The following is a 230,686-nucleotide window of genomic DNA, read 5'->3' as shown; positions in this document are numbered from 1 at the left end:
AGCTTGGCGGGACGGTTCTCGTCAGGATATCTCACATATCATTGCGAGCAGATCGCATCAGACAGCTCGCGTTGGTAGGCGCGCCGGCGACAATGACGAGTATCTTATCTGCTCTTGCCGTTATGCTCTTGTACGGAGCTGCTGCGCCGTTCGGCGACGATTCCATCGCCGCGGTTGGAATAGCTGTGCGTATCTTGATGGTCGGCGCACTGCCTATCACCGGGTTCTGTATTGGCGCTCAAGCTATCCTGGGTTTCGGTTGGGGCGCACGCGACTATGCTCATATATTGAGGGCTGCGAAATTCATGCTCTTCGTGACGATCGCATTCTCGGTGCTGTATTCTGCGGCCGTTGTGATTTTTGCGAGGCCTTTGGTGAGCCTATTTAGCGATAACGAGTACGTCACCGAACTTGCCGTCTCGACCTGCATCGTGTTCCATCTCTTCTTTGGACTGTTTGGGGTGCAGAGTTTCGTGACGGCAATGCTTCAGTCATTTGGGAGAGCGCGCCTCAGTGCAATTGTGTCCTTGGCCAGGCAGGGGTATCTCTTCATACCGGCCGTACTGTTATTCCCGCTGGTAGCGGGTCTTAACGGACTGTTAGCCAGTCAAGCGCTCGCAGAGCTTGGCGCTGGAATAATCGCTCTTATCGTCATGTTCAACCAGTTCGGCGAGCTCAGACGAGCGCTCCGGCACGGTCCTCAAGAGCGATCGGGATAGCGGGTTGAGCTGAGAACGGATATGATCGAGGCACAGAGCATTGGGCGCTAGCCTCCTGGGAGGCTCGCCGTTAAAGCGTGATGGGACTAGCTTCGATAGCCTGAGTTTTTGAGGTAGTTGGCGCATTCTTCGGGTGTAAATGCATAAAGGAGTTCGCCGATGGCGGCGCAGACCGCATCGACGGTTCGTGCGGCTGCCTTGCGGAGCAGATGCTTGAGTTTGGCAAAGACTTGTTCGATGGGGTTCAGGTCGGGTGAGTATTTTGGCAGGAAGAAGAGCTTTGCTCCGGCGAAGCGGATGAGCTGGCGCACGGCTTTGCTTTTGTGGCTGCCGAGATGGTCCGGGACGACGATGTCGCCGGGCCGAAGGGTCGGCAGGAGAACCTTCTCCACATAGATCCGGAAGCTCACGCCATGATTGGTCCCTCGATGAACCATGGCGCGTCGATCCGGTCATGGCGCAGGGCCGCCAGAAAGGTAATGGTTTTCCAACCCATCTGGCCCCGAGCAACGCTGCCGGTCTCATCGACCCGCTTCATCCAGCCGATCGCCGTGCTGATCGCCACTCCAAACTGCTTGGCGGCCCGATTGCGCGCCCTAACGGCCAAATTAAGGGCGTCAGCTCTTACGGCATTGATATCGCCCAAAGGCGGGAAGTCGAAGCGCCCCAAGGCAGTGGCAATGTGGTCGGCCGTGAAGCGGGGGTGATCTCAATCGAGAACTGACTGTCACACCAGTAACATGCGGCGTTTCCGAATTGGTGAATGGAAATGCGAACCCCCTTTGCGCTTTGCCACTCTATGGCAAGCAGCTAAATGCAAAGGCGCCAATACAAAAGGTGATGCTAACTTTTGCTACAAACCAGGTAAACACTGGCACGGTCATCGACAAGGCCTACAGCCAGAGCATCTTGATTGACCTTACCTTATACTCAAACCGAATGTCGCATACGACATAAACAACGGCTGGGAGTGGGGAAACTTCAGCTGGGCCCAGTCGATACGACGGATGCGCAGCTGCCTCTCGGCATCGGATGGATTTCGCGTGCCTCAGTGCCGTCTTGAATACGGCAGCGAACGAACGAAAAAATGTTGGGCCCGTGTTCGAACCTGCGGGACTCGATCACGCCTCGTGAATGTATCATCAGGTGAATCAGGCCGTAACCAGCTATCGGAGAACTTGCACATCTTGATCGGGCTACCGGCCGAACAGGATGTGAAGATTGGCGGAGGCCAGGACGGCCCCACGCGAACGGTTAGAATACGTTATCGACGATGTCTTACGTGCTTGCTGACTTTGCCCATCACTGCCCCTGGCACTACGGCCAGGCGCGTCCGTATAAGCACGACTTGAAGAGAGGCCGGAGCACTGACCTATGAACAAGCGGCCTCTCGATCGCGGCGCATCGTCTCATCTGCCGCATCGGGTTGGAGACAGGGCGATGGCGAGTTGGCTGTGGCATGACCTTCGTAGGTTGATCCTCTGGCGTTGTGCATCGACTCGCGGCATGCTCGTGAGCCCTTCGCGTACAAGGGCAAGTGCAGAATCGCGGCTCATGCGGCATTCTCGCGATAACGGGTGCTCTCGTGCAGCATCTGCAAAACCGCGCTACGGTTCAGAAGTCCGCGGTCGATCGCGATTTCGATGAAGGGCCGCATTTGCTCAGCGGCTGTAAGCACAAGTGTCGATACCTGTTCATAGCCAAGGCGCCGTACGAACACGGTCGCAAGAGCCGAAGATTGCATCAAGTTGCTGAGCGACCGTTCCCGGTCTGCCCGGATCCCCGAGATGCATTGGTCGGCAAATATTCTGGCCGATCGCGTCAAAAGCTCGATCGAATCGAACAGGCGCGAGGCGATGACTGGCTCGAAGTGATTGATTTCGAGTTGGCCGCTCAACGCTGAGAGAGATACTGCGGCGTCGTTGCCCACGATAGCGAACGCAACTTGCTGGATCATCATCGGCAGGACTGGATTGAGTTTACCTGGCATGATCGAAGAACCGGGCTGGAGAGCGGGCAACCGCAATTCGCCAAGCCCCGTATTTGGCCAGAGGAAAGGATGATCAGGTCAGAGGCGATTTTCGCCATTACCTCTGCTGCGATGCGGATTTCCGACGACACGCGTGCGAAGGCGTCGGCGTTCTGCATGGCATCGAACATGTCGTCGCCTGGGCGTACCGCGTGGCCCAAGATTGCCGCAAGATGTCCATAAACGGCACGGCGATAGCCCGGCACTGCTCCGAGCCCGGTGCCAATCGCAGTACCTCCGAGGGGAAGCACCATCAATTCCTGGCGCGCCACGGACAGCTTCAAGGAGAGCCGCTTGATCGCTGATGCGTAACCGCCGAACGCCTGACCGAGCGTCATCGGCTGGGCGGCCTGCATGCATGTGCGGCCGACGCGCAATACGTCAGCGAATACAATGGCCCGCTCCGAAAGAGCGGCCGCCACCTGTTCCAGCGCACCCACCAGATCGCCGGACCTTTCGTGCGCCGCCAACTTGAACGCCGAGGGCAGCACATCGTTCGTCGACTGGCATAGGTTCACGTCATCATTTGGGTGGATCACGTCGTACCGGCCGGGCTTTTCACCGACAATTTGCAGGGCCCGGTTCGCCAGAACCTCGTTCATGTTCATGTTGATCGATGTACCGCCGGAGCCTTCGAGCAAATCGATGATAAACTGCCCATCGTGTTTACCAGCAATGACCTCGTCCGCAGCCGCGATTAGTGCTCCTGCTACTTTGGCGTCGAGGGCTCCGAGCTCACGGTTCGCCGCCGCGGCAGCGCGCTTGATGCGCGCTAGTGCCCGAAGAAGTGCCGGCTGATCACCGAGCTTCTGGAGTGAGATGTCGAAGTTCTCGCTCCCACGCAGGGAGGCCAAGCCGTACAGGGCGCGCAGCGGCAGCTCGCGCGTTCCTAGACTGTCTATTTCGGTGCGAGTCGCTGACATCTCTGATCCCGGGTTCGGACGCTACGCAAACAACTCTCTCCGAAGACGGGCGAGAGTTAAAGCTAAGATCGGAGATGTTATGGAGGCTGATAAGTATGATTAATTAGGGTTATACTGTTCGTCGAGAGTCCGGGTGGAGCCACCCGCAACGCAACCGGCAGGCGGCGTCCTCGTGAGCGAGCGGATCCAACACGATGCTGCCGACGGAACGAGCCATCCAGGGAATTTGAGCCGCGATCTGGGGCAAGGTCCAGTTCCGCAGGAGCACACGAGTATTATCCGCTATTCGCGCAGCCAACGTGCCTAATCCGCCTTGCTTAGTCACCAACGCGATCGTGCGCGAGAGGCCGGTCGCCGGCAATGGCATGACTTCGAGCGCCGGTCGATGGACGGCAGCCTGCAATATGCACAGGGGTGTTGTAATCGCCACGCCCATGCCATTGGCGACCATCGAGAGCAGCGAGTCCGACGTCTCGAACGACATCGTCTGCGGATGCTCTATCCTTAGACGCCGGAGATGACGTTCAATTTGCGTTCCCATGTGCGAACGCGCGGTGTAGCGGATAAGTCGGTGCTCGAGTAGTAGGTCGTCCAGTGGACGATCGCGAAGAGTATCCGCCCAGGCAATCGGTGCTACCAGGAGGAATGGCTCGCGCAATAGGGGTAAGCGGGTAACTTCGTCAACGCCCTCCATTGGATCCGATGTGACAGCTGCATCGATCCCGTTGCGCATCAATGCCTCGGCATGCGCGGGTACCAGCCCCGAATATGCGCTCACGCGAAGCGCGATTGAACCCGCCATGAGGCTGCGGACCAACAGTGGTCCCACTGTGGACGCGAACGTGTCGATCATCCCGAGCCGAAGGTCCTCGCGTTCGGGACGCGCTGCGGCGGCCCGCATTTCCTCGACAGCTCGTCCGACGCGCAGGGTTATCTCGCGCATGTGGGTGAGCAGAGCTTGCCCCGCCTCCGTGGGCCCAAGGGGACGACGATCGCGACGGACGAGGGACGCGCCAATATGCGCCTCCGCGCGCTTCATCGCTTGTGAAACGGCCGATTGAGTGATGCCAAGTCTGAGGCCGGCCGCGCTCATGCTGCCCTCTTCGATGACGACGGCCGCGACTTCCAGTACACGCAAATCAGGCAAACTAAACATAGGAAGCCTAACGCTAATGGATTTTTATCGGGTGTGCCACTAGTCCGTTTTCTCAGTTGCGGCGAGTCAATCTACTCGACAGGTTGGCGCACCGGAAACTCGCGCTTACTGCGCAAACAGCCGATTCCAAAGCCGCAGCGGTGGAACTGTTCGATGACACTTCATTTATCGACATTTCCAACCGCTCCAATTTCGGCGCAGAGTTCGATCCGGTGTCTGGAGAGTCCGCGCCAGATGACAACATTTCCGGGTGGCGGATCTGCGGCCCTGGCCAGGTCGCCACCCAATTGTGCAAGTTCGGTCAAGTAGAATGCGGGGGTTCCAAGGCGACCTCGTTGAATGCCGACGTCCTTGATGAGTTCATCGGGCAATACGATCTCGGTGTCCGTGAAGGCGATCTTCGGTGATGCGTCCGGGCCGTACGATCGAGCATGATGAGCCAGAGGACGCGCCAGCTGAGAGGGCAGACGACCGCCATCAAACTAGCGAGCCGCTCCGCGGTCCGCAGTTTTGAGTCCTCCGCCCTGCAGCCCGATTTTAGGAGCTTCTGGAACAGCTCGATTTTCGTGCACGCACCTATTGGATCATGGACGTAGCCGCGCCTCTCTCTTGTCAACGATGAGTGCGCCGCCTTTGTCCACGAGGTCAGAAGTTGATGCGAAGGCCGCCGCGCATGAGCTCCCTCTTGAGCCTGTGGTTTTGGCCGACGCGGGCATCGATGTGTAGGTGCGTGCGAGTTCGCGGATATGGGTATCCGCAGACACGTCCCACCACCGGCCTATGATCCAATGCGACGGCCATCCCGAAACGAGTGAAGCGACCTGCCACAATGCGCTCAAGAGCGTAAACTTGATCTAGAGGCCGCGCCGATCTTGCGTCTCGTCTTCGGCACCATCATGCGAGTTCATTGACAGTAAGCCCAGTTCTAGACCATGGCTTTGAGATCCCAGTGGGTCTAAGGACGCAATTGATCGAAGTCGCTGGCTGGAATGCCATTGTGATGCTGGTGAGCGCTCAATCAGGAAAGCACGCAAGTAGACGTCATCAGCTTGCTCATTTCGCGCAGGAAGGCGATGATGGCTCAGCTGCTCGGCAGCGCCTCGGAAGAGCCAGCAAAGAGCGCCTTCGGTTGAGCGCGATAGGACCGATCATTGAGAAGCGCGTCACACGCCAGCGTGAGGACGCTCACGGGATGAAGAAGGCGAGCTTGCCCGTCTGTCGGGTAGCGTCAATTATGATGCTAGAATGCGGGGTAATCTCAGGACAGAGACATTGTTGTGTGGAAAGAGTGCAAAAGTGTCCCGCAGTCGGTAGACCGCTCGACCGAATGCTCCTCGCAATGCCGCAACGGCGCAATCCCCCGAGATGTTCGCGTACATCGCCAGAAACTTCGATGCCGAGTTCCTCAACGAGTTCTCGGGCAACCTGGCGTGGTGTTTCACCCCCTTCGACCGGTCCGCCGGGCTGCACGAACATTTTGGTCCAAAGCTCGCGTACCAGCGGAAGGTTTCGTGCGACATTCGTGGTAGGGCACGCGGCGATCCGCGCCGTGCGCACGGCTGCGGCGTTATCCATCAAGCAACGCCCCCTTTTTTAGATCACCCTCTGGGGTCGCTTGCGGGAGAACTATCAGCAGAGGGATGATGACGACCATACCAGCTGCCAGCATCACTCCTGATGGGCCGGCTACAGTCAACACCTGGGCGCCAAGGACGGCTCCGAAGCCGATGGCCGAATTGATGACCGCCGAGTGCATCGCGGCAGCAGTCATCACTGTCGAACCGGCGGCGCGTAGGATCCAGGTCTGGAGTCCCGCGAACAGCGCCGCGACGGCCGCGCCCCAGATGACCAGCAAGACAAGGACCCGGCCTGTCCCCAACTGGGGACCAAACCATCCAAGGCCAAGGAGGGCCAGACACAGAGCAAGCAGCCCCGCAGTGATGATGGGCTTCATGAAGCGGTCGATGAGGACGCCCGCCAGGATGTTCCCCAGGAATCCTGCTCCGCCAAAGCCGAACAACAGCGCGCCAATCATGACTTGGGCAACGTTTGGAATCTCGTTGAGGAATGGTTCTATAAATGTGTACGCCCCGAAATGCGCCGCCGCCATGAATGTCGTTACGGCATAGATCCCCAACAGGTCATGCCTGCGGCAGACTGATCCAAGCTCTCTCCATCCCGCTGGCGTCCCGGCCTGCATTTTCGGAAGAACTGCCACCATCAGGGCTGAGGTGATCAGTCCGATGGCGCCAATTAATCTGAACGCTGCACGCCATCCGCTCACCTGACCGACGAAGTTCGCGAGCGGCACGCCAACAACGGTCGCCATCGAGATCCCGCCGAATACGATTGCCGTCGCAACACCCATACTGCGGGACGGCGCAATCTTAGACGCAACCACAGCCGCCATGGCCCAATAGAAACCGTGAACGACAGCGCCCACCGTGCGTGCCAGCAACAACCCTTCGAAAGTGTGAGACATCGTCGCCGCAAACGTTGTTGCGGAAAGGATAATAGTTAAGGCGATGACTAGCGGCTTGCGAGGAAACTTCTGAAGCAGAACGGGCGACAACAGAGCGCTGGCAGCACCGATCCAGGCATAGAGGGCCACCGTGAGCCCGACCGCTGCCTGATCTCGTCCGAGGTCGCGAGCAATCTGAGACAACAGCCCGATAGGTGCTATCTCTGCCAAGACGATGTGAAACGAGGCGATGCCTAGCACGATGACGGCGAGCCAGATGCGGAGCGAAGATTCTGTGCCGTCACTCGTCATTATTAAACATCACTGTACGAAGGATCCGCCCGTTTCATTTGTCGATGATCAGCCGCTGCTTGTACGCATTTTTCAACCATGGGCGTGGCGCCGCATGGCATGGGCGTCTCTCCGGATGTTGATCGACCTGCATCGGTGGTATCCGATCGTTACGGTCGCATGGGTCGTTCTCTCCATCAACTGCGAGAGTTGATAGTTGACACACGACAAACGGCACTCGGTGTCCTCCGACTGGCGTCCTGAGTGGGACTGTCGTTCCGGCTGGCATCGTGAAAGAGGGCCTGACCTTACTCGAAGAGCTGCGTCGCCCGCCACCAGGCGCTGCGCTTCGCCCCCCAAACGGACGGTGCAATAGCATCGTGATGCCTTCCGTGCGCTCGGACGGCCTGCAGATTGCCGAGCTGCCAACACCGAAGAGGAGGTCTCACTCACAATGTCCCGGCACTGCTTCGGCAGCTTTAGCAGGGCGCTCGGGGATCATGATCTCCGGGGAGCCGCCATTGCCTCGCCTGCGTACGCGCGCGCTGGGTGTCAATCGGCCCTTTAATTGCGGTTTGTTGTCAAACTTACATTTCTGAACTCGCCCACGGCACGGTGGTAGTGCTCGCGCCGTCGGAGCTGGTCCGGATTGCGGAGACGGCGCGGGCCGGCTGATACGTGCATTGGATCGCCGGGGCTGGTTAAGGTCTTCGCTGGGATCATGGTCCTTTCCGAGGTCGCGCAGCGCCTTATGATGATGTCGGGGTCGGGCGCCTCAACGTTTGCAGCGGAGTGCGGACGAGCCGCCACCACCTGATTGACCGAGGTCGCCACAACACGGTCCCAGCGGGACATCGCCAGTCCGGCAGACCGGACCAGGAACTCTACAAGATCGGATCAGGCTTCCTTCCCTGGCCCCAGTCGAACGATGTGCCGTAGACCCAGATACAGTGAGGAGGCATGGCGAGTTTGCGCGCGATGGCGACCTTTGCCTTTCGCATGCCCATCCGCTTAGCGAGCTTCATGCCCCAAGCCTTAAGAGAGGACCATCTCTTCGTTCGATGAAGCAGGACGATCGCCGCCTCGTACAGGTAGGTTGGGAGAAGACGGTCGCCCCATCGTGATATCTTGCCCAGTTTCGCCAGAGTGGTTGCGTCGAGGCGTAAGACCCAGATAGGCGCCGACGCTTGATGCCGATCGGAAGCGCGATGTTTCAAGGTGCCGTCGCATGCGCTGGTTGAATTAGGAGGACGGATCGAGCTTTAGCATTGATGCTAGCAGCCGCTCCGGCTTTGAATCCCCAAGTAGGCTTCAACGCGCGATGCCAACGGGCCGTATGTTGGTCCGTGCGAAGCCCTAATGATGGACGAAACGTTCCGCGGTTACATAAATTAGACTACGAGGGGCACGGATCGGTGGTGGACGCCTGAAATGTCCCGGCTCAGCAAAATCCCCTTGGAATTCCGATAGGTGAGTTCGGCATTGCCTTCGTGCATCTCAAAATTCGATTTTCAGTTCTAGCCGGTTCGCTGCGCCAAGAGGATTGCCAACCTCCAGGACGAGAGGCTCTAGGGCGGAGAGCGATCCCATAATGGCGTGGCGACCGGACGAGCACTCAACCAAAGATGGCCCCGCCCAATTAAGGTAAATTCAATCCAGCCCTGCCCCGACAATTATTGATGTGAAGGTAAACGATCATCGCCGCTGCGTGACGAGCTATCATTACTCGGCGAGGATCATCCAGCACTTGAAGGGCGACTACGCGGTTGCAGCTTCAGCGTACGCGCCAGGCGTGTGGCTGAGCAAAGAGCGCGGCGAGCGCATGCACAAACGCGGCCGCAGGTGCGGCGTCGTGCTCCCCGAGATCCCCGAAGGCTCCTGATGGAGTGGGTTGACGAGCCTGCCCAGAATCTATGAATTGCCTGGTTGTGAGCCCTCGATGCTGGGGACCTTGACCGGATCCAACGTCCGGCGAAGGGAGCTCGCGCAGCAATAGCCTGATATCGTAGCCCTCTCGACTCGAGAGTCCTTGCTTAGCTTTCCCATCCCTTCGTTGGTCCACACTGTTGAACTCGCGCCGCAGCACGGTATCGGGTTTGATCAGCGCCGGCGCCACCACCTCCAGTCCAGGATGATCGGCGAGGATAACCTTCCGACCAATAAGCCGCTCGCGAGCGCCTTCAAATCGCGCTATGACGAGCGGGCGGACTGACTGTTACCCGTCTACCAAACGGGACAAAGAGGCGATGCGCTAGCGAGCATCGCTAGCTACGTTCTCTTGTATTCGGACCCGCGAAACGTCGAAAATTGGCGAGAAATGAAACGACCCCAGTGCTTAAAGCGGCTGGGGTCGTTCCGAGGTAAGCGCCAGACTTGGGCGGGGGGCTGAGGCCAGACGCCTACGACATGAAATCAGACACGCAGATTTTCCGCACTGCTTTTACCACGCCTCGGGTCGACTGTAAGCTCGTAAGAGACTGCCTGCCCTTCCCGCAGCCGCTCCCATCCGGCTGAATGAAAGCCGAAACCCTTCGTCGCATTTCACAACACCGCTCGCCACTCCCGTCTCCCATTTGAGCAATACTGTAGAGTAGTTCTGGTCGGACCATTCGGGCGGCAACGATTCGCGCACTGACGCACAATCTCCGCTGCTTCGGCGTCAGCGTAGTTCGCTTGAGGAGTTCGAGTATGGCGAGCCTGGGCGATCATGCTTTCATGCCAGAGACCAGGCACAGCCGACGGGTTTGACCCAGGTCGCATCGTTCTGATCTTCCATCCTGTTGCGTCACTTGGGTGACGAAGGTCACGTGGGTGGGTTCTCCTAGCAGGGAAGCCGCGAATTTCATCGGCCCAAATGACTCATCGGCCACTATTTTGCGGACAAGCCGCGGCCTCGCAACTACCAAAAGGGGTAGCTGGACGAGCGTACCGCACCAAATTAGCATGCTCCCATGACTGTTCGGAGAACATGGAAGATGAACTGGAAAAAGGAACTGGAGGCGCTGGTTCAACAATCCGCGGCACTCGTAGAACGCGCACGGAGCGTAGCGCCTATTCCAAAGCTGATAGCACCCATCGCGCCAATCGCAAAAGCTTCCCCACCCGATTCTCCCCCGCGGTTGAGCTGGGGCACCTCCGAGCGAGAGCACATCAGCAAACGAGTCGCGAATTTCAGAGCGCATCAAGAGCGCGTGCGCCGCGAGCGCGACGAATATTTTTCCCGCACGATGCAACGGACACGGGATCTCGCGAGAGGCCACGGCTCCGACGAACAGATGTAGGCGGTCGGACAGTCGCACAACTTTGCTAACAATCCGCCAAATCGCGCCAGAAGAGTCGACTGCGGCCGACCACCGGCTGGGAACGGCGAGTAGCCGTGAGAGTCGTACGAGTCTCCAAGAGACGCCCGTCACAGCCCATCTGAGGATTGCCGCGCGCTGAGGATTGCCGCGTGGTGTCCTCACGCCATAGGTTGCCCTCGTACTGGATGCGCTGGGGCGCAACTACGCGATCGTTGTAGTGGCGCCGCCGACGCCCACACGAATCTGGTGCATGAAGGCAACATGATCGTTGTCGGGTGCGACGAGCCGGCTGTTGGCGATCGCGACGCGATGGGTATATCGGCCGAGATAGGCCAGCACCTGTGCGGGTCCGCCGAAGGGCCGCTTGGCGTAAGCAACCCAGTTGACGCGCTGCATGGCTTTGATGCGACCAGCGAAAGTGTCGAGTTCGGCAAGAGAAGATCGCCGAAGAAGCGCAAGGCGCCGGCGTTGAAGGCCCCGATCAGGCGTTTGAGAAAAAGCCAGCGAAAGAGCCGGGACCGCGGTTTGACGGCCAGGAAGAAGTTCGGTCGGCTGGCGATCCAGCGTGTTCCATCAGGTGACGGGCCACCGCCCGGCACGACACAGTGAATGTGGGGATGATGCGTTAGCGCTTGTCCCCAGGTGTGCAGGACCGCGACGCCGCCGATCTCCGCGCCGAGCCGGCGCGGATTGGCAGCAAGCGTCGGTCATCGCCTCGGCGGCGGCCTTAAACAGGATGGCATAGACGACCGCCTTGTTTTGGAAAGCAATCGCGGCGATCGGTGCAGGAAGCGTAAAGACGACGTGGAAGTAGGGAACCGGCAGCAGGTCGGCTTCTCGCGCGGCAAGGCACGCGGCTCGGGCTGGCCCCTGACACTTCGGACAATGCCGGTTCCGGCAGGAATTATAGGCGATCCGCGTCATGCCGCAGTCATTGCGGGCCTCGACGTGGCCGCCGAGCGCCTCGGTTCGGCACCCAACAATGGCGCTCATCACCCGCCGCTCGACGCGACCGTGATGACCGGCATGGTCACGACGATAGGCGTCGCCATGCCGGCGCAAGATATCGGCAATGTCAATGGCGGGTCGGTGCGGACGGACGTCGGGGGTCATAAGCCGGATCCCGGAGCCGTTGTCATGCCGGTGGCGTCACCTCCAGCGACAGGCGGTCGAGCGGGCTCTGGGTCGCCCGGATCGTAGGGTTGGCGACCTGCGTGTAGCGCGCCGTCGACGACGGATTATTGTGCCCGAGCAGAACCTGGATGATCGGGATGTCGATTCCGTTCTCCAGAAGATGTGTCGCGAAGCTGTGGCACAGCGTGTGCAGCGTGACGCGCTTGGTCAGGCCCGCAGCCTTGACCGCCGAGCGGCAGGCGGCATGCGACACGGTCGGATCAATCGGGTGACCTTCGTCACGCCCAGGGAACAGATAAAGCCGCGGCCGGGCGAGCCGCCAGTAGGTGCGCAGGATGCCGAGCAGTTGGGACGACAGCATCACGTTGCGATCCTTCGCGCCTTTGCCGTGGCGCACCTGGATGACACCGGGGGTGCTGTCGATGTCTTCGATCCGCTGTCCCGCGACCTCGGAGGCCCTGGGGCCGGCCGCATAGGCGGTGGTGAGCGCGGCGCGGCTCTTCAGGCTCGACACCGCCTCGAGGAACTGCACCACTTCGTCGGCGCTGAGAACGACCGGCAGCTTGCGGGGCTCTCGCGCATAGGGGATGAGCGCCTCGCCGAGCGTGACGCCGTAGAAAAACCGTAGCGCACAGACGATGATCTGGTTCAGCGCCGGCCATGAGATGTCGGTCGAGACCAGATGCACCTGGAAGGCCCGGACGTCTTCCAGCTCCAACCGCTCAGGCGATCGGCCGAGATAGCGGCTGAACTTCGAAACCGCCCTGATGTAGGATCGCTGCGTCGCCGGCGACAGATTGCGGACTGTCATGTCCTCGATCATGCGGCGGCGAAGAGGGCTCAAATCGGCCATCTCAATACCCTGTCTGAGGGGGCTCCAACACCCACATCCTCTCAGCCAGGAGGCGATCTACGCCACCTCGCCACGCATGCCGCGACAGCGGCTTCGTTCAATCCCAAATCGATTCGGTCTAACCCCATCCGGCTTTAGGCCGCACAATCCGCGAACCGTCCTAACCGCGCTTGCATCGATGTCGGCGCGCCGCAGCTTGGCCGTCAGGCCATGACGGCTCCAGAACACGCGCACCAGCACACATCACACGAGCAGCGTAATAGCCTTGAAGAAGCCTCCCTCCTGATGTCCGTGTAGGGATGGGTGGCGTCGAGATCGAGGATGATCTGCAGGCCGCAACAATGCGAGAAATGCGCGCTACGCTCAGGAGAGGCCATTGCGGCACCCGCTGAGCTGTGCGTTATAAACAGAACGCTGCCATTGTAGCTCAGCGCTCAGTTGCAGGCAGCAAACCAATCAGCGCTTTAGCCTCGGACTTCAGCACTTCAACGGCAGATTTCCGAGCATCTGCATCAAAGCGAGTGCGAATGGCGGAGACTGAGAGCGCGCCCCGCAATTTGCCATAGACATCGATTAGGGGCACCGCTGCGGCCGCAACCTCAGGATCACGCTCGCCGATCGAGACGTAGAAGCCACGATCTCTGATCTTCTTTCCATCAGCTAATGCAAAATCGCGGTAAGCGGTAAGAACGCGGCCCGCAGCGCCGCGATCAATCGGCAATCGTTGTCCTTCTTCGAGGTGATGCCGGACGGAACGCGGAGAATTAACGCGATAAAGGCAAATGCGCTCGTCGCCCTCCGCGATGTAGAAGGATGCGGTCTCTCCGGTTGCTTCGACCAGACGATGGAGCGAGGGTCTGATCAGGTCACCGAAGTCCAGCCCACGCTGATAGAGCGCCCCAAGGCGCCATAGCTCCGGTCCGGGTCGAAATAGCCGGTCGGTCCCCCGCACCAGGAATCCGTCCGCTTCCAGGGATGCGGCAAGGCGAAGGACCGTGCTCTTGTAGAAGTCGGTCGCCTCGGCAATCTCGGTCAGCGTCATGGCTGCGCGCTCAGCGCCGAAGGCCTTGAGGATCGCCAGGGCGCGCCCGACCGCATCAACCCCTGTCTTTGCCATTGATACAGTCCTCGTCATCGTGTTCTGTAGTGCAGAACAGATATCCAGAATGGATAGAAAGTCCAGTATTCAATGCTCATCTGGGTTCTATGTTGCAGAATGCAATTGACTCCGGATGTAGCGCCAGTTACCTGCTTTGAGGCTTAGAACAGGTTCTGCGGAGCGAAACAATGGAAGGGCAGCCGGCACTTGCCGTCGACCTGCGCGACGTGATGATTCGCTTCGGCGACTTCACCGCCGTGAAAAGCATGAACCTCCAGGTCGGCGAAACCGAATTCGTTGCAGTAGTCGGGCCGACCGGCTGCGGAAAATCGACTATTCTCAACACTGTCACCGGACTGCTGAAGCCGGCCGCCGGCGAGGTTCGCATTTTCGGCAAATCGCTTAGGGGCCTGAACGGTCAGTCCGGCTACATGCTGCAACAGGAAGGGCTGCTGCCCTGGAAAACAGCCCAGGACAATGTCGGCCTCGGGCTGGTGTTTCAGGGCAGCTCGATCGCGAAAGCGCGCGAGCAGGCGCGGCCCTGGCTCGCCAAGGTTGGCTTGAAAGGGTTCGAGGAGCGCTATCCGCACCAATTGTCCGGCGGCCAGCGCAAGCGGGTCGCCATGACGCAGACCCTGATCATGCAGCCGAAGATCGTCCTGATGGATGAGCCTTTCTCAGCGCTGGACGTTCACACCCGTCGCCTCATGCACCGTATCCTGCTCGACCTCTGGCAGGCGGACCGGCGCTCACTGGTTTTCATCACCCATGACCTCGATGAGGCGATCACGCTGGCGGACCGCGTCGTTGTGATGTCTGCCGGTCCCGCGAGCCGCATGGTTGGCGATGTCAGGATCACGCTGCCTCGTCCCCGCGACCTCTCCGCGCTACAGACCACCGACGAGTTCGTCGCGCTTTACCGTGAGATCTGGTCGCTGCTCGGCGCCGAAGTGGAGAAAAGCTATGCCACGCAGGGGTAAAGTCGCTCTCACGCAGTTCGCCATCGTGCTTGGGCTGATCCTGATCTGGGAATTGGGCGTGCGGGCCGGGTTGATCGACCCGTTCTTCTTTCCGGCCCCGTCGACACTCATCGCAAGGATCGGAGAGTGGACGTCAACGGCCGACTTCTGGACCGATGTCAGCATAACACTGCTGGAGACGGTCCTGTCTTTCCTGGCTGGTATCGGGATCGGCATGGCGCTTGGTATCTGGTTGGGCTTAAGCCCGTTTGCGGCCGAGGTCCTTCAGCCCTTCATCAAGGTGTTCAATGCGATCCCGCGCATCTTGCTGGGGCCCATTTTTGTCATCTGGTTCGGATTGGGCCTCACCTCCAAGGTCGCGCTGGGCGTGACGCTGGTTCTCTTCGTCGCTTTTTTCAACACCTTTCAGGGCGTTCGCGAGGTCAATCCGGTCGTGCTCGCGAATGCGCGCCTGCTACGTGCATCGAAGTCCTCCCTGCTGCGCCATGTCTACCTACCGTCCGCCACCACGTGGATCCTGTCGAGCCTGCGGGTGTCGGTCGGCATGGCTGTGATGGGAGCAGTGGTCGCCGAATATCTCGGTTCGTCCGCGGGATTGGGGCACCTGATTGCGCAGGCCGAGGGCGTCCTCGACGCGACCGGAGTGTTCGCAGGAATCATCGTCCTCTCCGCCTTCGTCGTTGCTCTCGATGCCATTGTCGACCGCGCGGAAAAACGGCTCCTGGTCTGGCGGCCCGCACCTGCCCACGAAGCCTGATCGTACCGCTGTCCCATTCTCATGGAGTTTCCCATGCACGCTTTTCCACGACTGATGCTGGTCATCGCGATAGCCGCATTCCCGGTCATCTCGACTTATGCCGCCGAGCCCGAGAAGACAAAATTGAAGATCGCAGTGGGGTCACAGATCCTCAACTATATGCCTCTCGAACTTGGCGTGAAGCTGGGCGCCTTCAAGGAAGAAGGGGTTGACGTGACCGTCGAGAACTTCCAGGCCGGTGGCTCGAAGGCTTTGCAGGCGTTGATCGGCGGCTCGGTGGACGGGACCGTCGGCTTTTATGATCACACCATTCAGATGCAGGCCCAAGGCAAGCAAATTTCCTGCGTGTTCCTGCTCAATGACATTCCCGGCGTGTTGCTCGGTGTCCGCGGCGACCTCGCTGACAAGGTCAAGACGGGTGCCGGTCTGAAGGGCCTGAAGCTCGGGATCACGGCGCCGGGGTCCTCGACCGATACCATGGCGCGCTACTACATCAAGAAATCGGGATTGGGCTCGCGCGATGTAAGCATCATCGCGGTTGGCAGTGGTGCACCCGGCATGGTGGCGCTCGAGGCCAAGAATATCGACGCGCTCGTCTATTTCGATCCGATTGCGACCCTTCTCGCGCGCAAGAAGAGTGCGACACCGCTGTTCGACGCGCGCACGGTCGAAGGCTCAAGGCAGGCCTTTGGCGGAATCTATCCGGCCGCGTGCCTTTACCTTCAGCAGTCCTTCATCGACAAAAATCCGGAAACGGTCCAGCGCCTCGTCAACGCCTTGTTCAAAACTCATCGCTGGATCAACACGGTTACGGCGGAGCAGCTCGTCGACGCGATGCCTCCTGCATACAAGACCGACAATCGCGAGGTGAACATCGAGATCATCAACGCGTCGAAAGCGCTGTTCTCGCCAACCGGTCAGATGGACATCGACGCGGCCAAGATCCCGCTGGCTGTCCTAGGCGACTTTGATCCGAAGATCGCAGCCGCAAAGATCGACCTGATCAAGACCTTCACGAATCGATTCGCGGAACGTGCTGCGCAGCAACTGAAATAAGTTGCGTACTAAGCGCTCGCTATTGGATCACCTACAAGAAGGCTCTTCAGATGTCTCTGCCGCTAGCCGGTATCCGCGTTCTCGACCTGTCAAACGTGTTGGCGGGTCCGTTCTGCGGTTACCATCTTGCGCGCCTTGGCGCGGAGGTCATTAAGGTGGAAAATCCGAACGGCGGCGACCTGGCGCGGCGCCTCGGCGCGGATCCGCAAAGAGCGGAGCGCCTGCAGGGACTCTCGTTTGTTGCTGTGAACGCCGGCAAGCAATCGATTGCACTGGACCTGAAATCGGAAGCGGGCCGCGAGGTGTTCTTGCGACTGGTCAAGGAAGCCGACGTGGTTCTCGAAAACTTCCGGCCGAAGGTGATGGAACGCCTTGGCCTCGGCTTTGATGTGCTTGTCAGGCTGAACCCGCGTCTGGTCTACTGCGCGATCTCCGGCTTTGGGCAGAGCGGACCGTGGTCCGCCCGTCCGGCCTATGACCAGATCGTCCAGGGTCTCTCCGGAGCCATGAGCGTCACCGGCGATATAGCCTCGGCTCCCCTGCGCACGGGCTTTCCGATCTCGGACACGATTGCGGGACTGACTGCTGCGTTTGCTATCGCCGCGGCTCTGGTCGACCAGCGGCATAGGCAACGGGGTCGGTTCATCGACGTGTCCCTGCTCGAGGCCACCATTGCGGCGATGGGATGGGTCGTCTCCAACCACCTGAACGCCGGGATCGAGCCGCAGCCCATCGGCAACGAGAACTTTACCGCGGCTCCCTCCGGCACGTTCCGCACCGCAACGGGCCCGCTGAACATTTCCGCCAACGAGCAGAAGCAGTACCAAGCCCTATGCGACCTGATCGACCGACCGGACCTGAAGACGGATCCACGCTTTGCTGGACGCGAGATGCGCAAGGTGAACCGCGCTGCGCTGAGCGCGGAGTTGAACAAGGCATTGAGTTGCAAGCCCGCTGAGGAATGGGAGGCCCAAATGAACCTGGCTGGTGTCCCTGCCGGCCGTGTGCTGACGGTCTCGCAAGTGTTGCAGCAGCCACAGGTCGTTGAGCGCGGATTCGTCGAGACTTTGGCGCCAGAACAAGACGATGCGCAGCCGTTACGAATCACGCGGCCGGGGTTCCGGCTGGATGAGGAGTTTTCGGTGCCTTCACCACCTGCGACGCTCGGAGCAGACACTGAGCGATGGCTGCAGCGGCTCGGCTATTCGTATGCGGAGGTTGAGCAACTGGTCTCAAGCCGAGCCGTCGGGACGCCAAAGCAAGGAGAGGCTGATTTCCTGCCCGTCCGCGCAGCCACGGACGGACCGATATCATGACATCCGACGGCTTGCGTCGGTTGGCAATCGGCAGGTTGAAAGGACGGAACCGGAAATGAGCGAAGAAGAACTGAGATACCAAGCGGCCAGTTGGTGGCGAACCTCCATTTGCGATATCGCGCCAGGTCGCATCGCCTATCGGGGTTATCCAATTGAAGATTTGATAGGCCGCGTTTCTTTTCCCGCCATGATTTGGCTGATGTTACGTGGCAATCTGCCAACGCCAGCACAGGAGCAGCTGCTGCAAGCTGCGCTGGTTGGATCCGTTGACCACGGTCCGCACGCGCCCTCCATTGCAATTGCCCAAATGGCGGTGAGCTGCGGCCTGCCCCTGAATGGCGCAATGGCCTCGGCAATCAACACGCTCGATGACGTGCATGGCGGAGCAGGGGAGCAGGCTATCGAACTCTACGAGGATGTGCTGCGACGGCGCCAAGGGCGAGAGATCGAGCAGGCCGCTGGCGCTGCAATCGACCATTTCACCGCAACCCGCAGCAAATATCTGCCGGGCTTCGGCCACCGGTTTCATCCAGTCGACCCGCGCGCGGCCCCGCTATTGGCGCTGGTGGATGCCGCAGCTGACGAGGGCAGTGTCGGCGGCGATTATGCCAAGGCCGCTCGCGCGATCGAGCGGGTGATGCAACAGCGCAAGAGCAAGCTCATTCCGATGAACATCGATGGCGCGACCGCGGTCATTTACGGCGAACTGGGCTTCGCCTCTCCGCTCGCGCGGGGGGTCTTCTGCTTGTCGCGCGCGGTCGGAATCCTGGCTCACGCCTGGGAGCAAACTGGGCGCAACGATCGCAACAAGGGCCCAATGCCCAAGCAGTTCGGCTACAAATACGAGGGCCAGCCGCGTCGCAGGCTCGAAGGCGCATCATGAGCATCTCGAAATCCCGCCCAAGCTGATGGAGGCCAGCGTGTTCTCGTCGATGGCGGCGGAGTTTCGTCGCCCGGCTGTTTCTTCGGAATGGGCAGACGCGAACCGCGGGGCATATCCAGTAGATTGTTTCATCGAGGGACCGTCGTTCGACCAGTCCGGGAATCTCTATGTCGTCGACATCCCCTTCGGCCGCATTTCCGGATTTCACCGGAGGGCGTCTGGTCTTTGATCATCGAATACGACGGCTGGCCGAACGTCTGAAGGTTGCTCCGGACGGCCGGGTGCTCGTGTCCGACTATATCAACGGTCTCCTGGAGCTCGATCCACAGAGAGGGACCATCCGACCGTTGCTGGGCCACCGCAATTCCGAGTCCTTCAGAGGCTGCAACGACCTGCATATCGCGACCAAAGGCGACATCTATTTCACCGATCAGGGCCAGACTGGATTGCACGATCGGACCGGCCGGGCATTTCGACTGTGCCCTGACGGCCGGATCATTGCTTGATTTCTAATGGCCCGGGCCCGAATGGCCTGGTGCTCAGTCCGGACGAGACCGTATTGTTCGTTGCAATGACGCGCGACAATAGCATCTGGCGCGTACCGCTGATGCGTGATGGCGTGGGGAAAGTCGGACGATTCAGCTGGTTCTTCGCGACGAGCGGTCCTGACGGACTGACGGTCGATCAAAAAAAGGGTGGCTCTTTGTCGCGCATGATTCCCTCGGCCACGTTTTCGTATTGGCGCCAAACGGCGAAGCGGTCCGCTTGCATCCAGTCCTGCGCAGGGGGGAGCTGCACGAATGTCATATTGGACGCGGCACTCGGCACATTGCTCATTACGGAATCCTCTACCGGATCAGTGTTGATGGCTGATCTCGCGCACCTTCATCGAAATTCGCCAGCAGGAGTGGCAAGGTGGTGCGGAATCCTTTTACGCGCCGGTCCGCCGCACCAAGATGCAGGAATGAGTCTGGTAGACAACTGGCTAGCCAGTTGCCGAGAGAATGTAATTGGTGACGAATGGATGGCGTTTGTGTGCGGTGATCTCAAACCAGAGCCAGTAAATCGCACTGCATGGAAGCGCAAAAGAAGGATTCGTAAGGCTGGGTCGGGCTCCGCCAGGAACGGGCCGCCGCCGACCTGCCGCTATTGGTCGGGCGGGTCGCGGTATCGCTTCCCACAAATGCAGAATGATTGATCGCTGATATTTTCGAACGCTCTCGCCAAGAAGGCCGAAGAGGTAACCGCTCGCGGCGGGAGTCAGCATCGCATCAGCGTCAAGGGTTCTCGATCATGCTCGGCCGCGACGCACGCGTGAAGCGTTCGTTTTGAGAAGCAACAAGCCCAGGATTTACTGCTTGAAGGACTTTACCGATAGCACGCTAGCCCAGGAGCGCTTTAAGCGTGTGGCGCAGAGGTCGTACTACTGTCAGAGCCTCTTGCGCGCGCGCAATCCTCCAACCCGATATCCCCTCTCCTCGTAGAAGTGGCGTACCCGTTCTAGGGCCGGATAGCCATTCGGAGGCAACGCAACCTCAATCATCTGCCAGCCGCGGCGCTTCGCCTCCGAATCTACCGCCTCGAGCAGATGCCGACCGCAGTCAGAGCTCCGGAAGTCACGAGAAATCCATAGCTCCTGAAGCACGCCGTACGCTCCGGCTGCTCTCACGGCCTGTACGGCCGAGATGCTAGCTATCCCTACAATCTGCCCGGTGCCTTGTTCCTCGACGACAAAAATGAAGCCCTGTTCGGGATCCTGAATCAGGTGCAACGCCGCCCGCTTCGCGCCTTGAAGGCTGAACTCCGGTCCGGGGCCACCTAACTCGGAAAGTAGCTCTTCGACCGCTTTTGCGACCGCGTTCTCATCTCCTGGCACGCTCTTGCGCAAAGCCGTGCCCGCGCTGGACAGGCCTTGCCCTTCAGCGCCAACACGAACACCCGACCTAGCCCTCTGGAGGAAATTCATGCTCAGGAGAATACAGAAAACGCAATTGAAAGCAACTATCAGGCTCGGTAGGAAGCAGCACGTCCACACTCGCTATAGGCAACAGAGTTGAGGTAATTGCAAGCCATTGCCGTTCTCAGAATCGACTGCGGCTTGAGCGGCTGCGAACTCATGATGGGTTGCCTTCGATTGGAAAATATTCACCAAACGGCACACGCCGGTCATGCCGATCAAACGTTCGTAAGAGTGATTGCCGATCGTCGCTCACGAACTACTCGATTCAATAAATCGTGCGCCTCGATGATCGCAGCGCCATAGAGCGTCAGCTCGGTGCGTGCGAAGGAGAGATTCCGACCTCGCGTGCGTCACTCGCACAAAGTTGCGCGAAGCGCGACAGGTATCATACGCGTGCGCCCGATAAAATCGTCTGAGCAAGATCGCGAAAGATCTTGCACACCAATGCACTATCTTAAGCTTATCTCGAACAATCGAAAGATATCGGGAAGCACAGCTTGTTTGGACCTTCGCTCCTCGTTTAAGGCACCCTCACGGAACGGGAGTGGTTGCGATGGAACATGGGCAGGCCGGACTGGTCGGAGGGAAACCTGTAATCTTCGGGCAACGTAAGGTGCGGCCGCGGGCGTGCCTGGTCGGCAAGCGGCATCTGCGCGCCTTTCTACGGGATGTGCTGGAGGATATGGGATTTGTTATCAGCGAATGCAGGACTGCTGACGAGATGCCGCACGTACTCCGCACGGAGCTCCCTGATCTGATCCTGCTCGGCATTGGCTCGGACCGCATCGAGCCTGGACGATTGCTCGAGATGCTGGTACGCGAAGAATTTGCAGGCCGAGTGCTGGCGTTCGGAGCCCGCGAGTCGATCATCATGGCGGCAGTGCAGCAGGTCGGTAGTGAATATGGACTTGCTATGCTGCCGCCGCTCAAGGCGCCGTTTGCAGCCGAGACGTTGCGCGATCGGATCGCCATGCTCTTGCCAAGAGAGCCGGCGCCCCGTCCCGCGGTCCATGTCGGAGAAGCCTTACACGCTGGCTGGCTTGAGCTCTGGTATGAGCCGAAGTTTGACGCGTGTACCCTTAGCCGCCGCGGCGCCGAGGCGCATGTGCGAATGCGGCACCCGACCTGGGGCGTCGTTCCACCAGCCTATTTCATCCCGGAACCTCACGATCCGCATTTTAGGGGGTTGTCGCAGTTCGTGATCGACCGCGCGATCAAGGATTGGCAGTATCTTCTGGAGCAGCAAACTTCGATTGATCTCTCCATCAATCTCCCGGCAGCATTCCTGATTGACCCGCAGGCGGTACGCGATCTCTGTCGGCGCATGCCGTCGCACCCCGCTTTCGGCGGTTTGACGATTGAAATCGAGAGCGTGGAAGCTATCCAGAACCTAGATCTCCTGGTCGAGGTTGCGCGTGAGGTTCGCTTTCACAACATTGGCCTTGCAATCGACAATGTCGGTGCCAATTGGCCGCAGCTGATGGGGGTGACAAAATTCCCGTTCATGAAATTGAAAGTGGATCGTCAGTTCGTCGGCGGCTGCGCGAATGGGCCCCTCAAGCGAACGGTGTGCCGCCATATCGTCGATATAGCCAAAGAGTATAATGTGCGCACCGTCGCCGAAGGTGTGGAGAGCCAGGCCGACCTAATCGCTGTGGCCGAACTCGGCTTCGACCTTGCGCAGGGCCATTTGTTCGGAAAAGCCATGCCACTGAAGCAATTTGCACAGTCATCTTTCAACCCTGCTCCAGCTCGTCCAAAATAGTTGCGAGTGGCTGAGTGCGGCCAAGCGACGATCACGAGCACCGCCATGCCTACTCGCACCAGGCATGAGGCTGAGTGCAATTCAATCGGTCTGCAAAGCCAGTGTTGCGCGTCCCGCCGCCACTTCATTTCCCTCCGAAGCTTGTTATACAACAAGCCCGTTTTGGCAAGCCTCCAGCGAGTCCTCCGCAGCTAGCGTTGCAGCCATGAGCGAGGCTTGCACAAACCTCCAGTCGGGGTGATGTGACCGGAGGTTTGCCGAGATCCGACCTAGACCTGCGCCGTTCGCGGCTTTTTGTCGCCGCCGGTTGAGGAAGCGTCAGCCTCGCTTGCTCCCGCGCTGACGTGCCAAACAGACGCTTTCAGAGTCAAGTCGCGACTGGCTCTCGCAAGAGGGCCCGAGGGCTCGTAGCCTGAAATTGAAGCGACCTGTTGCTGTCGCAGATGCAACATGGTCTCAGACCCGGGACAGCCGAATTGGGAAAATTGCCCAACATTGAGCGCGTCTGCGTTTGGCACGGCATTTGAAAGGGATCGCCCATGGCATCGCTCGCCTAAGGAGTCGGAAGGCATGGCTTACAAGATCGTCGCTTCGCAATGCACCGTTTGTGGCGCATGTGAGTTCGAGTGTCCCAACGCGGCGATCAGTCTGAAGCGCGACATTTACGTTATCGATGCCAAAAAATGTACGGAGTGCGAGGGCCATTGCGACACGCCGCAATGCGCGGTGGTCTGTCCGGTCCCTGACACCTGTGTCCCGTCCAAGACAGGATAGGCAGCCCGCGACCAAAAGGCCTCATCGCTCGATTTCGCGAACGAAGTTGTAGATGTGGGACCTTGAGGAGACCACGACCGCATGGGGCGCATCGAGGTCGATTAACATCGTTATGAGCTTAAGGCGCTGAGCGACTCGAGGAACCCCTCAAAGGGCTCTGTCGGAGGACACCGTCGAATTTGTCACGAACAAGGACAAGGCCCTCGATGCTCAGTGGCCGCGTTAAGGCCTATCGTCGCGGGCCGCGAGTCGAGGCGAGGCAGACCGGCGTCGAGCGGCCACCGACGCATCGAAGCCGACGCAAAAGTCGCTCAGCACGTGAACACCTAGTGCACCGAGAAGATCATCTTGGCCAACCTCACGGAGCGGTCGACCTCGTGCCTGGTCGCGGGCCCGCCGAACACCAAGGAGCCGACCTGATCATCCGTGCGGTCCTGGAGCAATCCGGCTTTCGAAATTTTTACGGAGCCTCGTGGGCAGTGAGCAAACGGATGCCGGACGAGGATGATCGCACTTCCTGACGCGCAGGTTCGAAAAGCTGCTGACGGAAAAGGTCGCCTCCTCGCGATCACACAGATACCGAAAGCGGCCCGGGTTCGTTCCGGTGGTGGAGCTCAACCGTTACGCGAGCAGGGAGCGAATGCATTTCACAAGCGGAGCCTCCACGGATCAGGGCGTGTTCACCAGGCCGCGAGCAAGACCGTCGTACCCGCCTAGTGCGCTCGTAATCGCTTGGGCAATGTCGCAGCGAGAATCAGTAGGTTGACGCATCGATCCATCGTGCGCATAATTTCAAGCCGTCGCGGTCTCCGGATTTCGTTTGATCCGGAGCTAAGAGGGAAGCCGGTGCAATGCCGGCGCTGCCCCCGCAACTGTAAGCGGCGAGCCGCTGTCCAACGAAGTCACTGAAGCCATGCGGCTTCGGGAAGGCCGGACAGCAGCGACGACCCGTGAGCCAGGAGACCTGCCTCGACAAGATATCGTCCACGGGCGGGGCGTCCCGGTGTGCGCCAAGCAGTTGTCGCTCACGCGATGTTCGCTGTCTGCGTCCGCCATGGCCTTTGCCCCAACATGGGGTCTAAGCTATGTCAATCCTTTCGCTTCCCGTTGCCACACTGGGGACGTCACGCATCGGCCCACGACGCGAACTCAAATTCGCACTCGAGAGCTACTGGGCGGGAAAATCCAGCGAAGCCGAGCTCCTCGAGGCGGGGAGTGGACTTCGTGCCGCTAATTGGGCACGGCAGAAATCCCGCGGTGCGACCGTCATTCCTTCGAATGACTTCTCGCTCTACGACCATGTGCTCGATACCAGCCTAATGGTCGGCGCCATTCCCGACGTTTACGGCTGGAACGAAGGTCCTGTGTCGCTTAAAACCTACTTCACCATGGCGCGTGGCGCTCAAGACGGTGGTCACGCTCAGCATGGGCCCGGCGTAGCCGCACAGGAGATGACGAAGTGGTTCGATACGAACTACCACTACATGGTGCCGGAATTTCACCAGGATCAGATCTTTAAGTATGCCTCTCGGAAGCCGATCGAGGAATATGAGGAGGCAAGAAGCCTCGGTTATCAGACGCGGCCCGTCCTAGTGGGCCCAGTCACTTTCCTGAAGCTCGGCAAAAGCGTAAATCCCGCATTCAATCCGCTGTCGCTGCTTGATCGACTCCTCCCCGTCTATGTCGATGTTCTCCGCGAACTAGCCTCGCGCGGCGCTGAATGGGTTCAGCTCGACGAGCCATGCCTAGTGATGGACATCGACGAAGCATCTCGGGCCGCTGTCCGCCGGGCCTATGCTCATTTCGCTAAGGCCGTGCCGGCCCTTAAAATCATGCTGGCCACATACTTCGGGGGTGTCGGCGACAATCTTGAAACAGTCTTGGCCTTGCCCGTTGCCGGGGTTCATGTCGACCTGGTTCGTGCACCTGACCAGTTGGACGCGATTGTCGCCAGAGCAGGTAGAGATCTCGTGGTCTCGCTCGGTGTCGTTGATGGTCGCAACGTGTGGCGCTCTAATCTGCCGGCGCTACTCGACCAACTTGCTCCTATGGTCAAAAAACTGGGCAGGGACCGTGTTCAGATTGCCCCCTCCTGCTCGCTGCTTCATGTTCCGGCCGACATTGAACTAGAGATCGATCTCGATCCCAATCTGAAGACGTGGTTGGCGTTCTCAGTGCAGAAGATCAAGGAACTTTCGATATTGGGCAAAGCGCTGGCTGGCCATGCTGCCGACGTGGCCGATGAACTCACGCTCTCAGAGGATGCATCCGTCACCCGCGAAACATCGCCGAAGATCCACAGTGCGAACGTCGCCGGACGAATGGCCGCGATCGACGATAGCATGCGTCGCCGTCGCAGTGCGTTCACCCAGCGCGCCGACGTCCAGCGCGTCGCCTTCGCATTGCCGATGTTTCCAACCACAACCATCGGATCCTTTCCGCAAACGGCGGACGTCCGCAATGCGCGTGCAGCTCATGCGCGGGGAGCGCTGAATGACACGCAGTACGAGCAGCTTCTGAAAGCGGAGACAGCCCATACCGTGCATTGGCAGGAAGATATCGGCCTGGACGTGCTCGTACACGGTGAGTTCGAGCGCAATGACATGGTTCAATACTTTGGCGAGCAGCTGTTGGGTTTCGCATTCACCAAGCACGGCTGGGTTCAGTCTTATGGCTCGCGGTGCGTTCGTCCTCCTATCCTGTTTGGAGATGTCTCCCGCCCGAAGCCCATGACCGTTAAATGGTGGCGACATGCGCAGTCTCTGACCAAAAAACCCGTCAAGGCTATGCTGACCGGACCGGTGACGATCCTGAACTGGTCGTTTGTCCGTGACGACATCCCGCGGAGCGAGACATGCCGACAGATCGCTCTCGCGATCCGAGACGAGGTCATCGACCTTGAGGCGGCTGGAGCGACCATGATCCAGATCGACGAGGCTGCGTTGCGGGAGGGATTGCCACTGCGCAAATCGCAGTGGAAGGACTATCTAGATTGGGCAGTGGACAGTTTCCGTGTTTGCTCCTCCGCTGTCGCTGACGGAACTCAGATCCATACGCACATGTGCTATTCCGAGTTCAACGAAATCATCGATGCGATCGCAGCAATGGATGCCGACGTCATTTCAATCGAGGCGTCGCGCTCCAAAATGGAATTGCTCGACGCTTTCAAGAGCTACAAATATCCTAATGAAATCGGGCCGGGCGTCTATGACATTCATTCACCGCGCATTCCCGCAGCAGCCGAGATCAAGCAGCTGATTGTGTTGGCGCGGCAGCGGGTTTCCGATCGGCAGCTCTGGATCAATCCCGACTGCGGACTGAAAACTCGACGATGGGAGGAGGTGCGTCCCGCGCTCGTCAATATGGTGGCCGCCGCACGCGAGTTGCGGGCCGAGGCATGATCGTACGGAGCGTGTCGCCAACCTATCTGTGAATAAGATGAACGCGCTTTGGGAGCTCGCGATAACCTTGCGAGCTTTCAAAGTTTCCAGCGCCTACGAATGCCGGTTTGCCCCGGCGGAGGCCATCGCATACAGCGGCGACAAGCTCGAATCCGGCGGACGACCGCATGCCGGCCATACCGATTAGGTGACATATTCCAAGTCACTTACGCTCGACGCGAACCACGGTCCTATCGCTTCATTTATCCATCGCGTGGATGCGTCCCATCACAACAATCTATTTTACCGCCCTTGCGGAATTTCATACCTAATTTGCGCCTTCGCGCGGTCTTCGGGAAGATTTGCTGGTATTCGGCGGTGCCAAAATACTGGCGCGTGACGGCAAACTGACGGTTGAGTTTCAGGGCTCGGCAGTCAAACCGCCTGCGCGATGGATCCCAGCTCCATCAAGGCGCTGCCCGTGCCAACCGGACAGCTGGCAAGTGGTGAGCAAGTCCTGAAGTTTACGACAGGAGCGGAAGGCAAGCGGCTCGCTAACTTGTGCAGAGCGATATCCGCTTCTTGTTGTTTGACGGCGAGTGCCCTCGTCGTAAGTCGATCGCCGGTGGTCCTCCCTACCGACGAAAGCTGGAACGATGCGGAAAGCAGCGTCGCTCCCGCGTGACTTTCGCCCGGCCTCGCATTGAGGCCGGGCGGCTTTTTATGTGCCTGCTTATCAGTGACAGCAGGGGATCATTCATTTTGGCGTCATTGCGGGACCCCGGGTTCTTGGAGCGCATCTGTTGCTGTTCGGCAGGGAATGAGGCCGGTGCTGCTAAGGCTATCTGTCTATTGAAGGCTTTGGTGTCGTGTTGGTGCGCGTCGGCAGTATCGGATATTCGATCTTAGGCAGCCGACCGGTCAGCGAATTCAGAAATGAGATAATGTCGTTTTCCTCTCTATCGCTAAGCTTGGTGCCGAGCTGGATTTCACTCATCAGGGCAACAGCTTGCTTCAGGCTCCAAACCTGTCCCGAATGAAAGTAAGGGGCTCGCAACGCGACGTTTCGCAATGGCGCCGCGCGGAAGACATATTCGTCGCCGACCGCCCTGGTGACCGCGAACCGGCCCTTATCGGCGTCCGGAAGCACGCTTGCGTCCGGCTTTTTCATCACGCCGAACGGGAAGTAGGCCTGTCCACCGAGATTGATACCATTGTGGCAAGAGGAACATCCCTTCGCCATAAACAGTGCCAACCCTGACTTCTGCTGATCATCGAGGGCATGTGTATTGCCCTCCAGATACTGATCGAATGGAGCCGCAGGTGTAATGAGAGACGCTTCAAAAGCCTCGATCGCCTTCGCAAAATTTTCAAAGGTGACCGGTCTCGCTTCGTTCGGAAAAGCGTTCTTGAACAAGACGACATAGCCGGGCATTGAGTTCAAGATACCGAGCACATGATCTGGAGTCGCATTCATTTCGGCACTCGCCTGCACCGGGCCGGTGGCCTGCGCCTTGAGGTCCGCGGCGCGTCCGTCCCAAAATTGCGCCGCATTGAACACTGCGTTGTAGACAGTTGGGGCCCGGCGCAGGCCGACCTTCCAGCCGTGACCAACGGAGGTCGGACCGGCATCGACTCCGCCGGTGCCGAGATTGTGGCACGTATTGCAGCTAATGACCCCGCTCGCCGATAGCCGCGGATCGAAGAACAGCATCTTGCCAAGCTCCACCTTTCCATGCGTCACCGGATTGTTTTTTACCGCAGGAATGACCGAGGGGATTGGATGGAAGATCTGCTTGGCGTTTCTCATCAGATCATCGTCGGCGTTAGCTCCTGACGACATCAGCAGCCCAATAGCTAAAATAGATGCTTCAGCGACAACCCGAAGCTCCGGGATCGACATGTTCATACACCGCCTCATTAGTTCTGATTGTTAGAAAAGGAAACAGTCGAAAGCGATGCCACGCACTCCTCGAGGGTCCGGCGCAGCATGCAGCGGATCCTCTGAAGCGAGGCTGCATCAAAAATGTACGACTCTGAGGAGCTCGCCGCCGGCGTTCACGCACGGGCTTGAGGGGCTTATGTGATTCGCGAGTTCGCTTTGAGCTTAGATCGCGGCCTTTCTGTTGGTCGATCAGACTAGCGCCTCAACGTTCGGCGTGAAGGTCGATCTGACAACAACAAGTGTGCCGCACGCAGTAAGCTGTCCGGTGGCCGCATCGGTGCTCCATCGAGCGATTGGGTGGCCAATACGCTCCCGCAAAGTTGATGTCTCCGTCTTACACCGCTGGCCGCGCTCAGCGCTCACGGTGTGGTTGGACAATTAGCAACTGCGATGCCAGTTGCGTCCGCGAGATGCAAGTTGCTGATTTAGTTGTAGAACGGGTCCGGAGGAACAAACAAAGGCGGATGTCTTGGTTTGATCACTACATTCAGTGTCACAGATGCTACAAGGCGCCAGGCCCGGCTAGAGGTGATCGCAGATGCTTGTGGTGAAGTTCGCTTGCCAGCTTGCCGGCCGCACGCGGGAACGGCGGTAACAAGACCTACGCAGCTGGGCGAGACACTGAGCCGAGGCGCCCGGCGGTGCGCATCGTTCACGATTTCGCCGAGCCCTGCCGACTGAAGCCTCTCCGACTCATATCCGGGCCGCTCTGGCGCGCCGCCGCCGCGAAACCCGGCTCGTTCGTAAAGGACGAGCCTCCGAACCGAACATGGCTTGTTTCAATTCCACCTGAGGTTCGCTGGCATGGCAATTGCCGTGCTCAAGTCTGAAAGGCGCGGCTGCCCAGAGTGTGACGGTGCGACCGTCCGATTGATCGTTCCTCCAATTGGACAGGTGACCGGCCTGACCCGTGATCCGGCGGGTGTTGGTTGGATTACCTAGTCGGCCCACTCACGGGCTGCTGCTAGCTTTTGAAATCCTGCGCGGTGAGGGCAAAATAAGCTGAACTTCTGCAGGAGCAACCGCTACTTCGTGCTCTTGCGTTGAAAGACGCCGATACAAGAGGACACGCTGGGAGGAGATCGTGACATCATGTCCGCAGATGGCCCAAGTCCTGAGATCTATCGGCGGCTTAGCGAGGAAGGACGTGATTGAGCACTTGTCCATGGCTGGTTCAAGTTGGATACGGTATCCGTGATGGCATCGATTGACGATCGCTTGAATGAGATCAGATCCGTACGGAATGACATTTGGCGTTGTCGCAGAAGGCTTCAAAGCGAGCTAGATGATCTCCAGCGTAAGATGCTCGAAGAGCGTCTGCTTGAGCGGCAGTCTGCCTTTGAACGGCTCGTCTCGGCCACGTTTCCTTTTACATTGAGATTGTGAAGCAAAATTTGGGGACCTGTGCCGCGGGAGCATTCCGCGTTAAATAGCGTCCGCTCACAGAGCGCCTGCGCCTGGGTCAGGAATGTAGCGCTCCGGCGCCGCGGGCCGTCGCGCCTCTCATGGCCGCCGCCGACCTGAAAAGCTCGGCCCATAGCCTTGGTTCACCGACGTGCTGCCCGCTGCGCACCGACAATGAAATCGTTCCGGCCCCATCCAAGGGCACTGCCGGGGGATACCGCTCGCGTCGCTTCTGCGACACCGCAGTCACCTGAGTAACGTTGATCCGGCAGAGCGATCGAAGGAGCTTGAATCGCCCGTAGCGTCAGATTGTACAGAGCAGGGAACGATTTTTCAGATCAGGTGCAGTCGAATGATAAGACCCGCTCTCGCTTTTGTACTATGTTCCGCTCTCGAGTGGATCGGGCTAGGCATGGGGGCGGTTGCGGAAACAAGGCGGTACGCGTGCACGATCACTGCCGCCGATCGAGAGCCGGCCGGAGTTCGGAATGAGCGGATTATTCTCACCGTTCAATATGGCTGCCGGATCGAAGGTGGTCTCTTGACCGACGCGGGGATCACAGCAGTGTCGGTCAGCGAGTGGGCTGCTGACAAAGGGACATACTTGGCCTCCATGGAATTTCACCACGCGCTGGAGGGAGTTGCACTTGGGCAACTCTCCGAGGCGACCGACTTCTCTAGCATGGAAGGCGAGCAAGGCATTGGGGTCGCAACTTCCGGCACGACAGTTTTCACATTCGCATCTGGTTCATTGGCCGACCTTTCAGGGAAGACTCTTAAATTCACGACAAAACCCACCGGCCTACGTAGCTTCGAGTTGGAGTTCACAGACTGGCCAGAATCTCTTCTATGGAAGTGACGCGTGCCTTACGCTGAATTCCGCAGGCGCGCGCACACGAATACTGTCCATACTCTTAAGCACACACATATGTGGTCCCCGGCCGATATATGCCGTCCCCCAAGACGAGCACACCCGCAACAGGTTAAGCCAAAACTCCGAAGGCACTCGAGCGCGGTAGAGCGTTCAAATTGACCTTCACGCGGTCCGATCAGCAGCTCTTTTGGCCGCCGATCCGCATATGGGACGATCTGGCCTCGCATGGCAGCGCCTGCGCGACGCGGAAGCTATCAACACGGAACAAACGCAGCCCGATCATGAGCACGAGGAAGAAGTTGCCCGCCAACCGCCTCTCGAACGCGGACGAGTACCAACTCAAGGCAGCCCTCATTGTACACTGAAGCGGTTGATGGCGGAGCGGGAGATCACTCAGACCGAAGCCGCGAAGCTCGTCGGCGTGAAGCAGCCCAACATCTCCAAGCTGCTTCAAGGGCAGTTCAAGTTGGTTTCCGTGGAGAAGCTGCTGCGCATGCTGGCGGCGTTCGATCAGGACGTCGAAATAAAGATAAAGCCACATCGGAAGCGTGGCGAAGGGGGCCGGATCACGTTTATTCGGGCCTAAGAGCTGCCGAAATGGAGGGTTCATGACATCTAACCCGACGGCGGCAAAAGCGCTCATGAACTCACCCTGCAGTGCCCAATCTGCAATCGAGATTCGGCTGACTGAATCCTTCGCCCCCGCTGTTCTCGCCGAGGCCCGCCAGCGTTTCCAAGAACAACTGGGCGAAGGACGCGAGGTCGCCCGAGAGACCGAAGCGCTTCAGCAAGAGCGCGAGAAGCTCAAAAGGGAAGATTAACGGGTCTAACGCTAGGTCGTGAACCGACGCGGCGGCTTAGTGCAGCAGCCAACTCGTCCCTACAGAAGCGAAAGGCGCGCGAGGCAGAGCGATCGATTCGGAGGAGATGATCTCCGCTTGCATGACGGGCATCTTCCATCCAGAGGGCAGACATCGTTAGAGCGGCATCCCGGCTGGAGTCTTCGCCAGCCCAAGTACCGAATGCCGTGACATGGCGTCCAATGCGGATTTCGAGGACAATCGGCACTGACACGGAGAATCAATTTAGCTGAGCGCGGTCAAGCCAAAGACGAGGTTCAGGATGGCCCCAGGCGTAGTGATGCCGAACCTAGAAGGCGATGATGGTTGGCAGAAGGTACCAAGTGGAATCATTCCAACCAGTCCAACGGACATGCGGATCAAAGCGGAAAGCGCGACGACATCCCGAGCTGCCGGTGCTCGGTGATGTTCAAGATGAGCGATTGGGCGATACTTTCTTCGTCCCTCCCTCGAGCTTCAATGCGGCAAGTAACCGATCTGTGGCGGCGTCGATTTTCGAAGTGGAGCCGTTCATATTCCTCGTGAAGCGCGGCATCGACGAACAGGGTCCGTCACGGAAGCCGAAGCTGATCATCTTGAAGAACGCCGGCGCCGACCCCTGGGCTTTCGGGATCCCTCACGCCCGATGGCCGGTTCTAACGTGAACTTCTCCTCCATCTCATTCAGGGCGCAAAATGACTGAAACAACCGCGAGAAAGGCGACAGCAGCAATTGATCCGGTCCGGACACGTCCTCCCTGTGGGTCGTCCGCATAGATTCCACCCTGGATTTTCGTGTCGATGCTGGTCCCGTAAGCCCAGCACGAAATATAAACGCTCAGAATGGCAACCTGGATAATCTCAGGATTTGCATTCGACAGCGCCGTGATAGGTATGTCCTTGAGCGCAAGTCCCATGAACCCAAGCGCTATTACCGCCGGAACAGTGGTGATGCACCAATTTACGAACGTTGCAATGCGTGAAATCCGCACCTGAGCACTTCGGTCGGAGGTCTTGGCCTTTTTACCATAAATTACCTGGGCAGGAAAAATACCGTTCAATTGGACCATCGGCGCGCTGTTCTGCAAAAAGGCTGGCGGAGCGCGTTAGCAAAACTGGTTTCAATGGCGATTGATACACCACGCAACGGAGGTAAGCGTAAGGAATTTCGATCCTGTCCTGGAACGAGAAAGGATAAATCGACCAGTGGTCCGCATTCGACCTGCCTTATCTCGACTGCCGACACTTGCGAAGCTGCCGGCCTTTCCGTGAATTCGCTCAAACTGTCTGACGCGTCAGAATCCGATGTTCCCCTTTGTCGAACTACGCCGAACGCAAAAGCTGCAGATTGTTTGATGCGGAAGCGCCCTGTGTCGTAGCCGGCAAGTTCAAATCCGGGCAAGCCCAGGGTGACCGTTTGCGGAGTTTAAGCTACCGCGCTGCTTGGGAATTGATCAGCTTACGTGCTCTCCACGGCGTCAGCTGTTCGCCCCTCCGAGCGCGCCTCTCCGCAGTATCAAATAAAAGAACGTCGGAGCGAGAGACCATGCGGAAATGGGAGAGGACTGCTGCTGGGCAACTGAGTTCTTGTGGAGACATCTGCAGCAGGTGGTGGAGCGCTCGATGCGATTCTTGCTGGGGGTGGGATCGCGAGCACGATGGGCACATCTAACCGCGCTGAAATCCGCTTCGAACGGATGGTGTTTGCGATCGTTGGATCGGCGCGTACGAAGCAAGGCTGCGCATTGGAGTGACGTCGGCGCGGCCAGACTCCAGCCACGCCGCTGGTGCAGAGCGTATCCGAATGTTTTGTTTCAGACAGGGCGTTGCGGCTACGCTTGTTGGTGGCAGACAGGGTCAGGTTTATAACAATCCGCATCCGGCAGCTATCTAGCTCTATAAACGTTGCTTTTTTTATTCAACCGGCGCTGGCACACTCGTTGCAGACCCCTCGCAGGAGGCGGCTGTTAGTCCTTTGCATCCCATGCACAGGGACATGCCCCGTGATCGCACGCGAGTGAATAAAGAAGCCGATATGACCAACCGCTGGAGAGCAGGCATGACTTCACCGAGAAGCGTCTTGGTCATCGATAGACAGCGTCACACATGGCGCTCCTAACCGCTCAGCCGAGATGAGCTACATGATCGTGAACGACCGCTGCGGCATGAACGTCGCGAAGTTGCGATCGGTAGGACCGCCCACGCAGATTGCACGCTTACCTGAACGCCGGATCGGAAATCCGTCGGCCGACCGCAAAAGCGTCGCTTCTTGTTGAGACCACAATCGAAAAGGAAACCTGTATGAGCCGAGCACCTACCCAAAGCGTTGCAGAGATCAAGGCGCGCAACAAGCAGCTAATCGATGAGGTGTTGACGGTCTACCCCGAGAAGACCGCCAAAAGGCGCGCCAAGCATCTCAGTGTTCACGAGGCGGGGAAGTCGGATTGTGGCGTCAAGTCGAATATCAAGTCCATTCCCGGCGTGATGACCATCCGCGGCTGCGCCTATGCGGGCTCCAAGGGCGTGGTCTGGGGACCCATCAAGGACATGATCCACATCAGCCACGGTCCGGTCGGCTGCGGTCAGTACTCGTGGGGCTCGCGGCGCAACTACTACGTCGGGACGACCGGCATCGACACGTTCGTGACACTGCAGTTCACCTCCGATTTTCAGGAGAAGGACATCGTGTTCGGCGGCGATAAAAAGCTCACGAAACTCATCGATGAGCTCCAGGAGCTATTTCCTCTCAACAGGGGCATCACCATTCAGTCCGAATGTCCGATTGGCTTGATCGGTGACGATATCGAGGCGGTCTCCCGAGAAAAGTCGAAGGAATATGGCGGCAAAACCATCGTGCCTGTGCGGTGCGAGGGCTTCCGTGGCGTGTCGCAATCGCTCGGCCATCACATCGCGAACGACGCCGTTCGGGATTGGATCTTTGACAAGAGCGCCCCAGAGACCAGCCCTAAATTTGAACCGACGCCATATGATGTTGCGATCATCGGCGACTACAACATCGGCGGCGACGCATGGTCGTCACGAATCCTGCTGGAAGAAATGGGCCTACGCGTCATCGCCCAGTGGTCCGGGGATGGATCTCTCGCTGAATTGGAGGCGACGCCGAAGGCAAAGCTCAACATACTGCATTGCTATCGCTCGATGAACTACATCTCACGGCACATGGAAGAAAAATTCGGGATTCCCTGGTGCGAGTACAACTTCTTCGGTCCTTCCAAAATCGCGGAGTCGCTGCGAAAAATTGCAAGCTTCTTCGATGACAAGATCAAGCAAGGCGCCGAACGCGTCATCGCGAAATATCAACCGCTTGTCGATGCTGTGACCGCGAAATACCGGCCGCGGCTTGAAGGCAAGACGGTAATGCTGTTCGTCGGCGGCTTACGTCCTCGCCACGTCATCGGCGCCTATGAGGACCTCGGCATGGATGTTGTCGGCACGGGCTATGAGTTCGGGCATAACGATGACTACCAACGCACCGCCCAGCACTACGTCAAAGATGGCACGCTGATCTACGACGATGTCACCGGCTACGAATTCGAGCGCTTCGTCGAAAAGATCCGGCCAGACCTGGTCGGCTCCGGTATCAAGGAAAAATACGTCTTCCAAAAAATGGGCGTGCCGTTCCGCCAAATGCATTCCTGGGACTACTCGGGTCCTTACCACGGCTATGACGGCTTCGCGATCTTCGCCCGCGACATGGACATGGCGATTAACTCCCCGATCTGGGGGAAGACCACCGCGCCTTGGAAGGACGCTCCGCAGCCGAGCCTCATGGCAGCGGAATAGGAAGGCCGACCCCGGGCCGTTTCTTTCCGCAGAGGAGGGGAAGGGCAGGAGAACGAACGCAAGAACCCAAAGAGTGCCATGATGACACAGAACGCCGAACACATACTCGACCACTCTGAGCTTTTCCGGGGAGACGAATACCAGCAGATGCTGGCCAAGAAGAAGGCGCTATTTGAGAATCCGCATGATCCCGCCGACGTCGATCGCATCAAAGAATGGTCCAAGACATCCGAGTACCGCGAGAAGAACTTCGCCCGCGAGGCGCTAACCGTTAATCCGGCGAAGGCTTGCCAGCCGCTGGGTGCGGTGTTCGCCGCCCTCGGGTTCGAGCGCACACTGCCGTTCGTCCACGGCTCACAGGGCTGCGTCGCGTATTATCGCAGCCATCTGTCACGGCACTTCAAGGAGCCGACCTCGTGCGTCTCCTCGTCCATGACGGAAGACGCGGCCGTGTTCGGCGGGCTTAACAATCTTACCGACGGGCTTGCCAACAGCTATAACATGTACAAGCCGAAGATGATCGCGGTCGCCACGACCTGCATGGCGGAAGTCATCGGCGACGATCTCAATGCCTTCATCAAAACATCAAAGGAAAAAGGTTCAGTCCCAGCCGACTACGACGTACCATTCGCTCACACTCCTGCGTTCGTCGGCAGCCACGTTACTGGCTACGACAACACGCTCAAGGGCATCCTCGAGCATTTCTGGGATGGCAAAGCCGGCACGGCCCCAAAACTCGAGCGCAAAGCGAACAACACGATCAACTTCATCGGTGGCTTCGACGGCTACACTGTCGGGAATGTCCGTGAGATAAAGCGTATCTTCGAGCTGATGGGCATCGGCTACACCATCCTCGCGGATAACAGTGACGTGTTCGATACCCCCACGGACGGCGAGTTCCGCATGTATGATGGGGGCACTACATTAAAGGATGCCGCGAACGCCGTCCACGCCAAGGCAACCATTTCCATGCAGCAATATTGCACGGAGAAGACGTTGTCCTTCATCAAAGGGCACGATCAGGAGGTCGTCGCTTTCAATCACCCGCTGGGCATCAGCGCCACGGACGATTTCCTGATGACACTGTCGCGTATCACCAACAAGGCAATTCCAAATGCGCTGGAGCAGGAGCGCGGGCGTCTGGTAGACGCAATGGCTGATTCCAGCGCGCATGTTCACGGCAAGAAGTTCGCGATCTACGGCGATCCAGACCTCTGCTATGGTTTGGCCGCATTCCTGCTGGAGCTCGGCGCTGAGCCGACCCACGTGCTGTCGACGAACGCGAGTAAGGCGTGGGAGCTGAAGATGCAGGCGCTGTTCGCGAGCTCGCCCTTCGGTAAAAACTGCCGCGCCTTCCCAGGCAAGGATCTCTGGCACATGCGATCGCTCCTGTTCACAGAGCCGGTCGATTTCCTGATCGGTAACACCTACGGCAAGTATCTCGAGCGTGACACCGGAACGCCGCTAATCCGCATCGGCTTTCCCATCTTCGATCGCCATCATCACCATCGTTATCCAGTGTGGGGCTATCAGGGGAGCATGAATGTGCTGGTCAAGATTCTCGACAAGATCTTTGATGAGATCGATCGAAAGACCAGCTCGGTTGGCAAGACAGACTACAGCTTCGACATCATACGCTAAGGCGAGCTCCCCGCCTCATCGTCCGCAGAAACAGCGGCGCTGCGGCGGGGATCACAGGTTCTCCGCCGGTCATCCTTGTGGTCTGCGGTGTGTTAACATCCCCGAGAGAGACACCATGACTTCGCTTCCCACGACCATACAGGACGTCTTTAACGAACCGGGCTGCGCCAGGAACGCGAGCAAGTCGAAGGTCGAGCGTAAGAATGGTTGCACCAAGCAGCTCAAGCCGGGCGGCGCCGCCGGCGGATGTGCCTTCGATGGCGCCAAAGTCGCGCTGCAGCCCTTCACCGATGTCGCCCATCTTGTGCATGGTCCAATCGCCTGTGAGGGCAATTCCTGGGACAATCGTGGTTCGGTCTCGTCCGGCTCCGATCTGTGGCGCAGAAGCTTCACCACAGATATGAGCGAGACCGATATCGTCTTCGGCGGCGAGAAGCGGCTGTACAGGGCAGTGAAGGAGATCACAGAGAAATACAACCCGCAGGCCATCTTCGTCTACCAGACATGCGTGCCCGCAATGATCGGTGACGACATCGATATGGTCTGCAAGGCGGCCTCCGCCAAATTCGGCAAGCCGGTCATTCCCATCAATTCACCGGGATTTGTCGGGTCGAAGAACCTTGGTAACAAGCTTGCTGGCGAAGCACTGCTGGAGCACGTCATCGGTACCGGAGAGCCGGATTACACGACATCGTATGATATCAACATCATCGGTGAATACAATCTGTCCGGCGAGCTTTGGCAGATCAAGCCCCTGCTCGATGAGCTCGGAATCCGGATCCTGTCCTGCATCTCGGGGGACGGCAAGTATCGCGAGGTCGCTTATTCGCACCGGGCCAAAGCCGCGATGATGGTTTGCTCAAGGGCAATGATCAACGTCGCACGCAAGATGAGGCAGCGTTACGGCATCCCGTTTTTTGAAGGCTCCTTCTACGGTATTGAGGATACCAGCGATTCACTCCGCCAGATCGCGCGCATGCTGATCGAAAGTGGCGCGCCGGCCGAGCTGATGGAACGCACGCAAGCCCTGATCGCACGCGAAGAGACCAAGGCCTGGGCTGCGATTGAACGTTTCAAGCCGCGCTTTGCCGGCAAGAGGGTTGTTCTCATCACCGGCGGTGTGAAATCCTGGTCGATGGTGGCCGCCTTGCAGGAGGCCGGGCTCGAGATCGTCGGCACGTCCGTGAAGAAATCGACCAAGAAGGACAAGGAACGTATCAAGGAATTAATGGGCCAGGACGCCCATATGATCGAGGACATGTCGCCTCGCGAGATCTACAAGATGCTCAAGGACGCAAAAGCCGATATCATGCTCTCGGGCGGCAAGTCGCAATTCGTCGCACTAAAGGCGGCGATGCCGTGGCTCGATATCAACCAGGAGCGCTGCCACGCCTATATGGGCTATGTCGGGATTCTCAAGCTCATGGAGGAGATCGAGAAGGCGCTCTACAATCCGATATGGGATCAGCTCCGCCAAGCCGCGCCATGGGATGAGTTCGACCGGAATCTTCAAGCAAGGACGGCTGCCCAGATGCATGCGCAAGCCCCGGATCCAGTTCGGGATCCGAGCAGGAACGGCGTCAGGACGATAAGTTTTTCCAATCAAGCTGAGGTCAGCGAGGGTGAGAGCGCGATTGCGGCGCATGGCCCGAAGCTCGCCGAGCCCAACAAGCCGTGCACCAGTTCCAGCGGGCGGTGCATTGCTTGTAAGGACATTCCGTCCGATCTCCAGCCGCCGGCATTGCAGGCGGCGGAGTAGGGGACATGGCGATCGTCACTACCTCGAAGAAAGCCTGTTCGGTCAATCCGCTCAAGATGAGTCAGCCGATCGGCGGCTCGTTTGCCTTCATGGGGTTGCGCGGCGCGATGCCGCTTTTGCACGGCCCGCAAGGTTGCGCCTCCTTTGGGCTGACGCTGTTCGTGCGCCATTTCAATGAAGCCGTGCCGATGCAGACAACTGCTATGAGCGAGGTTGCGACCGTGCTCGGCGGCCACGAGAATCTCGAACAGGCAATCCTCAACATCTACAATCGCATCGAGCCCGAGATCATTGGCATCAATTCAACTGGGGTCACCGAAACCAACGGCGATGACGTCGAAGCCTTCATCCGGTTGATCCGACAGAAGCACCGGCAGCTCGAAAAGCTCCCCCTTGTCTACGTCTCGACTCCGGATTTCAAGGATGCCTTGCAGGATGGCTGGGGCAAGACGGTGGCGCGGATGATCGAGGTGCTTGTGACTCCGTTCGACCCAGCGAGACCGCGCGATGCGTCCCGCGTTAACGTGCTACCTGGGTGCCACCTCACGCCCGGCGACCTCGACGAGCTTCGCACGATCTTTGAGGATTTCGGTCTCAAGCCCTCCTTCCTGCCGGACCTTGCAGGTTCGCTGGACGGCCACATCCCCGACGAATTCACGCCGACTACGATCGGGGGGATTGGAGTGGACGAAATTGCGACCATGGGGCAGGTGGCCTGGACGATCGCGATCGGCGCGCAAATGCGCCGTGCGGCCGAGACCATGCAGGTGCGGACAGGCGCGCCGTTCCGTCTATTCGAGCGGCTCTGTGGCCTTATCCCAAACGACGAATTTATGGCGTTCTTGAGCCAGATCACTGGCCGGTCAGTACCCTCGAAGTATCGCCGGCAGCGTGGACAGCTGGCAGACGCCATGCTGGATGCTCATTTTCATATCGGCGGCCGCAAGCTCGCGATCGGCGCCGAGCCGGACTTGCTATTTGATCTCTCCAGCTCGCTCCATGAGATGGGGGCGCAGGTCACTGCTGCGGTGACGACGACGAACTCACCGGTGCTGCAGCGAGTCAGGACCGAGGACGTCCTGATCGGCGATCTGGAGGATCTTGAAGAGCTTGCCAGGACGCGTGACTGCGACCTTTTGATCTCCCATTCACATGGTCGCCAGGCGGCTTCGCGACTCAATGTTCCATTCTTCCGGGTGGGCTTTCCCATGTTCGATCGCCTTGGCGCTGCGCACCTCACAATGGTTGGTTATCGCGGCACGCGCGACCTGATCTTTGACATCGCCAATCTCATTATCACCGACCGAGAGATCAACCATCGGCCGACGCCTGACAGCTGGCGATTCACCAACTCTGGCCTGCAGGTCGTTTCGCCTCGGTTGCATTGAGCAGGGAGAGAAAACAACACGGATGAAAGTTGCATTTGCCACTCAGGACTTGAAGCATGTCGATGCGCACTTCGGCTGGGCCAAGAACATCGCGATCTACGAGGTCAGCCCGGAGGGGCATCGGTTTATTGAGGCGATCCAGTTCGGTGGTGACCTCACGGAAGACGGCAATGAGGATAAGCTAGCGCCCAAGATCGAGGCGATCAGGGACTGCGCAATCCTCTATGTTGCGGCGATCGGCGGCTCGGGTGCTGCACGAGTGGTCGCGAGCAAGATCCATCCGATGAAGGTGCTGCAACCAGAGCCCATCGACGAACTTTGCGTCAAACTCGAAACCGTGCTGAAGGGCTCGCCGCCGCCCTGGCTGCGGAAGCTGCTCGCCAAAGACCCGGAACGTACAGTGGATTTCGAAACCTGAAGGAACGAGGATGGGAGATACGTCCGAAGTCACTCCAGCCCCCGCGGCGGCGGAGCGGCCATTTCTGAAAGAGCTCGTCAAGATCTGGCGCGCCCAGGACTCCCACGGTGCCTGGGAGGGCAAGGAGGATCTCGATTTGCTCGAACCCTACGTTCTCGATAAGCGCAAGCGCCGTGCGCTGCCGATCGTCGGCAATCCCGCCCCCGAGACGACATGGCGGCTGGAGCTGTTCTTTCACGCGGTTGCGCTCTCGATCGAGAAGGCGACCGGAGTGATGATCTCCCCAATGCTGAAGATGCACAACGAAGGGTTCGGTCGGATCGTCTTGATCGGCGGCCGGCTCGTTGTCGTGAGCAAGCAGCTGCGCGACGTACATCGCTTTGGTTTCGGCCATCTCTCTGATCTCGCTGATCAAGGCGACAAATTCGTCAACAGTGGCGTTGAGATAATCCGTAAGTTTCCGGAAGTGGCAAATTATTGAGGCAAGCATGAGCGATGTTGAAAGCCTGAAAGCGGAAATAAAGAAACTGTCGGCCAAGGCGACCCAAGCCAAGATGGACCTCCACGACCTCTCCGAGGAGCTGCCGGTCAACTGGCCCTCGATCCTGAGCGTGGCCCACAACGCCCACGCTGCCTTCAGCGAGCTCGAAAGCAAGCGTCAACATCTCCAAGCGCTTGAAAAAGCATAACGGACCCGAAGCCAATGTCATTCAGGACCCGCGACGGTCGCAATTGGAGGCCGGACTACCTGGTTTCTATCGATCCCAAGAAGTGCATCGGCTGCGGCCGCTGCTACAAGGTTTGCGGCCGCGAGGTTATGACGCTGAAGGGGCTATGCGAGGATGGCGAAATCATCGATCTCGATGAGGAGGACGATGAGCTCGAAAAAAAAGTCATGGTGTTGAAGGACGAAGGCGCTTGCATCGGCTGCAGCGCCTGCGCCCGGGTGTGTCCAACAAACTGTCAGACCCACACACTACCTGCTTGAATTAGCTTTCTTCCGCGATGTCGACGAGTCAGTGGTCAGATACAAGCTGGTAGGGAACGCCAACATCCAACCTGTCCTACTTGCGTGAAGCCGGCAGTTGCCAACTCGGGCGTGACCTCGCATGGGCCAGCTGACCGTTCGTCCGTTCCATGGGGAGATATCGCAATACGAGCGCGCTCGACGCGCTCACGCGGGCTGCAGTTCCCGGCCGGCGAATGCAGTTGATGAGCTGGGGCAGCTTCGGTTGCGGCATTTCGTCCGTCGACTGGTACGGAAATCCCTCGAGGTCAAGCTTCAGTCTGCCATCGCTCCTCAGCCTGCCGATCGACGCAGTCAGCCGGACCTTACGGGCCCGCCACCCCTCAGCGTAATCGAAGACAGTGCTCTTTAGCGATGAAGTGTTCAGGCGACAACTCGCCATATTCGCGCGGGCAAACTATACGCACCTAAGAAGGTTTCGGCGCTGTGAGTCCATTACACTCGGGAGTCCACTGTCGCAGCAAGTCCATAGCGCGCCGCTTTCGAGAGCGTCGTTGAAGCGCCCCTTCTTCCCGGGGACTATCGCTCCCTTCTGAAGCATCCAAACGAGACCGTTCTTGCGGAGGACCTCTCAATCGCCTTCCCGGCGAGGCACTCGTTCGCCATTCACAAACCCTTAAAAAATGCACGTTTTCTAATAGATCAGGACCTCTGGTAGTGAAGCGGACCCATCCGGGGCTACGGCCATGTGATCAGCTATCTTGAAGACGGCGACTGGGCCGTGCTTACTCGCTTGATGGCCATCAATCTACGTTTCAAAGACGCCGTTGCCCACCGCAGACTATGCCGCCGCTGGGTCGCGGGCACTGCGTCCATATCGTCTATGATGCGGATCGACTGTGGACAGGGTCGCACCCCGTCTAAAGCACGCGCGGCTGACGCGGCTTAAACCCGAAACTCTGATTCCTGAGCTGGTGCGCACGCTCCAATTCTCTTGTGGTGTAGCCGCTGAGCTGCTCGACGATCCCTCTCAGCTAGATCGTCAGTTGCTCGACATGTTCGGGCTCGTGTCCTGACGCGCGAAAGAGCCGTGTGGGTAAAGAGGCATGGAAATCGTTTCCTAATAGCCTTGGTTCGGCACACTGCGACCAGCCGTTCGAGGCCCTTCGAAACGAAGTCGTGCAGGGGTGCTCAGAAAAGTGGGGCAACGGCGAGGCAGCGAGTTGTCGTGTGTGCAACGTCGTGTTCGCAACATGTTTCGCGGATACCAAACAGAGTGCGGGTGGCTTTCGAAGAGAAGACACGCTTTGCGCCGCGCTTGCGCCCAGCTGACTGCGCCGGCCGGTGCGCAGAAGAGTCACGAGATTGGCCCGACATTTGCTCCGCTGCTTACCACGGCGTGCGGCTCACCTGCTTTGTCGCGATGTCCGCTGCAGAACGTGGATCTCCACTGACCAAAGGCCATCACATGAAAAATTCCAGGTCCCTGACATTGATTGGCGCGGCCACTTTTGCCCTGGCCTCGATGACCCCTACCGCGCCGGCGGTCGAATATAGAGCGGAAAATAGTCAGGATCCTAGTTCCGGCGGCGTTCCTGCGAACAGGAGCGTTCTTGCCCAGATCACACACAGCTGGGAACGACCAGCGAGCTTCACGCTTCAGAATGGCCTGCAAGTCGTGGTGATCGTCGATCACCGCACACCGGTGGTGACGGAGATGATCTGGTACAAGGTTGGCTCCGCCGACGAGAAGTCGGGCAAGTCCGGGCTCGCGCACTTCCTCGAGCACCTGATGTTCAAGGGAACGGCCATCCATCCGGCCGGCGAATTCTCGCAGACCGTGGGGCGGATCGGCGGCAACGAGAACGCCTTCACCTCCCTCGATTACACCGCCTATTTCCAGCGCGTGCCGCGCGAGCAGCTCGCGCGGATGATGGACTTCGAAGCCGACCGCATGACCGGCCTGATCCTGAAGGATGAGAACGTGCGGCCCGAGCGCGAGGTCGTGCTGGAAGAATTCAACATGCGCGTCGCCAACAATCCGGACGCGCGGCTGAACGAGCAGATCATGGCCGCGCTCTATCTCAACCATCCCTACGGCCGGCCGGTGATCGGCTGGCACCAGGAGATCGAGAAGCTCGATCGCGAGGATGCGCTCGCCTTCTACCGCCGCTTCTATGCGCCCAGCAACGCGATCCTGGTGATCGCCGGCGACGTCGAGCCCGCCGACATCCGCCCGCTGGTCGAGCGCAACTTCGGGTCCATCCCGGCCCAGCCCGCGATCCCGGCGCGCCGCGTCCGCCCGCAAGAGCCGGAGCCCGCGGCGCCGCGCACCGTGACCCTGGCCGATCCGCGCGTCGAGCAACCCGGCTTGCGACGCTATTACCTAGTGCCCTCGGCGACCACGGCTGCGGCCGGCGAAAGCGCGGCCCTCGACGTGCTGGCGCAGCTGATGGGCAGCGGCAGCAATTCCTATCTCTACCGTGCGCTCGTGGTCGACAAGCCGCTCGCGGTCTCCGCCAGCGCCAGCTATTCGAGCATCTCGCTCGACCCGACCCAGTTCGCGATCTCGGCTTCGCCCAAATCCGGCGTCAGCTTCGCCGAGGTCGAGCAGGTGGTCGACGGCGTCATTGCCGACATCGCGCAGAATCCGATCCGCGCCGAGGATCTCGAGCGGGTCAAGACCCAGCTCATCGCCGAGGCGATCTACGCCCAGGACAACCAGGCGGTGCTGGCGCGCTGGTATGGCGGCGCACTGACCACGGGCCTGTCGATCGAGGACATCCGGAGCTGGCCCGACCGCATCCGCGCCGTCACCGCCGAGGAGGTCCGCACCGTCGCGCAGAAATGGCTCGAGAAGAAGCGCTCGGTGACGGGCTATCTGATCAAGGATACCGGCGCCGCCAAGCGCGAGGAGAAGCGTTCGTGACCTATCCCTTCCTTCGACGTGTTGCATTCTCCGTCGTCACCGGCGCGGCACTCGTGCTCGCTACCGTCTCGCCATCACAGGCGGCCGCAAAGATCCAGCATTTGACCTCGCCGGGCGGCATCGAGGCCTGGTTTGTGCAGGATGCGACCGTGCCGCTGATCGCCATGGAATATTCCTTTGCCGGCGGCTCGGCACAGGATCCCAAGGACAAGTCGGGCGTCGCCAATCTGGTCGGCGATCTCCTCGACGAAGGCTCCGGCGATCTCGATTCCAAGACCTTCCATGAGCGGCTCGACCGCCGCGCCATCGAGCTCTCCTTCAGCGCCACCCGCGACACCTTCCGCGGCAGCCTGCGCATGCTGCGCGACAACAAGGACGAGGCCTTCGACCTGCTGCGGAGCGCGCTGACCTCGCCGCATTTCGAAACGGCCGATGTCGAACGCATTCGCTCGCAGGTGATCTCAGGCCTGCGCCGCGAGACCACCAACCCGACCTCGCTCGCGAGCCGCAAATTCCTGGAGGTTGCTTTCGGCGATCATCCCTACGGTCGGCAGTCCAACGGCAACCTCGAGAGCGTTCCGACCATCACGGTTGCCGACATGAAGGATTATGTCGGCCGCGTGCTCGCCAAGGACACGCTCAAGATCGCGGTGGTTGGTGATGTCGATCCGACAACCCTCGGCAAGCTGCTCGACCACACGTTTGGTAGCCTGCCCGCCAAGGCCAATCTCGTGCCGGTCCCCGACGTCGAGGCCGCCAAGCCACCGCAACGCGCCTTCGTGACGCTCGACGTGCCCCAGACCGTGATCACCTTCGGCGGTCCCGGGGTGAAGCGCAGCGATCCGAACTTCATGGCGGCCTATGTTGTCAACCACATCCTCGGCGGCGGCGGGTTGTCCTCGCGGCTGCATCGTGAGGTCCGCGAGAAGCGCGGGCTGGCTTATTCGGTGTTCGAATCGCTGCTCTGGATGGAGCATTCGGCGATCTTCATCGGCAACACCGGCACCCGCGCCGACCGTGCCGGCGACACCATGGATGCGATCGAGAAGGAGGTGCGCCGCATCACCGATGAGGGCCCGACGCAGAAGGAGCTCGACGAGGCCAAGTCCTACCTCAAGGGCTCGCAGATGCTGGCGCTCGACACCTCCTCGAAGCTTGCGCAGGCTTTGCTGCAATATCAGCAGGACAAGCTGCCGATCGACTACATCGAGAAGCGCAACGCCGTCGTCGATGCGGTGACCCTGGACGACGCCAAAGCGGCCGCCAAGCGCCTGTGGAGCCAGGGCTTGCTCAGTGTCATCATCGGCCGCTCTCCACCGGCAGCAGCCGAGTCGACGACCGCCCCACCGGCCTCGAAGCCGGGGGCCCCCAATTAACTTTTCAATGAGTTCGGGCGGCGGAGCCGCGAAAGCGGACAGTGAAACTCCTGTGCTCAGTATAAAGTGTCACCTATGTCTCGGGCCGCTCAGAACAAGCGGCGGCCCCAGACCAAAAGTTCCGTTTAAGGGCGAGGTGGTCCGGCGCTGCGAGAAGCCCACATCATTCTCCATCTGGGCCCTAGCGTCGCCGGAGTCGGTTTGCTCGCGAAGAGCATGTCACTTCCCGCGGAGACTGCTGGAGTGAGAGATTAGGCGTTTGTGAGCGACGGCGAATTGGATCTGATGAAGCTTTTGTTGCCCGGCAAGCCGCGCGATGGAAAGGCCTTCCGTGGCGAGAGCTCGAACCCCTATTGAAGGCGGGCCTTTGGTTAGCACCTTTCGAACCTCTGGCAGCTCGCCCGCTGCATTCCAGTTGCGCAAGTCTTAACACCAATCGCCGCGACTGCGGCGCAACATTCAGTCGAGAGCCTCGAAGCTCGCGCGGCGTCGGGATTTAGACGTAGAAGTCGTGATGCAACGTTCGTAATGCGAAGCCTTGAACCCTATCGAAAGTGCGCGTCAGCGCCAAACTTGGAGTGAATCGTGGTCAAGAAAGGTGTATCGTTGAAGTCGCGGATTGAAAGGCCAACGGCCTCGATTCCAGATGATGATCCCTATCTATGGTTGGAACAGATCGAAGGCGAGCGTACGCTCGGATTCGTCGAATGGCAGAACCGGATGACGCTGGACAAATTCGGGGGACCTGCTTTCGAACCCGATCGTGACACGCTCGCGGCGATCTACGACCGGCCGGACAACATCCCCTATGTCAGCCGGTGCGGCGGCCTGCTCTCCAATCTCTGGAAGGATGCCGGCAATCCGCGCGGGCTGTGGCGGCGGACCACGATGGACGAGTTTCGCAAAGGCGAGCCTGCCCGGGAAACCCTGCTCGACATCGACGAGCTCGCCCGCCGGGAGGACGCAGACTGGCTCCTGAACTGGTCGAGCTCGCGGCCGGGCGCGGCGCAGGTGATCCTGGGCCTGGCGCGCGGCGGCAGCGACACCGTGAGCTTGCGCGAGTTCGACCGCAACACCAAAAGCTTTATGCCCAACGGGTTGGTAGTGGGGGAAGCCAAGGGCGGCGCAGCCTGGGTCAAGCCGATACCGTGCTGTTGTCCAGCGCCTTTGGCGAGGGCATGGTGACAAGTTCGGGCTATGCGCGGACGGTGCGGCCGTGGCGACGCGGCGAGCCGATCGAATGCGCACGCGTGGTGTTCGAAACGACGCCCCATCGCATGAGCGCCTATTGCCACGTCGACTTCACCGCTGAGACCCCACGGGTCTGGTTCATCGACCGGCTGGACTTCTTCAACTTCGACGTCTGGCTCGGCACCGAAGATGGGGCAACCGTCAAGCTCGATCTTCCCTCCGACATCTGGCTGCAGATTCGCAGCGACTGGTTCGTGATCAAGCTGCGCTCGGCCTGGACGATCGGCGGCGTGACGCACGCGCCGGACACCGTGCTTGGCATCTCGCTATCGGCCTTCCTCGCCGGCGACCGCAATTTGCGGTGGTGCTCGCACCAGACCCGCGCCGCGCTTTGCAGGGTTTCTTCTGGGCCCGACGGCAAGCTCCTTCTCTCCCTTCTCGACGAGTTGCGGCCAATGTTCGAGATCTGCACGCCGTCAGCGGCGGCCTGGAGTCGCGAGACGCTGAGCGAACTTCCCGGGATCGGCGTCATCGAGGTCAGGCGCTTCGATTCCCATGAGTCCGAGAGCAATGGCGACCCGCTCGCCAATGCCCAGGATCCGCTGACGCCCACGTCCCTGATGCTGCTCGAGCGAGGCATCGCGAGCCCGACGGTGCTGAGGCCGGCGCCGAAGACATTCACGTCCGAGGGGCTCCTGGTCACTCAGCACGGAGCGATCTCGATCGATGGCGCGCGCATTCCTTATGTGCAGACCGGTCCCACTGGGGAGACAGGTGATGCGCCGGTCTACATGACCGCCTATGGCGGCTTCGGGCTCTCGGTGAAGCCCTTGCTACAATTCGTCGCTCGGCAAGCTGTGGCTGGAGCGCGGGGGCACAACGGTGCAGGCCAATTTGCGCGGCGGCGGCGAATTCGGCACGCGCTGGCACGATGCTGGCCGGCTCGCCTGCAAAAAACTGTCACACGATGATTTTGCCGCCGTGGCCGCCGATCTTGTTCGCCGCGGCGTAACCAAGCCGAAGCGCATCGGGGCGCAAGGCGGATCGAACGGCGGCATCCTCATCACCGACATGCTGAGACGATACCCGGAACGCGTCGGCGCGCTGTTCTGCACCATCCCACTGATCGACATGCGCCGCTACAGCAAGCTGCTCGCTGGCGCGAGCTGGATCGCGGAATATGGCGACCCCGATAAGCCTGCGCAGTGGGAGTGGCTGAAGACTTATTCCGTCTATCACAACGCAAAGCGCGGCCAGCCCTATCCGCCAATCCTGATCGCGACCACGCGGCGCGACGATCGCGTCCGTCCCGGGCACGCGCGCAAGATGGCGGCAAAGCTCCAGGTCATGGGCTATGAAGCTTATTTCTACGAGCCGGCGGCGGCGGACACGGGTATGGCGAGGACAACAAGGAGCGCGCCGGCTTCGATGTGCTTGGCTTTGAATTTCTGAAGAGTAAGATTGGCTGGCAGAACGGGGAGGCGTCAGCGAGCTAACGCAATTTCTCAATGACGTGCGATATCGACCAGGGGGCAAACTGACCGACGTCCTCAACTCCCGCACGACCGATTCGAGATCCTGCGCGCTTAAACCAACGCATGGTGGAGTTCCGTTTCTCTTCACCAACTCTATGGCCTCACCTTGCCTCACGGATGACTGTTGCCGCTGTGCGCGTCGTATCGTTCGCGGCCCGCTCTAAGGATTGAGGTTCACGACGCTGCCCGAGGCGTTTGCGTCCATCTAAGCGTAGACCTGTCGGCTCGGCGTGCGCTTGATTACGGGTCCGGCAACAGCTCTGCAATCTGCACCGCGTTGAGCGCAGCGCCCTTGAGCAGCTGGTCCGCCGCCACGAACATCGAGATCGAATGCCCGGAGGGGTCGCTGAGGTCCTTGCGGATGCGGCCGACCAGGACGTCGTCCTGGCCCGAGGCGTCGATCGGCATCGGGAAGTAGTTCTTGGCACGGTCGTCGACGACCTTGACGCCGGGCGCTCGCGCCATGATGGCACGGACCTGATCCTCGCTGATCGGCTTCTCGCATTCGAAGGTGATGGCCTCGCAATGAGCCCGCAGACCGGCACGCGCACGCAGGTGACGCCGATCGCGATCTTGTCGTCCTCGAAGATCTTGCGGGTTTCGTTGATGACCTTGGTCTCTTCGTCGTTGTAGCCGGTGTCAGGGGCAATCGCGGTGTTGTGGTTGAAGAGGTTGAAGGCGTAGGGATGCGGCATCACCTTCGGCGTATAAACCTGCCCGTTGAGGTTGGCGCGGGTGGACTCGACCAGCTCCTCCATCGCGGCAGCGCCGGCGCCGGAGGCCGCCTGGTAGGTCGAGATGATCACCCGCTTGATGCGGTTGGTCTGGTGGATCGGCCACAGCGGCACCAGCGCGGTGATGGCGGCGCAGTTCGGGTTGGCGATGATGCCCATGTGGTCGCGGATGCGGTTCGCATTGATCTCCGGGATCACTAGCGGCACGTTCGGGTCCATGCGGAAGGCGGAGGAGTTGTCGACGACGACGGCACCCGCCTTGACGGCGATCGGCGCGTACTTCTTGGAGATGCTGCCGCCGGCGGAGAACAGGGCGATGTCGACGCCTTCGAAGGCGCGTTCGGTCAGCTCCTCGATGACGACGTCTTCCCCGCGGAACGACACCGTCTTGCCCGCCGAGCGGGCGCTGGCCAGTGCCTTGAGCTTGCCGACGCGAAAGCCGCGCTTGTCCATGGTGGCGATGAATTCGGCGCCTACCGCACCGGTGACGCCGACAATCGCGACGACGGGATCGTTACTCACTTTGTCCTCCATTGATTTGAGAATTCAGACAACAAAAAAGCCCCGGACCATCATGGGCGAGGCTTCGGTAGAGTGGATTGCGTTCTAGTCGACGACTACACGCGCACGCCTCCCCGGGCCCCGAAGGCCGTGGTGGTTTTAGTCGTGCGTTTGGTGGTCGTGAACATGGCGAGAGCTTATGCGGTATCGTTGTCGCAAAAATTGATGCTGAAGAGCCACGGATCAATGGCTTGAAGCATTCGAGATCGGACATTCTCAAGTCGCCTTCAGTACTATCTGAACCCCACCTCCATTTCAGGAACAAGAAGTTCTGTTTCGGTCTATCGTAGCCCAATAGTGCACTGGGTCAGCATATGCAGTTGCGCAACCGTAAGAATACCGTCAGATCGAACGCACGCCCGCTTGCATTTAAGAAGGGGACCGTTCGTACTGCAAGGCGAACATAACTGCGTGAGTAATGCGCGATGTGAATAACCGATTGAAGTCTCGAGCTACAAAATCGAGCATGTAAAACGCGCCAGCGGCATCCCTTGAATGCAAGCAGTAACGCGACACCCAGCAAAGACGGGCCGCAGAGCGTCGCATCGCTTGTTGTGGGCTAGGCGTTCCTTGTGACTTGCGTTCGCAATCGCCTAAATGATCCTAGACGTTCTGCTGGTCGCGAGCGCTTCGAAGGCGCTTACTTACCGCCGATCGTGCATCTTCGATTAACATCTCTCTTCATGTCTCCTCCTGCGGCTGTACTTTGGGTCCAGGAGACGCTTCCTGCGAAATCGAACAAGACCCGCTGCAAACCTTCTCACCCCTGTAGTTGGCCAAGCTTTGCAACAACCGCGGCATATGATACTGTTTCGCACCTTTCCTCATTTCGTTCGGCATTGCTTTCGGATCGTCTAGCAATGTCATTGCCCGCTCGATCAGCTCGATCGCGCGTTGCTCGTCACCACTCTCGTAATAGTACTGAGCGACCATCCTATAAGAAGAAACGGTGAGGCCGTCGCTGGCGTGCACAGAATTGAGGATATGTTCCGACACATCACCGCCGAGCGCAAAGCGTTCCGCACGCGGAAGGTGGGCCCTATCGTTCTCCGGATCAAAGATTTGCGTCATCACGGCAATCAGCCCACGCACAGCCTCTGACTGTTTATCAATCGCATCTCGAACCAGTTGGCGTAAGACCTGGAACCCGGTCGCCGTGTCGTGCATTTTGTGAAGCAACAGATCCGCATGAATCTCCCGCAAGTGGCGATTGTCCGGCATCGCGGCAATGCCCTCTTCGACCGCTGAGAGCGCCGTCTGCCAATCCTTTGCTTCCATCGCCGATCGAACTGTCCGAAGGATTGAGAGTTCGCGAGCTATGCGTTCGTTTGTTGCAATTCGTTTCGCATCAGCGGCTTTAGCTTGATAGCTGCCGCGCCAAGTGCCATTGATAATTTTCGGCAAGACCTCGTCGAGTTGGATCGGATGACCGATGAAGGCAATGTGGCCGTCACGGTCGACGACGAACGATGTCGGAACCCCAAGAGAAGAGCTGGCATCCATCCAAAGCTTGTTCATTTCGCCTGTACTGTCGAACCCAATTCGATAGTTCAGATTTGAGAACTTTTCAGTCAACCATGCGTCCAGCTTGGTGCGAGCCTCATCCGCCGTTGGTGCTTGTTCCGTAGCTGCGACTCCGACGATCTCAAGCCCTTCGTCTTTGTATTTTGCTTGCAGCTCTATGAGATGGGGCATCGCCCCCACACATGGGCCGCACCAACTTGCCCAAAATTCGACGATGTACACTTTCCCTGGCCGGAAGTTCGTGAGGGGCTCGCCACGCAGCCAGTTCTCGACTTTGAGCGAAGGAGCCGGGGACGCCATGCACAGCACCATGATTGTCTCCAAAGTTAGTTGTTGCGCGACCTTGTCGCTGCATTGAATTAGCAATCATCGTGCCAGGCTCTCCGCGCGCACTAAGCACATGAAAAATCGTTGAAAACATCATACGCCCAATAGAGTCCCCTGTATGTGACCTGACATGCTTTGCGTCAGCGTCACGGGCACGCATCGCGCTCTTCGTCCCACCAAAACATTGTCATGCGAATGTGCATCCGTGAGCCGCGCCGTCGGCTCGCTTGCGGCTGCATTGGAGGAATACGCCACACAGCAGTATTCGCGTTGATGCTGTCGCCGCACTGCATGGCATCGCTACAGTAGAAGACGCACAAAAGAGCGTGTTCGTAACGGCATCAGGTATGCACCGCTTGCGAAGCGGTTTGCGGCCGGTATCATTCGCAATGAAATTTGGCGACATCCCGGGACGTGGCTCAATGGTGCGAGGCCGCGTCGACCGCCATCCCCTGCGGAGAAATTGCGTCTGGTATCAGGGGCTCGCGTCAATCGTGTAATCACTGCGGCGCGGCAATCAGGATGGAACTGCGTATTGCCCCATGGAGGAATGTTCCCGAATTCGCGGATGGCGCCGGCTTTCTGCGGCACGGAGATCGGCCAGCCGCGGAGCGTCCCGATCGCCGGGCGGGCGTTCCTTGAACATCAGCATAGTGATCGCTCCTCGCGCGACATCTGAGCGCCGCTCAGGCCGGCAAAGGCCTGGAGCGCAACGCCAAAGACGATCCACCACCGTGGATCAGCCCTCTGAAATGACCGCTAGAGCGTTAGCCGATCAGGTTGCAAGTACCCTGCGGCCACGAAGTAGTTTGTGGATTCTGCGGGCGTGTAGGTGTCGACGATGCGACCAATAGCTTCCCAGAGACCATTGACCGTACGTTCGGCGGCCTTTCGCAAATTTGCTTTGAGCTTGGCGAATGCGTTCTCGATCGGGTTGAGGTCGGGGCTGTAGGGCGGAAGATAGAGGAGCGTTGCGCCGGGGGCTTCGATCATCTGGCGTATGCGCAGCCCTTTATGGCTGGAGAGGTTGTCCATGATGACAATCGGTCTTGCGGAAGTTCCGGGATGTGCACCTTTTCCACACGTAAGTCTCGAAGGCATCACGGTTGATAGGCCATCGAGCACCCAGGGCGCGATGATACCGCGCGTCGTTAAAGCGGCCCCGCAGGTTGTCGTTTTCCAGTGGCCGTGCGGAACGGCAGCTCGCAGACGTTTGCCGCGCTGGCAGCGGCGATGTGTTCGCGCCATGTTGGTCGACGCCCAGGTCTCATCAATGAAGACGAGCCGCTCCCGATCGAGCTTGCCTTGGCTCGCACGCCAGGCTTCCCGCCGCGTCAAGACATCCGGGCGATCCTGCTCTGTGGCATGGGCGGTCGTTTTTTGCGCGTGATGTTGTGGCGCTCGAAGAAGCGCCGGATCGTCCCATAGCCAAAGGAAAGACCTTCCTTGCTCAGGCTGTCACGCAATTCCTCAATGGTGATGTCAGGGGTTGCCTTGAGCAAGGCCATAATCCTCGTCTGATGGGCATCGATCCGATGGGACTTGCGATCGCCGCCCTGAGCCCTTGGCTGGGCATCCCCTTGCTCCCGCTGGCGTATCCGCCACCGGCTGACGCTCGCCGCGCTTACTCCAAACCGCTCGGCAGCATGCCGGCCGGAGACGCCGCCCGCAAGGGTGCCAAGCACTCGTTCACGAAGGTCCATCGACAGCGGCTTCGCCATGCCCGCCGGCGTCCCGTCCCGGCGGGTAGCTTGAATCACCAAAACGCTGATTTGTGAATCCCCAACGATTCAGTCAGGTGGGCTAACGCTCTAGCAGAGTGGCCGCGTGATCCCCCAAACGTAGACCGAGAAGCGCATCACGAGGGTTTGTCAAAGCCAGTCCCACGCGATGCGGCTGCAGTGACTCTCTTTGCGGCAGACCCGTCGAGCTGGCGAGAGAGGGTCTTGAGGCGCTTTCTCAGACGGGGCGGTTTTCGCTTCTGTTCTTTACTGGTTCCATTTTAGTCAGCCCGTCCTCGTATGAGATCTCCTTGTATGATCCGCCGATGTCCTTGGCCGCGTCGAGCAAGTAATCGAGCCTACCGGCCGTACCGAGCTTCTTGATGTCATTCTTATCGACGCCGGCGAGGTCCATCATTTCTTTCCACACAGTGGATTCGTCGCAAGGCAGAATGCGGAAGGTGATGTCACCTATCTTGGTGCGGTACTTCGCGAGCAGATCAATGTTGTTGCAGAACATGAAATAGCTGCCGTTGGGGCTCAGCCTGCCATCCAGCACCTTCGCGGCCTCGGGTAGATACGCGAAGGAATGCAGATATCCGGCAAGCACTGGGATGGTCGGTTCACCTTCCTGCGCGATTGCAAGAACTTGTTCGATGGAATAGTCCGGCGGTCGCTTTTCGTCGGCAAGCTGGGCTTGGAACTTCAGCGCGATGTCGCCTCGAAATCCAAATCGCCTCGACTTCGTTGTTTCGCTCTTAAGCACCGCATTCAGCAACCGCCCGTCCTTGTCCAGCGGGCCAAGAGCGGTGTTGTCGATCGAGGTCATGGAAGGCTCCTCATCAAGTGTGGTGTGCACGCGTCGCCCAATGCGACGTGTCCGCGACCTTCATGCAAGTTGTTTGCCGTCCCCCTGTGTCTGCCGCGACGTAGAGCGTAAGCGGCGTTTTGGCGCGATGTGCATGGTTACGTGCTGGCAGCATCACGAGGTCTCGGCTGGATCACGTCGCGATGATGGAAACCCGCCTGTCGCGAATCCGACAAGTCGCAAATCGAATGCTGGGTCCCGCAGAACAAGCTGATCCCAGCTGCATTTCGACTGGCATGGGATTTGCGATTTGTGCCTTGCGACAGAAGCGAGAGCGAGCCAGAGATGATCCACCTGACGGATAGCGCCATCAAGGCACTGAAGGCCGCAATCTCCTCGACTGCGCAGCCGACAAACGGTTTGCGGATCATGATCGAAGGCGGCGGCTGCCAGGGATTCACATATAAAATGGGTCTTGCTCATGAGCCGAGCTCCGATGAGACAGTGTTCGAGCAAGGCGGGATAAAAGTGTTCGTCGACAACGCAAGCCGGGAGCATCTCAACGGCACCACAATCGATTTCGTGGTGTCCCTCGAAGGATCAGGGTTCCGCTTCGATAACCCAAATGCCAAATCGAGCTGTTCCTGCGGCAAATCATTCAGCTGAGTCGCCTTGGGACCAATGGAAGGAGCATCGAACATGGGCCTGAAGGCTGAACGGATGAAGCAGTGTTCGACTATCGAGCCTGCCGATCGCGAGCGGATCGTCCGCGCCGTGCTCGATGAGAGTCGGCAAAGCCTCAGGCGCGATGGGGGAGATTGTGAGCTCGTCGCAATAGACGGCAATAAGATCATGGTCAGGCTCGCTGGCGCTTGCATGGTATGCAAGCTTGCGGGCACGACGCTCGCGACCATTCAGGCGCGCCTGATCGAGCGGCTCGGCGAGTTTGTCCGCCTGATCCCGCTCCCCGAAGCTGCGAAAGTGAGGCATTAAGTGCAGAGCGAACTCTCCGTGCGGCCGATTTACCTCGACAATAACGCCACGACCCCTGCACATCCCTTGGTGGTTGCCGCGATGCTGCCGTTCTTCTCTGGGCAATTCGGCAATGCGTCCTCCGGGCATGCATTCGGCATTGAGGTTGCGCCCGCATTGACGCAGGCGCGCCGAAATGTGCAGGCTCTCATTGGCGCGGCATTCGATCACGAGATCGTTTTCACCTCCGGCGCGACGGAATCTGACAACACTGCGATCCTGTCCGCGCTCGCCGTGCAGGAAGGACGCGACGAGATCGTCACAACGGCCGTTGAGCATTCGGCCGTGCTGTCTGTTGCCCAGGAGCTGGGCCGACGAGGAATCAAGATCCACGTCATTCCGGTCGATGCAAGCGGTCGATTGGACATCGAGAGTTATGGCAACGCCTTGTCGGAGCGTACGTCAATCGCCTCGATCATGTGGGCCAATAATGAGACCGGTACGATCTTTCCGGTGAAGTCCCTCGCCAAGATGGCGCGCTCAGTCGGCGCGCTCTTTCACACCGATGCAGTCCAGGCCGTCGGGCGCATTCCAATTGACCTGAAGACGACGGATATCGATATGCTGTCGCTCTCCGGCCACAAGCTGCATGGTCCGAAGGGCATCGGCGCGCTGTACGTGCGCAATGACATTAAGTTCCGGCCGCTGATCTTCGGCGGCGCGCAAGAGCGGCGTCGCCGCGCTGGCACCGAAAACGTCCCAGGCATTGTTGGGCTCGGCAAGGCGGCGGAACTCGCGGCGGCACACCTCATACAAGATCAGATCCAGATTTGCGCGCTTCGCGACCGGCTGGAGCGCGGCATTCTCGCGCTCGGCGGTTGCATCGTGCTCGGTGATATCAAAAACCGCCTGCCAAATACCTCTAACATGGCCTTCGAGCGTCTCGAAGCGGAGGCCATCGTCCACCACCTGAATCGTGACGGAATTGCCACCTCACTCGGTTCAGCCTGCGCGTGCGGCTCGATGGAGCCGTCTCATGTCCTGCGCGCGATGAGAGTACCAGCGACCTTTTTGCGCGGTGCGGTGCGCTTCTCGCTCTCGCGAGACACGGCGCCGGATGAGATCGGTCGTGTGCTGCAAGTCCTGGCGCACATTATTTCCAAACAGAGAGCCTTGTGGCGTGCGTGTCAGGAGCGTGCGGGCGAGAGTTCGCAACCTGCAGAGCCCCTATGAAGGTCATGATTCGTCGTTCGCCCGAGACAGGCCTTTCGATTTATGTACCCAAGAAAGATCTTGAGGAACCGATCGTCGATTGGGAGCACGAGACGCTGTGGGGTGGTTGGGTCAAAATCGCAAACGGCTGGGTGCTCGACCTACCGGAGATGGCGAGCGACACCACCCTACCAATCACCATAAACGCCAAGAAGCGCGGAGGCGAAGCAACCGAAAAATGAACGCTCCGTGTCTACGGACGTCGTCAAACTGGGATGTCCAGGGAAGTCTTGGCGGGCGCGGTGCGCGCGTACCGGTAAACGCGACAGCCCATGCAGCCTTGTTCGGAACCAAGATCGTGCTGCCGCGCGGGCCAAAGGCAGTATCTTGGCCGGGGCGCAGCATCGAGGCATCCGACCAGCGCAATGGTCTTGATGGGGAGGCCTTCGCGACCTCCCCTTTTCGGCGACCGCCAGGCCGCTCGTTGCATTCCGCGCGTCTTAACAGCGTCGGGCCAATGGCTGGACTCGATAAGGTTCAGCTTTGAATGGTTGAGTCGCGCGCCGGCCCAGACCGCAGGCTCAGAAGTATCAACCTTCGTGATGATCCCTGACCCTGGCGAGCGGGCGTTTCTCTTCACCTGGTTGACAATGCCCTTCCGGAACATCACGCCGGGGTCCGCGTGATCTTCCATGGCATAGGTCAGTCACAGGACCGCTTTCTCTGCTTCTAGGCTCGCCTTATCAACCTGTCCTTCAAAGCGCCCGGAACGTCTTTTGCGGATTGTGCTTTGCCTAGGCGTCACATTCTGACGGAAGATCAACTTTCAAACGACGCCACCCGCTTGCCGCTTGCCGAAGCCATAGCTGAGCAGCCTGCCGGGCCTCAAAACAATGGTGTCAGCGCTGTTGTGATCGCAATCCCTGTCAGCTTTCCAACATGAACTGGTAAAGCTAACAATCGACCAGGGCTTAGCTAAGTGCTTGAAAGCGAACTGTTAAATTCATTCTGCAGGAATGGCACGCCAGTTGCTCTTGGCTTTCCAGAAAGACTCTGGGGATGCTTGCCGAAAGGGTTCGGCTTGCGAAGAGAATTGGAACAATGAGTACTTCAGCGCAACACCAGGTATCCTGCGGCGGCGACATCAGCGAGACCTTGCAAGTCATGGCGACGCACAAGGGCTGCGGTACGATCGGTGGCAGCGGTAAGGCAAGCTGCGGATCTCAGGCTGGCATCGCCAATCTGCCAATTGAGATCTGGGAAAAGGTGAAGAACCATCCGTGTTACAGCCAGGAGGCGCACCACCATTATGCCCGCATGCATGTCGCCGTCGCACCCGCCTGCAATATCCAATGCAATTACTGCAATCGTAAGTACGATTGCGCCAACGAATCGCGTCCTGGCATTGTCAGTGAAAAGTTGACGCCGATGCAGGCCGCCAAGAAGGTGCTGGCGGTCGCTTCCGCGATCCCTCAGATGAGCGTGGTCGGCGTTGCCGGTCCTGGCGATCCGCTCGCGAACCCGGAAAAGACATTCAGGACATTCGAGCTCGTCAATAGGCTCGCGCCAGATCTCAAGCTGTGCCTCTCGACGAACGGCCTTGCGCTACCCGATCATGTCGACACAATCGCGAGACTCAAGGTCGACCACGTGACGATCACGATCAACATGATCGATCCCGAAATTGGTGCAAAGATCCATCCGTGGATCTTTTACGACCACAAGCGCTGCACCGGCATTGAAGCCGCAAGAATACTCAGCAATCGACAGCTCCAAGGGCTGGAGATGCTCACCGCGCGCGGCGTCCTGTGCAAGGTCAACTCGGTGATGATCCCCGGGATTAACGACCAGCATCTGGTCGAGGTTAACAAGGCCGTGAAGTCGCGCGGCGCCTTCCTGCATAACGTGATGCCGCTGATATCGTCGCCGGAGCATGGGACCGTCTTCGGCCTCAGGGGGCAACGCGGCCCGACTGCACAGGAAGTGACAGCATTGCAGGATAGCTGCGAAAGCGAGATGAACATGATGCGTCACTGTCGCCAGTGCCGGGCTGACGCCGTCGGACTGCTCGGGGAGGACCGTGGCGCGGAGTTCACCATGGAAAAAATCATGGCGATGGACATCAAATACGACGAGCAGGCCCGGAAGGAGTATCAGGCTAAGGTTGAGAAGGCGCGCACCGCGAACCTTGTGGCCAAGCAGGAGGCGCTTGCGCGGCTCGCCAGCGCGTCCAGCAAAATCAAGGTGCTGGTGGCGGTTGCAACCAAGGCCTCGGGATTGATCAACCAGCACTTCGGTCATGCCAAGGAGTTCCAGGTCTACGAGCTCTCGACTTCAGGCGCGAAATACGTTGGTCATCGAGCAATCCATTCCTATTGCCAAGATGGTCATGGCGAGGACAGCAAGCTCGAAATCGCCATCGGCGCCATCAAGGATTGCCACGCCATATTCGTGTCAAAGATCGGCGGCTGCCCGAAGGCCGAATTGATCAAGGCCGGCATAGAGCCGGTCGATCGGTACGCCTACGAGTTCATCGATGGCTCGGTCACCGCCTGGTTCAAACTCTATCTCGATAAAGTCAATGAGGGGAAGATCAATCACGTTGAAAGGGTCAATGCGGCGGCCTGCTCCAACGCGCTGACTTCCGCCGCCTGAGGATGGGTTCAAATAATGCCGTTCAAGATCATCGCGTCGCAATGCACGGGCTGTTCGGCGTGCGAAACGCAATGCCCGAACCTCGCTATTTCCGAGCGAGCCGGCGTTTTCCTGATTGATCCTGAGAAATGCACCGAGTGCGCCGGCTACTTTGACGAGCCACAATGCGTGGCGGTTTGCCCCGTTGACAATACATGCGTGCTCGACGCGGCGCTGCCGCGTCACCAGGAGCCTGCTTAAGGGCCACGATGGATGTCATGACGACACTAGCGGTTCAGAAACTCGGGCGGTTGATGCTCCGCATTAACGGCCGGCGGCCGCGGCCGTTGCCTTCTCAAACCGGATGGAAGGCTCGCGCTGGTCGCCAAGCTATTCGCCAGCTACCAAGCCATATTCTGGCGACGCGGGCATCGGCGGGACTGCGTCAAACGATTTCTGTCCGCCCGAAGCCCGCTCTCCTGAGCGTCGCGGGTCGAATTCGCTGGACGCGTCTTCCGCGACATCGATCCAGTCCCCTGCAGCCATCCTTGAATCGGCGACATTCATGCTCAAGTCGTTCTTCAGTCCGCCATCCGAGAGAAACGAGGGCGTCCTCACCGACTCCTGCGTTGGTCGTGCGGTGTCGAGCTGGCCTAGCATCATCTCAGGGCGGGCAGGGTGATCCTATCAACATGCCGAAAATCGACCTGCGCCAAGCCAACGCGTTCGCACCCGATCACGTGATGCGGAGAAGCGGTTTCCTGCCGAATGGCGCTCGCGGCGCCGGCAAGCCCGAGTTTGGCCGCTATGGCCCTGGCGTGCGCCGTCCTGTTCTCGTTCAACGCTCTTGCGCCTGCTTGCGTCTCGGGCAACTCGAGAACCGACGCAGCTGTCAAAGGACTGGTGGGGCTCGCTTCCACGCACAAGGTCAGCGCCGAGGTGTTTTTATGGGATGCTTGAGCCTATGGACGGGACCGTGAATGGTGACGTCCACGATGCCCTCAGTTGCCGGGGTAATCAGGCCGACTCCGCCGGCTGTGCGCATCGGGCTGAAACACGCGGCTCGCGGCCGCTCAACCATGCCTCCGTCGATGACGGACGCGCGTGCCGCATCGAGGGCTTGTTCAACATCAACCATGGGCTCACGGATAGTTATCTCGAGCATCTGGACTTGAAGTTGCGGGCGTTGATGTTGCTGCACCGGGGGTCTCGATAGGCTCATGCAATCCGTGATCGCAAGTCGCGCCGCCGTGCGGGGATCGACGCGGTTGATCGGGGATAATGATAAGGGGGTCCGTGAGGCAGGGCGTTGGCGAGACGTTGTATCGAACGGTGGAACGGGGACGACAGCATGAGCAACATCGCCCGCGATAGTGAGATCGTCGAGCTGACGGACACCCCCTTGTTTGATTATGGCGACAAGGTGCGGGCCAACCGCACCATCCGCAACGACGGCACCTATGTGGGCAAGGAGATCGGTGAGGTTCTGGTCAAGAAAGGTGAGCTTGGCTATGTCGTCTCGATCGGCACGTTCCTACAACAATTTTATATCTATGGGGTCGAATTCCTCGGCTCCGGCTATCGCGTCGGCATGAAAGGCAAGGAGCTCGATCTAGTCAGGCGAAGCCACGAAGGCGAGGGGCCTTCCTTGCCAGGAGCGGCATCCCGATGATCGAACCAAGACTGCCAAGATACCACTCAGGCCAACGTGTCAAGGCGGCGATAGATCTGCTCAACGACGGTTCCTTTCCGGACGCGTCGCCGGAAGAGTGTCTGGTCAGCGTCGGGCACGTTGGTGAGATCGTCCAGATCGGTCGCCATACGGAAGCGAACCTATTCATTTATATGGTCGACTTCGGCAAGCAGTTGGTGGTTGGCTGCATCGAGGAAGAAATCTCTGCATTCTAGGAGGTTGAGGAATGAACGCGGCAATCATCAGAAGACATCATTCCGGCTTGCCTGCGCATCCCAACGAGCTCGATCGATGGCGAATCGTGCGCGCACTCACGAAGCGCGAGCGCTACCGATATGTCTCGCCAGAGGTGACTGCGGTTCCTGGCGGCTATCTGGTCGAGAGCCCGTGTTGCTCAGGCAATATCAATGCGGAGGGCGGCCTCGTCGAGGTCGCCCTGCTGCGCCACGACAGGACTGGGGCGGCATGGCAGCTGTTCCGCAAAGATCACCGTAAGGGCGTCTGGGAGTGGCATTCGACCCATCAACGGCTTGGCTTGGCGACAACGGTTCTGAATACCGATCCTGAACGTTTATTCTGGCGATGAGGATTTGTGGATGGTGCGCCAAGGCGAATTGACGATGATCGAGCAGACGCTCGCCGCTATTGACATAGGCTCTGAGCCCTGCCTGACGCTCCGGCAGAAATTTCCACATCTTGCCTGGATTTGTTGCGACGCCTCCGACATGACGCACACCCCGTTCCGCCGGTTTGGCCAATTCGACCTGCATTTACTCGACTGCGGAGATCAATGTGCACAGATCACGAATGATCCGCGGCGCGCCAGCGGCATTGTGCTGGCCAAGCGCTCTGCCATGTCATAATCAAGCAGTCGCCTGCCGGTGCCAGCTCACAGGGCGCTAAGCCCGCGGGTTGTTTGCCATGCCGTCGTGCTAGGCCTGGCGAAATATCACGATCAGATCGCTCGCTCGTTCATCGGGTCCATGGCACGGGGCAGGCGATGGTCTCGCATCTTGTTCGCTGAGGATGGAATTGCCTGGCTATCTCTACGTGGCCTCTTCGATCAAGGATACTGCGGCGGTCAAATGAGGAAGAGCAAGCCGTGCTCGATCAGCTGACGAAGCAAACCTCAGCCGTCGCAGGATTTGCATTTGTGAGTACTCGACCTAGGTCCGCAGAAGCCCAGAAAGTATGAGAGGACGTTTATTCTTCGCGCGGTAACGCCGTACACGCGCGGTGAAGGCCGGTTCATGATGCGCGGGAGCACCACGATTGTCCTGGCCGATCCAGCGCTACTCCATCAATACTGGCGCCTGAATATTGCTCTACGAAACTTCTTGGTGAGTGAAGTTGATGTACTTGAGCAAGAAGCGCTTTCGAGTTGTTTTTTGAAGGACCGAATCGAGCATCCCTGTCTCGATAGCTTGCTTCCATGTTGAAGCGCCTGACGTGCGTCGGGAATCGGGTTTGTCACGCGGATAAAGATACAGAAGGACAGAGAACAAATTCGCGTGTAGTTCATGTTCTTATCTGGAAGATAAAAAGCCCGCTTGAATAGTTGCCGATGGTCATTGATATGGTAATGGGAAGCTAGTTGCGTCGTTTTTCAAAAACAAGGCGCTGCAGATAAATGTGCAAAGCGAAATCGGAGAACGTCACGTGGCGAAAAGCACCAAGCGCAAAGAATATAGTAAGGATGAGGTCAAGCTGCTCAAGGCGCACTCAAGGGCGCGCACCCCCGTAGCTAGGGTTTCAAAGCTTATGAAGCGATCCGAAGGCTCCCTAAGGCAGAAAGCGTCTACCTTGGGGATTGGCTTGGGTCACCAGCGCTGAGATGGGATTCAGCTTCGGAAATCGACCGGCGTGATGATCGAGACCGTCAGGCGGCGTGCGATTGCTGGCCAGTTGGTCGTCTCAGGCTCGGCGCCGACGGTTAGGTCGCGCGGCGAACGAGCTGACCGGCTTCTCCGTCGATCCGGTTACTTGACCTAAACCCAACCGATTGTCGTGTTCAATCAGCGACTCAAGCGAATCGCTCGTCGCAACGTGCTGCTTAGGCGCTGAATATAGATTTGCCAGGCCCGGAAAATACGGTGTGCGAGCGCGTCGACCGACGGCAGGCACACGTCGTTCGCGCTAAGCCATATGCCGCTGCGTCCACCCTTCTCAAGGCGCGGCGACTGAAACCTAGAATGCCCCAAGAGGGAGAGATTGGTACCCTGTTTCTGACCTCGTGCGCGCTGGATCGCGCCCTTGAAGTTGCTTGCCGGTAAGCCGCAGACAAAAGAGAACCGCGGTCCCGACCTGCGACGAAGTATAAGGAACTCCGGCGGGAGATGTGCGTCCGGCAGGCGCAGAAGCGTACAAGCGTTTGTATGTTCATGGGCAGCCGCGACGGCATCCGCTTGTGTTCGGGATGATGTGAGGGCAAAGCGGCCGTGAACGCTGTTCATCGTCGTGATCGAGACCGTGGATATCGCCGCCGCGACTGCCGCGCCCATATCGCGGCGGCGGCGTCAGAGTTCATGACCGGTAAAGAGAACTGAATTGCGGGTCGCACTCGCTAGCAGTGTTTGCGGCAGCATCGTCTCACCTGAAATCATCGAAGAACGATTGCGTCTGACGTCCCGCGGCCGGAACGCTCGTCCAACTGCACGATCGATATGTTGCCTCAGGCAATTTTAAGCGTGTCGCCACCGATTTCGCGGTTGCAAGGGCAGAGCTCATCAGTCTGTATCGCATCCAGAACACGTAACGTATCGGTGGGGCTGCGGCCGACATTGGGGCTAGTCGCGTAGACATGCTGGATCGTGTTCTCAGGATCGACGATGAAGGTATAGCGATGTGCGATGCCATCACGCGAGCGCACTCCAAGGCCATCGACCAGTGCGCCCTTGGTGTCGGCAAACTGCCAGATGGATAGACGGTGCAGGTCCTTATGGTCACGCCGCCAGGCGAGCTTGCAAAACTCGTTATCGGTCGACCCACCAAGCACGATTGCGTCGCGATCGGCGAAATCCTTCGTCAGGCGGGCAAACTCGGCGATTTCGGTTGGGCAGACGAATGTGAAATCCTTCGGGTAAAAGAAGATGACTTTCCATTTGCCGGGGAAGCTTCTCTCAGTCAGCGTCTCGAAAGCGCTTTGCCCGTCCTCCTCCTGCAGGTGAAAGCCGGGCTTCACGCCTATGATGTCGAACGGCGGCAACTTACTTCCAATTCCAAGCATATTGTCCTCACAACATCGGGTCACACGGAACAGCGTTCCGCGACTGAGCAAGCAATATGCCACCCGATCTGGCGGCAAGTGCCCGCCATACCCGTCGTGGAACATTCGCCTTTGATGGTGGCGATGTCCTCGAGCCCGATCTGCAATATGTCCGTCTCCTCAATCGTCTCGGGCGTAAGACGCGAGATTTCCCGTTTGTGCTCCTTGGCCGGCGCTCGTAGTGGAATCGGAGCGCAGAGGCTTTGTCGGGTTTCTGTCAGAGCCTTTGCGGCTGTCCGGTCCGCCACAGCACGCCGGCGTCCGAGGCCACGCTGTTAGTTGAGGGTAATCAAAAGCTTAATGCAGGTGCGAAGGAAATGGCACGCCAGTTGCTAACTGGATGGAGCAACAACGAGCGAGGGCTGAGGGCACGCCGACGCTGATGGCGAGCGATGGCCTCCTTCCCGAAACTCGTGTGCCCATGGTTTCTACGAGAGAAACAGGCTCGCGCATTCGGCGCGAAAAATTGGCAATCGGTTGATGGAGAGCAACATGTCTTCGCTGAGACAAATCGCGTTTTATGGCAAGGGCGGCATCGGCAAATCGACGACGTCGCAAAATACGCTGGCGGCCCTTGCTGAGCTGGGCCAAAGGATTCTGATCGTCGGCTGCGATCCCAAAGCGGACTCGACTCGCCTCATCCTGCACGCCAAAGCGCAAGACACCATTCTGAGCCTGGCGGCGAATGCCGGCAGCGTCGAGGACCTCGAAATCGAGGACGTCATCAAGCTCGGCTACAGGGACATTCGATGCGTCGAGTCCGGTGGTCCGGAGCCGGGGGTCGGCTGCGCCGGACGCGGCGTGATCACGTCCATCAACTTTCTGGAAGAGAATGGCGCTTATGAGGACATCGACTACGTCTCTTACGATGTGCTCGGCGACGTCGTCTGCGGCGGCTTCGCGATGCCTATCCGTGAGAATAAGGCACAGGAAATCTACATCGTGATGTCCGGCGAGATGATGGCGATGTATGCCGCCAACAACATCTCCAAGGGCATTCTGAAGTATGCGAATTCCGGCGGCGTGCGTCTCGGCGGCCTGATCTGCAACGAGCGGCAGACCGACAAGGAGCTGGAGCTTGCCGATGCTCTTGCCAAGAAGCTCGGCAGCCGGCTGATCTACTTCGTGCCGCGCGACAATGTCGTGCAGCACGCGGAGCTGCGCCGAATGACGGTGCTGGAATACGCGCCGGACTCCAAGCAGGCGGATCACTATCGCAATCTCGCGACCAAGATCCACAATAATGCCGGACAAGGCGCTATCCCGACGCCAATCAGCATGGACGAGCTCGAAGATATGCTCATGGAGCACGGCATCATCAAGCCCGTCGACGAGAGCCAGGTCGGCAAGACCGCTGCCGAGCTTGCCGCTATTTCGGCATAGTTCATGTTGTCGGCCTTCTCGATCCGGGAAGGCCGACCTCGTCCACTCAGAAGCTGTGCGAAAGTTATGATCGGCAAAGGAAAAACGGCCGGCACGATCTCATCTCGCGTATCGGTAGCTCACGTCGCCGAGCAGCGCGATGCGAGTGAGCTCTACAAGCTTCTGACGGGGCGCCATCCGGCAGAAGTCGACATCAGTGACAATGATGACTTCGATCGCCATGTGCTCGCTTGCATTCTGGCCACATCAGCTATGGATCGCGGCCAACTTCCCGAACGTGCTGACTTGACCAACCAGGAGCTCAATGCGCTCTTGGTGCAATACTTCCCATCCGCCCCGGTCAGGAGTTGTACCTGGCGCGAACAGTCCGCCTTACCGGCTCTTGACGAGACAGTCATGGTACGCGACCTCCTGCTTGCGCAACGTTCCACTCATGGCGAGGTTGGCGGCTGGCTCGCGACGATGATCGCGCGGCGCGCCATGGAGCCTAATCACTTATGGGAAGATCTCGGCCTGCGGAAGCGGGATGAATTGTCCCGTGTCCTCATGCGCCATTTCGGGCCGCTGGCGGCTCGCAACACGAAGAACATGCGCTGGAAGCGCTTCTTCTATCGCATGCTATGCGAAGATGACGGCCTGGTGATGTGTACCACGCCGGTCTGCACGGAATGCAATGATTTTGATCTTTGCTTCGGCGAAGAGAGCGGGGAGAGCCGGATGGCCGGACGTCGGCGGGATCATCTGCGCCGCCTTGATGACACCGTCCAAGCCGTCCCAAGCTTGAAAGGCTGAGTTCATTATTGATACCCTCTTTGGCGCCATTGCGGGAGTATTCTACGAGCTTTCGGCCACCTGTCGCATGGGGGGTGAAAACAGGCCGGGGCAAACGATTGCGCGCACCCGACCTAAGGCCGAGGCGGCGTCTGATGATCGCGGGTTGATATCTGGCGGAGCCGACAATGCGCCGCTGAAGGAAGTTGCCGTCGCACCCAGACAGCTCTGTTGCGGTGATACCGGCGTACTGCTATCCGAACTGGAAAAAGCCGCGGTCGTCGTTGCAGCCGCTGCGCCCCGTACCATCCCGCTCAACAAGGCGATTGTCGACGAGCATGTCTTTACCAATGCACCCGGCATCCACGACCACGGGCTGTTAAAGGACCCGGCGCAGCTACGAGGGGCTCGGCCCGGGGCTGCTCGCCGCTCCTCCCGGGTTGTGATCGGAAAGCATTCAGGGTTCGCCCCGATCACCTTGCTGCTGTCGTGCAGCTTTCTTTCGGCGCCGAGCAAAGCGAAACCATCCCCGCGCCCGTCCGCAAGCATGCGATCGAGCACCAAGGTTTGGTGTGCAGGAAACGGTGTTGGCGATCTGGCGCGACATTCACGAGAGCTCGCTCGTCAACAGCGAATCAGCCACGCGCGTCGCGCGATCGGGTTGAAACATTCCAGCCTGGTCGTTTCTGGGCGCGGATCGAGATGGAGGTTGAGAATGACGACTGATGGCATCCTTGCGCGATTGAACAAGGCCTCGGCCGCAGAGGAGTTTTTTTCACTCCTCGGCGTCGAGTACGATGCGAAAATCGTCGATGTGGCGCGGCTTCACATCCTGCGTCGCATGGGCCAATATCTCGCAGGCGAGGAGTTGACCGGTGCATCTGATCCTGAGATCGCCGCGCGTTGCAAGGCCACGCTTGAGCGCGCCTATGCCGACTTCGTCACGTCCACCCCGATCGAACAGCGCGTATTCAAGGTGCTGAAGGATGCGGCCGCACCACAAGCGAACAAGCATCCAGCATTGGTCCAGCTCGATTTGTTGGAGTGAATTGAGCTCATATGTCGTGCTCTGGACCGTGAAGGTCCCGAGAGCCTGACAGCAAGCCATGGTTTCGAATTCAAGCGGAAAGTTACAGTCGCGGCCTCGCGGATCCGCAGCTTGAGCACCTCGGCTCGTTAGGGGCCAATCACGACTCACCGCTGATATTTCCATCCTTTTAAGCTGGTACGCATGCTGTACCTATCTCCTGCAATCATGCGCCGGCAGCGGGACCGCACACGTCGCGACGAAAGCTCACCAAGGTTCGGATGAGTGTCTTCTGTCGCATTCCTGACACGGGTCAGTACGGTCTCGAATGTTTCGATCTCGTGAGATGCCGCCTCCTTCGATAAGATTCTGAAATAGCGATCAATTTTCATCGCCTGCGCAAATTGGTACGACAATTGCTGACATATGCTCAGCTAGTCTGGAGAAGCGCATGCTCGTCTTGGTCCGCATCGATTTTGTTTTTGACGCCGCGCCGGTTCGCGCGCGCTGCCTGCCGGCACCATAATGCGTCGCGACGCCAAAGCGATGGTCGCATACCCGGCGGAGCTGAAAGCTGCGTTTGATTCGTGCGCCCCCGTTGGCCGATCCCTGGCCGAGGTTTCGCGGGGGGAGCCGTTGCTCAACAGCGCCGGCCGTGCGGCGCCGTTGACCGGGCGCCTTGAGCGCCGCCCCTCCTGTCTTCGCGAGGAGTTGCGTGCCTGTCGCTATGATCGGCAAGAAACAAGGGCACTCGGAGCAATGGGATCGCGCTTCCATCGGCAAGCACGCGGCCGACAATCGTACCAGCCGAGCCCCTCGCAGCTCCTTGATCTGTTGCACCTCTGTTGCATCTCTAAGATGAGGAGGACCAATCGATCGGCACGCCTGACCGGCCGGGTCGGTGCCTTAGCAGTGCCCGGAACCAAACCGTCGCCCCAGTATGCCGAATCCGGAACGAACCCGAAGCGCATGCTTCCGGGCTCGTGGCCCAGGTCCAGCAAGGGCTGTGTCGGCCCCGCGCTGCTGCCAGGCGGTGCTGACGCGATGCTGGCCGGCATCTGGCCCGACGCTTAACTGAAGAAATCTTCAAGCGCGAATTCCAACCTGGAGGCGGAGCATGCTCCGCTGGCGAGCCGCAACTGAATGCGAATGGGAGTACAGATGATGAGCACCGCACCGAAAAGTGCAGCTCCGGCCGCGGGTGGTGGTCGCGCGGCGACCAAGAGGGAGCTGCCCGAGCGATTTAAGCCGTATAAGCACGTCTGGGTTTTCATCGAGCAGGAACGCGGGGTCGTGCACCCCGTCTCATGGGAGCTGATGGGTGCCGGCCGCCGGCTCGCCGACAAGCTTAATGTTGACCTCGCCGCGGTTGTCATCGGCCCGGTTGGGGAGACAACGCAGCAGGCGGTCGCCGAATCGTTCTGCTACGGCGCCGATCTCGCCTATATCGTCGCGGACAATCTCTTGGCCGATTATCGCAACCAGTCCTATACCAAGGCCCTGTCAGAGCTGGTCAACACTTACAAGCCGGAAATCCTACTCCTAGGGGCAACAACACTCGGCCGTGATCTCGCCGGCTCAGTGGCCACCACACTGCTCACCGGCCTAACTGCCGACTGCACAGAACTCGATGTCGATGCCGACGGCTCGCTTGCAGCGACCCGGCCGACGTTTGGCGGCTCACTGTTGTGCACGATCTACACACTCAACTATCGTCCACAGATGGCAACCGTCCGACCGCGCGTGATGCCGATGCCCGAGCGCGTGACAGGCGCCGTCTCGCGCGTCATCTCGCATCCGCTCGGGCTTGTAGAAGAAGATATCGTCACAAAAGTCCTGTCCTTCCTGCCAGACCGCGATTCTACAAAGTCCAACCTTGCCTATGCCGACGTGGTCGTCGCTGGAGGGCTCGGTCTGGGATCGCCTGAAAATTTCCAACTGGTACACCAGCTCGCGGACGTGCTTGGCGCCGAATATGGCTGCTCGCGGCCGCTGGTCCAGAAGGGCTGGGCCACCTCCGACCGACAAATCGGCCAGACCGGGAAAACCATCCGGCCAAAGCTCTATATCGCGGCCGGCATTTCCGGCGCTATCCAGCATCGCGTCGGCGTGGAGGGCGGCGACCTCATCGTTGCCATCAACACTGACAAGAACGCTCCGATCTTCGACTTTGCCCATATCGGCATCGTCACCGACGCCATTCGACTGTTGCCGGCGTTGACCTCTGCATTCCGCGCGCAGCTATCGCCGCACTCGCACGACCGCATCGCTGGCTAGGGGAGCTTGTTATGATTCAGGAAAGATTCGACGCCATCGTCGTCGGTGCTGGCATGGGCGGGAACGCGGCGGCGCTTACAATGGCCGAGCGGGGTCTGAAAGTGCTGCAGCTGGAACGCGGCGAGTATTCCGGGTCGAAGAACGTGCAAGGGGCCATCCTTTATGCCGACATGCTGGAGAAGCTGATTCCGAATTTCCGAGAAGATGCGCCGCTTGAGCGGCATCTAGTCGAGCAACGCTTCTGGATCCTGGACGAGCGTTCGCACACCGGGATTCACTATCGATCCGATGATTTCAACGAGGAGAAGCCGAACCGCTACACCATCATCCGCGCCCAGTTCGATAAATGGTTGTCGCAGAAGGTCCGCGACGCCGGCGCTACCGTGCTGTGCGAGACCACGGTGACCGAGCTCCTCCAGGATTCCCATGGCAGGGTCGTCGGGGTGCGCACAGACCGCGATGGGGGTGAAATCCATGCAGATGTTGTCGTGCTGGCCGAGGGGGTGAACGGAGTGCTCGGGACGGGCGCGGGCTTAAGAGGGCGGCCGAAACCGGACAAGGTCGCACTCGCGGTTAAGGAGATGCATTTTTTGTCACGCGAGACAATCGACGCTCGCTTCAATCTCAAAGGCGACGAGGGGCTCGTCATCGAAGCGGTCGGAACCATCTCCCGCGGCATGACCGGTATGGGCTTCATCTATTCCAATAAGGAATGCATCTCGCTCGGTATTGGCTGTCTTGTTGCCGACTTCCAGCGTACCGGCGAGACGCCTTACGGCCTGCTCGAGGGTTTCAAGCGTCACCCATCCGTCGCGCCGCTCATCGAAGGTTCGGAGGTCAAGGAATATTCCGCGCACTTGATCCCCGAAGGTGGGTACAGGGCAATCCCGCAGCTTTGCGGGGAGGGCTGGGTGGTCGTCGGAGACGCCGCCCAACTTAACAACGCCATCCATCGCGAGGGGTCCAATTTGGCGATGACGTCGGGCCGTATCGCGGCGGAAGCGATCTGCCTTATCAGATCGCGAAAAGATCCGATGACGGCCAAAAATCTTTCGCTTTACAAGAAAATGCTAACTGATTCTTTCGTGATCAAGGACCTGAAGAAGTACAAAGATATGCCGGCACTCATGCATACCCACTCGCAGAACTTCTTTCTCACATATCCGCAGCTCTTCTCCAAGGCGATGCAGGATTACGTGCGCGTCGACGGCACACCAAAGCTCGAGAAAGAGAAGCTGATGCTGAGCTCGTTCATCAAGGCCCGGTCTTGGAGTGGGCTGTTTAGCGATGCCCTGCGCATTGCCCGGGCCTGGCGGTGATCCAAACCTAAGACGACGACGAACGACGGAGCCAGAAAAAATGCCGAGCGAGCCATCCCAACGTGTCGAGGATAAACTATTCTACAACCGTTATCTCGTTGATTCCGGCCGCGCCCACATCAAGGTACGTCCGCACACCACGCCATCCTCGCGGCTCTTATCGATGCTGAAGGCCTGCCCTGCACGGTGCTACGAGCTCAATGATAAAGGTCATGTTGAGGTGACAGTCGATGGGTGTATCGAGTGCGGCACCTGCAGGGTGATCTGCGAAGAAAGTGGTGATATCGAGTGGAGCTACCCACGCGGCGGTTACGGTGTCCTATTCAAGTTCGGTTAAATCTTCAGGTGAGAGCCCTGCCACGGCGGCTACGTCGTTCTCGCGATGCAACGAGATCACGCGCGAAATCGGCGTTAACCCGGTCACGTTCAACCGGTGTCCCAATCTTCCATCTACCCGGCGGGCCCTTGCATGGTGGACAAACGCAGTTTCCGGTTTCCGCTATAATATTCCCGAAGATAGCCAAAGCGAGCGGATCCGAAGCAAGGGTGCAAACGCAACGTCGTCCGTCTCGGATCTGGTCCACGGTCTGGTTGTCTTCCGGAATATCTGGCCGGTTTCGTCCTCCCTGGAAGGTTGGCGGTGATCCGCCCGCCGTCACCGCCTCGCTGCCTATCACCTACTGACGGAATGTTGGAAGCAGGCCTTCGCTCGGCCGTAGCCACGACCCGACAACATGCCATCCCGCGCCTTGTAGACGAGAAAAGCACGAGCGCATTACGAAAATAGCGCATTCTGAGTCCTTCGCGCGACCGCCGGTTCCGCGTTCGTCAGGCGGACTGCGCGCATGCACCACACAACTTTGCACTTTCATTCCGCTGTATCGCCGGGATATATCGTCCGCCGGAGAGCATGATGATGGTTCGGGTACAAAAGAGCAGGGCAGGAGCTAACGCGTGGCAAGCAGATGCAGGGCGTGAGAGTTCGATTGCCGACATCCAGGCTCGCATAGTCGAACTGAGAAGCTTGCCGCGCGAGAAGCTCGCGGATGCGGCGTTCATGCTCTCGATGAATGCACGAAGCCAGCGCGAGTTGATACGAGAGGCAATCGAGAAGCGCGCCGCGGTCGAGTTGGACTTTGATCCGCCGGCGAAAGGGGATTTGACGACCTATCTCGCCAATGATGTGGTCTCGACCTTACGCGACCACGTTCTGAACTTCCCACCCTGATGGACCTCTTGGTTCAGCGAGCGCCTGACGTCGGCTTCACCGTCCATCGGGAGGAGGCCGTTTCGCTGCTCGCCGCAATCGTTCGCGAACAGCGGCTCGAAGGTGTCCTTGAAGGCCTCAGGCTCGCCGGCCTTCTGAACGAGCCAGCTAAGCATCGACATGGCGGGTTCTGTTCAGAAGTGGATTTAGGGGAAGTTGCCGCCCGCACGTGAGTGGCGAGGGCGCTTTGAGGACAATCCCTGCAGATGGAATGTCTACAGGCAACCGGGACGTCGGATATCTCGGCGCCTGCTTGCGAGGTCAAAACCGCTTGAAATTCGCGGCGCAGTTCCTTGTCCTCCGTTTATCGCTGACGCGGAGCTGCCATGCACGCTCCATGGCAGTACCGAGCGCGTATAGCTCGGCGACCGTCGCCTTAGTCAACCCGAGGACCGCGGTTCGGAGCTTTCATGTCCAGTTGTAGCACGCGCGGTGCGCTGCGCTCCTCGATCATGGAGCCTTTCGGTAACAGCCAAGCAAGGGAAATCACCGAAGGCGACGTCGACCGAGCCGCGGCGATGTGTCAACGCGGCGAAAGGCGTTCGCTCTTAGCGAGGCGCTCTGGTGAAATCGACCGTCCTTGTTCCGGTCGTCACTGGCCGCGCGCTGGCGAACGACGGGGAAGCGCAAGTATTCCGCGAGCTACTCGGCAACAGCGGACAAGCTCAGTTGCGGTCCGCCGCAAACTGACAAAGGGTCTTCTCGGATCACGCTGGATCGTCGGGGTGAACGCTCTGCCGCGCGTCTGCCATACACGCATGATCGTTGATCGATTTTCCGGAGATTGCGCCGGAAGTCGCCTCGCCTATTTGCTCGGTCGCGAGCCGCACCGGGATTTCGTCGAACCTCGCGTGCAAGAGCACGGCGAAGGCTTCGCCAAAACACGCCGCCGCGTGCGCCGAACAGCGTGTTCCTCGCAACTACCCGGCCTGATACGTTAGTGAGCCCGCTCAAAGGCCAGGAAAGCGCCTCGCCTGCTGTGACCAGCCGCACTTCACTGAGCTGCTGCAATAATCTGACCGCATCCGATCGCAACTTTCGTCGCGATCAGCACGACTATAACCTTCTAGACGCAGCGAGCGCCGTGTCTCGATGATGTCCGTCGGGGCGTTGGCCGTCCGGAATGGCCCGCAGTTTGCGCTGGAGCATCTCAAGACGCTCCTTCAATTCGTATTCGTCAGTCAGCCGCGAATAGAGCCGCTCCAGCGCCGGCTTGCCCCAGAGTGCGTCGGGCTTCTCGGCAATGGCTGCGCGGCCCGCCACACGCTGCTGGACCAGGAGCGCATCGCCGATCAGCTGGAGAATGCCCTTGGGTCCTCGCGCGGTCGGCCGCGCTCGGCTAGTTCGAGTGCAAAGGGTGTCTTCGCGCCGGCGGCCGCAGGATTTCCAATTCAAGAAGGGAGGTAGAACGATCGTTCGAAACGGCACAGGTTGAGCAAAGACGGGGCACCCATGTGTGTTCAATTTCATCCAGAGTATGTCAGCTAGCTCACACGGCGAGCCTTGTGGGGACGGAAACATTTCAACGCGCAATCAGAGGCTTAAGCGCGGTGGCGAGGGTGGCATAGCTGTTGCTATCAAAGTCCCGCAGACCGAGCGGAGGCTGTGTGCACACCCGGTCCGATATGGCGGAAGCAGGACGTTAGCGGTCGACCGAGGTGCGGAAACTGAAATCGCCGTTTCGAGCGGTCTACCACACAAGGCCCGAGTACAAAGGCAAGAGGGACCTGGACCATGCATATCGAACCGGGAATAGTAACAGGCGCCAGGCTTGTGCTAAGCTGCGTGCTAGGCCTTGCGACGTGCTGCGTCGCCCGCCAAGCTTCTGGTCGAGACTATGCGCGAGCGGGGCGCTCTGTCATTTGCCCTACAAGCCATCGCCGCGACGCTAGTGTTCATGTTCTTCGAGAGTCTGCCGCACTTTGCGGTTGGGGTCTCCGAGGTGCGTTTCGTCCCCGGCTCGATGCTGTTTCTGTTGTTCGGCGCGGCGGCGGCTGCTTTTGGTCTTGCGCTCGGCCTGTTGCTGGAAAACATACTCTTTGTTCCGGCCGACCTGCCGCAATTTGGTATGAATGCCACGACGCTTCTGGCTGCCGCTGTTTGCGATCCAGGCGCTCGCCAATCGGCTCATCCCGTCCAACACCGCGCATCGCGATCTGCAGTACAGCAAAGCGCTTGCCCTCTCGACGGCGTATCAGTCTGGTATCGTTGTCTGCGTCACGTTTTGGGCCCTCTACGGCGCGGGCTTCGGCGCCGCCAATCTTTATAACATCGCATGGTTCGCGGTTCCTACGCACTTGTGGCCCTGGTCCGGCTAGGGGTTGAGATGGCTGTCCTGGCGCTCGCGAAACAAGTTGGGCGGCGTGACTGCGGGCGGAGTCGTCGCCAACCGCCTGTAGAAGGCATGTTGCCGTTGAAAACAACGATGGCCCTCGGACCGCCCGTTTTGCTCCAGCGATGCATACACTTTCCCTTATAGTTGCCGTGAGCAGCGACCGCGGACGGCGCGTGCTCGCTGCTATCGGTGCCAGAAAGGCGGCGAGCTTATGCTCATTTCGGATAAGGCCACCAGGAATTCGTATGACGCGGACTTGCGGGCAGCGGTCTGCGCTTGCTTGATGGCTAATCAGCGTACGCGCACGACGGATTTCGTCCTGCCGGTGCGCGATGCAGTCGAGGCGGACTGCCGCAATGGCGTGGAGCAATGGCCCCATTCGGTCAGCGCAGCAGGCGCGTCACAAACCATCGTGGGCGAGGTTGGACGCGAGGGAGGTGTTGCGCTGCTCATTCAGGGAGATTCATCTGTCGGGCGAGCTTACCTATTCAACATTAGCACCCTTCTGGGCACTGCGATCGAGCGCCTTTGGCCACTTGCCTATGCTCTGCTGCGCTCGGCCGGAATGTTCGCAGTTCGGAAAAAGAAGATCGCTATGCCCGGATTGATCGTGGTGTTGACCATGTTCGCACTGTGCAGCATCGTGTTGGCCGGCCAGTTGACCGGGCGGGCAAAGGTCATCAACACCGACACCGTTGAAATCAACAGGACTCGCGTTCGGCTCTGGGGCATCGACGCGCCGGACAAGTCCCAAATGTGCAGAGATATCAACGGCAATCCATATCGATGTGGCCTCAGGGCCGTGCGCGACCTTGAAGGCTTCATTGCAGAGCGCGAAGTCAGTTGCCTGTCAGTGCTGCAGGATGAGTCTGGACGGACGATTGCGACCTGTTCAGCCGATGGCATCGATGTCGGAGAATGGTTGGTGCGCAATGGTCTCGCGTTCGATCAGACGCAATCTTCCACAGGACCATACCGGGCCGCGCAACGCGCCGCCGATCGTGCCGGACTGGGCTTATGGTCGGGCAGCTTTGCCGTACCTTCGTTATATCGAGAGTGCATTCGGTTGGGTGGTCGACCAGCCAGCTGTTCGGACGACGCGAATGCACATCCTTGATGGCTGGCCCCTACACCAGAATACGCCGCAATCGGCTCCCGCGTGAGGTGACAGTCACGAGCGAGCTGGCTCGATCGGGAGTAAGTCCTCAACACTGCCGCCCAACCATGCGACGAGTAGGATGGTCTCGTACTCTTAGGCGGGATGGTCGGAACCAGTTCGGAGCAAACGAAGACGCTCTGCCGATCATATCGTCCTGTGATGCACCTTCTCCCCTGCAGCTCCGTAGAGCAGGCATCGCATGACTCGAGCAAGCGACCTTTCTTGGCCGCCGCCATGAGCATCAGCGGCATAGCTGGGTCCGTTGGTCGCATTGGCGAGTTGGCAGCCAATTGTTGGTGCCGCTCCAGGTGGTGCATCGGGCCAGACGCAATGGCCGTGGGCACGCCGATTGGCGACGGGCGTATCGTCCGTACCACGGGCTTTCACGTTGCGAGACTGAGGCTCGCGGTCAACAGGTCTCGGCCCAGAGGGCCTGCATCGGCATCTGGTTCACGGCGACTTTCTGCGGCCACATTATCACCGCGCCGTTGTCGGTGCCGCGCCCCTCGGCGGTGCGCTGCAAACGCGGCCAGCTCGACAATTACGGCGGCCAGAGTCTCGGCGATCGTTGCGGCGCTGACCTGGTCGGGGTCAATGCTTTCGATGTTTTCGTCAGGACACGAGCTTCAGCCCGACAATGCCGGCCACGATCAGTCCGATGCTGGCAAAGCGAAACGCGGCGGCCGGCTCCCCGAACAGGATGATGCCGAGCGCCGCGGTGCCGACCGCACCGATGCCGGTCCAGACCGCATAGGCAGTTCCAATGGGCAGCGTCTTAAGAGCAAGGCCGAGCAGGATCACGCTGCCAGCCATGGCCGCGAGCGTGAGCACGGACGGAACAAGCTGCGTAAAGCCCTCAGTGTATTTGAGTCCGATTGCCCAGGCGACTTCCAGGAGGCCCGCGACCAACAAAATGCTCCAGGCCATGGCAACCGTCCGTTCATGGCGGGGTCGTCCCCGCGGCTGATGTGATGATGAGCGGCAAGGCCGTCCTCGCCTGGGCTCCCGATTCGTTTCGATCAGTTAGGGTCAACTGCTCTCAACGATGAGCATTCCGACCTTGTTGGTTCGGCGAATTCACACGATCGACAAAGTAGAAAACCGTCCGCGCCGTTCATGCGACTGGTAATCTTGCAAAAAGCCGCCCCTTCGAAGAGATCCTTGTGTCTGTCGCGGAGAAGGTTGCCCAGAACGTGGCGTCGCTCAAAATCCATGCAGCAGAAGGTAACGTCGCCGTTTGGGAGAAGAACATTCCGATATTGCCGTTCGTCTGGACATCTCAACGCTCCAAGGATTGGCTGTCGTGCTTCAACCATCCTAAGCTCGCCGCTCCCAGGCCTGCTGCGCGGGGGACGCGAGCGAACGAGCGCTTCGTCAGGTATTATGTCGAGTAGTTCAGGATGCACCTCGCCCATGACTATGAAGAGCAGTGACGAAATGCCGGCATCAACAAGTTGGCGCATCAAATCGACATAGTTGCGCCTGACGAGACCACTGTCCATATGCGTGCCGTCGTCAAAAACGTGCACCAGGAAACCGCGGAACTGCAACGCACGCAAGCGTCTTAGATCCCGCCCATTCATTCCTACCAGGGTTGTAAAAATCCGGATTCCATGGCCACCCGCGTAGGCATGCTCAACCATTTCGGTGCAAGCCGGATTGAGCCAAGGCTCCGAATACCCGGAAAAGCTGATGTCCACAGTTGCTGGTACGCGTGCCAGGCATCGCTTGAAATCTTGCAAAGAAAGATGCTTCACGTCGGATATAGCTCTTTGCCGTTCGGCGAACTTGTCCTGCGGGCAATAAGAACATCCGACGACACAGCCCGTTGTCGTGGTTACCTCCAAGACCCTGCCGCCACTAATTGCAGAGCGCAGCTCCTGGGCAGTCATCGATTGTATATTATCCACGTCCGCGCTCCGCCATTGGGAACAAAGAGATCTTGAGGGGGCACCCTCTCGTTGCATCCTTCATGTCGGTTCGCTCATGCATCATCCTCGGTTCATCGCCCATCACCGCGACACTTCACGGTCGCAAGCCGCGGCCCGCGATAGATGAAGACAGCGCCGACGGCTCACTCACCCTAGCGCCCCAGTCCAGGAGGATCCGGTGGCTGCCGGGTGCACATGCATCGACGGCGTCGATCTAACCTCTCGCTTCTTCCAACAAGCATCACTCATGCCATTGGAGGTATTGTCCATAAGCCGACACATCCGCGATAACTGACTTCGCAATGGCACAACGGAGGCGCAACTGCGATCGATAGCGTACACTATGACGCTACGTACGATTCAAGCTCTCTCGAAATGAGTTGAATGGCAGCCTTCCGATCAAATGTGAGGCCGTTGCCGCCGCCCCAAGGGCCATGTCATCATCATCGACGTGCATCGGGATCGGCCGCCCGAAGTGAGACTGGGAGTGCACTTTGCCGCAGTCAAAAGTGCGAATTCTTTACCACAACTTCACACAGCAAGCCGTGAATTTCAATAGTTGGAAACGCTATACAAGGGAGCGTCGTCGTCATGCTCTTCGTACGCTCGGGAGGGCGGCTGGATAAATATCCGGGCGCCAGCGCTACGGTCGGACTTGCGAGGCGTCTTCTCGATGATGGGTCCAGAACAGGAGTGGGGGCGCTGGCCTTGCGTACGAATGTTCCGCCCTACTGACTTCCGACTTTTCTAAACCGCTGCAGCAAGTCGGCGGCGCTGGTAGGGCACGGGCGACTTCACCTATATCTACGGTATCGCGATGAGCAGTTTCAGGGTTGGCTCGGGCGCGGTTCGCTCATCGTCTTTCACGGGGGATCAGTTCACCGACAACCCAATTGCGGTGTTCATCGGACAAAACTCGAGTGGCACGCGCAATTTCGCTTCGACTCCGAGCGTCCTGGGATGCGCTTCTCGCTCGGTGTCACATACAACGACATCCTCAACCAACTTTGATAGCCGCACGCCTGCCGCTTGGTCATGTCCTCGATGCCGGCAGCTTAGTGTTTCGTTTTCCAATCTCAGGTAAGAAATTGTGCGTTATGTAGGGTATGTGGGCTATGTGCCCCAATTGTGGAGGTCGCCATGACTGCGGACGAGCCATCGTGGAAGATGTTGATCGCCTTCTTGACGGTAATCGCGCTCTCCACGGTTTTGCTTCACGCTGGGCACAAGCCGGAGATCGCGATCATGCCGTGCTTTCTGTTGTCGATGCTGATGCAGGGGCGGCTGACCGAGTTATGGCTTCGACCAAAAAGCCTAGCGATCTCGCAGACAGGAGTCCTTCCGGTCCGGCCGATGTGATGCGCGCCCCCGCATCCTAATCGTCGATGACGATAAGGCTGATGCAGATCGCATTGGAACGGCGTTAAAAAATCCCCTGACGAAATTGGGCAGCTTGATTGCAAGATAGAGTGGGTCAACTACGTAGCAAGCGCTCGCCAATATCTCGAGAAAGATGATATCGACTTGTATTTCCTTGACCTTGATATCTCGGAATACTGGGAAAAGCCGACCGACAAGGAAACGGGCAAAGCTTTCGTGAAAGCTGTAATCAACAATACGAATGCTGGCATCATCGTATGTTCTAATCTGCCGATTGACGAGGAGGCGCCACCCCTCATCGAGTATGGAGCAGATGATTACGTCGAAAAATCCTACGGCTTCATGGCAATCGCACCCCGGGCAATGTCGGTCTGGCGAAGAACGCATACCGAGAGGCGTTCCAAGCAATCGCATTCCGGCCGGAGGTTTCGGATCGGGAATTGGACGTTCACGATTGGTGATCGTCAGATTACCGATCGTTTGGGGATCTCCAAGCGGCTTTCGATAATCGAACACATTTTCCTGCGCCATCTCTGTGCGGTGGAGGATCATGCTATCGATAGCGAAGTCTTCAACATCGAGGTGCTGCGTAGAGAGAAAGGTGATAAGCACGTTCGACTGGACGTCTTCGTGCCAAGGCTTCGCGCCAAGTTGAACAACATGATCGACTTGGTTCCCCAAGGGCGAACGGGGATTTACAAGCTCTTGGACGTTGAAGAAGTGTTCTCCTTCTAGTTTGCTATGGCGCCTTTAGAAGATCCGAGCCGCACCATGAGACTTCTCAGGTATGATCAGGAAAGCGGCGTCCTATTGTAGTTTAGATCGCCGACGTGCCACCACTCTCGTTGCCATTCGAAGAAGTAGGTGGTTTTGCCTAGTGCCTAGCTGGCAGGCGACCACCTCGAGCCCTCGCTTTCCGCATCAGCCGATCCTTTCCAAATCGGCCAGACACTTTTCGAGGTTATCCTTGGCTTCGCTTAAAAGCCTCTTCGTCTCGCCCAGTCGCTTGAAGTCAGGTTTCACCGGGCCGGCACCCACCGCGCTCAAGTGATGGCAAACAGTCGTGAGATCGTTCGAAATATCCTCGAGAACGAAAGCTATATTTTCGAGCGGCACTATCCGCCAAGAACTTCTGTTTCAAAATGCGACCATTCAGATGGTTTGCTGAAATGCGTGAGCAGATGCGTAAGCCAGCACTCAGACGCCGCGTGAATGCTGGCGCCGCAGCGCTAGAAGCCCGCGGGTGCGCACGCCGTCGAGCTCGGCAAGATCGCAGGCAATCCCTGTGAAGGCATTAGGCACCTCTACAACAACGATCGTTCGGAGATCATCTGGACCGACTCTGACGTCGCGCGGATCAGGAAGGCCTGCTCTGCCGAAATCACCCACGCCGTTGATCTGGCCGGGCATACTGGCTTGCGCCTAGGCGACTTGCTGCGTTTGTCCTGGTCTCATGTTGGCGAGGACGCGATTGTGCTGACGACCGGCAAGACGAGCACACCGATTCAGCAGGCCCACCAGTACACTGAATTGTTTGTCAGGGATCGGTCTGAAGGCGGGCGATTCGCGTCGTATGTGGGCAACGACCACGTTCAAACTGCCCACGAACTTGTACCACTCGAACAGTATCGGCCTGTAGTCGCCTGTACAACGATTACCTCGTCGGCGAACGAAGGCGGTCTGGGCAGTAGGTCAAACTTCGGTTCGTGGCTCATAAGCACATACTAGTGTAGACATCTCGTCGCGCCCCCTCTCCAAATTTCTACCGATTGTTATATTTCCTCGGGCGAGGCTGGTTGGACCCGCACACATCTAATTTTCGCACAATAAGACAACGCGACCGCCGTTGTCCGCTGCCCTGGCAGCGTCACAGTAATGATGGCCGCACTCATAGTGGTCGTTTGCTGTCAGCGTTCACAGAGCGCGTTGACGCCACGGCCCTCAGCGGCTGACATTGATGAAACCTCAAAGCGCTGCAACAGATGGCTGCTCTGCAATAAAAACACCCATTGGTTGTCGCACGATCATCGTTATAGGATAGGCGTGGCTTTTGGGCCGTGGATTTTCCTAGCTTCAGTTGTTGTCGATCCAATTTGTCGAGAAGGATCTAAAAATGCTTCGAGGGCATGCTGTCGTTAAGCCGTTTTCCATAGCAATCTTACTCTCGCTAGTCGCACTTGGCTGCTGGCCGGTTCTCGCCGAGCAACCTCGCCGGTCCGCGGACGCGCCCAAATTGCTTGAACGGCAAAGATATTTTTTCGGGAAACCCTCTTAAGGCACGAGCCGAAAAATGTGTCTGTGGAGCAAATGAGCCATGATGGGACACGGATTCCTTGGGCGGGCACCGCAAAGACCAATCGAGTAGTTCTGCGAGTAGGCGGCGATCCAGATCCTTCGCCCAATATTTGCCCGCCGAGGGGGATCGTCGAATTCGAAATCAGAGAAGGGCACAAACAGTTTACGTATGAACCCAATATACCGTCTCCCGTAGCAGGATGTCTTCCAAACGATTGCTCTCGACTTGTAGGGGCAACAGCCGTGACGCTGCAGCCCAAGACAGCGTAGAAATGGCAAGCTCGTCTCGTGGCTATCTGTGACTGGATGGAGGGCACAAACTCCGGTTGCCGCTGCACCGGCGAGGCGAATAGGTGGCCAGGATTTTGGGAAGAGATTGCCCTCCCCGTGCCCGGCTATTTCTCATTCTTTACGCCGTAGGCCCGCCATCTTGTATCGCTCGCCGTTGTGTGCCTTTGGTTCACTTACACTTTCGTTACAGGGACGAGCGCGATCCGCTGCCCCCGCGCGCGCATCCGTTTTCGGTACAGGGGCCCTGATGCCGGCGGCAACCGTCACCGATCTTCCGCCCGGCCAGGTCACGCCTGATCATTCCGTCCCGTGGCAAGTCGAGTTGGAGAAGGTCCTCGCGGGCGCGCCAGCGGCTATCGAAGCGGTCGCTGCCTTGGGGTGCCTCCCGCTATGCCGGCCGGCGCGCGCGCCACAAAGGTGGACGTTGAGGGAAGCGGCTGGGCGCCGTCCTGGATAGGCGTGCTGCTAATGGCGTTGGGTATCGGCTCCGTCTTAAGCTCGAGCCGCGTGCTTCGGAAAGTTGTGCTGTTGCGCTGTTGAGGGGAAGGTAGACTCGGGGGCTGTACCAGGCAAAGAAGGGCCCCAGCCCGGGCCGCGCATGAGCTGATGCGGATCAATGCTCGGGCGCATCTAACATCGTCTCCAAACGGCTCTTGCTCTGCTGCCCGCTCCGGCCCGCCGTCTTCTGCCGATTGTTCTCGCCTCTACGATTCGAAGCCTATTTCGAAGCTTCTCCACCTCTCTAAGCTCGGCGATGAGCGTTTGGAGGCGTGCGTGCACAACAGCACAGCTATAGCCCTCGCGAATATTGGTCATTACCTGCCCCGAAATATGATTTGAATTAAGCAGCTTCCGATAGAACAGAACAATTGCGCAATCGCTACTTCGTGCGCTTAGTGGGCTAGAGCTGTAGCCGCCAGATGCTCCCAGTACTCTGCCTCTGCGAGCAGCTTCCAGCTTCTCTCGGGATCACGCGCGGCGGCTTGTCGGCATAGCAACGCCATCGCGCGAAAGCGGCGCATAGCTTCCATCGCAAAACTCCCTGCTTCTATTTTCCCCAATCTTATTTTTTTATTATTGCGGTGGACTTATTATTGCGGTGGAGTCATCATGATTATCGGACATAACTAAATTTGCCCTTGCATGGCATCCAATTAGGTTCCGTCAGAGCATCAAAACGGAACTACTTTCGCTTCAGGCTTCACATCAGTTTCGAATGCCACTTGATGCGGCATTGTCGCGCGCGGATTCCGCAGCTTGAGGTAATGAAGGGTGCAGCAACATGCGTGCGAAGCGGGTCGAGTGGGCATGCAACGTCGGAATCCGAACCGACGGACCACGAAGGGTCTTTCTACTTCGTTCGTTGCTCAGCACCTGAACCATACTGGCGATCAGCCCGGCGCAAATGCCGGGCTCATTCATCAAGCTCATTCGGCGGCACACAGCTTCAACGAACGACCAAGTGCGATCGCTTCCAGGCTGGATGCACCAGCGGCTTCGCTCCGAATCAGTTCTCAAGAAGGCTGTCATTTCCCTTCGGTCCCGCGATGGTCTGACGCTCCGGGACTTGCTGCGGGCGATAGCGCGACTCGCGCTCACGGGCAATTGGGCGTTCGGACGGATTCCGGCCGATCTTAGCTTGGAGCTCGATAAGATCGGTGAACACGTCGGCTTGGCGGCGCAGTTCGTCGGCGATCATCGGCGGCTGGCTCGCGATCGTGGAAATGACGGTGACCCGAACGCCGTGGCGCTGCACCACCTCAACCAGGGACCGGAAGTCGCCGTCACCGGAGAACAGCACCATCTCGTCGATATGCGCGGCGAGTTCCATGGCATTGACCGCGAGCTCAATGTCCATGTTGCCCTTGACCTTGCGTCGGCCGCCAGCGTCAATGAACTCCTTGGTCGGCTTGGTGACGACCGTGTAGCCGTTATAATCAAGCCAGTCGATCAGCGGACGGATCGAGGAGAACTCTTGGTCCTCGATAGTGGCGGTGTAGTAGAACGCGCGCAGAAGCGTACCGCGGCTCTGAAATTCGCTCAGCAGGCGTTTGTAATCGATATCGAAGCCGAGCGTCTTGGCTGTCGCATAGAGATTGGCTCCATCAATGAAGAGCGCAATCTTGCTGGGAGACGACATGTTGTGATCTCGGAAGGACGAAGTACCATGCTGCGGGAATATGAACCCGCCAATGAGGCGGCACTTCCAAAGCTTTCATCAAAGCCGGATTTTCCGATGCTATACCGCGGTCCTTTAGCCTTCAAACAGTTTTCCTCGACCACTCCAATTCGTACGCCTCAAAGACGAGCAAATTCCGGCTGGGGGCGTTGAGGGGCATGTCAGTCACTTGTGGATTGGGTCAGCGCTTTCGACTATTCTAGACCTGCCCGGAATTGTTGTGCACCGCAATGCCTGACCAATTCGAAGTCTTTGATATCGCCTTTGAACGGCGAGGCCGAAGGTGGACTTGGCGCGTGTGCACCCGCGAAGAGACGACCGTGATGTCAGGACGGGAGACCAGCAGAGCCGCCGCCAGATACAAAGCAGCCAGGGCGCTTTTCCTGATGCTGCTCTCGGCTCCCTATCGATCGGCGAGATCGAAGGTTTCCACCGGAGGAGCGGCTCAACGAGCAAAACAGTCGTCCGACCAATCCCAGCGACGAAGACTGGCCTCCTAGGAACGAACTCAAAACGCCGCATACGCTGTAGACGAACGCACGATCCGCGCGGCATTCATGGCGTCGTGATCAATCCGCTATCCGTCGCCACTATCCAGCGGTTGCCCCAACGCACGATAGAGTCGATGCGCCCGATGCCGAGGACTGTGTCGCCGCGCATTCCCATCCGAACGCCAGCAGGACCAGCGAGAACCGCCGTCCCGCCTCGAACATCTAGAATGGTCCACCCCTCAATCGTCGTCGGCGTTGTGTCCGGCGAGGGTGTGAGAGGCGCTCTGGGCTCTATCGAGCCGGTCACAGTCACATCCGCTTGGATGGTCGGAGAACGCCTGCTTGAAAACTCCGCGGACTGGGCCCCGTCCGACCATCTGGCCAGAGGCTTCGGAGCAACGCTCGCGACGACTGTCGAGGGTTGCCCCAAAGCAGGCGCTGTTCGCGAACCCGATGCAATCTGTCGGAGGCCTTCGGCTTTACCCCCGCCGTTGTGTCCGGCATGCGACGCGAGGCCGTTTCTACCTGGGCAGTCGGGTCGAGAGGAGCTGCAGGACCGTACCACGCACCAGCCCAGCCCAATCCAAAGCCCCCCGCCAATGCGGCCAGAACGAGCCATGTGGTGGGTATTGACTGACCACTTGGGGCCAATAGCGCCAGGATCTCATCTCGATCGGAGGTCGTGAAATCTGATTGGTCGAAGGTGACCGGCGACGTCGCGACCTCGCCACTGCCGTGATCCGCGAGCGTCTCGGTCCTTTCCGCCAAGGTATTCGCATGGTGCAATTGCATGCTCAGGTCCCTTGCGATCGCCAATGATTATACCGGGAATTTAACCAACCCTTAACGGCCGGTGCACACATCAGCAAATAAATACGGCAGTGGATCGCAAAGGCTGTCCAAGCGCGATACGAGGGCCCCCAGTCGCTCACGTTGCGAAGTAGCTGGAAGGGGTGAACTTATCCCAGGTCGTTGCGGGACTTGATCGCTGCCTTCGAACACAAGTGAGTTTTAATCTTGGAAGCTTGAAACTAGCCGGTTTCTGCTGGGGCTTGTTTCGAGGCAGCAAAGAAGAAATGCTCTCAGGAAGGAGGAAAACATGAACGAGCTGAATCGGTTTTTGGGCAGGAACGCTCTTCTAGCCGCTAACGTCGCTGCCGGCCTTCTTGCGCTCTCCAGTACGGGCGCCTCCGCCGCTATTGCGTGTAGGGGAGAGGTTTGCTGGCGTGTTCATACAGCCCTATGTCTACCCGCCGTCTCCGACAATAGTCATCCACGCGGACCACTGGACGCCCCCGACTCCGACAATCGTCGTTCGCGAGCACTGGCGCCCGGTCGAGCGCTTCACGCGGGAGTACATCGTGCGGGAGTATGGCAGCTTCGACGATCCCGAACGGTAGCCAAGTCGGCATGGTCAGACTGGGTCGCCGGGCTTGATTGGAGCGCCGGAAGGATGGCGAGCAGCAGGCCGGCAAGCAGTCTCGAACCGACGACGCCTTCGTTCGATTTAGCTTCCGTTCGGATCGGCGGCCTTCCTCAATCGCAAACGTGGTGCTGCTCGCGGGCGGTGGATGGTACCGCCTCCGGATCTAGGACCCGCAGTTGCTTCAATAACCGTCGAAGCAGCGCGTCAGCCTGGCGGGTTACGACAGCAAACCTGCCCACGCTCCTCAGCCCCGACGGCGCTCAGGACACTCAGCCAACATGGCATGATGCTTCGCGGGAGCACCCGCTTGTTCGGGGCGCTAACCCATCTGAACCAACGCCCCGGTTTGACCAACAAATATTTTGAATCTGCAATAAACTGCGCGGTTTGTAAGCGCACGTGATAATTTGGAGACCGCTGGGCCCGGAGCTCTCGACCGAAAGCTGATACGCAGCGATGCGCGGCTTATTTGGGGCGCTGCTCAGCTGCCGGGCCGCCTGAGTGGAGTTGCTCATGAGTACTGAGCGGAATCCCGACCCTATGATCCTGTTGTTCGCGATTGCCGTGATAGTCGCGGCGTTCGCGGCATTCGTCACGACGTTTGAGCGGGTTGGGAGCACCACAGCTGGTGGCGAGGCTCCCTCCGGGACCACGGGGCTGGGCAAGCCTCGCACGCCTCTTGAGCGAGCACCAGACCCATCAGTAGGAAAGTAACCGCCACACCGGTGCCGGCGCGTGTGCCCGTTCTTGTATTGCAGCATCGCCCCCGCAGCCCTGTCAATCGACTGAACCTTCGAACGGAGCTGACCCGAAACACAAAGCGAAAGGAACGCGCAGCGACAACCCTCTGGTGTCTGGGGCCTTCCAAGTTCACGCTACCGTCTTTTGGGGCTTGTATGGTCCTACCTCTGATTGCATACTCTTCCCGTTGCGGCCTGCATATAGTTTAGTCATTGTTCGAGGCAGTAATGAGTAATCGAGGTCAGGTTTACAATTATTCGGTTATTCTGCGCGAACGGGTCGAGGAGCTCATCGCACTATTCGGGCAACTGCAGACGCTCAGGCGTCGCCTGCAAGCCGCTAACGCGAGAAGGTTTGGTCGGCGTATCCCGAAGGCCGCGCGGAGAAGGAGAGTTCTTCGGCGGTGATAGCCACCGTTCAATGCAACGATCGCGCGTCCCCGCGTCGACATTGATACGAAGCCGCGTCCAGGCCGCTTCAAAACACCTGCATCTGCAGCCATTATCTGCAACACCGAAGCATTGGAGCAACAGTTTCCCGGCGCTTTGACCAGTGCGCGATTCTTAATTTGCGTCGTGTGCGCGACTCAGACCTGCTCTCCGTGGGAAGTAGAGAGGGGCCGGGGGAATGATTGTACGCGCGGGGGCCATTGTTGCGTTGCTGCTGATGCCCCTGGGCTCCGAAGCCTTCGCTTCGCGTCACTACAGACCCACATCGCGGTATCATGCAGCGAGGTCAGATACTACGTCGCGAAATATTCGGCACCGGTGGCCGAGATGTACGCTCGTAATCACGGTGCTACCGACGCACAAATCGAATGGGCCCGACGTTGCTTGGCTTCGAACGAGGCCGAAACAGGGCAGCGCCGGTACGAATGAGCATGACCGGTGATCGCCTGGACATGCTGCATATTCTTAGACGCTAAATCCGTGGCGTAACTCAAGTGACACCAAAAATAGAGCCGCATTCGCGCGGCTCCTCCTCTTACTGCGCGTCGGCTTCGTCGCCCTTAGCTTCGTCCCGCTCGGCTTCTCCGTCGTCCTCTTCTTCTTCTTCGACATTGTAGCCGAAATCGACTTCTCTGAAATCGACTTCGAGAGGCGGCGCATCGTCCTCCAACTCGGTTCCGCATCTTTCGCAGCGCTGAACGAAGAGCCAGGAGCGTTCTTCGCTAATGCGAGAGTGACGGCATTCGGGACACCAGAGAAGGTCGCTCATGGCAGTCCTCTTTTGTCCGATCCTTCAAGGTTGACCTTACTCATTGGTTCACCAGTTGGAGCTCCCTCCCTTTCTTCTTGCGCGTCGCGCGGGGTTTCTTGAGTGCCGCAGTCTCCTGAGTGATCTGCTCCTTGAGCGTTTTAAGCTCGTTATCTATCGATGTTTTTTCAGCGACGAGTTCAGTTATGCGCTTTATAGTTCTCCTATGTGCAGGGTTTTTCCACCGCATTAGTACCAAGGCTGTTCGAAGGCCCAGCCTTTATCGATGGGTTGCAGTGTGTTGCCCCTGATCGTTGGAAACGTTTCGAATGCAAAGTGGTTGAGAAAGCGCGGCGCGATCGACGCCAGCAGCTCCATCATGCTTTCGCAGAGAGAAGCAAGCTGGATATGCAGATTGGCGCCGAGCGCCGCAAAAAACCGAGCTCAAGTCGGAATGACGCTGAGGTGGACGCGCAGCTGAGCCCAAGCGAAGCTCCGCGGACCAGAAAGATAGCGGTTCAAAGTTCCAGACAGCATTGTGCTGACCGCCCGCGGATGCGCGAGAGCGTCGTCGCCCAGGCGGCTCTTGAGCGCTTCCTGGAGCGGGCCGCCTATGGATGCTTTTGTTTACGCGGCCATCGATCGGAATGAGCAGGTGCTCAACTTCTGGATTTCGGGCGGGCTTTCCTCGTCCAGTACGGGACGGGGTGAATTCTCGAGCAATGGCCGGCAAAGGAAGGAACTATCCCTCAATCCCCCTTGGCTCAAAAAGTTACATTGGAAATTTCAGATCGCACTCAAGCGCAAGTCGACGGGCCAAAGCAGGTCAGTTCACGTCGTGATCCGAGCGCCGAATGGTCATCCTGGAAGCCGATCAGGACGTGGAGTGGTGAACTCGACCTTGCGCTGCCTGACTTCCCGCCTCGTCGGTCAACAGGCGCGTCAAGAACCTCCGACCGACTGATTGCCTGAGAAGCTCCAAGCAGCTGGTCGGATATGCGACATGCGTCGCAAGCTCGACAGGAATGATACAAAAAATGCGTAATTTCAATGAGCGCTGGCTGGCATGCGACTTGCTATTTTCTCCGCAGAGCCCAGGTAAAGCGAATTTGAGCAATGACCAGTCTGACTGAGAGCGCAAGTCAAGTCGGTGCGGCGAACCTGCTGAGCGTCGGTTCGCGGGCCCCCTCGATCAAAGTGGAGAACTGGCCACGCGGCCAGCCCGTTAGAAAGTTCGAACGTGGGAAGGTATATATCCTCGAATTTTGGCCGACGTGGTGCGGACCATGTATCGCCTCGATGCCAAATCTGGTGGTCCTGCAAGACAAATACACGAACAACGGAGTTGAGGTGGTGGGCATCGCGGCTCACGAACAAGCTTCGACGGAAAATGAAGCGCGAGCCAGCTTGGACGCCTGGTTGACAAAAAGCTTGTCAAATCTGAACTACGCGATCGCATTCGACTACGCCGGCGAAATGAACAAGCTTTGGCTGGACCCAAGCTTTTCTGTCGGGATTCCCACGTCATTCGTCGTTGACCATGACGGCCACATCGCCTTTATTGGCCATCCGACGCAGCTCGATCATGCCTTGCCAAAAGTTCTGAACGGATCCTGGGCAACGAGCGATGAGGCCAAAGCGCTGGATGCGGAAAGGATAAACACGGGCCGACGCAGAAAGCGTGAACTATCGCAGAAGAGAGCTCTGGTGGAGCCGATCTTTGCCAGACTTGAGCCCGCCATGAAGAGAAAGGATTGGCCGGCAGCCCTTTCAGCTATCGAGGAGGCCCTCGCGGCGATGCGGGACGAGGTCACCTTCCGTGGGCTTCACGCGGAATTGTTGCTTCACAAGATACGCAACCTGGGGGCTGGCCTGCCGGTGTTGCGCCAATTAGTTCGCGACGCGATCGAGAAGAAGTCCGCGGTTTGGATGAGCGTCGCGATCCGCCAACTGTTCGACCCCGCGAAAGACTACTCCGATTTTCCACATGCGGAGCGCTTTGCCATGGGCAAGGAGCTCTCCGAACACATCCTGGCGGCGAATCCACCCCGAGGCAGCGACGGCGCGAAGTTCCTGTCGTACGGGGCGGTCGCTCAGTACTATTACGAGACCGGTAAGAGGGACCGCGCGATCGAATTGGTCGAGGTGGCGCTGAAGTGGCTGGATGCAGCGCCTGCCTCGGATCTAGCGAAACGGGACGTCGTGCAGTGCTCTCTCCAGGCTTTGGCGAGCTACAGGAGTGAGAAGCTCTCTTACGAGGAGTGCTGTTCAGCCCCGCAAAACACGGCTCTCGAAAAACCGGAACCGAGATCGCCAAGGGAGGCAGCGTGAGCAATGCTGCTTGGCATTTCTTTTTCAGCCTCGTGGTTTTGCGATCGAAATCGAAGCCTCTTGGGAATGTCGGGCATTCACATGAAGTGCGGACAGTTGGCACGAGCCGGTGAACGCAGGCGAGGCCGCACCACCATAACTTCTTTATGGCGAATGTTTCCTCAAGGTTGGTCGCGCTCCGACGCGATAGCGGCGGGAGTGCCTGCTGAAGTGAAGAGTGGTCGCCGGCTGCTAAGATTGGCGTCCTAGAAGATGCTGGATGGCATCTTCGAACAACCAAAAAGATAGAAATGGGTGGTGACGCTGATGCTTTCCAGCTCTCAAGGAAGCTTTCTCAACTTTCTATCGCTGCTGTCGGAAGCGGTTCAGAACTTCGTTCCGCTTGGACGGCAAGCCGATTCGGGAGAGGCGCCAGTCCGTGGCTCTGGACTGTGCTGTTCGGAGCCGTCAGATTCCCCTGCGCCCGCCGGTGAAGGAACACTGAGCGAAGCTGTACCTTCAATGAGCCTCTTTGCGAGCACGGCGCCGGGTCGAGCATGATGTACAATCAGCGCCAGCGCCGCTCTGCCAAAGCTGCCGCCCTGTTCCGGAAATCTGGGCCCTGGTACAAAGTGCTTTACGTCCAGGTACTCATAGCGATCCTGATTGGCATTCTCGTTGGCTGGCTATGGCCCGCTGTGGGGACGAGTAGCTGGGTCAAAGCGCTTGGTGATGGGTTCATCAAGCTGATCAAGATGGTGATCGCGCCGATCATCTTCTGCACTGTTGTCTCCGGAATTTCGCATGTTCAGGATGCACGAAAGGTCGGCCGAGTCGGCGTCAAAGCGCTACTTTACTTCGAGATCGTATCAACCTTCGCGCTCATTCTGGGTCTTGTGATGGGCAATCTCGCTCAGGTCGGTCATGGGCTCGCTCCCAAGGGGGATGCCGCGGCCGTAGCCAACTACGTCAAGACGGCGGAAGCGCAGAAGACGGTCGAGTTCCTCCTCAATATCATTCCGGATAGTGTAGTTGGCGCCCTGGCCCGAGGTGACGTGCTCCAGGTGCTACTGTTTGCCATCCTATTCGGGTTCTCGCTGATGGCGCTTGGGGAGCGGGGTGAGCGGATGCGCGGTCTGGTTGACGATGCTGCGCAAGCGGTGTTTGGAGTCATTAGGATCGTAATGAAGGCAGCGCCAATCGGGGCGTTCGGCGCCATGGCCTACACTATCGGCGAATTCGGACCGTCCGCGCTCGGTAAACTCCTCGGATTGGTCGCCCTGTTTTATGTGACAGCCGGGCTCTTCGTGATCATTGTGCTTGGCCTGATCGCGCGCTTGGTAGGCTTTTCTATTCTAAAGTTCATCGGGTATATTAAGGATGAGCTGCTGATCGTGCTCGGAACATCCTCGTCCGAAAGCGCGCTGCCGCAGTTGATGGAAAAACTGGAACGGCTCGGCTGTTCGAAGGCGGTCGTCGGCCTAGTGGTGCCGACAGGATACTCTTTCAATTTAGATGGGACGAACATTTACATGACGTTGGCGACCTTGTTCATCGCGCAAGCGCTCGGGGTCGATCTCAATTTCGGCCAGCAGCTCACGATACTCATTGTGGCGATGCTCACCTCGAAAGGCGCAAGCGGTGTTACCGGTGCCGGCTTTGTCACCCTGGCTGCGACCTTGACTGTGGTCAGTCCTGAACTTGTCCCAGGCATTGCGATCGTATTCTCGATCGATAAGTTCATGAGCGAGGTGCGTGCACTTACCAACATCATCGGAAACGGTATTGCCGCGGTGTTTGTGTCCTGGTGGGAAGGCGAACTCGATAATGTTTCGCTACACGCGCAGTTAAAATAATGTGCGAGCTCAGCCTAGATCGCTGACGAATGCCGCGGGCCAACAAAGCCGTCCCGTTCAATCCTGACTGGTAGCAGGCGATCATCCGGTGGAGACATTTGTTTTATTCGAAAGGGCTAAACAGACCAATGGTTCCCCTTAAGCTTTCGACTTCGAAAGTGAGCCGGCTCGACCGTTCCCTTATGAGCATCATTTAGATCACGCATGATCTAGGCGTAGTAGCCAGGATCGCCCGATCGGGTGATGGTCATGCATGGCGAGCTCATCGTGGACTAAAACCCGAGGATCAGGCAGCGGGAGAACCCTGTTGCGAAGGTCACAGTCCATCAGTTTACCAACTGCGACATCGGGCATTCGCCGTTCCCGAGACGAGCATGAGGCCATCATGCAAGTGATTGCGGAGGGTGACGGCGATACGGCAGCGCGGCGGATGCGCGCCCATATGCTGAACGCGGCTGCGGCACTCAGGCGCTATATTGATGATCGCTTTGGTAAACAGTACAGCGGCGATGCGCCTGAGAACATTTGACAAGTTACGGCATGAGCTGGAGCATTTTGCGGCCAACAAAGAGCTCATTAGGAACTTAGTTTGGATCGCCAAAGAGGAATTGGAGCGCCCTCTCTCTCTCTCTTGAATAGGAGGCCGGTGGTTCGAGCCCACCCAACTCTCCAAGACGCCGAGCTTGGGGCGGACGCGGCCTGCGGAGGGATTCAAGGACAGCTGCGGAGGCGGCGCGCGAGCAACGCCGGTCATCAAATGATGAGCTGCTGCGAACCCTGATCTTATCGAGGACGCCGCAAACGGAGCCGCGGCATTCACCGAAGAGCGTGCGCCGATCCGGCTGAACGCCTGATCAACAAATCGAAAACGGGATCGATAGTCCACCATTCGGAGTGCGATCGCCATTGGGCACGATGCGACGCTTGACCAGCGGTCGGCCTGTTGAACCTGAGGAATCGTTATCCTTGGGACGCGTGCTCACGAGAATGGAAGAAACCGCTCTTCGACCTTCGGGCGCCGGGAATTCAGGGCAAACCCAGACCCGAGGGCTAAAAAACAGCCGGATCAACCGCACAGCGACTTGGAAGTGGTTGCTTTGGGCAGTGCATCGCTGACAGAATGGCCTTGCTATTTTGGTGTGGGTTGCGGTTGTGAATTTCCAAGCGTCCATAATGAAGGTGCTTGCCAGCTGCCCGAACGAGTTGGCTAGGCTTCCGGACATTAAGCGCGACCTCGCATTTCTCGCGACCTGCGGCTCGGATTGGACGGAGTATAGCAAGCGCCTTGGTGCCGCGTTTCCTTCGCTGGACATCTTCTCGCTCGGTTTCGTGCAGCGATATTCGTTCGGCTGGCGGTTGACCGCGAGGGGTGCGATTGCGCTTGAGATGATGGAAGAGAGCGCCAGAGCCACGGTACGGGGTATGGGGGAAGCGACCGCGCCGGACTCCGTCCGAGTAGATCCATCACTATCAGACGTAGAGGAAGTTGGCGGGCAGAGCGAGCAACCGGCGTCACCGGCGGATCGGCGCGCCCGGTTTACCGTGGTCGAGGGTGGCCAAAGCAAGGCCGCGTAGCAGCTCCTGTCGGTCCGCAACGTGCGCTTTACACGCTGCTTTGGGGTACAATGGAGCGGCCCGCAGTTTCCGCAACGACTTGGAATGCGCTTCGGTGGTGCGAGCTCAGCGTCGTCCGAAAGCCAATCGCAGCGAGCAGCGCGCGGTTTTTGTTGGGGGGGCTGACGAGGCTTTCACAACCGCTTGGCCGCTAACCCATTTCTTTGATTCCGCCTTTCCCACTGCATAGACCTTGACCTACACCGTAAATGGTTACTTGAATTTGGATACCGGATGTTACAACGTGGCTGTTCGCTCACGTACGCGGGCTCTGCTGCGTTCTGCATTCACGCAGAGCCTTCCCCCAAGATTCTGGAGCCCACGTTCACGAAAAGCCAGCAAAAATTCAAACAACCGCTCTGGAAAAGGCCAGAAGAACTCACCAATCGATTCATCGGCGCGGCGCTTGCAAAAATGAGTACCAGCTGACCTGCATTGAACCAGCAATGAAAACTTGCCTACGAAATATCCGAGCAGGCCGAGCGGCGTGTTTCGAGCTCAGTAGAATCGGCGCTGGCCAGTCTCGCTAGCTGCGACAGCTCTTCTCAAACGCTTCTCGATAAACGAGCGCTCAAATTCGGTCAGGCGGGTTCGCAATTACCGGCGGTATCGTTGGATGTTGTTTTGACAAGCTTGCGTTCGAGCCGACTGCTCAGTTTCCATCATCGGCAACTCACACTGGCCTTTTTCATGACGTCGAAGCTCCGCTGCTTCCGCATGCCTAGCCGGATTAGCGGTCTCGCCGACTGCGATGTAGTCACTCAAGCCGGCGCCACCTGACGAAACCAAGGGCCGTGGCGGCGGTTGTTCAACCGCGCCCTTGAGAGCTCCCACTGAAGTAAGGCGAACAGGCCGACGGTGACGAACCTGTGAAGCAGTTCACAAAGAATCGAGAGTTCACTTTCGGTCAAAGGCTTCTAATCGGCCGCACGCGTGGCCCCGATCGTGAGTGTGAAGCAGCCTTGCGAGGCCACTCTAGCAGGCGGAGCCGTCAGGACCCATCCGTCGAGCGGCTGCCCCGTCGGTCGCGGCGGCGGTCTCTCGCTCTCTGTCTCAGACGCGAAATCCTTTGTTGCCGCCGCAAAACGGCGGGCGGTTCGGCAAATCCGCTGACAAATTGCGCTCTGGCGCGGAAACAGCAGTAATTATGCGGTCAATTTGAAGGACAATCTCGGTTCAGCCAGCGTACTTGGCAGCAATTAGCGCTCTCAAGTTCGAGGCGGTTATGTAATTTGCCTTCACCGCAGTGAGGATCACTCTGCTCAACTCGATCTCTCTGCATTCAGCTAAAAGCCGATCTTCTCGGCGCTGTCTCAAGCTGGTTACCCGCTGCTGACGGACTGTGTCTCTGTCGAAGCCCTCGCTCTGAGCCGACGTATCTCGGTCTAATTCTTTAAATGACTATTGAAGCTGTTATTGAACAGCGTGAGCCTATGAACTGGGATAAGCGGAAGGCGAGGCGTGTTCAATTTGAACATCAGCACAGAGCCACTCTCTTGGGGGCTGATGGAACATGGTGGCGCGATTGCGTATTCATCGATGTTTCTGAAACTGGCGCGAGACTGCGAATAAGTGGACCGACGGATGTCCTGCAATCGCGTCGGTGTTTCCTATTGCTGTCCACGACGGGGCTGGCATTCCGGCGTTGCGAACTGGTTCGACTGAACGGGCAGGAAGTCGCGCTGCGGTTTGTGACAAGGTGGACTGTTGGGGGGCGCCCGGCACTCCGGGCGACGTTTCCAACGCCAGGGTCAGACTAAGCGAAGGAATCACTATTCCGACGTGTCGCGCCATCGCGAACGATCAGCGGGTTTACCCCAACGAGGCTCGGTGGCCGGTTGCGTCCTCGCATTGGCTAGGCGGGCGGCCGCGGCGGGTTCGCGCTGCCGATCCCGTATTTTCATGCCTTGTGGAGGACATGCTTTCCTTTCACGTGCTCATGCGCTGCGACAGGTCCGGAGAGGGTCAATCGGCCCTTTAATTGCGGTTTGTTGTCAAGCTCTTCCTCTCTCCAGTGACACGCCGGTAGCGATTGCTCCGTCGGAGCTGGTCAGGTTGCGGAGACGGAGCGATCGCGGATGGCGAGACGATTGCCTAGAGGGCTTGGCAATCGACGTCGTTGGCGGCTTCGTCGGGTTGGGTTGATGTCGTAGTTGGGGTCATGGTCCTTTCCGAGGTCGCGAGCACCTCATGATGATGTCCGGATCGGGCGCCTCAACGTTTGCAGCGGAGTGCGGGCGAACCGCCACCAGCCGATTGACCGAGGTCACCACGACCACCGTTCCAGCGGGACATCGCCAGTCCGGCGGACCGGACCAGGAACTTGCGAGCAAATATCAGATTGGCTTCGGCTGGCCCCAGTCGAACGACGTGCCATCGACCCAGATGCAGTGGAGAATCACGGCGATGTTTCGGGCGATGGCGACCTTTGCCTTCTTCATGCCGATCCGCTTGGCGAGCTTCATGCCCCAGGCCTTTAGGGAGACCACTTTTTGGTTCGATAAAGAAGGACAGTGGCGGCCTCGAACAAGTAAGTTCGGAGAAGCCGGTCGCCCCATCGAGATGTCTTTCCGTCGTGTCGCGCCATCGCGAACGATCAGCGGTTTACCCCAACGACCCTCGGTGGCCCGTTCCGTCGCATTCGGTAGGCGGGCGCCCGCGGCGGGTTCGCGCTGCCGATCGCGTGTTTTCATGACTTGGGAGGACATGCTTTCACGTGCTCATGGGCTGCGACAGGTCCGGAGAGTGTTAATCGGCCTGCAAGTTTTGCAGGCTAATTGCTGGCCGCCATCATCATCCCTTCTCGGTGGAATATTGCCCGCATCAAGCATTCGGCCGGCTGCCACATCGAAGGATCACTGGAACCGGAGATCAGGGCCCACTTAAAGGCTGTCGCTGGGCCGAGAGCGACGTTCTTTTCCCGAATGCCATCATTCTCACTATCGCGGCGGACGCGAAAGGGGGTGAATTGGCGTACTACACCGCGGTTCGGATCCCGCAGGCGATCGACAAGAACAAGCTTGACAAGGGCCGCAAGGGTGGCCGCAATCAGGAGAACCTGCTTCGGCTGGAAATGCGCGTTGGAAGGTGTTCGCAAATTCGCGTCTCGAAGAATGAAGATCGACTCCGTTGTGGCGTCAGAAACCGATTTATGAGGCTGCGGTTTCGAAAGGTCGCTGCGAGCTTAAATCCCGCGAAGGCGTCAGGTCGATCCGCTACAATCGACCTGAGAATTCGAGAAAGCCGGCGCTGAAGGACATGAGAAAAGGTCCGGCAAGCTACGCGATCGCCTGAATGGAATTCGAGAAAACGCTTGCTGGCCGATCCAAGCCGTAGTGATCGCGCAGCGTTTTGCCCGCGTAGTCGTGCCGGAACAGACCGCGCCTGCGCAGGATCGGCACGACCTGCTCGGCGAAGATGTCGAATCCGCCGGGTAGCCAAGGCGGCATGACGTTGAAACCATCGGCCGCGCCGTTCTCGAACCATGTCTGGATGTTGTCGGCGATCTTTTCCGGCGGACCAGCGATCACCCAATGGCCGCGCGCCCCCGCTAGTCGTTGCACGAGTCGACGAAGGGTCGGTTTCTCGCGATCCACGATATCGACCACCAGCTTGAAGCGGCTGGCCACGCCGTGCGCGCTGCCAGTATCGATCAAATGACGGGGAAAGGGATCGTCGAGGTTAAAGCCTGAAAGGTCGAGCCCGAGCATCTGACGCAGCTGGCTCAGCGAATACTCTGGCTGGATCAGGTCATTGAATTCTTCCTGCAGCCGGTCGGCCTCGAGCTGCGTGCTGCCGATGAAAGGACTGATGCCGGGCAGGATCTTGATCTGATCCGGGCTGCGATCGAAGGCGCGAGCCTGGCGCTTGATGTCGGCGTAGAATTCCTGGGCACTCGCCAGTGTCTGATGCGCGGTGAAGATCGCCTCGGCGAAACGTGCTGCAAAGGCCCGTCCATCGTCGGACGACCCTGCTTGGACATAGACCGGCCGTCCCTGAGGCGTCCTTGAGATGTTCAGCGGCCCACGTACACGAAAATGCTTTCCGACGTGATTGATCGCGTGGATCTTGCCGGTGTCGGCGAAAATACCCGAGATGGGATCGTTGACAAGCGCGTCGTCCTCCCAGCTGTCCCAAAGCCGTGTGATCACGTCGAGATACTCCCGCGCCCGCTCGTAGCGTTCGTGATGCGGAGGATGCTCGGGTAGACCAAAGTTCTGCGCGGCCTGCGGCGAACTCGTGGTCACGATGTTCCAACCCGCGCGGCCACCACTGATATGATCCAGGGAGGCGAACAGTCGCGCCAGGTTGTACGGCTCGGTGTAGGTCGTCGACGCCGTCGCGATCAAGCCGATCCGACTGGTAGCCGATGCGATCGCCGTGAGCAGGGTGATCGGCTCGAGCCGAAACCGCTGGGCATAACGGACATTGTCCGCCAGCGCCGGGCCATCGGCAAAGAAGACCGCGTCGAACTTGTGCGCCTCGGCGCGCCGCGCCAGCTCCTGATAGTAGGTGACGTCGAGAATACGGTCGGATGCTGAATCTCTGTGACGCCAAGCGGCCTCGTGATGGCCGTCAGGATATATGAAGAAGTTGAGAGAAAGTTGCCGTCGTCCGCTCATGTCTGAGATCCGCATCCATTGGGAGCTGTAGGAAGCGAAACTCTACGTCTGCACCCGGTTTGATGTCGATGAAATGAATTTGCATTGTTGAGTCGGATGCAAGCATGAATCTTGCGAGCGGAGCGCTAAGCGGAGATCAGGGCAAGCGCCAGCACCAGAAAGGGTGCTAGCTGCAGCGACTTCATCACTCATACCGAGCAATGGTGCGTTGCCTCGGTGAAGATTGCATCCCTCTTTCGATCCGACGAGGCGTCATCATTGCAAATCTTTCGGCGTGAGCATCGATGGCAAAGCGTTCGTTGCCTATCGCCAAAAACAAAGCTGATTTCGTTTCATTGACTGGCGGCCGATCACCCGTACCATTCAGAGCCTCAACACGAGGGTCCGTCATGCTCCAATTTGATCCCGGCGATCGATGTTGCGGCTCCGGCCGTGTGCGGGAGCATGTTGCGGCCGAATAGGGCCCGCAGCCTGAAATGACCTGATTTATCTCCGCCGTCGCTCTTGCGACCGGCGTTCGGCGGAGCTTTGCCTTGGGATCGCATGGCGAGAAACGATCATGAGCAACACGACAAGCATCGACAATGTCATTCCGCGCGCGGACATCGTCAAGCGTGCGGCGCGGCTCGGCGCCGAGATCAGCAACATCAAGCTATCGGGCGATCTCGGCGACGAGACCGTCCGTGCCATCAACCAGGTGCTGCTCGAGCATAAGGTCATCTTCTTTCGTAACCAGGAACATCTCGACGATGCCGAGCAGGAGCGCTTTGCCATCCGGCTTGGCAAGCTGGTTCCCCATCCGACGGTCGGGGCGATCAAGGGGACGTCGTCGATCCTGGAGCTGGATTCCGGTCGAGGCGGTGGCCGCGCGGACCAATGGCATACCGATGTCACATTCGTCGATGCCTATCCGAAGATCTCGGTGCTGCGCGGGGTGGTGATCCCGCCCTATGGCGGCGACACGGTGTGGTCGAACACGGCGGCAGCCTATCTCGAGCTGCCGGCACCGCTGCGCAAGCTCGCCGACGAGCTGTGGGCGGTTCACAGCAATGCCTACGACTACGCCGTGAAGACGCAAGCAACTGAAGCGGATAGGAAACACTTCGACGAGGTGTTCACCGGAACGAGCTACGAAACCGAGCATCCGGTGGTGCGTGTCCATCCCGAGACCGGCGAACGGACCCTCGTGCTCGGCAATTTCGTCCAGCGTTTCGTTGGGCTGCCGAAGTATGACGGCCAGAAGCTGTTCGAGCTGTTCCAATCGCACATTACGGCGCCGGAAAACACCCTGCGTTGGAGCTGGAAGACCGGCGACGTGGCGATCTGGGACAATCGCGCCACACAGCATTACGCGGTCAACGACTACGGCGATCAGCACCGCATCGTCCGTCGCGCCACGATCGATGGCGAGGTGCCGCTGAGCGTGGACGGCCGGTCCAGCGTGACCCGCGTCAAGGCATCCAAACCTCAGGCCGCAAAAGCCGCTTGATTCAAGCCCACTCCAGGAAAACCATGAAATGAACGCGATAAGTCGAATGCTCCACGCGCCGCGGCACACCGTGCGCTCGGCCGCGCGAGTTCTTTTGGCCGGGGCCGTGGCGCTCGGCCTTACGGCCCCGGCGTTCGCCGAGCCGCCGCTCGAGAAGACCGAGATCCGTTACCAGGGTTGGGCGGGACAGGTGACCTTTACCGAGCTGGCCGAGGACCTCGGCTATCTCGCGCCGCTGAAACTGAAATGGGTCGGCAATACGATCAGCGGACCGCAGGATATTCAGACCGTGGTCACCGGTGACATCGACATCGGCGGCGCGTTCTATGGTGCGATCCTCAAGCTGATCGCGGCGAAAGCCCCGATCAAGGCGGTCGTCGGCTATTACGGCTCCGATGCCAATACCTATTATGGCTACTTCGTGAAGGACGACAGTCCGATCAAGACCGCGCGTGACCTGATCGGCAAGAAGGTGGCGGTCAACACGCTGGGCGCACATCTGGAGTTCGTATTGCGCGAGTACCTGGCTAGGTCCGGCCTCAGCCCGAGCGAGGCCAAGCAGGTCACGCTGGTGGCGATCCCACCGGTGAGCGGCGAGCAAGCGTTGCGCCAGGGTCAGGTCGAGGTGAGCGCGCTCAGCGGGGTCTTGCGCGACAAGGCCCTCGATCGTGGGGGCATCCGCTCGCTTTTCAATGACACCGATCTGTTCGGCCAGTTCACCGGTGGTGCCTACGTGCTGCGAGACAAATTCATCAAGGACAATCCCAATGCCTCGCGCAAGCTGGTGGAAGGGATTTCGCAGGCGATCGAATGGGCCCAGACCACAGCTCCGGAAGAGGTGAGGGCCCGGTTCGACAAGATCATCGCGGAGCGCAAGCGCAATGAGGATGCCTCCTCGATCAAGTACTGGAAGAGTACGGGCGTCGCCTCCAAGGGCGGCGTGATCTCGGATGCCGAAATCCAGGTCTGGATCGACTGGCTGGAGAAGGACGGCCTGTTCAAACCGGGGCAGGTCAAGGCCTCCGACACTTACACTAACCAGTTCAACTACTTTCGTCCCGGTAAGACGGCGGAGGCCCGATGACCTCGGTCAAAATCCGTATCGAGCAAGTCCGTAAGGAGTTTTTCCTGCGTGGCGAAGGGGGCGAGCAAAGAAAGCACTTTGCCGCGCTTGAGGACATCACGCTCGATGTTCGCTCCGGCGAGTTCCTGGCTCTTGTCGGCCCCAGCGGCTGCGGAAAGTCCACCTTGCTCGATCTGCTGGGCGGTCTCACGCTGCCCAGTAGCGGCCGGATTCTGCTCGATGGGCGGCCGATTGCCGGACCAGGTCGCGACCGCGGAATCGTGTTCCAGCAGTATGCGCTGTTTCCTTGGCGTTCCGCCATTGAGAATGTCGAGTTCGGGCTCGATATCGCAGGGCTCAAGCCCAAGCAGCGCCGCGACATCGCCCGGCATTTCCTTGACCTGGTCGGCCTGTCCGGCTTTGCCGACCGCTACCCGCACGAGCTCTCCGGTGGCATGAAGCAGCGCGTCGCGATCGCGCGGAGTCTCGCCTACGATCCGGAGGTGCTGCTGATGGACGAGCCGTTCGCCGCACTCGATGCTCAGACCCGCGAGACGCTGCAAGGAGAATTGCTCCGGATCTGGCGTGCCACCGGAAAAACCATCGTCTTCATCACCCATGGCATCGACGAGGCGATCGTGCTCGGCCAGCGGGTGGCCATGATGACGTCGCGCCCGGGCCGGATCAAGCAGGTATTCGACATTCCAGATGTGCTGCGCAGTGAAGATGGCGACGTACGCTCGCTATCCGAGTTCGGCCGCGTGCGTCACGACGTCTGGAGTCTTTTGCGCGAGGAAGTGTTGAAAGCACAGCAGGGACAATTGGCCAGCGCCATTGACACGCAGCGTGCCGCCGCCCGCAAAGTGAAAGAGGTTGCCCATGTCTAGTCTCGAAATGTTGACATTGCTGGAGGTTGCCCATGGGCGCCGAGAGCCGCTCACCAGCATGGAAAGACCGGCATCGCCCGTGGCGGACCGGATCCGCGCCGCGGCCCGCGGGCTGGCTGCCTTCGGGCACCGCTCGTTGCTGTTGATTGCCCTGCTGGCGGTCTGGGAGGCAGCTCCGAGAATCGGGCTGATCGATGCCGTGTTCCTGCCCCCCTTCTCGGAGGTTATCGCTGCGGGCTGGCAGCTTGCGCAAACCGGCGAGCTCTACGATGACGTCTCCGCCAGCCTGTTGCGCGCCCTGAGCGGATTTCTAATTTCGGTCGCGTTGATCGTCCCGCTCGGCGTGGCCGTCGGTTGGTATGCCCGGCTCGGTGATCTCGTCAATCAGTTCATCGAGATCTGCCGGAATACCGCGCCGCTCGCGCTGCTGCCGGTCTTCATCCTGCTGCTCGGCATCGGCGAAACGTCGAAGATCACGATGGTGGTCTATAGCTGCGCGTGGCCGCTGCTGCTCAACACCGTTGCCGCGGTGAAGCAGGTCGATCCGTTGCTGATCAAGTCGGCGCGGACCATGGGGGCGACTCCGCAGCAGCTGTTCCGCAAGGTGATCCTGCCGGCAGCGCTTCCCACCATCTTTGTCGGGATACGCCTCGCCAGCGCGTCGGCCATGCTGGTGCTGGTGGCGTCCGAAATGGTCGGCGCGAAGGCCGGCCTCGGCTATCTCATCATCAATAGCCAATACAGCTTCCTGATCCCGCAGATGTATTTCGGCATTCTCGGGATCACCGTCATCGGGCTGGCGTCCAATGCCGTTCTCGAAGCGCTGGAGCGGCGCTTCATGCGCTGGAAGGCGCCAGTGACGGCGTAATCCGTCAGCTCCACATGTGATGATCTAGCCGACGCAGCGCACGATTGAGATTGTTCCGCTTAAAGGAGTGTACGATGACAAGCCAACGCCATCGTGCCGAGCGCGTGTCCGCCCCGCCGGAGTCGGTTGAGTTCGATGCCGACGTGCTGGTCCTCGGCGGCGGACCTGCGGGCACTTGGGCCGCGGTGAGTGCGGCGGAACGCGGGGCGCGCGTTGTGCTGGCAGACAAGGGTTTTTGTGGCACGTCCGGGGCTACAGCTGCTGCCGGCACAGGCGTGTGGTACGTCGACCCGGATCCTGCGTTTCGCGAGGTGGCGATGGCCAAGCGCGAGAAGCTGGGCGGGCAGCTCCAAGACCGCCGTTGGATGGCACGCGTCCTCGATCAGACCTACCAGCAGAGCAACCGGCTCGCCGATTGGGGCTATCCTTATCCCAGCAATAACGAGGGTAAGTCGCAGCGCACCTCGCTGCAGGGTCCAGAATATATGCGCCTGATGCGCAAGAGGACCAAGCAGGCTGGCGTCACCATTCTAGATCATAGTCCTGCGCTCGAACTGCTCGTGGACGACAATGGCGCCGTTGCTGGTGCCAGCGGCCTGCGCCGGCAGAAGCATGATCGCTGGACGGTGCGGGCCAAGGCGGTCGTGATTGCAACAGGCGGCTGCGCGTTCCTGAGCAAAACCCTCGGATCGAATGTTCTGACCGGCGATGGATATCTTATGGCTGCGGAAACTGGCGCTGAATTCAGCAGCATGGAGTTCTCTAATCCATATGCAATTTCCCCGGCCTTCGGTTCGGTAACCAAGACCCTGTTCTACGGTTGGGCAACCTTTACCTATGAAGATGGCAGCGTTGTCCCCGGCGCGGCCTCGAAGGGTGGGCGCTCGGCTATTGCCCGAGCGTTGCTCGAGGGCGCGGTCTATGCGCGGCTCGACAAGGCTGATCATGACGTGCAGCGCCAGATGCGTGCGTCACAGCCGAACTTCTTCCTGCCGTTCGATCGCACCGGGGTCGACCCGTTTAGCGTTCGCTTTCCGGTCACGCTCAGGCACGAGGGCACCGTCCGCGGCACCGGCGGGCTCCGCATCGTTGACGACAGTTGTGCGACCAGTGTACCGGGCCTCTATGCGGCCGGCGATGCCGCGACGCGCGAGTTGATCTGCGGCGGTTTCACCGGCGGCGGCAGCCACAATGCGGCTTGGGCTATGTCATCGGGAAGCTGGGCGGGGCAGGGCGCCGCCGACTACGCCAAGCAGCTTGGTACGACCGTCAGGCGAAAACTGTCATCTGCGGGCACGGTCGCTCTTCGTAACCGGTCGCTGCGCCCGTTCGAACCCGCGGCGCTCGCAAGAGCGGTTCAGGACGAGGTCTTTCCGTATGAACTGAACTACTTTCGCGATGGGGCACGCTTGGATGGAGCACTGGCGCGTCTTGACGCGGCATGGATCGGCGTCTCGGACGCGGACGCGGCGAACGGAGCCGATGTGTTGCGGGCTCGCGAAAGCGCGGCCATGCTGGCGACGGCTAGGTGGATGTACCGCAGCGCGCTGGCGCGTCAGGAAACTCGCGGTATGCACCGCCGCGACGATTTTCCTGACCAGGATATCCAGCAGCGTCATTACGTGACGACAGGCGGTCTCAACGATGTCTGGACCTCGGTTCGGCCACACGCTGAAGCTGTCTATGCGGAGGCCGCGGAATGATCGAGGTCATCGATGCTGAGCGGTGCACATCGTGTGACATCTGTGTCAATGTGTGCCCGACCAACGTCTTCGATAAGACGGATGGAATTCCGGTCATTGCCCGTCAGGACGACTGCCAGACCTGCTTCCTTTGCGAGCTTTATTGTCCCGAGGATGCGCTTTGGGTCTCCCCCTTCGCCGATGAGAAGCAGCCCGTCGATCTCACGGGGCTCAAGCGAACGGCGGTGATGGGCAGCTATCGCCGAGCTGTCGGTTGGACCGACGACACGCGGGATCGCCGCGGCATCGACCAGAGCTATCTACTCTTTGGTCAGTGAGTGGCGGCGCTCGGACAGGCCGTTTCCGCTTAAGATGCATGCGCTCGGGCGCGTTCGCGGGCTTCGCGGCGACGCTGCAGCCGTTCGCGTCGGCGCTTCGCTCGCTCCATCGGCTGCGGCAACGATCGCACCCGCGACCCTGCCGTTTCGACCCTTACTTTCTCGACTGTTTCGTGTTCGGTCCGGCGCGCCTCCATGGATTCGAGCACGGCTCGTCCGTTCACAGTAATTCTCCAGCCGCCGTTTTGACGCTCGACGAGGCGGTCCGAAAAATGTCGAGCCCGGGCGCGCGCGGCCAGCCGCTTGGTGCGCTCGGCCCAGTCCGGGCCGCTGGTGGCGAGGATGGCCATGTCGCGCTTGAGGTCCGCCATCACGGCGAATCCCTCGGGGTAACTCACCAGGATCTTCAAGACCGTGACTTGGAAATTCACTCCGCACCTTGCCCGATCAACGCCACATCGTCGGCGCTTGTGTCAGGGCTTTCCGGCCGATCTGCCGTAGCTGGTCCGGTGTCCTCTCGCCGGTCTTTGCGGCCTCGAGGATCTTGCAGGCCACGTGAGTGCGAGCGCCGGTCTCGGAACTTGGTAGCTCTTCGCAGACCTCGTCGAGTACCGCTCGCAATAGAGCGGTTGTCGCTTGTTCAAACATGGTACGCCCCTCGGAAAGCCAGATCCTACCGTAAGTCTTTCAATCTTGGGATTCACGAATGTGAACTAATGAACTCTGCTGCACTGCACGAGCAGCTGGTCCACGGCCTTGTGCCGGAGCTGCAACATCGAGGGCTGTTCCGCACCGAGTACCACGGCTCGACCTTGCGCGATTCGCTCGGCTTGTCCCAGCCAGCGGGCTGAGGTCGCCACGCCCAACCGACGCTATGCTCTTTGGCCTTCAGCCACTCCCACGATATGCAGCTCAATGAGGTATCGTGAACGTGCGACAGACCTTGATTTCCGGCCTGAAAAAACACGGCGTGGGACCAGCAAGTCATTGATAATGCTTAGCGCACAGATAACTCTTAATCAGCGGGTCCCAGGTTCGAGCCCTGGTGCGCCCACCAAGTTTCTCTATAAATCAAATACTTGCGTTCCCCTTGAGATCGCATTCGTCTCGTGGGTCGACTTGGGTGACGTAAAACGGCCTCCTTGGCCAGGCTAGGGACTCTCGCAAGGATTAGATGTCGTGCGGCGGCGGTGCTTCGCGCCTCCAGGAGCTCCGCGTCGAGCCGCAATCGAGTCCTTGCATACCAACATCCGCGATAGGATTCGGCGCGCTCCATCTAGCCGGCGCAAACGCCTTCATTTATACAGCAGGTATATTCACCCGCTGCAAGCTGGGCCCTCGATTTTCCGTGGCGCACCCTCAGATTGCGCGCATCGCGTCGGCGAGCGATGAACGGCATACGCCGTGACGCGATGGCGGACGGTAAGGACAAAGATGGCTGCTCCGAGTGATCCGCCTTTTTCATCCACGGTCTCGTCCGTGATCGACGCTTTCCTGCAAAGGCTCGAGGACCACAAGACCCTTCCGCCAGCATCGCTCTCCGCGCTGCGACAGGCTTTGGCGGATCACAAGCTGGACGCAGAAAGCCTGCGGGAGGCGATCTTCACCCCTGCGGAGCAGACCGATGATCCAGATTGAAGAAATCGAAATTGTCGAGTTCCGTGGCATCCGGCATCTGAAGCGTTCGCTCGGGCGAAGGAGCCTCGGCATCGCGGGTCCGAACGGCACCGGTAAGAGCGGTATCGTGGACGCAATCGAGTTTGCCCTCACCGGAAACATCACGCGGCTTGGCGGCGCGGGCACGGCTGAGCTGAGTGTCAAGGCGCACGCGCCGCATGTGGACTCGAGCAAGAAGCCCGAGAACGCATTGGTCCGCCTCAAGGTCTATGCGCCTGCACTGAAGAAAACCATCACAATCGAACGGAGCGTCAAGAACGCAAGCATCGCGACGTTGAAGCCGAATGACGCCGACACTAAGGCCGTCCTCGCCCAGCTCGAAACCCATCCCGAGTTTGCGCTGTCCCGTCGCGAGATCATCAAATACATCCTCGTCCCGGCAGGGAAGCGGTCCCAATACGTCCAGGAGCTTCTGCGTCTCGATCAACTCGAAAAGCTGCGGACCTCGTTTCAGCGCGTTGCCAATGACGCAAAGCGAGATCATACCCGTGCTGAGGCGGAAGATCGGCGGACCAAGTCCGACTTCTATCGGCATGTTGACATTGCGGCTCCGAAGAAAAATGACCTGCTTGCCGCGGTGAATGCCCGGCGGGCCGTTCTGAAGCTCGATCCGATCACGGACCTCGCGCCGGCAAATGCCCTGAAGGCCGGCGTCAATGCAGAGGCCGAAGAGAAGGCGCCGCAGCCCTTTTCCAAGCTTGGTGCCAAGAGCGACCTTGCAGCCTATCAGGACTGTCTGGCTGTCTCGCAGCAGGCGGGAATACTAGGTGAGAAGGCTGCGGCTGTTGCCGGGCTTACCAAACTGACCGATGATCCTGCCTTGCTGAAGGTGGTCAAGCAACGTGCGCTGCTCGAACGGGGGCTCGAACTGATCGAGGAAGATGCTTGTCCGCTCTGCGACAATGTCTGGGAAATGGCCGCGTTGGTCGCCCATCTTCAGGAGAAGATCGCAAAGGCCGACGCCGCCTCCGCGGTTCTGAAGCAGCTTGCATCCGCAATCGCTCCTCTCACGGCGCACCTGCAGGCAGTGGTCCGCGAAGCCGGCAAGGTGGCCCAATGGTGCGAAAAGGCCAACCCTCCGATAGATGCTTCGGCGCTCGGCGCGCATGCCAAGGTGCTCGACGGCGACCGGGTCATCCTCGAGAAGATCGTTCGCGATCCAGCGGTCATTGCTGAGGCCCTGCAAGCGCTCGGCCGATTGGGTACGCCCACCCCCGGCGAGCTGCTCCAAGCCACAGACGGTCTGGCGGCCTACATCGACACGTTACCAGATCCTTCAAAGGAGGAAGCGGCGAAGGAGTTTCTGATCGTCGCGCAGGAAAAGTACGATCAATGCCGAGTGACGCAGCGCGCGCTGAGTTTGTCGGCGCAGCAGGCCGAGAAGGCTTCGGCCGTGCTGAGCCACTACGGCGCGGTCAGCACCGCAATCCTGGAGGGCATCTACGACAAGGTGCAGAAGGATTTCACCGAATACTACAGCTTCATCAACCGTGACGATGAGGACAAGTTCGAGGGCAAGCTCTCGCCGTCATTCGGCAAGCTCGCTTTCGATGTCGACTTCTACGGGCGCGGCAAGTTTCCTCCGGGGGCCTATCATAGCGAGGGCCATCAAGACGGCATGGGGCTTTGCCTCTATCTCGCGCTGGTGAAGCATACGCTTGGCGACGGGTTCACACTCGCCGTCTTGGACGATGTTCTGATGTCGGTCGACGCCGGCCATCGGCGTGAGGTCTGTGCACTCCTGAAGCAAAAGTTCCCAAACACCCAGTTTATTCTGACCACCCACGACGGGGTGTGGCTCAAGTTCATGCAGAGCGAAAAGCTAGTTCAGAGCACACTCAGCTTCGGCGGCTGGACGGTTGACGGGGGCCCACAGGTCTGGACCGAAGGCGATGTCTGGACGCAGATCGACGGATGCCTCGCCAAGGGCAATGTGCCGCAGGCGGCGGGAACGTTGCGGCGCTACCTCGAATTCACATCGACGATCTTAGCGGACAACCTGCGTGCTCGCATCGAATACCACGGTAACGGACAATACGATCTCGGCGATCTCTGGCCCAGCGTGCTGGCCGCATGGAAAGCCCGCCTCCAGGAGGCACGCGATTCTGCGGCCTCATGGGGCAAGAATATCCAGGAGGCCGAAACGCTCCAGGTGGAATCCAAGAAACGCGTTGCTGCGACGAAGTCAGAGGAATGGATGATCAACAAGGCCGTCCATTACAACGCCTGGGCGGATCTCCAGCCGAAGGAATTCGTTGCGGTCGCGAGTTCGTTTCAGGAATTGCTTCGGCTGATGCAATGCCCGAACACCGACTGCGGTGAGTTCCTCTGTGTTTCACCTATCAAGGGCGACAAGGAGGTGCTCCGCTGCAGCTGCGGCACGATTAGTCTCAACCTGGTTGCGAAAAAAGAAATGACGCGCAGTCGCAGCGCGTTTCAGCCCGGCCACGTTGTTTGATCCTGTTGAAGAACCGCTCAACCCAGTTGCAGGTCCGGTAGAGATAAAGGCTGAAGCAGATTGGATCGCTGCGATTGCTTTTCGCGGGATGTTGGCCTAGGTGCCCTTTTCAAGGCAAGCTCTCTGATCCAATCGACTAGCCGCAGCTGGCAAGGAGCATTCGACCTGAATTCAGACGAGATGGCAATTTTCCGGCAAGTCGGACGTCGTGTGCCTCGCCGGGGCTCAAAGCCAGCAATACCTGCAGACAATTGCTATCGACCACGCGTGATGGCGAGGATCGATATGCGATTATCCTATTTTCCGGTCAGGGTCGCCTACGGCTTCCAGCATTGGGACCTCTAGACTCGGAATCTCCGGCATCGCCTTGCCGGCGATCGCTTGCAGGTCACCCACCATGCCGACGGTCGACTCGATCACAGCCAATATTTGCGTTTCGCGCTTGGCCCACTGCCTCCCCAAGAATTTGCGCTCCTTGTCCAAATCCTCGCGCATATCGTTAAACTTCTCGACCACGGCATCTACCCGCTGGCGGAATTTCGTGCCGGTCAGGTACTGGTAGACCTGCTCCATCTTGGTCTGCTGTCCCTGTTGAACCATGCGCGAACTGTTGACGTCGATCAGTCCCTGGCGGAGAGCCACTGCAACCGGGAGCGCACATCGCGGATGAGCAACCCAGATGCCGTCGATGAGATCGAAATGTTCCACATGTTTCGGCAGGGTCTGTGAGACGATGAGCGCCACATCGGCGCCACAGCGGCGTTGATCATCGCGAAGTTTTGCAAGCCAGCCGTCGCTCCAGGCCTTTGTCCGTTTCGACTCCCAGAGGATGATGCCGGCGGGCTGACTGATCGAGCCGTTCACCTGCTGTATCACGTCGGCACCGAGCTCACCCTTGCCGACCGGTTCGATCAGATCGGTCGGAAACCTTCCTCGAAGCAATTCCTCGAGTTCAAGTTCGAGAACCTCACCTTGCGACTGTTGCGAACCTTGCTCTGCCTTGCGCTTCAACTCCTCGATCGTGCGGGCCATAGACTCGATCGTTTGGTCCTTTTCCGCAACGCGCAAGCGCGCAGCTTCGTCGGCATCCTGCTTTGCCTTAGCCTGGATTTCCCCGATGGATGCCTGCACGCGCTTTTCTATGGTTAAGTCGAGCTCGCGCTTTTCGTCCTCGAGCGCTCGTTGCTGTCGCATCATTTCGGCTTGTTGCTTCTGCGCCTCGGCGAGCTTGAGGTTATTGTTGGCCAAGTTGGCCCGCAGCTCTGCAGTCTCCGATTCTTTTGCCTCTAGCTCAGCAGCAGCCGCCTCGCGCGCCTTCTTTCCCTCGCTAGCGGCAAGTTGGGCCCTCTCTGCCGCCAATCGCTGTTTGACCTGGTCTTCGACTTGCTCGCGGTCCTTCGAAAGTTGCTCGCGTTCGAGCCGCAGCACCTCGAGTTTGCGAGCCAACTCGGCGTCCTTGCTCGCCAGCTGTTCCTGAAAGCGTCGACGCGTCTCAGCAAGCAGCGGAGCAGCCAACGATTCCGTCAAACGGATCTCGTGATTGCAATTGGGACATTGCAGGGTCGGTTCAGTTGAAGCTCCGGCTGCCGCTGCTTTAAAGCTCATGAACTTTCCTCATTCGGATCGGTGCGGATTGAACATCATCCAAGCGCGGTTGGGGCGTCTGAGGCGGCGATGTCCACATGCTGTTCGCCGATCGCAGAGGTTTTCCACGCAATCCGCACTTTCGAGTTGGGCAGAAATCGCCGGCGCTTTGGCGGAGACTGGCTTTGCCACATTGAGCGAGGTCGAAAGGGGGGCAATGTTAGATGTTCCTGTTATGTACTCATGAGGCGGTCGTCAATTGGTTTCTTAATCTGATGGCTATCAGGATCGGGCCCCAGATCCGCGAGCCATGTTGAGGCGCAAGGTTGCACTCGGTTAGCCGTTCGAATTTAAACCTTTCTGAGAATTCTAGTGGCGTCTTCAGGCGCCAATATAGGCATTTGCGGCTGCTTAAGGCGCCAAGCGATTGACATCGCAGAGGAGGAGTGGCTATATTCTCCAGGAGCCATAAGGCGCCAAGAAGCCTTTTAAGGGAGCCTTAAGACGCCATGCCTCCTCGTAGCCAATTAATCAGCGCGCCACCCTCAGCCGTTCAGGAGGCGATCAAGCGCTTGGGCAACAATCTCCGGACCGCGCGCCTGCGCCGCAACCTGAGCCATGCAGAGCTGGCAGCTAAGCTGGGCGTAGATCGTCACGTCATCGCTGACGCTGAGAACGGGAAATTGAGCACCAGTGCCGGCGTGTATGTCGGCATGCTGTGGGCAATGAATCTGCTCCCGTCGCTTGCCGACGTTGCCAACCCGAAGAACGATGAGGAGGGGCTCGCGCTAAGCGGCCTCGATGAGCGCGAGCGTGCGCGACAGGGGGGAGGACCAAGCAATGCCTTCTGAGGAGTGTTTCGTCTACATCACGCTGCCAGGCCAGACAGAACCGGTTACGGCGGGGCGGTATCAACTCGACACGACACGCCAAGGGGCCGCCGTTGGACAATTCGTCTATGGCCGCAGCTACCTCGAGCGAAAGGATCGCGTCGAGTTCGATCCGGTCGAGCTCAAGATTCAAGTCCCTCCGTTCCGGACAACGAAGCTGCGGGGCAATTTTGGCGCGTTGCGGGACAGCTCTCCGGACGCCTGGGGACGCAAGCTGATCGAAACTCGTCTGGGCAATCCGTCGCCGAGCGAAATTCAATATCTGCTCAACTCACCCGACGATCGCGCCGGCGCCTTGGGCTTTGGTCTTAACGTGCAACCGCCGGCACCTGTTCGTACGTTCAACAAGACGCTGGACTTGGCGCGTTTGATCGAAGTGGCCGACCAGATCGTCGCCGCTGAAAAGGATCCAGCAGCACGAGTACCAGCAGGTGCTGACGCTGAACAGGCCGAGGCGTTGATGCGTGCGGGCACCTCGATGGGGGGCGCGCGGCCGAAGGCTACCGTCGAGGACGAGGATGCGCTTTGGCTCGCGAAATTTCCCCATCGCGACGATCGATGGAACAACCCGCGGGTCGAGCACGCCATGCTGACCCTTGCTCGTGAGTGCGGGATCTCGTGCGCGGAGAGCCGGATGACCACGATCGGCGACAAGGATGTCGTCCTGATCAAGCGGTTCGATCGGAATAAGGCCGAGAAGGGTTACCACCGCAGCAGGATGGTGAGCGCCTTGACGCTGCTCGATGCGGATGACACGCCCGACACTGCCGATAAGCGTCAAAAATGGTCATATCTTCTGTTGGCTGATGAAATACGGCGAGCCGCATCCGGAAGTCAGTCGAAGGATCTGCCAGAGCTGTTTCGGCGTGTGTGCTTTAACACCCTCATCTCGAATACCGACGATCATCCACGTAACCATGCCATCTTGGCAAAGGACCAGGCGTGGTCGCTGTCGCCGGCATACGACCTCACACCGAACCCGATGATTGCATTGGAGCGCCGGGACCTGGCGATGGCATTCGGCGACTGGGGACGATACGCGAACCGGGTCAACTTGCTGTCGCAGTGCGAACGTTTTCTCTTGTCCAGAGAAGACGCCACGGCAATCGTTGACGGCATGAGAGCTACCATCGATGAGGCCTGGTATCGAGTCTGCCGGCAAGTTGGCGTCAGCGAGCGGGATTGCGAACTGATCCGCAGCGCGTTCATTTACGAAGGGTTCGGTTACAATTTGGAGGATCCGACGATCGCAACCGACGACGTCGAAGAGCTGCCGACCACCCGTCCACGCTAAGCGGGCGGGAAACGAACGAAAATCGCAGGTGCATAGCCCGAAGGCGATGCCGAATGTCCTCAGGCAAGCGAGCGCGCCCGCGCAGCATGTCAACTATTTTGATCTCGGATACCCGTCGTATCAAACGCGCTCCGGAATTCCTTCGAGATGCCGAAGTCGCTCGTCAATGGAGGCGCGATCACGCGCAAGATCCGCAACGTGGGAGGAGTCCAGCGCAACGAATTGTGGTTTCAGCAGCGTGCTCGCCATCTAGCGTCCAGTGGACACGGAAGCACTTCCCTCCCGTGAAGATGAATCCTGATCCCCGGACGAAACCACGTTGACGACTTCGAATTCGTGTCTGCGGTAGGAAATTCTCACCTCTTGCGTCGGTCTGCGGTCGATCGCCCGGATCCGGAGGCGCTTTGCGAATTCCCGTCGTCTCAGAGGCTCGCTCAGATACGTTTCGAGGTCCGAGGCCGCGGACTGGCGACTCTCGAAGGTCTTCTGAAAGGAGCCGCCGGAAATAATCCCGCCTTTGCCGAGGCTCAAGTTGAATAAGATCTCACCACTGAAAAAGTCCTCGAAATCTCTCAGGGCAACGATCGGCACTCCGCGGAACGAAAAGCCATTCAGGAAAGTCTTTTCTGTCAAGGCGAATGGAACAACTCTCTCGATGTCAGCCGGCCAGTTCAGGCTCGAAGACAGGGCGGACCAATTCGCGATAAGGAAGTCCGCCTTTCTGGCAGCCTGTTTGCAAGCTCCGGCCATCTTTTCCACGTGCTGCAGAATTGCAAGTGGCTCGGCTGAGAACGCATCGTACTTCACTTCGGCGAGGTAGATTGTCTTATCAGCTAGGATCAGTAGATCAACCTCCTCAAAAGTCGAGGCGTTCGGCTTTAGCTTCATGGGCCCACGGACCGCGAAGGGCAGCAACGCCTTCTTGATCGCGCGCGTCGTCAGGTCAGCGATGTAGGTCTCGAAATCGCGGCCGATGTCTATGTCATCGTTACCCGATACTAGTTCCTCGACGTAACGCTCGAAGTTCGCATGAGCGCACATCGGAGAGAGCAGCGCGTAGCTCGTCTCAAAAAATACGAGTGGGGTGAACCATATGTCGTGCTTCTGGCCCGGTACGAACACGAACCGGTCCAACAGCTCGCTAGCCACTTTCTCGTCCATGTCGAGGAAGGCCGCAACAAATGCGCCGAATGACGTCGCGTCGAACAAATATGAGTTGCTCTCGTTCTTGAGGCCGAAGCGGGAGAGGTTTCCGAGTGATATGAAGGTGAGGAGAAGATAAACATCGAGCGCGCGCGAAGCGGGATGATCCGCCTTCAGATGCCGAATAATGTTTCTTAGGAACGGATAGGCAATGTGATCGTGCATGCTCGCGCGAAATTTGGCAAAGTCCCGTCGATTTTTTCGTCCCACGCGCAATTGGCCGTCGACGAAACGATGCTGTGCCACGGCGAAGCCTTTGGCGCCGCCGAACGAGATGTGCTGCATTCTCAGCGACCCCTCGCGCGCCAAACTGATTCGCTGTGCAATCTCAATAGCATTGTCTGCGAGCGCTTCCGGCTTGGTATCCACCTCGTTGCCAAGGCAGAGGCACTCTAGCCAGTCGTTCTTGCAAATCCTGAACTGATTGAAGACTCTGAAGAGCAAGCGAAGGTCCGGGGCCGCGCCATCGCCATGATCAGTTTGCGACTTGAGGAAGGCGCAGTAATCTAGTGCAACTTTGAGCGTGTCAAAAATGCCTTCCAGGAGATCGTCGCCGGAATAGTCGTTGCCATCGGCCGTCCGGAACGCGCGAAGGTTCATCAGGTCGGATTCGGAAATAGTATCGGAATCGGTTGGCGGAATGAATGGTTGATCGAATATGTGGAAGCCGTCAAATAGCGACAAAAGGACCGCAGAACGGCGTACTGGTTCGGAGTGCTTAGCGGATAGGCGGTAGGATGCCAGCGCATTTCGCAAATCATCGAAGATTGCGATGAATGTGTCGTATGTCCGGCAGAATTCGGGGGCGCTGACGCGAAATCGCTCAATGAGCGCGTTCGCCTGCGTCTTCTCAAACTTGAAATGATCTGGTTGAAGCCGCGTATCGTTGATGATCAGCGATCGCATCTCGCGGCGGTCAAGGAACGTATCCAGCGTGAAATTAAAATCAGTCATCGACGTTCTTTCAGGGGCGAAGGCGAGGTGGTCTCATACTTCCGGAGAGTTCTGGATCGCAAGCGTCGAAATGCTTCGGTGAAGCCCTGCCTTCGAGATCCATGCCCATTTGCCCCCTCGGCAGACGTGCGCTGCCAGACGGATAAGGCCGTTGGCAGCGCCGGTCGACCTTTCGTCGCATTCCTACAGCCAATCCACGATGACCGGCGGTTGGTTTGGGTCATGGACCTCGTCAGGATTGAAGATCGGCTCATTGCGTGTCGACTAGACCCGTAGCTCATCTTGACAAACGGCGTACAGCCCTAGATTGTAGAGTGAAAGTTATTTGGTCGAGCGATTTCAAGCGGTTGCGCGGTAAGCAAGGTAGCCGCTTGCGACCGTGCTCTAAAGGGCGCGTGTCTTCCACGTGTGGCGTGTGGCGAAAGGCGAGCGGTAAGGTCTTTGCCAAGAATCATTCACTGTAGCTTTTTGACTGAGGAGTTTTCATGGTTTCGCCTCTTGAGCTCCTGCGGGAGGCAAATCGAGAGTACCCGGCCACCCGTATCGTGTGGCCGGCGATCGCCATTGTTGCGGTGCTGGCCATCATCGAGTCCTTCCGTATCAGTTGGAGCGTCGCTGCGCTTGGAGCAATCGTCATACTGATATTGCTCATCCTGTTCCTGATCGTATCTGCAATCGCGGGAATATTGGGGCGTGATCGCCAAGGGTTTGCCATCCTCCGTTTGCCGGTTTTCGTGATTGTTTGGGCTTATACGCTGAGCATCTGCGTTGTCTTGGGCTTGTGCATCAGCTGCTTCTTCTTCCGCTGGCCAGGTTCGTTCGCAGAGCTAGTCACGTTCGGTCAATCGGTGGCCGTCGCCAAATTGGAGAAGCCGACTCAAACACCCCCGGTGGTCCAGCCGGTGCCACGATCGGACACGCCTTCCGCCTCTCCCGTCGGACAAGGACCTCAGGTTGACGTGGCACGCGTCAACGCGTGTCTGAACGCGATCGATAAGGAAAAGTTGTCGGTCGCTGAAGTGACCGTTCAATCACGCCAGTGCCTGCAGGCAGGCAAGTGAAGAGGGTAACCAAGATGCCGACGTCATTGGCGCGCCACGCTAGAACGATTGGTGCATTGTTGCTTACCGTGGCCTATTCGACCGATGTTGTCTGGGCCGACGAGATCGACCAATGCATGACAAACCTACAAGCCGCGTATGAAAGCCCGCAACAGTTCACGCAAGAGGGAGAGATAACCTGCCCGGCGGGGGATGTCGTTGGCTTCCCGCCGCGTATTCGTCGCAACGACAGGAGCGGCGCGGTGACTTACATGGCCCCTCCCGGGACGATCATTCAAAATCGTTCGATCGATGCGATCAGCGTAGATAATATCAGCCAGAATAACGGCAGGTATGGTCAGCCGTCGATCTCCGCGGACAATCGAACCGTAACTGTGCCGATCAGCTGCGATGGCAAGGGACCAGGTGAAGGACGTGCGTGGCAGAACATTCGAATTCGCGGAGTGATCATTCGGCAGCCTGCGGCCGAGAACATCAAGTCTTGGGCGATCCAGTGCGTTAGATGCGTGGCTGAGAAGAACTGTCCCGCGCCTTGAGACATCAATGCGAGAGCGTGGCGTTGATGTCACGCTTTCTTCAAAGAGCGCCGTCGACGACCTCCTCCATGAACTCCGAACCTCGGCGTTCGGTCGCGGCCGACAAGACCTCGTGAAGTCTAGCGCCTTCGGTATCGCGGGTGGCCCTAGGCCAAGCGCGCGCCATTGCGATAAATCGTTTGATTGCTCATGGAAATCCATAGAATGCCTAGCGGCGTTGCATGATGATGCGATAGCATCCGTTGTTCAATAGTACGACAGTCAAGGGCAGATAGCGACTGTTATGCGGCTGGATCTAGCGCAGATTTGTTGCGATCGAGATTGGTGCTCTCGGAGTTCAGCGAATGGCAGGGGACAAACTCCTTCGCCTGCTGAGCGAAGAAGTGGCGCCGCAGAATCGGCAACTGCTCGCGAGCCTCGGTGAAGCCACGGTTTTTCATCTCGGTAATGCGCCCGGCGTTATCCAGGGTGTACCGCCCCAACGGAGCGTTTGATCGATCCGCCAGATTGCCTGCCGATGATGGACGTCGCCCGTGACGATCTTTGCCGTACTCATTGCGCTATGCGACTGTCCGGCCATAAACAGGCGTGCCATCGATGTCGCCATGGGCAGCTTGCCTTTCCACCGCGGCGGCGCCTTTACGTCCTTGATCGTGCCTATGCTTAGGATCTTCAGCCGATCGGCAGGCCAGCCGAGCATTCCGATGGCTTCGATCGAGGCGACGCCGATCGGGTTGTTCGCCCAAACGCCGCCGTCGACAAGCTCGATGGCATCCTCGGTGGTGTGTGGGTTCAGGAACGTTGGAGCTGCCGCCGTTGCCATCGCCGCATCGACCGCAGAAACTCTGTAGTCGGTCTCGAGGCGCGGATGATGGGCGGTCTTGTATATGTAGACGCGTTCGAGCATGGGGTGCCATGCTGGCACGACCAGGCGGGTTTGGCTCTCGCCGAGCCGCCGATCGCCAAGCGCCCCCACGAGCGCGTCGTGCAGCGGCTTGGAGGAATATTTCGAGGCGATGAGTTGACGCGCGCCCCTCCAGCGCTGCAACACGAAGTTCGCGATGGCGCCGTGCTGCTGTCCGAAGATGGCGCGGCCCTGTTCTTCGTAAAGTTTGAGGATATCCTTCGCCGACAGACCGAGCCCGAGTCCGATGGCGATGATGCCGCCGGTGGACGTTCCTCCGATCAGGTCGAAGTAGGAGACAAGCGGCGCGTCGAGATGATCTTCGAGCTTCGCCAGGAAGGCAGCCGGAAAGGCACCGAGGATACCTCCTCCGTCGATGGACAGGATCTTGTAGGTCGGCAACTCGTCGTGGTTCATTTGTGCACCCCGGTTTGATCTATGAACCGAAGTCTCGGCGAGCGGCCAAGGTCCTGATCGTGTCCCGACCGATGGACGCCTCCGCCCTTCCATTCGTCTGACGCAAGCCAGTCCTCGAAATACCAGAGCCAAAGCATGGTCCACGGTACGATGGTCTGATCGATCCGGATCCATGCCTGCCACTCTGAGGTTCCAGGCAGATAGAGACACAGGCGCGTCGGATTGTGATAGACATGGGGCAAGTCGCGTCCGCCGGCGAGCTGCGCGAGATCCGGCGTCTCGATGAACGTGCGCGGCGATCGCTCCTGCGCCATCTCGATGCGAACGCGGTAGATCCTGCTCAGAGGAGAGGGCGAGGTATCGAACCTCCAGACAAAGGCGCCGGCCCGCAGCGTTCCTGCGCCCAAGCTCAACGGATTGGCTCTCAGGTTCACGTACTGCTGCGCTGCCGTCAACGGCTTCCGGCGCCCCAATCGCATTCAGTCACCGCGCATCGCCGAAGAACGTGTTGCTCCGGACAGGCGTAGCACCGACGGTCGTGCCCAAGATCAGACCGGCTGGCTTGGTGACCGAAAGCTTGTTGCCCGTACGGGCCGTGCTGAGGCGCGCTGTCAGCGCGTCGAGCGCGGCATTTGCCGGCGTACGTCCGACGACGTCGCCCAGCAGTCGGCGCACATCATCGAGCCCCTCCGCCGCCGCGAGCCGCTCGATGTCGGCGATGAGCTTGATGTGCCACTCGAAGAACGCGACCGCACGCTCTGGGTGCTTGTTCCATTTTTCGCAAAAGTTCTCGCCTTTCGTGGTCTGGTTCCAGAGATACCATTCCGCGCTGGCGTCAGTGACACGGGTCTCGATCATGTCCGGCATGCGGCGCAGCAAGTCGACGATCAGGTCCAGTTCGTGGTCGTACACCACGTTGCCGACGCAGAATTCGTAGGCTCGCGAGGTCAGCGTCGTGATAATGATCGACAGCGGCGCCACGCCGTCGGCGTCGCCGATAAATTCGAGATCACGATGGCGCTTTGCGATCTGCACGGTCCGGCGCAAGAGGCCCTTCAGCTTCATTTGCTCAGGATAGGGCTCTACCGAGTCCTTCGCGATGGTGCTGGCGAGGGTCCGTCCGAAGGCGGAGCGGATCCGGGCACGCAGCTTGGCGCGACGCTCGAACTTCGCCCGGTACCCCATGGGATTGGATGCCTTCCAGGACTTCAATGTCTTGTCGGGGACGAGTTCGCCACCGAGCGTACAGCCGGGATTGGGGATGCTGGGGGTGATGTCCAGGTGGAATTCGTTGGCATAGTTGAGCCGCCAGCAGCGCGGCATCTCCAGCAGCAGGGGGGCGTAGTGGCCGTTCGCCCGAAGACGGTCCCCAATGCGCGCCTTAAGCATCGCGGGCGAGATCGCGGTGTCGATATCCGGCACGTGCGCCACCAGATCGACGTCGTACTCGGCGATGCCAATCGGCTTGACCGTCGTGCCGATCGCCACGGAGCCCTGGAGCCGGATGGCGATTTCGGCCAGCAGCGGGTCGTCGGACTGGGAGAGCCAGTCGCCGACGCCTTCATAGCGCTGCTGCGCGACCTCGCGCTGATAGGACGACGGCTCGAGATGCTGGCAGGCCTCCTCGATGAGGTCGGCCAGCTGCGACTGGCGCAGCTGCGCCCGTTCTATTATGTAATTCATTGTTTTATCACCGGTTTTCAAATGATTGCCCCCGGTCCCATCGAAACCGGTCGCCTCTACATCTGCATGCCGGCCAGCTGCGCGTTTCGGACTCGATTTTTTTGTCCGAAAGAGATTTTTGGCCGGCATAGGATACGTGAAGCTATGGACGACATCAGCGTGCCGCCTCCCGAAGTATCGGCCTCCGCGACCGAGCACCTCACATACGATGAGGTGGCGTCGGCGCTGGACGGGCTGACGCCGCTCGACCTCGCTCGTCTGGACGCCATCGAACGCCGTTACCTTGGTGGGACCGACTTCGCCGAGGGCGACCTATTGCAGGAGGCGATGTGTTCCGCGCTCTTCCAGGAGAAGCGCTGCCCGCGCATCACCAGGTTCATAGTCTTCCTGGTCCAGTCGATGCGGAACATCGCCGGCCACCGGCGCGATCGTCTGCAGCAGCAGGTTCCGATAGAGGACGTGACGACCGGCGAGCGCAAGTCGAAGTTCGAATTGAAAGCGTCGGGACCGAGCCCGGAGGATGCGGCAATCCGGGCGGAACAGGATCGGGCGGCATCGGAGGTTTGTGCGGCACTGAACGTGCACTACGGCGCCGACGAGGAGATGAGCATGGTGCTACTCGGCTGGGAGAATGACATGAGGGGCGAGACGCTGCGGGATTTTCTGGGCGTCGACCAGGCGCGCCTGGACTACGTGATCAAGAAAATCCGGCGCTTCGCCCGTCGGGAGTATCCGAAGGGATGGTGGCGATGAGCAGAGATCCGACAGACCGCGAGAAATTGTCGAAGCTCGACCGGGCCATCGACGACAGCATACTTGAAGCCTCGGAAGCCGATCTGCGCGAAGACTTCAAGGAAGCGGGTGACGATTTCGAGAAGGCGGTGGCCCGCGCCGGCCGCGCTTTGGAGCAGGCGAGGGCGCGTGCCGCTCGGATGCGTTTCGAGCGGGCTCAGGATGAATCGAAGGCATACCGTGAGCAGGAGAACGTCAAGAGCTTCGACCTTGCGAAAGCGCGTCGTCGTTTCGATGGGATGCGATCCGGTGAGGTCGCTGATTCAATGATGGCCGCACGCAAGGGTGGCAAACTTTCTGAGCGTGATGAGGAAAACCTGTTGAAGGATCTGGCGCAGCTCGAGGCGCTTGAAAACGAGGACAAGGAAGAAGGGGAAGAATGACCCCGGCAGAGCGCCTGCTCGTCGGGCTCGGGATCGCGGAGCCCAAGGATATCGACCTCGATGCCATCGGATGGACGCAAGGCGCAGTGGTCAATTACAGGCCGATCGACAACTGCGAAGCCACGATCTTGGGATCGAAGAAGCGCGCCGTCATCGCGGTCAATAGCCTCAGCATGCGACAGCGTCGCCGCTTCTCCCTTGGACACGAGCTTGGGCATTGGCACTACGATCGCGGAAAGGTTCTCTTCTGCGGCAAGAACGACGTCTGCAATTTCAGGCATGACGCGCTTAGTCCGGAGCGGCGTGCCGACGACTTCGCCTCCGATCTGATTCTTCCTATTTTTATGGTTCTTCCGCGACTTTGGAAGATGAAGCGCCTCACTTTGGCGGCGTCCAGGGAGTTGGCCGATGAGTTCGACGTCAGTCTCACGGCCACCCTTGTGAAGATGACCGCGTTGAACCATTTCCCCATGGTCATTGTTTGCCACAACAGGCGGAATCGCGTCTGGTACAAGACGTCGCCGATGATCGCGGAATGGTGGCGGCCCGTCAGGGCATTGGACGATCAGACGTTCGCCGCCGACATGCTGCTCCGGGGCGCCGACGAACAAAACTTCCCCCGAAAGAATCCGGCGGATGCCTGGTTCGATTTCAAGGGATGCGATCGGCACGAGGTAGAAGAGCAGTCGTTCCTTCTGCCGGACGACGAGATCCTCACGGTGCTCACGCTGCCACGGCAGGCGATCGCGTAGATTTTGGCCTGAGTCACCACGCCGCAACAACGATTGGAAGCGGAGGCTGGTGGATGTGGACGCGCAGTAAAACGCAGCCGCTCAGGCTCGCGAGCCGGCTGTTTTCAAGGATGGTCGCAGGTTACAATGGTCTCGCAGGCCAACTGGCAGAAACGCGACCGTGTCGGATGAAATGGAAGAAATTAAGATAGAGACGGCCTGTCACGAAGCGGGACATGCGGTTATGGGCTGCTTGCTTGAACGTCTTCCGATTTCGGTGTCGATCGTGGCGGACGTCAAGGGCGCCGTGGACAAGACGGAATTTGAGCAGGATGCCCCTCCGGGCGGTTTTCGCCATTTCGATGAGTCCGAGCGAAAGAAGAAATATATTCGGACGCGTTTTGATCGAGGTCGCGGGCACGATCGCGCACGACATCGAATTTCCGGGGCGCGCTCATGATCAGGGCGATGCTTTATGACGACTGCTGGGCAAAGGAACTCGTCACAGAAGGCGTCCACTTGGAAGATGACAAGGACGGCTACTTGGCTTCCGCAAGAAGACGCCGAGGGGGTGCTCCCACAGGGAGACTCACTCTAAGCAACGAAAGAGAGTGCAATTCGTGGCGATCTGAAGATGTCGAAACGAGGCCGAAATCTGCCCACGAGCGCGTATGCGATCATCGTCGACGGTCTTGTGAAAACCGAGTTCGCCACAAGGACGGCGTGGAGATCGGGGCCAAGGATTTGAAGCGTCGATTTCCCATGCTGCGAGTCGAGATTTTCGATGCGGCTGTGCAGGCCGCCCGGGATGTGAATGCACCGTAGGGTTACGGGTGTGGCGACCGGACGCTCAGGCTCGATCGGCCTGCATCCAGTTTGCTAAGATGGTTCATGGCAAAGGCCGAATCAGAGCGCGCGATCCGAGCTTTGGCAACGACGTGGTATGACACGCTTGCCGAAGAGAGGCGGGAGCATCCGAGCTTCTCCGAATTCAAAACGTGGCTTTCGAACAACCACTACTCGCACTACTTGCATTTCCGTTCCCGCATGGGAGCCGACTACGATGCCGAGATGTGGTTCGACGATGAACTTGGCCAGAATTGGCGGAGGTAAGGCTTGGGCCAGGAGACACATCGCCCCGAATGGGGAAACATTTCACAAATCGTATCTGCGCTCTGTGCCTTGGCGCTGGCTATTCTGGCCATCTACGGGTTCTTGTTTTCAAAGACCTCGCAGGCATTCGTGAGCTACCTCCAATCGGAGTTGGCATTGCGCAATATCCGCATAACGAGCCTGGAGCAGACCGAAAAGGACCTGCAGCGCTCGATTGCGGAAAGCCAAGTCAGCTTGAGCAGCTTGACCGAACAGAAAGTCAGGCTGGAAGGTCAGATTGCCGATCTCGAGATGGCGCAGCAGGGTTACGCCAAGCAGGTGCAGGAACTCGGGGCACAGCTCGTCGGCACGACGTTTTCGCTCGTTCGCGAAAAGGTACTGGTCAGCAAGGCAACACTTCTCTCGGAGCTGGACGTGTTGGGGCTAAAAATACAGATCGACTGGTACGACAAGGGCCTGCCGGCGCAAACGGTCAGGCCCTGGCAATCGTACCTAAAGACGCTCCAGAAAAAGATGGCGGACCTTGGCGAAGCCGATCGGGCGATGGGCAAAACGGTCCTGGACAAGTTCGTTCAGCAATGTAGCAGTTTGAATTCAGTCGTGATCCAAGTGCCGGCGATGCGGGTCACGTCGAGTGAAAGCCTATCTGCTTACGACTACAACATTGACAGGCATCCGGTCGGTATTCGCGCAAAAGCGATAGCCAATCAGATCCGCAAGGCTGAGGATGACATGCAGGCCTGCTTCAAATCCCTCTCCCAGTAGGAGGGAGGGCCAGCGAGGCTTCCTGAACGGCTTTATCTTTGCTTGCAAGCAGCGTCTCGAAGTGACTGCTTTGCTGCAGCGACTTCAAAAGCATTTCAGCGTCGCCCGGCACTCCGGCAATGTCGATTTCAAAGGACGTCCCAAGCACTTTTCGTTCAGCACGCGGACGAACGTCTTCAGGGCGGTCCAGAATTCGTCCCCTTCCTGCCAGGTCGCATAGCCAAGGGGTGTTCCCTTTCGGATCGCATCGCGGTCGGCGTGGGCCACAAGCTTGTTGCGAGCCGGCTTGATCTTAGTCCGCAGTCTGCACATGGTTTGCTCAGGCTGCTCGAGCTGTTGGAATGTTGCCGAATGCGGCGAGAAGCTGTCGACCAAATACTCGATGGTGAAATTTTGGCCGTTGTTGGCGGGAACGGTAATCCGACAGCACGAGGTATTCGGCCGAGAACCTGCCCCATATCCAGGAAAAAGGACGGTGAGGCCTTCTCCATGAGGGCACGTTCGTCATCGGAGTTACGCCAGATCCGGACCGTCAGCGTGACCATCGTGCGGATATAGACGCAGTGGCCTGAGAACTCGGTGACCTCGCCGTCAAAGCCGGTCGTCGCGCCTTGGTATGTGGCGGCTGGCGCGCCCGCTCGTTGGGATCCGGTCATGGTGCGAACTCCCTGCTGCGAAAAGCGAGATCACGAAAAATCCGGCGCGACAACCCGCCAGCTTGGCACGACCAGGGGAGCGGCGCCGGAAGACAGAGGCGAACCCAACCCCTCCGACGTCCTCACCGGGGACGCTGACGCCCGGAAAAAGCTGCGCGCAGCGAGCGGATGGCATCGTGACTTGCCAGCTTATCCATGCATTGCACACGGCGTGGACACCGCCGGGCTCTCGTGAGATTAATCGACTGTGACGAGCGTCAGGATATTGTTTCTCGCCAAGGATGCAGGCATTTTTCGGCTTTGGGCAAAGTTCATTTTCTTTTGGGGGGCACGATGTGGCAGGGCATTCAACGCCGCTTTTATTTCATGATGTATTACTTCGGCCGGACCCCGCCGACATCCGCCGAGATTGATGCGGCTTTCGAAAAGATCGAAACCGAAGCCACGATTGCAGCTGATGATCCATGGTGCGACTGCCTGGTCAAGGCCGGGCCCACCGTCATCGAGTGCAAGACGAGAAGAACATCGACATGCGAGGCGATGGGCCAGCTCAGGCCCGACGTGAACGCCAGCCCGCACACGTCGGCTTCTGCAAAAGCGTGTCGGATGGCTCGAAATGAGCAAGGCTGTGCGTCGTTGCAGAGTCTCGCTCTGGATCTCGCTTTCATCGGTTATCCTGTCCGGATGTGCGTCGGTCGTCCCCAATTTCGATATACCGGCGGATCATTACGGACCGACCATCCATTCGATGTCGCGGCGCGTGAGCTGCGAACTGGTGCAGTTGATCGAGCGGGGTGAGGCGGTATCTGACATCTTGCTCGGCGACGACATGGACGTTGCCGTCCAGCTGAACCTGACAGTCAACGATACAGGGGGACTTAGCCCCTCTTTGACTTACACCAACGCGCCCTTTGCGTTCGGCTTGGGCGGGACGCTTAGTCAATCGCGCGAGCAAAACTTCACGCAAAAGTACTACTACTCAACCCGGGCTCTGCAGAAGCAGGCCGCGGAGGTGAGGAAGCTCGGGGGCAATCTGGCGGAATGCTGGCCCACGGACACCAATCTCGCGGGCGAACTGGGACTCAGGAAAACAGTCGAGCTTGCCCTTACCGGGCAGAGTGTTGCGTGGGACAAGAAGCTTTCCGATGACGGAGGCGTCTTTGGCGGCTATGTCAATTTTGTCGTTACGAAGAGCGTAAATGGTGGTCCAACCTGGACGCTCACCAGTTTTACCGGTCCCGGAAGCAATCTCGGATCGTTCTCGGAGGTCAACACGGACAAATTGACATTCGCATTTGCACGCGGCGACAAGGCCGGAACGCCGTTCCGAGCGTCCGGTCGGGCCAAGGCGGATCGGCTCATCGAACAGGTCAATATCAATCAGCTGACAACCCAGTTATCGGGGGTTCGTCCGCTGAGGTGACTGTAGTGATCGAGATCGACCAATGAACGACATCTTGTTCACTTCGTTGGTGCCACGCAGGGGCTCGCAGATTCGGCAGGTCGCCGGCGGAATGCGCGTACAGCCAACCAATCGTGGTTGGCAGATTGAGGCGCTTGGGACCGACGCCTGGAGCTCGATCGACCACGAACCAGAGGTCGGCGAGGCAGCTGCCCGAGGAGGTTGGCAATCCTGGTCCAGTTGGACAAACTAAACTCAAAGTCCCGTTGTCTCGTTCGTCGCCGAATGGACGGTCCCAGTACCGCCCGCGGCCGCGAATGGGCAGACCATCTACCTGTTCAACCGGCTGCAGGATGCGACGGGTCACCATATCGTCCAGCCCGTGCTTCAATGGGGGCGCTCTCCGGCCCGTGGCTGCACGAGCGCCTGGGGACTTGCAAGCTTGTGGGTAGGAGGTCCAGACGACCTGATGTTCACGACGCATTGGGAAGAGGTCGCTCCTGGCACAGTAGTGGTCGGTCGCATGACGCTTGAAACCCAGACCAATGGCCTGTTCAGTTGCACGGCCGAATTTGACGGCTATCCCGCCACGCAACTGACTGCGGAGAATCTGCCGCCGATGGTCGATTGCGTCCTAACGTTGGAATATTATGGCACAGGGCCCACCGCCCCTTATCCGCAACTCCCGTTCACGGAGTTTCGTGCGATATCGATTGCTCCCGACGCGGTCGCGGCCAATGTTCGCTGGGAAGCGAGTGGAGGAGCGGTGGTCAAGCGGGACGGGGGCACCCGTGCGTGCGTCGATGGGGCTTATCCGGCGACAGGGACGTGAAGGCTCAAGCTCTATAACCGGCCCACATGGTCGGCTTTCTCCCATTTCGTCTCGAGATCGTCTGCAACGCACTTTGGCGCTGGAGGTGTGCCCTGGTCGAAATAAGTCCGGAAATCGATGTGAACGCGCATATTGTCCGGCCGATATGGTGCCGTCCGATCGTAAAGCAGGACGTGGTCTGTTTCGAACCGCTTGTAGACGGATTTGTGCATTGGTGAGGCGGACTCGCCGGTCTCCGGATCGACGGGAAGATGTCGCACACCGGCCTTCAAGAAGCTGCCCGCTTGCTCGTTGTGTTGCGGTCCGGCCGGGTCCGGAGACAGTCGTAAGACACTGCCATCATGCTTTAAACCATCCGGAATAAGCGAAGCCCCGGCCACAATCCATTTCAGCGCCACGTCCGACAGGCGCGCTTCGTTCTCCAGATAGCCACCACCAATGTCGGCGTGTACGCCCGGAAACCAAACTTGCTCGAAATAGAGATTACCTTGAGCATCGCGCTGGTCCTGCTTCTCGGCAGTTGGCGACCAGGGAACCCGTTTGAAATCGGCGCGGTTCTCGTCGATCGAAATCGCATGTTTGGCGTAGCCGACATTGCGGTTCAATGTGGTGTCATAGAATTTGTGCTTGGGAGGCGCCAGGTGCAGGGTCAAGAGCCGCTTGTCCAGACTGTAGCCCGGCAATGGCGGCGCGACCTTGAGATAATTCTTCAGCAAGACGATCAATGCGGCTGCGATGCCGAGGTAGCTCAGGATGCGCGCTGCCCATCCAGCCCACGGAAAGTAGGGCTCAAGCGCGCTGCCGCCCCAATGCAGTCCGACCAGGATCGCGATGCCAAGCGCCACGAGCGCAGAGCCGAGATATTTGTGCCCGAGAGCCGCGACGGTATCGAATACGCCGATGAAATACGGAAACACGTTAGCCTGTTCGACCTGACCAACGATCTGTGAACTGCCGTGCTCCTGCCGGAATTTCGCTGCGGTGGCATCCCGCGTTTCGAGCAGGAATAGTCGGTGACCCCTGGTGTCCTTGCGGCTTAGGAGGGGCAGAATTGGTAGACATCCTTGACTGCGTGCTCGGCTAGTTTCTTGATACTTTTGGGGTCGCGTTTGAGGGGAGAACCATCGGACAGGTGTTGCGGGATGCCGCAGTGGGTCATCACACCAGCGACGGACCGAACCGTATAGGCGCCGCGGCTGAAGCCGATCAGATAGATGCGATCGCCCTCTTCGTAGAGCGAGATGATCGCCGCGTAGCAATCGACGATATTGCGGGTGATCCCGAGGCCCGTTGCCATGCTGGCCAGGTTGTAGAGCCACCGCATCCAGCCAATTTTGAAATGGCCGCCGTCGGAAGCCGATCCGAGGCCTGGATCGTAGAAGGCCACCTGTGCCGACGGCTCAACCGTGGTATCAGGACCGACCCGACAAGCTCGATAGAGTTTATAGACGTTGGTTCGAGCCTCATCGAAATTGATGCCGCCGGCCTGGCCGGTGCCATCGGAGAAGATCACAATATTCTTCGGCATTTCACCCCATCCCCCGAGTGGGATAATTCATCAAATATATCACAGATTGTGGCTGCCAAAATGACCTCGGTGCCGGTCATGCCGCCGCATAGGTGACAACTCGTTGAGCTGGGGCAGAGCCGAACGCGCCGAGCGCAGTGCGGACGCAGCGACCGGCGCGCCCACCAGGCCATGGCACCAATCACGCGCTGCGAAAGTCCTTGAGATGGAGTTCAACGGAGCCGCGCCCAGTTGCCGGGTTGCCTATTGCCGTGCCGACATCTCGCCGATCAGATCGAGGTCGCTGATTTCCATTCCTGAAAGGACAAGATCCGCAGCACGAACATTGGCTTTCAATTGCTCCACGCTCGTTGCGCTCGGAACGATATGAATGATGGGGGTCTTGGCCAGCAGCCAGGCCAGCGCAATCGCCGCAGGTGAGACCGACCGGGCCGCCGAGATGCGCCAGAGTGGCGCCAACCGGTCGACCAATTCAGCGAGGCGTTCGGCCTGATAGCGTGCGTCCTTGCTGCGATAGTCAGACGGCGCTCGTTGGGCGTTGGGCAGAAGAGGGCGGGCAAGCATTCCGCGGCCCAGCGGCGAGTAACAGACAAACTCGGTCGACGTCCCCAGCAAGTCGGGCAGAAGCGTCGTTTCGGCAGCGCGCTGGATCAGCGAGAACTCGTTTTGAACGAAGGAGATCGGGTGGACGGCTGAGGCGCGACGAAGGGTGTGGGTGTCCGTTGCAGACAAACCAAGGCTCGACACTTTCCCTTGGCGGACAAGGTCCGACATCGTGCCAACAACCTCCTCAATTGGCACGGCTGGATCCGGGCGGTGTTGGTACAGTACGTCCAAATGATCGCGTCGCAAACGCCGGAGCGAACCATCCACTGCCAGGCGGATTGAACCGGGGCTGCTGTCCAATCCGACAATTTTGCCATCACGCAAGCGATAGCCGAACTTGGAAGCTATTTCCACGCGTGTTCGGTGTGCACCCAGTGCGTCGGCGAGCAATTCTTCGTTCAGGTAGGGCCCATACAGCTCCGCCGTGTCGAAATGCGTGATGCCAAGGTCCAGTGCACCGTGGATGATCTTGATGGCCTCGTCGCGAGCGATAGGTCCATAGATGCCGCTCAGCGGCATGCATCCAAGGCCGATGCGACGCAAGGAAGACGGATTGCTTCTCATGAGCTATTTGGACGCGGACAAACGGGTCGCGACACGGTCGATAACCGTCCGGAGGATTTCGGCCTGATTTGACGACGTCAACGTCAAAGGCACCGGCGCAAGGACGTAAGCGAGCTGCTCGATCCAGCGCGCGGCAGCTTTACGAAAGTCAGAGTCCTTGTCTCGCCCTGCACCGAGTTCAATTCTCGGATCGAGCGATGTTTTGATGAATACATCATAGTCGGGCATGTGCGCAGCCACCATGGCTGTCAGGGCGGCCTGGCGCCGCTCACCGATTGTTCGGCCGGTCAATTCGAGCGCCGCCCGCAAATAACCCAGGGCGTCGAGCACCGGGCGATCGACCAGAATAACGTCGGAGGACAGTGACGCTTCAGCCTCCAGACGCATGCATTCGGCCATAATCCACAGTGTGCTTTCGAAGGTGTGATCCCTGAGGATCCGGAATCCCAGAGCCTCTGCCTTGATCGCAAAATCGCCGATGCGGCAGACCCGCAAGTTGAGCTGCTTTAGCTCTGCCTCCAAAGCTTCGAAGAACGACGACTTGCCGGTGGAATGCGTCCCGGTAATGCCGATCTTGACTGGAGGCGAGCTCACAGCAGCGATCCTTGTCGAGGGCCGAGGATATTTGCATCCCTCAGCGCCCTGTCGCGCTCGCTACTGGGCAGAGGCGTGAGCAAATGGATAAGGATCAGGGCCGTGAGGGTCGCATCGTAGAGTGCCGAATGATGGCGCTGTCCGGTGAGCTGTGCAGCCTTGTCAGCGAGCCCAAATTCGGCGCCCAGATTGGCCAGACCGTAAGACGGCAGTTCCGGCTTGAGCGCTTTTGCAAGCGTCAGAGTGTCGAACGCGGCTCGCGGCGTCCAATCAGGCATTGAGCGCTTTAGAATCTCGACTTCGATCTTGACGTTGTGGCCGACGATAGGGGGGCTCCGATCCACATCAGGACGTCGTCGGCGATATCCTCGATCGAGGGGGCGTCTGCGACGTCATCGTCTGTCAGACCATGTATCCGCGTTGCGCTTGGCTGGATCCCGCGGTCGGGCCGAATGAACCAGTGGCGCTTGTTGTCGGTCAATGCGAGATCCTTGACCTCCAGCATGGCCAACTCGACGATTTCGGGCGGGCTTCCGCCGCTGCCTTCAACGTCCACGACCCAGAATTGGTCAGTGTCTACTCCCATCCCAGCTCCGCTCGTCCATGCCGTCCAAATCGGTGAGGGTGGTCCCGATCGTGGACCTGGTAGTTTAGCGTGTGTTGAATGAAATAGCGCTGCTGTTCAGAGCTGTTGCTCAATTCAATTCGACGATGATCGATCGAGATATGGTCCGTCTCCAGCTTGGCGATCGCCGCGAGTTCCGTCACCTGAGAGACCTTCGGCTTTTGATGGACCAGAGCGCATCGCGCGACCTGTTCAGCTGGACAGATATCGCACATCTCTCGAATGCCATAGTGCCCGTTGTAATCGGCGCGATGAAGGACGTAGGCGATCCCGCAGGACGTCTTTCGAAAGAGCGGCCGACCCGCGAATGCATCGATGATGCGTTTCTCCGTCTCCGCCGGCAGGATCTTCCGACGGGCGATCTCGGGATAGACATCGGGTACGCCTGAAAGCCGAAGATGCTCGCGAATCTCAGCGCGATGGAACAGCCCGGTGAAGACGGTGGCACCGGCGAGCGAAGAAAGTGCCAGTGCGCGGCCGATGTGCTGATCGCTGTCGTTGAGCCCCGCGATCAGTGGTCGCCAATACAAAATCGACTTCGTCCTCCTTGCGTGCTCGTGCAAGACTCGCAGCGAGTTTTCAGCGTGAACGCTGTCCACGGGCTCAATTCGATCATCGTCAATGCCCGACCAGGTGACGAGAATCGTCAGTCGCAAATGCTTCAAGCGGTCGAAGCGATGGACGTCCGATGGCTCGATCTTCCATCTGCTGATGACCAGCACGGGATTGGTGAAGTGTCTTTCGTCCAATAGCTCGAGGGTCGCGAACAGATGATCTTTGACCCCCGGCAAGAACGGGTCGGTCGCTCGATTGAAAATCTGAATGGGCGTGGTGTCGGGCCGGAACGCCCAATGGCCGACCAGAAGATCGACTGCCTCATGGTCGCTCACCACCAAATGAGGCTGCTTCATCTCGAAGTTCTGGAACAGATGACGGACGCAGTAGCCGCAGTCCAGCGGGCAGCCTACGACGTGGTTCAGGCTGAGGCCGGATTTTCGATACTCGACCACGTTCTTGAGTGACGCCGGCAGATCGGAAGGGGCAATTCGAAGGCTTGGCACGGTTTTGTCAGGCAATGGCGGGATTCTATCTACAAACGAATGGTATTTGACTATATATGGCAGGTTGTTCCGTCCGCAATGCAGCTCAGCGAAGAATTTCGCCGGCGGCGCCTGTCAGACGGCTAGCGTGATCACGTGTGCGCGGGCATCAAATCATAAACGCAAAAGACGCCAATAGGCGGAAAGTCGTGGTGTTCGAATCGCGCGATAGGAGCCATTATACGGCGGGTTCATCTAGGGATTGCGTATTTTAGGCTGGGCCGCGATGACGGTTTTGAAGGTCGTCGAATAGAACGGATTTTCAGAAGATGTTTGCAGACGATCCCCGCACTGCAAGCTGGTTTCCTATTGTCGCCCTCGAAGGACCGAGCGGAATCGGGAAGTCCACGCTGCTTCACCTGATCTCGGACCGTCTGATCCGAGACGGGATCCGATTTGAGCAGTGCAGCAACAACGATAGCGGCCGTTGGAGCACGGTCATCCGGGAGCTTGCCAGCGCGCCTGACAGGCCTCTGACCCTGGCGCTGGCGACGGCCGCGGCCCGCGCCGAGCTGAGAGAAGGCGCGCACCGGCCGCAGCTTTGCGATCGCTTCGTCGTCTCGACACTTGTTTATCAGCGTTTCGCCGGCCTGCCATTGGAGTACCTGTACGCAACAAATCGCCCTTTGCTCGCGGCATCAGTGACCTTCGTCTTGCGCGTTGATGCGGCGCCACTGCTTGCGCGGCGCGGCTGCCGAGCGCGCAAGCCGGACTGGTTCAAGGATCGGCTCGGGGTTGACGAGGAGGTCGGACTCTACGATCAGGCTACGGCATTACTGACTGCGAACGGTCACGACGTGCGAGTGATGGATGCATCGGGTGACGAAGTGACTTTGGCGGCACAGCTTGCCGCCGAGATAGCGCCGATTCTCCAGAGGAGCGGCGCGTCATGACGGGCGGAGGGGCGATCGAGAGCGACCTCGACCTCGTCCTCGTGAACTCCCCCTGAAGGATTATGACCAGTCGGTGCGGCGAAACGACTTCACGCTACCGACCCTCGGGCTCGCTTATATTGCGACCTGTGCCAACCAGAACGGCTTTTCGGTTCGGGTGCTGGATGCCGAAGCACGGGGCCTTGGCCTTTCCGAGGTTGCCGCCATGCTCAACGAAGCGCGCCCACGCTGGGTCGGCCTGAACCTGCTGGCGCCGACCTACGCACATAGCGTTCACCTTCTGCAACTGCTTGATCCTTCGATATCGGTGATGTTGGGTGGCCACCAGGCCAAAGCGATGCCGCGGGCCATACTCGAGGACTCGCGTATTCCTCGAATTGACGCACTTGTGCTTGGCGAAGCCGAGACGCGGGTTCCCATTCTACTTACGGACGTGAATACCCGGGTGGAGCTGCCAAGCGTCTTTTGGCGCGATGGCGGAAAGCCGATGATGCCCGTCGTGCGCAGCAAGAACCCTTTTCTGCTGGCGCCCGACGTCGATGCCATGCCGTTGCTGGACAGAAGCCATCTGGACCAGGATCCTTACTGGGACGGCGGAGTTCTTGAATCCGCGATGGTCGCCTCGCGCGGATGCCCCTTTGATTGTTCGTTTTGCGGTGCAGCCGTAAGCAGCAATCCCGACGTGACCGTCCGGATGCGAAAGCCAGAGCGCATCATGGAGGAGATCCTCAATCTCAAGGCGCGGCTCGGCGTGCAGCGGGTCAGGTTCGTCGATGACCTGTTCTTGGCGAACCAGCGCCTCATGCGCACGACGCTCAAGGCTTTTGTCGACGCTCGTCTGGACATGAGGTGGGACGCAACGGGACGGATCAACGTACTGGCGGGAGCGCGAGACGAACTGTTCGATCTCATGGTGACTGCAGGCTGCCGCGAAGTTGCCCTCGGGATCGAGAGTGGAAGCGATCGCGTCCTGAGGTACGTGGACAAGAAGATCACGGTGGCCCAGACCGTGCGGGCAGTGACGAGACTTTGCCGGGTGGGGATCGATGTTAAAGGTTATTTCATCCTTGGACTGCCTACTGAGACGCGCGGCGAACATCAGGCGACCTTGGGCCTGGTCAGGCGCCTATGGGACCTGACGGAGGGGATGCCGGGGCGTTTCCGTTGCAGCGTCTTCGAGTACCGGCCTTATCCGGGGACACCGGACTGGCAGCGGCTGGTTGATGCTGGTCGCTTGCCGGCGGCCATGTTGGACTACTCGGACCGGATGGATGACGCGGACTTTCCACCGGATCGGGATGAGTTCAACTTTTCGACGGGTTTGCAGTTTGGCGAAGTGCCGGTCGATGTCATTCGCCGCAATTTGGCGATGATCATGCGGGAGCAGCGATTGCGATGAAGCGGACGACGATTTTGTTCTTGGGACCATGTCGGAAGTTCGATCCGGCGACGTCCAAGCCCTTTCCCGCGTTCTCGCCGAATTCTCGCTCGGGCAAGTTTCTGCGAAACGCGATTGACGCGACGGCGGCGTCGGGCGAGGTCATTCTGCGCTTCGACAACGTCATTCCCCGTGCTCTTTTCGACAAGAAAGGCCGTGAGCGTTACCCAAGTTGCGGCGAACTCGTGGCGGAACTCGAGGGACATGCCCTGTGGCGCCTGGGCAGTTCTGACGTGGTGATCGGACTGAGCGCAATCGTCGGACAGGCGCTCCAGACGGTCCAGAGCGCGCGTTTCGAAGCCGGCTGTCGCTCAGGACCGACGCTGATCCGGCTGGAGCATCCATCCTTCATGATGCGCCGGCCCGTTCACGAGCGAACGGACTATATCCGAAGGTTGCGGGAATGCTTCCATTCGGCCGTTGATGCGGCGATTACTCCGAGAGCCGCCGCGCTGGCCGGCGCCTGAGTGTTGTTCGGCGTGGGGTCCGAATGCCGATCGGCGCCCTAAGCAGACAAACGCCCGAAGAAATCTAGGTCCTCGATTCAATTCTTTGTGGAGTTCTTCCGTTTGCGCGCGTGCGGCTTTCGCCGAACCGGGCTCTCGTGAACCGAGCCGCGTTGCGTCTCGGCCGTGCGGCGTCGATCCCTCGCGCAGGGGATGCGGAGCTCCTCGCCGGGGGCACTCGGAAAAAGGGGCTCGCCTGCGGCGATCGCTATCACTGCCCCGTTCCCGGGTGCCGCTATTGAACCGGTCTCGTCGCTGCACTCGGACCCGCGTGCCCCTTCGGGTCGCTATGCTCACGCTCTCCGGGTGCCATTTTCCCGCGAGGCGATGCGCCCTGGCGCACGCCTGGTCGGGCCTTCGGCCCTAGGTAGCTCAATGCAATTCACATGAACGTCTGATGGAAGGCGGGCTGCGTCGCAGATTTCGCATTCTCTCAGGTAGAGGGGAGAGTCAGAGTGTCGCGCGGTTTTGCCGTGACGGGTTACAGGCTGCGAGAGAGGCTCGCGGCGCCCGTCGCGGAGATCCGCGATGTCCAGACATCATCCTCGGGCGCGCACCGGTGAGGACCGGGCAAGCCTTTATGACGACATCACCAACAAGATCATCGCCGAGCTGGAGGCCGGCCGCGTGCCGTGGGTGCAGCCTTGGGGCACCGCGGCGGCGAAGGCGCCGCTGGCGCTGCCGAAGAGTGCGGCGTCCGGCCGCCAATACAGCGGCATAAACATTTTAATTCTATGGGGAGCGGCGACAGAACACGGATTTACAGGGCAGAGCTGGCTTACATTCCGCCAGGCGCTGTCGCTCGGTGGTCACGTCCGCAAGGGCGAGCGCGGCACGACCGTCGTCTATGCCGACCGCTTTGTGCCGGCCGAGCAAAAGCGCCGCGCGAGCGAGAGCGGTGAGGACGCGCAGGCCATTCCGTTCCTCAAGCGCTTCAGGGTCTTCAACTGTGATCAATGCGACAGGCTTCCTCCGGAGATCGCGACAACGGCGCCGCCTCCGCCGCCAGGGCTGATCGAGCCGCAGGTTGAAGACTTGATCAAGGCGACCGGAATCGACTTCCGCATTGGCGGCAATCGCGCCTTTTATGTGCCGGCGGACGATTATGTGCAGGTGCCCCCACCGCAAGCCTATTTCGAACCGATCAATTGGCACCGGACGGCCCTGCATGAATTGGCGCATGCCAGCGGCCATCCGTCACGCCTCAACCGCGACTTGTCGGGCAGCTTTGGTACCAAGAAGTATGCCTTTGAGGAGTTGGTTGCTGAAATCGCCTCTGCGTTCGGTTGCGCGTCGCTTGGTATCGTGCCCACGGTGCGGCACGCCGATTATATTGGCTCCTGGTTGGAGGTCCTGCGAGAGGATAATCGTGCGATCGTGCGAGCTGCTTCGCAGGCCAGCAAGGTTGCGGACTATCTCCTTGGCTTCCTGCCGGAAGTGGTTGTCGACATCACCACGGAGAGAGCGGATCAGGAAGCGGCGTGAGGTTCTCCTCCGTCGCCGCGAGCACCAGAGTGAGAGGGCAGCGGCGCTTTTCGCGACGGGTTGGAGGCCGAGAGAGGGCTCCCGGCTGCCCGTCGTGGAGAATCGATATGACGAAGGCTGTCCAAAAGATCACGCTGTCCCCCTCATGTGATATTCCGTTCAACAAGCTGGTGCTGAGCCAGTCCAACGTCCGGCACGTGAAGGCGGGCATTTCCATCGAGCAACTCGCCGAAAGCATCGCGAAGCGTACGCTCCTGCAGAGTCTCAACCTGCGGGCGGTGGTGGACGCCGAAGGCAATGAGACCGGCATGTTCGAGGTGCCGGCCGGCGGCAGGCGTTATCGGGCGCTGGAGCTTCTCGTCAAGCAGAAGCGGATGGCAAAGGCCCAGGCCGTTCCTTGTGTCGTGCGCGAGGGGGCATCGCTGAAGATGATTCTCTTGCAGAGAATGACGAGCGGGTAGGGCTTCATCCGCTCGATCAGTTTCGAGCCTTCCGGACCTTGAGTGGCGCCGGCATGTCCGAGGAGGATATCGCTGCTCGGCACCTCGTAACCCCGGCGGTCGTGAAGCAACGGTTGCGATTGGCGTCGGTGTCGCCAAAGCTCCACGACGTCTATGCCGAAGACGGCATGACTCTCGAGCAACTCATGGCCTTCTCTGTAACAGCCGACCACGCCAGGCAGGAGCAGGTCTGGGAGAACGTCAGCCGATCCGGCTATGATGAGCCCTATCAGATCCGGCGAATGCTGACGGAAAATACCGTGCGCGCGTCCGATCGCCGCGTCCAGTTCATTGGGCTGGATGCTTACGAGCAGGCTGGCGGCGGCGTTTTGCGGGATCTGTTCGGGCACGATGATGGCGGCTGGCTGCAGGACGTTGCTTTGCTTGATCGTCTCGTGACAGAAAAGCTCAAGGCCGAGGCCGAGACGATCGCTGCGGAGGGGTGGAAGTGGATTTCGGCCGCCGTTGAGTTCCCCTTCGATCACGCTAGGGCCCTGCGCGAAATCGAGGGCAAACCTGTGGATCTCTCCCCAGAGGAACTGGCCACCATCGACGCACTCAACGCGGAGCAAGCCAAGCTTGAGTCCGACTATCAGGATGCCGACGAATTGCCCGATGAGGTCGATCAGCGTCTCGGCGAAATCGAGGCGGCACTGTTGGCGTTTGAAGACCGGCCGATGATCTACGATCCGGCCGAGATTGCCGGCGCTGGCGTCTTCGTCAGCATCGATTCCGAAGGGCGCCTCTCGGTCGATCGGGGTTACGTCCGGCCGGGAGACGACTTGCCAGCAGCCGAGCCCGATGTCGGGCAAGGCGCCGATACACAGTCGATCGAGGGGAGGGCGGCTGGCGTCCAGCGCGCGGTCATCGCGGTGGCCGGCGGCGCTACTGATACGGAAGAAGATGATGAGGATGGGACGAAACCTCTGCCGGATCGGCTGATCACGGAGCTGACAGCGCATCGCACGCTGGCGTTGCGGAATGCGCTGGCAGAAAATCCTGCGATTGCGTTCCAGGCGGTGCTGCACAACTTCGTGCTGACGGCCTTTTACCGGTTCGCATCGTCCGGAAGCTGCCTTGAGATCCGACTTCGCACGCCGACCTTTCCGGCTCAAGCTCCTGGCTTGAGGGAAAGCGCGTCCGCGAAGGCCGTCGAGGCGCGGCATGAATCCTGGAAGGCATGGTTGCCGGACGGCGAGAATGATCTTTGGAATGCCCTCACAGATCTTGACGGTACCGCACAGGCATCCCTGTTCGCCCACTGCGCGTCATTTGCGGTCAACGCCGTCTATGAGCCGGCCAACCGCTACCATCAGGGCCGCGTCTCCGTCCAGGGCGTTCGCACCCGGCTCGACCAGGCCGATATGCTGGCAGGTGCCGTCGGCCTCGACATGGTTCAAGCGGGGTGGAAACCCTCCGTCGACAACTATCTCGGCCGCGTCACCAAGCCTCGCATTCTGGAGGCAGTGCGGGAAGCAAAAGGCGAATCCTCCGCACAATTGATCGACCACCTGAAGAAGGCCGACATGGCCAAGGAGGCTGAGCGTCTTCTCGATGGTTCGGGCTGGTTGCCGGAGCCGCTGCGTCTCGTCGATCCCAATGCGGCGTCAGGGGAGCAGGAGAGTGAAGCGGGCCCGCTCCCCGAATTCCTCGTCGATAACGAGGATTGGGACAACGCGGCCGACGATGATCCGCAACAGCTCGACGCGGCTGAGTGACATCGTAGAAGGGACGGCTCCGGCCGTCCGGCAATTGCTTGGGGACCGGTGTGTCGCGCCGGTCCCCATTCTTATGGGCGAGGGCTGAGAGGGAGAGCCGGGCCGGGAAGGGTTTGAGCCGTCGGGTCTTAAGGAGAGCGCCTGATGGTTCGACCCATTCCTGCTCTCCGAAAGAACCCTGCCATGACCGAATCTCTCGCCGGCGGCGCTGCCGCCGCGCCGCTCTCGATGCGTGCCGCTGCAAGTCTCACCTCCGCCGCCATCAGGGCCGCCCGACAGCTCTCGACCGATCTCGAGCGCGGCCATCGTATCGATGCCGCTGTCCTACGTAGCGCCATGGAAGCTGCCTTCGGCGCTTCCGACGCCACCGGCGCCTGGAACTGGAAGACCGGCTATGATGTCTGCGAGGTGGCCACCGTTCTGTTCCTTCGCAAATTCGGTCCGGCTATCCGTGTCAAGGCCGGCTCGACGGCCGCGATGCTGCCGATGCTCGCGAGAATCGCGCGCTGTCTGCCGACCCACACGCGGCGCTCCGAGGATAGCCAAGCTCTTCAACAATTCTCGACGCCGATCCCGCTGGGGCTTGCCGCATCCACCGCGGCCGGCATCACGTCGTCCGACCGGGTTTTGGAGCCTTCCGCGGGGACTGGCTTGCTCGCCATCTTTGCCGAGTTCGCCGGCGGCGCCTTGGTACTGAACGAGCTGGCCGAGACCCGCGCGGCGTTGCTCGACCAACTGTTTCCCGACGTTAAGGTCACCCGGTTCGACGCCGCCCAGATCGATGATCACCTCGATGCGCGTGTCGTACCGAGCGTCATCCTGATGAACCCGCCGTTCTCGGCATTGGCGAACGTCGATCGATGGATGACGGACGCGGCATTCCGGCACATCGCCTCGTCCTTGGCGCGTCTTCGCGACGGTGGCCGTCTGGTCGCCATCACCGGCGCGAGCCTTGCGCCGGACAATCCGGCGTGGCGAGATGCCTTCGTTCGCCTCCAGGAGAGCGGGCGGGTGGTATTTTCTGCCGCCATCGATGGCGCAGTCTACGCGAAACACGGAACGCAGACCGACACACGACTGCTGGTGATCGACAAGCAGCCTGCCGCAAATCCGAAAGTCCTTCTGGCCGCGCAGGGCATGGCTGGCGACGTCGCCACGTTGCTCGACTGGGTGAGCCAGCACGTGCCCCCGCGGCTGCCGCTTGCGACCCCCGTCGCGGTTGACGTCGACAGGCGCCCCGCGACGCCGCGGCCGATCGGTGCCTTTGCACCACGCCGATCGTCCACGTCGGGAGAGAGGGCTCCAGAGGGCATCGAACTCACCTACGAGACGGTCGAGTGGACACCTCCGGAATGCGCCCGGCTCACCGACGCGCTTTATGAGGAATACGCGCTACAGACGATCCGTATTCCGCACGCGCATGCGCATCCGACCAAACTCGTGCAGTCCGCCGCGATGGCCTCGGTCGCGCCGCCGAAGCCGTCTTACCGGCCACATCTGCCGGCCAATGTCGTGGCGGACGGCATCCTGTCCGACGCCCAGCTTGAGAGCGTCATCTATGCCGGCGAGGCGCATTCCGAGTTTTTTGCGCGCTCCTGGACGGTGGATGCGACCTTTGACGGTGTGGCGGCTGCACGCGACGATGCAGAAAATGCCGTGCGTTTTCGCCGCGGCTGGTTCTTGGGCGACGGCACCGGCGCGGGCAAGGGGCGGCAGGTCGCCGGCATTCTTGTCGACAATTGGCTCAAGGGTCGGCGCCGTGCCGTCTGGATGAGCAAGTCCGACAAGCTGATCGAAGACGCTCAGCGCGACTGGTCCGCGCTCGGCATGGAGCGGCTGCTCGTGACGCCGCTGTCACGTTTCCGCCAGGGCACACCGATCCGGCTTGAGGAAGGCGTCCTATTCACCACCTACGCTACGCTGCGCACCGATGAGCGCGGCGAGAAGCTTTCGCGCGTGCGGCAGATCGTTGAATGGTTGGGCTCCGACTTCGACGGAGTAATCGTCTTCGACGAGAGCCACGCCATGCAGAACGCGGCAGGCCAGAAGGGCGAGCGCGGCGACCAGGCTGCGTCTCAGCAGGGGCGTGCGGGCCTGAGGCTCCAGCACGCCTTGCCGAATGCCCGTGTCGTCTATGTCTCGGCGACGGGTGCCACGACCGTGCACAATCTGGCTTACGCTCAGCGGCTGGGATTGTGGGGCGGCGCCGATTTCCCGTTCGCGACCCGGGCCGAGTTCGTCCAGGCAATCGAGGAGGGCGGCGTCGCGGCCATGGAGGTGCTTGCGCGCGACCTCAAGGCGCTCGGTCTCTACGCGGCGAGGTCTCTATCCTACGAGGGCGTCGCGTACGAGCTCGTCGAGCACCAGCTTACGCCCGAGCAGGTTCGGATCTACGACGCCTACGCCGGCGCGTTTAGCGTCATCCATAACAACCTCGATGCGGCACTGCGGGCCGCCAACATCACCGGCGAGACCGGCACGCTGAACGGCCAGGCTAAATCGGCCGCGCGATCCGCTTTTGAGAGCGCCAAGCAGCGCTTCTTTGGCCACCTCCTGACCTCAATGAAAACGCCGTCGTTGATCCGCTCGATCGAGCATGATCTCGACGCTGGCCATGCCGCCGTCATCCAGATCGTCTCGACGGGCGAAGCGCTGATGGAGCGCCGTCTCGCCGAGATCCCCACCGAGGACTGGGGCGACGTCCAGGTCGACATCACCCCGCGCGAATATGTCCTCGACTATCTCGCCCATTCCTTTCCGGTCCAGCTCTACGAGCCCTTCACGGACTCGGAGGGCAATCTCTGCTCCCGGCCTGTTTATCGCGATGGGCAGCCGGTCGAGAGCCGCGAGGCGGTAGCCCGCCGCGACCGCCTCATCGAGAAGCTTGCCTCGCTGCCGCCGGTGCCTGGCGCGCTGGACCAGGTCGTCCAGCGTTTCGGTACCGATATGGTCGCCGAAGTGACCGGCCGCTCGCGCCGCATCGTTCGCAAGGGCGACCGGCTGATCGTCGAAAACCGAGCCGCTTCGGCCAACCTCGCCGAGACGTCGGCCTTTATGGATGACGTCAAGCGGATCCTCGTGTTCTCCGACGCGGGCGGCACTGGGAGAAGCTACCATGCCGAGCTGTCGGCGCGGAATCGCCGCTTGCGGGTCCACTATTTGCTCGAGCCTGGCTGGAAGGCGGACGCCGCGATCCAGGGGCTCGGCCGCACCAACCGGACCAACCAGGCGCAGCCGCCGCTGTGTCGTCCCATTGCAACCGACGTCAAGGCCGAAAAGCGCTTTCTCAGCACCATTGCGCGCCGGCTCGACACGTTGGGCGCCATCACCCGCGGCCAGCGCCAGACCGGAGGGCAGGGCCTGTTCCGGCCCGAGGACAATCTGGAAAGCCAGTACGGCCGCGATGCGCTGTGCCAACTCTACACGCTACTGGCGCGCGGCAAGGTCGAGGGCTGCTCGATCGAAAGCTTCGAGGATGCGACCGGCCTGAAGCTGACGGACGCCAACGGTCTCAGGGATGACCTGCCGCCGATCACGACGTTCCTGAACCGGTTGCTGGCGCTCACGATCGAGCTTCAGAACATCCTGTTCACCGTCTTCGAGCAGCTCTTGACCGCTCGCATCGAGGGCGCGGTTGCCTCAGGCACCTATGACGTCGGGTTGGAAACGCTCCGCGCCGAGAGCTTTGTCCTTACCGACCGGCGGACGATTTATGTCCATCCCGGTACTGGCGCCGAAACCCGGCTGCTCACGATCACCCAGCGCCAGCGTAATCATCCCGTGAGCCTCGATGATGCTCTTGGTCCTCTTTCCGATCGCAATTCCGTCCTGCTGGTCAATGAGCGCTCGGCACGAGCCGCCGTGCAGGTCGCGGCGCCGAGCACCATGCTCGACGACGGCGAGATCGAGCGGCGCGTCCGCCTGATCCGGCCGATGGAGCAGCACAACGTTCCCTTGAACATCATGGCAGAGAGCCATTGGGTCGAGGCAGATCGTGAACGCTTCGCCGCGGCCTGGCTCGCCGAGCTTGCCGACGTGCCCGAGTACACGGACAGCACGATCCATGTCGTGGCGGGCTTGCTGCTCCCGATCTGGAAGCGGCTGCCGAACGAATCGACCCGCGTCTATCGGCTTCAAACCGACGCGGGCGAGCGGATCATCGGCCGCAAGGTCTCGGCGACCTGGGTCGCGAACGCCCTTGCGGCTGACGTGCCGGCGTTGACGCCGGACGCTGCCTTTGCCGCACTCGTGGAGGGACGGACCGTCCTCGAGCTTGCGGAAGGACTCCAGCTCCGCCGCGTCCGGGTGATGGGCACACACCGCATCGAACTGTCTGGGTTCAACGACATGATGCGCGACCGTTTGCGGGCCTACGGCCTCTTTGGAGAGATCATCTCCTGGAAGCTGCGCATGTTCGTGCCCACGGACGCGAGCGGCGTCGAGATCCTGTCGCAGGTGCTCGACACCTATCCGGTCGCGCGCATCGCTGAGCGGGAGGCCGCGTGATGTCCCGCGGTGCCTCTGAGCTGGCATGCCGCCTCGCGCGCGAGGTCGAGGCGGTGTGCCGATACTATCTCTCCAATGGTAAGCGGGCGGGGCGGTACTGGTTGGTCGGCGACGTCCATAACACCCCGGGCCGCTCGTTGTTCGTGCGGCTTCAGGACTCACCGAAGGGCCCCGCCGGCAAGTGGACCGATGCTGCGACCGGCGAGCATGGTGATCTCCTTGACATCATCCGCGAGAGCTTGGCCTTGCGAGACTTTCGTGAGGTAGCCGAGGAGGCGAGGCGCTTTCTCAAGCTTCCTCGTTCTGAGCAGCAACTGACCGCGAAACCCGTTCGTTCGCCTGCGCCGACCGGATCACAAGAGGCGGCTCGTCGGCTCTTTGCGATGTCCAGACCGATTGAAGGGACGGTAGCCGAGAGGTGCTTGCAGCGTCGCGGAATAGACCGCATCCACCATGGTGGCAGTCTGCGCTTCCACCCACGCTGCTACTATCGGTCGGACGACCATCTGCCGACCGAGACCTGGCCGGCGATGATTGCCTGCGTCACGGACCCTGATGGGCGGATCACTGGCGTACATCGCACCTGGGTTGACCCGGACGGCTTTGATCGCGTGCGGCTCGGCAAGGCTCCGATCGACACGCCACGACGCGCGATGGGCGACCTGCTCGGCAACGCCGTTCGGTTCGGTGTGGTGGGTGATGTGCTCGCTGCGGGGGAGGGTATCGAGACCATGCTGTCGCTGCGCTACGTGCTACCGACGATGCCGATGGCGGCCGCGCTTTCGGCTCATCACCTCGCAGCCATGTCGCTGCCGTCTAGCCTGCGCCGGCTCTACATCGCCCGCGACGCCGATGCCGCCGGAGATGCCGTGCAGGCGATCCTTACCCAGCGCGCGACAGACGCCGGCATTGAAGCGATCGCGCTGTCGCCTCGGTTGGGCGACTTCAACGAAGATCTGCACATCTTCGGGCTCGATGCCCTCCGAGCAGCCTTGCGGTTTCAGCTCGTGCCAGAGGACGTCGCTCGCTTCCTGCATTCGTCCACGGTGGCCGCGGAATAGCTCCCGTCTTGAATCGACGTTGATAGGCTGGTCATAGGTGAGGCCAATACCGGAAGAGGACGCGACCTCGGCCTTCTAGAGGGCGATCGGACGGCAAGCGGCCCGGGCCGGCAATGGCTGCGTCCCGCTATTTTCCGCCGCGCGCCAGGCATGTGAAGACACATCATGCGGTTGGCCGCGCGCTTTGCATCGCGAAGCAAAATAGTCGGCCTCCGCCATCCTCCGCTGCCGCTTCGGCCCTATCGGGTTCTGGCCCGGTCCGCACGCCGTCAGAGGATCGCCACGAAGGCCGCGATGGTCGCGGCCGATCCAGCACAGGATCTCTTCCCATGACCGACCATGACGACATCGAACCGCCGCATGCCTCTTCTCCAACCGACCACGTCCTCACCGAATTACAGCTGTTCGGCTATCGTCCCTTCGACGACCAGCCCGATACACGGCCGCTGCCCGAGGGCAAGATGATCGCCGGCGCTGTTGCCGATATCTTTGACGCCCTGGTTGCGACCCTGAACGACACGCGGCTTGAGCCGGACCTTGACAATCTGCTCTGGTCGACCGTCAACCTGTTCCATCGTGCCCTCGATCGCATCGAACGACTGCTCGATGACAACGAACAAGCGCAGCGTAAGAGCCAACGCGAGCAGAACGGCTCGGAAGTGCGATCGGTCGAACTCGAGCGCCTGACGGCCGAAGGCATCTCGCTGATCGAGCGCCGCAATTGCCTGGAGCTATTCCGCGACCAGGCCATCGAGCGATTTGAGATCCACACCGGCTCGGCCTGGCGTCCTCGGTCGGGATCATTGGTCAATCACCGAACGCTCACCGCGGCAATGATCGACTCCGCGACTTCATCGCAGCAAAACGCCGCGCCGAGACTGAGGTCATGTTGCCGCCGGGGCCGAAGATCGCACTCACTGGCGGGCTCGATTTCAACGATCATCACCTGATCTGGGATCGGCTCGACAAGGTCCATGCCAAGCATCCCGACATGGTGCTCCTCCATGGCGGCTCCCCGAAAGGCGCTGAACTGATCGCTGCGAAATGGGCGACCAATCGCAAGGTACCTCAGATCGCCTTCAAGCCTGACTGGACGAAACATGCCAAGGCAGCCCCCTTCAAGCGCAACGACGCCATCCTCGAACTGCTGCCGATCGGCGTCATGCATTTCCCGGGCACGGGAATTCAGGACAATCTCGCCGACAAGGCGAAGCGGCTCGGCATTCCCGTCTGGAAGTTCGGCGGCGCATGAGCGCCGCCTTCCCGCCTCACGGCGTCAAAGCGGAGTTGCACGCCGCAACTCCGCCCAGTTTCGTTTTTACATCCAGAACTGCGCCGTGGTGGTGGTGGAAGGCGCGATTGATAAATCCATGCACATGGAGGCCACCGCCATGCTCGCCATTGGGCTTGTTCTCAACACACTCGGTATCGGTTTGTTTTGCTGGGCCATCTTTGCGCTCGCGGTGTACGCTTTGCCATTTTTCGTCGCACTGAGTGTCGGGATGTTGGCATTTCGTCATGGCGCGGGCGTCTTCGGCGCACTGCTTATCGGAATTGCTTCTGGCGCGCTGACGCTTGCCGCTGGTCAGGTCGCCGTCGCCGTCAGTCGGTCCTTGACCTTGCGCGTCGCGATCGCAGCCGCATTCGCGGTCCCTACGGCAATCGCTGGCTATCATGTGGTGTTTGCCTTGTCGCAGATCGGAGTGCCTTCGCTGGCCTGGCGCGAGGCCTTCGCTTGCGGAGGTGCGGTTTGCATCGGCGGCACGGCATGGACGCGCTTGACCGTGTTTGCGGAGACCCGCCCGTTGGAGTCGGGCCGGGTGGTGGAGAATATATCTCGATCAGTTCTCACAGCCACCACGCATGAGCGATGACGCTTCGTTGCCATCGTCGGTCGAGCAAGGTCGCACAGGGCGGCACGTTGAACAGGGGATACGCCGAGCTTGAGCGAGAGGTAGCCGCGCTTCTCCTGGGAGCGCTTTAAGCAAGCCATACCAATTTCTGTCTGGCCCACATAGCTGCGGTGGAGCGGCGCGCCACGCTCGATCATGCCATCCGGGACGATACTGCCCTTTGCGGCAAATTGTTTCTCCTTCTGCGCCGAACGTACCAACCCCTTGTCCAGCAGAATCGAGTTTCGCCAAGTCTTCTCCTCAAGATTGCGGTTCAGCACGCGGACCACGTGACCTCTTTGATGGCTTGATCTGGCCGAAGACCGGCTGCGCCTCGATCGTCTGAGCCGCAACGCCGTTGCTGCGACTTTCTTCCCCTGGGCTTCGCCCATTCCTCGCGAGACAAGAAAGTCGCCGCAACAACGTCCTCCGCTGCGCTTCGGCCCGCGAGCGGGTGCGTCGCCGATCGTCTTCGACCTCTAGATCGCCATCGAGGCCGTGGTGGTCGCGGGCTCGAAGCACAACAGGAGAAGTGACATGGCTAACATCGGTTCTTTCAAGAAGGTCGGCAACGACTTCCAGGGCGAGATCGTCACCCTGAGCCTGCAGGCCAAGGGCGTCCGTATCGTCGCCGAGACCAATCGATCCAACGATAACGCTCCCAGCCACCGCATCTACGTGGGCCGGGCTGAGATCGGGGCAGCCTGGTCGAAGCGCTCCGAAGAGGGACGCGACTACCTCTCGCTCAAGCTCGACGACCCCTCGTTCAACGCGCCGATCTACGCGAACCTGTTCGATGAGGAAGGCGGCGAAGGCTACACCTTGCTCTGGTCGCGGCCCCGCAAGAACGGCGAGTAAGATCGCTCCACCAAGCCCCGTCCGGTCCGCCGGGCGGGGCTTCCTAAACTCCTACCCAGTGCGCGCATCGACCGACAGGCCGTTGCGCCATTGTGCTAGGTTTGATTGCTGCGCAGCTGACGGGCAACTACATTTGATGAGAGGCCGGCGCGTCATCTCTGAGGCGCGATTTGCGAAGGTGCCGGTCTCGTTTGGCCGAATCAACTCTTGCGGCCTGATTACTTTCGCTTGGCAGGCTTCGATCGCTCGTTTCGCGCCTCTTCGTCCGGGAGGACGAGATCAACGTGGCTAATGCCCAACGTGCTGGCGAGTTCAAACAAGGTTACTACGGTTGGATTGCGGCGCCCACGTTCCAGGTCACTGATATACTGTTGGGTGAAACCGGAGTTTTCGGCGAATTTCTCCTGCGTGAAGCGCTTCTGCTTCCGCAGTCTTGCGAAATTTCGGCCGACCAGCTTGCGCATGTCCATTAGCGCAAATTGCGTCTTTACATACTACGAGGTTTATCTCCTATAGTATGTATTTCTCGGTCCTCGCTGGCCGGCCGGCCCGGAATGGGGCTAAATTGGACGCTTAAACAATTTCGGCCGTTCAGAGAGGTTAGAATCATTCGCTGTTTGCTGGGATGGTCATGACGAAGCCGCAGCTAGATCCTGATGTCGCCGATGTCGCGCCGCATGAGCCGGTGCTGACGACCTATGATGAGCAGCACCTCGTGACGTATTGGCGACTTCTTGATGCCGAAGCCGATGGCGCGGACTGGGAAGAAGTGACCCGGATCGTGTTGCACATCGATCCCGATCGTGAACCGGATCGCGCTCGCAATGCGTTTGATAGTCATCTGGCCCGCGCAAAATGGATGGCAGACCACGGCTACCGCGACTTGCTTCGCGGCGGCGCGCCTAAATAGCAAAATCTGTCATGAAGAATTCGTACCCGAGAACAGATTTCCCCGCTGACGCGTGATCGCCTGCAGGCATCACGCAATGCATAATTGGCGACTTCCACAACAATCCCAAGCTTCATAGACATTGCGCCGCAATCGTCTTACAGCAGGGGATCACAGCAATGTCCGAGTTCGACTGGCGCTCACCAGAGGCGTATCAGCACGCTATCAAGTCGGGCGAGATGGAGGATTTCGCCTGGGAGTCACTGCGGCGCAGCTCCAACTATCGGGCTTCCTATCGTGAAAATCGATCGCAGATGACCTCCGAATTCCGAAGGAAATGGGGCATCTGCTTTCGCCCATGACCCGCAGGGGTCCTTTCACCAACAGACTATCTTCTGGGCTCCTGAGGCGTTGCCGACGGTGGTGCCGGTCGTTCGCAGCGCGTCCGGCTCAAAAGCGGTCGGCGCGGGGCTGCAGCTTGCCGACCTTTCATCGGGCGCCATCAGACAGGCATCTGACGGCTGGCATGCCGTATTGCGCCTTCAAGGGGCACAGCATCATCTTTGGCTGAAAGAGGCGCCGCAGTTTGGTGTTTCTTATGCGGCCGAACTGCCGCTCGATGCGGACTTTGAGATCCGCGCCCACGCCTCACATCGGCTGTGGCGCGCAATCAACGGCCGCCCGCCGGGACCTCCCCTTCATCAGCTTTCGGGGCAGCGGCGCGAACGACTCGTCTTGGCGCTGCGAGCGCTCGATGGACACATGGAGGGTGCTTCCTATCGCGTCATCGCCGAGGTGCTGTTCGGCCGAAAACGCATCCCTGAGCGCGCCTGGAAAACCCACGAATTGCGCAGCCGGACCATCCGCCTCGTGCAGGCTGGCTTGGCTCTGATGCGCGGCGGCTATCGCGCATTGCTACGTCCTTCATCTCGCAAGGAATAGAGCAGGGGTGCCGAAAATCATCGCTCGATCTTCGGCATCCCCCTAGGCACGCTGACTGCGCCATCGTGACCGTCGACGCGCGGGCCGAGCCGGCCGCGCTCCAGACGACCACGGAGCCTCGCAAATGCCCGATCCGAACGCCGGCCTGCCGCCGCGATACCTGCGCACGCCCGAAGCGGCGCGCTTTCTCGGACTCTCCGGCCGAACCCTGGAAAAGCACCGTACCTATGGGACAGGCCCGACCTACCGCAAGCTCGGCGGTCGCGTTGTGTATGCGATCGAGGACCTAAAGGCGTGGGTTGACCGCGGCGCCAAAACGTCCACCAGCGATCCCGGCACAGGCACGGTCCTGCCCGCGAAACGGCACACACGCGTTCCGTATGCCGGCAAGGAGCGGCGCTGACCCATGCCGGACAGCAACTCCACTGCAAGCAGGATGCGGCGATCAGAGCGCGACCAACTCGATCTGTTTCGCGCCCTCCCGGGCGATCTGGCGCCACGGGACGCGCAAGACCTGATGGCGTATCCGTTCTTTTCGCTGGCAAAGTCGAGGCGCATTGTTCCCATCGATTTCCGCGCAGGCACCATCACCATTCGTGTCGAAGCCGTGCCGGAACATGGAATGGCGACTATCTGGGACGCGGACGTTCTGATCTGGGCTGCCTCGCAGATTGTCGAAGCCCGCGATGCCGGCCTGAAAACGTCCCGGCTGATGGCAGCGACCCCTTACGAGATCCTGGCCTTCGTCGGCCGCGGCACCAGCGTGCGGGACTACGACCGCCTGAAGGCTGCGCTCGACCGGCTGCAATCGACCACTGTGATGACATCGATCCGCCAGCCGAGCGAACGGCGGCGGCATCGCTTCTCCTGGATCAACGAATGGAAAGAGACAGCCGATCTGCACGGGCATGCCCGTGGAATCGAGCTGATCCTGCCCGATTGGTTCTACACGGGCGTTCTCGATGAAGCGCTCGTGCTGACGATTGACCGAGCCTATTTCGATCTAACCGGTGGATTGGAGCGCTGGCTCTATCGCCTCGTCCGCAAGCACGGCGGCCGTCAGAATGGCGGCTGGAGCTTCGATCTTGTGCACTTGCATGCGAAGTCCGGGAGCCTGTCGCCGTTCAAACACTTCGCCTACGACCTGCGTCAGATCGTCCGTCGTCAGACATTGCCGGGCTATCGACTCATCATCACGCGTCATGCGAATGGCGCAGAGCGATTGAATTTCGCACCAGTCCCCATCGGCCCGTTGAGCAAGCGACTGCTCAAGCGCGGCCTCGTCCTTCCTGCTGGGGATAAGCTGTGAATTCGCTCGTGCTATCAGCGACCAGAACCCTCGTGCCATCGGGGACGCGATGCTCGTGCTATCGGGGACCGGAATCAGAGCTAAGTTTCCGCGGCATCGAGACTTTTTGCTCCCGTAACTTTACTAACATACTGACACTAACTTCTTGTTGTGAATCAGTGCGTTGTGAACAAGTCGGTCGTGCGTGCAACGAGGATGCCTCATGCGCTTATACTGTCACGCGCAAGACCTTCCTGCAATGCGAATCCGTTCTCCAAGATGCGCGTGCGTGCGCGATCGCGCGGAAAACCACGCAATCACCAGCATCGGCAGCGCCGCATCACGATCGTCGCTTTCCCTTGCGGCAGCTCGCTCGTCGAGGAGAACTCGCTGACGTCCGTGGTTGGCACGAAGGCCACCACATGCCGGAATCTGAGGAAAGGGCGGTCAGGCTAACCAGCGCCGTGCTTGATGGCTTCAAACGTCGTCATGAAGTCGCCGGCAAGAAAAGTTGCGATCTCACCCACATCCCCGTCGCGGAAGACGCCGCTCCGCCGTGGCGGAAGGAGAAGGCGCGCGTGGAAGCGGCCGGGTCGAGGAGGCCCTTAAGCCGCCTCAGCGACCCGGCCGCGCTCGCCGCCGGCGCCAAACCGGAAGGTGGTGCCATTGGTCCAGAACTTGCGCAGCAGCACGGCGAGCGCGCGCGTTACGGGGATCGCCGCGCGCATCAGATCGTTCTTCCTGGCCAGCCGCACGTCCCACAGCCGCAGCTTGAAGGTCTTCGGAATGCGCGTGAGGATCGCGATCGCGGCCTCGTACAGCATCGCTCGCGTCAGCTCATCGCCGCATTTGGAGATGCTGCCGATCCGGCAGGTCTGGCCGGATTGATAGCGCCGCGGCGACAGCCCGAGACGGGCGCCGACGTTCGTGGTCTTCTTGAATCGCGGCGGATCATCGACGGTGGCGCGAAACGTCAGCGCCACGCGGTTCAGTTTTGCCAACTGCTGCCGCATGACGCTGCGGGCGTCCAACAGCGGCGCGACGATCGCCTCCAGTTCCTTCTTCCCGGCAAAGAGATCGCGCACCCGCGCGTCAAAACGGCGGACCGAGATCTCGCCGACTTTGAAGCTGAACGGTCGCAACAGGCCGCGGACCATGTTCTCCATGTCCAGCACCTTGCCGAGCATCACCTTGCGCGCGACCAGCAGCGCCCGCAACGTCTGTGCGCGCTCCGACTTGACGTGAACCGCACGGAACCAGCCAGTGCGCATCATCTGCGCAATGCCTTTGGCGTCGTTGCGGGCGGTCTTGTTCAGCACCGCGTTCAGCGCCGCTTTGGCGTGCCGGCTCTCGATGCAGATCATCGGGAGGCCCTTTTCGGCAACCGCCGCGAACAGCCAGGCGCTGAACGAGAGCGCTTCCAGGCCGACGCGCTTGAGATGAATTCCCCACTCCGCCAGCAACTCTTCGATCGCGTCCGGATCGGTGTCCAGCTTCGCCTCTCAGATGACCTTGCCATCGCCGTCGACCACAGAAATATTCGTCGCCTCCAGCGACGCGTCGAGCCCTGCATAGAAGTCCATCATGCGCCTCCGCTGCCGACCGCCGGAACGCACCGCGCGTTCCGTTCGCGAATCGTCGCGAGGCATCATCGTCGCAATGCGACCGGCGATGGGGCACCGGTCAGTATCCCGGCTAACCTGGAATCCTTCGGCATCCTTCTAACGAATTGGAGCTACTCGGCTGCGATTCTCGGCAGCAGCAGGAACGCTGCGGCGCTTCGACAACGCCGATCATCGACGCTTCATCACGGCCGTTCTGCCGAAACCACCGCTCTGACGTCGATGCGCTGGCGACAGCGTACCCGTTGGCATGTCCAAAATTCCTCCCGCAACTATGGAGCGGCCAGGTGAGCGACCTCACAACTGTTGAACTCTTGTGGCTCGAGAAGCGGATCGAGAACCGAATCCGGTTCGGCAAGCCTGCATCGGAAAAGATCATTGACCATCACCGGCGCATTCTCTCGTTTGTGCCCGGCAGCATCTTCGCGTTCGTGCGCTGGACGTCCAATGATTTCGGAACCATCCTGTCTCGCATCGACATTCTGCGCTCGATCACACCGGGGCAGCGGTATTCGACCGTGCCTTGGGTCAGCCCCGGCGGCGAAAGCCTGCTGCGATTGGCTGGCTGGCGAAGGGTCGAGCGCGTTCTCCAGTTGATCGACGCCGTGGAGTCACTCGGCATCGATCCAGCCGATGCAGCGCCCGAGTATTGGCATCACGTCCACAACCGTCTTTCTGTCAACGAAACGCCACGACCTTATACGCGTGCGCGCCACCAGGCGTGGCTCCGCCGGCGCAGGATGGTGTTCTGATGGGGCGGCTCAGGATCATTCTTGCGATGTGTGGGGCCACAACGCTCGTCCTTTGGCCGGTCAACGACACCTCATTGTCGTACATCTGGAACGCTTCCGAAAGTGTGCCGATCGGCCTCTACCGTTTGCAAGAGACCGCACGATTGCACATCACTGAGCTCGTGGCCGTTCGGGCACCAGAGCCGCTTGCGAGCTTCCTCGACTACAACGGCTATTTGCCAAGCGGCCTTCCGATGCTCAAGCGCGTGCTGGCGTTGCCCGGACAGACCGTCTGCAGAACGGGAGTCACAATCGTCGTCGACGGCATCGAAATGGGCCAGGCACGCGAGCGCGATCGCCGTGGCAGGCCATTGCCGGCCTGGCAGGGCTGCCGGGTCGTCGCTGAGGACGAGGTCTTCCTCATGAACTGGCAGTCGGCGGTGTCCTTTGACGGCAGATATTTCGGACCGCTCCCGAGATCGGCCGTCATCGGGCAGGCGGTATCGGTGTGGACCAGGGAGGACTGACAAATGCCGGCATTGCTCCACTGGATTGCGGTCTCTCTAGTCGACCGATCGCACTGTCATTCCTTCATCCCGGCCGAATTGTCGGCAAACGGCTGGCGCGGCCGCCATCTCGCGCCGCCTCAGGGCCGGCCGAGAAGAGCTCTGTCCTTGGCAGCTGTCCGCACATTGCTATCTCAATGCGCTGCTTGCTTTTTGGCAAGTCTGCTGACGTTCGGAGCACCATCGGCCGGCAGAGCGGAGGTTGGACCGCGCGCACAAGCTGCGCGCTCGTCAAACCTGCTTCCAGGCCGTGCATACGCCGCGTTCGTGACCGAAGCCTCGCATCGGTTCGCGGTCCCGGCGCGTTGGATCCGTACTGTCATGCAGGCCGAAAGCGGCGGTAATGCGCACTCCATATCACCTCGCGGAGCGCTCGGGTTAATGCAAATCATGCCCGCGACCTGGGTCGAGCTGAGCGTTCGTTACGATCTCGGTATCGATCCGTTTGATCCTCACGACAATATTATGGCTGGGGCAGCATACCTTCGCGAGATGCTCGATCGTTTCGGATCGGAAGGGTTTCTTGCAGCCTACAATGCTGGACCAAGACGGTACGAGGAGCATCTGGCCACCGGTCGAGCGCTTCCGGATGAAACACAGATCTACATCGCTCGACTTGCACCATTGATCGGTATTGAGCAGCGCAACAGTAGTGGTTCGGGTGCCAGACGCTTCGCCACGTGGCAGCAAGCGCCAGTCCTTGTTGAGCGGTCCGAGAGCTTATTCCCTGACGGCAACTCGGCATCTGGCGTCCGCACAACGAATTCGTCGAAAGCAGCGCCTAAGGCGGGTACGACTGCACTCGTCCCTCGTGCGATGGGGCTGTTTGTGCGGCGATCAGACGAGGTGCGGTCCCGATGATCGCAATCGCATTTCGTCGCATGATGTCGAAGCCAGTCGCAACGTTGAGAGTGGTCGGCAGAGAGCTGGGAGTGAGCGACCGGGGAGGGCAGGATAAAAGCCGCAAGGTGCGGCCGGTCGGTTGTGGGCGAAATTGCATCGATTTCAATGATCCGGAAAACATTGCGAATGGCCGACGCAACTTGCGATTTGCGGCAACTCCCCGTTGTCGCTCGGTTTTCGACAGGTTGCAGCCGGCACGATGACCGGTCACGACGATTTCCGCATCCGCCCAGGCCGCATCCGTTCGACGCGCGCGCCTCGGACAAAGCCGTTCTTGGCGCAGGCGCTCAAGGCTGCTCAGAAGGCCGGCGGTCTCTCGCGGGGCAGCCGCAGCCGTGGCAGCAAGTTTGGGCGCGGTCGCGCGGCGAGCCTTGCCGCGACGCGGCTCCTCAACAACCGTGCGCGATCCGCCATGGTCAAGGCGCGGGTCGTGCGCCGAATGCGTTCGCCGGGCGCGCTGCGCGCGCATATCGGTTATCTCCAGCGCGACGGGGTCACCCGCCAAGGGACACCGGGCAAGCTCTTTGACGCCGCGGGCGATGACGCCGACGGCCGCGCGTTCGCCGAGCGCTGCGAGGGCGACCGGCATCACTTTCGGTTCATCGTCTCGCCCGACGATGCTGGCGAGCTCGCGAACTTGCGGATCTTTACCCGGGAGTTGATGGATCAGGCCTCGCGCGACCTCGGCACCCGGCTCGATTGGGTTGCGGTCGATCATTGGAACACCGAGCACCCGCATGTCCACATCCTGGTGCGCGGCCGCGTGGATGACGGAAATGACCTCGTCATCAGCCGTGACTATATCTCGACAGGCTTGCGCGCCCGGGCCGGCGATCTCGTCACGCGCGAGCTTGGCCCGCGATCGGAGCTCGAGATCCGCCACGCCCTTGAAGCGGAGGTGACGGCAGAACGCTGGACCAGGCTCGACCGGGCGCTTGCCCGGGAAGCGGGTGCGGCGGACGGGGTGATCGATCTGAGGCCGGACGGGATTGCCGGGGACGACCCGTTAGGGGAGATTCGCATTGGGCGGATGCGGACACTCGAGCGGCTCGGCGTAGCCGCGCCCGCCGGTCCTGCGCAGTGGGTATTGGCCGCAGACGCCCAGCCGCGGCTGCGTGCGCTCGGTGAGCGCGGCGACATCATCAAGCGGCTGCACAATACAATCGCGAAAGAGGGCACGGCACGCGCGCCCTCGTCCTGGGCACTCGAAGGCGAACGCCATGGCGAACCGGTCATCGGGCGTCTTATGGCGCGTGGGCTCGACGACGAGCTCAAGGGCACGGCGTTTGCCATCATCGACGGGATCGACGGGCGCGTGCATCACCTGAAACTCCCCGATATCGAGTCGGCTGGCAACGGGCCGATCGGCGCCATTGTGGAGGTCCGGCGCTTTGACGATGCGCGCGGTCGAGCACGGATCGCGCTCGCTGTGCGCTCGGACGTGGCGCTGGAGCAGCAGGTCTCGGCGGAGGGAGCGACCTGGCTCGACCGACAGCTTGTGGCACGCGAGCCTACCGATCTCTCACGCGCTGGCTTTGGCGCCGAGGTGCGGACCGCGCTCGAGCGGCGGATCGACGTCCTGGCAGAGCAGGGACTCGCCCGCCGTAACGGCGAAAAGGTCACGCTCGGTCGTAACCTGGTCGAGACCCTTCGCCGCCGTGAGTTGGCAGCCGTCGGACGACGTCTGGCCGAGGAATCAGGGCTTGCGCATTTGCCCACTGAGGCAGGTGAGCAGATTTCGGGGGGTCTATCGCCGGCGCCTATCGTTGGCCTCTGGGCGTTTCGCCATGATCGACAATGGGCTTGGTTTCCAGCTCGTGCCGTGGACGCCTTCACTTGAGCACCAACTGGGAAAACAAGTAAGCGGCATCGCGGGACCGGCCAATGTCGAGTGGAGCTTTGGACGCAAACGGGGGCTCGCGCTCTGACCCGTCGATTTCTGCTTTGGGGCCGCCGGCAGTTGCTGGGCACGACGGGCTATCATTGAGCCGCACATCGTTCCTATTCAACCCGAACCCTGTTCGCGTCAAAGGGGCAATCTTGAGGGTCCGGCGTGACGACTGGATCTCCATTTCTCAACGAGAGCTGGCAGAGTTCATGAGGTTTTGAGACCATCCTACCCGTTCAATGTTGAGGCGGTTGGCTTCATCAAGTCGTAACAGTGGAATGTAGGCCGACGACCTTAGGCCAACCCTTGTACACGCCGACATCAGCCCACCAGCTAGAATGCAACGGATATTGCCATTCGGACGCAGGATCTAGCTGTCAACTCAGCATGCATTGCACCAATTGAGATTCGAATCCCCCTTAGGATCGGAAATCGAGCAGCTTCCACTCTCGGCCATCACCAGCCTGCAGCGAACTCAAAAGGGACATCATCAGGAAGCTGCCACAGGTGATGTCGAAAAGGCGCATGCTAATGGCGCGTCTCAGCCTTCTTCTCGGCCTGGGCAGCCGATACCAAATGCACGACTCGATAACCGTTCTTGTGCAGATATCGCAGCAACGCCGGCATCATCGCGGCAGTGCGGGCTTGGGCATCGTGCAGGAGGATGATGCCCTTTCTCGTGCTCTCTAGCTGCGCGATCACGTTCATGAGCTCTTGGTCTGGGCTAATGTCTTCCCAATCGTTCGCCCAAAGGTCGGTTCCGAACACGACGATCCCGCGCGACTGCAACGCGTCCAGCATTGCAGGCGACGAGTCGAAATGGGGAAAGCGGAAGAATGGCGTCGAAGGGACGTTGGTCGACACGCCCTCGAGTGCGAGCTCATCAGCCGCAATGCCGCGATGGATATCGTCCATTGCCTGCTCGAACGGCATCTTGGACATCATCTGGTGCGACCAGCTATGGTGCGCAATGCTGTGGCCCTGTGAGGCGATGCGGCGGACGAGCTCGGGAAATTCTGCCGAGGATCTGCCGACAAGGAAGAAGGTGGCCCGCACGCATTCCTGCGCGAGCGCTTCCAGCACCTTTTGTGTGTTCGGCGGCCTCGGACCATCATCGAAGGTGAGGACGACCTCGTGATCTGCCATAGGAAGGGTTTTCGGAAACTCATTCGATCCCACGCGCGGATAGGCCTTCGGATCGACAGCAAGTACGCGCGACGTTCCCAATGCGTCCTGCCGCAGGCAGTCGGCTGCGCTAGCGATGCCATTGCAGGCAAACACCACGGCCGCAGGGCCGGCAAGCCATGATGCCAATCTGTTCAAACGCCTGTTTGCCATCGCCCTCGGCGCGACTTTGCTTGCTGCGCAAACCCGTGCGCGCCGTACGATATTCGATGTCGCTAGCGGGATTTCTGCGCATCAATGGCATATCGGGCCAAAAAGCGTCGTTAGGCCCCGGCTGATGAGATGAACGCTGCGTTCTTTTAATGACTAAACTTATTTCTGTGCCCTCTCTGCGGGGAAGCATCCTGGCCCGACCTTGGGCATAGTCGACAGCTCGCCAAGTCGCTCGTGTCGAGCACGACAACTTCCGAAAGAGAACGCCACCAGCACCAATTGATCGGAGCAAGGGCGAATCCGCCATATCGAGCAAACGTTGGGTAACGTCTGACGCCGTAGCCGCGACGGTCACGCAACGATGGGATAATCGCCGGCTCTTTCAGTCGTTTTCGGAGCGCGACATGGATCATTGTATGTTGTGGCTAATATCACCGGTATGTTCCGGACCGTTGGGGATCTTCATTCACGAATGCGACCGTTCGCCTGACCCGCTGATTTCTGCGCCATGACGCGCGCGAGTACGATTCACGGGCGCCACCGCTTGTGCGCGCCCCATGAATGCCTCCACATCTCCAATCCATGTCCGCAACAAAGATCATATGGCATCAGGTCATCCTGGTTTGTCTCGTCGTACTCGCCTTTCTTTGGGCGGCTACCGAATGGACGGCATGGCGGCTCGCCTTCCAACCGCAGCTTGGACCAGCCTGGTTCAGGATTGGGCATTGGCCGATTTACCAGCCGGCGGCCTTCTTCGCTTGGTGGTTCAAATTCGACGCTTACGCACCATTGATCTTCCTGGAGGGCGGCGCCATTGCCGCGAGCGGTGGCATCGCAGCAATTGCGCTAGCGATGATGCTCTCCGTCCTGCGGGCGCAAGAGGCGAGGGACGTCACCACCTATGGCTCGGCACGCTGGGCGGATGCGCGCGAGGTCAGGCGGGCGGGTCTCTTGGGATCTGACGGCATCGTGCTCGGCCGGCTTGAGGGCCATTATCTGCGGCATGACGGGCCTGAGCACGTGCTCTGCTTTGCTCCCACGCGCTCGGGCAAGGGCGTTGGCCTCGTCATACCGACTCTTTTGACCTGGCCGGCTTCCACGATCGTTCATGACATCAAGGGCGAGAACTTCCAGCTGACATCCGGCTGGCGCGCGCGATTTGGGCCAGTGCTCTTATTCGACCCGACCAATCCGGCCAGCGCCGCCTACAACCCGCTTCTCGAGATCCGTCGTGGTGATTGCGAGGTGCGAGATGCCCAAAATATCGCCGATATCCTTGTCGACCCGGAAGGGGCACTCGAACGCCGCAACCACTGGGAAAAGACCAGCCACTCTCTCCTTGTCGGCGCAATCCTCCATGTCCTGTACGCCGAAGCTGACAAGACCCTCGCAGGCGTCGCCAATTTCCTGTCCGATCCCTCCCGCCCGATCGACGCTACACTCACCGCAATGCTCGCAACCCCGCATCTTGGAGGTAGCGTTCATCCCGTTGTCGCTTCGGCTGCGCGCGAGCTTCTCAACAAGAGCGAGAACGAGCGCTCCGGCGTGCTCTCAACCGCGATGAGCTTCCTGGGGCTCTATCGCGATCCGGTGGTTGCCAAGATCACCGCGCGAAGCAATTGGCGCATCCGCGACCTCGTCGACGGCGCCGAGCCCGTCTCACTCTATCTCGTGGTGCCTCCATCCGACATCGTCCGCACCAAACCCTTGATGCGGCTCATGCTCAACCAGATCGGCCGGCGGTTGACCGAAAGCCTGGATCCAGACCGGCGCCGGCAAAAACTCCTTCTGATGCTCGATGAATTTGCAGCGCTCGGCCGGCTCGACTTCTTCGAGAGCCAGCTCGCGTTCATGGCAGGCTATGGCATCCGCAGCTTTCTGATCACCCAGAGCCTCAATCAGCTCGAACGCGCCTATGGGCCGAACCATGCCATCCTCGACAATTGCCACGTCCGGATCGCCTTCTCGACCAATGATGAGCGTACCGCCAAGCGCGTATCCGACGCACTCGGAACTGCGACCGAGTTGCGTGCAATGAAGAACTATGCCGGTCACCGTTTGAGCCCCTGGCTCGGACACCTGATGGTGAGCCGTCAGGAGACCTCGCGGCCGCTGCTGACGCCAGGCGAGATCATGCAACTCTCGCCTAAAGAGGCAATCGTGATGATCTCCGGGGTGCACCCGGTGCGCGCTACGAAAGCCCGCTACTATGAGGATCCGCAGTTCCAGCGACGTGTGCTGAAGCCAGCCCGCTTCGATCCGCGTACCATGTCCGCAGGACCGGACGACTGGTCAGCCGGCGCCCCAATTCCGCCATCAGTCGAGCTACTGACCAGACGCAAGCGCAGGAGTGACGAGGCGAACGGTGGTTTGCGTCGCGAGCCGGAATTGCCGGAACATGAGGAGATCGAGGTCAAGGCGCCGCTCGGCGAACACGAGTTCGACACCGACCTCGATGAGGGTGATGCCGATGCCGTCCAGGCACAAGCTCTAAGTCGCTCGATGCAGGGTGTTGCGCGGACCGTCAGCCTCGACGCGGACGATGGGATGGATCTGTGAGCGGGCAGCGTGAAAAAGACTCAGCTTAGCATCTATCTCGATCCGGAAACCTTCAAAACCATCGAGGCCTTCGCACAACGCCGGGGTCAGCCCAAGTCCCTGGTCGCCGAGGCAGCGATTGCCGCCTTTCTTTCTCCCGATGACTCCGACCGCCGCGAGGCGGCGATCGCCAAGCGGCTGGACCGGATCGCGCGCCTGCTTGAGCGCCTCGAGCGCAATGATGGCGTCACGCTCGAGACCGTCGCGCTCTTCATCCGTTTCTGGCTGACCTCAACGCCGGCGCTCCCCGAACATTCGACGCCCGCCGCGCGCGCCAAGGGCGCGGAACGTTACGATCGCTTTGTTGAGGCGCTCGGACGGCGGCTTGCAAGCGGATCCACCGTCCTGAAAGAGGTGAGCATCGACATGCAGGCCTCTGAGAAGCCCGAGTAATCAGTACGCGCGCCCCAATGCGCCCTGGCAGCTCCTGGCGATGGGTGCGGCGCTGAATCAGATAACCAGACTGCAGGTCGGCAGTACGCCACGAAGCAACAAGCGATGGGCTCGTCACTCAAGGCGCCTGGCCCCGCTGCAACAGGTCGTTGGCTGCCCGCGAATGACACAGGCTTACAAATCCCGCTCTTCTGAGACCGCCTTGTCTTTCTTTGGCTACGCCAGACTGCGACGCAGATGTCGGTGCGGTTGAAGTGACGTTTGGATTTGGCCCTTGTGTCAAGTCCATCATCGCTGGGGGCGATTCAGCCGTTTCGATTCCGAAATCGACGCCGCGCGTGCCGCGGTGCGCGGGCAGGTCGCGGCCGCAAATTGGGAGTGAACAAGCAGTGCAAGTCGATGGAGAGCTTGGAGGCCAGCCCAACTCGATTGTGAATCAAGCCGAAAGCGATGCGCAGCCGAGCCCGAACGAAGGAGCGCGAACCAAGAAGGTTACCGTTCAGCTCTCCGAGAGCATGTTTCAGCGGCTTGAAGTTGCGACCGAACGCCCGGGGCTCGGCAAGAGCATGGTCGTCGAGACGGCGCTTGAACGATTCCTGAGTCCTGCACCGCCCATCGAGGGGCGCGTTCATGAGGCTCTGGACCGGATAAGTAACCAGATGGCCAGGCTGGAGCACGAGATCGCGATCATCGCCGAGACCGTAGCCCTGCATGCGCGCTATCACCTCACCGTGACGCCGCCCATACTGCCATCCGGGCAGCGGGAGGCGTGCCTGCTCGGGCAGCAACGCTTCAAGGTATTGGCGGAGCAGGTCGAACGGCGGGTACGGCTCGGTCAGCCATTGATCCGGGAGACGATCGATCGGCTGGGCAAGGGCAGTCGATCTGCCAGTGAAGCTCATGGCGGCGCGTCACAGCGCGCGGCAGAAGAACAGCCGAGAAAGGAAGGTCTGTCCGCAGTCGCGGCGGATGGAAACTCCGAGCCGAGCGCTGCCGCCGCGGAGGGCGGCAGCGCTCCAAACTTTCGAAACCTGCCCAACTCCTTTTGCTAAGCCGGCCGCCAGAAACGTGCGGAAGGAGCTTGGGTCGCAAATATTGCCGGTGGCACGAGTTGAGCCAGTTCCTGTGTGGCGGCTCATCGCGTGCGTGTTTCTTCCCTTCGCGGCCGGGTACTACCTTTCGTACCTGTTCCGGACCATCAATACGCTCATCGCTGGGCGCCTCGCCACTGATCTCGGGCTTGGCGCTGCCGATGTCGGGCTGCTCACGTCAATCTATTTCCTGGTCGTTATGGCGGCCCAGATTCCGATCGGCGTGTTACTTGATCGCTTCGGGCCGCGCCGGGTCCAGAGCGTGCTCTTGGCTGTTGCTGCCGCGGGTGCCGCGCTCTTTGGACTATCGACGGGGTTCCTGTCGCTTCTTTTTGCGCGGGCGATGGTCGGCCTTGGGTGTGCAGCAGCCCTGATGTCGGGGCTGAAAATCATCGTCCTCTGGTTTCCAAGAGAACGAATGGCCCTCATCAATGGCTATATGATCATGCTGGGCTCATTGGGGGCCGTTACCGCAACGGCTCCTGCCGAGGCGCTGCTGGACTGGATCGGATGGCGGGGTCTATTCGGCGTGCTGGGCGCCGCAAGCGCGCTTGCTGCAATTTTGATCTATCTCGTGGTTCCTGAACGAACCACTGGGCCACAGAGAAGCAGGACGCCCGCCACTCTGAAAACAGTCTATTCCGATGCGCGGTTCTGGAGAATGGCGCCCTTATCAGCGACCTGCATCGGGTCCGCTTGGGCACTGCAATCCTTATGGGCGGCGCCGTGGCTTTCCGATGTGGAGCGGCTGGATCGAATGAGACTCGTCAACGAATTGTTCGTGATGGCGGTCGCTCTGAGTCTCGGCGCTCTGGTCTTGGGCGTCCTTGCCAACTGGGTGCGCCGCCGGGCCAAGAAGAGCGAGGCTCTGTTTGGCTCGGTCGCGGCGGTGTCGATTGTGGCGGAGCTTGTACTGATCCTGCATCCGCCCTGGCCATCACTCCTGCCGTGGTGCGTGCTGTCGATGGCCGGATCAGCCACTGCTCTGGCCTACGCCATGATAGCGGATTATTTCCCAGCCGAGCTAGTTGCGCGCGCCAATGGCGGCCTGAATGTCCTGCAGTTTGGCTGGGCTTTCGTCGTGCAGTACGGGACGGGACTGATTCTGGAGCAATGGCCTCTACAGGCAGGCCATTATCCTTTAACGGCCTATCAGACCGCCTTCGGTGTGAACGTTTTGCTGCAGGTGGCAGCGCTGGTCTGGTTCGCCATCCCGTGGCTCGACGGCCGGAAATGGAAGGCTGGCGCTTCGGCCACACGTCAACCGGCGGGAGGCTGGAACTCGGTTGAGGCCGTTATTCCACCAGCCGAGCTCGCCATCCTGGAGGCGGACGATCACGCGGAATGGTGAAGCCAGCCTGTCGCCGGGCTGATGTCCCGGTTCATGATATTCGGCGCGTCAGAAGCGATCGTCCCTAATCTTTCTTCTTCTACGCCAGACTACGATTGACATGGTCTCATTGTTGCTGTCGCGCAGGTTCTGCTTTTTCTAGTTGTCCTCATGTGAGGCGGCTAGACGCTAGCTGCCTCACTCAACTGGGGGGCTGTCGTGGTGATCCATTCATTTCATTCGGAAGCCGACTTGCGCGGAGCGCGCATGCTCCGCACAGCGCTGGGGCCTGCCATCGCAGGCTTTCTGGAAGATCCGTCGATCGTTGAGGTGATGCTGAACCCCGATGGCCGGCTGTGGATCGATCGGCTGTCGAGCGGCCTTATCGATACCGGCGAGAGTCTATCAGCTGCCGACGGCGAGCGAATTGTGCGGCTGGTCGCGCACTATGTGGGCGCTGAGGTTCATGCCGGCTCGCCCCGAATCTCGGCTGAGCTGCCGGAAACCGGGGAACGCTTCGAAGGCCTGCTGCCGCCGGTCGTCGCCGCGCCGGCCTTCGCGATCCGTAAACCTGCGGTCGCCGTGTTTGGGCTGGACGACTATGTCGCTGCCGGCATCCTGAACTTGAGCAGGCGAACGCGCTCCGCGATGCGGTCGCTACACGCAAGAACATCCTGGTCGCGGGCGGCACATCGACGGGCAAGACGACGCTGACGAACGCGCTTCTGGCGGAGGTGGCCAAAGGTTCGGACCGCGTCGTTCTCATCGAAGATACGCGGGAGCTTCAGTGCACGGCGCCGAACCTCGTGGCGCTGCGGACCAAGGATGGCGTCGTCTCGCTGTCCGAACTTGTGCGCTCGTCGCTTCGCCTGCGCCCTGATCGTATCCCGATTGGCGAGGTGCGCGGAGCCGAGGCGCTCGATCTGCTCAAAGCCTGGGGGACTGGACATCCGGGCGGAATCGGCACGATCCACGCCGGCACCGCGCTTGGCGCGCTCCGCCGGCTCGAGCAGCTGATCCAGGAGGCCGTCGTCACGGTCCCGCGCGCGCTGATCGCCGAGACCATCAACGTCATCGCCGTGCTCTCTGGCCGTGGTGCCGAACGGGGTTTGAGCGAACTCGCTTCTGTCACCGGGCTTGGGTCATCAGGCGACTACACCCTTTCGAAAATCGGAGATCAGTCATGAACGTACGATCATCTTCCGGGCGAGGTTTCGCATCAGTTGCGGCATTCGCTTGTCTGTACCTGGTGAGTAGCCCAGCCTGGGCCGCCGGTTCGAACATGCCCTGGGAGCAGCCGCTCAACCAGATCCTGCAATCGGTCGAAGGACCCGTCGCCAAGATCATCGCGGTCATCATCATCATCGTGACCGGTCTCTCGCTCGCATTCGGCGACACCTCGGGCGGCTTCCGGCGACTGATCCAGATCGTGTTTGGTCTGTCGATCGCATTTGCCGCCTCGAGCTTCTTCCTGTCGTTCTTCTCGTTCGGCGGCGGGGTGGTGATCTGATGGATGAGCCAGTCCCGGGCTTTGTCGCGCCTGTCCACCGTGCGCTGACCGAGCCGATCCTGATGGGCGGTGCACCGCGATCGGTTGCCATTCTCAACGGCACATTGGCTGCAGCGCTGGGCCTTGGTCTGCGCTTGTGGCTGGCAGGCCTTCTGCTGGCGTTCATCGGCCACATGGCCGCGGTCTGGGCCGCAAAACGCGATCCGGAATTCGTCCAAGTCGTGCGCCGGCACGTTCGTGTTCCCGGTCACCTCAGCGCTTGAGAATAGTCCCATGATGAATCTTGCCGAATACCGCCGCTCGAATACGCGCCTTGCTGATTTCCTGCCCTGGGCTGCTCTGGTCGACGAGGGAATTGTATTGAACAAGGACGGCTCACTTCAGCGGACGGCGCGGTTCAGGGGACCGGACCTCGACAGTTCCGTGCCGGCTGAGCTTGTTGCGGTCGCAAGCCGGCTGAACAATGCGCTCCGGCGTCTCGGATCGGGCTGGGCGGTTTTCGTCGAGGCGCAACGGCATTCGGCAGGGCGCTATCCGCCCGACACATTCCCGGATGTCGCATCCGCCTTGGTGGATGCGGAGCGGAAAGCGCAATTCGAGGAGGCCGGCAGCCATTATGAATCGAGCTACTACCTGACCTTCCTTTATCTGCCGCCTGCAGAGAGTGCAGCTGTGGCAGAGCGTCTGCTGTACGAGGGCGGCCATCGCAGCGCGGGAGCGGATGCGCGCGAGGTGCTGAGTGGCTTCGTCGACCGGACCAACCGCGTGCTGCAGCTCGTTGAGGGCTTTATGCCGGAATGCGGCTGGCTCGATGACGAGGCAACGCTCACCTACCTGCACTCGACGGTCTCGACCAAGCGGCATCGCGTTCGGGTGCCGGAAATCCCGATGTATCTCGATGCGCTGCTTGCCGATCAGCCGCTGACAGGCGGGCTTGAGCCGATGCTGGGTGACGCGCATCTGCGTGTCCTGACGGTTGTGGGGTTTCCCACGACGACGACGCCCGGGATCCTCGATGATCTCAACCGCCTCGCATTCCCGTACCGCTGGTCGACGCGGGCGATCATGATCGACAAGACGGATGCTCTCAAGCTCCTGACCAGGATCAGGCGGCAATGGTTTGCCAAGCGCAAGTCGATTACCGCGATCCTGAAGGAGGTGATGACCAACGAGGCGTCCACGCTTCTGGATACCGATGCCCACAACAAGGCGATGGATGCAGATCACGCGCTCCAGGAACTCGGCTCGGATCAGATTGGAGAGGCCTTTGTGACGGCAACCGTCACGGTCTGGGACAGGGATCCGCACGCGGCGGACGAAAAGCTCCGCCTCGTTGAAAAGGTGATCCAGGGCCGGGACTTTACCTCCATGACCGAGACAGTGAATGCCGTTGAGGCCTGGCTCGGCAGCCTGCCGGGTCAGGTCTATGCAAACGTGCGCCAGCCGCCGGTGTCGACGCTAAATCTCGCCCACATGATCCCGCTCTCTGCGGTCTGGGCGGGAGAGGTGAGGGACCATCATTTCAAGGCGCCTCCGCTGTTCTTCGGCAAGACGGAAGGATCGACCCCTTTCCGCTTCTCGCTCCATGTCGGGGATGTCGGACATACCTTGGTGATTGGGCCGACGGGCGCCGGCAAATCGGTGCTGCTCGCGCTGATGGCGCTGCAGTTCCGGCGATATCCGGCCGCTCAGATCTTTGCCTTCGATTTCGGTGGGTCGATCCGTGCGGCGGCGATCGCCATGGGTGGCGACTGGCATGATCTCGGCGGTGCAGTTGGTGGAGACTCGGCAGAATTCGTGGCGCTCCAGCCGCTTGCGCATATCGAGGATATCGGTGAGCGCGGTTGGGCAGCCGATTGGATTGCTTCGATCCTTACGCGCGAGCGCATCGAGGTCACGCCCGAGACCAAGGATCATGTCTGGTCGGCCTTGACCTCGCTCGCCTCGGCGCCAGTTCGGGAGCGGACGCTGACGGGCTTGTCCGTTCTTCTGCAATCCAATGCCTTGAAGCGCGCGCTGCAACCCTATTGCCTCGGCGGGCCGTTTGAGCGGCTGCTGGATGCCGAAGGTGAACGGCTGGGAGAGACCTCCGTCCAGGTGTTTGAGACTGACGGGTTGATCGGGACCGGTGTCGCGCCGGCGGTTCTCTCCTATTTGTTCCACCGGATTGAGGATCGCTTCGACGGCCGTCCGACCCTTCTCATCATCGATGAGGGCTGGCTTGCGCTGGACGATGCCGATTTTGCCGGTAAGCTCCGCGAATGGCTGAAGACGCTGCGCAAGAAGAACGCCTCCGTCGTGTTTGCGACCCAGTCGCTGGCCGATATCGATGGCTCCGCAATTGCGCCCGCCATTATCGAGAGCTGCCCGACCCGGATCCTGCTTCCCAATGACCGCGCGATCGAGCCGCAAATCATGGCGGTCTACCGGCGCTTTGGACTGAATGACCGGCAGATCGAGATCCTCGCCCGCGCGACGCCAAAGCGCGACTACTACTGCCAGTCGCGCCGGGGCAACCGCCTGTTCGAGCTTGGTCTTGGCGAAATCGCGCTCACCTTTGCGGCCGCGTCGTCCAAGACCGACCAGGCTCTCATCGAGCGGGTTCTTGAAGAGCACGGACGAGACGATTTCGTCACCGGCTGGCTCGAGGCGCGCGACCTCAGCTGGGCCTGCAATCTCATTCCGCAGCTTGCCAAGGAAGGTGGCTTGTCATGAAACGTCTCCGTCCGCTGCTGGCAGCAAGCATCATCGCAATTAGCCTGACCCAAGCGCCCCGGGAAGGAAAGGCACAGTGGATCGTGTTCGATCCCAACAACTACGTGCAAAATGTGCTGACGGCCGCGCGCGAGCTGCAACAGATCAACAACCAGATCACCTCGCTGCAAAACGAAGCGCAGATGTTGATCAATCAGGCGAAGAACCTGGCGAGCCTGCCGTATTCGTCGTTGCAGCAGCTCGAGCAATCGATCCAGCGCACGCAGCAGCTGCTCAGTCAAGCGCAGCGCATTGCCTACGATGTCCAGCAGATCGATCGCGCGTTCTCGACAACTTATGCTCCGGCATCCGCGAGCATGTCCAATGGGCTCCTCGTCGCCAACGCCCAGACCCGCTGGCAGAATGCGGTTGCCGGCCTGCAGGACGCCATGCGGGTGCAGGCAACCGTCGTCGGCAATCTCGATACCAACCGCACCCAGATGTCGGCCCTGGTCACGGCGAGCCAGGGCGCGTCAGGTGCTCTGCAGGCAAGTCAGGCCGGCAACCAGCTCCTTGCACTGCAAGCCCAGCAGCTTGCTGATCTCACCGCGACCGTGGCCGCGCAGGGGCGCGCGCAAACGCTCGAAGCCGCGCAAAGAGCAGTAGCCCAGGATCAGGGGAGGGAGCAGCTGCGGCGCTTTCTGACGCAAGGTCAGGGCTATCAACCGACAACCGTGCAGATGTTTCACTGATGATGAAGAACAGATTTGAACGGCTGCCGATGACGGTGGCAGTTAGCCTCATAGTCCTGGTCGTCGCCGCCTACGCCATTCGCCTGCGCGGCGACGACAGTGCGACCAAATCTTCCGCCTCGCTCGCTGCGAAGCCCGATCCGGCGGCGGCAAAGCTCGAGCAATGCCGCACCGTCACCTACGAGCAGAAAGAGGCTCTTCTCGAATGCGAGAGGATCTGGGCGGAACGGCGCAGCCAGTTCTTGGGAAAAACCGGATCGGTAAACGGTTCGGATAGCAATGCGGGCACGGCGCCATTTTCCTCCCCGCGGCCGCGTAAGGACGAAAGCCGCCTGCCGTCGCTCTCACCCTCCATTCCAAGCCAAAGCGAGTGAGCAATGGGTGGCACCTCCGTCATCGACCAGTTTCTGGAAACCTTCACCCGCTACATCGATTCCGGATTTGGCCTGGTCGGGGGCGAAGTCGGATATCTCGCCACGACGTTAGCTGCAATCGACCTCACGCTTGCGGGCCTGTTCTGGTCCTTCGGAAGTGATGAGGAGATTCTTGCCCGGCTGGTCAAGAAAACCTTGTTTGTCGGTGTCTTTGCGTACCTGATCGGTAATTGGAATAGCCTTGCCCGCATCGTCTTCGAGAGCTTTGCAGGTCTTGGCCTCAAGGCCTCGGGCACGAGCCTGTCATCGGCAGATTTCTTGCGGCCAGGCCGGATCGCGCAAGTGGGGCTCGATGCCGGCCGTCCGATCCTGGACTCCATCTCGGGCCTGATGGGGTATGTCAGCTTCTTCGAAAATTTCGTCCAGATCGCGGTCCTGCTGTTCGCCTGGATCGTGGTGCTGCTCGCCTTCTTTATTCTCGCCATCCAGCTCTTCGTCACGCTGATCGAGTTCAAGCTGACGACGCTTGCAGGTTTCGTCCTGATCCCCTTCGGTCTGTTCGGCAAGACCGCCTTTGCGGCCGAACGGGTGCTGGGCAACGTCATCTCCTCCGGCGTCAAGGTTTTGGTCCTCGCCGTCATCGTCGGCATTGGATCGACCTTATTCTCGCAGTTCACGGCAGGCTTCGGCGGCAACCAGCCGACCATCGAGAACGCGATGGCGCTGGTGCTCGGCGCTCTCGCCTTGTTGGGCCTCGGCATTTTCGGACCCGGCATTGCCAACGGCATCGTCTCCGGGGGTCCGCAGCTCGGCGCAGGCAGCGCCGTCGGGACAGGACTTGCCGCCGGTGGTGTCGTTGCGGCTGGCGCTAGCCTTGCGGCCGGCGCTGCCGGTCTCGCTGGCGGCGCAATTGCAGGTGCCGCACGCGGTGGAAGCGCGATTGCAAGTGGAACCATGAGCGTGTTTCGGGCGGGGAGTCAGTCCGGCTCCGAGGCGAGCGCGTCCGGTGCTGCAAGTCCCTTGCGCTCGGTCGCAGCTGGTCTTGGTGGAGCGGCCAGCGATGCCGGTAAGGGGGAAGGCGATTCCTCGAGAGCTTCCGACAGTGCGCCCGCATGGGTGCGGCGGATGAAGCGGGCGCAGACGATCAGTCATGGCGCATCAGCGGCAACCCACGCGATCCGCTCAGGTGATCACGGAGGCGGCGGCGGATCTGTCGACCTTTCGCAAGAGGATCACTGACGCCTCCTTTCTTTCGAATTCGGTTCCCTGCCATCTCCTGAGGTCAAGCAATGTTCAAACGATCGGCTGTTCACTATGGCCGCACGCCGGAGCCCGTCACTCCCTATCAACGCGCAGCCCAGGTCTGGGATGATCGCATTGGATCTGCGCGCGTGCAGGCCAGGAATTGGCGCCTGATGGCCTTTGGCTGCCTCTTCTTATCCGCTGGTTTCGCCGGCGCCCTGGTCTGGCAATCCGCCCACGGAACGATCACGCCCTGGGTGGTCGAGGTCGATCAGTTGGGGGAAGCCAAAGCTGTTGCTCCGGCAAACGCCAGCTATCAACCGACCGATCCGCAAGTAGCCTTTCACCTGGCGCGCTTCATCGAGCATGTGCGTGGCCTGCCGATGGACGCCATCGTCCTTCGCGAAAACTGGCTGCGCGCCTACGACTTTACAAGCGATCGCGGTGCGGCCGCACTGAATGACTACGCCCGCAATAACGATCCGTTCGCCAAGCTCGGCAAGACGCAAGTGGCGATCGAGCTCTCGAGCGTCATCCGGGCATCCCCTGAGAGCTTTCGCCTCGCCTGGGTCGAGCGCCGCTACGACAACGGTCAGCTTGCCGCAACCGAGCGGTGGAGCGCGATCGTCAGCATCATCGTGGAGACGCCTCGCGATCTCGATCGCCTCCGCAAGAATCCGCTTGGCATCTACGTCAACGCCATCAACTGGTCGAAGGAGCTGGGTTAGAAATGCCGTCAGGTCTCGTTATTGCGTCACAGAGGGGCCGCCCGAGCCTGGCTCTGGCTCTTATTATTGGTGTGTCCACCCTTGGCGGGTGCACCACGTTCAAGCCGCCGCAAATCAGTTACGATAGCAATGTCCCGCCGGCTCCAGATCTGCCGGCGCTTGCCGACGATCGGCCGCGCCCGCTGCATGTGCCACCGGCCTGGAAGGCGGCGCGCGGCGGCAAGAACGCGGAAGCCAAAGAGCCCGTCGAGCGGATTGAGACTGCGAATGACGCCGCACGTGTGCAGCCGCGAAAGGCTGGCTACTTCAATGCGGTGCAGGTGTTCTCGTATAGTCCGGGCGCTCTCTATCAGGTCTATGCCGCGCCGGGGCAGATCACCGACGTCGCCTTGGAGCCCGGCGAGCAGCTGATCGGGTCGGGACCAGTTGCCGCGGGTGATACCGTGCGTTGGGTGGTCGGCGACACCGAAAGCGGCAGCGGCGACACGCGACGTGTGCACATCATGGTGAAGCCGACACGTCCGGCGATCGAGACCAATCTCGTCGTCAACACGGATCGGCGCACTTACCTCATCGAACTCCGCTCCCGTGAAAAGCCCTACATGCCACAGGTCGCGTGGTTCTATCCGGAGGACCGGACCGCGCGTGGTCGAGCTCTGCCGCCCACACCCGTCATCCCGGATCAGGCGCAGCGCCGTTACCGCTACGCGATCGAGGGAGACAGCCCACCCTGGCGTCCTGTCAATGCCTATGACGATGGGCGCAAGGTCTACATCGAGTTTTCGCCCGGCGTCGGCCAGGGCGAGATGCCGCCGCTGTTCGTGATCGGGCCTGATGGCAAGACCGGGCTCGTCAACTATCGCGCTTACGGCAATGTGCTGATTGTCGACCGGCTGTTCGCGGCCGCGGAACTGAAGCTGGGCGAGGAGCACCAGCAGAAGGTCAGAATCGTCCGAACCGACGGGAGGTCGCTGTGACAGAGACTGGCCAGCCGAATGACACACCCAAGGACGCCCCTCGGGTTAAGCCGCCGGAAAATATCGCCGAAACCCTTCGGCTCCGGCCAGATCGGCCGCAAGTGACCCGCCTATCGCGCAAGGTGCTTGCGGGTGGCAGCGCCCTTTTGCTGGTGCTGATCTCTGGTGCGGTCTTCTGGGCTCTGCAGGAGAAACGATCACGCACGTCGGCCGCCGAGGAGCTTTACGCGACCGACCACCACAATGTCGCCGATCAGCTTGCAACCTTGCCGAAGGATTACACTGAGATCCCGAAGGAGGTGCCGCGTCTTGGACCACCTTTACCCGGCGATCTTGGCCGGCCGATCGTTGCAGCACAGGGCTCTTCGACGCCCAGCGCGCTCGGTGTTGACGCCGAACAGCAGCGCGTCAATCAGGAGAGCGAGGCGGCACGCACCAGCAAGGTGTTTGCCAGCACGAACGTCCGCGCAAAGGCCACTGTCACATCGCCAAGTGAAGCCCCATCAAATGCAGCGCCATCATCCGACGAAGCATTTGCCCAGAATGGCCAGGACCGAAAACTTGCGTTCGTCAGTGCTTCCGTTGACCGTCGAACCACCAGTCCCGATCGCCTGGCAAGACCGGTCTCTCCCTTTGTGGTCCAGGCGGGAACGGTCATTCCGGCCGCTCTTATCACGGGGATTCGGTCCGACCTGCCTGGGCAGATCACGGCCCAAGTCACAGAGGCGGTATACGATTCCCCAACCGGGCGAGCTCGCCTTATCCCGCAAGGAGCCCGGTTGATCGGGACGTATGATAGCCAAGTCGCATTTGGCCAATCGCGCGTGCTCCTGGTGTGGACGCGCCTCATCATGCCAAATGGGCGGTCGATCGTCCTGGAGCGTCAGCCGGGCGCAGATGTCGCGGGCTACTCTGGGCTTGAGGATGAGGTCGACAACCATTGGAAGGAGCTGTTGGGGGCCGCTGCGCTTTCGACGCTGCTGGCCGTCGGCACCGAGGTGAATTCCGGATCGGATACGGGTAGTACCAACAGCGACCTCATCGCTGCGCTCCGCCGCGGGGCGGGGGACTCGATGAACCAGACGGGCCAGCAGGTGGTCCGCCGCAATCTCAACATCCAGCCGACCTTGACGATTCGTCCGGGATTTCCCCTGCGGGTGATCGTCAACCGTGACCTGGTGCTCGAACCGTACAGAGGATGAGGACGATGTCAAAACTCAAACTCGGAGCCTTAGAAGACGATAAGCCCATCAAGGTGACACACGAACTACCTGCGAGCGTGCACCGCGATCTCGTGTCATACGCTGAAATCCTCGCCCAGGAGACTGGCCAGCCAATCCAGGATCCATCGAAACTCATTGCACCGATGCTGGCGCGGTTCATGGCTGCCGACAGGAGCTTTCGGAAAGCTCGCCGGGCTCGTCAGCCTCCAATCGGAGGCGAACGGTAGCGCGCTGTGAGCAGCTTCAGGAATTCCCGCAGGGCCGGGTTTTCATTGTCGGGGCGCCAAGTGGCCGAAAAGTCGAAGCGGCTGGGCCCCGTGCCATCCCGTAGCTCTCGGTAGACAAGGCCCGCAAAATTTGCCCCCATATCGGACTCGAGCACCAGGCTTATCCCCGTGCTCATGCTGATTAGGCTCTTGATGATGCCACGACTGACGTCGTGGCGCTCGATCTTGGGGCGATGCTCGGGCGAGAGGAGCTTGGAAATCAGAAGATCTTCGAGTTCCTTTCCTGGGTCATAATGGCTGAGCAGCACTGTCTGGCCGCGCAGGTCGCTCCAGCACACAGTCTCTCCCCCAGCGAGCGGATGATCGTGGGGCAGGGCCACCAGAACGCGCTCGCTCCAAAGCGGCATTTCTTCGGTGTTCAACAATTGAAGCCTTCCTGTTACGATCAGCACATCGACCGAGCCGCTTCGAAGCGCCGCGGCCAAACGCGTCCGTGATCGTTCGACCGTCACAAGTTCGATCTGCGGAAATTGCTCTTTGAACGCGAGTAGCGACGTCTGCAGATTGCCTGCCGAAAGTGAGGTGCAAAATCCGATGGTCAGGCGGCCGGTTTCGCTGTTATGGACAGATATCGCGGTGGCGAGGAGCGCGTCGAATTCTTCCAGAATGCTCCTTGCCAGCCGAAGCACGTCGTGGCCGGCCCGCGTCGGTCGCACGCCTCCGCTGTAGCGCTCGAAGATTGCGATGCCCAAGTGGTGCTCGATTTCATCGATTCTTCGGCTGAGACTCGATTGTTGCGACCTCAACAACTCCGCGGCTCCGCGGATGCTGCCGCAGTCGGCGGCAGCAACAGCCGACTTCAGGTGTTTCAGTTCGATTGCCTTGCTGGCTTGAAGGGAGGGTCTTGATCGACGTGGTTTGTGCATCGTAAATCTTGGTCAGATGGGCTTTCCGCTCCAATGTGCAGCGATGCCGAGATTGCATTCGAGATTCTAGGCGGCCGCTCGGATGACTGGAGCCCAGAGCACCGGACCTGAGATGTGTCCCGCTTTGCGGATGCGATGCAACGCATTGGGCGAGACCTCCAAATATCCAGCAATGGCCGTGGTGTTTCCGACAGGACGAGCTTTTCCGATCGGGCGGAGGGGCCAGCCTGCGCGCCTAAGAATGCGCTCCATCCGGACGTCCGTGACAGTGACGATTTCGGTCAACTCGATGGAAAGGCCGAACTCAATCATGCCTGCAAACAGCTCGTAAGTCGCGGCAGCAAGTCCTCCACTCGCCTTCGGAGCATCCGGAGGAACATCAAGCGCAAATCGGCTGCTCTCCCAGATGCGATCGCTTCGTGGCGTGGGCTGCCCGTCCAAAAGGATTGGGAAGGTGTCCCTCAGCATGGTCGGGCCGGTTGAAGGCAAGAGCCGGACGCAGCCCTGAATGCGTCCAGCGGTCGAGCGGTTCAGGAGATGCACGGGTCTAAGGACATCGAACTCGTCGATCTCCATGTCACCGCTGACGTCAACGTTCCAGTCCAGGCGCTGTTTGAAAACGCAATAGCGCAGCCGGTGCATCTCGGCGAGATCGTGAACGAACTCGCCGTAGCACTCCGGCGTGATGAGCTGCATCATTCTTGCCTCCCTGCTTTGTTCGGCAACTAAGCACAGAGATTTAGGCAAGCGCATCCTGTGCAGTTGCACAGGTGTTTATGGCGGGCCGGCGCTGCATTTTCGAGAGTTTGATTCGGCTAGCAGCACGATGGCTTGACGAAGCGAGCTGACACCGAGCTTCGCACGGGCGTTGTCCAGGTGAAATCCCGCCGTTCGCTCGCTGATCCCGAGAATGATCCCGATCTCCCCGGCTGATTTGCCGCGCGCGGACCATCCGAGACATTCATGCTCGCGAGGAGACAGCACCACCCCACCGACCATTCGATCATTCGTCCAAAAGCGCTTTGCGTGTGCATGGAAAAAGCTTGCGATTAGTCGCAGGGTCTGGGCGTGCTCAAGTAACGAGCGCTCAAAACCCGTTTGATGCTCGTCGGCAGCAAAGCTCAGCGCGGCGATCGCGCCCTGGTCATCGTGGATTGGGAATGTGAATCCGCAGCGAATTCCGAATTTCGCGGCTTCTTCGAACAGCGTGCGTTCTGAATCCGATCGCATTCGCGGCCCGATTCCAAGCCCCCAGCGGAACGGTTTAGGATCGCGGATCGCCCGACGTACCACCGGATCGACGGAATCGTACCCACGCTGCAAATAAAGAGCGGTCCAGGAGGATGGGTACGTCGAAATTAGGTTCGGGACACCACCGGGCCTGCTGGGCAGCGCAAGATATGCGAAGCATGACAAACTGAGCGCAGCGGTGACATCGGCCATGCTCTGCTGAGCTTCATTTCGGTGTGAGCTTTCGGTCAATCGCTCAGCGAACTTCTGAAAAACCCGATCCATCGTTGATGAACCCGCGGGCCTCCCTCATAAGCGCTACTCGCATTATCGGAACGAGCATTGCTGCGAATGGGGCAAAACAACGGAGAAGTCGGCGCATTCGAGCGTGGATCCATCCTGATTGCAAGCGGCCTGACAACTGGGATCAGGCGAACTCGCCGCCGTCACTCTGGTATCCTGGCAACTCGGGCTATCCTGGTCCACTGTTCGAAATCCTGCGATGGTGCCCAGAAGATCGCCGGATTACTGCGCTGTTTGGCTTTCCGGGTTGCAGGTTCGTACCGCTCTTCCGACTACAAAGAGCCGCTCACGAAGGAGATTGCAATGAAGGTCGGCGTTCCCAAGGAAATCAAGACTCATGAGTATCGCGTGGGTCTGACGCCCGGAGCTGTCCGCGAGTATGTTGCCGCCGGCCACAGCGTAGCGGTCGAGACCAATGCAGGGGCTGGCATCGGCGCTAGCGACGAAGAGTATCGCAAAGCTGGTGCAACACTCCTGGGCTCCGCTCGCGAGGTATTTGGGTCTAGCGAGATGATCGTAAAGGTTAAAGAACCCCAGCCTTCCGAATGGACGCAGCTTCGAGAGAATCAGATTCTGTTCACGTACCTGCACTTGGCGCCGGACCCTGAGCAGGCTAACGGCCTTTTGAAATCTGGATGTACCGCAATCGCCTACGAAACGGTGACTGATGCAAATGGGGGGCTTCCATTGCTTGCGCCGATGAGTGAGGTTGCAGGTAGGCTTTCAATTGAGGCAGCCAGTGCGGCCCTGAAGCGGTATGCAGGTGGCCGTGGCCTCCTGGTCGGCGGTGTTCCCGGTGTTCAGCCGGCGCGCATCGTGGTCATCGGAGGCGGTGTTGTCGGTACCCATGCCGCCCGCATGGCCGTCGGCTTGGGAGCTGAGGTTACAATGCTTGACCGGTCGATTGCTCGCCTTCGCCAACTGGATGAGCTGTTCGATGGGCGGGTTCGTACCAGGTTTTCGACGATAGAGGCTGTTGAGGAAGAGGTATTTGCCGCGGACGTCGTAGTCGGGGCGGTGCTCATTCCTGGAGCGAGCGCACCTAGGCTGGTTAGTCGCAAGATGTTGAGCGCGATGCGAAAGGGGGCCGTCATCGTTGACGTTGCGATCGATCAAGGCGGATGCTTCGAGACATCTCGTCCGACGACACACGCCGAACCAACCTATGAGATAGACGGAGTAATTCATTACTGCGTCGCCAACATGCCCGGGGCTGTCCCGCTCACCTCGAGCCACGCTCTGAATAACGCCACACTGCCGTTTGGACTGGCTCTCGCCAACAAGGGATTTGCAGCCGTCCTTGAGAACCATCATCTGCGAGCGGGCCTGAACGTCTATGGTGGCCGGCTAACTTACAAGGCCGTGGCCGAAAGTCTTGGCCTGCCATACTCACCGATCGTTCAGGCTGCGGCCTGATCCCCGAGGCCTCCCATGGGGGCATTTCCTCCCTGACTTGGCGGGCCACTCCTTCGGGGGTGGCCCCTTTTTCAGAACCCCTGTGCGGTTCGGCAGGCGAAGTTGACTGTGGCCCAGGGAGCGCAATCGAGCGCTTCCTTCTGATAAGTTCATCCTTTGCTCTTTTCAGCTACTGGGCCGCCTCGCTCCTGCAGGAGTTCGTGGTATGCGGCCGGAGCAGATCGGGACTGGGCTGATGCCATCTCTGCAGCGCCGCGGATATGTTACTTGCAACTAGCTCACCGCACCGTGCTCGTGCTTGCTGTCTAAGTCCTTGGCCGCAGCGCGATCGGGCGCCTCTTCCTTCCAGCGTACGGATCCGAATGGGCGCTCGAGCATGCGTCGCACACGCACAGGCTCTGGACCGATGTGGAAGGCCGTTGCCCGCTGATCCAGCGCGCGCTCCGATTTAGTCGCACGGTTGCGCTGGCGCAAATAGTCGAGCCACGTTGGACAGTGATAACGCTCTGTCCACAGTTCCGGATCTGCAATATCTCGGGCGATCGACCAGCCATAGGCTCCGTTGCGCTGACGGAAGAGTTGAATGTCCTGCATCAAATTATGGAAAGAGCGGGCGTTCTCCTGCCCGACCCGATATTCTATCTCTACGACAAGCGGCCCACTGCGTCCGCTCAGTGCCAGACGCACTTTCGGATCGTCTAGCATCTCAGGTTCTTCGCCCCGTGCGCTGACGCGTGGCATGGGCAACCAAAACCCGAGCAGCGGAGAGACAGCCAGCAAAGCGGCCGCCAGTAAGAGCGCAACATTTACTCCGGCGACGTCAGTCACATGGCCCCACGCCCAGCTTCCGACGGCGATCCCGCCGGAACTGGCCGCCTGGTAGGCCGCAAGCGCTCGCCCTGTTACCCAGCGCGGCGCTGACAATTGCACACCAATGCTGAAAAGTACCCATGCCATCATCCATACCGCGCCAGCCAAAACGAGCGCGACGGCCGTCAGAAGTGGCTCGCGGCTTATCGCTACCGCCACGAGAGCACCGCCCATCGAAAGTGCGCAGGCCCGAATGGCGGCCTCTCCCGTCATACGCTTGCGAACCTCTGTGACGCTGAACGCACCGATCACCGCGCCCAGACCAAAGGCACTGAGAATAATGCCATAGGTTTCGGCACCCCCGTGCAGGAGATCGCGGGCGACCAGCGGCATCAGAGCAATGATTGCGCCCCCGAACAAGCCCATCGCCATGGCGCGAGTCAACACAATCTTAATCGATGGCGCATTCATGATGTAGCGAACGCCCGAAACGATAGCGCGATGGAGGCTTTCAGGTGGCAAACGCGATGGCTCAGGGGCGCGCTTCCACAGAAATAGAGCAAACATCAATGGCAGATACAACAGGGCGTTAATAGCAAACGCAGCCACTGTACCGGCGGCTGCCACGACAATCCCTCCGAGCGCAGGCCCAACGCTTCGCGCGAGGTTGTAGCTGATGCCGTTTAACGCTATCGCCGCGGGTAAAGCGTCAGAGGGGACTTGCTCGCTTACGGACGACTGCCAGGCGGGGTCCAATAGCGCCACAGCGCAACCTACCAGAAAGCACAGTGCCAGCAAGAGAGTTGGCGTCACGAGATCAAGCCAGGCGAGCGTTGTCAACGCACTCGCGCCCGTCAACGCGATCCCAAGCGAATACAGGATAATCCTGCGCCGGTCATACATGTCGGCGATCGCTCCGGCCGGCATCGAGATTAGCATAACCGGCAGCATCAGCGCGGTCTGTACAAGTGCCACCATGTCCGCTGACGATGTCATCTGCGTCATCGCCCAAGCTGCGCCGACTCCCCGGATCAAAGCGCCAAGATTGGACAGCAGACTTGCGAGCCAGATACGGCGGAAGGTGGCATGTAGGAAAGGCGCGGTGATACCGTCGGCGTTGAACGTCCGGGGCTTGGGGATGTCCGTCATATCGTTTTAGCTTACCTCCCAGACGTCTAGACCAAATTGACTCTGTCACCTAGCGTCGGCCGCCTGTGGTGACCAAGAGCGTTTTCAAACGCGTCTGCCCCGCGGCAATCTAAATCGTCGATGCTGGATTTTCGGGATGTACCGGAAATTGACTCATTCCTAACGCGTGCGGCGAAGCGCCGCCTCTCGGACCAGCGGGCCAAAAGGCGGCGATCTGCCGCGCCTTAGCCACTTGATGGAAGTAGAAGCGTCACTCAGTCGATCGGAGGCGGCGGCTCGAATCGCCTGAATAGAATCCGCCGTTGTGATGTCTGACATAACTCGCTCACCGGCGATGATTCAGCAACTGCTACCCGTCACCTACCGCGTCAATATTGAATGATAGTCAGACGAGGTGCGATTTCATAAGCCAACCCTCAGACGAACATCCTGAGTCACCGCACATCGGCTCGTCTCGTCAGAGAGCAAGAATTCGCGCGACCGAACGATAGAATGTTCGTTGTTTCGGTCCTGTTTCGACGAATGGTCGCACAAACACTTTCTCGCCTCAAGCATCGACTGCAAAGGATACTAAACAGATGAAAGCGGCGATTTTGCGCGTTATGTGCAAGTAAGCGATGAAAAAGCGCGCGAACGCAGACTCGGGGAGCGAGGATGCGATCACTGTTCGGCTCGCGGCACTCATTGGGACGATCTTGAAGCAGTCCATTACGGTCATCCTCTTCACGCCGGCAGCATCGGTCGTACTGGAGTGGAGGACCCCGAGGTGTCAGCCGTGCCACTAGAATGAGCAGAGCGGTCTACGAACACCAATTGCACTTTGCTTCTTATCCCGAGCAAAAAAGTCCGGGTGAGATTGTCAACGAAAGCATTGAGCGCCACCGAGGCCGGTGTTCAGCTAGTTCGATCGAGTCAAGCTACCGCGTCGCAAAAGGAGACCGGGCGAGCATCCTACGGCACGATACGGCGGTCATACATATTTGCAATGCACCGGGATCTTCATCATAGCGCAAGTGACATTACACCTTCGAGAGCACGCCGGCAATCGCCGCAGCTTCTACGCAGCCTGGTGCAGATCGGTTTCCCTGTCCGCGTCGCCGCGTCCACCGGCATTTTGGTCTCATGACGCAGCTGCCCGAAGCGGACTTCCTGAGCTGGGGCTGGCGCGTGCCGTTTCTGATCAGCATCCTGCTCGTCGGCGTCGGCTTCATCGTGCGTCTGAAACTCGCGGAGACGCCGCATTTCAAGGAGGTCGTCGAGCGCAAGCAGGTGCTGGCGCAGTCGGCGCTGGAATCGAAATGCCAACGAAAACGCTTGCCAGGTCCATGCGCGGAACGTGCAATAGCCGAGCGGCGCGATGATACCATTGACGCCGAATTCTCCGGCCGGACGAATCGTCGCGATTCTCGAAGCTTGATCTCTGACAGTTGGGAGCGTGGTTTCAGCCCGGCTCCGACTAAAGCGTGACGGCATTAGTTCGATAGCCTGTATTTTCGAGCTAGTTCGCGCATTTTTCGGGGGGATGCTGTCATGGCTTCGTCGACGGCGGCGCAGACCGCATCGACAGTTCGGGCGGCGCCCTCGGAGCAGCTGTTTGCGCTTGGGAAGCCCCGTTCAATCGGTCAAGTCGGGCGAGTAGTTTGGCAAAGGAAGAACAGTTTGGCTTCGGCGGATCGCCTGAGCTGGCGCCCAGGCTTGCTCTTCGCCGCCCCAGAGTGTCCATGACCACGATATCCCAGGTTGAAGCGCCGCAGAAGAACCGTCTCAATGCAAGTCCGAAAGCTTGCGCCATGGATTGATCCATCGATGAACCATAGCGCGTCGATCACAGAGCGGCCAGCAAGGTCGTCAGCCGAACGTCAGCGAAGCGGCTCGCGGCTTTGAGTTTTTGTTCGAACTCCAAGCAATGATAGTCAATAAAAAGTAGTGGAGTGAGAATGCGACGTTGTCGCCGTCTATTCAAGCCAACGAAGAGAACGAGCACAAATGTGGTGATCGTGGAGAGGCACCAGAGCTTGTCCGGTCACTCCTCGTCGGGAATTTCCACAGGAATCGCAAAACCCGACTTCACGCGGTCTATCACCACCATTGTCTTAAACCCTTTGATATCCGAGTTCTCATAAAAAAAACGGCGGGTGAACTGCTCGTAATCTTCCATCGTGCGCGCGGTGACGTACAGAACAAAGTCAGCATCGCCGGTGATGTAAAATCCATTGACGACTTCAGCTGAACCTTTGATAGCCTTCTTGAACTTATCGATGATGTCCGAACGCTCGCGTTCCAGAGTCACCATTACCAGCATTTGGATGGGCCTTCCCACCGCTTTCGCCGAAACAATCGACACATCGGCCTCGATGATGCCTTCCGAACGAAGTCTCTTCAGCCGTCGTTGACACGCGGTAGCAGAAAGGCCGGCCATTTCGCCGATCACCTCGGAGGTCAGGCGATTGTTCTTTTGGACGATCTCAAGGATGCGGGCGTCCGTCCGGTCGTATTGCATTATCAAGGCTCCGAGTGAATTTCGTCGCAGAATGCCGCGGTGGTGCAGAAAACACAACGACTCCCGGCAAAATGCGACGCAAATCGGTTGGCAACATTAGTATCCTGAATGCTTGATGGATTTCAACAAGCGACCGCGCGGGACTTTACAGATGGCCTTTCAAGCTGCCCGAACCATTCATCCGGAGATGGCCGGGGTCGCTGCAACATGCCTTCGGACGCTGCGTCGCCGCGACTTTGTCGCGGGGGCTGCGCTCATTGCCGGTCGCTGGATTGCGGGCAGCCAAAGAGACGTCGTGATGGATCCCGCTACGGGCGAAATCATTGCGGACGTTGCGCGCTGCAGTGCCGCGGACATGACGCTCGCAATAGAGGCGGCTGAGCGAGCGTTTCCGGCTTGGCGAGCCTTTTTGCCGGCAAGGCGTGGAGCTATTCTCCGAGCTTGGGCGTCATTGATGCGCGACCATTCGGAAGACCTTGCCACGTTGGTGACAAGCGAGCAAGGCAAGCCGCTGGCGGAAGCGCGGTACGAGGTTGAGTACGGGGCTGCTTTTCTCGAGTGGTTCGCCGCAGAAGGGGAGCGCGCATACGGAGAGACGATTCCGAGTCATAAGGTTGACAGTCTGCTTCAGGTGCGAATGCATCCGATCGGGGTCGCGGCGGCGGTAACTCCGTGGAACTTCCCCATCGCGATGATCACACGGAAGGCGGGTGCAGCTCTTGCAGCGGGCTGCCCGATCATCGTGAAGCCAGCGCCGGAGACGCCATTGTCGGCTCTCGCCCTGGCCAGATTGGCAGAGGAGGCAGGTCTTCCCGCCGGCGTGTTTCAGACTCTAGTGGGTGAGCCCATCGAGCTATCAACGCCTCTGTTGCGCGACACCAGAGTGCGAGCCCTCTCGTTTACGGGATCTACCCAGGTCGGCCGCTTGTTTCTGGAGGGGTCGGCCCAGACCATTAAAAAAGTCTCGCTCGAACTCGGAGGGCATGCTCCCTTCCTGATCTTTGATGACGTCGACCTTGAGAAAGCCGTCAAAGGTGTGATGGCTGCCAAGTTTGCGACATCGGGTCAGGACTGTCTCGCGGCGAATCGCATTTACGTACAAAGGGGCATTCACGATACGTTCGTTGAAGCGCTTAGCGCGGCAATGGCTCAGCTCAAGGTCGGTCACGGCTTGAATCCTGCTAGCGATATCGGGCCAATGACGAAGCTTTCGGTGGCCGAGAAGTGCCGGGCGCAAATCGTCGATGCGGTCGTAAAGGGCGCGCAAGTCATCACCGCGAAGAAAGATGACAATTTGGGCCCGAACTTCGTTCTTCCGACTCTGCTCACTCAAGTCACCGACGACATGCTCATCGCGCGTGAAGAAACTTTTGGGCCAGTAGCTGCCGTACTACCTTTCGACTCGGAAGAAGAGGTCATCAATCGAGCTAATTCGAGCGAAATGGGCTTGGCCGGGTACGTGTACACCGGCAACCTGCGTCGAGCGCTCCGGCTCTCTGAGAGAATCGAGTGCGGCATGCTCGGTGTCAACACCGCTTCCTTTACAGGTCCGCCCATTCCGTTCGGTGGATGGAAGCAGTCAGGACTGGGACGCGAAGGCTCTCGGCACGGTCTATCGGAATACATGGAACTGAAGTACGTGTGCTTCGGCGACTTGGCGGCTTAGGAGGAAATGAATGAACAAGATTAAGACTATCGCTGAACAAGATCGCTCGACTGTTCTCCATCCTTTCACTCAGCTCAAAGACTTCGCCACCGGTAAGATTGGTGATCCGACGATCATCACTGGAGGAAAAGGTATCCGCATCGAAGATGCGCAGGGACACAGTTATATCGACGGGTTTGCGGGACTCTACTGCGTAAACATCGGATACGGCCGGACCGAAGTGGCTGAAGCCATTGCGCGACAGGCTTACCAACTCGCCTACTACCACACGTATGCGGCGCACACGACCGAGGAGCTCGCCACTTTGTCGCACCGTCTCGTGCAAATGGCTCCTGGTAAGCCCAGCAAGGTATTCTACGGTCTGTCGGGATCGGATGCGAACGAAACCCAGGCGAAGCTTGTCTGGTATTACAACAACCTTCGTGGCCAGCCTAAGAAGAAAAAGATCATCTCACGCGAGCGGGGCTATCACGGTTGCTCAGTGATCTCTGGCTCAATGACCGGCATGTCGTTTTACCACGATCATATGGATCTTCCCTTTCCGGGTATTGTGCACACGGGCGCGCCTCACCACTACTGGGGAGCCGAGCCGGGCGAGACGGAAGAGTCGTTTTCTCGTCGGCGGGCGGCGGAGCTTGAAGAGCTAATCGTTAGGGAAGGTCCAGAAACGATCGGCGCATTTATTGCCGAGCCGGTGCTTGGCACGGGCGGGATCACGCCCCCGCCCGCCGGGTACTGGCGCGAGGTTCAGTCCGTGCTTAGGCGCTATGATGTTCTTCTGATCGCAGATGAGGTTATTTGCGGTTTCGGTCGAACCGGCGCTGATTTCGGCAGCACGCTTTACGACATGGAACCGGATCTGGTCACGGTCGCAAAAGGCCTGACGTCCGGCTATGTCCCGCTCTCCGCCGCCATTATTGGCGAGAAGGTATATGCCGTCATGGAGGAGGCGGCGGATCGAGTTGGTGCATTTTCGCATGGTTACACCTATTCCGGCCATCCGATTGCGGCAGCTGCTGCCAATGCGGTGCTTGATATTGTCGAGCGGGAACGTCTCAGCGACCGCGCCAAGACCGTCGGCGCGCATTTCCAAAAGCGGCTCAAGGAAAAATTTGCACAGCTGGAGATCGTAGGCGAAGTTCGAGGTGTGGGCTTGCTCGGCGCTGTGGAGTTTGTTGCTGACCGTCAGACGAAGCGCCGATTTGATCCAGAACTCAAGGTGGGGGCGCGGATCTCCAAGGCTGCTCGCGATCGGGGGCTCATTGCACGAGCTATGCCGCACGGAGACATCCTTGGATTTGCCCCTCCCCTCGTCGTATCCGAAGCTGAAATCGATGAGATCGTTGATCTGGCTTACAAAGCGACCAAGCAAGTGATGGATGAGCTCGCGAAGTAAGCCGGCTCGCGATAGAAGATGTGCTCCTATGTGACGCCTCCCTTTCTGTTCGTTCTTGGACAGGCAGGTCAGACCGCGTCACCGTGATCCGCGGAAGGGCATCAGTGTTGTCCTCGCTGATGCAGTCGCGCGGTTCTCGTTTAAGACGAAGCCTGTCCCTCTCTCTACCGCATTTTGGTAGGCTCTTAAACTCAGCCGGCGCCACGCGGCGAATGCGCCCTGCGAAAACATGCAGGTTGTCGCTATCATGCGCAGAATTTCGCGTCTGCAAAGGGCTAGATCGAGGAACTTCGACTTTAGTCGTCCCGTAATATTTTCATTAAAATTAGGATGAGCAGAAGCCAAAGTCGACTTCTTTGCCAATGCAGTTGCTGCGGCTCCTGTCCTCTCCACGTGGAATGAATAGCTGATGAACCTCGCGCGAGTGGGGCCCAGCTCGAGGGGGACCGATTGCATGGAGTATATTACTCGCTGTGATAAAGGGGGGGTCTTGCATCAGTAAGGCGACGTGCCGCAGCCTTTCTAGACAACGTAACTGGAGCGCAAGACCAGGGATGTACAAGTCGCCAGAGCTGGATTACCAAGTGGACAACACTCGGCGATGAACAATGTATCATCGGAGATTTGAAGGCAAGCCAAGGCGACAGCAACGAAGCGGCCGAGGCGCGGCTTTGTGCGCTAACAGCATTTGAAGTGGCCAGACGACTGCTTCATGAGAACGATCCTCAATGCGGGGAAGTGACAGCGAGGATTGAGGCTGGAATTCAATGCCTTGAAGTGGGCCTGGCGAAAGTCGAGCGAGTAACAATCGAAAGCTGGGGCTGTACCGAACTTCTGGCCTATTATGTTCCTGCTGGTAGTCGTGCCCTACCTGCACCCGCCGTCATTTGCATCAGCATGGAAGATGAATCAGAAGCCACGTTGCTTGCAAGACTTCTACCCGCGGTGACCGATCGATGCATGTCGCTCCTGGTCCTATCTCACCGCGATGTCTCCCATCCCGCGCGAGGCCTTTCGCAAACCTTGTTGTCATCCTGTTTGGACTACCTCTCTGGGCGCCCCGACATCGACGCCGCTCGGATCGGCGTCTATGGAGAAGGACTTTCGGCTGCTTTGGCTACTGACTTCGCGGCCTCTGACCGCCGCCTAGTTGCGGCGGTTTGCGATGGCGGCCTTTGGAATTGGGCACGCATGCAGGCGTCTGTCGTCTGGATGACTAGAGCCGCAGAGGCGCGGGAGGAGGGGAGCGTCACGGCACAACGCACGCAATTGATCCGACGATTGGGATGCCCAGTTCTCGTAGTCACGGGAGGGCGGGGCGCCGTTAGCGTCTCGGAAGCGATGAAACTACAGACCGAATGCATTGAGGAGCGCATTGATCTGGATCTGACCATGCCCCGGATGGTCAAAAGCGCAGGTGGATGCATCGAAAACTTCGTAACTTCCGATGATTGCATCTTCGGTTGGTTAAACCAGAAGCTCGCGTTGAGTGCAGCTCTGCCAGCACAACCAAACGATCTGCCGCAGATCAGTTCACACGCTCTTGGTCACTAATTGGGCAAGCGTACCGACAGGCCCCGATAGAGGACCAGCGCGAAGGCGCGCAGCGAATCACAGAGCTCGTTAGTTCGCAACGTGATCCGCTTTCCGCATCCCTTTCAGTCGCGTGGCAGCCCTTTTCCACTTCGCTGCTCCCTGGCGATGTGGACGCCTTTGATTGCTTCACGCGGCACGAAATCCGCATGAATACATCGCGGCCAGGTTTGTTCGTGCAGTATTTAGGCTTCTAGGACGGTCTCATCGCAGGTTTTCGTGCCAACCTTCCCCTATTCTGAGCAGAACTTTGGCATATGCTGCATCCATCGGTGGACGTAGGCAATGGGCATCCTTCCGCAAGTCCACCGCGACCCTACAGTTTCTTCAATTACAGCGTGTGTTTCCGAACTTAGCCGCCCTGATAGGCTAGGCAAGCGCTTTCGGAGCCCGCTTCGACCGAGGTTAGGTTCACTCCGCGCTCGGACTGTTGCCTTGTCGCGGCGTTCGCGGAACGAGATCAAGAAGGGGAAGCTATGAGCGACTTATTTAAACATCAACCGTCCGGCTTTAGCCGCCGGAGCATGCTTCGTGCTGCCGCCGCCGCAATGGCTATTCCCGCACTCGCGCGATCGACAGTTGCCTTTGCGCAGGACAAGCTTGCCGGTAGTGGTCAAGTCATCGCGTTCTCCTGGGGCGGTCTGTTCACTAAAGGCATTCGGAAATACGTCTACGAGCCTTTTACCGAAGCAACCGGCATCAAGGTGGTCGACGTCGTTGCCGATGTTGCCGAGCCTCAGGTTAAGGCGATGAACCAAGCCGGCCGTGTTGATTGGGATACGGCCTTCATACAGGCGTCGACCCTTCCATCGATGGACGAAGCGGGCATGTTCGTCCCGATCAATTATAGCCTTTGGGACGCTGAATCCATAAAGGGGACTGAGCAATCGGTTCGTCTCAAAAGCGCAGTCCCAGTGATCGCATCGGCCATGACGTTAGCCTATGATAAGCGCGCGCTTGGAAACAATGGTCCAAAAAGCTGGGGCGATTTCTGGAACGTCAAGGCGTTTCCTGGCCCCCGCGGTCTCACTCAGTTGCCGGCAAATGCAAAAAACAACATCGTGTTCGCGTTGCTGGCCGATGGGGTGCCGAAATCTGACATCTGGCCGCTCAGCGACGACAAGATCGACAGGGCCCTTAAGAAGTTCGACGAAATCAGGCCGCACATCAGCAAATGGTGGAGTGCGGGAAGCGAGGCGCCTCAATTGCTTCTCAATAGGGAGATCGCAATGTCGAGTTGCTTCGACGGCCGCGCGATCAGCGCAATTCGTCAGGGTGCCCCTATTCAGATGATTTGGGACGGGGCATACGTGAACTACACCTATTGGACGGTTCTGAAGGGCGGCCCGAACAGCGAAAACGCGCAGAAGCTGATTGCATTCGTAAATCGAGCGGCAGTTGCTGCCGAGTTCACCATAGGAACGGGGTATCCCGGCCCGAACATAAATCAGCTCGACCATCTGCCTTCTGATCAGGTCCCGTTGCTCAGCATCAATCCTGAAAATTCCTCCAAGGTGATCCACGAGAATTCTGCTTGGCTTGCGGCCAAGCGTCCCGACGGCAAAACCAATCTCGAGCACATCGGAGACCGGTGGCTGGCATGGCGCGTACAGTGATCCTGCCGACAGGCAACGTCCCGTCAGAGTCGTCGGCGGTCGCGCACTCGGCCGGGCCCACGCCATGGGCTTGGCTCCTGCTGCCGGGCGGTATCTTCCTTGCGCTGCTCTTTCTCGTGCCGCTCGCTGGGCTCCTGATGCTTTCGCTCGGAATGCCCAATTGGACGTTCGCGCGCTTTGTAGGAATCGGTAGGGATCCGGTCTACCTGGCCGTATTGCGCACCACGTTGCAGATAAGCATATCGGTCACCGCGCTCGCCTTGATGCTTGGCTATCCCATGGCCTACTCGTTGACGACGAGCAAATCATCGAGCCTGCGCACATTCCTTCTCATTGCGGTTGTGTTGCCGTACTTCACCAGCGTATTGGTGCGCACTTTCGCGTGGATTGTTCTTCTGGGGCGCGGCGGGATTATCAATGATCTCCTGCTCAAATTAGGCCTCATCTCCCAGCCAATTTCAATGCTCTACAACCGCGCAAGCGTGATCATTGGCATGACCCAGATAGTCTTGCCACTCATGATCCTTCCTATGTACACCGTCATGTCGAGCATTGATGAAAAGCTGCTGCGTGCCGCCAGAGCCAACGGTGCGAGCCCGATTGCGGCGTTTGTGACGGTGTTCCTGCCGCTCAGCTTGCCGGGCGTCATGGCCGCAGTGCTGCTCGTGTTTGTCAACTGCCTTGGCTTTTACATCACCCCGGCACTGCTCGGCAGCTTGTCCGATTTCACGATCACGATGCAGATCTATAGCGAGGTGGTTGATCATCTTAACTGGGGCTCCGGATCCGCGCTGTCCATCGTACTTCTGGTCTCGGTGCTGGCGACGCTGTGGATTGGATCCCGCTTCTTTCCAATCAATCAGCTTTTGGGATTGTCCGACGGTCAAGATGCCGTTGCCAGTCCCCACACGCGAAAGCAGTGGCTGATGCATCTTGGGTCTGCGGCTAACGTTCTCGACCGCTGGCTGCCCTCTCTGGGCGGCTATGGTGTATCCATCGTTTCGTCCCTTCTAGGAACGCTTCTTCTCCTACCGATACTGGTCGTGGCATATCTCTCGTTCAGTTCGTCCGCCTTTTTCGAGTTCCCCGCGCCTGGTTATTCGCTTCGCAACTATCAAGCGTACGTCTCCGATGCTGGTTGGATAAATGCGACATTTACAAGCATACGCGTCGCACTGATGGCAACCTCCATGGCAATGGCGCTCGGGGCGACACTTGCTTTCGGTCTTGCGCGCGGCCGCATACCTGGTCGCGGAGCAGTGGTTGCTCTCGTGCTTTCCCCTATCATCCTGCCGACCATCGTGGTGGCGATTGCCACCTATTTCGTGTTGGCTCGGGTAGGCCTTCAGGGCACCGAGTTCGGGCTCGCGCTTGGCGAAGCCGTCTACTCGATCCCCTACGTAGTGGTCCTTATTGTCGCTAATCTTCGTGACCTCAACCCGGCCTATGAGCGGGCGGCTCGCAGCCTTGGCGCAGGGCCCGGGGCCACATTCCGCACGATCACTATTCCACTGATTACGCCGGCCTTTATCGTGGCCGCGTTTTTTGCTTTTCTGCACTCCTTCGATGATGTCGTGTACGTGCTGTTCCTGGGCATCGGAGTGATCACCACTCTGCCTATGCTTATGTGGCAAAGCATCTCGCAAGGCGTCGATCCCACCATTTCGGCGGTGGCCACTCTGCAGGTGGTGCTGGCCGCGGCTGTCATCATCGTGAGTGCCTGGCTTCGGCGCAGAAAAAGTGTCTGAGGTACGAGAGCACGTTAACAGACGAACAGAGCACCAAATGGAGCCCAAATGCTGATGAAAGCCGGGTTGACCAGCGCTGATGTGAAGACCGGCGGGATTGTGCTGAATAACCTGCACAAACGGTACGGTCGCGCAACAGCCGTTGATAGTGTCAGCCTTACGATATCGCCCGGAGAGTTCGTCTCATTGCTGGGCCCGAGCGGATCGGGAAAGACGACAACTCTGATGATGATCGCTGGTTTCGAGTTGCCGGACAGCGGTCAGATCTTGTTGGATGACAAGGATATCACGCGACTGCCGCCCCACCGTCGCGAACTCGGCGTGATCTTCCAGAACTATGCCCTATTCCCGCATATGACGGTCGCCGAGAATGTCGCATATCCGCTTCGGATGCGACGTATGCCTAAAGCGGAGATCGAAACCCGCGTGCATCGCGTCCTTGACCAGGTGCACCTAACTGCCCTGGCCTCACGATACCCTCACCAAATGTCCGGCGGTCAACAGCAGAGAGTGGCGATTGCCAGAGCAATGGTTTTCGAACCACCTGTCCTGCTTCTCGATGAACCTCTCGGTGCGCTGGATAGAAAGTTGCGCCAGCATCTCAGGAACGAGATCAAGACCCTGCATAAGGAAGTCGGCAAGACGATGATCTATGTCACCCATGATCAGGATGAGGCTCTTGCCATGTCCGATCGGATAGCGGTGATGCATGAGGGCCGGATACGGCAGGTTTCCGCACCGCAGGACATCTATCGCAGGCCCGCCGATTTGTTTGTTGCCAGTTTTGTGGGTGAGGTAAATCTCATCCCCGTCAAGCTCAGGTCCGGCGTCCTTCAGGGGCCTGGCGGTGAGGACTTGGCTGCCGCGCATCGGCCTGAGGCGGATATGGATGCGACGCTTTGTGTGCGACCCGAACATTTGCGCCTCGACAAAGCCGTCGGAAATGCGCGTGGAGTTCAGGGGCGTATTGTCGACATGACATTCATTGGTGATGCGACCATCGTCGAATTTCGCACGGAGTATGGATTGCAGTTGACGTCGAAGGTGCTCAACGTCTCAGCTGAAGCACTGCCCGGGATCGGCGATGCGTGTGTCGCCTCTTGGGTCGCGAACGACGCAAGCGTTCTGAAGGAGTAGCTTGTCGACGTCGCTTTGCGAGGTCGACTAGAATGCGTGGCGTCGCCCCCCGAGTACCCTGAACACTGCGTGACAAGCGACAACAAACGTGCGGCAGCCGGCTAAAATCGTCACGTTTCGGAGATCAATATGGCCGATAAAGTTCCAGCACTTACTGTGCTCCTCAACCATCCTGCTGCCGAAACATACGCAGGACTCATCGGTGAGCGTTTTCCGCAGGTTCGCGCAATCAGCGCGCCCGATCCCGAACGGCTAGAGCGTTACATAGGTGAGGCAGATGCACTGCTCGCGTCTCGCTTCCCTGTAGAGCTGTTCAATAAGGCGAAGAAATTGCGCTGGTTTCAATGCACTAACGCCGGTGTTGATTCCATCTTGCCCATTCGCGACCGAGCGGGTCACATCACCGTCACCAATGCACGCGGAATTCACGGCGACATCATCACGGACTTTGTGATGGCCGGCGTAACGATGCTGCACTGGGATTTCCGGAGGTTCTTGCAAGAGCAGGCCGAACGAAAGTGGAACCCGCGTTATGTGGCGCCCCTAGCTGAGAAGACGCTCGGAGTAGTCGGACTGGGCTCCATCGGAGCGACCATCGCGCGCCGCGCCAAGAGCGCTGGAATGACAGTCGTAGGCTCGAAACGGGATATTTCCATAGCAGTCGAGGGTGTTGACCACCTGTTTGCCTCCGACAGGCTCGCAGAGTTGCTTCCGCTGTGCGACTTTGTGGTTCTGGCTGTGCCCGCGACCGCAGACACAATCGGGCTCATCGGCGCAGCGGAGTTCGCGCGCATGCGAGGTGATGCCTTTCTCGTTAACATCGCCCGAGGTAATGTCGTGGTGGAGGCAGATTTGATCAAGGCTCTTCAGACGCGAGAAATCGCCGGAGCGATGCTCGACGTCTTCGAGCACGAACCGCTGTCCCAGGACAGCCCGCTATGGCATATGCCAAACGTCATTGCGACGCCTCATGTGGCGGGAAGTCCAACGAATTATACAGAGCGGGTGTTCTCCATCTTTGGCGACAACATTGGCCACTTCCTGAAGAACGAGGCGATGAGGAACGCCGTGGACATGAGTCGCGGCTATTAAGGGCCGCTGGATGAGGAGAAGCGGTGCAGTCCGACTGTTGAGCCGCCCGATTTCAGTGATTGTATGTGCGAACCCCGTATGCTGATGCTGCCAGTCAGGCTCGTCCGCCAGCATTGAGCGGGCCGTCGGAGTTGCCTGAGCAGACAGTCAGGCCAGAATATCCCAGTGCTTATTTTATCGGTGCAGTGGCGCAGGCGATCGACTTGCCGGCTGAATCATTGTTTTTGAGCGCTGCATTTTCCGCAATTTGCATTGCCGACAGCTGTAATGTCGGCGCCGCTTCGAAGGTAACGGTCGTGACTATCAGCAGGACTCCAGCAGCGCCGCTTCTGCCAGAGTTGATCGGGAAATTCCGCAAGATCGTCGGCGAGAGGCACGCCATCACCGATGTAGCCGACATCGAGGCCTACGTCACCGAAGAGCGCAATCTATTCCACGGCCGCTCGCCGCTGGTGCTGCGCCCGGGCTCGACCGCGGAAGTCGCCGCAATCTGCAAGCTCGCCTCCGAGCACAAGATCGCGCTGGTGCCACAGGGCGGCAACACCGGGCTCGTCGGCGGCCAGACCCCGCACAATGGCGAGGTGGTGGTGTCGCTGCGCCGGCTCGACAAGATCCGCGAGATCGACACCGCCTCCAACACTATGACCTGCGAGGCCGGCGTGGTGCTGCAGATCGCGCAACAGAAGGCCGCGGACGTGGACCGGCTGTTTCCGCTCTCCCTCGGCGCAGAAGGCAGCTGCACCATCGGCGGCAATCTCTCGACCAATGCCGGCGGCACGGCCGCGCTGGCCTATGGCGTCGCGCGCGAGATGGCGCTGGGGCTCGAGGTGGTGCTGGCGGACGGTCGCGTGCTCAACGTGCTGTCGAAGCTGAAGAAGGACAACACCGGCTACAATCTGCACAACCTGTTCATCGGCGCCGAAGGCACGCTCGGCATCATCACGGCGGCGACGCTGAAGCTGTTTCCGAAGCCGCGGTCGATCGAGACCGCCTTCGTCGGGCTGAAGTCGCCGGACGCCGCGCTGAAGCTGCTGGCGATCGCGCAAAGCGAGGCCGCCAATGCGCTGACGAGCTTCGAGCTGCTCTCGGAGATGGCGGTCGATTTCTCGATCCGCCACGGCATCGACGTGCGCGATCCGCTCGCGCAAAAGCATGACTGGTACGTGCTGATGGAATTGTCTTCGCCCGGCGATGACGCCCGCACGCCGCTGGAAACCATCCTCGGCCGCGCCATGGAGGACGAGATCGTCGACGACGCGGTGATCGCGGCCAACCTCACCCAGCGCGCCGGCTTCTGGAGACCGCGCGACGAGATGTCGTCGGCGCAGAAGCCGGCGGGCGGTTCGATCAAGCACGACATCTCGGTGCCGGTGGCCACCGTGCCCACCTTCATCGCCGAGGCCAATGAAGCCGTGGTCAAGCTGATCCCCGGCGCGCGGCCGGTGCCGTTCGGCCATCTCGGCGACGGCAATCTGCACTACAATGTCAGCCAGCCGATCGGCGCCAACACCGCGGACTATCTGGCGCGCTGGCACGAGATGAACGCGGTTGTGTTCGAGATCGTGCTGCGCGTGGGCGGCGCGATCTCGGCCGAGCACGGCATTGGCGTACTCAAGCGCGACAAGCTGCCCGACGTGAAGGACAAGACCGCGATCGAGCTGATGCGACAGCTCAAGGCGATGCTCGATCCGCTCGGAATCATGAACCCGGGAAAAGTGCTGTGAACCTCCTGTCTCGTCGAGCCGGGCACTCGTTCGACCGCAGCGACAGTCGTCGGTCTGGTCGTGGCGTTGCGGTCTGGAATCGAAGAATAGCTGCGGACAGGATCTCGAGTTGCCGCTGCCCATAACGAAACATGGCTGCATTCGCTGTTCTCAGCGGAAGTGTAATGATCGCCGCAGTAAGGCAAAGCCCGAGAGCATGAGGAATTGAAGATAGGACGCGCACAGTCTCGGTCCTGCGGCTTCACTTCGCCCATGACTACTGTGCAGCGATCATCCGATCGCCTGGTCAGCCATGCTTGGCAGAAATCCGCCCAAGAGGTGCGCCTTGAGGCTGGATTAGAGCGCCGGCATGCGATTTATCGCACAAATCAGTCTTTCGGCGTTCGCTACATTTAGCCATGACTTCGCTACTGGTCCACGTCAACAGAGCTGTTTCTCAGCCGAATTCAGCGCGCGCCCCGACCGCTGCTCGAAGTTGAACGTCGTAAATGAAAACAATGCCTGTCAGGCGACTAGCGCAGATACTTCCACCGGAGCCTCACAATGCGAACCATCCCAGAGATAAAGGCCGCCGAAGGAGAGACGAGGGCATTGCGACGCTGGTTCCATGCTCATCCGGAGTTGGCTTTCGAGGAGACCGAAACGTCGGATCTCATTGCCACGACGTTGAAAGAATATGGCATCGAGGTGCACCGTGGCCTCGGTCGCACGGGTGTGGTCGGCGTGCTGCGCGTTGGTGACGGGAAGCGCTCGATTGGATTGCGCGCGGACATGGATGCCCTGCCGATGCAGGAACTCAACGGGTTCGCGCATCGGTCGCAGTATCCCGGAAAGATGCATGCCTGCGGTCATGACGGGCACATGGCGATGTTGTTGGGCGCTGCTCGCCATTTGGCACGTACTCGAGATCTCGATGGCACAATCGTATTCATCTTCTCCCCGGCGGAGGAAAATGGCTCGGGCGCGAAGGTGATGGTGGATGAGGGTATCTTCAGACAGTTTCCGGTCGACGCAGTCTTCGGTTTGCATAATTGGCCAGGCCTGCCTGTAAACAGCTTCGGCATTAGGTCTGGTCCGATTTTGGCGGGATGCACCAATTTTGACATTCGGATCATCGGGGTTGGCGCGCACGCTGCGTTTCCGCATGATGGAAAGGATCCCATCTTGACGGGTTCACAAATCGTCACGGCGCTCCAGGGCATCATCACCCGCAACAAGAATCCAATGGATGCAGCAGTATTATCTGTCACTCAGTTCAATGGGGGCGAGGCGAGAAACATCGTCCCAGATACAGCCAAACTTGCCGGCACCATAAGAGCTTTCGACGAGAAGACATTGGATCTCATCGAGTCCAGGATGCAGACGATCGTCCAAAATGTTTCCGCGGCATATGAATGTAGGGCGGAACTCACAATTAAACGCTATCCGCCCACGGTGAACACGTCGGCTGAAACACACTTTGCGGGGGAAGTAATGAAATCGATTGTTGACGAGGCGAGAGTGGACACGGACGTTGTACCGACAATGGGCTCCGAGGATTTCGCATACATGCTACAGGCGCGCCCTGGTGCCTTCGCATTTGTGGGGGCCGGGGACGGGGAGCACCGTGAGGAGGGCCACGGGCCGGGTCCCTGCGCTCTTCACAATACCAGTTACGATTTCAATGACGAGATACTCTCGTTGGGATCGACATACTGGGTAGAATTGTCGCGGCGGTGGTTAGGAGCGCGAACAGCCTAGTGGTCAATGCGGACGTTGTCGCACCGCGATTGATGCTACGGCACAGAAAGAGAGAGGCAGCGCCTTTCCACGAAAATAGCTCGCTTGGACTCGTATTTCGCGCCGCATCGATCACATGAATCTGGCCACAGCCAAGCGTCAGTATGGTGAGACAGGTACTCGGAACGGGAGGCTCGTTGTCTTATGTCGATTTGGATCGACATCCGCCGTCTTGCAAGGACAGTACGCGGCAGAATTCGGCTCGCTCGAAAAGCGCAATTTGATGCTGATGCTCTCTGCTGGTGGCTACTACCAATCGATCCGCCGGGTGTAAACATCTCGGAGGTATGTGAAATAGTAGAGTCTGAGCGAAAGAAAGTCCGGGCGAAAAAGCGCGTCCCCACCTAAAAAATGGCACGATCTGGATGCGACCTAATCGCCCGAAGAGCTGTGGCCATTTCGGCTCATGATGAGGAGGGGTGGGCTGGTTCTCACGCTTGCGCCGATAGCCTGATCAATTTGATCCGATCCACAAGCCAAGCGTTTCAACGGCCGCTCGATTGAGACGGAGTGCCCCTACTCGCAGGGACGGTTCGCGCTGGACGCGTTTTCGCAGAATTTCGGCTGCAAGGCCGGACTCTGAGGTGGGAATTTGCGGCGGAACCGGGTTAAGCTTAAGCCATGACAGCAGACACTCCACATGCATTGGGAATTCTCAAGCTCGAGCGCGGGGTGCCACCCGGCGCGACGCCACCGACTCCGCCGTGTGGCTCGATGCTGAATCCAGCCAGCTTCGACTTTCCCGTGGTCTACGAAACGGTCGAGGGGGCATGGGTTGAGAACGTCGTACGCGGGGATCCTTTGCTCGAGCCGGCTTTCATCGCGGCCGCGCGGCGTCTGGTGGAGCGGGGTGCCGTCGCGATCAGTTCGACTTGCGGCTTCTCTATCCGTCACCAGGCCGCGGTCGCGGCCTCGGTAAATGTTCCTGTGGGGATGTCTAGCCTGCTGTTGCTGCCAGCTTTGCTTCGGCAGTTGCCGCCGCTGGCCAAGCTTGCTGTTCTAACCTACGACTCCAAGTGTTGCAGCGAAGACCTGCTTGGACTTGACGACCCGAACGAGCGGGCAAGAGTCGTGATTGGTGGCATTGAAGGCGGCAAGTTTTGGCACGACGAGCTAAAGCGTCCGGCGCCGGCAACCGATGTGGCTGCCATTGAGGCGGATGTGGCCAGTTGCGTCGCCCGACTTCGCGACGCGCACCCGCAGATCGCGGTCATTCTATTCGAATGTGCTGCATTCCCGATCGTTGCTCCGGCAATTCGTCGTGTTGCGAGGCTGCCCGTCTACGACGTCGTTGGTCTCTGCCGGCAGATGATGGCGTCCGTTCCTTGAGGCCGTAGCTGCCTTGAACAGTCTCTACGGTCGCCCTTGATGCTATTCGGAATAAGCCATACAGATCGCACGTCATAGTCTCTCGCGGTCTCCGTGGAAAAACACGCCCTTTGATATACCTGCGGTCCTTGCGGGAGCGCTAAGCTTTGCATATTGCGAGACTGCCACTCGTATACATCTTTGCCTTGCAACCGATGCGACCTCAACCCCAAAGAAGCGCTGCGCTCAAAAGAGTTTTCGCCAGTATGCGCCCAGAGATGATCTGTCCGGATTGCTCGGCGGGGTTGCATAGCCGGTTCGGCAGCTTGCCTAGCGAAATTCAACGTGAAACCTGGCGAGATCGGCCGAAACATGCGCGACCGAGCTAAAACTGGTCGATTTCCTTCGTTGCAACGCGCTAGATTTTTCTTCTGAGAACTTACGGGCCCGAAAGTGCGAATAAGAGAGTAGACGGATGAGAGCGCGCACCAACAGCTTTCTATCGGAGTCCGAGCGTGATGCAGTGATCGAGTTAAGGCATGCGATGCATCGTGAGCCTGAACTCTCAAATGCCGAATGGAAAACACAGGAGCGGATTCGGAGCGTGCTCCAGCAATTTGGTCTCAACCAGACCAATACTTTCCACACGACCGGCCTCTACATCGATATTGAAGGCACGGCCTCCGGCCCAAAGCGCTCGATCGCGGTACGCGGCGATATCGACGCACTGCCGATCCAGGAGACGCGCGATGACCTCCCTTATCAATCACAGGTCAAGGATGTTATGCATGCCTGCGGCCATGACATGCACGGCTCGATCGCGCTCGGGGCTGCACTCGCATTCCATCGAATGCGCGACAACTTCGCAGGTAAAGTGCGCGTCTTCTTCCAGCCGGCCGAGGAGGCCGAGCCGCTGGGTGGACGCACTGTGCAGGATGAGAACCTGCTGGAAGGCTTCGACCACGCCGTCGGCTTTCACGTCGCTCCCGAGATTCCCGCTGGCAAGTTTGGCGCGCGCGAGGGTGCTGTAACCAAGTCGGCCGATCAGTTCAGACTTATCATTACGGGTAAGATGGCCCATGGCGCGGCGCCCCATAAGGGCGTCGACGCGATCGCAATCGCCGCTGCCTTCGTGAACGAGGTACAAAAAGTAGTCTCGCGCGAAATGCCACCCGATGACGGGGCGGTGGTCACAATCGGTACCATTCACGGCGGCGAGGCGACCAATATCATCTGCCCTTCCGTCGTTATGGAAGGGACGATCAGAACTCGCAGCCCAGAACGTAGGGGGCAGCTGTGCCAGCGCGTGCGGGAAGTGGCCGAAGGCGCCGCGGCGATGCACCGTGGCCAAGCGGAGTGCGTCATCCGCTCGGGTGAACCCCCTGTCGTCAACGATGCGGAGATGGTGAGGCGCTTCCGCCAAATCGTTCATGACACGGCCGGCCCTGATGGCTTCAATGCCAGCAAGGAGGTCACAGGTAGCGACGATTTCGGGTTCTACTCGGCGTGCGTACCTTCGATCTATTTTTGGTTCGGTAGCCGCTCGGCGGTCAACGGATCGCCCGTACATACGCCGACTTTCGGAGCCTCGGATGAGCTCATCATTCCGGCGACGGAACTTGCCGTCAAATACATTCTTGATTTGCTGAATACCTGAGATCGGTCGCAACGAATGCCGAGGCAAGACGTCTTCCGGTTGAAGAGCGCCGATTTACCCATGCCGCATGCGAGGGCACCCCATGCCTGATCTGCCGACTTATCGCCCGACTCACCGGTGCATGGAGGAGCGGCTCCGTCCTCGTCTTCATCGAAGTCTGCTGGCCTACCAACACGAAATGAAGTTGAGGTGCTTACGGCTTCAGCCTTGTGAGGGCGCTCAAGCTCTGGAATGACGTCTGAAGCTGCTTCGTGGCCGCAACTCGGCCCTGCGCGAGGCGACACGACCTTACACCTTCCGAACACGTTCGTTGTCGTCCTCGCGGCGGAGGTACTGGCCTCCCCTTTATGGGGCGGCCGCTTTTCCTATCGCCACCTGAGATATCCATCGGCGTCATGCCGGATCCTCTTTGAGAGTGCCCATGAACAGCTCGATCTATGCCGGCCCCGTATTCGAAATGGCCAAGCAGCAATTCGTGCATGTTGCCGATCACCTGCAAATACCGGAAATGGACAGAGATCGACTACTCTACCCGAAGCGCGCAATCGCCGTATCGTGCCCATTCACAGGGACGATGGCCGTACAGAGGTCTTTCAGGGCTACCGGGTCCAACATCACCTGACGCTCGGGCCGACCAAGGGTGGAACGCGATTCGCGCCCTCCGTGGACATCGGCGAGGTCGCCGCTCTAGCCGTTTGGATGAGCTGGAAATGCGCGTTAGCGGGCCTTCCCTATGGCGGAGCAAAAGGGGGGATTACCGTTGATCCTTATGCGTTGTCGCCGCGCGAATTGGAAGCTCTATCGCGACGGTATATGCAGGAGATGATCCCTTTCGTCGGTCCGCATACCGATGTCATGGCCCCTGATATGGGCACTATCGAGCAAGTCATGGCGTGGTTTATGGATACCTATTCGATGTATCAGGGGCAGACCGTCAACGAGATCGTCACCGGAAAGCCCGTATCGGCTGGAGGTACACTCGGTCGCCGCGAGGCAACAGGACGCGGCGTAGCCTATCTGGTCGGTCGCGTGCTTGAAATTCTCGGCATTCGCGCCGATGGGGCAACGGCCATTGTGCAAGGGTTTGGCAACGTTGGGGCCATAGCAGCCTATGCCCTGGCTGAAAGAGGTCTAAAGATCATCGGCGTTAGCGATCACACGGCGGCATACTTTGATCCCGGCGGTCTCGACCTTGCCGCCCTACACAGCCATACTTCCGAGCATGGCCACCTGGCCGGCTTTTCCTCTCAGAGCCTCATTGCCCCTCGGAGTTGCTCATTCAGAAGTGCGATGTCCTCATACCGGCTGCAATCGAGCAGGTCATTACGGGCCGGAATGCCGGACAGCTCAAGTGCCGAGTTCTAGCCGAAGGAGCAAATGGTCCAACCACGCCTGAGGCCGATGCAATCCTGCACACACGAGGCGACGAGATTTTCGTTTTGCCCGATATCCTTTGCAATTCGGGGGGAGTCATCGTCAGCTATTTCGAATGGGTGCAGGACCTCCAGCGACTGTTCTGGGAGCAGGCGGAGGTATTCGATCGTCTGTACCGGATCCTCGAACGCTCGTTCCAGCAAACCATAGCGCGCGCGAAACGCGATCGGATCTCGAATCGAATGGCAGCAACCGCCATCGGAATTGACGTGGTGCAAGGAGCAAAGCGAACCAGAGGTCTCTTTCCCTGATCACGTTGTCCTTTGGAACGGACGAGCTTGATAGGTCATCGAAGAACTGCAGGGCAAAACGCAATCATGAGCCAGCAGATCGTGGTGCCCAAACGGATATCCGTATGAAAACTGCCTTTTCCCGCCGAGGCGTGTGTCGGACGTCTCGGCACGAACTAGTCGACCAACACAGTCGGGCCTCGAAACGGAAATTGGCGCTGAGTGCGTTGTCTTGGTGAACGCTCGGCTGATCTGATCGTACCCGAGCATTACGGTCTGCCTACGCCGACTTCGCCGATCACTCTGCGGAAGTCGCGACCGTTTCGCTTCCGCTCGCGGTGACGCTTTGCTGGGCCGGACCCTTCTATTGTCACTACCCGACTGGCCTGGGAAAGCGAGCCAGGACATTTGGCGTGATCGCGGAAACCCGCCGACGGTAGCCCTCAATTGCTGCTGTCCAAGAGCACGCAATTGGGGCCGTTCCGCAGCAACCTGCGCCGCGTTGAAGGCCTTCGCAGGGCGAGAACGACCAGGGCGCTCGATCTGAAACAGAGCGATACTGGCTACTTGGCAGATATCGAACGAACACCCCAACCTTCTTCGAAATCGAGCTTCGGATGACGGTCGAAAGGACCATCGCACGATGTACGGAATGGGATCACGGCTCGGTTGCCCCCTACAATAACGTAAAGACGCTGTATCTGGCCGTTGGACGCAGGATTTCAGCCGCCACAAGCTCGTCATTGCTGAATACTCGTCCGGGAAGTCCGTAGTATTCCGTGACGAGCGGGAATTGCGTGCGTTTTGAGGATTGGCGAAGGGCGGAAGGTTGCACAGTCGCCGAAACGGTGCCCAGAGGGTCGCCGCCGATCATCCGACCAGGGTGTTTTCGGTCGAGCTGCCCAGGAAATTCGACGTTGCTTTGCCGGTCGTGGCGAGGAGACGTGCTGGTCGGCGAACGAGCGGGACCAGGTTCGGCGCGATCGTTGGGCAGCCGTACGCGCCCCGGAATTGCAACCTACTCAGGGCCGTCCGCGGCTCCCCGAACGTGTCGCTCCTTGGACGAGCAAGCAGAACAGTCGATTTCGCTTGAGCTGAAACGGATGAGGTTGGACATGATAAAGAGGCGAACATTCCTGCAAGTGGCAGCTACGGCCACAGCCGGGGCGCTAGCTGCGCCCTACGTCCACGCTGAGTCGAAGAAATTTTCCGGCATCACGTTGCGCGTAAACGGATATGGCGGGCTTTACGACGAAGCCCTCAAAAAGAGCGTGACCGCGCCCCTTGAGGAGAGATACGGGCTCAAGGTTCAATTCATTGCCGGCACGACATCAGCCGACTTTGTCAAACTGATCGCCAATAGAGACAATCCGCCTTATGACCTGTTTATGGGTGATAGCCCGAACATGGTCGAACTCACCAAGGCGGGCATGATCGAGGAGATCAGAGCGTCGGAGGTCCCGAACGTCAAACGGATTCTCCCGGACTTTCGCGAATTCGGGCAATTCGGAGTGCCATTCAGCGTCGCTTCGGTTATTCCAGTCTACAATTCAAAGTACATCAAGCAGCCGATTGCTTCCTACTCGGATATTGCGCGACCTGATCTGCTGGGGCGCGCGGTTGTTATGGCTTCCGCCACATACGGCAGCCTTCTGACCCTTCTGGGCTTGGCCGACGAAAATGGCGGCTCGATCGAAAACGTAGAGCCTGCGTTCAAAGTGATGAGCGCCGCGAAGACAAATATCGTCGCACTCGCGCAGACAAATGTCGCCGAGATCCAGATGTTTCAAAACGAAGAGGTGTATGCTGGCATATTCTGGGATGGTCGCGCTCACGAACTGAGGACCAAGGGCCTTCCCATTGTCACTGTTGTGCCGCCTAAGGGAGTTTACTCGGTCACCACCTACATCAACGTGGTCAAGGGTATTAAATACCCTGAAGCCGCATACGCCTATGCCGAGCAGTTGTTGTCCGATGAGGGCGTCCTCGGTGTACCTCGGGCGCTCCGGTACGGAGTAACAACCGACGTTGCTCTGCCAGAAGAGCTTCGCCAGGACCTGTTGTTCAATTCGCAGGCACGCATTGCTTTGAAAAAGAAAGTTGATTGGGAGAAACTTATAGCGAACCGCAGTGCTTGGACCGAGGAGCTGAACAAGATCATCCGAAGGTAGCTGGCCGGTATCGCTGTGATGTTTCCGGGGTTCGTCGATACCGCGGCGTCATGAATAGTTGTTACCAATCCCGAAGGGTTTGATATGGAGGAGCCTCTTGCCAGTCGCCGGGTCCTCACCCCTGCGCTCCTGCTAGCCCCAATGATCTTGCTGCTCGTGATATTCTTGATCGTGCCCACGTTCGGATTGCTGAGGGCCAGTTTTCTGTCTGAGAGTCACCTTCTCGATGGAAGCGGCTTTAGTCTGAAGCAATATATCCGCTTCTTTTCCGACTCCTATTACTCTTCGGTGCTATTCGAAACGTTTGTCGACGGGATTATCGTCAGCCTGGTTTGCTTGGCAATTGGATTCCCCACCGGGTACTCGCTTGCGCGGCTTTCGCCTCTGGCAAGGCGGTGGCGCATCATTATCGTCATCATGCCGCTAACGCTTAGCCTTGTGGTCATTGTATTTGGGTGGTTGATCATTCTTGGACGTAATGGAGTGATCAACGCACTCCTCTTAAGTTCCGGCATTGCTTCTTCGCCGAAGCAGCTTCTGTTTAGCCGGCCAGCGGTGATAACTGTCCTGGTGCAACAATTCCTTCCATTCATGATCTTGTCCGTCATGAGTGTGGTCACTCAAATAGATCCAGTGCTTGAGCACGCCGCCGCCAATCTACGCGCCAACCGATTGGCGACCTTCCGCAAAGTTGTCATTCCGCTCGCGCTTCCGGGCATATTTGCCGGCTTTAACCTCGTTTTCGTGCTCTCGATCTCGGCGTTCATTACTCCCCGGCTTATCGGCGGAAACCGCGTCGCGATGCTCGGTAGCCTCATCTATGAGCGCATCATGGCAGAACTGAATTGGCCCTCCGGCGCGGCAATGGCGTTCATTCTGCTCGTGAGCGGACTTGGGGTCACAGCGGCGCTGAATGCCCTCGCTGCGTCTCGTGTGGTTACGAAAGGAGGGCGCTATGCGCGTTGATCTTATCGACCGGGCAATGGCGGCGTCCGGGGCGGCCGTCCGCGCGATCGTGTACACGATGCTTGCGCTGCCAGCACTTCTGGTGATTGTTTGTTCATTTACCAGCGGTGACTCGTTGAATTTTCCGCCGACCGGCTTTTCCATGCGCTGGTACCGAGAGGCGTGGCAGAACGAATTGTTTATGACTGCGCTCTGGACGAGCACGTACATTGCCGTGCTTGTTTCCACGATGGCACTAGCGATCGGCTTTGCTGCCGCATTTGCAATTAATCGTTTCGCATTTCCTGGCAAAGGGTTCCTGCAAGCGCTCGCCTTCTCACCCCTGATTGTTCCGGCAGTCGTGCTCGGGATCGGTCTGTTGCAGCTCTTCGCCAAGTTGAACCTTACCCAAACGATATATCCCTTGCTGCTAGGCCATCTGGTACTTGCCATCCCCTACGTGATGCGCACCATCCTTGCGAGTCTAAGCTTGCATAATCGCGTACTCGAGGAGGCAGCGATGAATCTACGCGCCTCGCCTTTGAAGGTCATTCGGCGCATCACTCTGCCTCTCATCCTGCCTGGCCTTTTGTCGGCTGCGATCTTTGCCTTCGTTACATCATTCGGAAACGTTACAGTTTCCGCATTCTTGACTTACGGTGGCCACGTCACCTTACCAGTACAGATATTCACCTACGTCGACACCAGCTATGACCCGCTGGTTGCCGCGGTATCCAGCCTAATGATCGTGATAACACTAGTCATTATCCTGGTGATCGAGCGCTTGATCGGCGCCGACCGGGTCGCGTAGTCGGAGGAGAGATGCTCGCCTTGTCGGAAGGAAAAGAAGACGCCGTGTCCGAAAGCAACGACTTTGTCGTGGAATTGCGCTCTGTTTCCAAGCTCTACGGCGATGCGGCTGCGGTAGCAGACATTTCGCTCAAGGCTCGGCGAGGGGAACTTCTCTGCCTGCTTGGCCCATCGGGGTGCGGCAAAACGACGACTCTTCGCATGGTCGCGGGATTTGTGGAGCCATCCTCCGGCAGTATACACATTAACAACATCGATATGACGCATCAACCGCCTTATCGACGCGATACCGGCATGGTGTTCCAGAGTTACGCGCTTTTTCCGCATATGACGGTTGCTGAAAACGTGGCGTTTGGTCTGGAGAATCTGAGGTGGCCGCGTGAGAAGCGCGACAAGCGTGTTGAAGAAATGCTCGAACTTGTCGAGTTACCTCATTTCGCTCAACGCCTGCCGAGCCAGTTATCGGGCGGTCAACAGCAACGCATCGCTTTAGCTCGCGCGCTAGCAATTAAACCGGCGGTGCTCCTGCTCGACGAACCATTCTCGAATTTGGACGCGCAGCTACGAGTTCGAATGCGGGAAGAACTCCAGGAGGTAGTCAGATCTGTCAACGTTACCACCTTGTTCGTAACTCACGACCAAGAGGAGGCGTTGACAATGTCGGATCGGATTGTCGTCATGAATGCCGGGAAGGTTGAGCAGATTGGAACGCCCGGCGAAATCTACGAAACGCCCGCCACGCCATTCGTCGCCAAGTTCATCGGCTGGTGTTCGCTGCTGAAGGGGACGGTCGACGATGCGGGCGCTTTCACGTCGACTGCTGGCCTTCGCATCATCGGGAAGTGGAGTGCTGGCCCTGCTACAGTGGTGATCCGGCCGGAACAACTTAAGTTGTCGGCCGATGGCGCTGCCGGCCAAAGGCAGCAGGCGCGCGTCCTCCATTCTCACTATCTGGGAGGCGCAACACGCGTTGTACTTGATGTCAATGGAGAACAACTCATAATGCAGGAGCGTTTTCCCTTTGGACGTCATCCGCAGCACGGAGACGTGCTTGACATTGCTATCAGCACGGACAACTTGCGCCTAATTGGGGACGCATAAGAGGGCGGCTTGAACGACTCGCGCCCATTCTGGAACAGGAGCCTGGGAAGGGCTCTCAAGCGCGCGCTCCTTCCGACTGCTCAACGAGGTGTCCCAGGGCCTGATGAAATATGCTGGTGCTCATAAGAGCTCCACGAGCCAAAGGTCGATAGAAGTGGACCTTCAGTGTGGCGTGTTCCTGAGAAGCTGTGTGAGCCTTCGGGACCATGGGGTTAACCGATCCGCGGATGTGGTCTGGAACCCAACGGCAATCGCGAGTCGATCTTGCTCGGGCCAAGCAACGGGCTCGTCCGCCTCGATTTGGATGCCACTCGGCAGCCATCCTATCGCGACGCGGAGAGTCGGACTGCAAGTGGGTGTGATCACGACTCTGTTTGTCGTTCGTTGAGAGATAGTCGAACGCTGAAAGGAGATGGCAGCGGACGACGTCGAATATCTCCTCGACGGGAACATGTTCATCGGTTGCACCCATTCCGCGCGGGGCCGGACCGTAGACAACGGCGGGGATCCCGCGGTTGCGCCACAGCCGCGCATCGGTGCTGCCAAGCCCCGGTATAAGCTGCGGCGGTGCCCCGGCGATCGTTTCGGCGTTTTTTGCAACAATTTCGACGAACTCATGGTTGGGTTCAGTCCAGTTTGGCTCGCTGGACATCATGATGTCGTAGCTGAAGCAGTGCGTTTCGCGGAGCTTTTCAATGTGATCCAACGCATCCTTGATGACCACGCCCATCGGGAGACGAAAGTCGACTTCGAACGTGCATTGGGAAGCGATCATGTTGACGTTGGTGCCGGCATTGATCCGACCCACGTTCATCGTCACGCGTCGCGCGTTCTCGGAAGCCCCCCGGCCGAAAGCGCGGTCGTATGTTTCCCCGGCCTCGATCAAGGCCGCGACGATGCTGGGCGGCTCCTGGAAGTCGAATTCCGCAAACTTGCGTAGATCTGCAATGACGGTCGAGGCCTGATCCACCGCACTCGGGCCCATGTGTACGTAGGCGCCATGTCCGCCGTGCGTTTCAACCTTGAAACGCAGCCACAACATCCCCTTCTCACCGAGGCGCACCGTATGGCGGCTGCTCGGCTCGCCGACGAGGACGGCGGTTCCTGTGATCTCCTCCGGGCAGACGTCGAAGAGGTGACGGGTGCCATTGGGCCCGAACGTTTCTTCGTCGGAGACGACGGCCAGGGTCAGGCGTCCATCGAGCTGCCCGTCGGCCATCGAACGCGCGTAAGTGTACGTGACGATCGATGCCACCGTTCCGACCTTCATGTCGGCCACGCCGCGCGTAAATCGCGCCGTCGCGCTCCTGCGCCGCCCAGGGATCAATGCTCCATTGCCCCGGATCGGGCACCGGAAACACGTCAATATGCCCATTAAGGACGAGGTGCTTGTCATGCCGGCCGAAGGTCGTCGTCCCGACGAGATTTGGCATCGTTTCGTCACGGTTTTCCATGCGGTAGGGGACGTCCCGTGCGTCGAGGAAGTCACGGACGCACTGCATGGAGGAGCGCGTGTCGCCGGGAGGGTTCGGCGATTTTGCCCTGACGAGGTCTCTCACGAATTTGGCGATCGCCTCGCGATCCTCCTCGATTTTCGCGAGCAATGCCTGCCGTTTGGTTTTGTTCACCTTGGATGCCATTTCGCTCTTGCCTTTAGTCAAGTCTGTGAAGGCAGGACGTGTCGATCCACACGTTCACCTCATCGCCCTGCACAGGGACCTTGGAATGTCGGAAGAACGACTGCATGAGCAGCTCCTCCCCGAACATTGAGAGGACCAGCCGGGTCACACCGCCCGTAAAGACGGCACTCGCCACACGGGCCCGTATGCTGCCGCCACCGTCACCGATGCTCACATGCTCGGGCCTGATCATCAGCGTGGCTCCGCCGCTTTTGCCCGGAACAGGTAGGGAGAGCCCTCGCTTCGACGTAAAAATGTCGTTCTCAATCTGCCCTTCGATGAGCGTGCATTCTCCGACGAAATTCGCCACGAACGCGCTCGCGGGCTTTTCAAAGATCTCCGACGGGGTTCCCAACTGGGCCAACCGGCCCGCGTTCATGACCGCGATGCGGTCGGAAAACACGATCGCCTCTTCCTGATCATGGGTCACGAGTACGGTCGTGACGTCGATCTTGACGATGAGGCGCTTCAACTCGTCGCGCAGACGAACCCGCAATTGCGTATCGAGGTTCGAGAACGGTTCGTCCAGAAGCAGGACGGCGGGCCGTATGGCGAGGGCGCGCGCCAGGGCGACACGTTGTTGCTGGCCGCCGGACAATTGCCTCGGGTATCGCTTTGCGAGATGGGACAATTCGACCAGCTCGAGCATCTCCGCCACGCGTGCGTCGCGCTCCTTGCGGAACGTTGATGTTGACCAACCCGAAAGCGACGTTCTGTTCGACGGTCATATGCGGAAATAGCGCGTAGCTTTGAAAGACCATGCCGGTGTCGCGGCGATAGGGGGCAGGCCCGTGGCTTCGCGGCCGTTAATAAGGATCCATCCCGCCTCCGGCTCCATGAAGCCGGCGATCATCCGCAGCGTAGTGGTCTTGCCGCAGCCCGAGGGCCCGAGGAGGCAAAGGACCTCGCCCGTCCGAACCGAGAGCGTCAGGTCGTCGACTGCCACCGCGTTGCCGAATTCCTTGCGCAAATTCCGGATCTCGACGATCGAGGGCGTGTTCTGGGTCAAGGTGGTCTCTTGCGCGTTGCGTGCCGTGGCGTGGATATGGGTCATACGGTCTTGCCGAACAACCACTCGACGACGAGGAGAAGCCCGACGGTTCCAAACACAACGAGCGAGGACACCGCCGCGATGATGGGCTCGAAGCTCTGCTCGACATAGGTAAAGATCTGGACCGGAAGGGTTGTCTGTCCGCCCTTGCCGAGCAAGATCGACAGGCTGATGTTTCCGAACGACGTTACGAAGGCGAAGACCGCAGCCGACATCACCGTCGGGGCGAGGATCGGCAGCGTGATCCGACTCAGGACGCGCAGCGGTGATGCCTGAGGTTCATGGCGGCGAATTCGAGTTCTGGTCGAAATGAACGAGGCCGGCAAGTAGCGCTCGTACGACGTAGGCGAGCGTGATCAGCACGTGACCGAGGACCAACCCGAGTATACTCTGGTTGAGACGGAGCCAGACCAGCGCCTGCAGCAGACCGAGGCCGATCACGACCATCGGAGCCACTAGCGGCGAGAGTGCGACGCCCAGGAGAAGCGTCTTGCCTTGGGATGTCGCGACGGGCGAGGGCGAATGAGCCGGCCAAGCCGATGACAAGCGAAATGATCGTTGCGATCGTCGCCAACCTGGTGCTTACCCAGAACGCGTTCATAAAGACATCATCCGTCACCGCGGCGTAGTACCAGCGAAGCGACAATCCATCCGGAGGAAAACGAAGCACCCGGCCGGCCGTCAGGGACGAGGCGATCACGATGACCACCGGCGCCAGCAGCCCGAAATAGACGGCGGCTCGCACGACGAAGCCACCGGCCGTCAGGAGCTAGTCGCCCAACGATTTATGCATGGGCCGACCTCGCGTCTTGCTCCCGCTTGATCCGGATCCTTGATGCCGCCGTCACCACGACTGTCAGTGCCAGCAGAATGAACGCGAGGGCCGAGCCGAAGCCCCAGTTCAGGTAAGTCGAATCTGGTCGTAGATGATGCTGCCGATCATCTGCATACGCTGTCCGCCGATCAATCTCGGCGTCACGAAGGCGGACACGCTGGCCGTGAAGACGAGACTCGAGCCCGCGACAATTCCCGGCACGGACAGCGGCAAGACCACCCGGCGCAGCGTGACCCATCGCGTCGCCTTCAAATTGGCCGATGCGAGCTCCAGTGCCGGATCGATCTGAATGACGACGCTCATGATGGACAAGATCATGAACGGCAGGAACTGCATGACCAGGACGACGACGACCGCGGGTCCGTTGAAGAGGAGCGCCTTGGGTGTGTCGATGAGAGCGAACGTCAGCAGCAGCGAGTTGACAACGCCGTTGCGCCCCAGCAGCACCAGCCAGCCGAACACGATGACGATGAGGCTGAGTGTGAGTGGTAATATGACCAGGATGACGTACCAGCGCCGCTTATTGGGGCTCATGCGGCCCATGGCATAGCCGACAGGAAAGCCGAGAAAGATGCTGATGACCGTGCAGAGTAGCCCGTAGCCGATCGTCTCCGCAAAGATCCGCAAATAAAACGGGTCGAGCAGGGCACGATCATAGTGCTCCAGCGACGGAAAGGCGGTGCCCGTGGCCTTGAAGCTGACCTCCAGAAGTCCCATCAAGGGGATGACCAGGAAGAGGCCGATAACCAAAATCATCGGAACAACCATTAGCAAGGTGGACGCCCGCCGGCTCATGAAGTGTCTAACCTTGCTTCAAGTTAGACGATCTCAGCGCATCGCCTTGTTGAATTCCTCGGACCACAGGCTGCGCGATTTCGCGACTTTCTCCCAGTCGACCTTCTTGAAGCCCTCCAGGCGGGCCATTCGCGATCTTACGCTTGAAGGGCTGTTGACTGGCCGCCAGGGCCTCGGCGTTTTTGTGGCTGACGACAAGCGGATCGTTCGTGCGATAGATGGAGGCAAGCTTTCGGCCCTCGACGAGGATACGCGTGCCTCCGGCATCAAGGCTAGCCTCTACGATCGAGGCATCTCAGTCATACCTCCTACGGACGAGGTGTTCCTCAAGGGCCTCGTTTAGTCTCATGCGTCACTCTATCGCTTGGAGCGCTTACTGCTCGCAGACGGCAAGGTGGTAGGGCTCGATACGCTTTGGGTGCCGAGGGTTCTGGCTGATAAGCTGAAGGAACATTTGCAGGGCGGATTCATCATCCCCCTCCTGCCGCAATACGGGATCATCGTCGACCACACGAGATATCAAATAGAGGCTACGACCGCGACGGAAGCTCAGGAGCAGGTCCTGGATGTGGTGTCGGGTTATCCACTGCTAGTCGTGCGCTACTTTCCTAGCGCCGCGGACGGCCGGCCGATTTTGGCAGGGCAGAACGTGACGCGCGCGGACCGATTCACTTATACTTTACGAGCCGTGCCGAATAGAGGCCATTTGAGAGCTTTCGTCAGGCTCGCGAGTGAGGGTGTGGAAGAAGAGGGATATCCGTACGCCCGACAATGGTGTCCGGATCGTCGCCGTCGAGCGGGCCCGCGATGCCCCTTGAAGCGCCGCGCCGCCCCAAACGCTGTCCCGGCCCGTCTATCCGCTCACTGTCGCGAGGGCCGTTACAGCCGTGGCTTGTGGCGTTCGCGATGGCTCGCAAATGCCTGTAGGCAGCGAATGCTCCGGACCTCGCCATCTAAGACTTGGTCCCCTTATGGCTTGGGCGAACGCGCCGACGGGAATGCTGAGAGCAGTGCAAGGATGCCGGACAAAGCCTCGCCCGACAAGTGTACGGCGACCTCGCAGCAAATCGTGCTCCACGGCGGCGGCGAGAACCGCCTCCGCCTAGATGTGCAGCTTTCATTGAAGGCGTTCTATTTTATGACCAATTGTCTCGGGAACGTTGTCAAGTCCTCCCGGCCAGTTTCAGTCACAATGAACGATTGAGTAATGGTGACCCCGTTGTCGCCGAGCCATAGTCCTGGCATCATGTGAAACGCCATGCCTGGTTCTAGAACAGTGAGATCAGTACTGCGGAGACTGGCGGTCCGTTCCCCCCAAGTCGGCGAGAAACCAATTCCTATCGAGTAACCAAGTCTGGCTTCCTTGTGGAAGCCGTGCCGGGCAATCGTCGCTTGCCAGGTGCGTTCTATATCCGCGCAAGTGACGCCAGGTTTCACCTCCGCCAATGCTGCTTCGATACCTTCGACCACAGCGTTGGAGAGCCGCAGGTACGAGTCCGGTGGCGAGCCAAGGAATATCGTGCGACTAATAGGGGCGTGATAGCGTCGGCGGCACCCAGAGGTCTCCACATTCACGGGAACGTTTGTGCCAATTAGACGATCCGACCAGGGCGCATGCGGTTCGCCTGATCGTGAGCCCGTCAGCAAATAGGTCGGGCTCGACGGTAGAACACCGCCGTATTCCGGCGTGCCGGCGATCATGCGCTGGTAGATCACTGACGCCAGATCGCACTCGCGCATGCCAGGCTTTGCCGCCTCGATAGCATCGGCAATCATCGCGCTTGAAATCTTGCCAGCCTCCCGCATGATCGCGAGCTCGGCTGGGCTTTTGCGAATGCGGATCCAATTGATCAGGAGTTCGGCATCAACGAAGCGCACGTTCGGGAGGGAGCCAAGCAGCTTGGTATGTGCCCTTGCCGTGTAGTAGAATGAGCCCGTCTCAGTGCCGATAGCTTTCAGGGTCGGGCAAATCTCTCTGAGTTTTGCGACGAGGAAATCGACTGGATCCCGTTCTGACGATTGCACATATTCGTCGGTATAGGGGTGTATGGCCGTCTCTGGAAGATGCGTCATTCGCCGAGCGGACACCGCATCCATGAACCGGCCAATCCAGACGGGTTCATCAAGCTCGCGATGGACAACCAGCATTTGAAACACGTAATAGGAGTAAGCCTCGTATCCTGTGAGATAATAGATGTTTGATGGCTCGCTGATGAGCAGCGTATCCATCTCTCGGCGTTCCATCTCCTGCTTGACTGACGCCAAGCGACGCGCAAATTCCTCCTTTGCAAATGGAGTTCCGTCTCCAGTCGGCCTCATGACATAGCTCCTTTTCTACAAAGACATCATAGCCGATCGTGTCCGAACGGCCATTCATAAGACACTGTCGGGCGGGGCGGAAAGCGGCATGAGCTTCAACCGGAAGCGGGCTCAATGGATCGACAGGTTCGCCGCGCATCGTTGCCAGCTGTACGCCGGCCAACCGTGTTGCATGCGACCTAGCCGCCTGCCGCTTCTCGCCTACGCTCCTGCCTTTTACCCGCTGAACGAGGCGCGCGAAACCGCAATCCTCGTCGATCTGGACAGTAACGATGTCTCGGTACCATATAGTGCAATCATTTCCTCGCTCACGCTTAAATCCCGCATTTAGAGGCGGTCGTCGCCGGATTTCAGCCGCCGAGCCGGTTGTGACGGTGAGAAGTCCAGCTTTCGAGTCGGGCAGCGAAGACGCGGCCGTCTGCTCGGAGCAACGTTGGAAATCCGCCGCCAAATTGATCATTCGAGCAGTTCGGCTTGTTCAATCCCCCGGATCGGCAGAATGATATCCATCGATCAGATTGCTCAAGCGCGTAAACGGAGCGCTGAAGCGCGACAGATTGCATGAATCAACTGCGATAGATCGCAGTATGAATTGCGACCATGAGCCGCGCCATCAGTCGTCGGCAACTTTCCTTAGTGATACCGCTGCCATGCGACCTCATTGCGCGTTTCGCGCCGGATCCTCGGCCGTTCCTACAGCGGAGCCGAGGCCCATGCCAAGTCTGCAAGATCTTCCAAGCAGCTGAGGCTATGTTGGCGAGTTCAATGATACCGCATGGCTTTGAGTCTGATGCGTCATGCGCGCGTGGATCGTGAGCTAGCGCACAAAACAATACTCACTCTGGCTGCCACTTCTAGCAGTTCCTTGCTAGGCGGGTCGCATTTGTTAGCCTGTATCGAACTCGTTTCGGCAGATCTCACTAGCTCCGACGTAACCTTCTAGTGATCCGCCACAGCTTTTTGCGCGCTCGTCATGACGCCGTAAAAGTTCGTCGATACTGAGCTTCTGTAAATCGAATCGTTGACACCGAGGACAGCATTGGAATGCAGTTAAATTGCGTCAGGCTCTATTCAGTAGCGAACGCCTAAGCGGGCGGCGGTGCGCGGAACGACAGCAAATTCCTGTAGACGGATCGTCGATGAATGATATGCGCACCCATCCTTGGCAGGCGTAACGCTTCGCGCGGTGTCGACTAGCCCGCTGTGTTGCGCGCGTGTGAAGATCGGCTCAGCGCTATCGTTCGCATATTCCAGCAACTCCCTCGAACGCAATGCAATTGTTACTCGGAGCCAAGAATAACGCCGATTTCGTTTCATTGACCGCGCATCGTTTGCGCTTACATTTTCGGATGTCAACGCGAGGTCATTCAACAACAATCTGCGGCCGAGACTCTGCTGACCGTGCATATTCTCCGTCCTCGCTTCTGCGGCAGGCGAATGGTGGAGCTTCGTTCTAAGGTCGCGCTTTAGAAGGCAGCCATGAGCAGTACGACGAACATAGATAGTGTCACACCGGGGCCAGACGTCATCAACCGCGCAGCGCGACTTGGCGCCGAGGTTTGCAATATCAGGCTATCGGGAGACTTGTCTGACGATGTGTTGCGGGCGATCGGCCGGTCTATACTGGAGCACAAGGTGATCTTCTTCCGTGATCAACACCATTTTGATGATGCCGAACAGGAGCGCCTTTCTGTTCGATTAGATAGGCTAATCTCGCGCCCTCAACTCAGTGCGACCGACCGAATACCTTGCATTCTGGCGCCATCCTCGAACGACATTGGTCGCAGCACCCAAGGGCGTGCCGATGTCACATCTGACGAAGTACGAAGTATCGCTGTGCTGCGCGCCGTAATGGCTACGCCTTATGGCGGTGCCATGGTTTGGTCGAATACGGCGGCCGCTTATGACGATCTTCCGCTATCGATGCGCATGCTCGCTGACGAACTCTGGGCAGTTCACGCCAATGCCGATCGATACGGCTTGAAAGAGCATTCAATCGAGGTGAAAGAAGCGCAATTCGAGGAGATGTTCACCGGAACGATCTATGAAACGACGCTTCCGGTGGTTCTCACTCATCCTCAAACCGGCGAGCGCATGCTCATGCTTGGCAGTTCCGTGTGCCGCTTTGTTGGCCTGCAGACACATACTGGTCAAAAGCTGCTTGACTTGTTCCATTCGTACATCAGGGCGCCGCATAACAGCGTGCGCTGGAAGTGGAGGGACGGCGATGTTGCGATCTGGGATAATCGCCTCACGCAGTCTGCCAATGATCACTCCACAGCGGGCGGTCGCGATGCGCGCAGCCTCGGTTCCCCTCCTTGCCTCACGCGCGTCAAGGCGCAAAAACCCCAAGCAGCGAGGGGGCGAGCAGCTCAAGCTCGGAAGCCGCGACTTGCGCCCGATTACGCGTTGAGACGGGCCACGCGGTCGCTTTGAGGCTGACTCTCCAGAACAGGCGACGGTGCTCAGAAGGCCCGAATTGCTCGCTACAGGGCTGGCGCTGTCGCACGCGCTAGCGTTCCTTGGCGGCGGCGTCCGGGGCGGGGCTGGCGTAATAGGGAACCTGATCGATGCGTGGTCTCCATGTGCCGGACGATATGACCTCTCTGACGTGCAAAGCGATCTCAGACATGGACGCAAACCAGACATCGCCCTTTTTGATCATATACTTGATCAACGGCTCAATGGCTGTACATCGCGCCAGTCGCCCGCTCACCGACGGATGCCACACACACATCCACATTCCCTTGTATTCCCACGCGGCATCAAATTCTGCCTTGAAGACGTCAGCTGCATGCATGGGAGATTTGATGGCTGCACTATAGCCAAAATCGCACCAACTCATGTAGTGATACCAATCTCCTAATCCTTGGATGCAAGGTATCTCAATTATGGATCCCTTGTCATTGTGAAGCACGTAAGGAATATCATCGCCGTACAGCGACGTGTCATATAGAAAGCCTTGCTCAATCAGAAGGTCGATCGTATGCCTCGAAACACCATTCGAAGATATCATTGGTGTTCTATAGCCGAGCGGTCTGCGACCTGACACGCGAGTGATTATCTCAATGCCCTGCCGAAGTACCTCCATTTCCTGCTGACGCGACATCGCGTTATTGTCGTGGTGGAGGTAGCCGTGATGAGCAATCTCATGCGAATTCTTGAGCATGAGATCCACCGCGGCCGGGTAGTTTTCTATCGTCCAACCAGGTACGAAGAACGTCAAGGGGATGTTATAGCGCCTGAACAAATCGATAATCCGAGGAACAGCAATTTCCGGGTCGTACCGCATGAAGGAGAGTGTCGCGACATGGTTGTCGGCGCTGTCTGGGCGGGCAGCGTGAACGGCGCTGTCTGCGTCGACGTCCCATGTGAAGGCCACTGCGCACCGTGCGCCGTTCGGCCAAGGAATCGGATTTTTTATCACGTCCAACCTCCTTCTATATGCACAAGGCCCCCGTGAGCGCTTGGGGTGAGACTGACGCCAGATCCTCTCGGTGGCTGGCGGCATGCCTGCGACATGGTCATCGCCACCCGCCTACCACTCGCTGTTGGTCAGGCAACTGCCTGTGCACCAGTGATCTCGACCAACGACCCGCACATAAAGGGTGCTTCGTTCGAGGCCAGAAAGGCCACAAGCGCCGCCACTTCATCCGAAGTACTAATTCGCCCAAACGGGACAAGTTTATTTAGTTGTTCTACGGTTCGGCCCGCTCGCGTTAGACCCTCCTCTAGCATAGGGGTATGAATCTCACCGGGGCAGACTGCATTGACGCGTATCCCGTCAGGCGCATAGTCCCTGGCAAGATTCTGGGTAAACGATGCAACTGCTGCTTTGGTCACATTATAGGCGATGGAGTTGGGGGCGGGGCTTAGAGCCCATTGGACGAGATATTGATGATCGCCCCCGCGCGGCGCTCGATCATCCCCGGCAGAACGGCTCGGCAAAGATGGAATATTGCATCGAATTGACTGAAAAGCTCAGCCGCCAATCATCCTCCGACAAAGACAGTAGGTTGCCACCGCGGAAAATGCCGGCGTTGTTTACCAACACATCAATGCGCTGATGTCTTGCGAGGATACCTTCAATCATGAGGCGGCTCGCGCTCTCATCACGAAGATCGAGGATGGCAGCTTCCGCCGCTCCGCCACCAGCAACAATGTCGGCAACGACTGACTGCAAAGCTGGAGCGGACATGTCGGCAGCGACCACCGCCGCACCTTCACGAACCAATCGCCTAGAGACGGCGGCTCCGATTCCACCGCCGCCGCCGGTTACAACTGCGACCTTGCCCCTGAAACCTTCCATCAAGCTGCTCCACATCTTGCCATGATCGGGTAGGTCGCCGCTCCGGCGTTTGAGCGCACTGTTACAATCAAGAAGCGATCGATATCGCCGCTTTATAAGAGATCTTCCGAAGTTTCCTCCGGGATGCACGACCCAAAGACCCCACGGCATTGTCTGTGAACGACGTCAATGCTTCCAAAAATCGGGTACGACATTCGCTACCGCAGCGGCAGTCTCGATTGAGGCACGTAGACCCGCTTACACCGAAGATGTTGAGCGGCCTGCAAAGCCACGAGGCACTGACCGGTGCCGCATACGAACTGGCGCCCCAAAAACAGGTGAGATACCGCGCATTGTCCGCAAAGCACTACATTGAATATAGAACAGTTCACATCGGGTCCCCTCAAAGCCAAGTACGACGGAACTGAGACAGATCCTGCTGTCGTCGGCTGGAAAAGCTCCATATCGATATCATCTCTTCTTGCGGTAAGACGGCGAGATTGGTCCTGGTCCGGACGAAAAAATGCACGCTCTCACGAGAATAGCAGCAATAGTGCATTACGTTTGGGGATAAATTTGAGGCGAGGCGAGGGCTGTGCCAAGCGATGCAAAACCACTATGGGGCGGTGACATCGAGGAGGTTCAGTCTCAATGTCTATTAACGCTATTCAGTCTGGGAGCACGGTTGTGTTGAACAATGCACCTGATCCCATTGCTCCCCATTCGGCGCGTTCAACTACGTATCCACAGCAGTTTGCCGGGTGTTTCCGAAGCTCCCTTAGCCGGGCCGTCTGGGCAACGCTCCGCACTTAGCGTTAGCGACCATCGACATCGCAAGCGCGCTTCTCCGCTAATTTTAACACATTTCAATTTCCGAATTAGAAATCCGTATTCTCTTCTCTCAGGAGCGGGATGCGCGAGGGCTCGGATGTTGGATCCCAGGACTGCCGCCCTCGTGCGGAGGGTGCTTGACGAGGTATGCAAAAGCCTCCCGCCATGCGCAACCGGTGTCCGAGCCCATGTGGCCTCAAAGATTCTGGAGGCGGCCAGCAACGGCGAGAGTTCGAAGGAACGCCTCGAAGAGGTGGGGCGCGAAGCTCTTTCGAAGGCGCCCACGATGTGGCGCTAGCTCCGCGACCAAGTAGTGATTTGTCAGTCAGGTGAATTCCCAGATTACAGTCCTCAAGATCCTGGCGAGCTATCCAGACGGTTTCGCCTCAATGGCCGACCTAAAGCGGGATATGGCGATCCTAGCGACCTGCGGACCGGAGTGGGCCGAGCGCACCAAGAGGTTGGGAGCTTGCGTGCCGGAGCTAAACGTCTTTTCGCAACAACTCGTTCAGCGGATTGAGGGTGGCTGGCGCATTACGACAAAAGGACGCGCCACTCTCGACTTTATCGAAGCACGCTCCGTCGCTGCGGAGTCGACGGCAAGGCCGACGCAATCGCTGGCCCCCAGCCGACCCGTGGCACCTAGTGTGCGAAGGAGTGAAGAGAACTGACAAAGGCTCGCCTTCATCCCTGAAACGTCACCCTCGATCTCCACAGGCGGCGTGTGTCGTTTTGCCGGTTTCCTGGTGGCACGCACGAGCGATGAGCGTTTACTCCGTCCCGTGACGTGTCGTTCGGCGAGATGGCGATTGCAACCGCTCTATCGAGGTGCTTCCACCGTCGGAAGCGGTATCAAGCACGTCCGTGTAGTTACCCGGCGGATATGCCTGCAGTCCGATCAACGGGTCGTGCCACCGCTGCGCGCAGGCGCGCGTCATTGCCTCTCGTATATCAGCCTGACAGTTGCGGCCGCGTCCGAACGACACAAAGGGCCAGCCTCCGCTGATGAAATATAGCTTTCATTCATCGTCGGGACCACTGTCGCGGAACGGGGGCCCTTAATCACAATGATGTCGGCGAGAGTTCCTATCTCTCTGAACTGAGGTAACGCCAACTGAGCTATATTAACAGCTGGCGCAGAGTCCATCTGACGAGACAACACATGCAGCACAATTGCTCCAGAAGCTGGCATGGCCGAAGCGAGAGTCCCCGCCGAAACGCCGCGAACTGCCGCCTGCTCGCGCTGAAAACGAGCGTTCCGCCCGATACAGCAGCAGCAATTATGCACTGCATTTGATCTATTCTTTGGCAATTGACCGACGAGCGGAGCGGCCTTTGCTCTCTACTCCTCGCCGGAATTGAGGTCATCATGGGCACTCTTGATCTTGTCTCCGGCAGCTTCCTGGCCCTGTCGGCAGTTGGAGTTGCGCTGCTCTGCTCCAGTCTGCTTGCCCTCGTCTTCACGTGAAGCGAGCTCGTCGCTCCTGATGCCATTTCTGGAAACGCACATTTATGGTCGCGTCTCACGACCGAATTGTCCTGTAACTTCCCCGATATACCCAGTCTAAGGCCGCGCAAACCGGTCGTCCGAAAGCGCTGCAAGCGCCGCCCGCGGTGTCTCTATTCTACGTTGGTGCCGACTGACAGATATTTTCCTCTTAGTAATCGTCATTTCTTCCCAATTCTAGATGCGAAGCGCAATGCGGAGCAATTTGACTCCGGCTCCGCTACATTTTCGAACCGTCCGTTTTGAAGACACGAAGGCCATCGAATGTATGGATGGGATAAACGGCGGTCAAAACGCGTGCGCTTCGACCACGAGTATCGGGCGACCCTTTTGGGCTTCGATGGCACATGGCGGCACGATTGCATTCTCATCGACGTTTCGGAGACCGGAGCGCGTCTTCGAATCGATGGATCAACGGACGTTCTCAAAACTCGCGAGTTCTTCTTGTTGCTTTCAACCACCGGATTATCCTACCGGCGATGCGAGTTGATTCGACTGGACGGCTCGGAAATCGGAGTCCAATTTGTAACGAGCCGGACTATTCGCTCGGGCCCATAGCCGGAGAAAAGGATCCGGGTTCGGATTGATTCAGCGAGGAGGTTCTCCCCCGAATCTAGCTCGACGCGACCTCGCAACAAAGTCCGTGCGAACCGGGGTGGCAGGATGGTCCATCAGAGATTTCGAAACCTTACGCGATTGCCTGAGCTGTGCCGGACAAGAAGCTGCGCGGCCGTCTCAGGCCGTAGTGTTCCCGTAGCGGCGCGCCGGTATAGTCATGTCGGAACGGTCCACGTTGCCGCAGGATCGGTACCATCTGCTCCGCAAACAGCTCGAACCCGCCTGGGAGGAATGGTGGTGACGTTGAACCCGTCGGCGGTACCAGCTTCGAACCAGTGCTGGATATCGTCGGCGATCTTTTCCGGTGGGCCAGCAATCACCCAATGGCCGCGCGCGCCTCGGCCAGCTTACCGGGGAGGTATGTCCTGCGCGAGAAATTCATCGACGACCACCCCAATGCCGCCCGCAAGCTGGCTGAGGGCGTTTCCCGCGCGGTCGAATGGGCGTAGACCGCGCCCCTGGCCGAGGTGCGGATGCAGTTTGAGAGGATCGTCGCGGATCGCAAGCACAACGAAGACGCCTCGTCGATCAAATACTGGAAAAGCACCGGTGTCACCTCCAAAGCCGGGGTGATCTCCGATGAGGAGATACAGGTGTGGATCGATTGGCTAGTCAAGGATGGTCTGTTCAAAGCGGGACAGATCAGGGATTCAGACACCGCGCGAACCGCCTTCAGGGCGAACTCCCGCGCATCTAGCAGGCGACCGGCAAGACGATCCTCTTCATTACCTGTGGCATCGACGAAGCCGTCGTGCTCGGCCAGTTCGTGGCGGTGATGACCTCCGCGAAGTACTCCGCTCCGAAAGCGAGGATGTGCGTTCGCCACCTGAGTTTGAGGTCTGGAGACTGCTCCGGGAGGAAGTGCTCACGGCGGTGACGGCCGCGCCCGGATCCGTTGAATATGAGGCTGACGTTCTAGTGTTCGGGGGAGGTGCCGGTCACCAAGGCAGCGGTATAGATCGGAGACATCAGCCAGAGGAGCATCAAGATGCTTTCCTATTATCCTCCACCTTCGTGACTTTTCCAGGCGCCAGGAGCTTGGCTAGGGTACGTTGACGGGTGGTAGGGGCGCCGTCGGGTGCGGCATAAAAGCAGTCTGGTGCGGGCCACGTGCTGCCAACATGATCAAGAAAGCCGTGAGAACGATCAGGAGTCCACGCATGTCGAAGATCACCCGGCGAGCTGTAACGCAACTATGAAGCCGCTCACAACTGCTGTGCCGAATCAACAAAAAAAAGCGCACGTTGTCGCATGCGATGAGACGAAGGCGTTTGAATTGCGAACTCCAAACTCATAGCGTTTGCGCGCGCGGCAAGGCAGCAAAGCCAGCCCTTTCGTGCCGAAAAGGTGCGTCCAGTTCTAGTTCGTGGCAGAAATAGCGCAGCAGCTCTCAACCACGCTTAATGCTTGCGCGGCCGCTTTTTGTCAGCCTGGTTCCCACCGGCCGCGGGGCCGGCCCTGGGGCCGCCGACCACGAACTGCTCGATTTTCCATGATTTTTCGCGGCTACTTGCGCCGGAGACTCTCCTACGAGCTGCTCGTACAGACGAGGGTCAGTCGCACCCTCGGTGTTGATGAGGAAGACCCGTGCGTCAGGTCCAAGACCAGTCTGACCGCGCAAGCTCGGGTCGGCAGCAACTCGCAGCACCCCCCACCCCGCCACTTTCACCCGCAACGACAGCGGGGTCGCTGTCCTCAGAGCCTGACCGAAAAAAGGTGAGCGGCTTTGGCGGGCCTGTGATTCCTTCGGATTTGCAAAGATTCGAGGGAGGACACCATGCCGTGGACCAAGGCCGCTCGTATCCAGTATCAGCGCAGCGGGCTGCGTTACACAAGTGATCTGACCGATGCAGAATGGGCGTTGATCGCCCGGAAGATGCCGCCGCGACGGCGATTGGGCCGGCCGCGGGAGGTCGATTTGCGCGAGATCATGCAGGCGATCTTCTATATTCTGTCGAGCGGCTGCCAATGGCGAGCCTTGCCGAAGGAGTTCCCGCCATACTCGACGGTGCAGGGCTATTTTTACGCCTGGCGCAATACGGGTCGATGGCAGCAGATCGTCCAGGCCTTGGTTCGGAAGGCGCGCCGAAGGCTCGGACGAAAACCCAAACCGACAGCTGCCGTTATTGATAGTCAGACCGCATCAACGACGGAGGCCGGCGGGCCACGCGGATTCGACGCCGGCAAGCGCCTCCATGGGCGCAAGCGCCATATCGTTACCGACACCAACGTTCTCTTGTTGGCGGCCTATGTTCATCCGCCAACATTCAGGACGTCCATGGCGCCGTGCCCCTGTTGGAGGGCTTGCGAGCCCGCTTCCCAAAGCTTGAACATGTCTTCGCCGATCGGATTTATCGCGGCAAACAACTCCTCAACGCACTCTCGGACTGCGGCCAATGGACGATCGAGATCGTCGAGCGACCGGCCGGGGTCAAACGCTTCCAGCTCCTGCCCAGGCGCTGGGTCGTCGAGCGCACCTTTGCATGGTTCGGAAGATGTCGGCGCCACTCCAAAGACTTCGAAGGCTCTGCCGCCACCGAACTCGCCTAGCTACTCGCTGCCCATCTGAGGCTCTTAACTCGCCGCTTGGCCAGACCTTGAAGACGTCTACGCTTTTTGAGTCAGGCTCTCAGGAATGGCTAAAAGATTCATGGCGCTGATTGCGTCCTGGTCATCGACAGTCATAAACGCGTCGGCCGCGCGCGAAAGGATGCGCCAAGCAATGAGCGAAGGCTCGTAGCATTCGAGCATCGCCATTACGGTCGGCTGCCCATGAGCAATCTTAACCGAATGTCCGGCTCGAGCGCTTTCAAAAAGGCACGCTGCGCGTGAGGGTTCGACGACCGTGAAGAACGGACGATAGTCCCCCAATAAAGCCGATAAGTGTCCGGCGAGGGCTGCGGCCACTCCACCAACGCCTGCCTGGACAAAGACGTGGGTCGGAGGCTCGGGCAACTGCCTTAAGACTTCGCTCACGAGAGCCGTGGACCCCTGCATCACCAAACCGGGGATACGCTCGTAGCCTGGCCAGGACGTATCGGATACGGTCGTCCAACCATTGTTCGCGGCAACTCGCGCAGCTTCGGCCACGGAGTCATCATAGTTGCCATCGACGCGGAGTATCCGCGCGCCAAACCGGGCGATGGCGGCAATACGTCACTGACGCCCGAGTGAACGAATACGGCGCAGTTCGCCCCAACGAGGTGGGCGCCCTGCGCTACTGACCTGCCATGGTTGCCATCCCTTGCGCAGGACACCGTGACCGCCTCTGCTAGCGCCTTCACCTCAGGTCTGTGAATCTCGGCGATGTCGGTAGGCCGGCCGAAACGCCGAGTTGTTTCCTCTAACACAAGGCGGATCACGGCATAGGACCCGCCTAACGCCTTGAAACTGCCAAGTCCGAATCGATGACCCTCGTCCTTCAGCTGGATCGCGCCCACGCCGATCTCGCGAGCAAGGCACGGCAGAGAAACCAGCGGCGTCACCTTGTAGCCATCGCGGCGTCTAAGAAACCGCTCCACTTCGCGCGCGGCTTCGCAACTTAGCAGATTGGCATCCGAGACATCCAATGGCGCGCGGTGCCCAATGCTATGGTTGAGAAGCAACACGGTTTCGACTCCAGGAAAGCAGAGAAGCATCGCGGCGGCGTGCTTTTTCTAGACTAGCCGCTATGCCGGCGATGTCACGCCTTCTCTGTAATCCCCGACAAGTCGGAGGCCCCACTGAAGCCCCGCCTGTCCGGGCCAGCCGGCGGGTGATACCTGCGTGTCGGGTTGCGGCCCTCGGCCGCATCTTCGATCGGTTCGGCAGACGGTCAAGTTCACAACTGCATCAATTGCGGGAAAGCGACCCGCTCGCATCCTTGTTAAGGTGGCCGCGGGCCGTTCTGATGCAATCCGTCCTGATCGTGACGATCGGAAGCGTCAGCCCGACCGACGGAACTGTGCGAGGATCGACTTCAACAAGTTTCATCTTAGCTCGCCGCCTGCTCGCAAGTTGCCGATCGGATTTGAGACTACGTATGAATAGCGCGGTCCCGCCTGCCGCCCACTGCCTATTCGTACCGGTGACGTGCATTGTAAGTCACCGCTTGTTTTTATAGTCGAGTGCACGACAACTCGCTATCACGGAGCTTAGAACCACTGCGGCATCGGCTTCTGCGAGGAAGACCTGCGCTAAGGCAGCAATAGCCGCTTGATATGTGCGCACTCAAGCAGAAGTCGGCGATTTTCTGCTCCTGGAGGGACGTACAGTTTCAGGCGCGGGCGGCGCCCTGCAAGATGATGTGATCAAGGGTGTGTCCAATGCAGACTGGCGCGGAAGCGAACGACCTCCGGAAGAGCGCACCTTTTCGCGGGAAACGGCGTCGTGCCGAGGCCCGTGCCTTGCATGACCTGTTTGGTGGGGCTGACTTCAAGCGCGGTCCACCGCGAGAGCTTCGATGCGAGCCGTCTGCAACTCGCAAACCTGCTTATTAAGTCTAGCGGCTTTCCGGAAACTTGCGGCTACGGCTCGCACACCGCCCATCACATGACCAGTCCGAAGGCGGCGCTTCGCGGGGATTACGCAAGCAGCTCTCATGTTGGAACGTAACGGATGCGGTGCAAAAGGGTTGTTCTCCGGCGTGGCCTTACGAGGACCACGGGTGTTTTGGTTTGTCTGCACGTCAACAATCGCTGATCAACGCCCGAGCCGCTTTATGACTCGATTTGGCTCGGCCTCGCATCACACCTAACCGGGACGGCATTGCTGAAGTTCCTTGGGCTGGACGGGAAATGAGAATCACCTTTATGAAGGGCAAAATCGATCGAGCTTCGGTAACTGAAACCGATCTGAACCGGGGAGGATCGATATCGGTTGATCGTGGGTTGCTTGATGCCGCAGGCTTCCTGATTAACGAACGCGTCGAGATCTACAATCTCGACAATGGGGCACGATTTTCTACCTACATCATTGAAGCGCCTCCAGGGTCCGGCGCCATCGACCTGACTGGTGCGACGGCCCGATTGGCAATGCCCGGCGACAAAATCAGTATCGTTGCATATGCCTCATCTGACGAGGCAGAAGCGAGGCGTTTCAGACCCCGCGTTGTGCGGGTCGACCGCAACAATCGTATCGTGCAAGGCTGGAACGCGGGCTGCGAATGCTAGCCCCATTTGCTCAAGACGGAGAGATAAGGCCTGCTTTGAGATCGCTGGTTCAGTCGTGAGCGAACGAGTGAATTCGAGGCGTTCCGCCAAGAAGGCCGATTGTAGGCCTGTTTTGCATGCCCGGGAGGAAAACAGCGGGCCGCGGGGCCCCGAGCCGTGCGCAGGAATTGATCTCACATCTTACGATTACCTGGCGCTCGCGAGTGCGCCACGCATGGGACAGGCTGTCTCCCGTGCGATAGAGGCCGGCACCCCAATCGGGGCGGGCGGCCCGCGGCGCCTGCGGGGCAGTTGCCAGGAACACGAGCGGCTGGAGGCGGAAGCGGCTCAGTTCTTGGAGCAGAGAGGGCTCTTTTTTTCGACGGTGGTTATGCGGCCAATTTCTCGGTTTTGACAACCCTGCCGCAGCGAGGCGATCTAGTTGTTGTCCATTCGCTCGTTCATGCGAGTATCCATGACGGGACGCGAGCGGGGCGGGCCGACTTTCGGATAAGCGCCCACAACGATCCCCACTCGGTGGAAAATACAATCCGTGAGTGGCGGGCTCAAGGCGGAATGGGGCGCGTCTGGATCGTGGCCGAGAGCCTCTACGGGACGGATGGCGATTTCGCTCCGCTGGAAGAGCTCGTCGCATTGGCGGCCCTGTACGGCGCGTTCCTGATGGTGGGCGAGGCCCACGCTACAGGCGTGTACGGTGAGCAGGGACGAGGGCTCGCCGCGCCCTACGCCGGACGTGACAACGTAGTTGTCATTCATACGTGCGGAAAGGCGCTCGGGGCCACGGGGGCACTCGTTACAGCCTCCAGCGCAGTTTGCGGCTTCATCATCAACCGCTGTCGCCCGTTCATGTACGCTACCGCACCATCACCGCTAATCGCTGTTGCTGTCCGGGAGGCTTTATTGATTCTGCAGCAAGAACCTGAGCGCCGGGAACGTCTCGAAAAGCTGATCTCATTCACGCATCGCGAGATGAAGGCGCGTGGCCTCCCACGCTCATCTAACTCACAGATCGTGCCGTACGTCTTGGGCGATAGTGCAGATGCGAACCGGCTGGCCTCTGCCATGCGGAAGCGAGGCTTCGATATTCGCGGGATTCGGCCGCCAATCGTACCGGCGGGTACGGCCCGTCTGCGAATTTCGCTGACGCTGAACGTCAACGAGAAGGACGTAACGTCAATGCTGGATGCGCTGGCTGAGGAGACGAGAGGATATTCCCGCTGAACCTCCGGTGCCTGAAAGGCACGACCCAGACCGGAGCAAGACAAAATTCTCCACCGCGCTCGCCGGTCTCCCTGACGCCCGTGGAAACGGTTCAGGCCGGAGCCGATAGCGAAATCGTCCCCCCTCTCCGCAGGCCTCGACGGTTGTGACATGAAAGCTTTGTAATTCTCCTGACTAGCTGCGGAATTCGACAACGAACGGCCCAGCATTAGAGAAATTCGGCCGAGCGCCCCGGCGATGATGGGCGCAAAGATGAAAGCTTCCGGCCGACCAAGAGGACAGGTGCGTTCGGTGCTCGACGTGTTTATTGAGACGAGAGGTGAAGCTCGATGAGTCAGCAGATTGTCGTGACAGGCACAGACACCGGAATCGGAAAAACGGTATTTTCCGCCGGACTCGCCGATCTCCTCGGCGCGAACTATTGGAAACCGATTCAGGCCGGCCTCGAAGGAGAGACTGATGCCGAGCTCGTCGCACGGCTGGGCAGTCTCTCGCCCGATCGCATCATTCCGGAGCTTTACCGACTTCGCACCCCCCGTTCGCCCCACCAGTCCGCTGAAATTGACGGAGTTCGGATAGAGCCAGAATCGCTCAATGTGCCAGACACCGGGGAGCGACCGTTGGTGATTGAGGGCGCTGGCGGCCTAATGGTGCCGCTGAGGGGCGATACACTCTACATTGATGTGTTCGAGCGATGGCGGCTTCCAATCGTGCTTTGCGCGAGCACGGCACCGGGCACCATTAATCATTCGCTACTGTCAATAGAGGCTCTGCGAACGCGCCAGATCCCTATTCTTGGGATTGCCTTCATTGGGGAACCAAATGCTGAGACCCAGATCGCAATTCGCGAGATTGGGCGGGCGCGTTGGTTAGGGCGATTGCCGTGGCTGAATCCCCTCGCGGCAGACACGCTGCAGGCCGCCTTCAAAACCTCGTTCCGTGCCGATCAATTCAAGCAATGACGACGAAGCCGAAGTCGCCGATCTGGCATCCGTTCACACGCATGCGCTCCAAGAGAAGATAACCAAAATTGTGCGGGGAGATGGCGCCAATCTCCACACCGCTGATGGGCGCCGAATTATCGATGCTATATCATCCTGGTGGGTGGTGACCCACGGCCATTGCCATCCACATATCGTGAGCGCCATCCAGGAACAGGCAGGCAAGCTCAACCAGATCATCTTCGCAGGCTACACTCACGAACCGGCGCAGGAGCTTGCTGCGCAACTCTTAAAGCTCGTACCCGATGGCCTCGAGCATGTCTTCTTCTCGGACAGTGGCTCGGCCAGCGTGGAAGTGGCGCTAAAAATGGCGGTGGCTACTGGCACAACATCGGCAAACCGCGACGATGCATTGTCGAGATGCAACATTCCTACCACGGGGACACAATTGGTGCGATGTCGGTCGGTGCCAGAGGCGTGTTCAACGCGCCTTACGCGCCCCTGCTGTTCGACGTGACCTCAATCCGTTTCCTGTGAGCGGTCGTGAGCAGGCGACACTGGATGCGCTGGAGTCGGCTTGTCAAAACGACATGCCCGCCGCGTTCATTGTGGAGCCTCTGATTTTGGGGGCAGGTCGGATGCTGATGTATCCGGCGTGGGTGCTAAGACAGATGAAGCGGATCTGCGAGGCCTCTGACGTCTTCTTCATTGCGGACGAGGTCATGACGGGTGGGGGCCGCACTGGAAGCTTATTCGTCTGCGAGCAGGCCAATGTCATTCCCGATATCGTCTGCTACTCCAAAGGCCTCACGGGAGGGACGCTTCCGCTCGCGGTGACACTGTGCCGGGCGGATATTTTCGACGCGCACTATTCAACGGATCATACACGGACATTCTTCCATTCGAGTTCTTATACAGCGAACCCCGTGGCCTGCGCCGCCGCAAAGGCCGACCTGGATCTCTGGCACGATCCGGAAACTCACCAGCGCTTGGCGTCGGTCGGCACGATGCAAGAAGAGGCGCTTGAGGTCCTCCGCGCCGAACCGCGCTTCGAAAACGTCCGCCGGACTGGCACGATCGCAGCACTCGATCTGAAAGCGAGCGATGAAGGCTATCCTGCGGAACTCGGTCCGAAGCTTCAGGCCTTCTTTTAGGCATCGAAATCTGCTGCTGCGGCCGCTCGGGAACACGATCTACGTGATGCCTCCGTAGTGTGTCACAGCGTCAGATCTTGACGAAATCTACGGCAGCATCACGGATGCGGCCGCTGCGCTGACCTGAAGTGTCGCTTGCCGCGCCTTCTCTGGGAAACCCAAGCACCGCGCCTCAGGCTGGCCTTGCAGTCACAACTCTGTGCGTCTCAACCGCCCGCAGTGATCATGCGTGTTCAAAACGTCGCGAAGGAGGTCAGGTACCAAGGTTACCCATGCGAACGCACACCGGTGGCGCTTACCAGCCTTGAGTGCTGTTAGGCGCCTCTTGAGCGGTGCCGGCTGAAATCCATCAAACAAAGAAAGCGAAAGCGCAGGATTGTGTCGCGAGTCGCCGACTCATTGAAGCAGCCAGATGGAGCCCGCGCGCACGTCAGTCTCACACTTGCGCCAGATGTCCCGTACGCATCGCGAAACTTGGCGCCGCCACTTTTCGCGGGGCGTGGTGCTGCGGCCACGAAAATGCCCGAGGTGTCCAACGGAACTCCGACAGGAGGCGAGAATGCGCAACAGCTCCCCATAGCTCTCACCGCGATCGGTCAAGGTGCTGCGCGATGTGCGGCGGAAAGTTCGGGCTAATCCGCCATTGGCGGACGGCACTTTGCTCTAAGAAATGCGTTGGCAGCTTGAAAGCCCGGCGGGAGGCCGATCACATCTGGCTTTGCTAGCTGCACTTGGCTCAAGACATTCGATCAATTGGGGCAGAGAACGCAAAGGCGACAAGGGCATTGGCTGAGTAGGTTCAGGATGGTATCGAATTATCAAGTGACAGAAAGTTCGGTGACAATCATCGACTTCACAGCTTACAGGACCAACTAGCGTGCTGTGGCCGGGTCCTCAAGGAACCAGGTTTGCTCGATTGCACCCGATAGCGCGATCGTACCTTCCTATGTATTTTGGTTTTCCTGCCTTGGGTCCCATTCTTAATGGGTCTGCCCTCAACGGAAAACCAGCGTTCATGATGCCGAGCACGCTGCTGGCTCCTTGGGTTTTTCGGTGCTGCAATTCGATTCAGTCACTGAGGCTCCATTAACGATAGCCGCGCGCAGGTCGCAAGCTCCTGTGAGAATTTGAGTTTTAGCCCCCTGAAAACATAGTTGGGGGAAGTCGAGTCTGCCGACGCTCCATGTGCTATCCGTCCCTGCTCGGAATGTCCTTAAGCCTTGCCATCGTCGATCACGCTCACCTCGCCGAGAGCGGCGCGACGCCGCGATATGGACAACGGCGCCACGCCCGGCGTGGGATGGTAGGCAGCAGCTTCTCGAAGCCGGGCCACGCGACGCCATCGCCAGAGCGGCCAAGGCCGTCATCGATGAAGGCGACATTGCTCCAGCCGCGCTGCCGCGCCCGATCTGCAAATCCATATTGACGCGCTCGCTTTCCAGATTGCTGGCCACCTGATCAGCTGATCGCGGACGGCCTGACGGGCGGGATGCTCAGCCGCGATCTTGCTCATCTTGCCTTGTCCGGGGACGTCCAACCGGGCGGAAGCCCAACTCTTAACCTGCACAGCCGCTCGGAACGTTCCGCGCGGTGGCCTGCCCTCACCATGCTGTTCGGCGGCACGTTACGGATCAGCCAGACATTGCCGCCGATGGTCGATCCGCGGCCGATGGCGATTCGAGCAAGGATCGTCTCACCGACTTAGATCGCGACGCCGTCCAGGATCGGATGGCGGTGCAGCCCCTGATCACCTTGCCCTTGTCATCCGTCGGAAAGTCGCGTCTCGAGCGTGACCGCCTGATAGATGAGCCACCGCGAGGACGGGAGCGAAGATCTCTTCGCGGCAAATCTTCATGTCAGTGGTCACGCGAGCAAATAGACTTCCACCGATGAAAGATCCACCTTCATAGCCTTGACGCCGAAGTCCGCGTCCGTCGACGATCAGCTTTGCACCTACTTGTACGCCCACGTCGATGTCGCCTCAGACCTTATCGAGATTTGGCTTTGTTGCTAATGGCCCCATTTCGTCATCGGGACCAGTGTCAGGGACCAATGTTCAGGGCGCGGACCTTAGGCGCCAGCTGTTCGGTCAGCCGCTCGGCCGTGGTATCTCCGATTGGCACCGCCACCGAGATCGCCATGCAGCGTTCGCCAGCAGAGCCATCGCCGCGTGGTCCATGTCGGCGTGCGGCATGACGACCATGTGGTTCTTGGCGCCTGCGAGAGCCTGGCAACACTTGCCGCGACCGGATGCCCCGAAATCGGCGTCGGAGTTGGTGGGGGATTGAGGCCGGTGCCGGAGCGTGCGCGAGGGGGGACGTCCAACCAGGCGGAAGCCCAACGCTTAACCAGCACGGCGGGTCCAATTATATAAGCAAAGACGGATGTCTCGACCACAGTTGGCCATCACGCATCCGCGCAGGTGCCCTCCTTGTTGCCGGAATGCATAGATCGGATTCATCCCGCAATAGGCTAGGGTGCCGGTGGCAGTGGTCATGCACTCGTCACAGGTCGAGAACTGGCAATTGCCCGGATATCCCCAGATACGTCCCTGGAGGCAATAAACGTCCTGCCGAGCCGTTGGAATGAAAGAACGACCCCGCGGAGCGGCGGTCAACGGCGATCCAAAGCCGACGAGGATGGAAGTGCAAGCACACAGATAGAGAGAAGGTTGCGCATGAGACCTTTAGCCTCCGTTCAGACGTGAGAGGATAGAAAATCTAGAATTGATGTTTTGATTTTGGTCAATGGCAAATCGCTTCGTAGATGGTTTGTCCGACGGACTTCGTCGCGATCTAGCAAGAACTTTATGATTCCACAAAGTCTTAGCGGCTGACCGGGTGTACAGGTTGGGGACGCCAGAAACCTGGAGCTCCGCGGAGAACTCTGGCCTCATACCGAACCCGCATTGGTCGGCCCAATCGGCTAGCTCCCGATCCTCAAATGGTAACGTTAGCCTGTCGCCGCTGCGCCTGGCCGACCGGCGCGAGGAACCGATGTGCTCCTCATGATGGCGGTGCTTCACATGAGGGCATGCGGCCCTCGCATTCAAGCACCCCTTGATGATCCAAAGCGGCTCCCTTCTAACGTCGGCTCCTGCCTCGGGCTGACGCCGCGCCGGTGTCCAGTTCGGCTTTCAGGGTAGCTCTCTCCAGCCGCTTCCTGAGCGCTGCAAGTCGGCTCGACAGTCTCGTCGATTCCTCAATGCTAAGCTCACCGAAAACGAATTGATCCAGTTCCTCCTGTTGTGCAGCGATGTTCGCGAGACGCTTACGGGCTTTGTCCGTTAGCGAGAGCTGGACGACCCGAGCATCCCTGATGCCGGTCTTGCGCCGCACAAATCCGACTTTCTCCAGCGCTTTCGAATGTAGCGTGATGAAGGACGGGTCGACTTTCATCAGTTTTGCGACCACTCCGGCCGGAGCACCGCCATCCTTGTCTAAGTCCATCACGGCCATCAAGATCGCCAATTGTGTTCCACTAATGCCGAGTGCCTCGGCTCGGACCTGAAGAAAATCCTCCAGACAGACGTTGAGGGATCTGATCTCTAACGTTAATCGCCGCACCAGATCCTGACTCTCAGCAGAGCCATTTTCCCCTCGCGTTGCTTGCTTAGCCAAATGCGGTGCCGCCGAATGTTAGGACTATTCAAAGCTCGTTCGCGCTGAGAAAGTTCAAGAAAGGGACAACTTGTTGGTCCTCACGCGCTTACTTCCGTCGACAATTGGTGAGTGCCGAGAAGTGGCCGAAGTATGTGACTCCCAGCGAGACCCCAAGCCTACATCTCGGCGGCTACTGCTTGCCAACCTTTTGGCTATTGGCTTCGCCAAAGATAGTAGTTTCGCCGAGACGCACGTTTAACAAAACCTCGATTCGTGTGTCCCACACCGGCGCGAGACTACATCACTTACGCTCTGGCCCAGGCTGCCCCGAAATGCGGGAAGACCGTTCTCGGATCCGGGCAACGGGCTCGAATGTCTTTCTAAAGTGGGGCAGCTCCGCGCTTAACAGAAGCGCAACTTCGCACAATCGATGCGGTGGAATTAATCAAAAACGACGCCCGAACGCCGAATTCAAGCGCCTCGCAGCGTTGCATCTCGTGTGTTGCCGCCCACGAGCTGCTGTTGCCTCCGACGAACTAGAGGATTTCGTTCGTCGGCTGTCTGACTATCCAGCCCTTAATTGTCGAGGAACAGCGAGCGAAGACCGCATCCAACTCCTGCCGTACTATCGGCGGGAGCGCGATCGGCTCGGGTCATGTGGAAGCGGAATCGATCGAAAACGTATGGGTTGCCCCATCGGACGAGGCACATCCAGATCCCGCCTTCCGACGCCGAGTCATTCTTCCTTGCCGTCGAGACTTGATCACCCGCCGGCTAAACCCGGCGCGACAACTCGCCATAAGATGTCTGGTAGCCACGGCCGCGGAAGGACAGATCTATTCGCCGAATGCGTGAGAACCTGGTTCACGGGGAATAACCTCGCTCGGAACTTGGGTTGCTATGAGAGGCATAGATAAATGCTGTCGCGCGCCATGGAAAACTGCCCCCTCGGCGCCATGAGGAATTGCCCCCTCGTTGGGTAGCCAAGGAGAGAGCAAATGAACGAGGAGCGAATCACTAGAGGCTCGTCGTGGAGTGATCCACGGGGGCAGGTAATGAAGACGCCGGATGACGTGGCGGAGATGTTGCGCCTGAGGGCGTGCGGATGGGGGCTGAAGCGGATTGCGCGCGAGCTGGGCTGCAGCCATCACACGGTGAAGGGTTATGTGGCGGCGGGCGGGGTGAAGCCGTTTAAGTCGCCCGATAGGCCGCAACGGCTCCATGGCCTTGAGGGCTGGCTGCGTGAGAGGTTCATTCGCCATCGTGACAATGCGGACGTGGTGCGCCAGGATCTATTGAATGAGAAAGGCGTGACCGTCAGCCGGCGAACGCTGCAGCGCATGGTGCAGCCTTATCGGCAGGCGCTGAAGGCGGAGGCGCTTGCGACGACGCGGTTCGAGACACCTCCGGGTCGCCAGCTGCAAATCGACTTCGGGGAGCGTCTGGTCGAGATCGGCGGAACGAAGGTCAAGGCATTCGTGTTCGTGGCGACGCTCGGACATTCGCGACGGCTCCATGTGCGAGCGTTCCGGGCCGAAAAGCAAGAACACTGGTTTGCCGGGCTCGAGAGCACATTCACCACCTTCAGCGGTGTACCCGAGGAAGTGCTGATGGATAACCCACGCGCACTTGTGGTGCGCCACGACGCGGTGAGCCGGTCGGTTCAGTTCAACGACAGGCTGATTGCCTTCTCGAAGCACTTGGGCTTCCGTCCTCGCGCCTGCGCACCATATCGGGCACGCACAAAGGGCAAGACGGAGAATGGCGTTGGCTATGTGAAGAAGAACGCGATCGCAGGTCATTCCTTTGCAAGTTGGGACGCGTTTGAGGCCCATCTCGCCAGGTGGGAGCGAGAGGTTGCGAACGTCCGTATCCACGGCACG

The 230,686-nt window shown here is 59.4% G+C and carries 183 protein-coding genes, 25 pseudogenes and 1 riboswitch (2 of these 209 only partly in view); of the genes and pseudogenes, 139 read left to right on the top strand and 69 right to left on the bottom strand.

All coding sequences use genetic code 11. The features are described from left to right. Positions 1-719: the 3' portion of an MATE family efflux transporter gene (locus tag AB3L03_RS13255; protein WP_368508778.1), read on the top strand. The gene continues 148 nt to the left of window position 1, outside the view; 719 of the gene's 867 nt are visible here — the last part of the coding sequence; its start codon lies beyond the left edge, outside the window; it ends in the stop codon at positions 717-719. 86 nt (positions 720-805) lie between these two features. Here AB3L03_RS13255 and AB3L03_RS13250 read toward each other — a convergent pair. From AB3L03_RS13250 to AB3L03_RS13240, 3 genes and pseudogenes are all read right to left on the bottom strand, one after another. After that, positions 806-1,209, bottom strand: a pseudogene (locus tag AB3L03_RS13250) (transposase); the annotation flags it as partial. A 1,062-nt stretch (positions 1,210-2,271) separates the two neighbouring features. Then, positions 2,272-3,671: pseudogene (locus AB3L03_RS13245) on the bottom strand (aspartate ammonia-lyase). Between the two features lie 109 nt (positions 3,672-3,780). Next, on the bottom strand, positions 3,781-4,827 hold the full coding sequence (locus tag AB3L03_RS13240) for a LysR family transcriptional regulator (protein ID WP_368508777.1): 1,047 nt from the start codon (positions 4,825-4,827) through the stop codon (positions 3,781-3,783). A 140-nt stretch (positions 4,828-4,967) separates the two neighbouring features. Here AB3L03_RS13240 and AB3L03_RS13235 point away from each other — a divergent pair, with 140 nt between their 5' ends. Then, the gene (locus tag AB3L03_RS13235; RefSeq protein ID WP_368508776.1) at positions 4,968-5,234 is read left to right on the top strand and encodes a hypothetical protein; all 267 of its coding nucleotides are present in this window, start codon (positions 4,968-4,970) and stop codon (positions 5,232-5,234) included. A gap of 778 nt (positions 5,235-6,012) precedes the next feature. Here the strand turns inward: AB3L03_RS13235 and AB3L03_RS13230 are convergent. The 3 genes and pseudogenes from AB3L03_RS13230 to AB3L03_RS13220 form a co-directional block, all read right to left on the bottom strand. After that, entirely contained in the window at positions 6,013-6,303 is a 291-nt protein-coding gene (locus tag AB3L03_RS13230) for an NUDIX domain-containing protein (protein ID WP_368509052.1), read from the bottom strand. A gap of 91 nt (positions 6,304-6,394) precedes the next feature. Beyond that, positions 6,395-7,600: an MFS transporter gene (locus AB3L03_RS13225; protein ID WP_368508775.1), complete on the bottom strand. Its 1,206-nt coding sequence runs from the start codon at positions 7,598-7,600 to the stop codon at positions 6,395-6,397. A gap of 863 nt (positions 7,601-8,463) precedes the next feature. Continuing rightward, a pseudogene (locus AB3L03_RS13220) lies at positions 8,464-8,785 on the bottom strand (transposase); the annotation flags it as partial. Between the two features lie 1,769 nt (positions 8,786-10,554). Here AB3L03_RS13220 and AB3L03_RS13215 point away from each other — a divergent pair. Then, positions 10,555-10,860 carry a hypothetical protein gene (locus AB3L03_RS13215; protein WP_368508774.1) on the top strand — a complete coding sequence of 102 codons (306 nt, stop codon included), beginning with the start codon at positions 10,555-10,557 and terminating at the stop codon, positions 10,858-10,860. Between the two features lie 291 nt (positions 10,861-11,151). Here AB3L03_RS13215 and AB3L03_RS13210 read toward each other — a convergent pair. The 3 genes and pseudogenes from AB3L03_RS13210 to AB3L03_RS13200 all read right to left on the bottom strand — a co-directional run. Further along, positions 11,152-11,994: pseudogene (locus AB3L03_RS13210) on the bottom strand (transposase); the annotation flags it as partial. Between the two features lie 22 nt (positions 11,995-12,016). Continuing rightward, on the bottom strand, positions 12,017-12,868 hold the full coding sequence (locus AB3L03_RS13205) for a site-specific integrase (protein ID WP_368508773.1): 852 nt from the start codon (positions 12,866-12,868) through the stop codon (positions 12,017-12,019). A gap of 427 nt (positions 12,869-13,295) precedes the next feature. Further along, the gene (locus AB3L03_RS13200; protein ID WP_368508772.1) at positions 13,296-13,985 is read right to left on the bottom strand and encodes an IclR family transcriptional regulator; all 690 of its coding nucleotides are present in this window, start codon (positions 13,983-13,985) and stop codon (positions 13,296-13,298) included. A gap of 170 nt (positions 13,986-14,155) precedes the next feature. On the opposite strand from AB3L03_RS13200, the gene AB3L03_RS13195 reads away from it, so the two are divergent. The 7 genes from AB3L03_RS13195 to AB3L03_RS13165 all read left to right on the top strand — a co-directional run bounded on the left by AB3L03_RS13195 (position 14,156) and on the right by AB3L03_RS13165 (position 20,157). After that, positions 14,156-14,947 carry an ABC transporter ATP-binding protein gene (locus tag AB3L03_RS13195; RefSeq protein ID WP_007599991.1) on the top strand — a complete coding sequence of 264 codons (792 nt, stop codon included), beginning with the start codon at positions 14,156-14,158 and terminating at the stop codon, positions 14,945-14,947. Continuing rightward, positions 14,931-15,704: an ABC transporter permease gene (locus AB3L03_RS13190; protein ID WP_368508771.1), complete on the top strand. Its 774-nt coding sequence runs from the start codon at positions 14,931-14,933 to the stop codon at positions 15,702-15,704. Before AB3L03_RS13195 ends, AB3L03_RS13190 begins: the two co-directional genes overlap by 17 nt. A gap of 33 nt (positions 15,705-15,737) precedes the next feature. Further along, positions 15,738-16,760, top strand: a complete 1,023-nt coding sequence (locus AB3L03_RS13185) for an ABC transporter substrate-binding protein (RefSeq protein WP_368508770.1) — start codon at positions 15,738-15,740, stop codon at positions 16,758-16,760. Positions 16,761-16,810: 50 nt separating this feature from the next. Beyond that, a complete protein-coding gene (locus AB3L03_RS13180; protein ID WP_368508769.1) occupies positions 16,811-18,076 on the top strand; it encodes a CaiB/BaiF CoA transferase family protein in 1,266 nt (421 codons plus the stop codon). A 55-nt stretch (positions 18,077-18,131) separates the two neighbouring features. Continuing rightward, positions 18,132-18,959 (top strand): citryl-CoA lyase, encoded by an 828-nt coding sequence (locus AB3L03_RS13175; protein ID WP_368508768.1) that lies wholly within the window; start codon positions 18,132-18,134, stop codon positions 18,957-18,959. Positions 18,960-19,126: 167 nt separating this feature from the next. Continuing rightward, the gene (locus AB3L03_RS13170; RefSeq protein ID WP_368508767.1) at positions 19,127-19,465 is read left to right on the top strand and encodes a hypothetical protein; all 339 of its coding nucleotides are present in this window, start codon (positions 19,127-19,129) and stop codon (positions 19,463-19,465) included. A 65-nt stretch (positions 19,466-19,530) separates the two neighbouring features. Next, positions 19,531-20,157, top strand: a complete 627-nt coding sequence (locus tag AB3L03_RS13165; protein WP_368509051.1) for a hypothetical protein — start codon at positions 19,531-19,533, stop codon at positions 20,155-20,157. A 231-nt stretch (positions 20,158-20,388) separates the two neighbouring features. Here the strand turns inward: AB3L03_RS13165 and AB3L03_RS13160 are convergent, their stop codons facing one another. Continuing rightward, positions 20,389-20,925, bottom strand: coding sequence for a GNAT family N-acetyltransferase (locus AB3L03_RS13160; protein ID WP_368508766.1), 537 nt, complete (start codon positions 20,923-20,925; stop codon positions 20,389-20,391). 547 nt (positions 20,926-21,472) lie between these two features. Between AB3L03_RS13160 and AB3L03_RS13155 the strand changes: the two genes are divergently transcribed. From AB3L03_RS13155 to metE, 3 genes are all read left to right on the top strand, one after another. Continuing rightward, complete coding sequence (locus AB3L03_RS13155) at positions 21,473-22,684, top strand: EAL domain-containing protein (protein WP_368508765.1); 1,212 nt, start codon at positions 21,473-21,475, stop codon at positions 22,682-22,684. Between the two features lie 570 nt (positions 22,685-23,254). After that, positions 23,255-23,458, top strand: coding sequence for a 4Fe-4S binding protein (locus tag AB3L03_RS13150; RefSeq protein ID WP_007600001.1), 204 nt, complete (start codon positions 23,255-23,257; stop codon positions 23,456-23,458). A gap of 786 nt (positions 23,459-24,244) precedes the next feature. Next, a riboswitch (cobalamin riboswitch) is annotated at positions 24,245-24,445 on the top strand. Between the two features lie 98 nt (positions 24,446-24,543). Further along, entirely contained in the window at positions 24,544-26,859 is a 2,316-nt protein-coding gene (metE, locus tag AB3L03_RS13145; RefSeq protein ID WP_368508764.1) for a 5-methyltetrahydropteroyltriglutamate--homocysteine S-methyltransferase, read from the top strand. Between the two features lie 820 nt (positions 26,860-27,679). Here metE and AB3L03_RS13140 read toward each other — a convergent pair. Continuing rightward, positions 27,680-28,747, bottom strand: coding sequence for a cytochrome-c peroxidase (locus AB3L03_RS13140; protein WP_368508763.1), 1,068 nt, complete (start codon positions 28,745-28,747; stop codon positions 27,680-27,682). Positions 28,748-30,599: 1,852 nt separating this feature from the next. On the opposite strand from AB3L03_RS13140, the gene AB3L03_RS13135 reads away from it, so the two are divergent. From AB3L03_RS13135 to AB3L03_RS13125, 3 genes are all read left to right on the top strand, one after another. Next, complete coding sequence (locus AB3L03_RS13135; RefSeq protein WP_157158625.1) at positions 30,600-31,046, top strand: hypothetical protein; 447 nt, start codon at positions 30,600-30,602, stop codon at positions 31,044-31,046. 202 nt (positions 31,047-31,248) lie between these two features. Then, complete coding sequence (locus AB3L03_RS13130) at positions 31,249-31,647, top strand: helix-turn-helix domain-containing protein (protein ID WP_368508762.1); 399 nt, start codon at positions 31,249-31,251, stop codon at positions 31,645-31,647. A 22-nt stretch (positions 31,648-31,669) separates the two neighbouring features. Then, positions 31,670-31,882: a hypothetical protein gene (locus AB3L03_RS13125; RefSeq protein WP_368508761.1), complete on the top strand. Its 213-nt coding sequence runs from the start codon at positions 31,670-31,672 to the stop codon at positions 31,880-31,882. Positions 31,883-32,579: 697 nt separating this feature from the next. Here AB3L03_RS13125 and AB3L03_RS13120 read toward each other — a convergent pair. Continuing rightward, positions 32,580-32,969, bottom strand: a complete 390-nt coding sequence (locus AB3L03_RS13120) for a hypothetical protein (protein ID WP_368508760.1) — start codon at positions 32,967-32,969, stop codon at positions 32,580-32,582. Positions 32,970-34,200: 1,231 nt separating this feature from the next. Here AB3L03_RS13120 and nifD point away from each other — a divergent pair. The 11 genes and pseudogenes from nifD to AB3L03_RS13065 all read left to right on the top strand — a co-directional run bounded on the left by nifD (position 34,201) and on the right by AB3L03_RS13065 (position 48,868). Beyond that, positions 34,201-35,703 carry a nitrogenase molybdenum-iron protein alpha chain gene (gene nifD, locus AB3L03_RS13115; protein ID WP_368509050.1) on the top strand — a complete coding sequence of 501 codons (1,503 nt, stop codon included), beginning with the start codon at positions 34,201-34,203 and terminating at the stop codon, positions 35,701-35,703. Positions 35,704-35,784: 81 nt separating this feature from the next. Then, the gene (nifK, locus tag AB3L03_RS13110) at positions 35,785-37,344 is read left to right on the top strand and encodes a nitrogenase molybdenum-iron protein subunit beta (RefSeq protein WP_219682981.1); all 1,560 of its coding nucleotides are present in this window, start codon (positions 35,785-35,787) and stop codon (positions 37,342-37,344) included. A 115-nt stretch (positions 37,345-37,459) separates the two neighbouring features. After that, positions 37,460-39,103 carry a nitrogenase iron-molybdenum cofactor biosynthesis protein NifE gene (gene nifE / locus AB3L03_RS13105; protein WP_368508759.1) on the top strand — a complete coding sequence of 548 codons (1,644 nt, stop codon included), beginning with the start codon at positions 37,460-37,462 and terminating at the stop codon, positions 39,101-39,103. A gap of 5 nt (positions 39,104-39,108) precedes the next feature. Then, entirely contained in the window at positions 39,109-40,491 is a 1,383-nt protein-coding gene (gene nifN / locus AB3L03_RS13100) for a nitrogenase iron-molybdenum cofactor biosynthesis protein NifN (RefSeq protein WP_368508758.1), read from the top strand. Positions 40,492-40,513: 22 nt separating this feature from the next. Next, positions 40,514-40,909 carry a nitrogen fixation protein NifX gene (gene nifX, locus AB3L03_RS13095; RefSeq protein ID WP_231189477.1) on the top strand — a complete coding sequence of 132 codons (396 nt, stop codon included), beginning with the start codon at positions 40,514-40,516 and terminating at the stop codon, positions 40,907-40,909. A 10-nt stretch (positions 40,910-40,919) separates the two neighbouring features. After that, the gene (locus tag AB3L03_RS13090) at positions 40,920-41,390 is read left to right on the top strand and encodes a NifX-associated nitrogen fixation protein (protein ID WP_085383724.1); all 471 of its coding nucleotides are present in this window, start codon (positions 40,920-40,922) and stop codon (positions 41,388-41,390) included. Positions 41,391-41,397: 7 nt separating this feature from the next. Beyond that, entirely contained in the window at positions 41,398-41,598 is a 201-nt protein-coding gene (locus tag AB3L03_RS13085) for a CCE_0567 family metalloprotein (RefSeq protein ID WP_085383723.1), read from the top strand. Positions 41,599-41,612: 14 nt separating this feature from the next. Continuing rightward, entirely contained in the window at positions 41,613-41,897 is a 285-nt protein-coding gene (fdxB, locus tag AB3L03_RS13080) for a ferredoxin III, nif-specific (RefSeq protein WP_204513337.1), read from the top strand. 1,600 nt (positions 41,898-43,497) lie between these two features. After that, positions 43,498-44,805: a M16 family metallopeptidase gene (locus AB3L03_RS13075; RefSeq protein WP_368509049.1), complete on the top strand. Its 1,308-nt coding sequence runs from the start codon at positions 43,498-43,500 to the stop codon at positions 44,803-44,805. Further along, the gene (locus AB3L03_RS13070; protein ID WP_368508757.1) at positions 44,802-46,181 is read left to right on the top strand and encodes a M16 family metallopeptidase; all 1,380 of its coding nucleotides are present in this window, start codon (positions 44,802-44,804) and stop codon (positions 46,179-46,181) included. The genes AB3L03_RS13075 and AB3L03_RS13070 overlap by 4 nt, the downstream gene beginning before the upstream one ends. A gap of 585 nt (positions 46,182-46,766) precedes the next feature. Beyond that, positions 46,767-48,868, top strand: a pseudogene (locus AB3L03_RS13065) (prolyl oligopeptidase family protein). A gap of 279 nt (positions 48,869-49,147) precedes the next feature. Here the strand turns inward: AB3L03_RS13065 and AB3L03_RS13060 are convergent. The 4 genes and pseudogenes from AB3L03_RS13060 to AB3L03_RS13045 form a co-directional block, all read right to left on the bottom strand. Then, positions 49,148-50,175: pseudogene (locus AB3L03_RS13060) on the bottom strand (aspartate-semialdehyde dehydrogenase). A gap of 708 nt (positions 50,176-50,883) precedes the next feature. Beyond that, complete coding sequence (locus tag AB3L03_RS13055) at positions 50,884-52,038, bottom strand: redoxin family protein (protein ID WP_368508756.1); 1,155 nt, start codon at positions 52,036-52,038, stop codon at positions 50,884-50,886. Positions 52,039-52,812: 774 nt separating this feature from the next. Then, positions 52,813-53,774, bottom strand: a protein-coding gene (locus tag AB3L03_RS13050) for an IS630 family transposase (RefSeq protein WP_368508755.1) whose coding sequence is annotated in 2 segments (ribosomal slippage) — positions 52,813-53,429 and positions 53,429-53,774 — 963 coding nt in all. Because the reading frame shifts where the segments join, the coding sequence is not laid out codon by codon here. A gap of 238 nt (positions 53,775-54,012) precedes the next feature. Next, positions 54,013-54,603 carry a hypothetical protein gene (locus AB3L03_RS13045; protein WP_368508754.1) on the bottom strand — a complete coding sequence of 197 codons (591 nt, stop codon included), beginning with the start codon at positions 54,601-54,603 and terminating at the stop codon, positions 54,013-54,015. Positions 54,604-54,927: 324 nt separating this feature from the next. Between AB3L03_RS13045 and AB3L03_RS13040 the strand changes: the two genes are divergently transcribed. The 10 genes from AB3L03_RS13040 (at position 54,928) to AB3L03_RS12995 (ending at position 61,956) form a co-directional block, all read left to right on the top strand. Continuing rightward, entirely contained in the window at positions 54,928-55,248 is a 321-nt protein-coding gene (locus AB3L03_RS13040) for an iron-sulfur cluster assembly accessory protein (protein ID WP_085383472.1), read from the top strand. A 33-nt stretch (positions 55,249-55,281) separates the two neighbouring features. Next, positions 55,282-55,575 carry a NifU family protein gene (locus AB3L03_RS13035; RefSeq protein ID WP_368508753.1) on the top strand — a complete coding sequence of 98 codons (294 nt, stop codon included), beginning with the start codon at positions 55,282-55,284 and terminating at the stop codon, positions 55,573-55,575. Positions 55,576-55,593: 18 nt separating this feature from the next. After that, a complete protein-coding gene (nifS, locus tag AB3L03_RS13030) occupies positions 55,594-56,787 on the top strand; it encodes a cysteine desulfurase NifS (protein WP_368509048.1) in 1,194 nt (397 codons plus the stop codon). Next, positions 56,784-57,008, top strand: a complete 225-nt coding sequence (gene nifT / locus AB3L03_RS13025; RefSeq protein WP_085383474.1) for a putative nitrogen fixation protein NifT — start codon at positions 56,784-56,786, stop codon at positions 57,006-57,008. The genes nifS and nifT overlap by 4 nt, the downstream gene beginning before the upstream one ends. Positions 57,009-57,867: 859 nt before the next feature. Then, positions 57,868-59,421, top strand: a complete 1,554-nt coding sequence (nifB, locus tag AB3L03_RS13020; protein WP_368508752.1) for a nitrogenase cofactor biosynthesis protein NifB — start codon at positions 57,868-57,870, stop codon at positions 59,419-59,421. A gap of 15 nt (positions 59,422-59,436) precedes the next feature. After that, entirely contained in the window at positions 59,437-59,661 is a 225-nt protein-coding gene (locus tag AB3L03_RS13015) for a 4Fe-4S binding protein (RefSeq protein WP_007600032.1), read from the top strand. A 1,090-nt stretch (positions 59,662-60,751) separates the two neighbouring features. After that, entirely contained in the window at positions 60,752-61,072 is a 321-nt protein-coding gene (locus AB3L03_RS13010; protein ID WP_204513349.1) for a nitrogen fixation protein NifZ, read from the top strand. Continuing rightward, positions 61,069-61,308 (top strand): nitrogen fixation protein NifZ, encoded by a 240-nt coding sequence (locus tag AB3L03_RS13005; RefSeq protein ID WP_085383480.1) that lies wholly within the window; start codon positions 61,069-61,071, stop codon positions 61,306-61,308. Before AB3L03_RS13010 ends, AB3L03_RS13005 begins: the two co-directional genes overlap by 4 nt. A gap of 11 nt (positions 61,309-61,319) precedes the next feature. After that, a complete protein-coding gene (locus tag AB3L03_RS13000) occupies positions 61,320-61,679 on the top strand; it encodes a hypothetical protein (protein WP_085383481.1) in 360 nt (119 codons plus the stop codon). A gap of 10 nt (positions 61,680-61,689) precedes the next feature. Continuing rightward, on the top strand, positions 61,690-61,956 hold the full coding sequence (locus AB3L03_RS12995; RefSeq protein ID WP_085383482.1) for a hypothetical protein: 267 nt from the start codon (positions 61,690-61,692) through the stop codon (positions 61,954-61,956). Between the two features lie 1,808 nt (positions 61,957-63,764). On the opposite strand, the gene AB3L03_RS12990 is transcribed toward AB3L03_RS12995, so the two are convergent. Beyond that, complete coding sequence (locus tag AB3L03_RS12990; protein WP_007600041.1) at positions 63,765-64,319, bottom strand: peroxiredoxin; 555 nt, start codon at positions 64,317-64,319, stop codon at positions 63,765-63,767. 531 nt (positions 64,320-64,850) lie between these two features. On the opposite strand from AB3L03_RS12990, the gene nifH reads away from it, so the two are divergent. From nifH to AB3L03_RS12955, 7 genes are all read left to right on the top strand, one after another. Continuing rightward, positions 64,851-65,741 carry a nitrogenase iron protein gene (gene nifH, locus AB3L03_RS12985; RefSeq protein WP_007600043.1) on the top strand — a complete coding sequence of 297 codons (891 nt, stop codon included), beginning with the start codon at positions 64,851-64,853 and terminating at the stop codon, positions 65,739-65,741. A 66-nt stretch (positions 65,742-65,807) separates the two neighbouring features. Continuing rightward, positions 65,808-66,533, top strand: coding sequence for a nitrogen fixation protein NifQ (locus AB3L03_RS12980; RefSeq protein WP_085383483.1), 726 nt, complete (start codon positions 65,808-65,810; stop codon positions 66,531-66,533). A 694-nt stretch (positions 66,534-67,227) separates the two neighbouring features. Beyond that, positions 67,228-67,560 carry a nitrogenase stabilizing/protective protein NifW gene (gene nifW, locus AB3L03_RS12975; RefSeq protein ID WP_368509047.1) on the top strand — a complete coding sequence of 111 codons (333 nt, stop codon included), beginning with the start codon at positions 67,228-67,230 and terminating at the stop codon, positions 67,558-67,560. 1,143 nt (positions 67,561-68,703) lie between these two features. After that, positions 68,704-69,816, top strand: a complete 1,113-nt coding sequence (locus AB3L03_RS12970) for an electron transfer flavoprotein subunit alpha/FixB family protein (protein ID WP_204514055.1) — start codon at positions 68,704-68,706, stop codon at positions 69,814-69,816. A gap of 11 nt (positions 69,817-69,827) precedes the next feature. Beyond that, entirely contained in the window at positions 69,828-71,135 is a 1,308-nt protein-coding gene (locus AB3L03_RS12965; RefSeq protein ID WP_204513351.1) for an FAD-binding protein, read from the top strand. Positions 71,136-71,175: 40 nt separating this feature from the next. Next, positions 71,176-71,472 (top strand): ferredoxin family protein, encoded by a 297-nt coding sequence (locus tag AB3L03_RS12960; RefSeq protein WP_085383486.1) that lies wholly within the window; start codon positions 71,176-71,178, stop codon positions 71,470-71,472. A gap of 573 nt (positions 71,473-72,045) precedes the next feature. Further along, the gene (locus AB3L03_RS12955; protein ID WP_368508751.1) at positions 72,046-72,363 is read left to right on the top strand and encodes a hypothetical protein; all 318 of its coding nucleotides are present in this window, start codon (positions 72,046-72,048) and stop codon (positions 72,361-72,363) included. Positions 72,364-73,396: 1,033 nt separating this feature from the next. On the opposite strand, the pseudogene AB3L03_RS12950 reads toward AB3L03_RS12955, so the two are convergent. Further along, positions 73,397-73,760 (bottom strand): annotated as a pseudogene (locus tag AB3L03_RS12950) (RMD1 family protein); the annotation flags it as partial. Between the two features lie 530 nt (positions 73,761-74,290). Further along, positions 74,291-74,524, bottom strand: a complete 234-nt coding sequence (locus tag AB3L03_RS12945) for a hypothetical protein (RefSeq protein WP_368508750.1) — start codon at positions 74,522-74,524, stop codon at positions 74,291-74,293. Positions 74,525-74,948: 424 nt separating this feature from the next. On the opposite strand from AB3L03_RS12945, the gene AB3L03_RS12940 reads away from it, so the two are divergent. Next, a complete protein-coding gene (locus AB3L03_RS12940; RefSeq protein WP_368508749.1) occupies positions 74,949-75,854 on the top strand; it encodes a thermonuclease family protein in 906 nt (301 codons plus the stop codon). Positions 75,855-76,508: 654 nt separating this feature from the next. Here AB3L03_RS12940 and sugE read toward each other — a convergent pair. Both sugE and AB3L03_RS12930 read right to left on the bottom strand, forming a co-directional pair. Beyond that, positions 76,509-76,823 carry a quaternary ammonium compound efflux SMR transporter SugE gene (sugE, locus tag AB3L03_RS12935; protein WP_085383489.1) on the bottom strand — a complete coding sequence of 105 codons (315 nt, stop codon included), beginning with the start codon at positions 76,821-76,823 and terminating at the stop codon, positions 76,509-76,511. 92 nt (positions 76,824-76,915) lie between these two features. After that, on the bottom strand, positions 76,916-77,806 hold the full coding sequence (locus AB3L03_RS12930; protein ID WP_368508748.1) for an SPASM domain-containing protein: 891 nt from the start codon (positions 77,804-77,806) through the stop codon (positions 76,916-76,918). Positions 77,807-78,967: 1,161 nt separating this feature from the next. Here AB3L03_RS12930 and AB3L03_RS12925 point away from each other — a divergent pair. From AB3L03_RS12925 to AB3L03_RS12915, 3 genes and pseudogenes are all read left to right on the top strand, one after another. Further along, positions 78,968-79,186 (top strand): hypothetical protein, encoded by a 219-nt coding sequence (locus AB3L03_RS12925; protein ID WP_085383491.1) that lies wholly within the window; start codon positions 78,968-78,970, stop codon positions 79,184-79,186. 165 nt (positions 79,187-79,351) lie between these two features. Further along, the gene (locus AB3L03_RS12920) at positions 79,352-79,942 is read left to right on the top strand and encodes a hypothetical protein (RefSeq protein WP_368508747.1); all 591 of its coding nucleotides are present in this window, start codon (positions 79,352-79,354) and stop codon (positions 79,940-79,942) included. A gap of 525 nt (positions 79,943-80,467) precedes the next feature. Next, a pseudogene (locus AB3L03_RS12915) lies at positions 80,468-80,701 on the top strand (site-specific integrase); the annotation flags it as partial. Between the two features lie 2,599 nt (positions 80,702-83,300). Here AB3L03_RS12915 and AB3L03_RS12910 read toward each other — a convergent pair. After that, positions 83,301-83,933 (bottom strand): NYN domain-containing protein, encoded by a 633-nt coding sequence (locus AB3L03_RS12910; protein ID WP_368508746.1) that lies wholly within the window; start codon positions 83,931-83,933, stop codon positions 83,301-83,303. 1,756 nt (positions 83,934-85,689) lie between these two features. Here AB3L03_RS12910 and AB3L03_RS12905 point away from each other — a divergent pair. After that, positions 85,690-85,863 (top strand): hypothetical protein, encoded by a 174-nt coding sequence (locus tag AB3L03_RS12905; RefSeq protein ID WP_368508745.1) that lies wholly within the window; start codon positions 85,690-85,692, stop codon positions 85,861-85,863. Between the two features lie 1,751 nt (positions 85,864-87,614). On the opposite strand, the gene AB3L03_RS12900 is transcribed toward AB3L03_RS12905, so the two are convergent. Next, a complete protein-coding gene (locus AB3L03_RS12900) occupies positions 87,615-87,848 on the bottom strand; it encodes a hypothetical protein (RefSeq protein WP_368508744.1) in 234 nt (77 codons plus the stop codon). Between the two features lie 1,095 nt (positions 87,849-88,943). Here AB3L03_RS12900 and AB3L03_RS12895 point away from each other — a divergent pair. The 5 genes and pseudogenes from AB3L03_RS12895 (at position 88,944) to AB3L03_RS12875 (ending at position 95,367) form a co-directional block, all read left to right on the top strand. After that, positions 88,944-90,158: a TlpA disulfide reductase family protein gene (locus tag AB3L03_RS12895; RefSeq protein ID WP_085383573.1), complete on the top strand. Its 1,215-nt coding sequence runs from the start codon at positions 88,944-88,946 to the stop codon at positions 90,156-90,158. A gap of 539 nt (positions 90,159-90,697) precedes the next feature. Beyond that, positions 90,698-91,993, top strand: a complete 1,296-nt coding sequence (gene dctA / locus AB3L03_RS12890; RefSeq protein ID WP_368509046.1) for a C4-dicarboxylate transporter DctA — start codon at positions 90,698-90,700, stop codon at positions 91,991-91,993. Positions 91,994-92,345: 352 nt separating this feature from the next. Then, positions 92,346-92,522: pseudogene (locus AB3L03_RS12885) on the top strand (FCD domain-containing protein); the annotation flags it as partial. Positions 92,523-93,166: 644 nt separating this feature from the next. Beyond that, positions 93,167-93,568 (top strand): hypothetical protein, encoded by a 402-nt coding sequence (locus tag AB3L03_RS12880; RefSeq protein ID WP_368508743.1) that lies wholly within the window; start codon positions 93,167-93,169, stop codon positions 93,566-93,568. A 1,436-nt stretch (positions 93,569-95,004) separates the two neighbouring features. Next, positions 95,005-95,367, top strand: coding sequence for a PilZ domain-containing protein (locus tag AB3L03_RS12875; RefSeq protein WP_368508742.1), 363 nt, complete (start codon positions 95,005-95,007; stop codon positions 95,365-95,367). Between the two features lie 576 nt (positions 95,368-95,943). Here the strand turns inward: AB3L03_RS12875 and AB3L03_RS12870 are convergent. The 3 genes and pseudogenes from AB3L03_RS12870 to AB3L03_RS12860 all read right to left on the bottom strand — a co-directional run. Further along, positions 95,944-96,179, bottom strand: a pseudogene (locus AB3L03_RS12870) (IS110 family transposase); the annotation flags it as partial. A gap of 201 nt (positions 96,180-96,380) precedes the next feature. Further along, complete coding sequence (locus AB3L03_RS12865; RefSeq protein ID WP_368508741.1) at positions 96,381-96,704, bottom strand: hypothetical protein; 324 nt, start codon at positions 96,702-96,704, stop codon at positions 96,381-96,383. 181 nt (positions 96,705-96,885) lie between these two features. Further along, complete coding sequence (locus AB3L03_RS12860) at positions 96,886-98,229, bottom strand: LLM class flavin-dependent oxidoreductase (protein ID WP_368508740.1); 1,344 nt, start codon at positions 98,227-98,229, stop codon at positions 96,886-96,888. 559 nt (positions 98,230-98,788) lie between these two features. On the opposite strand from AB3L03_RS12860, the gene AB3L03_RS12855 reads away from it, so the two are divergent. The 6 genes from AB3L03_RS12855 to AB3L03_RS12830 all read left to right on the top strand — a co-directional run bounded on the left by AB3L03_RS12855 (position 98,789) and on the right by AB3L03_RS12830 (position 104,556). Continuing rightward, complete coding sequence (locus AB3L03_RS12855) at positions 98,789-99,718, top strand: TauD/TfdA dioxygenase family protein (RefSeq protein ID WP_368508739.1); 930 nt, start codon at positions 98,789-98,791, stop codon at positions 99,716-99,718. A 46-nt stretch (positions 99,719-99,764) separates the two neighbouring features. Then, the gene (locus AB3L03_RS12850; RefSeq protein WP_368508738.1) at positions 99,765-100,802 is read left to right on the top strand and encodes an ABC transporter substrate-binding protein; all 1,038 of its coding nucleotides are present in this window, start codon (positions 99,765-99,767) and stop codon (positions 100,800-100,802) included. Beyond that, entirely contained in the window at positions 100,799-101,668 is an 870-nt protein-coding gene (locus AB3L03_RS12845) for an ABC transporter ATP-binding protein (protein ID WP_204513384.1), read from the top strand. Before AB3L03_RS12850 ends, AB3L03_RS12845 begins: the two co-directional genes overlap by 4 nt. Then, a complete protein-coding gene (locus AB3L03_RS12840; RefSeq protein WP_198957589.1) occupies positions 101,661-102,536 on the top strand; it encodes an ABC transporter permease in 876 nt (291 codons plus the stop codon). Before AB3L03_RS12845 ends, AB3L03_RS12840 begins: the two co-directional genes overlap by 8 nt. A gap of 74 nt (positions 102,537-102,610) precedes the next feature. After that, a complete protein-coding gene (locus AB3L03_RS12835) occupies positions 102,611-104,239 on the top strand; it encodes an FAD-dependent oxidoreductase (RefSeq protein ID WP_368508737.1) in 1,629 nt (542 codons plus the stop codon). After that, positions 104,236-104,556 carry a ferredoxin family protein gene (locus AB3L03_RS12830; protein ID WP_085383567.1) on the top strand — a complete coding sequence of 107 codons (321 nt, stop codon included), beginning with the start codon at positions 104,236-104,238 and terminating at the stop codon, positions 104,554-104,556. The genes AB3L03_RS12835 and AB3L03_RS12830 overlap by 4 nt, the downstream gene beginning before the upstream one ends. 29 nt (positions 104,557-104,585) lie before the next feature. Here AB3L03_RS12830 and AB3L03_RS12825 read toward each other — a convergent pair whose 3' ends face one another. Together AB3L03_RS12825 and AB3L03_RS12820 are read right to left on the bottom strand one after the other, a co-directional pair. After that, the gene (locus AB3L03_RS12825; protein WP_368508736.1) at positions 104,586-104,987 is read right to left on the bottom strand and encodes a hypothetical protein; all 402 of its coding nucleotides are present in this window, start codon (positions 104,985-104,987) and stop codon (positions 104,586-104,588) included. 16 nt (positions 104,988-105,003) lie between these two features. Beyond that, positions 105,004-105,204, bottom strand: a complete 201-nt coding sequence (locus AB3L03_RS12820; RefSeq protein WP_085348618.1) for a hypothetical protein — start codon at positions 105,202-105,204, stop codon at positions 105,004-105,006. A 68-nt stretch (positions 105,205-105,272) separates the two neighbouring features. Between AB3L03_RS12820 and AB3L03_RS12815 the strand changes: the two genes are divergently transcribed. The 3 genes from AB3L03_RS12815 (at position 105,273) to AB3L03_RS12805 (ending at position 108,691) form a co-directional block, all read left to right on the top strand. Then, positions 105,273-105,407 (top strand): hypothetical protein, encoded by a 135-nt coding sequence (locus tag AB3L03_RS12815; protein WP_274535501.1) that lies wholly within the window; start codon positions 105,273-105,275, stop codon positions 105,405-105,407. A gap of 628 nt (positions 105,408-106,035) precedes the next feature. After that, positions 106,036-106,194, top strand: coding sequence for a hypothetical protein (locus AB3L03_RS12810; RefSeq protein ID WP_368508735.1), 159 nt, complete (start codon positions 106,036-106,038; stop codon positions 106,192-106,194). Then, the gene (locus tag AB3L03_RS12805; RefSeq protein ID WP_368508734.1) at positions 106,181-108,691 is read left to right on the top strand and encodes an AAA family ATPase; all 2,511 of its coding nucleotides are present in this window, start codon (positions 106,181-106,183) and stop codon (positions 108,689-108,691) included. Before AB3L03_RS12810 ends, AB3L03_RS12805 begins: the two co-directional genes overlap by 14 nt. On the opposite strand, the pseudogene AB3L03_RS12800 reads toward AB3L03_RS12805, so the two are convergent. Then, a pseudogene (locus tag AB3L03_RS12800) lies at positions 108,684-108,956 on the bottom strand (IS5/IS1182 family transposase); the annotation flags it as partial. The gene AB3L03_RS12805 and the pseudogene AB3L03_RS12800 sit on opposite strands and share 8 nt — an antisense overlap. Before the next feature lie 26 nt (positions 108,957-108,982). Beyond that, a complete protein-coding gene (locus AB3L03_RS12795; RefSeq protein ID WP_368508733.1) occupies positions 108,983-110,296 on the bottom strand; it encodes a DUF2130 domain-containing protein in 1,314 nt (437 codons plus the stop codon). Positions 110,297-110,847: 551 nt separating this feature from the next. On the opposite strand from AB3L03_RS12795, the gene AB3L03_RS12790 reads away from it, so the two are divergent. After that, positions 110,848-111,126: a helix-turn-helix transcriptional regulator gene (locus AB3L03_RS12790; protein WP_240543913.1), complete on the top strand. Its 279-nt coding sequence runs from the start codon at positions 110,848-110,850 to the stop codon at positions 111,124-111,126. Continuing rightward, positions 111,116-112,459 (top strand): type II toxin-antitoxin system HipA family toxin, encoded by a 1,344-nt coding sequence (locus AB3L03_RS12785; RefSeq protein ID WP_085383578.1) that lies wholly within the window; start codon positions 111,116-111,118, stop codon positions 112,457-112,459. The genes AB3L03_RS12790 and AB3L03_RS12785 overlap by 11 nt, the downstream gene beginning before the upstream one ends. 249 nt (positions 112,460-112,708) lie before the next feature. Here the strand turns inward: AB3L03_RS12785 and AB3L03_RS12780 are convergent, their stop codons facing one another. Next, the gene (locus tag AB3L03_RS12780; protein WP_368508732.1) at positions 112,709-114,616 is read right to left on the bottom strand and encodes a hypothetical protein; all 1,908 of its coding nucleotides are present in this window, start codon (positions 114,614-114,616) and stop codon (positions 112,709-112,711) included. Between the two features lie 485 nt (positions 114,617-115,101). On the opposite strand from AB3L03_RS12780, the gene AB3L03_RS12775 reads away from it, so the two are divergent. Beyond that, complete coding sequence (locus AB3L03_RS12775) at positions 115,102-115,677, top strand: hypothetical protein (protein WP_085383561.1); 576 nt, start codon at positions 115,102-115,104, stop codon at positions 115,675-115,677. 14 nt (positions 115,678-115,691) lie between these two features. Further along, positions 115,692-116,213, top strand: a complete 522-nt coding sequence (locus AB3L03_RS12770) for a hypothetical protein (protein WP_143273798.1) — start codon at positions 115,692-115,694, stop codon at positions 116,211-116,213. Between the two features lie 436 nt (positions 116,214-116,649). On the opposite strand, the gene AB3L03_RS12765 is transcribed toward AB3L03_RS12770, so the two are convergent. Genes AB3L03_RS12765 through AB3L03_RS12755 form a run of 3 tightly spaced genes read right to left on the bottom strand, consistent with a single transcriptional unit; the run spans position 116,650 to position 119,346 of the window. Beyond that, a complete protein-coding gene (locus AB3L03_RS12765) occupies positions 116,650-117,534 on the bottom strand; it encodes a CBASS cGAMP-activated phospholipase (RefSeq protein ID WP_368508731.1) in 885 nt (294 codons plus the stop codon). Further along, on the bottom strand, positions 117,531-117,989 hold the full coding sequence (locus tag AB3L03_RS12760) for a hypothetical protein (protein WP_368508730.1): 459 nt from the start codon (positions 117,987-117,989) through the stop codon (positions 117,531-117,533). The genes AB3L03_RS12765 and AB3L03_RS12760 overlap by 4 nt, the downstream gene beginning before the upstream one ends. A 28-nt stretch (positions 117,990-118,017) precedes the next feature. After that, entirely contained in the window at positions 118,018-119,346 is a 1,329-nt protein-coding gene (locus AB3L03_RS12755) for a nucleotidyltransferase (protein WP_368508729.1), read from the bottom strand. A 15-nt stretch (positions 119,347-119,361) separates the two neighbouring features. Between AB3L03_RS12755 and AB3L03_RS12750 the strand changes: the two genes are divergently transcribed. The 6 genes from AB3L03_RS12750 (at position 119,362) to AB3L03_RS12725 (ending at position 123,001) form a co-directional block, all read left to right on the top strand. Continuing rightward, the gene (locus AB3L03_RS12750) at positions 119,362-119,970 is read left to right on the top strand and encodes a hypothetical protein (protein ID WP_368508728.1); all 609 of its coding nucleotides are present in this window, start codon (positions 119,362-119,364) and stop codon (positions 119,968-119,970) included. After that, positions 119,967-120,392 (top strand): hypothetical protein, encoded by a 426-nt coding sequence (locus tag AB3L03_RS12745; RefSeq protein ID WP_368508727.1) that lies wholly within the window; start codon positions 119,967-119,969, stop codon positions 120,390-120,392. Before AB3L03_RS12750 ends, AB3L03_RS12745 begins: the two co-directional genes overlap by 4 nt. Positions 120,393-120,520: 128 nt before the next feature. Beyond that, entirely contained in the window at positions 120,521-121,144 is a 624-nt protein-coding gene (locus tag AB3L03_RS12740) for an ImmA/IrrE family metallo-endopeptidase (RefSeq protein WP_368508726.1), read from the top strand. 160 nt (positions 121,145-121,304) lie between these two features. Continuing rightward, positions 121,305-121,583, top strand: a complete 279-nt coding sequence (locus AB3L03_RS12735) for a hypothetical protein (RefSeq protein ID WP_368508725.1) — start codon at positions 121,305-121,307, stop codon at positions 121,581-121,583. Between the two features lie 431 nt (positions 121,584-122,014). Further along, the gene (locus AB3L03_RS12730) at positions 122,015-122,236 is read left to right on the top strand and encodes a hypothetical protein (protein ID WP_368508724.1); all 222 of its coding nucleotides are present in this window, start codon (positions 122,015-122,017) and stop codon (positions 122,234-122,236) included. 3 nt (positions 122,237-122,239) lie between these two features. Beyond that, entirely contained in the window at positions 122,240-123,001 is a 762-nt protein-coding gene (locus AB3L03_RS12725; RefSeq protein ID WP_368508723.1) for a hypothetical protein, read from the top strand. Positions 123,002-123,085: 84 nt separating this feature from the next. Here the strand turns inward: AB3L03_RS12725 and AB3L03_RS12720 are convergent, their stop codons facing one another. Continuing rightward, a complete protein-coding gene (locus AB3L03_RS12720; RefSeq protein WP_368508722.1) occupies positions 123,086-123,376 on the bottom strand; it encodes a hypothetical protein in 291 nt (96 codons plus the stop codon). 614 nt (positions 123,377-123,990) lie between these two features. Here AB3L03_RS12720 and AB3L03_RS12715 point away from each other — a divergent pair. The 3 genes from AB3L03_RS12715 to AB3L03_RS12705 all read left to right on the top strand — a co-directional run bounded on the left by AB3L03_RS12715 (position 123,991) and on the right by AB3L03_RS12705 (position 125,891). Continuing rightward, the gene (locus AB3L03_RS12715; protein ID WP_368508721.1) at positions 123,991-124,455 is read left to right on the top strand and encodes a hypothetical protein; all 465 of its coding nucleotides are present in this window, start codon (positions 123,991-123,993) and stop codon (positions 124,453-124,455) included. Beyond that, a complete protein-coding gene (locus AB3L03_RS12710) occupies positions 124,433-125,080 on the top strand; it encodes a hypothetical protein (protein WP_368508720.1) in 648 nt (215 codons plus the stop codon). The genes AB3L03_RS12715 and AB3L03_RS12710 overlap by 23 nt, the downstream gene beginning before the upstream one ends. 448 nt (positions 125,081-125,528) lie before the next feature. Further along, positions 125,529-125,891 (top strand): hypothetical protein, encoded by a 363-nt coding sequence (locus tag AB3L03_RS12705; protein ID WP_368508719.1) that lies wholly within the window; start codon positions 125,529-125,531, stop codon positions 125,889-125,891. Between the two features lie 11 nt (positions 125,892-125,902). Here AB3L03_RS12705 and AB3L03_RS12700 read toward each other — a convergent pair whose 3' ends face one another. From AB3L03_RS12700 to AB3L03_RS12670, 7 genes are all read right to left on the bottom strand, one after another. Then, on the bottom strand, positions 125,903-126,808 hold the full coding sequence (locus AB3L03_RS12700) for a DUF2235 domain-containing protein (protein ID WP_368508718.1): 906 nt from the start codon (positions 126,806-126,808) through the stop codon (positions 125,903-125,905). A gap of 119 nt (positions 126,809-126,927) precedes the next feature. After that, complete coding sequence (locus AB3L03_RS12695) at positions 126,928-127,419, bottom strand: DUF2235 domain-containing protein (RefSeq protein WP_368508717.1); 492 nt, start codon at positions 127,417-127,419, stop codon at positions 126,928-126,930. A gap of 243 nt (positions 127,420-127,662) precedes the next feature. Then, positions 127,663-128,544, bottom strand: a complete 882-nt coding sequence (locus tag AB3L03_RS12690; protein ID WP_368508716.1) for an aldo/keto reductase — start codon at positions 128,542-128,544, stop codon at positions 127,663-127,665. 48 nt (positions 128,545-128,592) lie between these two features. After that, on the bottom strand, positions 128,593-129,183 hold the full coding sequence (locus tag AB3L03_RS12685; RefSeq protein WP_368508715.1) for an AAA family ATPase: 591 nt from the start codon (positions 129,181-129,183) through the stop codon (positions 128,593-128,595). Beyond that, positions 129,180-129,461 carry a hypothetical protein gene (locus AB3L03_RS12680; protein WP_368508714.1) on the bottom strand — a complete coding sequence of 94 codons (282 nt, stop codon included), beginning with the start codon at positions 129,459-129,461 and terminating at the stop codon, positions 129,180-129,182. Before AB3L03_RS12680 ends, AB3L03_RS12685 begins: the two co-directional genes overlap by 4 nt. Positions 129,462-129,469: 8 nt before the next feature. Further along, a complete protein-coding gene (locus AB3L03_RS12675) occupies positions 129,470-129,769 on the bottom strand; it encodes an exonuclease domain-containing protein (RefSeq protein WP_368508713.1) in 300 nt (99 codons plus the stop codon). Continuing rightward, entirely contained in the window at positions 129,760-130,884 is a 1,125-nt protein-coding gene (locus tag AB3L03_RS12670; RefSeq protein WP_368508712.1) for a radical SAM protein, read from the bottom strand. Before AB3L03_RS12670 ends, AB3L03_RS12675 begins: the two co-directional genes overlap by 10 nt. 293 nt (positions 130,885-131,177) lie before the next feature. Between AB3L03_RS12670 and AB3L03_RS12665 the strand changes: the two genes are divergently transcribed. The 9 genes and pseudogenes from AB3L03_RS12665 to AB3L03_RS12625 all read left to right on the top strand — a co-directional run bounded on the left by AB3L03_RS12665 (position 131,178) and on the right by AB3L03_RS12625 (position 144,889). Further along, complete coding sequence (locus tag AB3L03_RS12665) at positions 131,178-131,801, top strand: dTMP kinase (RefSeq protein ID WP_368508711.1); 624 nt, start codon at positions 131,178-131,180, stop codon at positions 131,799-131,801. Positions 131,802-131,874: 73 nt separating this feature from the next. After that, positions 131,875-133,200, top strand: coding sequence for a radical SAM protein (locus AB3L03_RS12660; protein ID WP_368508710.1), 1,326 nt, complete (start codon positions 131,875-131,877; stop codon positions 133,198-133,200). Then, entirely contained in the window at positions 133,197-133,706 is a 510-nt protein-coding gene (locus AB3L03_RS12655; protein ID WP_368508709.1) for a hypothetical protein, read from the top strand. The genes AB3L03_RS12660 and AB3L03_RS12655 overlap by 4 nt, the downstream gene beginning before the upstream one ends. Positions 133,707-134,273: 567 nt before the next feature. Then, entirely contained in the window at positions 134,274-135,230 is a 957-nt protein-coding gene (locus tag AB3L03_RS12650) for an ArdC family protein (RefSeq protein ID WP_368508708.1), read from the top strand. A 107-nt stretch (positions 135,231-135,337) separates the two neighbouring features. Beyond that, positions 135,338-137,448: pseudogene (locus tag AB3L03_RS12645) on the top strand (ParB/RepB/Spo0J family partition protein). 183 nt (positions 137,449-137,631) lie between these two features. Further along, positions 137,632-141,954 carry a strawberry notch-like NTP hydrolase domain-containing protein gene (locus AB3L03_RS12640; protein ID WP_368508707.1) on the top strand — a complete coding sequence of 1,441 codons (4,323 nt, stop codon included), beginning with the start codon at positions 137,632-137,634 and terminating at the stop codon, positions 141,952-141,954. Continuing rightward, positions 141,954-143,015: a toprim domain-containing protein gene (locus tag AB3L03_RS12635; protein ID WP_368508706.1), complete on the top strand. Its 1,062-nt coding sequence runs from the start codon at positions 141,954-141,956 to the stop codon at positions 143,013-143,015. Before AB3L03_RS12640 ends, AB3L03_RS12635 begins: the two co-directional genes overlap by 1 nt. 329 nt (positions 143,016-143,344) lie before the next feature. Then, a pseudogene (locus tag AB3L03_RS12630) lies at positions 143,345-144,267 on the top strand (DUF2493 domain-containing protein). A 139-nt stretch (positions 144,268-144,406) separates the two neighbouring features. Beyond that, complete coding sequence (locus tag AB3L03_RS12625; protein ID WP_368509045.1) at positions 144,407-144,889, top strand: hypothetical protein; 483 nt, start codon at positions 144,407-144,409, stop codon at positions 144,887-144,889. Between the two features lie 65 nt (positions 144,890-144,954). Here AB3L03_RS12625 and AB3L03_RS12620 read toward each other — a convergent pair. Further along, positions 144,955-145,050: pseudogene (locus AB3L03_RS12620) on the bottom strand (DUF736 domain-containing protein); the annotation flags it as partial. Positions 145,051-145,444: 394 nt separating this feature from the next. Here AB3L03_RS12620 and AB3L03_RS12615 point away from each other — a divergent pair. Continuing rightward, a complete protein-coding gene (locus AB3L03_RS12615) occupies positions 145,445-145,765 on the top strand; it encodes a DUF736 domain-containing protein (protein ID WP_368508705.1) in 321 nt (106 codons plus the stop codon). A 218-nt stretch (positions 145,766-145,983) separates the two neighbouring features. Here the strand turns inward: AB3L03_RS12615 and AB3L03_RS12610 are convergent, their stop codons facing one another. After that, positions 145,984-146,229, bottom strand: a complete 246-nt coding sequence (locus tag AB3L03_RS12610) for a helix-turn-helix domain-containing protein (protein WP_368508704.1) — start codon at positions 146,227-146,229, stop codon at positions 145,984-145,986. A gap of 167 nt (positions 146,230-146,396) precedes the next feature. Here AB3L03_RS12610 and AB3L03_RS12605 point away from each other — a divergent pair, with 167 nt between their 5' ends. From AB3L03_RS12605 to AB3L03_RS12585, 5 genes are all read left to right on the top strand, one after another. Continuing rightward, positions 146,397-146,675 carry a DUF2285 domain-containing protein gene (locus AB3L03_RS12605; RefSeq protein ID WP_085383655.1) on the top strand — a complete coding sequence of 93 codons (279 nt, stop codon included), beginning with the start codon at positions 146,397-146,399 and terminating at the stop codon, positions 146,673-146,675. A gap of 158 nt (positions 146,676-146,833) precedes the next feature. Next, positions 146,834-147,016, top strand: coding sequence for a DUF6499 domain-containing protein (locus AB3L03_RS12600; protein WP_085383625.1), 183 nt, complete (start codon positions 146,834-146,836; stop codon positions 147,014-147,016). 49 nt (positions 147,017-147,065) lie between these two features. Then, positions 147,066-147,596: a DUF2285 domain-containing protein gene (locus AB3L03_RS12595; RefSeq protein WP_368508703.1), complete on the top strand. Its 531-nt coding sequence runs from the start codon at positions 147,066-147,068 to the stop codon at positions 147,594-147,596. A gap of 124 nt (positions 147,597-147,720) precedes the next feature. Continuing rightward, on the top strand, positions 147,721-147,999 hold the full coding sequence (locus AB3L03_RS12590) for an AlpA family transcriptional regulator (protein WP_085383627.1): 279 nt from the start codon (positions 147,721-147,723) through the stop codon (positions 147,997-147,999). A 3-nt stretch (positions 148,000-148,002) separates the two neighbouring features. Next, complete coding sequence (locus AB3L03_RS12585; protein ID WP_368508702.1) at positions 148,003-148,905, top strand: replication initiator protein A; 903 nt, start codon at positions 148,003-148,005, stop codon at positions 148,903-148,905. Between the two features lie 584 nt (positions 148,906-149,489). Here the strand turns inward: AB3L03_RS12585 and AB3L03_RS12580 are convergent. After that, on the bottom strand, positions 149,490-150,347 hold the full coding sequence (locus tag AB3L03_RS12580; protein WP_368508701.1) for a transposase: 858 nt from the start codon (positions 150,345-150,347) through the stop codon (positions 149,490-149,492). 39 nt (positions 150,348-150,386) lie between these two features. Further along, positions 150,387-150,536 (bottom strand): hypothetical protein, encoded by a 150-nt coding sequence (locus AB3L03_RS12575; protein ID WP_368508700.1) that lies wholly within the window; start codon positions 150,534-150,536, stop codon positions 150,387-150,389. 257 nt (positions 150,537-150,793) lie between these two features. On the opposite strand from AB3L03_RS12575, the gene AB3L03_RS12570 reads away from it, so the two are divergent. The 4 genes and pseudogenes from AB3L03_RS12570 to AB3L03_RS12555 all read left to right on the top strand — a co-directional run bounded on the left by AB3L03_RS12570 (position 150,794) and on the right by AB3L03_RS12555 (position 154,634). Next, complete coding sequence (locus AB3L03_RS12570) at positions 150,794-151,258, top strand: DUF2840 domain-containing protein (protein ID WP_085383630.1); 465 nt, start codon at positions 150,794-150,796, stop codon at positions 151,256-151,258. Continuing rightward, positions 151,258-151,764 (top strand): S26 family signal peptidase, encoded by a 507-nt coding sequence (locus AB3L03_RS12565; protein ID WP_085383631.1) that lies wholly within the window; start codon positions 151,258-151,260, stop codon positions 151,762-151,764. The genes AB3L03_RS12570 and AB3L03_RS12565 overlap by 1 nt, the downstream gene beginning before the upstream one ends. 360 nt (positions 151,765-152,124) lie before the next feature. Further along, positions 152,125-152,664 (top strand): lytic transglycosylase domain-containing protein, encoded by a 540-nt coding sequence (locus AB3L03_RS12560; RefSeq protein ID WP_244561176.1) that lies wholly within the window; start codon positions 152,125-152,127, stop codon positions 152,662-152,664. A gap of 241 nt (positions 152,665-152,905) precedes the next feature. Beyond that, a pseudogene (locus AB3L03_RS12555) lies at positions 152,906-154,634 on the top strand (relaxase/mobilization nuclease domain-containing protein). A gap of 488 nt (positions 154,635-155,122) precedes the next feature. On the opposite strand, the gene AB3L03_RS12550 reads toward AB3L03_RS12555, so the two are convergent. Beyond that, the gene (locus AB3L03_RS12550) at positions 155,123-155,878 is read right to left on the bottom strand and encodes a polysaccharide deacetylase family protein (RefSeq protein WP_368508699.1); all 756 of its coding nucleotides are present in this window, start codon (positions 155,876-155,878) and stop codon (positions 155,123-155,125) included. Positions 155,879-156,514: 636 nt separating this feature from the next. Here AB3L03_RS12550 and AB3L03_RS12545 point away from each other — a divergent pair. From AB3L03_RS12545 to AB3L03_RS12475, 15 genes and pseudogenes are all read left to right on the top strand, one after another. After that, positions 156,515-158,491 (top strand): conjugal transfer protein TraG, encoded by a 1,977-nt coding sequence (locus tag AB3L03_RS12545; RefSeq protein ID WP_094183720.1) that lies wholly within the window; start codon positions 156,515-156,517, stop codon positions 158,489-158,491. 9 nt (positions 158,492-158,500) lie between these two features. Continuing rightward, on the top strand, positions 158,501-158,923 hold the full coding sequence (locus tag AB3L03_RS12540) for a CopG family transcriptional regulator (protein WP_368508698.1): 423 nt from the start codon (positions 158,501-158,503) through the stop codon (positions 158,921-158,923). 389 nt (positions 158,924-159,312) lie between these two features. Then, positions 159,313-159,975 (top strand): hypothetical protein, encoded by a 663-nt coding sequence (locus AB3L03_RS12535; RefSeq protein ID WP_368508697.1) that lies wholly within the window; start codon positions 159,313-159,315, stop codon positions 159,973-159,975. Between the two features lie 73 nt (positions 159,976-160,048). Further along, the gene (locus AB3L03_RS12530) at positions 160,049-161,365 is read left to right on the top strand and encodes an MFS transporter (protein ID WP_085383637.1); all 1,317 of its coding nucleotides are present in this window, start codon (positions 160,049-160,051) and stop codon (positions 161,363-161,365) included. 246 nt (positions 161,366-161,611) lie between these two features. Beyond that, a pseudogene (gene trbB / locus AB3L03_RS12525) lies at positions 161,612-162,531 on the top strand (P-type conjugative transfer ATPase TrbB). After that, entirely contained in the window at positions 162,528-162,854 is a 327-nt protein-coding gene (locus tag AB3L03_RS12520) for a TrbC/VirB2 family protein (protein WP_085383639.1), read from the top strand. The pseudogene trbB and the gene AB3L03_RS12520 overlap by 4 nt, the downstream one beginning before the upstream one ends. Continuing rightward, complete coding sequence (locus AB3L03_RS12515) at positions 162,854-163,117, top strand: VirB3 family type IV secretion system protein (RefSeq protein ID WP_368508696.1); 264 nt, start codon at positions 162,854-162,856, stop codon at positions 163,115-163,117. Before AB3L03_RS12520 ends, AB3L03_RS12515 begins: the two co-directional genes overlap by 1 nt. Before the next feature lie 10 nt (positions 163,118-163,127). Beyond that, positions 163,128-165,569 carry a conjugal transfer protein TrbE gene (gene trbE, locus AB3L03_RS12510; protein WP_368508695.1) on the top strand — a complete coding sequence of 814 codons (2,442 nt, stop codon included), beginning with the start codon at positions 163,128-163,130 and terminating at the stop codon, positions 165,567-165,569. Next, a complete protein-coding gene (trbJ, locus tag AB3L03_RS12505) occupies positions 165,566-166,300 on the top strand; it encodes a P-type conjugative transfer protein TrbJ (protein ID WP_219684523.1) in 735 nt (244 codons plus the stop codon). Before trbE ends, trbJ begins: the two co-directional genes overlap by 4 nt. Then, positions 166,300-166,674 (top strand): putative entry exclusion protein TrbK-alt, encoded by a 375-nt coding sequence (gene trbK-alt / locus AB3L03_RS12500; RefSeq protein ID WP_085383642.1) that lies wholly within the window; start codon positions 166,300-166,302, stop codon positions 166,672-166,674. The genes trbJ and trbK-alt overlap by 1 nt, the downstream gene beginning before the upstream one ends. A 3-nt stretch (positions 166,675-166,677) precedes the next feature. Then, on the top strand, positions 166,678-167,913 hold the full coding sequence (gene trbL / locus AB3L03_RS12495) for a P-type conjugative transfer protein TrbL (protein ID WP_368508694.1): 1,236 nt from the start codon (positions 166,678-166,680) through the stop codon (positions 167,911-167,913). Positions 167,914-167,963: 50 nt separating this feature from the next. Beyond that, positions 167,964-168,644 (top strand): conjugal transfer protein TrbF, encoded by a 681-nt coding sequence (trbF, locus tag AB3L03_RS12490; RefSeq protein WP_368508693.1) that lies wholly within the window; start codon positions 167,964-167,966, stop codon positions 168,642-168,644. A gap of 2 nt (positions 168,645-168,646) precedes the next feature. Further along, complete coding sequence (gene trbG / locus AB3L03_RS12485; protein ID WP_085383645.1) at positions 168,647-169,621, top strand: P-type conjugative transfer protein TrbG; 975 nt, start codon at positions 168,647-168,649, stop codon at positions 169,619-169,621. Further along, positions 169,618-170,823 carry a TrbI/VirB10 family protein gene (locus AB3L03_RS12480; RefSeq protein WP_368508692.1) on the top strand — a complete coding sequence of 402 codons (1,206 nt, stop codon included), beginning with the start codon at positions 169,618-169,620 and terminating at the stop codon, positions 170,821-170,823. Before trbG ends, AB3L03_RS12480 begins: the two co-directional genes overlap by 4 nt. A 5-nt stretch (positions 170,824-170,828) precedes the next feature. After that, positions 170,829-171,071, top strand: a complete 243-nt coding sequence (locus AB3L03_RS12475; protein WP_085348649.1) for a DUF2274 domain-containing protein — start codon at positions 170,829-170,831, stop codon at positions 171,069-171,071. Here the strand turns inward: AB3L03_RS12475 and AB3L03_RS12470 are convergent. The 3 genes from AB3L03_RS12470 to AB3L03_RS12460 all read right to left on the bottom strand — a co-directional run bounded on the left by AB3L03_RS12470 (position 171,044) and on the right by AB3L03_RS12460 (position 173,440). Continuing rightward, positions 171,044-171,997 carry a LysR family transcriptional regulator gene (locus AB3L03_RS12470; RefSeq protein ID WP_085348638.1) on the bottom strand — a complete coding sequence of 318 codons (954 nt, stop codon included), beginning with the start codon at positions 171,995-171,997 and terminating at the stop codon, positions 171,044-171,046. The genes AB3L03_RS12475 and AB3L03_RS12470 overlap by 28 nt on opposite strands. Before the next feature lie 66 nt (positions 171,998-172,063). Beyond that, positions 172,064-172,696, bottom strand: coding sequence for an acyl-homoserine-lactone synthase (locus AB3L03_RS12465; protein ID WP_085348639.1), 633 nt, complete (start codon positions 172,694-172,696; stop codon positions 172,064-172,066). A 75-nt stretch (positions 172,697-172,771) separates the two neighbouring features. Then, positions 172,772-173,440, bottom strand: coding sequence for a LuxR family transcriptional regulator (locus AB3L03_RS12460; protein WP_368508691.1), 669 nt, complete (start codon positions 173,438-173,440; stop codon positions 172,772-172,774). Positions 173,441-173,833: 393 nt separating this feature from the next. On the opposite strand from AB3L03_RS12460, the gene ald reads away from it, so the two are divergent. After that, positions 173,834-174,946 carry an alanine dehydrogenase gene (gene ald / locus AB3L03_RS12455; RefSeq protein ID WP_085348650.1) on the top strand — a complete coding sequence of 371 codons (1,113 nt, stop codon included), beginning with the start codon at positions 173,834-173,836 and terminating at the stop codon, positions 174,944-174,946. Positions 174,947-175,219: 273 nt separating this feature from the next. Here ald and AB3L03_RS12450 read toward each other — a convergent pair whose 3' ends face one another. Next, entirely contained in the window at positions 175,220-176,905 is a 1,686-nt protein-coding gene (locus AB3L03_RS12450; protein ID WP_085383648.1) for an MFS transporter, read from the bottom strand. Positions 176,906-177,936: 1,031 nt separating this feature from the next. Here AB3L03_RS12450 and AB3L03_RS12445 point away from each other — a divergent pair. Beyond that, positions 177,937-178,198: pseudogene (locus tag AB3L03_RS12445) on the top strand (MFS transporter); the annotation flags it as partial. Positions 178,199-178,928: 730 nt separating this feature from the next. Here the strand turns inward: AB3L03_RS12445 and AB3L03_RS12440 are convergent. Next, positions 178,929-179,405 carry an Lrp/AsnC family transcriptional regulator gene (locus AB3L03_RS12440; RefSeq protein WP_085348642.1) on the bottom strand — a complete coding sequence of 159 codons (477 nt, stop codon included), beginning with the start codon at positions 179,403-179,405 and terminating at the stop codon, positions 178,929-178,931. 187 nt (positions 179,406-179,592) lie between these two features. Between AB3L03_RS12440 and AB3L03_RS12435 the strand changes: the two genes are divergently transcribed. The 16 genes and pseudogenes from AB3L03_RS12435 (at position 179,593) to AB3L03_RS12360 (ending at position 202,812) form a co-directional block, all read left to right on the top strand. Beyond that, the gene (locus AB3L03_RS12435) at positions 179,593-181,071 is read left to right on the top strand and encodes an NAD-dependent succinate-semialdehyde dehydrogenase (protein ID WP_368509044.1); all 1,479 of its coding nucleotides are present in this window, start codon (positions 179,593-179,595) and stop codon (positions 181,069-181,071) included. 10 nt (positions 181,072-181,081) lie between these two features. Continuing rightward, positions 181,082-182,467, top strand: a complete 1,386-nt coding sequence (locus AB3L03_RS12430) for an aminotransferase (protein ID WP_085383649.1) — start codon at positions 181,082-181,084, stop codon at positions 182,465-182,467. A 624-nt stretch (positions 182,468-183,091) separates the two neighbouring features. Then, entirely contained in the window at positions 183,092-184,021 is a 930-nt protein-coding gene (locus AB3L03_RS12425) for an alpha/beta hydrolase family protein (protein WP_368508690.1), read from the top strand. 515 nt (positions 184,022-184,536) lie between these two features. Next, positions 184,537-185,676: an ABC transporter substrate-binding protein gene (locus tag AB3L03_RS12420; protein WP_368508689.1), complete on the top strand. Its 1,140-nt coding sequence runs from the start codon at positions 184,537-184,539 to the stop codon at positions 185,674-185,676. Next, the gene (locus AB3L03_RS12415; RefSeq protein WP_368508688.1) at positions 185,661-187,424 is read left to right on the top strand and encodes an ABC transporter permease subunit; all 1,764 of its coding nucleotides are present in this window, start codon (positions 185,661-185,663) and stop codon (positions 187,422-187,424) included. Before AB3L03_RS12420 ends, AB3L03_RS12415 begins: the two co-directional genes overlap by 16 nt. Positions 187,425-187,472: 48 nt before the next feature. Further along, positions 187,473-188,561, top strand: coding sequence for an ABC transporter ATP-binding protein (locus AB3L03_RS12410; protein ID WP_368508687.1), 1,089 nt, complete (start codon positions 187,473-187,475; stop codon positions 188,559-188,561). A 129-nt stretch (positions 188,562-188,690) separates the two neighbouring features. Beyond that, positions 188,691-189,653: a D-2-hydroxyacid dehydrogenase gene (locus AB3L03_RS12405; protein ID WP_368508686.1), complete on the top strand. Its 963-nt coding sequence runs from the start codon at positions 188,691-188,693 to the stop codon at positions 189,651-189,653. A gap of 296 nt (positions 189,654-189,949) precedes the next feature. Then, a complete protein-coding gene (locus AB3L03_RS12400; RefSeq protein ID WP_368508685.1) occupies positions 189,950-191,377 on the top strand; it encodes an FAD-binding oxidoreductase in 1,428 nt (475 codons plus the stop codon). A gap of 543 nt (positions 191,378-191,920) precedes the next feature. After that, entirely contained in the window at positions 191,921-193,117 is a 1,197-nt protein-coding gene (locus AB3L03_RS12395; protein ID WP_368508684.1) for a M20 aminoacylase family protein, read from the top strand. A gap of 753 nt (positions 193,118-193,870) precedes the next feature. Next, complete coding sequence (locus tag AB3L03_RS12390; protein ID WP_368508683.1) at positions 193,871-194,485, top strand: hypothetical protein; 615 nt, start codon at positions 193,871-193,873, stop codon at positions 194,483-194,485. 454 nt (positions 194,486-194,939) lie between these two features. Continuing rightward, a complete protein-coding gene (locus tag AB3L03_RS12385) occupies positions 194,940-196,121 on the top strand; it encodes a M20 family metallopeptidase (RefSeq protein WP_368508682.1) in 1,182 nt (393 codons plus the stop codon). 421 nt (positions 196,122-196,542) lie between these two features. After that, a pseudogene (locus AB3L03_RS12380) lies at positions 196,543-197,806 on the top strand (Glu/Leu/Phe/Val dehydrogenase). A gap of 1,037 nt (positions 197,807-198,843) precedes the next feature. Continuing rightward, positions 198,844-199,956, top strand: coding sequence for an extracellular solute-binding protein (locus tag AB3L03_RS12375; RefSeq protein ID WP_368508681.1), 1,113 nt, complete (start codon positions 198,844-198,846; stop codon positions 199,954-199,956). Positions 199,957-200,097: 141 nt separating this feature from the next. Then, complete coding sequence (locus AB3L03_RS12370; protein ID WP_158091497.1) at positions 200,098-200,922, top strand: ABC transporter permease; 825 nt, start codon at positions 200,098-200,100, stop codon at positions 200,920-200,922. Further along, a complete protein-coding gene (locus AB3L03_RS12365) occupies positions 200,912-201,712 on the top strand; it encodes an ABC transporter permease (RefSeq protein ID WP_368508680.1) in 801 nt (266 codons plus the stop codon). Before AB3L03_RS12370 ends, AB3L03_RS12365 begins: the two co-directional genes overlap by 11 nt. Positions 201,713-201,723: 11 nt before the next feature. Continuing rightward, on the top strand, positions 201,724-202,812 hold the full coding sequence (locus tag AB3L03_RS12360) for an ABC transporter ATP-binding protein (RefSeq protein WP_085348465.1): 1,089 nt from the start codon (positions 201,724-201,726) through the stop codon (positions 202,810-202,812). Between the two features lie 55 nt (positions 202,813-202,867). Here AB3L03_RS12360 and AB3L03_RS12355 read toward each other — a convergent pair whose 3' ends face one another. The 6 genes and pseudogenes from AB3L03_RS12355 to AB3L03_RS12330 all read right to left on the bottom strand — a co-directional run bounded on the left by AB3L03_RS12355 (position 202,868) and on the right by AB3L03_RS12330 (position 207,172). Next, positions 202,868-204,082, bottom strand: a complete 1,215-nt coding sequence (locus AB3L03_RS12355; RefSeq protein WP_368509043.1) for a M20/M25/M40 family metallo-hydrolase — start codon at positions 204,080-204,082, stop codon at positions 202,868-202,870. Between the two features lie 383 nt (positions 204,083-204,465). Continuing rightward, positions 204,466-204,684: a TOBE domain-containing protein gene (locus AB3L03_RS12350; protein WP_240543904.1), complete on the bottom strand. Its 219-nt coding sequence runs from the start codon at positions 204,682-204,684 to the stop codon at positions 204,466-204,468. Between the two features lie 381 nt (positions 204,685-205,065). Then, positions 205,066-205,545: pseudogene (locus AB3L03_RS12345) on the bottom strand (ATP-binding cassette domain-containing protein); the annotation flags it as partial. Further along, complete coding sequence (locus AB3L03_RS12340) at positions 205,542-205,757, bottom strand: hypothetical protein (protein ID WP_085348469.1); 216 nt, start codon at positions 205,755-205,757, stop codon at positions 205,542-205,544. The pseudogene AB3L03_RS12345 and the gene AB3L03_RS12340, both read right to left, overlap by 4 nt. Before the next feature lie 64 nt (positions 205,758-205,821). Continuing rightward, positions 205,822-206,088 carry a hypothetical protein gene (locus AB3L03_RS12335; RefSeq protein WP_368508679.1) on the bottom strand — a complete coding sequence of 89 codons (267 nt, stop codon included), beginning with the start codon at positions 206,086-206,088 and terminating at the stop codon, positions 205,822-205,824. A gap of 355 nt (positions 206,089-206,443) precedes the next feature. Next, on the bottom strand, positions 206,444-207,172 hold the full coding sequence (locus AB3L03_RS12330) for an ABC transporter permease (protein WP_085348472.1): 729 nt from the start codon (positions 207,170-207,172) through the stop codon (positions 206,444-206,446). A 394-nt stretch (positions 207,173-207,566) separates the two neighbouring features. Here AB3L03_RS12330 and AB3L03_RS12325 point away from each other — a divergent pair, with 394 nt between their 5' ends. Continuing rightward, complete coding sequence (locus tag AB3L03_RS12325; RefSeq protein ID WP_368509042.1) at positions 207,567-208,376, top strand: UTRA domain-containing protein; 810 nt, start codon at positions 207,567-207,569, stop codon at positions 208,374-208,376. On the opposite strand, the gene AB3L03_RS12320 is transcribed toward AB3L03_RS12325, so the two are convergent. Then, positions 208,304-209,401, bottom strand: coding sequence for a Xaa-Pro peptidase family protein (locus tag AB3L03_RS12320; protein ID WP_240543899.1), 1,098 nt, complete (start codon positions 209,399-209,401; stop codon positions 208,304-208,306). The two genes, AB3L03_RS12325 and AB3L03_RS12320, sit on opposite strands and share 73 nt — an antisense overlap. Before the next feature lie 1,569 nt (positions 209,402-210,970). Between AB3L03_RS12320 and AB3L03_RS12315 the strand changes: the two genes are divergently transcribed. Then, the gene (locus tag AB3L03_RS12315; RefSeq protein ID WP_085348477.1) at positions 210,971-211,927 is read left to right on the top strand and encodes a TauD/TfdA family dioxygenase; all 957 of its coding nucleotides are present in this window, start codon (positions 210,971-210,973) and stop codon (positions 211,925-211,927) included. Between the two features lie 76 nt (positions 211,928-212,003). Here AB3L03_RS12315 and AB3L03_RS12310 read toward each other — a convergent pair whose 3' ends face one another. The 3 genes and pseudogenes from AB3L03_RS12310 to AB3L03_RS12300 form a co-directional block, all read right to left on the bottom strand. Further along, a complete protein-coding gene (locus tag AB3L03_RS12310; RefSeq protein ID WP_085348488.1) occupies positions 212,004-212,918 on the bottom strand; it encodes a polysaccharide deacetylase in 915 nt (304 codons plus the stop codon). 128 nt (positions 212,919-213,046) lie between these two features. Next, positions 213,047-213,334 (bottom strand): SDR family NAD(P)-dependent oxidoreductase, encoded by a 288-nt coding sequence (locus tag AB3L03_RS12305; protein WP_158091502.1) that lies wholly within the window; start codon positions 213,332-213,334, stop codon positions 213,047-213,049. Positions 213,335-213,363: 29 nt separating this feature from the next. Beyond that, a pseudogene (locus AB3L03_RS12300) lies at positions 213,364-213,800 on the bottom strand (SDR family NAD(P)-dependent oxidoreductase). Positions 213,801-214,939: 1,139 nt separating this feature from the next. On the opposite strand from AB3L03_RS12300, the gene AB3L03_RS12295 reads away from it, so the two are divergent. Further along, positions 214,940-215,281: a hypothetical protein gene (locus tag AB3L03_RS12295; protein ID WP_085348479.1), complete on the top strand. Its 342-nt coding sequence runs from the start codon at positions 214,940-214,942 to the stop codon at positions 215,279-215,281. 671 nt (positions 215,282-215,952) lie between these two features. Here the strand turns inward: AB3L03_RS12295 and AB3L03_RS12290 are convergent. Further along, positions 215,953-216,120 (bottom strand): hypothetical protein, encoded by a 168-nt coding sequence (locus AB3L03_RS12290; RefSeq protein ID WP_158091501.1) that lies wholly within the window; start codon positions 216,118-216,120, stop codon positions 215,953-215,955. A 261-nt stretch (positions 216,121-216,381) separates the two neighbouring features. Between AB3L03_RS12290 and AB3L03_RS12285 the strand changes: the two genes are divergently transcribed. Further along, positions 216,382-216,675 (top strand): PilZ domain-containing protein, encoded by a 294-nt coding sequence (locus AB3L03_RS12285; RefSeq protein ID WP_368508678.1) that lies wholly within the window; start codon positions 216,382-216,384, stop codon positions 216,673-216,675. 130 nt (positions 216,676-216,805) lie between these two features. Here the strand turns inward: AB3L03_RS12285 and AB3L03_RS12280 are convergent. After that, positions 216,806-217,073: pseudogene (locus AB3L03_RS12280) on the bottom strand (LLM class flavin-dependent oxidoreductase); the annotation flags it as partial. Here AB3L03_RS12280 and AB3L03_RS12275 point away from each other — a divergent pair. Further along, positions 217,011-217,184: a hypothetical protein gene (locus AB3L03_RS12275; protein WP_368509144.1), complete on the top strand. Its 174-nt coding sequence runs from the start codon at positions 217,011-217,013 to the stop codon at positions 217,182-217,184. The pseudogene AB3L03_RS12280 and the gene AB3L03_RS12275 overlap by 63 nt on opposite strands. A 1,328-nt stretch (positions 217,185-218,512) precedes the next feature. After that, positions 218,513-219,285, top strand: a protein-coding gene (locus AB3L03_RS12270) for an IS5 family transposase (RefSeq protein ID WP_368508677.1) whose coding sequence is annotated in 2 segments (ribosomal slippage) — positions 218,513-218,996 and positions 218,996-219,285 — 774 coding nt in all. Because the reading frame shifts where the segments join, the coding sequence is not laid out codon by codon here. Between the two features lie 105 nt (positions 219,286-219,390). Here the strand turns inward: AB3L03_RS12270 and AB3L03_RS12265 are convergent. Continuing rightward, positions 219,391-220,343: pseudogene (locus AB3L03_RS12265) on the bottom strand (diaminopropionate ammonia-lyase); the annotation flags it as partial. Positions 220,344-221,510: 1,167 nt separating this feature from the next. Here AB3L03_RS12265 and panD point away from each other — a divergent pair. The 4 genes and pseudogenes from panD to AB3L03_RS12245 form a co-directional block, all read left to right on the top strand. After that, entirely contained in the window at positions 221,511-221,885 is a 375-nt protein-coding gene (panD, locus tag AB3L03_RS12260; RefSeq protein WP_085348481.1) for an aspartate 1-decarboxylase, read from the top strand. Between the two features lie 112 nt (positions 221,886-221,997). After that, positions 221,998-223,106 (top strand): annotated as a pseudogene (locus AB3L03_RS12255) (8-amino-7-oxononanoate synthase). Positions 223,107-223,435: 329 nt separating this feature from the next. Then, entirely contained in the window at positions 223,436-224,068 is a 633-nt protein-coding gene (gene bioD / locus AB3L03_RS12250) for a dethiobiotin synthase (RefSeq protein WP_368508676.1), read from the top strand. Then, positions 224,065-225,256 (top strand): annotated as a pseudogene (locus AB3L03_RS12245) (adenosylmethionine--8-amino-7-oxononanoate transaminase); the annotation flags it as partial. The gene bioD and the pseudogene AB3L03_RS12245, both read left to right, overlap by 4 nt. 1,755 nt (positions 225,257-227,011) lie before the next feature. Here AB3L03_RS12245 and AB3L03_RS12240 read toward each other — a convergent pair. From AB3L03_RS12240 to AB3L03_RS12225, 4 genes and pseudogenes are all read right to left on the bottom strand, one after another. Further along, positions 227,012-227,443 (bottom strand): annotated as a pseudogene (locus tag AB3L03_RS12240) (aldehyde dehydrogenase family protein); the annotation flags it as partial. 102 nt (positions 227,444-227,545) lie between these two features. Next, a complete protein-coding gene (locus tag AB3L03_RS12235) occupies positions 227,546-227,818 on the bottom strand; it encodes a DUF3551 domain-containing protein (protein WP_368508675.1) in 273 nt (90 codons plus the stop codon). A gap of 466 nt (positions 227,819-228,284) precedes the next feature. Beyond that, entirely contained in the window at positions 228,285-228,821 is a 537-nt protein-coding gene (locus AB3L03_RS12230; RefSeq protein WP_085348484.1) for a MarR family winged helix-turn-helix transcriptional regulator, read from the bottom strand. Between the two features lie 558 nt (positions 228,822-229,379). After that, positions 229,380-229,514: a DUF1045 domain-containing protein gene (locus AB3L03_RS12225; RefSeq protein ID WP_085348485.1), complete on the bottom strand. Its 135-nt coding sequence runs from the start codon at positions 229,512-229,514 to the stop codon at positions 229,380-229,382. Positions 229,515-229,858: 344 nt separating this feature from the next. On the opposite strand from AB3L03_RS12225, the gene istA reads away from it, so the two are divergent. Continuing rightward, positions 229,859-230,686, top strand: partial view of an IS21 family transposase gene (gene istA, locus AB3L03_RS12220; protein WP_368508674.1) — the 5' portion only. Its footprint extends 423 nt past the window's final position; the window shows 828 of its 1,251 coding nt (coding positions 1-828); it begins with the start codon at positions 229,859-229,861; its stop codon lies off the right edge, out of view.

The sequence above is a fragment of the Bradyrhizobium lupini genome (assembly GCF_040939785.1).
GTDB lineage: Bacteria > Pseudomonadota > Alphaproteobacteria > Rhizobiales > Xanthobacteraceae > Bradyrhizobium > Bradyrhizobium canariense_D.
The sequence above is the reverse complement of the archived record's forward strand: the minus strand, read 5'-3'. Positions and strand labels throughout refer to the sequence as shown.

What these genes read in the sequence shown, in the direction of transcription:
- AB3L03_RS13240 (WP_368508777.1), bottom strand. Translation starts at nt 4,827, where the DNA reads ATGTTTAGTTTGCCTGATTTGCGTGTACTGGAAGTCGCGGCCGTCGTC.
- AB3L03_RS13230 (WP_368509052.1), bottom strand. Translation starts at nt 6,303, where the DNA reads ATGTTCGTGCAGCCCGGCGGACCGGTCGAAGGGGGTGAAACACCACGC.
- AB3L03_RS13225 (WP_368508775.1), bottom strand. Translation starts at nt 7,600, where the DNA reads ATGACGAGTGACGGCACAGAATCTTCGCTCCGCATCTGGCTCGCCGTC.
- AB3L03_RS13215 (WP_368508774.1), top strand. Translation starts at nt 10,555, where the DNA reads ATGAACTGGAAAAAGGAACTGGAGGCGCTGGTTCAACAATCCGCGGCA.
- AB3L03_RS13205 (WP_368508773.1), bottom strand. Translation starts at nt 12,868, where the DNA reads ATGGCCGATTTGAGCCCTCTTCGCCGCCGCATGATCGAGGACATGACA.
- AB3L03_RS13200 (WP_368508772.1), bottom strand. Translation starts at nt 13,985, where the DNA reads ATGGCAAAGACAGGGGTTGATGCGGTCGGGCGCGCCCTGGCGATCCTC.
- AB3L03_RS13195 (WP_007599991.1), top strand. Translation starts at nt 14,156, where the DNA reads ATGGAAGGGCAGCCGGCACTTGCCGTCGACCTGCGCGACGTGATGATT.
- AB3L03_RS13190 (WP_368508771.1), top strand. Translation starts at nt 14,931, where the DNA reads ATGCCACGCAGGGGTAAAGTCGCTCTCACGCAGTTCGCCATCGTGCTT.
- AB3L03_RS13185 (WP_368508770.1), top strand. Translation starts at nt 15,738, where the DNA reads ATGCACGCTTTTCCACGACTGATGCTGGTCATCGCGATAGCCGCATTC.
- AB3L03_RS13180 (WP_368508769.1), top strand. Translation starts at nt 16,811, where the DNA reads ATGTCTCTGCCGCTAGCCGGTATCCGCGTTCTCGACCTGTCAAACGTG.
- AB3L03_RS13175 (WP_368508768.1), top strand. Translation starts at nt 18,132, where the DNA reads ATGAGCGAAGAAGAACTGAGATACCAAGCGGCCAGTTGGTGGCGAACC.
- AB3L03_RS13170 (WP_368508767.1), top strand. Translation starts at nt 19,127, where the DNA reads ATGTCGTCGACATCCCCTTCGGCCGCATTTCCGGATTTCACCGGAGGG.
- AB3L03_RS13165 (WP_368509051.1), top strand. Translation starts at nt 19,531, where the DNA reads ATGACGCGCGACAATAGCATCTGGCGCGTACCGCTGATGCGTGATGGC.
- AB3L03_RS13160 (WP_368508766.1), bottom strand. Translation starts at nt 20,925, where the DNA reads ATGAATTTCCTCCAGAGGGCTAGGTCGGGTGTTCGTGTTGGCGCTGAA.
- AB3L03_RS13155 (WP_368508765.1), top strand. Translation starts at nt 21,473, where the DNA reads ATGGAACATGGGCAGGCCGGACTGGTCGGAGGGAAACCTGTAATCTTC.
- AB3L03_RS13150 (WP_007600001.1), top strand. Translation starts at nt 23,255, where the DNA reads ATGGCTTACAAGATCGTCGCTTCGCAATGCACCGTTTGTGGCGCATGT.
- metE (WP_368508764.1), top strand. Translation starts at nt 24,544, where the DNA reads ATGTCAATCCTTTCGCTTCCCGTTGCCACACTGGGGACGTCACGCATC.
- AB3L03_RS13140 (WP_368508763.1), bottom strand. Translation starts at nt 28,747, where the DNA reads ATGAACATGTCGATCCCGGAGCTTCGGGTTGTCGCTGAAGCATCTATT.
- AB3L03_RS13135 (WP_157158625.1), top strand. Translation starts at nt 30,600, where the DNA reads ATGGGGGCGGTTGCGGAAACAAGGCGGTACGCGTGCACGATCACTGCC.
- AB3L03_RS13125 (WP_368508761.1), top strand. Translation starts at nt 31,670, where the DNA reads ATGACATCTAACCCGACGGCGGCAAAAGCGCTCATGAACTCACCCTGC.
- AB3L03_RS13120 (WP_368508760.1), bottom strand. Translation starts at nt 32,969, where the DNA reads ATGGTCCAATTGAACGGTATTTTTCCTGCCCAGGTAATTTATGGTAAA.
- nifD (WP_368509050.1), top strand. Translation starts at nt 34,201, where the DNA reads ATGAGCCGAGCACCTACCCAAAGCGTTGCAGAGATCAAGGCGCGCAAC.
- nifK (WP_219682981.1), top strand. Translation starts at nt 35,785, where the DNA reads ATGACACAGAACGCCGAACACATACTCGACCACTCTGAGCTTTTCCGG.
- nifE (WP_368508759.1), top strand. Translation starts at nt 37,460, where the DNA reads ATGACTTCGCTTCCCACGACCATACAGGACGTCTTTAACGAACCGGGC.
- nifN (WP_368508758.1), top strand. Translation starts at nt 39,109, where the DNA reads ATGGCGATCGTCACTACCTCGAAGAAAGCCTGTTCGGTCAATCCGCTC.
- nifX (WP_231189477.1), top strand. Translation starts at nt 40,514, where the DNA reads ATGAAAGTTGCATTTGCCACTCAGGACTTGAAGCATGTCGATGCGCAC.
- AB3L03_RS13090 (WP_085383724.1), top strand. Translation starts at nt 40,920, where the DNA reads ATGGGAGATACGTCCGAAGTCACTCCAGCCCCCGCGGCGGCGGAGCGG.
- AB3L03_RS13085 (WP_085383723.1), top strand. Translation starts at nt 41,398, where the DNA reads ATGAGCGATGTTGAAAGCCTGAAAGCGGAAATAAAGAAACTGTCGGCC.
- fdxB (WP_204513337.1), top strand. Translation starts at nt 41,613, where the DNA reads ATGTCATTCAGGACCCGCGACGGTCGCAATTGGAGGCCGGACTACCTG.
- AB3L03_RS13055 (WP_368508756.1), bottom strand. Translation starts at nt 52,038, where the DNA reads ATGGTGCTGTGCATGGCGTCCCCGGCTCCTTCGCTCAAAGTCGAGAAC.
- AB3L03_RS13045 (WP_368508754.1), bottom strand. Translation starts at nt 54,603, where the DNA reads ATGACCTCGATCGACAACACCGCTCTTGGCCCGCTGGACAAGGACGGG.
- AB3L03_RS13040 (WP_085383472.1), top strand. Translation starts at nt 54,928, where the DNA reads ATGATCCACCTGACGGATAGCGCCATCAAGGCACTGAAGGCCGCAATC.
- AB3L03_RS13035 (WP_368508753.1), top strand. Translation starts at nt 55,282, where the DNA reads ATGGGCCTGAAGGCTGAACGGATGAAGCAGTGTTCGACTATCGAGCCT.
- nifT (WP_085383474.1), top strand. Translation starts at nt 56,784, where the DNA reads ATGAAGGTCATGATTCGTCGTTCGCCCGAGACAGGCCTTTCGATTTAT.
- nifB (WP_368508752.1), top strand. Translation starts at nt 57,868, where the DNA reads ATGAGTACTTCAGCGCAACACCAGGTATCCTGCGGCGGCGACATCAGC.
- AB3L03_RS13015 (WP_007600032.1), top strand. Translation starts at nt 59,437, where the DNA reads ATGCCGTTCAAGATCATCGCGTCGCAATGCACGGGCTGTTCGGCGTGC.
- AB3L03_RS13010 (WP_204513349.1), top strand. Translation starts at nt 60,752, where the DNA reads ATGAGCAACATCGCCCGCGATAGTGAGATCGTCGAGCTGACGGACACC.
- AB3L03_RS13005 (WP_085383480.1), top strand. Translation starts at nt 61,069, where the DNA reads ATGATCGAACCAAGACTGCCAAGATACCACTCAGGCCAACGTGTCAAG.
- AB3L03_RS13000 (WP_085383481.1), top strand. Translation starts at nt 61,320, where the DNA reads ATGAACGCGGCAATCATCAGAAGACATCATTCCGGCTTGCCTGCGCAT.
- AB3L03_RS12995 (WP_085383482.1), top strand. Translation starts at nt 61,690, where the DNA reads ATGGTGCGCCAAGGCGAATTGACGATGATCGAGCAGACGCTCGCCGCT.
- AB3L03_RS12990 (WP_007600041.1), bottom strand. Translation starts at nt 64,319, where the DNA reads ATGCTTGGAATTGGAAGTAAGTTGCCGCCGTTCGACATCATAGGCGTG.
- nifH (WP_007600043.1), top strand. Translation starts at nt 64,851, where the DNA reads ATGTCTTCGCTGAGACAAATCGCGTTTTATGGCAAGGGCGGCATCGGC.
- AB3L03_RS12980 (WP_085383483.1), top strand. Translation starts at nt 65,808, where the DNA reads ATGATCGGCAAAGGAAAAACGGCCGGCACGATCTCATCTCGCGTATCG.
- nifW (WP_368509047.1), top strand. Translation starts at nt 67,228, where the DNA reads ATGACGACTGATGGCATCCTTGCGCGATTGAACAAGGCCTCGGCCGCA.
- AB3L03_RS12970 (WP_204514055.1), top strand. Translation starts at nt 68,704, where the DNA reads ATGAGCACCGCACCGAAAAGTGCAGCTCCGGCCGCGGGTGGTGGTCGC.
- AB3L03_RS12965 (WP_204513351.1), top strand. Translation starts at nt 69,828, where the DNA reads ATGATTCAGGAAAGATTCGACGCCATCGTCGTCGGTGCTGGCATGGGC.
- AB3L03_RS12960 (WP_085383486.1), top strand. Translation starts at nt 71,176, where the DNA reads ATGCCGAGCGAGCCATCCCAACGTGTCGAGGATAAACTATTCTACAAC.
- AB3L03_RS12955 (WP_368508751.1), top strand. Translation starts at nt 72,046, where the DNA reads ATGATGATGGTTCGGGTACAAAAGAGCAGGGCAGGAGCTAACGCGTGG.
- AB3L03_RS12940 (WP_368508749.1), top strand. Translation starts at nt 74,949, where the DNA reads ATGCTCATTTCGGATAAGGCCACCAGGAATTCGTATGACGCGGACTTG.
- sugE (WP_085383489.1), bottom strand. Translation starts at nt 76,823, where the DNA reads ATGGCCTGGAGCATTTTGTTGGTCGCGGGCCTCCTGGAAGTCGCCTGG.
- AB3L03_RS12925 (WP_085383491.1), top strand. Translation starts at nt 78,968, where the DNA reads ATGACTGCGGACGAGCCATCGTGGAAGATGTTGATCGCCTTCTTGACG.
- AB3L03_RS12910 (WP_368508746.1), bottom strand. Translation starts at nt 83,933, where the DNA reads ATGTCGTCTCCCAGCAAGATTGCGCTCTTCATTGATGGAGCCAATCTC.
- AB3L03_RS12900 (WP_368508744.1), bottom strand. Translation starts at nt 87,848, where the DNA reads ATGAGCGACCTTCTCTGGTGTCCCGAATGCCGTCACTCTCGCATTAGC.
- AB3L03_RS12895 (WP_085383573.1), top strand. Translation starts at nt 88,944, where the DNA reads ATGACCAGTCTGACTGAGAGCGCAAGTCAAGTCGGTGCGGCGAACCTG.
- dctA (WP_368509046.1), top strand. Translation starts at nt 90,698, where the DNA reads ATGTACAATCAGCGCCAGCGCCGCTCTGCCAAAGCTGCCGCCCTGTTC.
- AB3L03_RS12880 (WP_368508743.1), top strand. Translation starts at nt 93,167, where the DNA reads ATGAAGGTGCTTGCCAGCTGCCCGAACGAGTTGGCTAGGCTTCCGGAC.
- AB3L03_RS12875 (WP_368508742.1), top strand. Translation starts at nt 95,005, where the DNA reads ATGACTATTGAAGCTGTTATTGAACAGCGTGAGCCTATGAACTGGGAT.
- AB3L03_RS12860 (WP_368508740.1), bottom strand. Translation starts at nt 98,229, where the DNA reads ATGAGCGGACGACGGCAACTTTCTCTCAACTTCTTCATATATCCTGAC.
- AB3L03_RS12855 (WP_368508739.1), top strand. Translation starts at nt 98,789, where the DNA reads ATGAGCAACACGACAAGCATCGACAATGTCATTCCGCGCGCGGACATC.
- AB3L03_RS12850 (WP_368508738.1), top strand. Translation starts at nt 99,765, where the DNA reads ATGCTCCACGCGCCGCGGCACACCGTGCGCTCGGCCGCGCGAGTTCTT.
- AB3L03_RS12845 (WP_204513384.1), top strand. Translation starts at nt 100,799, where the DNA reads ATGACCTCGGTCAAAATCCGTATCGAGCAAGTCCGTAAGGAGTTTTTC.
- AB3L03_RS12840 (WP_198957589.1), top strand. Translation starts at nt 101,661, where the DNA reads ATGTCTAGTCTCGAAATGTTGACATTGCTGGAGGTTGCCCATGGGCGC.
- AB3L03_RS12835 (WP_368508737.1), top strand. Translation starts at nt 102,611, where the DNA reads ATGACAAGCCAACGCCATCGTGCCGAGCGCGTGTCCGCCCCGCCGGAG.
- AB3L03_RS12830 (WP_085383567.1), top strand. Translation starts at nt 104,236, where the DNA reads ATGATCGAGGTCATCGATGCTGAGCGGTGCACATCGTGTGACATCTGT.
- AB3L03_RS12820 (WP_085348618.1), bottom strand. Translation starts at nt 105,204, where the DNA reads ATGTTTGAACAAGCGACAACCGCTCTATTGCGAGCGGTACTCGACGAG.
- AB3L03_RS12815 (WP_274535501.1), top strand. Translation starts at nt 105,273, where the DNA reads ATGAACTCTGCTGCACTGCACGAGCAGCTGGTCCACGGCCTTGTGCCG.
- AB3L03_RS12805 (WP_368508734.1), top strand. Translation starts at nt 106,181, where the DNA reads ATGATCCAGATTGAAGAAATCGAAATTGTCGAGTTCCGTGGCATCCGG.
- AB3L03_RS12795 (WP_368508733.1), bottom strand. Translation starts at nt 110,296, where the DNA reads ATGAGCTTTAAAGCAGCGGCAGCCGGAGCTTCAACTGAACCGACCCTG.
- AB3L03_RS12785 (WP_085383578.1), top strand. Translation starts at nt 111,116, where the DNA reads ATGCCTTCTGAGGAGTGTTTCGTCTACATCACGCTGCCAGGCCAGACA.
- AB3L03_RS12780 (WP_368508732.1), bottom strand. Translation starts at nt 114,616, where the DNA reads ATGACTGATTTTAATTTCACGCTGGATACGTTCCTTGACCGCCGCGAG.
- AB3L03_RS12775 (WP_085383561.1), top strand. Translation starts at nt 115,102, where the DNA reads ATGGTTTCGCCTCTTGAGCTCCTGCGGGAGGCAAATCGAGAGTACCCG.
- AB3L03_RS12770 (WP_143273798.1), top strand. Translation starts at nt 115,692, where the DNA reads ATGCCGACGTCATTGGCGCGCCACGCTAGAACGATTGGTGCATTGTTG.
- AB3L03_RS12765 (WP_368508731.1), bottom strand. Translation starts at nt 117,534, where the DNA reads ATGAACCACGACGAGTTGCCGACCTACAAGATCCTGTCCATCGACGGA.
- AB3L03_RS12755 (WP_368508729.1), bottom strand. Translation starts at nt 119,346, where the DNA reads ATGCCGGCCAAAAATCTCTTTCGGACAAAAAAATCGAGTCCGAAACGC.
- AB3L03_RS12750 (WP_368508728.1), top strand. Translation starts at nt 119,362, where the DNA reads ATGGACGACATCAGCGTGCCGCCTCCCGAAGTATCGGCCTCCGCGACC.
- AB3L03_RS12745 (WP_368508727.1), top strand. Translation starts at nt 119,967, where the DNA reads ATGAGCAGAGATCCGACAGACCGCGAGAAATTGTCGAAGCTCGACCGG.
- AB3L03_RS12730 (WP_368508724.1), top strand. Translation starts at nt 122,015, where the DNA reads ATGGCAAAGGCCGAATCAGAGCGCGCGATCCGAGCTTTGGCAACGACG.
- AB3L03_RS12715 (WP_368508721.1), top strand. Translation starts at nt 123,991, where the DNA reads ATGTGGCAGGGCATTCAACGCCGCTTTTATTTCATGATGTATTACTTC.
- AB3L03_RS12705 (WP_368508719.1), top strand. Translation starts at nt 125,529, where the DNA reads ATGTTCACGACGCATTGGGAAGAGGTCGCTCCTGGCACAGTAGTGGTC.
- AB3L03_RS12695 (WP_368508717.1), bottom strand. Translation starts at nt 127,419, where the DNA reads ATGCCGAAGAATATTGTGATCTTCTCCGATGGCACCGGCCAGGCCGGC.
- AB3L03_RS12690 (WP_368508716.1), bottom strand. Translation starts at nt 128,544, where the DNA reads ATGCCGCTGAGCGGCATCTATGGACCTATCGCTCGCGACGAGGCCATC.
- AB3L03_RS12680 (WP_368508714.1), bottom strand. Translation starts at nt 129,461, where the DNA reads ATGCCTGATTGGACGCCGCGAGCCGCGTTCGACACTCTGACGCTTGCA.
- AB3L03_RS12675 (WP_368508713.1), bottom strand. Translation starts at nt 129,769, where the DNA reads ATGGGAGTAGACACTGACCAATTCTGGGTCGTGGACGTTGAAGGCAGC.
- AB3L03_RS12665 (WP_368508711.1), top strand. Translation starts at nt 131,178, where the DNA reads ATGTTTGCAGACGATCCCCGCACTGCAAGCTGGTTTCCTATTGTCGCC.
- AB3L03_RS12655 (WP_368508709.1), top strand. Translation starts at nt 133,197, where the DNA reads ATGAAGCGGACGACGATTTTGTTCTTGGGACCATGTCGGAAGTTCGAT.
- AB3L03_RS12650 (WP_368508708.1), top strand. Translation starts at nt 134,274, where the DNA reads ATGTCCAGACATCATCCTCGGGCGCGCACCGGTGAGGACCGGGCAAGC.
- AB3L03_RS12640 (WP_368508707.1), top strand. Translation starts at nt 137,632, where the DNA reads ATGACCGAATCTCTCGCCGGCGGCGCTGCCGCCGCGCCGCTCTCGATG.
- AB3L03_RS12635 (WP_368508706.1), top strand. Translation starts at nt 141,954, where the DNA reads ATGTCCCGCGGTGCCTCTGAGCTGGCATGCCGCCTCGCGCGCGAGGTC.
- AB3L03_RS12625 (WP_368509045.1), top strand. Translation starts at nt 144,407, where the DNA reads ATGCTCGCCATTGGGCTTGTTCTCAACACACTCGGTATCGGTTTGTTT.
- AB3L03_RS12615 (WP_368508705.1), top strand. Translation starts at nt 145,445, where the DNA reads ATGGCTAACATCGGTTCTTTCAAGAAGGTCGGCAACGACTTCCAGGGC.
- AB3L03_RS12610 (WP_368508704.1), bottom strand. Translation starts at nt 146,229, where the DNA reads ATGCGCAAGCTGGTCGGCCGAAATTTCGCAAGACTGCGGAAGCAGAAG.
- AB3L03_RS12605 (WP_085383655.1), top strand. Translation starts at nt 146,397, where the DNA reads ATGACGAAGCCGCAGCTAGATCCTGATGTCGCCGATGTCGCGCCGCAT.
- AB3L03_RS12600 (WP_085383625.1), top strand. Translation starts at nt 146,834, where the DNA reads ATGTCCGAGTTCGACTGGCGCTCACCAGAGGCGTATCAGCACGCTATC.
- AB3L03_RS12590 (WP_085383627.1), top strand. Translation starts at nt 147,721, where the DNA reads ATGCCCGATCCGAACGCCGGCCTGCCGCCGCGATACCTGCGCACGCCC.
- AB3L03_RS12585 (WP_368508702.1), top strand. Translation starts at nt 148,003, where the DNA reads ATGCCGGACAGCAACTCCACTGCAAGCAGGATGCGGCGATCAGAGCGC.
- AB3L03_RS12575 (WP_368508700.1), bottom strand. Translation starts at nt 150,536, where the DNA reads ATGATGCCTCGCGACGATTCGCGAACGGAACGCGCGGTGCGTTCCGGC.
- AB3L03_RS12565 (WP_085383631.1), top strand. Translation starts at nt 151,258, where the DNA reads ATGGGGCGGCTCAGGATCATTCTTGCGATGTGTGGGGCCACAACGCTC.
- AB3L03_RS12560 (WP_244561176.1), top strand. Translation starts at nt 152,125, where the DNA reads ATGCAGGCCGAAAGCGGCGGTAATGCGCACTCCATATCACCTCGCGGA.
- AB3L03_RS12545 (WP_094183720.1), top strand. Translation starts at nt 156,515, where the DNA reads ATGTCCGCAACAAAGATCATATGGCATCAGGTCATCCTGGTTTGTCTC.
- AB3L03_RS12520 (WP_085383639.1), top strand. Translation starts at nt 162,528, where the DNA reads ATGAACGTACGATCATCTTCCGGGCGAGGTTTCGCATCAGTTGCGGCA.
- AB3L03_RS12515 (WP_368508696.1), top strand. Translation starts at nt 162,854, where the DNA reads ATGGATGAGCCAGTCCCGGGCTTTGTCGCGCCTGTCCACCGTGCGCTG.
- trbE (WP_368508695.1), top strand. Translation starts at nt 163,128, where the DNA reads ATGATGAATCTTGCCGAATACCGCCGCTCGAATACGCGCCTTGCTGAT.
- trbJ (WP_219684523.1), top strand. Translation starts at nt 165,566, where the DNA reads ATGAAACGTCTCCGTCCGCTGCTGGCAGCAAGCATCATCGCAATTAGC.
- trbK-alt (WP_085383642.1), top strand. Translation starts at nt 166,300, where the DNA reads ATGATGAAGAACAGATTTGAACGGCTGCCGATGACGGTGGCAGTTAGC.
- trbL (WP_368508694.1), top strand. Translation starts at nt 166,678, where the DNA reads ATGGGTGGCACCTCCGTCATCGACCAGTTTCTGGAAACCTTCACCCGC.
- trbF (WP_368508693.1), top strand. Translation starts at nt 167,964, where the DNA reads ATGTTCAAACGATCGGCTGTTCACTATGGCCGCACGCCGGAGCCCGTC.
- trbG (WP_085383645.1), top strand. Translation starts at nt 168,647, where the DNA reads ATGCCGTCAGGTCTCGTTATTGCGTCACAGAGGGGCCGCCCGAGCCTG.
- AB3L03_RS12475 (WP_085348649.1), top strand. Translation starts at nt 170,829, where the DNA reads ATGTCAAAACTCAAACTCGGAGCCTTAGAAGACGATAAGCCCATCAAG.
- AB3L03_RS12470 (WP_085348638.1), bottom strand. Translation starts at nt 171,997, where the DNA reads ATGCACAAACCACGTCGATCAAGACCCTCCCTTCAAGCCAGCAAGGCA.
- AB3L03_RS12465 (WP_085348639.1), bottom strand. Translation starts at nt 172,696, where the DNA reads ATGATGCAGCTCATCACGCCGGAGTGCTACGGCGAGTTCGTTCACGAT.
- AB3L03_RS12460 (WP_368508691.1), bottom strand. Translation starts at nt 173,440, where the DNA reads ATGGCCGATGTCACCGCTGCGCTCAGTTTGTCATGCTTCGCATATCTT.
- ald (WP_085348650.1), top strand. Translation starts at nt 173,834, where the DNA reads ATGAAGGTCGGCGTTCCCAAGGAAATCAAGACTCATGAGTATCGCGTG.
- AB3L03_RS12450 (WP_085383648.1), bottom strand. Translation starts at nt 176,905, where the DNA reads ATGACGGACATCCCCAAGCCCCGGACGTTCAACGCCGACGGTATCACC.
- AB3L03_RS12440 (WP_085348642.1), bottom strand. Translation starts at nt 179,405, where the DNA reads ATGCAATACGACCGGACGGACGCCCGCATCCTTGAGATCGTCCAAAAG.
- AB3L03_RS12435 (WP_368509044.1), top strand. Translation starts at nt 179,593, where the DNA reads ATGGCCGGGGTCGCTGCAACATGCCTTCGGACGCTGCGTCGCCGCGAC.
- AB3L03_RS12430 (WP_085383649.1), top strand. Translation starts at nt 181,082, where the DNA reads ATGAACAAGATTAAGACTATCGCTGAACAAGATCGCTCGACTGTTCTC.
- AB3L03_RS12420 (WP_368508689.1), top strand. Translation starts at nt 184,537, where the DNA reads ATGAGCGACTTATTTAAACATCAACCGTCCGGCTTTAGCCGCCGGAGC.
- AB3L03_RS12415 (WP_368508688.1), top strand. Translation starts at nt 185,661, where the DNA reads ATGGCGCGTACAGTGATCCTGCCGACAGGCAACGTCCCGTCAGAGTCG.
- AB3L03_RS12410 (WP_368508687.1), top strand. Translation starts at nt 187,473, where the DNA reads ATGCTGATGAAAGCCGGGTTGACCAGCGCTGATGTGAAGACCGGCGGG.
- AB3L03_RS12405 (WP_368508686.1), top strand. Translation starts at nt 188,691, where the DNA reads ATGGCCGATAAAGTTCCAGCACTTACTGTGCTCCTCAACCATCCTGCT.
- AB3L03_RS12395 (WP_368508684.1), top strand. Translation starts at nt 191,921, where the DNA reads ATGCGAACCATCCCAGAGATAAAGGCCGCCGAAGGAGAGACGAGGGCA.
- AB3L03_RS12390 (WP_368508683.1), top strand. Translation starts at nt 193,871, where the DNA reads ATGCTGAATCCAGCCAGCTTCGACTTTCCCGTGGTCTACGAAACGGTC.
- AB3L03_RS12385 (WP_368508682.1), top strand. Translation starts at nt 194,940, where the DNA reads ATGAGAGCGCGCACCAACAGCTTTCTATCGGAGTCCGAGCGTGATGCA.
- AB3L03_RS12370 (WP_158091497.1), top strand. Translation starts at nt 200,098, where the DNA reads ATGATCTTGCTGCTCGTGATATTCTTGATCGTGCCCACGTTCGGATTG.
- AB3L03_RS12365 (WP_368508680.1), top strand. Translation starts at nt 200,912, where the DNA reads ATGCGCGTTGATCTTATCGACCGGGCAATGGCGGCGTCCGGGGCGGCC.
- AB3L03_RS12360 (WP_085348465.1), top strand. Translation starts at nt 201,724, where the DNA reads ATGCTCGCCTTGTCGGAAGGAAAAGAAGACGCCGTGTCCGAAAGCAAC.
- AB3L03_RS12355 (WP_368509043.1), bottom strand. Translation starts at nt 204,082, where the DNA reads ATGAAGGTCGGAACGGTGGCATCGATCGTCACGTACACTTACGCGCGT.
- AB3L03_RS12350 (WP_240543904.1), bottom strand. Translation starts at nt 204,684, where the DNA reads ATGATCAGGCCCGAGCATGTGAGCATCGGTGACGGTGGCGGCAGCATA.
- AB3L03_RS12340 (WP_085348469.1), bottom strand. Translation starts at nt 205,757, where the DNA reads ATGTCGGCTGCGGTCTTCGCCTTCGTAACGTCGTTCGGAAACATCAGC.
- AB3L03_RS12330 (WP_085348472.1), bottom strand. Translation starts at nt 207,172, where the DNA reads ATGAGCCGGCGGGCGTCCACCTTGCTAATGGTTGTTCCGATGATTTTG.
- AB3L03_RS12320 (WP_240543899.1), bottom strand. Translation starts at nt 209,401, where the DNA reads ATGGATACGCTGCTCATCAGCGAGCCATCAAACATCTATTATCTCACA.
- AB3L03_RS12315 (WP_085348477.1), top strand. Translation starts at nt 210,971, where the DNA reads ATGAGCAGTACGACGAACATAGATAGTGTCACACCGGGGCCAGACGTC.
- AB3L03_RS12290 (WP_158091501.1), bottom strand. Translation starts at nt 216,120, where the DNA reads ATGTGCGTTTCCAGAAATGGCATCAGGAGCGACGAGCTCGCTTCACGT.
- AB3L03_RS12285 (WP_368508678.1), top strand. Translation starts at nt 216,382, where the DNA reads ATGTATGGATGGGATAAACGGCGGTCAAAACGCGTGCGCTTCGACCAC.
- panD (WP_085348481.1), top strand. Translation starts at nt 221,511, where the DNA reads ATGAGAATCACCTTTATGAAGGGCAAAATCGATCGAGCTTCGGTAACT.
- bioD (WP_368508676.1), top strand. Translation starts at nt 223,436, where the DNA reads ATGAGTCAGCAGATTGTCGTGACAGGCACAGACACCGGAATCGGAAAA.
- AB3L03_RS12225 (WP_085348485.1), bottom strand. Translation starts at nt 229,514, where the DNA reads ATGTGCCTCGTCCGATGGGGCAACCCATACGTTTTCGATCGATTCCGC.